We start from the raw sequence: 226,886 nt of genomic DNA, 5'->3' as shown, positions 1-226,886 counted from the left end.
GCGTTTGCGCCTTCCGGCTCACAGCAGACCGGGCAATTTCGCCTTCCATTCGCTCATTAGTATGAGCGTGGCTTGCACGGTCTCCCCGTTATTCTTCACAAGCTCCAACTCGCCAGATGGGACGTGCTCATCCCAAGTGAAATTGTTCGACAGGAACGACAGAACTTCACGCTTGTAGGCCGTGTCGAGATTGTCGAGCTGGTCGCCCTTGGTTTCCAGCACGGTGATGCGCTTGGCGCTTCCCTCGCCCTGAACGGCGAAGATGAAGTCCGGGTAGATTTTGGCCTTCCGCCACCCCTGAATGCCGTATTGGGTCCGGGCGACGTTCCGATGCCACCACGCCAGCGCCTGTTCCCCGTCGAGATAGACGGCCACTTCGCGCTCGTCGGTATTCAGCTCGGCCTCGTATACGGGCGCGAAGAGGCTTTTCTCCAGCGGCCCGCCCGTCTTGCTCAGGAGCTGGCGAGCGTTCTCAGGCTCAGTGGTCTCCATGCTGAACGGCATCCGCCAGTTCCGGCCGTCAAGGCGAAGGCGAAACTGGATGCGTCCACCAGCGACTTCGGCCTTGAATAGCGCCTCTGCCCGGGCATGGCGCGCGGCATCGAGGCCCTTGCGCAGCTCTTCGACGATCAGGCTCGCCAGCATACCCAGCTTCCCGTCGTCGAAGCCCCGCGCCCGCAGCCCGTCCAGGAGCCGACCAACTATCTCGCGGCCGACGAAGGGGTTTGGCACGATGTCGGACACCATGCGCACCGCATGGGCAGGGTCGAAGGCGAGAGTTTCGGAATTCTCCGCGACGGCCTCCCCGACGAACAACTCGTCGCCGTCATCGGCAAGCCGGATGCGCTGGAGCTGGCTTTCGGCCGCCTGCGCGTTCTCGGGAATGCGCGACACGATGTCTTTGGGGTCGAAGCCGCGCCAGTCGATGGCGGACAGCACGTCCGTCTCGTAGTCCAGGTCCCGCGCTGCGCCTTCCTCCACGATCATGACCTTGGGCAGATAGATGTCCGTCTTGGAGAAGGCCGGGCGGCGGTCGATCGTCCGGCTCACATTGACACTCCCATTGCCATCGCCCTGCGCAACCTGAAGGACCAGGTCGCCAAGCCCGTCCTGCTCCAGCCCTTCCTTGATCGCGCCCACTACATCGGCGGTGGCGGCGTGGTGGGTGATGACGTGGCATTCGTCGAGCGTGTCGATCCCGGTCTTCATGGCATGCGGCTGGCGCAGGATTCGGCCGACGAGCTGCGTCATGGCCTTCAGGTTGGTGCTCGCGGCAAGGCCGCAGAGCACATAGGCGAAGGGGCAATCCCAGCCTTCCTGAAGCGCCTGTTTGGTGATGATGGCGCGCACCCGGTTGGTGGGCGACAGAAGATCCTGGTTCTCGGGGTCGTTCAGGTCGTTCTGCTGCGCCGTCTTGATGGCGATCTCGGCTGCGTCGAAGCCCGCCGTCAGAAGCCAGTCCTTAACGTCCTCGGCATGGATATGGCCACTTTCGCGCTGATCGGCCCCGGTGCGCTCGACCTGGATCAGCATGATCGGCCGGATATAGCGGTTGGTCTCCGACCGGAGCTTGCGCGCATCGGCGTCCAATGCGTTGAGCTTGGCGAGCGCCGCGTTGAGCGTCGCCTTCCAGTCGTTTCCCTGCCTCGGGTCGAGGTTGAGGGGCATCTTGATCATGCCCTCGCGGTCCAGCTCGCGCCCCGTCACCTCGACCAGAACATTGGCGTACCGGCCTGGCTTGGGAGTCTTTCCACCCTTGGGCTGCACGTCCTGCGGCGTCGCCGTCAGCTCCAGCACGAAGCACGGGTTGAAGCCATAGAGCGTGCGGAAGGCGAGGTCAGAAATCGCGCGGTGCCCTTCGTCCAGCACGACGACGGGCCGGATGATCCGCAGCGCATTCCCGAGCGAGTCCTTCACCATGGGGAACATGCCGGTATAGGCGGAGAGGTTCGGTGTGCGGTCGAGCGCGGCCTTATGGGCCTGCTGCTCGCCTTCGGCCGGGAAAAAGCCGTGCACGTCGCCCCGGTCCTGAAACATTTTCAGGGAGTCCTGGTTCTCGCGATTCGAGGATTGGAGCATCAGGAGCATGACGCAGAGGTTCGTTTCGACGTCGCGGGCATCGAGGCGGTCGGTCTTCTCCATGATCCGCACACGCCCGGCGGCGGCGCGGTCGAGCGCTTGCCGGTAGGGGTGCTGGCGGTCCTTCAGCCGTTTGAGGGTCTGGGTATAGATCGCCTCGTTCGGCACGACCCAGAGGACAAAGCCGGTGTTGCGGTCGAGATACCGGCCCATAATCCGGGACACGCCGGTCACTGCAAGCCAGGTTTTTCCGCCGCCCGTCGGCACCTTCAGTACGGCGTTGGGGACAGGCCTGTCGCATCCGTCCATCCGTTCGGAGAACGGGATGGCGGTGCGCGAAGCCGGCAGCTTTCCATCGGCCTTGAGCGCGTCCCATGCCTCCTTGGCGAAGTCGGGGATCGGCAGCTTGAGGTGCGGCTTCAGCGCCGCAAGCTCTGCGACTTCGTCCGCCTCCTTCTTCTTCGCCTTCAGAAGGTCGAGGTAGGCGTCGAGTGTGTTCAGCACGCTGTCCTGATAGTCGAGCTGGCGGAACATGGCGCTCAGCTCCGGTCGATGCGGTAGAGGGCGAAGGGAAGCGGCACGAACTCGACGGGGATGTTCTGCTCGGCGAGCATCTTCTGGCTGACATAGCGGGCAGGGGCGAAGACCAAGTGCCGCTTGTGTGGGTCGGTGGTGGCAAACATCTTAGCCCGCGATAGGGTCAGAGCGGCCTCCGGCGTCTTCAGCCATTCCAGATCGGGCCTGTAGATCAGCCAGACATGCTGGCCCTCGGTCGCCCCGAGATAGAAGTCGGCCTCGCGAACAGCAGCAGGGTCAAGCGCTCGATTGGTTGCCATGTGGAACAGAGCCGCGCCAAGCCCGGCATAAGGCGGCAGCGCCTCACCGCTCAGCACCTTGTCCAACTCGACTGGCTCGCCAAGGGTGCAGTAGGTGAATTCCCCACCCAGCCCCTCGGCCTTCTCATCAACGGTCTTTTCACCGGTGACGATAAGTTCTCCTTCCTTCACTTCCTTTTTGATGCGGTCGTATTCATGCCCGTGAAGGTTCTCGATTGCCGCCACGCTTTCAGTTAGCTTGTCAGCCTTCTTCAACTTGGTCCAGTTTAGCGAATCCCGCAGAAGCTCTGTTTTTTGAGTGCCCTTAAAACTATAGCCATTAATCACTCGCCGGACGCGTTCGGCTGTTAACTTGTCGGCATAGTCCTCCATCTCGACAAGTATGAACCGGCGGCTACCGCCATCGCGCTTGTTGGCTTCGAGGACGGCATGGGCGGTAGTACCAGACCCGGCGAAAGAGTCGAGGATGATGGAGTCAGGTTTGGTCGCGAGTTCCAGCACCCGCAAAAGAAGGTCTTTCGGCTTTGGAGTAACAAAGACATCAGCGGTCTCTTCAAACGACATGATGTTGTTGATCTCCTTTTTGGCGTCCTGTGTGTGCCCAACCTCATTGTAAAACCACAACGTTTGCGGGACGCGTCCGTCCTTCACCTCGGAAAGGAATTGCTTGAACGCTGGTATGTTGTTCCCGTCATCCCCCCAGTAAACTCTTTTGTCTTTATCCGCCTTCCAGAAATTATTTTCGGAAACTGTCCAATATCGACCTGAAGGGGGGCCACTTAGAACCCGCCCGCCAGGGCACTTAATTGGGTAGGTTCCCTCACTGTAATAGTTTCGAGCAGAGCAATCACCCGGCTTCCAAGGACCACGTGGGTCATTGTCGATATTGGAATATCTAGCATTCATCTCGTCGGTGCGGCCAAGTAGGTTTATGCCCCAACGGTCTTTGTTCTTGACGTAAACTAAGACGTAATCGTGATCTGAGGAGAAGTGCTTGGCAGAAGGTTTCGGCGAATAGTTCTTCTGCCAGATGCAGACTTCAACCCGATTAACTTGTCCAAAAATTTCGTCCAAAAGTGCGATGGCGTTGGACACCTCATTGTTATCGAGGGTCACCCAGAGCGAGCCTTCCTCTGCCAACAGTTCGTGTAACAGACGCAGACGGGGCCACATCATCGCGCACCACTTGTCGTGGCGTAGACCGTCTTCTATCCCAATAGGATTGGATTCCAGCCATTCGCGGATCATCGGAGCATTGACGTTGTCGTTATAACTCCAGCCCTCGTTCCCCGTGTTGTAAGGCGGGTCGATGAAAATGCAGTCTACCTTGCCCGCATAGAGCGGTAAAAGCGCCTTCAAGGCGTGCAGGTTATCGCCTTGGATGATCAGGTTGCCGTCGAGCGAAACCGGCCCGACCCCCTTGTCCGCATGCGGCACGAGCGGACGGAAGGGCACGCCCAGATGGTGGTTGTAGACAAATTCCTTGCCCTTGAAATTCAGCTCGGTCATCTGCTCCACCTATTTGCGCAATCTTGAACTTCCAGCACCTAGGTCCCTTAACACGGTTTTCAGATTCGCGGACCAGCAGACGATCTACATAAATTGGCGAACTAAAACATCATGCAATCTGAACGAGAATCGTGGATAAATGCTGCGGATGCTCCTGAAATCAGTGCGCCAAAAGTGAAAAACGGCTGGATCTAAGAGACCCATAGGAATGGTGGAAATTGCCGACATCATCGAAATTGAAACCCTTGCGGATGGCACGTTAAAGGTCCGTTCCAGAGAACGCCGTGATCTTGAATTCAAACAATTCTGCGATGAAGCGGCGTTCAAAAAGTGCCTGAAAACCATCGCGGCATTTTCGAACACCGCTGGTGGGCAGATCGTGTTCGGTGTGACGGATAGAAATCGGCAGATATGTGGAATTGACAGGGCACAGGTTCCCGACGCGGCAGTACTCGATAATATAATTTCACAACATCTGACACCTGCTCCCGACCTTGAGGTCGAAGACGCCGAGCTCGCGGGACTTCACCTGGTGCTGGTCACCGTGAAAAAGAAAACCCTCCCCCCCATCTTGGCGATCAGAGATTGTCAAGTGATGGAGAATGGACGAAATAAGCCAGTTCTCGCACAAGGAGCCGTTTACTACAGGCGAGCGGGCCAATCCCTCCCGGCAACCGGAGAAGAGTTTCGCGCCATCATGGAAAGGCGGGATGACGCGATACGAAACTCAATTCTCGGCTTACTTTCCAGAGCGCAAGAGATCGGCTTCGAACGCGTGGCAATTGCCGATGCGCATGCCTTCGGGAAGGCGGGTGATAACACCACCCTTTACATCCCCGAAGACGCTGCCAAATCGCTCAACATCATAGATCGGGCTCGACTCGTCGAAGACAAGGGGGCTCCTGCATATGAAATCAAGGGATCGGTAAGACTGACAACTCATTCGGATAAAGACCCGCGTAAGCCAGCTCTTCCTTTGACCTCTGTCCGCGCACTCCGTCCCGATATTGAGCGAACATTCTGGCACCGGATACCGTGGTCCCCGACCCATCTGAAAAAAGCAGCGGATCACCTTGGCTATTGGGATAGCCCGAATGGCGATGGGCGACATACTAGCTGCGATGAATTGACCAAACGGGTCAAGTATTTTGAACAGGGCCGCATTGGAATAAAAGAATTCTTTCAACGTGAACCCGACACATTCATCGAAGTTGTTGGCTCCAAACAAACCAAGGCCGAATACGAACGTCGAAAAGCTGAGGCCGATTAATCCCTGTGGGGAAATGGGCTGACCTTGTAGATCTACGGGTCAGGAATGACACCATCCTGTTTTAAGCCGATAAACTGCCGACCGATGAGAATATCTTTACCAGACTGATGCCTTACCCTGCGCATAGCAAGAGAACCTTCCTGCGGTGGTAATCGGAAGCCGAAGATTTTAAGTACCGACGCTCAAAACTGACTGACTGCTGATTTGTGGAACAAAGATAACGTGACGGGTTGTGTGACAACTTGCGCCGACGGAATTCTCGATTCACCATTTGTCTCATAAACGACCGTTTGTGAGACAAGGAGATTTTGATGGGTGAGTTGATCGGGTACATGCGCGTTTCCAAGGCCGACGGAAGTCAGACGACGGATCTTCAGCACGATGCACTCATTGAAGCAGGTGTCCATCCTGATCGAATCTATGAAGATCATGCGTCCGGGAAACGAGATGACCGTCCCGGCCTCGAAGCTTGTCTGAAAGCACTCCGCCCTGGTGACACGCTGGTGGTGTGGAAACTCGACCGCCTCGGACGAGACCTTCGCCATCTCGTGACTACTGTTGACGATCTCGCAAAACGCGATGTCAGTTTCCGTGTTCTGACCGGACACGGGCAACTTGACACATCAACCGCGTCAGGAAAACTGATGTTCGGCATCTTTGCGTCTCTAGCAGAGTTCGAAAGAGATTTGATCCGCGAAAGAACAAAAGCCGGGCTAGCGTCCGCCCGTGCCCGCGGTCGTGTCGGCGGACGGAAACATTCTCTCACAGCCTCGAAAGTGCGGTTGGCTCAGGCAGCGATGGGTCAGCCAGAGACAAAGGTCGCGGAACTCTGCAAAGAACTCGGCGTTTCCCGGCAGACGCTTTACCGACATGTTGCGCCTGACGGATCACTCCGCCCTGACGGTGAACGTGTCGTCAAGATCCGGCAATAGCCTTCCTGGTACGGTTATACCGGGACAGTTCCAACGCTCGTGACTTCAGAAGGCGCTGCGCGCCCGGATCAGCTTTGTGAGTATAAAGTGTCATGATGTTCCCGCCGAGCGTCCCAAGGAAACGGACGGTCTTTTCCAGTTCATGAATGTAGACATATTGCCCAAGCATCAAGCGTCCAGCTTGGGCCGCTTCGGCATAGTCGTCACACGTGACGACTTCCTTTCGATAGAAGCGATAGATTGATTTCATGGATTCTCTCATTCCTTTTTCCTCGGCAGATGGAGTTCCGCCTCGGCAATACTGATCGTGGAATTGCGGGAAAACCGTCTACTGATGCGCTACTCTCGGGTCCGGTCGCGCAATCTGAAGAATGACCGTCGCAGGCGTTCCAGTGCTTCTTCCCGCCACCGCATCAAAGCCCCAGAAACAGCCCGTAGATGGGGCCCGCACTGTTTGCTGACTTTGCAGCCGAAATCCTGAAGCTGTAGCCGTACGGTCCTCCAAACCAACGTAAAAGCCGACTTTTTAGGCGTCTTGGAGGGCTTTGCGGTCTGGTCCTGAGTTATGCCGCAAGCCGCTGAAGTGTAGTTATCAGGGCGCTGGCCAAGGACGGCCTTCCCACTTTGCCAAAGGGCTGCACGGACCATTTTCCCTCTTATCCTCGCCACAATTTTTGCAAGAAAACGATCCCCCGAAAGCTGCCCTTTCCGTGGGTCCTTCGTCGCTTCACGATTGGCACGCCGACGCGCGCGTTCCTCGCGCGCACTCGCCTCTTGCGCCGGGTCGTGGCGGGAGCGCTTCCACAACGCGAAGCCACCGCCCGTCCGCACGAGGCGAGCCCTTGACTGCGCCAACTCCCACGCGGCCATCAACGGCCTGTCTGGCCAGGTGAGTAGCTCCTTCGGATCATAGATGCCCCAAAGCATGTAAGTGGAACACGCCGCCGGATTTCGAACCATGTCATCCGGCAGGTCGACCTTCGAAAACTTCGACATCAAGCGTCGTCGCGCGGCTTCACGCTGCTCTGGCGGTATCCGGCAAATGAAATGGGCATGGAGGTCAAACTGACCACTCACCGCATCATATCGAGGATGTATCGCAATCAGGATCAGCTCAAAGCCGTGCTTTTTTCTCAGTTCGCTGAAATCAATGTTTATCCGACGATTGAAATCCGTCATGGCTTCGCAAAGGCCGTCGACTGACGCTTTAGCGCCCGTAAGGCCAACGTTCCAAAATAGCCAATCAGAAGCTCCAGCCTCCCGAGCGAAGACTTCGATATCCCTAACGGTCTGGACATCTCGCTTTAGGGCTTCGGACTTGAAGAAGCGGGTTCCCTTAAGGGGACGTCCCATTTCAATCACTTCGCCTGGCGCATCCTCCAGAAGAACGAGGTAACGGTCATTCTCGGACTGATACGGATTTATGCCCAAGTTTTCCAGCCGCTTCGCCAAAAGACGAGCGACCGTGACGGGGGATGCCGTTTTCCCGTCTATCTCCACTCGCGCATTCATCGTTGACGCTCCTCGAAGCTACGGCGGTAGTTCGGGGACTGTCGGGGTATGAAAACTTTGAAAGAAAATAAGGGGGTTTCAACATGGGGGGATCGATTGGAGCGGTCCTCCGCTACCACCCAATATCCTTGCCAATACCTTGATCCGGTGTAGCCCGCCGCGACTTTTTGCAAATTTGCCGCTTGGTTTTGCAGCATTGCCCTTTGATCATATTCGCTTCGAAGCGTGTTTGAAGGCTCTTTGACACGGCTATGGTTTCGGCAGGTTCGGGCCGGCAATGGTGAGCGAGCCGCCTTTGTGGCCGCAGCCCGTGCAGACAAGTGCCCTTTTGATCCGTGTGTCTCCTATGATGCTGTAGTTCGCTCCGTACCGCTTTATCAGGTTGTCAATATCAAGCTCCCGGCCCCGGCCGCAGCTAAGTCTGCCGCAGTGCCCGAACAGCCGGTAGCCGTGAGATTTCAATTCGCCGAGGGTGGTAAGCGATATGAGCCCTGTCACGTCTTGCTCGAAGCGTCTTCCGACTGCTGGGTCTTTTGCATCAGTGCTTTTTGGAAGCCTCGAACTGCCTGCGCAAATTCGGTCATTCGATACTGAGCAAACAAAAGTCGGTCTGGCGCACTCAATCGTTCGTTCAACAGGTCAAGCTGCTGGAGGAAATTCTCGTCAAGTTCAGAGGCCAGTTTCATAGCATCGCTATGCACGTTGTCCATATAAACAGTGCCTCCGTTCTCGGCGGCCCCGGTCAAACTCCGAATGGGTGCGATGGCGTTACCGATGTATCGTCGTATAAACTCTAGATCTGACAGGGCGCGGGTTTGCTCGACACGACCGCCAAACGAGCTAATCATCTGCCGGATCATGCTTGCGAATGTGTCGAGGTCTCGGCGTGCTTCCTGTTCATTGGTCAGCCGCGCCGTTTGTTCCATGATGCTGGCCTGTAGGGCGAGCGCCTTTTGCTGCTCCTCCATCGCCGTGCGCTGTTCAGATGCTATGTCCTGGCTGATTTTCAGCTCGCGGCGCTGTGCCCTGAGCTCATCGCGTTGCATGAGGACAGTGTAGATGAGACCACCAAATGCCAGAGGCGCAAAGGCACCGGCGAGCAAGTCGCCAAACTCGTTGAGGGCGAGACACCCAGGAGCGATCTCTGGCCCAGTGATGGGTTGCCAGAACCAAGGCCAAGAGCAAGCCAGCCATTGTGTTGCAACCTGCGGCAAACTCAGGACAGCCAGCAGCAGCATGATCCCGAGGATCAGCTTGTAAACCCACCGGGGCAGCCCTTCGAGCTCGACGTCCCTCGTCTCCCCGGTCCTTTGCGGCGTCATATCAGTCATCAGCGTACCCACGAGCCAAAACGGCGACTCATTGAGCCGCCGTTTGAGGATCGCAGATTGTGGTTCGGGCTGTCACCCGTAGACGTTCCAGAACAGCCGTCTGCCGTTCGGCCGTGCCCCTTGCATGATTGCCCAGGCCTTTGCCTCGTAGTTGGGATGCGTCGGGAACGGCGCATCCGGCTTAACAGCCCGCTCGAACGGGTGGCCGGTCTCATGCAGGGTTGCGCCTTGGATATGCGGCAGCTCTCGCCCGACGCGTACCACATGCAGTTGGGCGTCCGGCCAGGCGACTTTCAGGGCTCGCGCCAATGTGCCGCTGCCGCCCGCACACCACACCTCATCGGGCTCGATCGGCAGGGATTGTGCCGCCTCGGTAATGGCCTCGGTCCGGCATCCGCCGCCGAACGGCACCATCATCGCCCCGCGTTCGGCCGCCCAGGCTTCTGCCCTGCAACGGACATTGGAGAGGTACCCAGGCCGAACCTCGATGATCCTTGCGCCGTAGCTTTCTGCTTCGATCGTGTAGCGGGTGCGCGTCTTGCGGGCCGGAACGAACAATGTGGCCTGTCGGCACATCTGGTAGGCAACGGCCGCCAATGCGACCTGCGCCGCCCCGAACGCCGGCCCGGCGTAGACAAACTCCGTTGCCGGTGACGCCTCCATGAGGGAGCGGAAGATCCGGGCCTTGGTTCCGCCCGGCAAGAGGTCGTCGCGGACCACCGCGACGCCTTGATGGGTTTCAACGATCGGGGAAGGTAAAAGGCGTGACATTGCCGACTTGCTCCGTTGCGCGTTTGGCGTCGCCCTTTACGAAAACGAGGACGTTCTGGTGGGTCTTGCCAAGCTTGCGCGACCCTTCGAACTGTCCTCGAACCCGCATCGGAAGCGATGCTGCGGTCGTCACCAGAACCCCGTCGTTATAGAACTGCAACTGCGCATCTTTACAGGCGGCGATCGTATCCGCGACGAAGCCGCGATTGATCCCCTGCTTGTCGCGGAAGTCGCCGACCACAAAGACCGCGAAGCGATCCTGGGCGAGGCGCGCGGCCGCGTTCTTCACCGCCTGGCGGAACCCGCCCAGGAACAGGTCATAGGGCATGGTCGAAAGATCGGCCGGATCGTCCGAGTAGCGCTCAAGATCCCCATAGGGCGGACAGGTCAGGATCATGTCAAAAGCGCCGCGCACGCCGGCCTTGTAGAGATGGACGGCGTCGCCCTGTTTCCATTGGGCGGCGGCGGCGACATTGAGCGCGGCTGCCTGTTCCCGGTTGGCGGTAATCTGCTCGCTGCTTATGTCGATGCCGAGATAGGACCGGCCGAGCAGTGCCGAAATGATGCCCCGCACCGATCCGCCTGCAAATGGGTCCAGGATCCGGCCGTTTGCGGGGGCGAACCAGGCAACGAGCAGTTCGGTCAGGACCGGATCAAAGATCGATTTTGATGTCCATCCGGCCTCGGACGGCTCGCGCCCCTGCATTCGGTCGAAACGGGCCATCGCGTCGGCATAGCCGGTTAGAAGGTTTTCCCGCCTGCCTTTGCCACTGTCGATGCCGAGCGCGATCCAGCGGCGTTTGCGCTCCTGCCACCAGCGCGACCGCGCATCGAGAACAGAGAACGGCGGATAGATGAAACTCTCATAAAGAGCCCCTGACGACATGTTGAGCCTCATGGTCTGCGCGCTCATGGCGCTCAGGTGCGGGCTCGGGTGGCCTCAGGTGGGTAAGTGTGCCGCAGCGGCGGCACTTGATCTCGATTGCACAACTTGGGTTGCCTGCGGCCTTGAACAGCAGCGCACGGCAATGTCCGCATCTGAATTCCTTCATTTCAACCTATCGACGACTCAGCCACACTTTCACGGCTCGCGCGAGCGGCGGGTGCGGCGGTTGTCTCACGTGGCTGCTGAGCGGGCTGAAATTTGGCGATGGAGGCCCGCTGTCCGGAACCGCAAGTTCCGGGCCGCCCGCCTTGGGGCTGGTTCTTGATGGTGTCGAACAACTCTCCTTCCAACGAAACTCAGGCTAGCGGCCCGAAGCCGGTTTCTGATTTGCCTTGCAAAGATCCCGACCGGTGGTTTGTTCTCGGAGTGGTCGCGGCCATCTTGCTTGTCATCGGCATGGTCGGGCTCGCCGTGTATATGCTGTCATCGTCGTCCCCTTGGGCTGACCGTGGCCATGCCATGCAGGTGTTTCAACCGTTCCTGGTCGGAATGGCTGGCATCGTCACACTGTGTACCGTGGTCTGGCGCGGGCTTATCAATGAAGCCCAGGCCAATGAGCAACGGCGGCAAAACGATGCGAAGGACATGGCGGATGTCGGACTGTTGCTGGAGAAGGCGACTACCTTTCTCAGCGACGAGTCACTCATGAAACGTGGGGTCGGGTTGGCTATGCTCAACACTGTAATCACAACCCCTAAGAGCCCCTATGCCCAGTATGCCCTTGAGACTGTGTGTGACGAACTGGCTGCTCGGTATCTATTCGAAACAACGGACAACAAGCCGATCATCGATCAAATACGGGCAATCATTATTGCCGCTGATAAGCGCGGCATTCGCACGACACGGAAGCGTCCCTTCAACCAAAGACCTCCATCAACTGACTTTAGTTTTGAAATCAAAATTTGGGAAGGTTTCCCGCCGGGTTCGTTCCATAAGCAGACTATTTTCGTTGACGCGACGCTTTTGAGACTGCTCCGGCGTCGGCCAAACGATTTCAACTTCCATGACTGCACATTCTATACTGCAGATGAGGCGTCGCTCTATGTGATGGCTCGGATGCAAATAAATGAGAGATTTTCTGACTGTATCTTCAAATACATAAGTGTAGAGACGCTAGGCTGGAGCTCGGAAACTGTATGGGGCAAAAAAACACATCAGTTCGACAGGTGCGACTTTTCGGGGGCGTTGATCTCTAGCGAAGACGATATTTTGCGAGCAACGCTGTATGAATGCTGTTTCGAGCGTGGTCGCCCGCCACAAATTGATGGCCTCAGTCATGAAGAGACAGTGGACCTCATTCGTTCGAAGCACGGTATTTTTGTGGAGCTCGAGCAGCCCGTCCCAATTCTAACGCATGATCAAGCATAGCCAGTTCGTCGTTCAATCAACCGTTCGCTTTCTGCCGTTCACGCCTCCACGATGTCCGTGCTGCTGAGTCCGGACAGATCGTAATCCGTGCCCATCCACATGGGCGTGATGCGTTTTCGCAGGCTTTCGAGGGGATAGTCCGGATTGATGTAGAGCACGAAGGGCTGGCCGGCCTTTCTGCGTTCGGCATCCGATGCTGCAACCAGCCCCGGCAGGTTGGCAAGAAATGCGGTGGACCGGACAGCCAGCCAGACGCCCGGCGCTTCGACCCTCGGTTCCATTTCCTTGCCATCGGCGTCATGCACCGCATCGGCCGCGATCACGTAGACGCGGCGTGCGGCAATTGCCGAACCCTCAAACACGCCAGCCTCCGCCCGGTTCTGGAGATCAGCCAATGTAACAGGCGGCTCCCCCTCGCTTGCAACGACCCCAAGAGCGGCAAGGTCGACCGCTTCGGGACTAGCGAAATGCAGGATATGGTCAATCGTGCCTGTCATCGCGCCACCACGTCATAAAGGGCCTGGGCATCTGCCGTTGAAAAGCTGTCAAAGGCTCCGATCGCGGCCAGCTTATGCGTGCCGTTGACCCGGCCCCGGCCATCTGTCGCCGAACAACCAACGGAAATGCCGTCGAGGGCGCCATTGAACATCGGGCGGGAGCCCGTGAAGATGCCCGTTGCATCCACCGTGAGCCATGTCCCGTCTGGCCTCCAGGCCACAACGAAGACCTGCTCGGAACCAAGCGCACCGGCCAGACCGCGCGTGCTGGTGCCGCTGCCGCTGTTCAGGTCGAGACGATAGTTCTGATCCTTGCGATACTGCAAAAAGAGGTTGCCAGCACCGCTTCGAGCCTGAAGCAAATGGGCGAATGTGACCGAACTTTCAGTCGCCGTGCCGCGCCAAACCATGACAAAGGTCTTTGCGTCGGCAACCGGGTTGATAACCAGGCCGGCGTCCGCCGCAGGGATCACCAGGCTGTCGCCATCAACACTGCCTGCCCCCCAGGGCATCTGGTACGGCGTGGGCGTAACCTGTCCGGCGATCGCCACCACGTCCTGGCCAGGCGTGCCGATGTTCGGGCCGATCTCGAACGTCACATTGATCGGCTCATGGGCGGTGAACGTGTACTGAACTTCGTAAAGGCCTGCCCCGTAACTGATGTTCCTGACCGCGTTGATGGTCACCATCGTTGTGGCTCCCGCAATGGCAGCTGCCCCGACCGGGCCAGTTACCAGCGACGCCCGATTTGACTCGGCCGCAGAGCGAATGCCGGAGCGCATCTGAGGTGACGAGCCGACCGCGTAGAGGGCTCGCGCCGAATACACCTGACCGACAACAAGTGGTGCATCAAGCAGCGACTGCACCCGCCCATACGTCAGTCCCTGCGAAGCCACACGGACCGCATTCGACATGCCGAGGAAGTTTCCGGCTTCGGCGGTGTTGTTCGTGTTGACGATGGTCCAGTCGCGCGGATTGAACGGGTTTGGGACAAGGTTCGTCCAAGGCTCACGGCTGTCAAAGCCGCGATCCGTCAGGGCCATTGCGCCATCACTGAACTCGCGTGACACGCCGGATGTGTCTGCGGCGCGGCGAACCGAAAGACGCGTGTGTCTGGCGTCGATCTCAGCCATTGTCAAGCGCTGGCTGTCGAGCAGAGCATGCCTTGTGACGAAATCCGCCGCGAACTGGAACCGACGCATCCAGCTCGGCGTCCGCATCGCGGTTGCCGGCAGCAGCAGGCTCGGGATCGGCCGTGCGAGGGCGACGGGGATCGGCGATCTGATCACAGCAGCGCCTCGAAGACGCGGACCGAAGAACCGGCCACATTCTCACGCACCACCGCCCGCAGTGATGGCAAGCGGGGGATCTGGGCGAACGGCGCGCTGCTTGCGCCGAATGTGCAAATCAGCCTCCACGGTGCCGCGTCATTGACGCGCCCCTCAATGTCCACTAGCGCGCGCGGGTCGGCGCAATCTGCCTGCAGGACAACGTCGCCGGAGGGGCTCCAGGGCGGTGAGACGGCAGCGGCGGCGGTTGTCGAAAATCTCTCGGTCATGATGGTCTCTCAGGTCTGCGCGGCGAGCTCGACGGTCATCAACCAGCCGCCGCTCTCGTCGAATGTGAACTCGTGGGTGATGGACGTGGCGACTGCCGCCGCGCCGCCGTAGCCGGGCAGGATCACCGGCGCACCAGCCATCGCATCGGGATCGCCGATGGCAGTGACGGAGCCGCTCACCGACCCTCGGCCGAGGTCGAGGACAGCCGCAGCGGCCGAGACCGCCGCCTCGACGGCCGAGGCGGCGGGATGCAGCAACAGCGCCTGCGCGGCTTTGCCGATGCCGGCGGCACTGGCCAATTGCGACAGCCCGGCCTCCGGGTCGAACCAGGGCTGTTGCGCCTGGCCGAATTTCGGCCGCTCCTCCTCGGTGATCTCGCAGCCGGTGACACGCTCAAGCGGGATGATGAGCGGCGGCAACGGCGTGCCGCCAGCGGTCTGGCCGCTGTTTTTCTTGGTCACCTGCCATTGCCCGTTTGCGGGTTTGAGGCTGCCGCCGATCTCGTCGGCCAGCGCCTGGGCAAAGCCGAGCGGTGATTGCCCCCAGTTGAGCCGATAGGGCAGTTTGATATTGGCCAGCGCAGGATGCACCCGCGCGGATTTGCCGGCCGACCCGGCGAGGCGTTGCATGATCTCGCCGACCGTCTGCTCGTCGAAATGCGCTGTTTCACCCGCCTTGTCGGCGTCGAGAAAATCCGCCGACCGGGCGACGACGGTCAGCGTCCAGCCATCGTCCGGTGCGTAGCTCAGCGACGACGACTGGACCGTGAACGAGCCGGCATCGCGCAGGCCTGCCTCATCCCAGCCATAGAGCAGCCGGTAGCTGGTGCCGGAGGTCGGCCGGGACGCGCCGGGACCGTCGACCGAGAACTCGATCTCGATCTCGTCGGCATCCGCGCCCTCGTTGTCCGTGTAGCGGACAGCCCGCAGCGCAGGTCCCCAGCCGGGGACGAGGTTGCCGCTCATGGCTCCGATGACGTGGACGACGGGTCGCTGCATCGCTTACTCCCAGGCCAGCACGCGCCGGCTACCTACAGCCGGGCGGTAGGTTTCGGGGATCTCGATCGACGTGCCGGCCGGCACCGTTGCGCCATCGAGCAGGGTTGCGAGGCCCGGATTGGCGGTCAGGATCGCCTCAACCGTGCCGCCACGCTCGCTGCGCAGCGTCTCGCGTGCGATCTGGTCGAGCCGCCTGCCGCCATAGGGCACGGTGTAGCGCATCAGATGAGCCCTCCGAGATCCGCGATCCGGCCGGGTTGCGCAAGATAGCTGTCGGCCGGCAACAGCAGCAGGCCGAGGCTCACGTCGATCTGGCGGCCGACGCCGTCGAACGGGTGCAGCCGCTCCTCGTCGTAATCGAGCGTCTCGATCGCCACCATGCCGCCGCTCTCGCCGAGGTAGTTGCCGCGCAGGCGCACATAGGGGACGATTGACTGCGCCCGGTGATAGCCCTTGAGCAGCGCAAGGGCATCGAGACCGCCGACAACATGGGGGAATGTCACGGCCTCGATCGTCAGTCTCTCCTGGCCAGCGCCGGTGATCTGGTAGGCGATACCGCCCTGCACGGGATGCGCCGGGTACCGGGCCTCGCTGGCATAGCTCAGCCGCTGCGGGTTGAGCCCGACCGTGTAGAGGATCGCCGAGCCGATCGCGAACAGTGCGCCGGCATTGGTGAGCGCGGGCGTCATGTCGGCACCCTCGCCAGATCATGCTGGGCACGTGCAAAGCTGCGATTGACCGCGCGGGCCTGCTCGCGCCGGGCCTTGGCGGCCGCGTGCGACGGGTTGGGCGAGGTGATGTTCTGGGTCACGCGCAGGTTTTGTGAGGACTGCAGAGAGGAATGACGCTCGCCAGCGGTGGCCGGCGCAGCATCAGACCCACCGGAGCTGCCGGGTGCAACATAGGTCGGCGCGATGGTCGGGCTCACCGTGAAGCCGAGTAGCGCTTTGATCCGGTCGGCGATGGACGCGGCCTCCTGTTCGGCCGCCGCGCCCTCGCTCGCCAGCCCCTCGACATAGCCGCGCATGCTGGCCTCGGCCTCGGGCCGCAGTTCGATGCCGAAATGCTGGCGCGCATCAAAGCCCGGATCGGCCGCATCGCCCCACATGAAACGGTCAAATGCGCTTGGCCCACCGCGTTCACCCTCCTGTCGGGTCTGGCCGTATTCCGTGTACGCATCGATCACGTCGAGCCGCTTTGAGGCCTCCGACGGCTCCCAACCGAGCAACTCCTCGAAAAACCGGTTAGCCCGGTGCGCATTGTCGGTGCGCGCGTGCATCTCCTGCTGCAACGCGCCGGAAGAGCCGGGCGGTGCCTTGAGCGTCGACGGCTCGTTCGTGCCGCTTTCCGTCGCAGCCGACAGCGCGTTCATGGCCTCGGTCAACAGCGGCAGCGTGTTGGCCGCCAGGCCCTTGGCCTTGGCAGCGACATTCGCCGAAAACCGGTCCCAGGCGGCACTGGCGTTGTCTGTGGCGATGGCAAAATCTTCCATCACGGTGCCCGGTGCCGCGTCCATGTCTTTCATGAGGTCTTTGGCGGCCTGGAGATTTTGAACAACCGCCGCCAACCCGGCTCCGGCCTGTTCATCAGGCATCAACGCCTTCAGCTTGAATGGGTCGTTGCCAACCTTCGACTGGATCTCCTCCAACACCGCCATCACGGGCGAAGTGCCGGCTTCCTGCGCTGCCGACAGCGTCTTTTGCACATCGATCCCGTACTCTGACGCATTGGCCAGGAAATCTTGTGCCGTAAACTTGCCCAACATGCCTTCGAAGTTGGTCGCGGCCTCTGCACTGGTCCCCGTGGCCTTGCGAATTTGCTGCCCAAGCGCGACGAGGACCTTGGTGCCAGGCAGGCCGCCCTCGCCCAATGCTGCCATCCTGGCGGCGATGGATGGCACGTGCATGGCCATGTCCTTGACCTCGAACTGGCCCGCTTTGCCGCCGAGAGCCATGATGTCTTGCGCGCCCATCAGGTCATCTGAGCCAATCCCGAAATTGTTGCGCAGCGCAATCGTCGCCTTCGCCGCATCTTCAGAGGTGGAGCCGGTTGCCTTGCCAAAAACGATGGTCTGTTCTGTCATCGCGGCGGCTTCTTCGGGATTAATGCCTCCGGCCAGCAACTGCCCCATGACGTTCATTGCGCCAGCAGTCCCAACACCTTTCCGTGCCCCGATTTGCGCCATGAGCCGGTCATAGCGAGCCTGATCAGTTTCGCTGTAGGCACCTGTGATCCGGACACTGTCGGAGATGAACTCGTCCCCGGCGGCGGCCGTAATCGAATGACCGGCGATGACACCGGCACCGGCAACCGCACCGCCGAGCGCATATCCGGCACCGGCCGTCAGCGGGATGAACGCATCGCCGCCCAGGCGGTCATAGGCGGCGCCTGCGATACTGCCGCCGCCACCCGCACCGCCGCCCGTCAGGCCGGGCCGGACCGGGCCAGAGCCCGTGCCATTGAGCGGGCCACCCATGCGCAGCGCGGCGAGTTTTGCCCGCTGCGCATCGGCGGCGGCCCCGATGTCCTTGATTGCCTGCTCGGCCGCGTTGGCATCGGCCCGGAGCCCGTCGAACGCGCCATCGTCGATCCGGCCGAGCGCCTGGCGCACGGCCTGGGCCTCCGTCCGGATGCCCCGGATTGCCTCCTCGGCGCGCTGCGCATCCGACCGGATGCCCGACGCCCCGTCGCCGATCCGGCCAAGCGCTTGCCGGGCCTCGTTGGCCTCCTTGGTGATGTTGCCGAGCTTGCCTTGGGCAGCCTCGGCATCGCGGCCGAGCTGCTGCAGTCCGGTGCCGAGCTCTGCTCCGACGCGGGTGCGGCCGAGCTGCTGGGCGGCCCGGCCGAGCTGCTGCAAATCCCGCTCGGCTTCCTCGGCAGGACGCGAGAGCTGGTTGACCAGGCGAAGGCGCAGCGCGACGTCGAGATCACTCATCTGTTGCGGCCCCCATAGCTGCCAACACCACGCCCCCACGTCTCGTCATAGATCGCCCGCACCTCCGGAAACCATCGCAGTGCCTCGTCCCAGGGCATGTCGAGGAGCGCCGGCAGCGGCGTCGAGAACGAGCTGGCGAGGCGGGCGATGTAGGCGCGCCAGCGCGGCAGGTCGATCACGACACGGTCTATTGGCCGGTCGCTGTCGACGTCGGCCGGAACACGGGGGGCAAAAAATCCCAGCACACCTCGACCACGCGGCCGCCGTCGCCGGCCTCCAGCCCGCGCAACACAGGGGCCGGCAGCTGCGTCATCTCGGCGTAGATGTCGTAAAGGTCTGGCGCGCTCGTCCGGCTGCGCCGGTCGAGGATGTCACCGACCTGGCCGACCGTCAGCCGGCGCACGATGACGCTGGCGATGTGTCCGAGCTCCGGGTGGTCGAACGCGAACTCCAGCGGCACCGTTGTCGCTGTCGATCGGCTGAACGCCAGTTTTTCCACCTCGCGCGCGGGCAGCGCCGCAGCCGGCGCGGCAGGTGCGCCAGTCGACGGCTTTGCACTGCCCGAACTCTGCGCCGAGTTGTCCAGCTCGGCCCAGAGTGCCGGCGGCGGCATCGGGATCTCCGACACGGCCGGAGCCTCGCCGGCCGCCTGCGGCACATTCACGATCGCAACGGGTGTTTCAGTCACGTTCGAGCCCATCTCGAATGCTCCTTAAATCAGCCGGTCAGGCGGCGATGATGCGGTTGTGCTCGGCGGTGTAGTTGACGCCGTTGATGATCAACACGTTGTTCGGGATGTCGAACTTGTGCACCGTGTTGCCGTCCAGGATGTCGTGGTAGAGCACGATCGAGGACCAGCGCAGGCGGGTCGGCGCGGTCGATTTCTGCCCCTTGACGCCGCCCTGGGCGTAGCCGTTGAGGAGGCCTTTGAGCATGACCACCCGACCGCGCATCTGCACCTTCGACGCGCTGCCGGTCTCACCGGTCGAGGCGGCCGGGAACACGTTGAGCAGGTTCTCGTAGTAGGTGACCGTGGTCCAGTCGCCAGGCTCGCGGCCAAACCGCGTCTTGAGATCCTCATGAACGCCATTGACCGCCATCTCGCAGGTGAGCGCTGCAATCTCTGCCGGCAGCTCCAGACCGAACCAGCCACCACCCATCACGAATGGCAGCATCTCGCGGGAGAGCTCAGGCAGCGTCGTCTCGTCGATGCGCAGGCGCTGGTTGACCTCGTTGCAGTACCAGTTGGCACCGCGAATGATGCGATCCATGATTGATCTCCTTAGGCGGTGACGCGGATGTTGGACGAGCCGAGCTGCGACAGAGCAGAGGCGATCGCGGCCTGCAGCACGTCGAAGGCTTCGGGCATCGGTTCGTCATAGAGCTGAAGGTCAACGAGATCCGGCGTCTCGGCCCACCGCATCTTGACGCGCAGCGCACCGGCCTCCAGCACGGCTGCCGGATTGAGCGCCTTGGACCAAAGAACCTCGTAGTCGATCAGCGCGCCGAGGGTGACGAGGTCGGAGAGGAACTGGTCGAGCGCGCGGAAAATGAGGCTGACCATGTGCGGCGTGATGTCCTCGGAAAGATACTGCCGCATCGGTCGCAGCATCGCTTTCGAGACCGCCAGGCGCGTGCGGATCTTCTTGATCGAGCGCCAGGACGAGACGGTCGGGTCGGTCGCTGTCGTGAAGGGCGCCCAGAGCTGGTTGCCCTCGATCACCGTGCCGACGCCGGCCTGGGCGAGCTGGTTGGCCTCGGACCCGGCATCGCCGTCGGTGTATCCGACGGGCACCGACGGGCCGAGCATGCCCTTCAGTGGCCGGTTCCAGAATGCTTTGTAGGGACCACCCGTCTCCTTGTCCCGGCGCACCATGGCGGCCGCGACAGTGGCGGACAGCGGCCGGGTGACATTGCCAGCGCCGAAATTATAGACGCCGGCCGGGTACATGCCGATGACGTTCAGCGCCGTCTTGAAATCCTCAGCCCAGGTGATGGCACTTGCGACCGACGTCGACGGCGTGTCGGCGATGACCATGCAGTCGATGATCCGGTCGGCGACCGTGCGCGCCGCCGCGACGATCGCATTGGCCGCGTTGCCGATCCGGTGCGCGGTATAGCCCGGCGCGAGGATGCAGCCCGGCTCCAGTTTGAGGTGGGATTTGGCCTCCAGCAGCGCCCAGACGCCGGTGCCGGCCCCGGCCGAGCCGACGATCGAGTTGATCTCGGCCTCCAGTTTCTGCTGCGCGTCGACCAGGGCCGAATGCTGCGAACGGACAAACACGATGTCGGTCGAGATCCCCTCGGCTTTGATCTGATTGACCGTGTCCTGGGCGACGCCGGCACCCAACTTTGTGAACTGGTCGGCGTCATCGGTGGAGAGCCGCACCGGCTCGTTGATCGGAAACGCCGTGTTGTCGGCGAGTGGGGCCGGCAGCACCAGCCCGATGACCGTGCTGTCGCGCGTGTCGATGCGGGCGACGGTCGACCGGAGGTCGGAAAATCGGCGAACGCCGACGAAATTGGTGGTGCCGGACATGATCCATCCCGTGTGTGATCAGTGAGCGATCTGCTGGGATGGAGAGTACGGCGGCGCAAAAAAGAAACGGGCTGACACCAGTCAGCCCGTGCAATTGCCTGTCAAATCAGGTGCGGTCACATTGCCGCCCCGCGCGACGGAAATCAAGTGACCAACATTGTTAGTATGTGAGCGTCGAAAGCTCCAACTCAAGCTGCTCTGCAAGTTCTGGTGCCTGAGTAACATTGCGATGAGCTCTCGCCATCAGTTCATGTGCAGCCGGATGATCGCTCGCGTGGATCATGTGAAACATGACTTTCCCCGTGCCACCTTCGCTGTGGTAAATCGGGTAAGGTTTTACATACTTATAACCAAGTTCGTCCCTGAAGCGCTCAGCCAGACGTATAGCGATCTTTTCGCCGCTATCTGTGACCAGCTCGTTCCAATCGCCATTTCCCCACCATTGATCTGCACGATCCGTGTTTTTGGTGAGGCCTTTCAAGGTTCTATGCAGCCAGCTCGTCCCAAGGAAATAAAAAATCTCGATCTTCTTGGAGCCCTCTGGCTTGTGTCCCGCAATCGCTTCGAGCGTCTTCCAATGGCATTGTAGGGAAAACTGATCGATCAGGCAGAACGTCGCGGTTTTGTCTTTTATGCGACCGCTTCCGAGGATCTGAACGATGCACTCATTGAAATCGCCCGACAAAACTTGATAGTGCCGTTCGGCTTGGTCCCCTTGCTGCGCCACCAGACTATTTAGCGCAGAGATCTTTGCAGGGTCGATGTCGCATAGAAAGATCTCGCGCAGACGACGTGGTTCAGTGTTGATGACTAGCTCGGCTGACCAGCTGTCTTGAAGCTCTTTCCTCTTAGGACCAGCGAACCCGTCGATGTATGCGCCGTGTCTGGTTATGATGGTAAAGAGATAAATGTACTTTGCGATGAGCTGGGCCTTGTGTTGTGTCCACACGGCACCAAGGCCACTCTGTGAAATCGAATGAGGCGGATGCTGGACAGGCAGCTCCTCAAACATTTCGATCGTTTCTCCCATTATGCCCCCATTCCCTGTCGGATGCTAAGCGGCATGGCCGCAGACAGGGAACTCTCGCACAATTTGTCCTCCAACCAAACCACCACCTTTGCCGTGCGGGTCGATCCCCTTCATGTCGGCCTTCGGCAGCTGCAGCTGGCCGGTCAGGGGATTGTTTTCATATTGCCCCCACTGCTTAAAGAACGGCGCGATGCCTCCGCGCCTGCAATCGTCAAGGACATCTGAAACCCATTGAGGTTCCATTGCACGTGCACCTGGGCCGCTTTCACCGCCAATGATCAACCAGTTGGGGAACGGCCCCTTGCCATTTAACCGAAGTGGACCGATCGCAGGCTCATAGGATACGAACCACACGGACGCAGGAACTTTGCCCATGACAGCGGCGCGCTCGTCATATCGTTTCTGATCTTCTGCGGTGAAACCGAGCCAGACGTTGGGCCAGCCCAAAGCACCCCAGCTATCAGGGAGCATTTTCTTGATGTTCTGTGGTCTCTTGGTCAACAGCTGCCAATCGAGGCTGGGAGTTAGCCGGATGAGATCGAAAAGATCTGCTCGCCAAGATGGGTCTACCTGATTGTCGAAGACATCAGCCAAGGACGCACAAAACACGCGCTGCCGCCGACCGAAGCGAGCTTCAAACGCCTTTGCATCTCGTTCCCATGCCAACGGAGCTTTCCAGTATGCGTCAGTCGTTCGCTTTCTAGGGTTGTTTCCCCATTTCACGTGACCGGATCGCTTGGACCACCCTTCCGCATAGCAGTTGTCGCAGCCCGGACTAATCTTCGTGCAACCTGTCCAGGGGTTGAAGGTGCGATCCGTCCATTCGATTTGGGTTGTGTCTGCCATTGCAGGCCCTCGCTTCGCTTTAGATCGTTAAAATCGTTTACCAGTCGTTTCGATTTTACTAACTCGCTGCGGCGATTTGGGGGCGCTCACTCAAATCCTCTCCCGTCTCCCTCGCGCGCTGTTGCCGCCCTCGTCGGTCTCGATCGCGGCGAGCCAGTGCCGGCGCAGGATGGCCGGCCAGGGCACGCGGGCGGCCCAGCCTCCGGCAACGAGGCTCTTGCCGATCCGGCCCGACACGCTCTCGTCCGGGTCGCCGCCGATCAGCACGTTGACGAGCTGCGACAGGGCGACGTGCAGATTGTAGAGGTAGTTGAGGAGGGTGGTCACAGCGGCGCTCCCGTGCCGATCTCGGCCGCGCGGGCCGGGGTGATCAGGTTTTCGGAGGCGAGGTACTCCAGCCCGTCCCGTGTCGACTGCCGCGTCACGTCGACCTCGGACAGTCGCGGATCCTCCAGGATCGCCAGCCAGTCAGAGATCACCGGATTGGTCGGCCGCGCCGCCCGGATTGCCACGCGCTCGGCCGCCGTGAACAGGAGCAAAAATTCGGGCGGCGTGAACACGGTCCGGCGCGGCACTGCGGCGGCCGGCGTCTCGGCCGGGGCCTCGGGTGCCGACCAGGTGCTGCCCTGTTTGCGCCAGCCGCGCTCGACCTCAGCCGGGACGCTGACAAACTGGCTCGCCACGTCCGGATGGTAGAGGCCGGATCGCCGGCGACGACATCGACCGCGATGCCGTCGATGATGCGTGCGAATTTCGTCATCTCACCACTCCACGATCACGAAGCCTGCGCCACCCGCGCCGCCATCGCCGCCATTGGACGACTGCGTCGAGCCGCCGCCGCCGCCGCCGTGTCCGAACTGGGCATTGCCGCCAGCCGCACCAACATAAGTTGCGCCGCCTGCGCCGCCGCCGCCCGCGCCACCGCCACGTCCAACGCCGCCCGCTGTGGGCGGGTTGCCGTCAGCGCCACGGCCGCCGCCTGCACCGCCGCCCGGCTCGGCAGTTGCGCCGGCCACGCCTGCAGCCCCGCCGCCGAACCCGCCACTGCTGGTTTCCAGGTCGGTCTCAAACCGGGGAGAGAATGGGCGTGAGGCACTCACTCCGACGCCGGAGCCCTGCGTGGCTCCGTCCGCGTTCGGCCCGGCCAGAATGGACGATGTCCCTGGGCCGCCAACGCCGCCTCCACCAGCACCATTTGTGCCCGAGCTCGCGTTGATACTGCCACCTGCGTTGCCAGCCGCGCCGCCTCCGCCACCGCCGCCGCGCGTGTTGGTGTCAAATGCGCCATTGCCGCCCTGGCCACCCACACCCAACGGCGAACCGGCAGCTCCACCGCCCGCTCCGGATCCACCAGTGCCCGCGCCGCCATTGCCGCCAGCGCCGCCCGGTACGTTGACCGCGCCGCCCGATGAGCTGCCGCCAGAGCCACCGGCACCCGTTGTCGCGCCACCAATTCCGCCCGCGCCGCCTGTGACCGACAGCATTGCACCAAAGCTGCTGGTACCGCCGGCCAAACCGTTGGCTCCTGTGGTGCCGAGGCCGCCCGTGCCTCCGGTGCCAACCGTCACAGCGATCGTCTGGCCCGGCACCACCGTAAAGACGCCCATGCCGAAGCCAGCGCCGCCACCACCACCGCCACCGCGCGTGTTGTTGCCGGTCTTGCCACCGCCACCGCCGCCGCCGCCGCCACCACGGGCGCGCACGCGCACCGCGGTGACGCCCTCCGGCACCACGAATGTGCTGCTGTTGGTGATCACCCGGTACTGGCCGATGCCGAACACGTCCTGGCCGAGACTGGCCGTGCGCGTGATGGCGAGCAGCGAGACGCTGCCCGTCAGTGATCCGTTGCCCCCACTTGCGCGGCCGAGCTTGCCGCGCGGGAACCCGTTAAGGCCGAAGTTCGCCATCAGAACTGCCCTCCAAACGCCATGACGTGGAACGTCTCCGCGACATGCGTGCAGGCCCGGAGCGAATGGCCGGCCGGCAGCACCAGGCCGTATGCCGAGCTCTCGCCGGTCGTAAAATCGATCACGGTTTCGAACGAGGCGACGGTGGCGCTGACGGTGATAGCCGGGACCGGGATCTCGGCGATGCAGCGCGCGGCCGTGCCGTCATGAATAAACAGCCGGAGCATGCCGGCCGTGGTGTTGCCGGTCGCCTTGAGCACCGCGCGGTCGATCCGGCCACCGCCTGCCGGCAGCGTCAGGACCGTGGCGAGCGTGCCGGATCCGTCGCGGTTGGTGTTGGCTGTCGAGACGACGGCCGAGCCATAGAGCGGGGTGCCGGTGAATTGCGGAGATGCGGCCATGTCGGGTCCTCACAACAGAGTTTCGAAACGGTAGATCACGTCGCCCTGCGGCGGCGGCAGCGCCGCCACGGCGGCATCGATCATGGATTTGACGCCGGCGGGGTGTGTGGCCTTTGTCGAGATTGTGCCGGCCAGGTGCTCGGGAGCGTTTGCCAGTTCCAGCGGATCGGGCAGGTTTTCGACCGCCGCGTTGATCATCGCCGCGACGCCGGCCGGGTGCGCTGTTTTGGTCGAGATTGTGCCGGCGAGGTGCTCGGGGATCGTCGCAAACGATGGGATCCGCTGATCGACGTAGTCCTGCGTCGCCCAGCTGCCGGGGTGCGCGACCAGCGTCACCTGCGCAGTCTCGGAGACGACCAGGACCAGCTCGATGGTCAGCGTCGTATCGACGCCCTGGGCCGTCGTGTTTTTCCGGGTGTCCGGATAGTCGGCGATGGCGACGAGCTGGCCGTTGCTGGCAAACAGCCCGATCTCGCGGATCGTGAAGGGACCGGCATTGGCCGGGATCACCGCCGTGACGATGATGTAATTTGCATTTTGCGGATCGGTCAGAGCCGACTGGACGCCGGTGCGATAGACCTCGCGGACGAGCTGCGTCGCGGTCTCGACCGGGGTGATCGCCGCCCCGTTGCCATCGCCGACAGCAATTGCGGCGAGCGGCACAGCGGTGCCGCCCTGGGCGGCCGCCTGGGCAAACAGGGCCTGGCCCTGCAGTGTGACAATGACGCCCATCATGCGCCTCCTGCAATGCGGGTCGACTGGCGGACACGGACCGCACCGCCGACGTGGATGTAAGGCCGCGCCTGGAGCGCGCCGGGGAGGATCGGACCGATGCGGGCGCGGCTGCGGATCGAGACCGACCCGCCGATATAGAGCGGGGCCTCGTTTCGCCGGACGAGCCGGATCAGCTCCAGCCGCGAGCGGGTGTTTTTGGTCCGCAGCGCCAGGCGCGCCAGCATCTCGCCGGCCTCGCCCGTCCAGGGCTCGACCGGTCCGAGCGTCACGGTCAGGCGAAACCGGTAGGGAGAGCCGCCGTACTCGAACCACTCCTCGAGCGCGGCGGCATAGCCGGTCGCGGCGATCGCGGTCTGCACCGCCCAGGCGGTGCCCTTATGCCGGTGGACTTCGGGGGCCGCCTTGATCACTGCGCGCTGGACGGCCACTGGCCAGGCCGGATCCCACTCGTCGACCGACCAGGCCCAGGCGAGCAGCGGCAGCCAGGCGGGCGGGCAGAGATCTGGATCATGGACACGGCGGATGATGTCGACGTCGATTGCGCGGATCCGCTCCACATCAATCGCCGCTAACGCCTTGATCGGCTCGGGCGAGTTGCCGGGGACCGTGGGCGCACTCATCAGATCACCTCGACGGTGAGCGTGACGGCGGTGACGCGGGCGAGCTCCTTTGGACCAGGCAGCACGTCACTGACAACCTGGCCGGCCGCCGTGATCACGATGTCAGCGTCCTCGACCAGGGCGACGCCGGCCGCGTCGGCGACATGCACCGCCGCAGCGATGGCCGTATCGGAGAGCATGCGGGCGATGCCGCGCCGGCTCGCCAGATAGGCAGTCAGGCGGGCCAGGGCGAGGGTCCGCAGCGTCGACGGATCCGGACCGCGCGGCATTTTGAGCGTGACGCTGATCGTGCAATCCAGCGTCGAGCAGGCCTCAATGATCACCCGGTCCGTGAGCGGGCGCAGTTTCTGGCGGCGGGTCAGGGCGCGGACACGCGGGCTGCCGACCGCATAGCGGATCAGCCCGGCGTCGAGAAACTCGGCCATGGCATCGAGCACGGCCGGCGTCGGCACGCCGTCGCCCTGGCTGGAGGCAACGACGATGAGCGCCTCGCCGTCATTGGCAAGACCCGAGTGCGGGTCATAGACCGCCACATCGAGCACGTGCGGATGCGCAGCGAGCCCGAAAAACAGATAGGCCCCGTCGGGACCAGCGGTCGAGAACGCCTCTATCGCGAGCTGCCGGCGACGGCGCAGGCTCTCGTCGCTCTCCATGATGGCAGGGGTCGGCGGTGTCGTTGCCGGGTCGGCCGGGACCAGCACCTGACGCACAACGCCGAGATCGGCCGCGCGCTGCTCCAGATCCGCGCCGCGCGCAAACGCCAGATGCGTAGCCTTGACCGCGTCATTGACGGCGGCTGTCAGCTGCACCTCAAAAAACGCGCCATGCTGCAACAGGATCGCGGCCGGATCGCTGTCGATCGTGCCGACATCGAAGGGCTGGCCTGCCGCATCCATGCGGGCAATAAAGTCGGCCAAGCGCTGTTGAAATGCTGCCTCATGGTCGAGCGGCTGCAAGGCGTCGGGAGCCGGCAGACGGGAGAGATCGATGTCGACAAACCGGCTGGTCATCGCGCGCCTCCGCCCACAATCGCGCCGAACGGCACCGCGATCGAGTAGTCGTTAAACCGGCCGTGCGGGTAATAGAGACCGCCGTGCCGTATGCCGAGGACGCCGGTCTCCGTCAGGCGGACGAGCTGCAGCGATGTGATCGCCGCCTCCGGCTCATGCCGGGCGGCCGAGGCAACCATCTCGCTGTAGATCTGCAATGCGATCGCGGGCGTCAGATCCTCGCCGAGCGCCGAGCGCAGGTCAGCGCCGTAGGTCAGCCGCATCAGCCGAGATCCGGGGCGCGTTGCCCAGATCCGGCCGAGCGACTGGATCAGATGCGGCAGGCCGGTGAGCGGCTGCAGCGTCCGCTCATTGAGGCCCTGCCGATACCTGATTGCGCCTGCCATTTGATGCCTCGTCAACGCTCGATCACGCGGGGTTTCAGGAGCCGTTAAACAGCCGGCCGGATGTGCAGGGCGATCAGCTCGGAGCGCGCCTGGTCCTCGGTCAGCTGCAGGATGTCGCCTGCGGCCACGCGCCGGCCGGCCACGCGCGGCGGCGCTGTATCGGTCACGATGTAATCAGCAACGCCGCCCGGATCGGGGCTGACAGGTGCAACGGTCGGTGTGGCGGCGGTCTTGCGGGTCATGGTTCTTGCCTTTCGTTTTCAGAGGATCGCCAGTCAGGCGGGCGGCCCGGTGAGGGCCGGTCCTGGCATGACGCCGGTGTGCTTGTGGGTGTCACCGATGTCCTTGCCGTTGTGGTTGACGTGATCGCCCTCGATGTCGACGGCACCGTCGATCTTGACCGGCCCGACCAGGCGGATCCGGTCGGAGATCTCGATCCGGACATCGCCGCGCGCGATCACCGTCGTGTCGCTGGCCTGCGACGGGGCCGGATGGTCGCGGTCAAATGTGGCGGGCACGGCAATCGAGGCGGTGCCGATGGTGCCGGAGCCGGAGACGAGCCGCATCTGCTCGCCGACGGCCGGCTCGCTGTGGATCGACAGCGCCCCGACGCCGGGCTCCTGCCAGCGCACCCAGGGCGATAGCACCGGCCGCCCCTGGGCATCCTGGCCGAGCTTGAGCCTCAAGCGGCGCTTGGCCGGATCCACCTCGTGCACCTTGCCGGTGAGGTCAGCCATGGCCAGCCGGCGCTCGATCGTCGCCAACGCCGCTGCCTGCCGGCGTAGCGCCAGGGCGTAGGGATCACGCATCGCCGGCCTCGCTGTCTGGCTCCTGGCGCGCCGGGATCCACCGGGCTAGCTCGGCGAGATCGGCCGCAGTGTCATAGAGGATCAGCCCGGAGGCCTCGTCGTAGGTACCGGTCGCATCGGGCAGGATCGGCGCTCCGAGATCGGCGATCACCTGCGTCCATGTCACCGCGTAATAGACCGTGCCCTGGGCCTGATCGCGGACCGTGAACATGGGCTTGAGCTCGGGCTGCGGCGAGGTCTCGGGCGGCAGGATGCCGGTGAGGCCCCAGGTGCTGGTCTCCATGTCGCCGAGGATCGCCAGCAGCCGGGAACCGATGGCGAGGCCGACGGCCTCTTTTTCAACGCGGCGGCCGGCGATCGCCCGGGCCTCGGCGACGACATAGGCGACCCACTCGACGGCGAGGCAAAACGCGCCATCGACCATCGCGGTCTCACGGATGCGGGTAAATCCGATGCCGACGCCGGGGGCCAGGACGACGGTCCTGGCGACGAGCTCGGAGATGTCGACCTTGCCCGGATGCGCGACCACGGAAACGCCGGTGATCAGCTCGCCGATGCGACGCACGATGGCCGTCTGCGTCTGCGCCAGGCGGTCGGTTGCAATCAGGGTTTCGAGGGGTACCGGTGTGATCACAGGAGGCCTCCGAGAAAGTCGGTCACCAGCTCCAGGATCTCCGCCTCGTTGTCTGGCGAGAGACCGACAAACGGCCGGGCCGGGATCGTCACGCGCTTTGCGGCGACCATCCGGCCGCCGAGGTTGAACATCAGCGCCCTGGCATTTTTGGGCACGATGACCGCGCCCTCCTGATGCACATGCGCAAACTCCCAGGACGCGCCCCATTCGGCCTCGGTGGCCGAGGCGCGCCAGGCGACAGAGGCCAGCAGATGCTGGCCGGTGGCGACGAGGACCGGCGTGCCGGCAGCGTTCGGGGGCCAGGGCGTCCCATCCGGGCCGGTTTTTTCGTCGGTGATGCGCCGGCGGGTCTGGCTCTCGCCGAGCGCGGCGATACCGGTCATCAGTTCTTCGGCATCAAAATCGAGGAACGGGCGCAGCCGCTGCATCGCATCGGCCATGTCGCTCGCGTCAATGACGATCGAGACACTCATATCCGGCCGAGCCGTTCGCGGGTGAAGATGCGGACGGGCGCGGTCAGGATCACCTCGTTTGCACCGATCCCGTCAGCCTCGCCGGGCGTACCGCTGTTGTTGCTGATCGCGCTTGTCAGCGCGCCCTTGCCGGCAGCGATTGCCTCCAGGCGTTTGATCGCGGCAGCATGGCGCTCCTTGATCGCCTCTGTGCAGCGCGAGAAATCCAGGGCGATCCGGAAAAACGCGATGTCGATGCAATAGAGGCGGAGCACGGCGAGCGAGGTCTCGTCCAGCTGCGCCAGCTCGGCGGCCGAGTAGCGGGCGGCGAGGATCGCCTGGATCTCGGCCGACGCATCGGTCAGGCCGCTGGTGATGCGTGCATCATCGCGCAGGCCCGTCTGTTCGTTGGCTGCGATCAGGGTCAGCTGATCCGGATAGCGGGCGTCGATGTCGGCGATGCTGGCGTAGAGTTGCATGATCCTGTCCCATCAGATCTGCCACTGTTGACCGAGGCTCAGCGTCTAGCGCTCTCATGACCTCGGCGGGGCTTCGGGGCATTCTCCGGTCAATCCGGCTTGTCCTCTCGCGGCGCTCCCCGACGAATTCCGGGTTGGTGCCTATTCGATTTCGACCAGGCGCACGGTGACGCGCAGCATCGGGTCATCGCGCAGGCGCTCAAGCGTGGCTTCGACATCAGGGCCGAGATCCGCCTCGCTCAAGGTGAGAGGTGCGGGGCCGAAGGCCATGCCGGCACGGCGGCGCGGGCCGGCTGGGGCCGAAACGTCATAGACCGGCACGGTGACGACGTCGGCCGGAGCGGCCGGTTCGGCGGCAGTCTCGGCCTGCGCCTCGGCCGGGGCGGTCTGTTCGGCCTCGGTCGCCGGAGCGCGCTCAACGGGAGCGCTGTTTTCAAGCGCCTCCACCGGAGTTTCAGCGGCCTCGACCGGAGTTTCAGCCGAGGTATCTGCCGAGGCCTTGCTGCGAATGCGGGTCATGGGGATCTCCGATGCCATTGTCGTGTCTGTGCCGGGTTGTCGGGCGAGCGGGCGGCGCTCGCCGGAAAACCCGGCAGCCTGGCATTCTGCGGCCAGGCTGCCGGCCAGTGCTGCGGTCGATGGGCTAACGCAGCAACGGAGCCTTGATGATCTCAACGAGGTTCTGGTCGATGTTGCTGGTCCCGCCGATCTGGGCTGGGATGAGCAGGTCGCGCGCTTTGAAGAAATTCCCGTTCCCGACGATCACGTGCGTCGGGGTGACGCCCAGCGGGCGGCCTTCGTCGTCCGTAAAATTCGACATGGCGGTGTAGGCTGCGCGCAGGTTTGCGGAATTGAGCTCGGCCTTGGAGCCGAATGCCATCTGCCAGAACCCGTAGCCGGCCGCGACGCGCGCATCGACGCCATACAGATACTGGTCGCGCAAGAACACATGATCGGAAGTGTTGGGGTCTTCCTTGCGCGTGAAATTGTAGTCGCGGCGCTTCTGGAAAATCCATGGCTTCAGGGGCCGGCTGAAATCAACCAGGATCCATGGCTCCCCGGCCCCGGCTTGCATGTTCGAGACGGAAACCGACGCCCCTTCAGGGCCGACCGGATGGTCCGTATCAAAGAAGGACTGGCCGTCATGGCAGAGTGCGGAGAAGCTGCCGTTGATCGCCTCGAACAGGATCCGGTCCGGGTGCGTGCCCGCGGACTGGCCCATCATCTCGAAACGCGTAGAATAGAGGCCGAGGCTGTCATCCTCGATGTCGTCCCGCTCGACGCCCACCGTCATCTCGAATTTGCGGTTGCGGATCGAATAGCCCTTGGCCGACAACTGATTAATGCGGCGGTCGCCGATCCACTCACGCATTTGCGGCATATCGCCGAGCCAGGAATAGGTTTCCTCGCGAGCCGTCGAGGTGATGACAGTCGCAAGCGAGGTGTAGAGCGGTGCCGAACCGGAAAAACCTTTCTGGAACGACGTCTTGAAGCCTTTGAAAGCGGCTTCGAGCAGATCGGGCGTAATGACGCGAGGCATGTCTGGTATCCCTGATTGCGGCGTGGGTCAGAGACCGACGCGAACGAACACGACCCCGTCCTCAATGTCGACGACGCGGCCGGCGATAGAGCGGGTGTTGGTGGCGGAGGTGCGGGCAACCGTCTGATCGTCGACGATGAAACAATCCGCGCCGATGTCGCTGGCGGTCACAGCGTCGGCCGCGTGATTGGCAAAGCCGAACACGCCGCGCTCGATCGCAACACTGGCCGCACCGTTTGCGCCAGCGTTGACAACGGTGACACGGGACAGGCCGACGGCGCGCAGGTTGACGGCGGCGCGGCCGGGGCAGGCCCAGCCTGCGTCCATCACGACGAGACCGCCCTGGTAGATCGTCGTCGCGGCCTTGACCGGGACGGTGGCATTGCGACCCTCGATCTCGACGATCTTGCGGGCCTGTGTCAGTGCGGGCATCTCAGCCTCCGGGATAGGCCGGCGCGGCAGCGCGGGCCGGGTCAGTTGGGATCAGTCGGCTGCGTCAGGCAGCGGTCAGGCCATTGGCCTTGCGGTACTCGTCCTCGGTCAGGCCCATCTGGCGCATGACCTCGCGGTCCTCCGCGCTCAGGGTGGCGAGATCACCGGTCAGACCACCGGCCGGGACCGTCTGGGCGTCGAGACGCGAGGGCGTCAGGGCCGCACCGAAAGTCTCGAACAGCGCCTCGACCTGGGCGAGCCCCTCGGGCGTGGCGCAGAGCGCCTCATAGGCGGCACGCTGGGCCGGGACGATTTTGCGAGCCTTCAGCGCGCCCTCGATCGTGGCGGCAACCTTGGCGTCATGGGCCGCCTTGTCGCGCGCCGCCAGATCGGCCGTGAGCTGTGCGCAGCGCGCCAGCGCCTCGGCATGGACAGCCGGATCAACGCGGGCCTTGAGCGTGGTGATTGCCGAGAGGCAGGACGTTTCACCGGCATCGGGACTGAGGCCGAGGGCGAGGGCAATTTCCTTGGGCATGTTGTGCTCCTGAGGTGAGGGATCAGCCGAGGCAACGGCGGGCATGGACACGGCCGGGGCCGCAACCAGGGCGGCCGAATGCAGCCAGATCGCCCGCTTGGTATCGTCGAGCTGCAGGACCGGCGAAATGTAGCGGTGGGTGCGGGCGGTGAGGATGCGCAGGCCCTCATCGAGCCAGTCGACCGCGCCATAGAGACCATCGGCGCGGGGTTCGAGCTGCGTTACCCAGCCGACAGCCGGAGCAGCCTCGCCGGCAGCTGCCCGTCTGACCGTCGCATGATCGAGATCGATCGGCAGATGGACGCCATCTGCAGCAAACCGCGCGACCAGCACCTCCGGGTCGACATCGAACACACGGCCGTCGCGCGCGGTGAACCGGCCGCGCGGCGCGATCTTGATCGATGCCGGTCCGGCCTGCCGGGCAACCGCAGCCGGGTCGGCGGCGAATGCGTCGACGACCGTCAGGCCGGATGCCATTTCGGCGGAGAGGCAGTGGAGGGAGCGCGGTGTCATCATGCGGCGACAGTGCCACGCGACACGGCAGGCGCCTGGCTGACAGCTGTCAGCAGCGCGAAATCAGGGGCAGCGATTTTTGGGAAAGGGTCGCGGGACGAACAGTGTCCCGTCCGGCGATGTCTCCATCTAACGCGGGACAGGGGCGAGGATCAAGAGCCGATCAAAATTTGAAGCGGATTTGAAGCCCTTGGACGCGTTTTAAAGGCCCCGGCCCTATGGCGGGGGCTCCGAGGGGCTTCTCGCGCGTCTGTGGCGCTCGTATAACAGGCCAGTTGACCGGAGCCTGACCATGATCCGCCGCCTCGCCACCGCTTTAATTGCCACAGCCGTTCTCGCCCTGCCGATCCCTGTGCCGGCTGCAGCCGCATCAGACTGGCCGACGGCGGAGACTTATCTGAACATCATGGGGTGCAAGAGCACCGCGGCTACATGCGAGGTCAGCAAAAGCGACTGGAGCAAAAACTATTCAGACGCGATACGCGGGGACTATCAGGCACAGCGGAATGTTGCCTATTGCCTGTCGACAGGCTGCGACGGCGCCATTTTGCCGAACCCGCAGCTCGGTTGCGCTTGGCGCTTTGTGATCTTGGAGAGCGGGCATTTGCTCGCAGGGAACATGGATCTCTCCGCCTTGCGTGCGTTCTGCTCCCAGCCGTATGTCGATGATGCTGGGGTCGCTCTGTCAAAGGCGCAAGCCGTTCGTATGTTGCAGATGCTTGGCAATCGTTGAAGGGCTGGCGTCTGTTTGTTAGTATCAAGTTGCGTGGCAGCGAAACCCGTTGTCCTAGATGACCATTGGAGGGGATCCGGCTAGTCCGGCGGCGGTCCCTCCCTGCCACGTCTCAATCTCCCAACGGCCAGTCTATTCCCATATCCTTCAGTTTCTGGCGGAGCCGCTTGTGGTCTTGTTGGTGCATCGAGTTAACGCGCAGGTATCCGTTGGACGAGGCCACGACAAACGCCCGCCAGATGGTCCTACCAAGCCTGTAGAGGACCGTGCGCGTCTTCGCGCTGCCAGCCATGTCCGGCAGGATAATGCCTGCGCGTAGCATCTCGGGCAGTAGTGCAAAATCAGTAATCGCCATGCTATGCACCCTAATCCGGTCCGTGATCACATTGGTGGGGATCGAGATCACCGGCGATACGGCCCCCAGCTCGGCCGCCAGGGCGGGATTGTGCCCGGCCGGCAACCAGACCTTTTCCGGCAGGAGCGGCGCGAGCCGCAAATAGGGATCAGCCCAGAGCTCGGTCAGCACGCGATTTGCGTCGACCGGCGCGGCCTCGGCGAGCTGCGCCTCCAGATTGGCGATCAGCGTCGATGCGCGGGCGAGGCCCGGATTTGTGTGCCAGCCCGGATCGATGCCGGCCGGGATGCTGGACCGCTCGCCCGTGCGGCGGTTGATGACGTCAACCGGAGGGCCGAGATCCGGCGCGGTGTCACGGTATTCAATCGTGATGTCGGAGCCGTCCAGTTTACTTCCGACAATGCGCGTGGTCCCGATAAGCCGCTCGGCCTCCCGCGCCGAGATCATCCGCACCTGGCATTTGCAGCCCCAGCCGTTGGGCGGCCAGTAGCTGCGCCAGAACGGGTGATCGACCGGCAGGATGGTGCCGACCAGGGCGCGGTGTTCGGGCCGGGGATCGCTGCTGGTCGTCGCCACGTAGAGAGCATAAGGGAGGAATTTTTTCGACCGCTGCGCACGCTCCCATTGCCCGGCCGAGCGGGCGGAATTGACGTTCGACCAGAATATGGTCTTGAGCCGGCGCGGGTTGGAGAAATCCACCCGCACCGGGTCATCCTGGCCGGTCGGGTCCATGACCAGGCGCGGCCCCCACCAGCCGAGTTTCGTCAGCTCCGCCTGGATCAGCGGCCGCCAGCTGTCGATGCCTTGGCCATCGGAGAGCGCCTGCGAGATCGTGCGACGAAACGCGTTGAGGAGATCAAGTTCGGTCGCCTTGGCGACGGTAAAGCGATACGCGTGCTCCTCGGCCCAGACGTCCAGCCACGAAAACGCCGGACGGTTCGTCTTGCCGTCGAAATAGCCGGTCACCTCTTGAGGGGGCGCAAAGCTGCGCTTGGCGCTCGGCATCAGTCGGCCAGGTCGCCGATGCCACGCGCGATCGCGGTGAGCGGGCCGAGGCGTTCAGCGAGTTTTGCCGCGTCCGGAAGCCGGGTTTCAAGCATCGTCAAGGCCTCTTCCAGGGATCCTGCCTCGCGGATGATCGCGGCCAGCGGCGCGAGCAGCGGATCGGCAACGGCCTGCCAGTCGTCCATGGCTCCGGCAAACAGCGCGTCGACCTCGGCCATGGCGTCCGGCTTGCCTGCCTCGGCACTCAGCAGCGCGGTGCAGGCTGCGCAGCCGCAAGACCGTTTGTGGTCGGAGACGATCGCCGCAAGCGCCGCCTGGCGCTGGTCCTGGTCCTTGGCTGGGGCCGCCTTGTCCGATGGCTTCTCGCCGGGCTTTTCCCTGGCGGGGTCGGACTTGGCGGGGTCGGCCTTGGCCGGCGCACTCTCCGCCTTGTCGGCCGAGGTGCCGGCCGGTGCCGGGGGCGCGCTGGGGGCCGGGGCCGCGAGCAGCTCGTCGTCGTCGGACGGATCGGAAAGACCCAGTTTCTCGCGGATCTCGCCCTGCGCCACGCGGAAACCCAGCGGGACGAGAATGCCCAGGCTCTCGGCCAGCGCCTTGACGTCCTCGGGATCCGGGACAGGCAGCTCGAGGAGCGGATAGACCTCCTGCGGACCGAAATTGAGATCGACAAACGGACGGATCAGATCGCGGTTGAACGTCGCCGCGAGCTGGCGGCAGTCGGCGCGCAAAATGTCGAGGCGCACCTCGTTGTGCACCTTGGCCTGCCCGAGCGACGAGCCGTCGTCGCTCGTCATTGTCTGGCCGAGGACCAGCTTGGAGATCTGCCGGTCGACATAGTCCAGGAGCCCGGAGAACACGGCAGCGCCGTTCGCGCCGTTGACCTCATGAAACTCGATCTCCATCCCGGCCGGGATGATGGCTGCCGCGTCATTGGCGATGGACGCCACCGCGCGCAAGAGCGTGCGTTTATCCTCCGGGCTGGCGGCCGCGTTGTACTTGCCGACGCGGAGTGGCATCCCGTAGACCTCGGAAAATGCCGCCCAGCCCTGGGCCGTAAACTGGTGGATCAGATAGCCCCAGGCCGCAGGTCTGGCCATGCCACGCCGCAGCGGCAAACCGAGGCGAGTGCGCGGCATATGCCGCAGGAATTTGGCCTCCGGCAGCGGTTCGCCCTCGGCCGAGCCGTCGACTTCGATCCGCAGCTTGCGCAGCGTCAAATCGTCAAACCGGAAAAATCGCGGGTCGCGGTCGACATAGGCGACGGGCCGCAGCGCGCCGCGCTCGTATTCCCACATCATCTCCGAGACCGCGAAGCCCTTTGCGATCCCGTCAGGCAAATGATCGCGCGCGTCCTCGAACCCGGCATCCTCGATCAGGCTGTTGACGGCATCGACGATCCGCGTCGGCACGCCCTCGCTCTCGATCGTGAAATCGACAGAGCGGATCGCTAGGCGGCGCGTCTGCAGCTGCGACGCATAGTGGAGGTATCGCTCCTCCATCTCCTCGGCGAGGGTTAGGTAGGCGCGGCCGAACCCCTTGGCAGCGTCCCGCAGGATCGTGCCGAGGCGCTCCGGCGTGAGGCCGGACGCGATGCGATCTTCATGTGTGCGCCGGACGCCGGCGACTGTCGGCGTGGCAATCTCCTGACCGAGCGTGCTGACCTTGATCGGGTTGCCATCGGGGCCGAGGATGCGGCTCGTTCGCGTTACCAATGCTGTCTCCCGAACTCGCTGCCAAAATCATCGTCGTCCATGTCCGGCCCACCGTTGTGGCCAATCATGTCGCGTCTAAGATCGGCGATTGACGTGTATTCGTACTGGTACCACTGCTGCCGGCTCGCCCAGTGGCCGAGCGCCAGGGCAATGGCAAAATCGCCGTGGCGTTTTTTCGTCGGTCCACCCGTGCGCACGTCCGGCACCTTGGGCACGCCATTGACCACACGCACGATGCGCAGGTCGGACAGATGCGGCTCGTCCTTGGCCAGGACGATGTCCGCGTCCTCGAAGGCCGCTTTAAGCGGCGGCATGTTGAACCGGTACCAGTCCGTCGAAAACTTGATCGGGGCGATCAGGCCGCCGTCGTTGTCATCCGTCCGGAAACCGAACTCGCGGCCCATGTCCTCGGCAACGGTCCAGCCCATGCCCGTGGCATCGAACGCCGCGCCGACGAGCCGTGGTGCTCCGCGCAGGATCATGCGCACGAGTTGTTTCTGCTCGTCGCCTGGCACGTTGCGCATCTCCAGCGTCAGCACCTCGCGGCGAACCAGCATCCGGTCGACCGAGAGCAGCGTGGCGACCGACAGGTCAGCCACGCGCGCGAAGTCGAAGCCGAACGCATGCACCATGGTGCGGTCCAGCTCCTTGATCGCCGCCTTGACCTGCGCCAGCGCCGGGGCCATCAGGACCGCGCGTTCGAGCCGGGAGAGGTGAAGATAGTTGCCGGGGAGCTCCAGCCGGATGATCGGGCAATCGCCGGTCATCCGGGCTTCGATGAGCGGAGCCGACAGCCAGGCACCGGTGCCGGCCGTCGGGATGCAGAACAGCTCCTCGTCCGCGCCGTCGCCGTAAAAGTCGATGATCTCCTGCCGCCACTCGGCCTCGCCCTCTGCTGTCCATTCCTGGCCGTTGACGAGGCAGATGCGCTCATAGAGGCCCTGGCGCAGGGCGTCGTCAAAATCGATGCGGAGATGGTGGTACGGTTTGCGGCCGGACAGGATGTCCTGGATCTGCTTGTTGAACTCGTTTTCGGTGCCGTCATGGGTCGAGCAGACGACGACCTGGCCGCCCCACATCAGGAACGCGAGCGCGGCCTTGAGCAGTTCCGGCAGGCTGTCGACGAAAGCAGCCTCGTCGATCATCACGACGCCCTGTTTGCCGCGCAGCGAGCGCGGAGCTGACGACAGGGCGATGATCTCGAAGCCGCTGGCAAAGCGGATGCGGAACGCCTGGATTGCCCGCTCGCCGTCCTTGTCGCTGTCGTCGAACAGGAACTCGTCGACAGCCAGGGCGGCGTTGGAAAAGGCCCGTGCCCACATGCCGCATGCGTCGATGAACTCGCGTGTCATCTCCTGCGAATAGGAGATGTACATGACGTCCATGCCGCCAGCCTCTTTGGCGCGCCCGGCGCGCAGGGCGGCATAGGCGGCAAAGCCAAAGGTCAGGCCGATGCGGCGACTTTTCTCGATGAACAGGACGCGGCAGACGCTGCTTTCGAGGAGCTCGATCGTCTGCGCCTGATACGGCAGCAGGGCATTGGGAAGCCCGACCTGGGCGACCAGGCCGGGCAAAACTTCTGTCGCCGTGCGCCGGGCCTCGGCCCATTGCTCCTTGGTAATGGGGGCGGTCATGTCTTCACGCCCAGGATCTGCGCCTTGATCGCCTCGGCCGTCTCTGCCGTGAGACCACGCACCTTGGCGACCTTCTCGATGGCGCTCTCGGCCTGTTTGGCGAACTCCTCCTCAACCTTGCGGCGGCGATCGGACGAGACCGTCTGCGCCTGCGCTGCCTTGTGCAGCGCGTTGGCCAGCGACATTGCCCCCTTCGGATCGAGGCCGGCCTCGCCGGAGTTTGTGAGCAGCTCGAACACCAGTGTCTTGATGGCCTCGGCAGCGATCAGCGTCAGATTGTCGGAGGCCTGTGCATCGAATTTGCCGGCGATGGCGGAGGCGATCTCGCGGGTTTCATCGAGCCGGCGCGTCATCGTCGCAAGCCGGATCGAGTATCGGTTGAACGCCGAAAACGACGGGATCGAGAACTCCAGCTCGCCGCGATGCTCCCGCGCGACAGCCTCCAACTTGCCGACAAACTCCTGGTAAATGTCGATCTGGGTCCGGTCGCGATCCTGCAGCGCCTCGGCCGCCCAGGCGACGGCCGGTGTGCATTCGTCCGGCAGCAGTTCGATCCCGGAAAGCCGGCCGCGTCCCATGTCAGGCTCCGATCGCGCGGGACGGGCGCTTGACGCCCTCGATCGCGATATGCCGCTGCAGGTGCCGGTGGCCGTGCTCGGTCAGCGTGGCGATCTGCACGGTGCCGGCAGCCGTCAGGGTGACGGCGTCCATCATCTGCAGATACTCCAGTTGCTGGTGGATCCACGGCCTGGGCTGGTGGATCGCGAAACGTGCCAGGACCGGTTCGATCAGAGACGATGCCAGGCTTTCGTTGGTCTGCTCCGCAAGCGCGCGGAGGATGATCAGCCGCGCCTCTTCCTTGACGAGGCGTGCGAAGTCGGTGGCAAGTTCGGTCATTTCTTCGCTTGCTCCATCATCAGTTCGTGCATGCGTTCGCTGATCGCCACGATGGGGCGGAGGCGCTCGTCCATTGCGGCAAACATGCCCTTCATCTCTGTGAGCTGCAGCTCCATCCGATGTTGGGCATCACGATCCGGCAAATGCTTGAGCTCGCCCTCGATCCACTGGATCCGCCGTTCGTGGCTGTCCTGCGTTGACGCCATCTTCTCGACGCGTCCGGAGAGCGCCTTTTCACCCGAACTGAAATAGCCCTTGGCATGACCGAGGAGCGCGATCACGGCGAGGACCAGGCCGAGGTACTGAGAGATCTCGGATGGGGTCATCGTGCATAGACCTCCCGCTCGACCTGCTCTTGGCAGGCAACACAACGCGTTGCCGCCGGATAGGCAGCGCGGCGGGCGGCGGGGATGGTGCAGCCGCAGTCGGCGCAGTCATCCGAGCCGCTGCAGCGCATGTTGGCGACGGCGGCCGAAATGGTCGCGTCGCGCTCCTGATCGGCACGCAGCTGCGCCAGCTCCAGCGCATATTCATTCAGCATGGGGTCCTCCAGATGCCGCGACGGCGGCCGCGCGGCGGGTCTCACATGTGCGCAGTGCCGTTCGATCGCGGCCCCACAAATCAGCGGTCTCGCGCTCGCCCAGGCGCCGGTCCGGCAGCGGCACCGGCGCGGCGCAGGGTACGATTGCCACTGTCGGCAGCTCGCGCTCGACGAGGGCGGTGCGCAGGATCGGGCTATCGGCCGTTGAGCAGCCGGACACGATCACGGCCGAGGCCACACTCAGGGCTGTCAGGCAGCTGCGCATTGGCTTTCTCCAGTTCAGCGGCTCGGGCATCGGCAGCGGCAATCTGATCGCGGGCGGTTGCCTCGGCCGCCATGGTGCGGCGGAGCGCGCCCGCAATGGCCTGGGCCGTGCGAGCCTCGGCAGCCTGGATCTCGCCGCGCCAATGGGCATCGCGCTCGGCGATGGCGGAGGCCCTCACAATCGTGATCAGGGCGTTGACCTGGCGCAGGCTCTGCCAGCCGACCAGGGCGATGGCGAGGACGAGCGTCCCCACGATGACGAAGCCGACCATGCGGCCACTCACGAGCGACATCATGCGCCGGCCTCCGGGTCTGCGCGCGGATCATAGGCACGGCTCGCCTGGGCGGCCGCGCGATAGTCCAGCGAACCAAAGGCGCGATGCAAACCGAGGATCGCGACGATCATCGCCACCATGGACGGGAGGGCGACCGCGCCGAATGCGACGGCGGTCTCGACGCCAGCAACAGCGCCAACGGTGAGCGCCAGGATCACGACCCAGGCGAGGACCATTGACGCCCAGAGCGCCTGTTTCGAGGTGCGATAAGCGGGACGGTTCATGGCGGTCACCGCTGATAGTTTTCGAGGGCAGAGAACGGCGGACGCCCGTTGAGCGCGAGGCGCATCTCGTTGCGCGTCTGCGGACCGACGACGCCGTCGGCCACGATCTGGCGCTCGCGCTGGAATGCCAGCGTCTCGGCCTCTACAGCATGACCAAACAGGTCGTCTGGATCCTGGCTGCTCAGCAGCGGGCTCGGTTGATTGCGGTTCTCGCGCCACGTGATGAGCTGATCGCGCCAGGATTGAGCAAACTGGCCGGCGTCGCCCCGCTGCAGGAGGTGATCGACAATTGGCTTAAAGAGGCGTTCTCGTCCCTCGAACAGATGATCATACTCGGCCGACGCGTCGAAGCTCGGGCAGGCCTTGGCAGCGTATTCGTTGTGACCGGAGATCTTGCGAATGTTGAAACGGTCGCGCAGCTCCATCAGCTCGGCCGCGAGGGCGCGCCGCTGTGCCGGGGTCCGCGTGTCCTTCGGTGTCCGACCATCGGCGGCGAGGCCACCCACATAAACGACGCCAATCGTGCCGTCGTTGTGGCCAGCACAATGCGCGCCGACGGCAGACAACGGACGGCCGGCCAGGCGCGCGCCGGTGATGTCGATCACCCGGTGATAGCCGATGCCGGACCAGCCCCGCGCGCGGTGCCAGGCGTCGATTTCCGCGACGCTGACCGGCCGGCCTTCCGGCGTCGCGGTGCAGTGGACGATGATTTCGTTGATGGGGCGCACGGGTCAGCTCCTGTCGGGCCGGTGGATCGGCGGACGTGGAGCAACTCTGCGGTGCGGTGGGGATTTGAGCGGGCTGACAGCTGTCAGCAGGCCATCAGGCGGGACGCTGCGGGCGGCTGATCAGAACAGCGAGCCCTGCGCGTCATCATCGCGCTGCCCCGCTTTCATGCGCCAAATCGTCCGTTCATGCAAGCCGCTTCGACGCGCGGCCTCGCGCGCGCTGGCTCCGGCCTGTAGCTCGCGCGCAGCCTGGCGGCGGGCATTGGCGAGGAGGGACGCCGGACCGCGCGGGATAATCTCATTCGAGACGCCGCGCAGCCGGCCATCGGGATCGAGAGTGGCGAGACCACGGCAGATCTGGTCCGCCGTGGCAAATCCGACCAGCTCGGTCAGCCAGTGCCCGTCGACGGCCTGCGGCGGGATTGAGACCCGGGTGCCGCCGTGGCTCGACGCAATACGATAGGCCACATCGACGCCCGCGATCTCGGCGATGTCGCCGAGGAGACCGGGCAGCGATGTCGTGCAGGACCGGTCATCGCTCATGACGGACGTCTCCGGTCTCGCACCTGCACCGTGACGGTCGCCACGACGACGACACCCGGCGCTCCCGTCTGCTCGGCCCGGCGCGTCAGGTGATAACGCACGCGGCCGAGCCGAACGGCGCTGGCACCGTACGCGGCACCGGCAGCCACATCGCCGCCGATCATTGCCCGGATCGCGGCGACATCGATCCCGTGCACCCGCTCCAGCCAGCGCAGCACAGCATGGTCGGAGACATCGACAACCGTTGGCAGCGGCCTCATGATGCACCTCGGATCAGGGTGCCGAGGTCGTTCATGACCGCGATCCAATCGTTCCGTGAAAGCAGCGTGAAATCGTCTGCGAAGCCCATTTCACGAAGCTTGTCAGAGAGCTGACCGGAGACCAGACCGCGCGCCTGGGCGCGTCCCCACTGCGCCAGCACAATATGCAGGCGCGGATCGGACGGCACCGGCGAGCTCTTGCTGTCCCTGAACATCCAGTCGTTACCGGTTTCGCGTCGGATCCACCCCTTGAGTGCCTCGATCGCCCTGGCGGCGTCACTCGGATCCGACAGAAACCGGGTGTGATCGACGCCCGTTTGGCGCTTGACGAAAGCCAGCATCGCCGCGTCGCGCTTGTCCCGGACGATGCCGAGGTTCCATGCGGCGATCCAAAGGCTCTGCAGTTTCGGCGCGTATTTGCCTGTCGCGCGGTCCTTGCGCTGTGCCGGCCGAGGCCCGAAGCCCTGGCCGCGCAGCACTTTGAGCACTTGTTGCCGCTCGGCCTCGCTCATGTCACGCGTGGACGACTTGCCCGTGATCGACGCGAGCTTGGCGCGGTACGTGTCGTCGTCCAGGCCGAGCTGGGATTTGGCGACATGGATGGCGGCGATCGAGCTCATGCGTCACCTCCGCGCTGATCGGTCAACAGAAGCTGCGGCTTTCTGGGGGGCTTGGCCCGGCTTGCCTTCTGATCCTGCAAAATACGGTCGAGACTATCGATCAGATAACCGAGCTCGCCGGGATCACCGCAGGCCAGCTCGATTTTCAGGATCGACGCCTGGCTCGACTTGATGTTTGCCGAGTACGACCGGATCTCGGTGCTCTTGCCCAAGTAGATGCTGCTCATGCGCCGACCCTCCGCAGCTCGGCCGCGTATTCGCGGCGCAGGATCTCGCAGCTCCTGCCGATCACGAGCTCGCGCTGCTCGTCAGTGAGTTTCCGGGTCGCCTTGGCCAGTTTTTTAGCCATCAGCACAGTCAGGATGCCCATCTCGTCGACCGGGCTCTCCACGGACGCCACCGCCGCCTGGACGGCGAGCATGACCCGGTCCGTCGCCAGGTCACTCGTCGATCCACCAGTATCGCGGTTTGTCACAAACGCTGTCATGTCCATCGGGTTTAATCTCCGTTTCGCACCGGGCCTCTAGCTCCAGTCGCATCAGATCCGTGGTGGCGCGGGCGAGCTGCTGTTGCAGGTCCGGCAGCCGGTGCAGTCGCCAGCGGCGGCGGTTTGCCTCGGCGAGCAGATCCCGCCGCCGCTGGCGCAGATGCTCCGCCTCGGCATCCATCTGTCGATGATCGTCGAGGCGGGTCATGTTCACAGCCCTTTGATCTGCTGGTTGAGCCGATCAATCGAACGGTTTGCGGCTCGTACCCACGCCTTCAGCAGCGGTGTGCCGGCCTGTGTGCAGCTCGCACCGACGCCGCCGCAGCGCAGGGCATACGCGCCTGCGGAAAACCGGGTCTTTGCCCCCTCCAAAAACTCCATATGGTGGATCACCGTGTTGGCATCGGAGCGGTCTAGCTCGACGTTGACCCATTCAATGAGGTCGCGGAGGTATTGGACTTTCTCTGCTCCGCGCAGGTGACGCGTTGCCTTCATGCCGGCCCCCCCTCGCTAACAGTCTCGACGTCAGGTTCGGCGTGAACTTTGACCGTGATGCCCGCATCCCTTAGAACGCCATAGCCTTCGGCAAAGTCATCCGGCGAGACTTCGGAGACGTTCGTGGCAAACCACGCGATATGTCTTGCATGTGCCTCGTAGGCATCGTCGTCAGTGCCAAAGTCTGTGATGACGGCATTGAACTCCTCCATGAGTTCGCTGGTGAACCTGGACGTATCGAGCTCGACGGTGACTTGGCGTGTCACTGCAACGACGAAGCGCTTGGTTGTCATCTCCACCTCCTCAAACGCTGGCGATGTCGAGCGAGATCGGGATCCGGTCATCCTCGCGCTGGCCGCGCTTGTAGGCCCGGACATACGTTTTTGTGCCGGTGACGCGAACGGCATCCGAGATCGCGTCCATCGCACGTGTCCAGTCGGCATCGTCGATGTTGAGGCGGCGGAGGCCGAGCACACGGTGCGTCGAGATCTTGCCCTGCTTGTCGACCTGGAATGCCTGGTCGATCAGGACGCGCAGGTTTGCGTTGGCCCCCTCGCTCCAACGATGGATGCACCCGTCAATCAGCGCTTTTGCGGCCTCCAACTCGGCACCAAACGTGATGTTTTCAGCGACCGCGACAAGGATCTGCGCCGAGCCGTCAAACCGCGACAACGTCACATTCCCTTTCTGGCCACCGCGCCGAGCACCGTATTTTTCGGCAACCAGATCGCGGAACGCCTGGACGTCTCCGAGCGCGCGCGCTTTGAACGTCGCCAGCCGTGCCGACAATTCCTCGGCCTCGGCGACGAGCTCGCGAACGAGCGCATCCTCTTCCTGGTGTTCGGGTTTGATGGCGCTGAGCGGGATCAACGCGCCTTTGGCGTCCATCCAGTAGCCCTCGGGCAGTTCAGTGGTCATTCGAATAGCCTTTCACAGTTGGGAGGGAGATCCTGGACTTGCGCGGCCCCTTGGTGGCTCGCCGGTCCGGCTGCGGATCTCCCATGAGGGATGCTGTGGGATTGCGCTCGGCCAGCTCCGCGATCTGGTCCACATGCGGGCTGACGCGGTACTGGCGGGCCGGAACGGCGGCAGCGCGCCGTTCCGGGTATCGGGTGCGGTCCACGGAGTTGACCGTCAGCAACGGCTCGATCCACTCCTCGGCCCGGATCAGGCATCGGGCGGTGCGCAGCGTCGTAGCTACATCGGCTTCCGAGCGTGCCAGCGTCGATGCGATTGCCTCGTAATTCTCGCCGAGGGCACGCATGCCGATCAGCATGGCGAGCTCCTGCATGGTCCAGTGACGCACTCTCATGCCGCACCTCCCGGCGCATCGCCGCCGCTTGCGAGCGCCGCCCGATCGCGCGCGGCGAACAGCACCACGTTCGATCCGGCGAGCTGCTCGGCTGTGATCTGTGCGAGCCTTGCAGCCTGTTCGGCTTCGAGGTGCTCGGCCGCGATGATGCAGGTCACGAGCGCTCGATCGAGGAGGTCGGCAACGCTCGCATGCATGGACAATGAGCCGTCGGGAGCACGGCCGGATGCCACGCTGTTCCGCATGATTTTCAGGTGATCGCTCAGCATGCGTCATCCTCCGTTCTGCGCTGGAACACTGGCCGGATCACGTTGTCGGTTGCGGTTGAGACGGCCGAGAGTGCTCCGGCGACCGCCTCGGCGGCGAGCTGCCGCGTCTGCTGGCCCCGCTCCAGGAGGCGATGCGCCTGGAGCTCGCATTCGAGCGCCGCTGCCAGGTCGGCGAGCGCGGCAACCTCGGCAGCAATGCGGTCCAGAATTGCAGGTTCAGCATGCGGCAGGGTAATGGCGATCGACCGCAGCTCGCGGGAGAGGACCAGGCTCATGCCATGTCCTCCACGTCGCGGTTGCTCCATGCGTCGCGGATGTGCGTCGCGGTGACCTGCTCCGCGCCCTCGCTCATCGAGAGCATGGACGCGAGTTTCATGGTCTTGTCGATCTGGCCGAGGGCACCGCCTTTCATCCCGACACCGGTCAGAAACCGCACCGCATCCGGATCGGTTACACCCCAGGCTGCGATGTAGGCCGAAAGGTCTTCCGAGTAAGGCTTGTTGCGCTTGAGGCGTTTGCCGATCCGGCGCTTGAGCTGGGCATAGCTCGGCCCGTCCGCACGACGGGTAAACCGGGCATAGATCTCCTCGTTGCCGACGAGCGCGATCCCGCACCGGTTGATGTCGACAAAATGCCGGAGCTGATTGATCGCGTCATCGACCAGGTTCTGGGCCTCGTCGACGATCAGGAGCGTATGTCCGCCCTGGGCCTCCAGCCGCTGGCCGATGGCCTCGACGTAGCGCGCCGGATTGTGCTGCGTCACACCGAGCGCGCCGACCAGGGCGACCAGCATCCCGTGCACCGTTTTGGTGTGCGGGCTGATCGTGACCATGTGCACGTGCGGCGTCACGGCCTGGTAGTAGCGGCAGGCAGCGGTTTTGCCGAGCCCGGAGGCGGCGGTGATCACAACCAGATCGGGGCAGATCTGCGCCCACTGCAGCGTGTTGATGATCTCGCTGGCCGTACGCAGCCGGAGGAAACCGGGTCCGGTCGGGATAGCGGACACGAGCTCCTGCTGATTCTCGACCGCCTCCAGCCAGCGGCGGATCTGCTCATTCTGGCGGTCAAGCCGGCCCATGTAGGAGCCGCTGTACCACTGCGAAAATGCGGAGGCGGTGAACTCAGCACGACGTCCCGCCTCGGTTTTGTTCCACCCGCGCGCCTGGGCGACCTCGCGGACGCGCTCGATAAGACCTCTCCAATTCTCGATATCGTCCGCCGTCCGTCCGGCGATCATTGCCGGCTCCTTTGTGGGGCGGTCCCAATTGCTGCCGCTTGTGCTGACTGTTTCATTCATCTATAAAGTTCCTTGAGTGACTTCTTTGGGCGGGATCAGTTCCCGCCCTTTCTTTTTTCGGAACCGTACGCAGTACTTTGCGGCCCATTCCCGTTCGGGAATTCCAGGACGTTCGCGCCGACAAGGCTCATTGCCCGCGCGAACTTGTCTTCAAATTCGTCTGCTTGCTGCGGCTCCACCTTCCGGGCCGCGTTGCCTGTAAACACGCGCCGGACAGCCGGGCGGACCGGCGTTGTCTCGGCCGGGGCTGCCGGCTTGCCCTTCGCGTAGACCTGAGCCAGCTGCTCGGCCGTGAGCGCCGCGTGGGTGTCGCGCTCAAGGCGCAAGGCTTTCTGGTATGCCGACCGTTTGCGCTCGTGCACCCGCGCGGCCTCGGCATCGTGAAACCCGGTGTCCTCGACGCATGCGGCCTCGCAGATCAGCGAATTGTCGAGGTCGTAGACCCGGAGCGGCTTGGTGAGATGGTCCGGATCGAACCGGACAATGACCTTGCGGCCGGCAAACGCCGTAAGCTCCCGCGACCAGTAACGGTTGCCGTAAATGTGGATCTCGCCGTTCCCTTTTCGGGCGCGGAGGCCCTCGGAGGCGAGCAACCACAGCGACCGTTGTGCTGCTGTTGGCTGGCGCACGATCGTCCCGGGAGCCTCCATCGACGCCTGAAACGTCTCGTCGAAGGACCGGCCGGCACAGGCCTTGCGTCCCGGCCGCGCATTGTGCTCGGCAATCATCGCGTCCACATGCGCCCGGAACACATCGAGCGGCACAGCGTGGCTGGCGTAATTTTCCGGTTTAGCATCCGGCCGATTGCCGGTGTAGGCACCGGCGCAGACCGGGTGTCGTGCGACGTCGTCGGTGAGATCGCGGAATGCGCGCTCGATCGGTTTCGACTGCCCGGAATACGGCTTGGTGAACTGGAGCTCGACACCGAGCGCGGTCAGCAGGCCCTGGGGATCCTCGTCACGCACCTTGAACCGGTAGCGGTTCGGTGCCCCACCGGTGATCCACTTGCTCGCAAATGCCCGGCCGTTGTCGAGCGTGATGCGTTCGGGGATCCCGAACCGCTCGACCATGTCGCCGATCACCAGCCGCGTCGTCTCTTTGTTTTCGCTGTCGGACAAGCGCCAGGCGACGAACTTGCCGGAGTAGAGATCTTGCAGGGCGATCAGATAGAGGCGGGTGATCGTCCCGTCCGGCATGCGGACGAACACATCGAATTTATGGCCGTCCATGTTGACCGCCTCCATCGCGTGGAGGTGGTCCCGCGTCCGCCGTTGCGCCGGGTAAAGAGCCTTTGCCCGGTCCCGGCCAGAGCGCGCGAGGATCTGCGCGGCCTCGGAAACCTCGGCATCCAATCGCCGCCGCAGCGCCCGCTCCGACGGGAGCGGCGTCCAGCCGTGCTCGGCCGCTGCCGCAGCAACGCGGCGATAGCAGGCCGAAAACGACGGCTTTTCGGGGCGCAGATAGTCGCTTTTGATGCAGTCCCAGATCTGCGGATGGCAATCCGCCCACTCGCGCTCCGAACGATATGAGGGTGCGAGCGCCGCGAGCCAGTCTTCGCGAGGATGCTGCGTTGCCAGCTCCTGCCAGTAGTAGACAGTGCGCACCGAGACCTGCTCGCGGCGGGCAATCAACGCTGCTGCGGCCTGAGTTGTTGAGCCCGCGACGACCATCGCCATGCAGTCACTGACCGCGCGGAGCCGGTCTGCCGCGATCGCCTTGTGCCTGGCTGGCAGCGCATCATAGCGTTGCCAGAGAGCATCACGCGCAGGATCGCGGGCATCGTTTGCCGGGGCGTCAAACAGCATCATCAGCCGGGTCTGCGCGAGCTGCGGCAGTAAGCTAATATGATACTCCCAGCCGCCGCCGGACTGGCTCGCACGCCGGGCCCGCTGCAGGTCGCTCTGCCAACGCTCTGCGAGGATCATGCGATGCAGCGCTGATTTGCTTCGCGGAATGTCGGGCAGTCCAGACGAGACCAATTCTGCCGCTGTGAACCACTCCTTGGTCATTTGCGCCTCCGGAGGTTCAGGGGCTTAGCCCGCAGCTCACTAAGGCGAGAGGCGCAACGGCGCTGCTCTTCCTGCCAATAGGCAATCTCGGCAAGCAGGGTTTCGTCGCCGTCCATCATGGTTAGCCCGTCATCGCTGACGAGTTCGTCCCAAAGCCAGGTTGCCCCGCTTGCCTTCACAAAGGCCTTGAACCGCAGCAACGTGATGTCATGGCCGGTCTTGCTCTCGGCCGTGTAGGCATCGAGCACGCCCTTTGTCACAGAGGTTGCGAGATAGCGGCTCATGCGGGCCGCGATTTCCGCGCGGTCGAAAGGACACTCCCGGATTGCCCGTGCCATCGCGCGCTTCAGCCGCGCACGAAACTTGTCCGCGTCAATGCTGTCGACGAAGACGCGGACAGGGAAGGCGGAACTGTCGCCAAAGAGGTCCAGCTGGTGAGGATTGCGGCTCATGCCTGTGCCTCCCTGAGCGCGGTTTGCGGGTCGGCAGCGCCCGTCGCAACAAGACCGAAGTTGGCGAGAAAGCGTGCTTGGACACTCGCATTCGACCGCGACCAGAGATCCGCGAGCCGATAAAACGCCTGTTCATCCGCCGATACGGGTGTCACTGGCCGTTCACTCAGCAGGCTGAATACGGCCTTGATGTCCTGCGTCTCACGCCATCCGATCGCTGCACGCCGCTGGAGCGCCGGTTCCATCTTGGCCAGCTTCAGAAGAACTGTTGTCTGATCCGCGACGGGGGAATGGCGCAGGGCGGAACGCAGTTCCGGATGCAAGCGGCGAGCTATCTGGTCGAGACGTTTGGCACTTCGTTCGGAAACTCCAAGCCGGTCGGCCACGTGTTCAGAGAAGCCGCCCTCGATCAAAGGGCCACCGTGGCCCTTTGATTTCTGATCGCCGCCACGCTTGATCTGGCCATGCTCTTCTTGCCAAAGCTCACGATAGCGCTGCACGAAGATCGCCCGGTCGAGCACGGAGAGGTCGTTCCGGAACAGGTTCTCTGCGATCTCGAGAAGCTGTGCCTGGCGGCTATCCGCCTTGACCACAAAGGCGTCAATTTCGGTCAAACCGGCGATCTGGCTGGCCCTTAGACGGTGCCCCCCGGCTACGAGTGTGTATTTGCCGCCCTTCTGTGCCGGCGTCGAACGAACCTGTACGGGCGACTGCAGTCCGATCTCGCGGATCGATCCAGCGATCACCGCAGCATGATCCTCGTCGATTTCCCTAAGCCGCTCTCCGACATGGATGTCGTCAATCGCGATCGTTTTGATCTCGGCCATCAGGCAGCCCTCCTGATGCGAGTTTCGAGGACTAGGCTACGGGCACGATCTGTCAGGTCCTGGTAGCATTCGAAAAAGCGCGGCTCGTCCAGACGCTCGTCGATTGTTCGCAGTGCTCGATTGATGGCTTCCCGCGAGCGCCCCTGCATCTCGACAACACGGCGCTTCGGGACGAAGAACGTTTTCACCATCAGGTGAAGCGCGATTTGCCGCGCAAGTGCCGCGTCGAACCATTCATGCGGCGGCGCGATAACGTCGCGTAGGGAAAGCCAGGGGAACAGGTCTTTCGCAGCGACAAAGCAAGCTGCCTGGATGTCATTCAGGGCTTCGTCATCCGACAGGCCGGCAGGCATAGACCTGTCGAATTCGACCGATGGTTTCGTCATTGTCTGGAACGCCTTGCTGGAGGAAAGTAAAGGCATGGCGCGGTCGGTAGGGCAGCCGGGGGAGTGAAGGCCTGACAGCCTTCCCCTGCCGCTTGACGGACGCTAAGGGCTAGAACCACCCGGCCGCTCCATACCCCTCAGGCTGCATCGCGTGCGGCTTGAGCCTTTGTGTCGTTGCCGTTAAGCAGTTGCTCATTGGCACGGGACAGGATCCGGGAACTGCGGATCGGATAGCGGTCCGGAAACAGGTCCGCGACCGGCACCTTAAGAAAGTCTGCAATGGCCTGCTCGGCTTTGCGGACTGGACGGGTCCAGACATGGCCAAAGATGGCGGGCGTTGAACCCGCAAGCTTTGCCAGGGCAGCCATGGTCATCCCCCGGCGGTGTAATTCCGCCTTGATGGCATGGCGATCCCAAGTCCTGGGCTTCGACATGGAATACCTCGCTGGAAAACGGCTTGCTGCAACAGGCCGTTTTCTTGTCTTTGTTGTGTGATTTCCCGGCGCACTAATTCGCGCCGACAGAAAAGGATTAAAACGAAAAACCGTTTTAGTAAAGCGGAATTTCGTTTTAATGAGTGATCGCGTGGCTAGACCAGAAGTCCCGCCCAAAACCGAGCTTGCGAAAAGGCTTAGGGAGATACGGCATGCCTTAGGCGACCCGGAGCGCGGGTCGTTCGCTGCGACCGTTGGTGTCAGCAAAACTACGCTTGCATCTTATGAGCGCGGCGAGAGCGAGCCGACAGCGTCAGCTCTTGCCTCGTATCAGCAGCAATATGGCGTAAACATCGCTTGGGTGCTCACTGGGGAAGGCGCGTTATTCGCTGATCCGCCAAGGCACTCGGCGGCTGCGCCGTCGCCAGCTATTGACCCTGACGTATTCCGGGCGGTCGGTCGGCTGGTCTTGAAGGTCTACAAGGATGTGGGGATCAAGCTGCCCCCTGATGCGCTGCTGGACGAACAGGCTGGCGCATACAACGCGCTCATCGCCCGTGCAGAAGATCCGCGCGACATCGCCGAACTGACAGCACTACTGCCATGGTTGGAGGCGCGCCTTCGCAAGTCCTTGGCTGCGGCCGCCGCTGAGCCCGGATCTGGCAAACACGCGGGTTGATGGTGATAAGCAGTGCAATCATCAGTATAATTGCCAAAGCGTTGGTAAACGGAACGTTTCCAGGCGCGCGCATAGCGAGATTTCAACCTGACCTCGCGCATAAAGAGTGCAATTGCATGCTGAGCAGAGTACGGCGGTCGCATCCGCTGTGCTGCTATTTCTGATGGGCTTTTCCATCGCCAGCGGGGGAAACTTAATCGATCGACTGCGGGGCTGTTTGAATATTAATTTCAATAGCTTATGGCTTTTTCCCAAGTTTGGGAAACTCAAATTTGCCCGACTTGCCGTCAAAGGCGTGCCAGCAGCACAAGCAGAAATACCGTTTAAAGGCGGAATTCTGCGGTTTTGAACACTGTTTGAAGAGCTTTCAAAGCCTCGACCTCAGCCCATGCGCTACGGTTCAAATGCTGACCGGATCCCTGATATGCTGCAAATCAGGGCGTCAAATTCTCGCGAGTAATTCCATCCGGAGCTAGCGGGACTTCTTGTTCTTTTACAATCGCTTACCGTTCTTTCCCGGTCGTTCCCACTTGTTCCCGGTTAACTGCAAAACCACCCGTCAAACAACATCCGGACGCTAGCTAACGAGCAACGTTTGGAGCCCTTAATTTTCGCCCCCGGCTGCAACAGGCATGGGCTTGAGAGCGGGGTTTGTACCGTCGCGCCATTTGCAACGTTGATTTCGAGCAAGAGCACAACCTCCGTGTACTTAGTCTGCTTCGTTTTCCGGTCGATACATTTGGAAATGTGGGGCATTTTTCAGCTCGGAGCTGAGACGCACAGATACCGACTCTGAAGCAATTGATCATGCCCCCCGTGCCGCTTCCGAGCGGCAGCGTCAGCGCTTCGATGGTCGCGAGTGTCAGAGCCGTTTTATGACGCTCAAAATATGCTGGCAACTTCCGCGTGTCAGGGTATGGTTTGCTCTGGGTTCAAAAGCGATATTGTATTCATCGCTTTATTTGAGGGATTTCTTATGTCGGCTGCAATCTTCACTCTGAGTTACTCAGGAGGCGCTTCCGACGATCATGTCATCGACTTCTATGACGTTGCACAAGCTCTAATTGGCTTTCAACGGTCCCTGGCGCTAACCACCCATCTGGTTCTCAACGACAAGGTTATCACGCAGGCACCCGCGCTGAAGGGAGCGAGAATTCTAGCCCTTCCACCTGAAGATGGAAGTTGGAAGATTACTGCTGCGGTGATCGTTGGACTATATACGGTTGGCACCGCGCCAAAGGACTCTCCTATCGGTAATTTGATTGCCTCTGCCTACGACTACGTTGTGTCAGAAACACTCGGATTCCATGTCGACTTCGACAAAACTCTGGGGCAGCAATACGACGAACTGAAAAAAATGCGCGAGACGGAATTAAAAAGACTACCTCAAGCCAGATTTGATAGCGTTATCGAAAAATGTGAGCTTGCTATTCGCGATATGCATCGACCGATTGCACACTCAGAAACAGCGATTAGCGCTTCAATATTTTCGCAAGTTGGCTCGTGGACTTCAAAAGTCCAGCAGGAATTGGATATTAATACATATGAATATTTATCATTTACTCGCGAAGAAGATAGGCCGGAAACATTCGTGGGACGCGTATCAAGCTACAATATTAACACCTACAAAGGGCGTATATACTTACGCGCCGAAGGTCGACCCGTACCATTCGAGCTTGGAAATGTAGCTCGTGATCTTAGAAGTATATCACTAATAACAAATAGCCTTGTTTCAAATGCACGCGATCGCATGAGTGGTGAGGGGGAAGTAGCACTTAAGGCCTACAAAAGGGTCAGCAAGAGCGGCAAGATGAAGGGGCTACTTGTCGTAGATGTAAACAAAGCTACGGGCGATCCTGAATATTAAGAAAACATTTCGTAGAAAATTTATAATAATAAAATCAATCGATGAAAAGCTATTTATCTTCAAACAACATCCGCGCGGTCCCCACTGGCAGGAACATGCGCAGCGGATTTGACGGCAAGGGCTGGAAGCCGTAGCCGGCGTAGAGCTTGCTCCGCCGGGTGACAAGATCAGCGTTGCCGTCGTCCAGTACATCAAGGATCACGACAGCGATGCCGATGTGATCGGCGGCAAGGCCGATGCGTCGGAGCGCGTCCACCAGCAGGTCGCCGCCAAACCCTTGACCCGAGAAGCGTTGGCCCACCCCGATCATGGCCAGAAGTGCTGCGGGGATGAAGCCATGTGCTTAAGTACGGCTTCGTCCGCCGGTTAGTCTTAGACGGGACATTGGCTCGATCAAGCGCCACTCGAAGTCAAGTAAGGTCAAATCGGCTCAGGCCGACGCTGAATCAAAGGCACTCCCTGATGGAGAGGGATCGGTTCAAAAGCCGTACGCCTGGGGGTTGGCAAGCACTGTATCGACCGTGAAATGTGGATCAGCAACTTCCACTTGCTCCAACAGCGCAATCATCTGCTGCCGATCTCGCCGCTTGGCCGCAGCATCCCACTGATCGAGAATGCCCACATGAAATAGTCGCTCATTTACTGTCATGCCCGCTAAGCTGGGCTCATCATGATCTTCCATGAATGTAGCATCGCACATCCGCGCCCGACATCCAATGCTTATGGGTTCACGACCTAGTCAACAATTGGTCGTGCATCTCGTATCGCTTGTTGACGGCAGGTCACCACCTATCCGTGCTACTTCAACAGCATCAAACCAGCTGGGCTCTGCGTAGTGCGCGTCGGTTGCTCCTCACTTCAACGTTCCGAACCTAAACATAGGCCCAATCTGCGAAGGAGGAGATTAGGCGCTCAATCAGGCTCAGCCAAACCAATGCGCCGCAATTCCTGAAGCCCCCGCAGCAGAAGGTCGCGCTTGGTCTTGGCAGCCGCAAGCGGGGCGACAAGGACCGTGTCCGCATCACCATCCGCCAGGAAGAGGTTGATCATGAACGGCCACAACTTGTTCGTCGGATCGAGCTGCCCCTCCCATCCAGGCTTAACCACTTGAAGGGCGCGCTCACGAGTGATCAGCACCTGAGATTCTGGATCGCGCCGGATTAAGCGCGCCGGCACTCCCCGAATGTCGAACTCCTTGAACCGGGCTTCGCTGATATCCAATGCCCAGTCGAAACCAGCATAAAAGTGATCGCGATAATCATCAAATGGCTTTTGCCGGGCATAATTGTTCGGTCCGTATGTTGAAGTATCAGCTTCGGCGTTGATCTTCATCTTTCCGATGTTTCCCGAGAGCTTCACCCGATCTAAATAGGGACACCAGACGATGAATAGATCGCTCGTCCTAAGATTGCTGATGGAAACATTTGAAAGAACTGTCGGACCGGTTTGGCAGTCCAAAAACGCGCAGTCAGAAAGCTCCACGTTTCGCACTGTCGACATTCGCCCGAACTCCGCGGTCAATGAAATCGCGCATCGCGTGAACGTGCATTGCTCAAACTTCATATTCTCTATGAGAAGCTGATCGCCCCTGTCATAGAGCTGATAAAAACTTTCATTCTTGAACTCTCTCATCGCGGAAGCACCAAGCTCGATGGAAGGCCGGGGTGATTTACAGAGCCAATAGCCCATCCACAGCGAGGGGCAAAATGCGAGCTACCGTCTGCATTTACTGATCGTTTTCAAGGCTGTCGCAGTTAAGCACGAGGGTCGGTTGCCATATTCCGCGACCAGTTCTGACATCGAATGCTCCCCCTTAAGGGTTTCCAGCGCCACACGCGCCTTGAACGCCGAATAGCGGTTCCTGCGTCTCGACGTGTTTTGTTCTCCTCTTGCTTGGAGACCAGCAGATTTACGGTCGTGGCGTCCGGTATAGTCGCATTTCTCGGGGGCAGCTCAAGCTTCTATGGCAACGAAAAGAGATCAAAACGGTCGATTGGCGCAGACGACAGAGCGTCCGCGCTCAGATGCGCATGCTGGCGCCTTGCCCATTTCACTTCTGCCCCCCCCTCCCCCCGCTGTTGCCGCCAAACGACAGGCCTATCGGAAATTGAGATCGTCAATTGTGGCGAGGAGAGAATGCCTTGCAATGGCAACGGCCTGCCTGTCTTCTGCAACTCACGATGGCCCGGACCGGGCGGGATGGACGCAGTAGAGGGCTGGAGCTGACCTTGGCGCATATTGGCATTGATCTTGGCACGACCAATTCCCTGATCGCACAGTTTACCGAGAACGGGCCCGAACTGATTTCGAACCGGTTGGGCGGCGTGCTGACGCCGTCTGTGGTCCATGTCGACAAGGGCCATGTCCACACCGGCGAGACCGCGAAATCGCGCCTGCTGACCCGGCCGGACCAGACGGTTGCCGCCTTCAAGCGCACCATGGGCACGGAAAAGGCCTACCGGCTGGACGGCAAGACGATGACGTCGGTGGAACTTTCGGCCGCGGTGCTGCGTGCGCTCAAGGAGGATGCCGAGACCGCGCTTGGGGAGCCGGTTGTGGATGTGGTCATCTCCGTGCCGGCCTATTTCAGCGAGGCGCAGCGCAAGTCCGTCGCCCAGGCCGCCAAGATGGCCGGGCTGAAGCCGGTCCGCCTGATCAACGAGCCGACCGCGGCAGCGCTCGCCTATGGCTTGCAGGACCTGTCGCAGGAAAGCTGCTTCCTCGTCTTCGATCTGGGCGGCGGCACGTTTGACGTCTCGATCCTTGAGGTGTTCGAAGGCGTGATGGAAGTGAAGGCCACGGCCGGCGACGCCTATCTCGGCGGCGAGGACTTCACCCGGACACTGGTGAAGCACCTGACCGGCCTTGCCTCTTATAAGCGCCTCAGCAGCGAGGACGAGGCGGCCATCCGCAAGGCCGCCGAAGACATGAAAATGGCGCTGACCCAGCGCGACAGCGCATCGATCGAGATCCGCCGGGACGGGCTGACGCTTGAGGCAACAGTGACCCGGGCCGAATTCGAGGACATGTGCGCGCCGCTGCTCACACGGCTGCGCCGGCCTGTCGAACGCGTGCTCTACGACGCCAAACTGCGGCCGGAGGACCTGCAGAAGGTGGTGCTCGTCGGCGGGGCGACGCGCATGCCGATGGTGCGGTCGCTGATCGCCCGGCACCTGCGCCACTTCCCCGACGGACACATCGACCCGGACCATGCCGTGGCGCTTGGCGCTGCCGTGCAGGCGGGCCTTGTCGGCAAGAACCAGGCGCTGAAGGACGTCGTCATGACCGACGTGACGGCGCATTCGCTGGGCGTGGAGACCAGCAAGGAGGTGGGAAACCGCCTGCTGATGGGCTACTTCCTGCCGATCATCGAACGCAACACGGTGGTGCCTGTCTCGCGCGAGGAATACCTGCAAGCCATCCGGCCCGACCAGACGGAAATGGTGCTGGGCATCTTCCAGGGGGAATCGCCGGACGTTTCGGCCAACGTGCGCCTCGGCACGCTCAAGGTGCCCCTGCCGCGCAGCCGCGACGGGTCGCTGCAGCATGTCAGCGTCCGCTTCTCCTACGATGTCTCGGGCCTGCTCGAGGTTGATGTCATCACGCTGACGGATGGCAAGCGGACCAGCACCACGATCCGCAACCTGGCTGGCGACATGAGCGAGGAGGACATCGAGAAGGCGCGCAAGTCACTGGAAAAACTGAAGATACATCCGCGCGACGAAGAAGCGAACATTGCCCTGCGCGCAAGGATCGAGCAGTGCTTTGCGATGGCCAGGCAGGACGACCGGAGCGTTTTTTCCAACATGCTGGCGGAGTTCGACATGCTGCTGGAGAAACAGAACCCGTCCGATCTCGCGGCCTTCCGTAAGGAAGCCGAGGCCTGCATGAACCAGTTCGAGGCCAGCTATGTCTTCTGAGGCACGTCTGCCCTGGTACCTGGAGACCTTGGGCCTCGACGGCGAGGCCCCCTCCCCGACCGAGATCAAGCGGGCTTATGCGCGCAAGCTCAAGGCGATCGATCAGGCGGCCGATCCGGACGGTTTCCAGCACCTGCGGGCGGCCTATGAAATGGCGCATGCCCTGTCGAAGGCCGGGACGGCAGCCGAACCGGTGCATGACCGGGCGGAAGCCAGCGAGGCAACAGCGCCCCCCTCCGGCGAGGACCCGCGGCCGCTTGATCCAGAGGCCGAGGCCGCTGCCGAGCCGGCGTCCGATGCCGAGACGACGGAGCCAGAGGAGTGGCCAGGCCTGTCGCCGGAGGAAGCTGCGGCGCGCGATGCCTGCAACGACGTGCTGGACCAGTTTGCCCGCGAAACGGCCCCCATGCGTCAGCTTGATCTGCTGCTGGTGCTGCTGGAACATGCCGACCGCCTGTCGATCCGGGACCACATGGCGCTTGAACAGGTGATCGTCCGCTACCTTGCCTCCTGCATCGTGCAGGATGGCAGCGGCTTGCCGCGGTTTGAGCCGCATATCCTGCCGGTCCTGCTGACGCGTCTCGGCCAGATGTTCCAGTGGCAATCGGACATCAAGGCGCTTGAACGCGCCACACAGGACTATCCGCAGGTGCGTGACGCCTATTTCATCGGCTTGCAACGGGAGCCGGTGGATCCGTCATCGCCGATGGCAAGCACGGTCGACATGAATGCGCAGACGAGGATCATCGGCATCTGCGTCCTGACGACGTTTTCCTGCTTCCTTCTAACACGCGCCCTTGGCGACTATCCCGAGATTGCCAATATCTTCAGAGGCATCGGCGCAATCGGCTTCGGCATGATCTTCCTTTTCATCTTTTTCGCAGGCTTACACAAACTGGCCGGATGGGCGATGGCGTCGATCGGCAAGCTGTTGCGCCAGATCGGCCTGTTCAACCGGTGACCTGACGCTCCGCCACCGGCGGGATGCTGCCATGCAGGACGAGACAACGGCAACATGCCCCAGGACATACCGTACGCACTGCTCGAGCTTGGCATCCTGACCCCAACGGCCAGCAAGGCCGAGATCAAACGCGCCTATGCCAGGAAGCTGAAGACGCTGGATGCTGTTGCGGACAGGGACGACTTCCAGCACCTGCGTGAAATATATGAGATGGCGCTCCGGCTGGTTGCGCTGCAGGAGCGCGAAGCTGCAGAGGACGCGGATGCCAGTCTCGCAAATGATCCTGCGGGCACGGCAAACACGCGGGAAACTGAAGCGGTAGCGGAACAGGAGATCGCCCAACCGCCGGCCGATCTCGAGCACGAGGCAAAGCTTCAGCAGGCGATCAATGCGCCGAATGACAAGGCACGGCAGGAGCTTCTGCACGCGCTCTTGCAGCAGATGGACACTCTCTCCTTCGCCATGGGCGAACGGCTGCAATATGTGATTGCCGGCCATCTCGCGGCCCTGATCCGCACGGATGACAGCGGCTTGCCGATCTTTAGCCCTGTCGTCACACGGGACTTTCTGGATGAATGCGATCAGGCCTTCGACTGGAGCAGTGACACGCAGTCCCTGAACCGGTCGTTTGGCGTCAATTCGCCGGCCGTGATCGCCTATCTGGCGCGCTTTCCAAGCATCGAGACGCGCCGCGCACACGCCGAAGCGGCTGCAAGGCGGGAAGCGCGGCGAAAGGACTTTCGTGTTGTCGTGATCCAGACCCTCGCCCTGATCGCTGTCGCGTCGGCAGGGCACTTCCTCGACTACGAGCACGATGAAATCGTCGTCATCGCAGTGGCTGCCGGGTTGCTGATCCTGTTTGGCATGCGGGCTTTCAGGGCCATCCGCACGTGGCTTTCGCCTCACCTCCCGAACCGGTCACGCAACCGGTAGAAGGGGATCGCGAGGGTGGCCGAATAAACTGGCAATATAGAGCACAATGGTCACAGCCATTTCAAAGGCGTACCCACATTTCCTTCGACACCGGAATCCTTTCGTCTGCCATCTCGCCTCAGAATGACTCTGGACGCCAGAGTGGCAGGTCAGCCCTCACAGATCAAACAGCATACGCGCGGTCCCCACTGGCAGGAACATGCGCAGCGGATTTGATGGCAAGGGTTGGAATCCGTAGCCGGCGTAGAGCTTGCTCCGCCGGGTGACAAGGTCGGCGTTGCCGTCGTCCAGGACATCAAGGATCACGACAGCGATGCCGATGTGATCGGCGGCAAGGACGATGCGGCGGAGTGCATCGGCCAAGAGGTCACCGCCAAACCCTTGACCCGAGAAGCGTTGGTCCACCCCGATCATGGCCAGAAACGCTGCGGGGATGAAGCCATGCGCGGGACGGGTTCGGGCAAACCGGGGCGGCAGTTCGCCATAGTCAATCGTGTGGGCATTGAGCGCATAGAAGCCAATCAGGTCGGCTTCAGGCGAGGTCATGACATAGACGCGCGTATTGTCCGCTTTCGCCAGCTTGTTGGCCGTGCGCCTGAAGAAATTGTCGACCTGCGTGACACCGCAACAAAAGCCTGTGCGGTCGTGCTTCTCCGGATCGAACAGCTCGATGAGGTATTGCCGGGAGGCGCTGTCAGTCACTTCGACAGGACGCGCGACTTATGGCGGGCTAAGGCGCGCTTGAGCTGTTCGGTGGGCTGTGCCGGATTATCCAGGGCCTCGAAAAAGGCAGCATGATCGGCGGCGGCGAGGCTGGTGCGCTCATGCGCGGCAATGGTTGCCAGTGCGGACTGATAGGCCGCATTCATCGTGAACACGCTGTCATCGACGCCACTGAGCGCAGCCGCGCGCTGGATCGTCTGTTTGATATGCGGCTTGGTGCGGAAGTTCATCCGCTCGCTTGCGCGCTCGTCAATGTCCTTGATGATGTCATCGAACGCGAGCATGGCCGCTCTCCGCAAACTCCATGCCACAATATGTACGCCGCAATGACGTACATTTCAATAAAGAAGAACGTGTCGATTTGGTTGCCCCCTCACACCCCGAACCGGTCACGCAAACGGTAGAGCAACACGGACGGGGTGAGGAACCACGGGGTGCCGGTGTAGAGGGGGCGGGTGGGGAACGGGAGGCGTTCGAAGGCGGACGGGGTGGCTTCGCGGCCGGCGGCCTTGCGGCCCATGCGCATGCCGAGGTAGCTGGCCATGCCAACGCCGGCCCCGCAATAGCCCATGGCGTGATAGAGGCCTTTGTCTTCCCCGCAATGGGCGAGTGTGTTGAACGTGTAGCCGACAAAACCCATCCAGGCGTAGCTGATGCGGTAGGGCTCAAGCTCCGGGAACAGGGCGACAAGGTCGCGGTGCAGGGTGACGGCGCTGATGCGCGGGTCGGTCTCGCTGAGGGAGACGCGGCCGCCGAAGAGAACGCGGCGGCGGTCCGGCGACAGGCGGTAGTAATAGACGAGCTTGCGCGTGTCGGAGAGGATGCGGTCGGTCGGGAACAGGCGGTCGACCAGGGCCTGCGGCAATTCCTCGGTGGCGATGATATAGGAGCCGATCGGGATGATGCGGCGCTGGTGATGCGGGGACAGCGGCCGGGAATAGCCGTTGGTGGCAAGAATGACCTTGCCGGCGCGGATGGTGCCGGCAGGCGTTGTCACGGCAAAGCCGCTGCCCTGCCGCTCGAGCCGCGTTGCCGGGCAATGGCTTTTGACAAGGGCACCGGCGGCCAGCACACGGGCGAGCAGGGCCGGATGGTAACGGCCGACATCGATGCTGCAATGGCGCGGAAAGACCATGCCGCCGTGATAGGCGGCGGTGCCCAGCTCCCGCGCCATCTCGGCTTTCGGCACCATATAGGCACCGGTTTTCCAGACCGGATGGCCCGCGGCACAGTCACGCGCGAGGCTGTCATAGAGATGCGACTTGTGCGCGCCGTGAAAGCGGCCGACCTCGGCAAAACCGCAGTCGAGCGCCTCATCCCGCACCAGCGCATGCATGTAATCGAGAGATGCCTGGCCTTCCTCAAGAATGGCACGGGCGATGTCCGGGCCATGCTTGCGGGAGAGCGCGGCAAAGGACGGCTTGACGCTGGTCGAGACCTGACCGCCGTTGCGCGTGCTGCAGCCCCAGCCGGCGGATTCCGCGTCCAGCACCAGCGTCGACAGCCCTTCCCGGCTGGTCTGCAGCGCGGCGTTGAGCCCGGTGTAGCCGGCGCCGATGATGACCACATCGGCCTCGGGCGGCAGCGGCGTCAGGCTGAGGTCGGGACCATTGCCCTTGCCGGAACCAGAATGCCACCAGTAGGGCTCTGGCTTGAAGTCGGGTGCGAACAGGGCATCGGTTGCAGCCATGGCTGGGGTCATGGGTGGCCTTCAGCTTGCGCGGTGGTCGAAGAGGACAAGGTCTGCCCCCTTCTCGCCAACCATGATGGTGGGCGCGTTGGTGTTGCCCGAGGTGACCGTCGGAAAGATCGAGGCATCGATGACGCGCAAGGCCTCGACGCCATAGACTCGCAGCCGGTTGTCGACCACGTCCACGTCGGGATCGGGGCCCATGCGACAGGCGCTGACCGGGTGGAACACGGTGGAGCAGCGGGCGCGCACATCGGCCAGCATGTCGAGATCGCTCTCGACCTTGGCCCCCGGCACGATTTCCGTCTCGATCACGGACTGCATGGCCGGTGAGGCGGCGATCTGGCGCATCAGGCGGCAGCCCTCGACCATCTCCACCTGATCCTGCACGGTGGCGAGAGAGTTGGGGTGGATTTCCGGCGCGTCCATCGGGTCGTTGGACCTGAGGCCAATAGACCCGCGGCTGGTTGGCCGTGTCGGCTGGAAGCCGAGCAGGAAACCGGAGAACGGATCCGGGTTCATCAGCGGCCGCTTGCCCTTCGGCGCCTTGGTGTAGCTGACCGGCGAGAAGTAGAGCTGCATGTTGGGCCGAGCGGCTTCCGGCGAGGACCGGACAAAGCCGCCGGCCTGGTTGACGCTGAGCGACAGCGGGCCGCGCCGTGTCAGGACGTAGCGCAGCCCCTGCCACAGCTTGCCCCACCAGGGGTGGAGCTGGTCGTTGAGGGTCGGCACCCGGGAGCGGTAGAGATAATCCAGCCCGAGATGGTCCTGCAGGTTGCGGCCAACGCCCTTGCGCTCCACCCGGACCTCAAGGCCCTTTGCACGCAGGCTGTCGCCCGCGCCGATGCCGGAGAGCAGCAACAGCTGCGGCGAGTTCACCGCGCCGGCGCTGAGGATGACCTCGCGCCGGGCGTTGACGCGCAGTTCCTCCGCCCCCCGGCGGAAGGTCACGCCGACCGCACGCCGGCCCTCAAGCTCGATCCGCGTGGCATGGGCATGGGTGAGGACGGTGACATTGGACCTCCGGCGCGCCCGCGCCAGATAGGCCCTGGCCGTCGACATGCGAAAGCCGCCCTTGGCCGTGATCTGGTAGAGGCCAACGCCCTCCTGCGAGGCACCGTTGAAGTCCGGGTTGCGGCGGAAGCCGGCCTGTTCGCAGCCCGAAAGAAACACGTCGCAGAGCGGATGCAGATCCCGCGCGGGGGTCATGACATGCAAGGGGCCCTGGTCACCACGATAGGCATCGCCTCCGGCGGCATTGGTCTCGCTGCGCTTGAAATAGGGCAGCACATCGTCCCAGCCCCAGCCGGGGTTGCCCATGGCGGCCCAGTCGTTGAAGTCGTCATGCTGGCCGCGGATATACACCATGGCATTGATCGAGCTGGAACCGCCGAGCACCTTGCCGCGCGGCCAGTAGCCGGTGCGGTCATCGAGGCCGGGATCGGGTTCGGTGCGGTACATCCAGTTGATCGCGGGATTGTAGAAGGCCTTGCCGTAGCCGATCGGCATCCAGATCCAGAAGTTGAGGTCCGAGCCGCCCGCCTCGAGCACGCAGACGGAAAAGCGGCCGCTTTCCGACAGCCGGTCGGCCAGCACGGCCCCGGCAGACCCGGCCCCCACGATGATGAAGTCAAACTCTTGCATGATGGCCTATCGCGCCGTCTTGTCGCGTTGAACGAGGATGGAAACCAGCGCCAGCAGTCCAGATCCGAGCATCAGGAAGACCGACACGGCATTGAGGACCGGCGTCGAGCCGACCTTGGCCATGCGGTCGTACATGGTGATGGTCAGCGGAGCGTCGGAGCCCACCAGGAACAGGGTCGTGTTGAAATTCTCGAACGACACCAGGAAAGCGACGATGCCGGAGGCGATCATGGCCGGCCGCAGGAACGGCAGCGTGATCGTGGTCAGCACCCGGAGCCGGCTGGCGCCGAGGTTGAGCGCAGCCTCCTCCAGCGCAGCGTCGAATTTCTTCAGCCGCGCGGTGATCACCAGGGAGGCGATGGTGGTGATGAAGGAGAACTGGCCGAGGACCACCAGGAACAGCCCGGGCCTCAGGAAGCTCAGCTCCATGCCCAGCGCGCCTTCGAGAGCATTGGCCGTGTCGCTGGCCAGCACGAGGATCGAGATGCCCAGGATGACGCCCGGAATGACCAGCGGCACGACCATGAGGATGTAGAAGAAGTTCTTCGCCGGAAAATCACCGCGCACGAACAGGAAGGCATTGGTCGTACCGAAGGCCACCGACAGGACCGCGACGCAGGAGGCGATGACGAACGAGTAGTAGAGGCCGCTGAGCAGCCGCCGGTCATAGAACATGCCGCGCTTGGGCTCGGTCGGATTGAAGAACCAGTCGAGGGTGAAGCCTTGCCAGGGCAAGGCCGGGAACAGGCTGTCGTTGAAGGCAAAGGCGGCAGCGGCCACCAGGGGCGCGGCGAGAAACAGGAAGAAGACCGCGACGTAGAGCCGATAGCCAAGGAGGAAGGGCGTTAGCCGATTGGTGCGCAGCATCCTGCCTCTCCCTCAGCTTCGAGCGACGGTGTTGGCCAGGGTCTGGCCGCTGAGCTTGAGACCCAGCCAGATGACGAGCGACGTGAACAGCAGCAACAGCATGCCGAAGGCGGCCCCCGCCTCCCAGTTGAAGCGGGTGATGAACTGATTGTAGATCTGTTCGGTGAACCAGCTGGAGTTCTTGCCGCCGAGAAGGATCGGTGTGAGATAGGACCCGGCCGTCAACATGAAGACGACGATGCAGCCCGAGACAATGCCGGGCATGGCATAGGGGATGATGATCCGCCGCAGCACCGTGAAGCCGTTGCCGCCCAGATTGTAGCCGGCCTCGATCATGGCGTTGTCCATGCCATCGAGCGTCGAGACCAGCGGCACGATCATGAACAGCATGACGGTGTAGACGAGGCCGACGACGACGGTGACGTCGTTGTAAAGAAACTCGACCGGGCCGCTGACGACGCCAGTCCACTGCAGGAACGAAGACAGCACGCCGGTTTCGCGCAGCAGCAGGATCCAGCCGAAGGCGCGGATGAGATCACTGACCCAGAGTGGCACCAGGCACAGGAGGAACAGCGCGCCGCGGGTGCGATTGCCGGCGAGCTTGGCGATGTAATAGGCAATCGGGAAGCCGATGAGCAGCGCCAGCGCCGTGACCAGCAGCGACATCGAGCCGGTGCGCAGCAGCGTGTTCCAGTAGATCGGCTCCTGCAGGAAGTCGATGTAATGGCCGAAGCCGAACTCATAGACGCGCGGAGCAACCTTCTCGCGCAGGGACAGGCGGATCATGCCGATATGCGGCAGAATGATCAGCAGGCTGATCCACAGCGCAAAGGGCGTGAACAGCAGGATCAGCACCAGCCGCTTGAAATCCTTTTGCAGCATCAGCCGGCCCCTCCGCCGGCAAAGCACATGGCGTGACGGGCCGACCAGAGCAGCGTGACGGCCTCGCCCGGACGGACATCGTTGTCGCCGGTCAGCGTGATGTCGGCCTCGATCAGTTCGCCATGGTCGCTGCGCACCAGAACGCGGCTGTTGGCGCCGTTGAACAGCAGGCTTTCGACGGACCCGTCCATCCGGTTTTCGTCCGGCGCGTTTGCTGCAGGTCCTGCGGACTTGCGGTGCGTGCGGATGAACTCGGGCCGGACGAAGATCTCGACCGCCTCCCCATCGCGAACGGCCTGGCCACCGGCTGCGGTGAAGGCCATCTGCAATCCTTGCAGGGTCTCGACGCGGCCACCCGTGCCGTCGCTCACCCGCACCTTGCCGGACCAGCGGTTGCTGTCGCCGACGAAGCCGGCGACGAAGGCCGTCTTCGGATGGTGGTACAGCTCCTGCGGCGCACCGATCTGCTCGAAGCGGCCCTGGTTCATGATCGCGACCCGGTCGGACATGACGAGGGCTTCGGACTGGTCGTGGGTGATGTAGATGAAGGTGGTGTTGAACTGGTGCTGCAGCAGCTTCAGCTCGATCTTCATGGCCTCGCGCAGCTTCAGGTCGAGCGCGCCGAGGGGTTCATCGAGCAGCAGCACATCCGGATCCAGCACCATGCAGCGGGCAATGGCGATGCGCTGCTTCTGGCCGCCGGAAAGCTGGTGGATCTCCCGCTCCGCCACGTCCGGCAGGGCGATGCGCTCCAGCACATCGTGAACCTTGCGCCGGATTTCAGCATTGGCAACGCCCTTGCAGCGCAGGCCATAGGCGATGTTTTCGAAGACATTCATCATCGGGAACAGCGCCAGATGCTGGAACACCATCTTGACGTTGCGCCGGTTCGGCGGCGTGCCCAGAACCGAATGGCCCTTGATGCGGATGTCGCCGCTGGTCGGCTCCTCGAACCCGGCAATCATGCGCATCAGGGTCGTCTTGCCGCAGCCGGACGGCCCGAGAATGGAAAAGAACGAGCCACTGGGAATTTCGAAGGAAATGTCCTTCACCGCGCGAAAGGCGCCGAAAGACTTGGCAATGTCAGTGCATTCGAGATCAGGAACCTGGGACATCGTCATATCGGAAGCCATGCGAGAAGGAACGACAGGGACAGCAAGAAATAGGCTGCCGCGATCACGCGCCGCGCGTCAGGGAGGCGGGGCGGAAAAGAGAAGCAGCTGCGCACACGGGACGCGCGCAGCTGCAGACCATGCCCGCGATCAGCCGCCGGTGGCAGCCTTGATCTTCTCGAGGGTCTTGCCTTCCATGTCTTCCACGCCCGACGGGATGTTGGCGAAGAACTTCAGGTTGGCGATGTCGGCATCGGTGAAGGACGCGTTGACGGCGGCCTTCTTGTCGGCCGGCAGCAGATCCTTGCCGCCCTTGACCGCCGCGATGGCGCCGGTGCTGGCGGACATCAGCGTCACGTTCTCAGGACGCAGGACGAAGTTGATCCACTTGTAGGCCGCGTCATCCGCCGCGCCTTTTGCCGGAATGGCGAAGGTGTCGATCCAGGCCAGGGCGCCGGTGGCCGGCGGCACGAAGACGATGTTCTTGTTCTGGTCGTAGAGCTTGAACGCGGTGGAGTCCCAGGTCTCGGAGGCGACGATTTCACCCGACAGCATCATGGCGCTGAGGTCATCGCCCGAGTTCCAGTAGGCCTTGATGTTGTCCTTGCAGGCGATGAGCTTGTCAGCGACCTTGTCGAGAATGGTCTGGTACTTGGCCAGATCCGCATAGGCCGCGAACGGATCCTCGCCCATGGCGAAGGCCGTGCCGAGCAGGATCGTGCGGCGCAGGCGCATCGACGTCTTGCCCTTGTACTGCGGGTCGCAGAGATCGCCCCAACCCTTGAGGTTCGGCGCCTTGGACTTGTCGGCCATCAGGCCGGACGTGCCCCACTGGTGCGGCACGGCGTAGACCTTGCCCTCGATCGTGGTGTTGGCCTTCACGCCATCAAGCAGCTTGGCTTCCATCACGCCGGTGTCGATCTTCGACAGGTCGAGCGGCTTGTAGATGCCGTATTCGAGCTGCGCGGCATAGATGCGGTCGTGGCTGGGCTGGGCAAGGTCAAAGCCGGAGCCGCCGGTGGCACGCAGCTTGGCAATCATTTCCTCGTTGTTCGAGTAGGTGACCTCGACATCGATGCCCGGATTTTCGGCCTCGAACTTCTGGATCAGCTCATCGGGAGCATAGGAGCCCCAGGTGAGAATCCGCAGCGTTTCGGCATTGGCACCACTCACGCCGGCCAGCATCGTGGCCGCCAGCAAACCTGCAAGCATTGTTCTGGTATGCATTGTTTCCTCCCTTCAATGCAACAGACGCACTCTCGGCTGTCTCGACCAAAAGCCTAAGGGCCGATTGGTCTGCAAAATATATCCATTGCAGATATTCTTGCAGTCCACTTCTGCGGGCACATCACCGCAGCAGGCGGTCCAGTGTATCCAGCCCCTTGCGGATGTCATCGGGAGCGGCGCAGCCAAAGCCGAAGACCAGACCGCGTTCGGCAATGGGGGCGACCGTGTAACGGCCAAGGCCGGCAATCGCGATCCCGGCCTGCCGCGCCTTCTCGACAATGTCTGCTTCCTCGAGACCGGGCGCAAGCATCCCGACGGCGTGGAAACCGCTCTGGGTCGGCTGCAGGTCAATGCGCCCGGACAGGCGCTGGGCCGCGGAAATCAGCAGATCGTGACGATCCTTGTAGATCTGCCGCATGGTGCGGATATGCGTGGCAAACATGCCCTCATCCATGAACTCGGCAACGATGGCCTGCGTCACGGTCGGGACACCGCTGAGCCAGGTCTGACTGATGCGCTCAAAGCTCTCGACCAGCCCGTCCGGCACCAGGGCATAGCCAAGCCGGAGCGAGGGGAACAGCGACTTGGAGAAGGTGCCGACGTAGATGACCCGGCCGTGGGTGTCGATGCTCTTGAGGGTCGGTGGCGGCTGGTCACCGTAATAGAACTCACCGTCGTAATCGTCCTCGACGATCATGGCATCGGCTTCACTGGCCGCCTTCAGGAGCGCCAGCCGGCGCGGCAGGCTCATGACATGGCCGAGCGGCTGCTGGTGCGACGGGGTCACGAAGGCCAGCCGGAAGTGCGGTGCCTTGGCAAGACCATCCTGGACGCAGAGCCCCTCCTGGTCGACTGCCACCGGGATGGGGATGGCGCCGATGGCAACGAAGGCATTGCGCGCACCGATGGCACCGGGGTTTTCGAACCAGATGGGTTCGCCCGGATTAACGAGCATGCCGCCGATCAGCGAGAAGGCCCGCTGCGCACCATTGGTAATGAAGATCTGCTCCGGTGCACATTTGATCCCGCGCGAGGCGTTGAGCTGGCGCGCGATGGCAGCCCGCAACGGGGCATAGCCGAAGGGCTCGCCATAGCCCATGATGTCGTCCCGGTCCTTGCGCCAGTGGCGGGCCGAGAGCTTGGCCCATTGCGCCATTGGAAAGGCATCGAGCGCCGGCAGCGCCGTGGTGAAGGCCTGGGACTTGTGCGGCAGGCGCGTGCGCCGGACGAATTCCGGAATGGCGTGACGCGTGGCGTGGGACAGGCGCGGAATGGCCTTGATCGCCGTGTCGCCGGCCGGCAGCGGCTTCGGCTCCAGACGCCCGGTCAGCGCCTCGCTGACATAGGTGCCGGACCCGACCCGCGCCTCCAGCAGCCCCTCCGACACCAACCGCTCGACGGCATCGATCACCGTGGTGCGGGAGACGCCGATCTCCTCGGCGAGGGTTCGCGTTGCCGGCAGGCGCTCGCCCGGCGCAAGCCCCCCGTTGAGCAGCAAATCACGTAGCGCCATGTAAAGTTGGATCGAGATCTTCTTCTCGGCCCCCTTGTCGATCTTGATCGACGACAGCACCGCCCCGGCATGACGCTTCATGGCTCCCCTCCAAATTGGTATGCGATTTTGCCCAAAGCGGATCTTATATCAAGACCAATTCCGGATAGGCTCTTGACCGAAGCATCAAGGCCGCCCCCAGGCCAAAGCCCGTCGAGAGTTGACCCCATGAAAATCAAGGCGATCGAAACGTTCACCAACGAATTCGTCTGCTTCGTCCGAGTGACGTCGGAGACCGGCGCCCAGGGATGGGGCCAGGTCGCACCCTATTACGCCGATATCACGGCACAGGTGGTGCATCGGCAGGTCGCCCCTTACGCGCTGGGCCAGGACGCTTTCGACATCGCCCATCTGATGCAGATCATCCCAGAGAGGGAGCACAAGTTCCCCGGCTCCTACCTGCGCCGGGCAATGGGCGGGCTCGACACGGCGCTCTATGACCTGCGCGGCAAGCTGGAGGGCAAGCCGGTCTGCGAGCTGCTTGGCGGCACGCCTGGCAAGATTAGGGCCTATGCCTCGTCAATGAAGCGGGACATCACGCCCCAGCATGAGGCCAAGCGCCTGAAAAAGCTGCAGGACCAGTTCGGCTTTGATGCCTTCAAGTTCCGCATCGGGTCGGAGTGCGGCCATGACCGCGACGAGTGGCCGGGCCGGACCGAGGAGATTGTTCCGCTCATCCGCAAGACCTTCGCCGACGATACCAGCCTGCTGGTGGACGCCAACTCCTGCTATTCGCCCGCCAAGGCCATCGAGATCGGCCGGTTTCTGGAAGACAACGGCATCTCGCATTACGAGGAGCCCTGCCCCTACTGGCATTATGACCAGACGCGGCAGGTCACCGAGGCGCTGGATATTGATGTCACCGGTGGCGAGCAGGACTGTTCGCTGGTCGACTGGCAGCGGATGATCGATGGCCGGGTGGTCGACATCATCCAGCCGGACGTGTGCTATCTTGGCGGCATGTGGCGGACCATGAAAGTGGCCGAGATGGCCCATGCCGCCGGCATCCCCTGCACGCCGCATGCAGCGAACTGGTCGCTGGTGACGCTGTTCACCATGCATTTGCTGCGCGCCATCCCCAACCCCGGGAAGTATCTCGAATTCTCCATCGAGGAAGCGGACTATTACCCGTGGCAGTACGGCCTGTTCTCCAACTCGCCCTATGACATTGTCGATGGCCATGCCACCGTGACGGACGCGCCCGGCTGGGGCATCGAGATCAATCCGGACTGGCTGGCGCGCTCCAGCTACCGGATCAGCGAACTGGGAGCGAAGTGATGTCTGGCTTGGAGGCACTGGCTGAAGAGGTCCTGCGCAGCGGAACGCTGGCCGGACTGCCGAAGGGACATTTCATCGACGGCCACTTCACCGCGCCCTCTGCCGGGCGGATGATGGAAAGCTTCGACCCGGGCCGGGGCGAGGCTTTTGCCGAATTTGCAGCGGGCACCGAGGCGGACGCCGATCAGGCGGTAGCGAGCGCGGCCAGGGCCTTTCCGAGCTGGCGCGACACAGTGCCGGCTGCGCGCGGACGCATCCTGCAGCGGGCCTCGCAGCTGATCCTGCAACACCTCGATCGTCTCGCCGTGACCGAAAGCCTCGACAGTGGCAAGCCGCTGCAGGAGGCTATCGGTGATGTGCGCGGCGCCGCGCGCACCTTCGAGTACTACGCCGGCGCCTGCGACAAGCTTCAGGGCGACAGCTTTCCGCTCGGGCCTGACTATCTCGGCTATTCGATCCACGAGCCGGTGGGCGTGACCGCGCATGTCATTCCGTGGAACTATCCGCTCTCGACGGCGGCCCGAGGCATTGCTCCGGCACTGGCCGCCGGCTGCACCGTTGTCGCCAAGCCGGCAGAGCAGACGCCGTTCACCGCGCTGCTGCTGGCGGAGATCCTGCACGAGGCCGGAGTTCCCGCTGGCGTGTGCAACGTCATCACCGGAACGGGCGGTGAAATCGGGGCCGCACTGACGCGCCACCCGGGCGTCAATCACATCACCTTCACCGGTTCGGTGCCCACGGGCCAGACGGTGATGCGGACGGCCGCCGAGCACGTGACGCGTGTGGTTCTGGAACTGGGCGGCAAGTCGCCGGTGATCGTGCTGGACGATGCCGACCGGGACCAGGCGCTGGCCAATGTCATGGGCGCGATCTTCGAGAACGCCGGGCAGATCTGTTCGGCGGGCTCACGGCTGGTCATCCAGCGCGGCATCCACGCCGGATTTGTCGAGGATCTGGTGCGACGGGCGAGGGCTCTGCGCCTAGGCCACGGCTTGCGACGGCCAGACATGGGACCGGTGAACTCGGCCGCGCATCTTGGCAAGATCGCCGGTTTCGTCGACCGCGCCCGCGCTGCCGGGCTGGAGATTGCAACTGGCGGGGAAACGGCAACGGACCCGGAAACGGCCAAGGGCTGGTTCTACACGCCGACGATCATCGACCGGGCGAGCCCGCACGACGAAGTGGTGCGCGAGGAGATCTTCGGTCCGGTGCTGACGGTACAGGTGGCCGAAGATGAGGAGCATGCCCTGGCGCTGGCCAATGACTGCCAGTACGGCCTCGTCGCCGGCGTGTTCACGCGCGACTTTGCCAAGGCGAACAGGCTCGCGCGCCGGATCGACGCCGGGCAGATCTACATCAACGAGTATTTCGCCGGCGGCATAGAGGTGCCCTTCGGCGGCACAAAACGCTCCGGATTCGGGCGCGAAAAGGGCCTTGAAGGGCTCCTGTCCTACTGCCGCACCCGCAGCATCACCGCGCGGATCGGGTGAGGCGCTCGCAAGCGGCTTCAACAGAGGGATCCAGCCTTGCGCCCGGGCCCTCACTCCCCCTTGCGGCGGGCGGCGATCTTGTAGACCTCGTTGCGTTCACGCTTGCCGACAGCCACAACGAGGACCAGAAGCTGGCTGTCACGAACCTCATAGACCAGCCGATAGCCCGCACTGCGTAACTTGATCTTGTAACGGTCGCTGGCGCCATGCAGACGAGCCGAGGGGACCTTCGGGTTCTGCAGTCTGTCCGCAAGCCGGGCCTTGAACTGATCCCGGATAGTGTTGTCGAGCTTGCGCCATTCCTTCAGGGCTTCGTCCAGAAAGGCGAGCTCATAGGTCATCCAGCGTCACCTTATGGATGGCCTGGTCCGCCCGCGCATCCGCGATAGCATTCAACTCCAGATCCTCAAGACGCTCCAGAATGGCCTCATAGGTCTTTGCCGGAATGCAATAGAACGCGGGTTCGTTGCGGTTGAGGATCGCAACGGGAAAGCCTTCACCAGCTGCAACGGTTCCCATCGGGTTCTTCTTCAGCTCCGAGATGCTGGCTGTGGTCGATGCATGAATGTGATGCGCCATTTCGAGCCTCCTTGAGTGGTCTCTAAATAGCACCCGAAACAGGTCTTTTCAATCAAGGCGACCGTTACGCGCTGAAGCGAAGAAGCCTCCGGAAATCTCACCTCACCCGGCCTTGATCATGTCCGCGGCTTTTTCGGCGATCATGACGACCGGGGAGGCGGTGTTGCCGGAGACGATCTTCGGCATGATCGAGGCGTCGACGATGCGCAAGCCGGAGAGGCCGTTGAAGCGCAGCTTCGGGTCGACGACGGCGGCCGGATCCGTGCCCATGCGGCAGGTGCCGACGGGATGGAAGATGGTGGTGGCGATGTTGCCGGCGGCGGAGAGGATCTCGTCGTCGGTGCCGACGGCCGGTCCTGGCAGCAGTTCTTCAGGGCGGTAAGGGGCAAGCGCCTTGGCCGACATGATCTGCCGGGCCTGACGGATCGAGCGCACGGCCACGTCCCGGTCATTGGCGGTGGAGAGATAGTTGAGCCGGATATCGGGCTGACGGGCCGGGTCGGCGGTTGCGATGTGGCAGGTGCCGACGCTGTCGGGCCTGAGGTTGCAGACCGAGACCGTGATGGCCGGGAAGGGATGCAGCGGATCGCCGAGCTTGTCGGTGGAGAGCGGCTGCACGTGATATTCGAGATCCGGCGTTTCCAGCGACGGATCGGAGCGGGTGAACATGCCGAACTGGCTCGGCGCCATGCTCATCGGTCCGCTGCGCGCGGCAAGATACTGCAGCCCGATCCAGGCCTTGCCGGCAAGGCTGTTGGCCAGGGTGTTGAGCGTGCGCGCGCCATGGACCTTGAACACGGTGCGGATCTGCAGATGGTCCTCCAGGTTCTTGCCGACGCCGGGGGCGGCATGGGTGACGGGGATGCCGAGCGGGCGAAGCACGTCCGGATCGCCGATGCCGGAGAGTTCCAGCACCTTGGGTGTGTTGATCGCACCGGCGGCGAGGATGACCTCGCGGCCGGCCTGCACGACATGCGCCCTGCCCTTGTGGCGGAAGCGAAGGCCGGTGACGCGGGTGCCGTCCAGCAGCAGGCGCTCGACCTCGGCGTGGGTGATGAGGGTGAGATTGCTGCGCTTCAGCGCCGGGCGCAGGAAGCCCTTGGCCGTGTTCCAGCGCACGCCCTTGTTCTGGTTGACCTCGAAGAAGCCGGTGCCCTCGTTGGAGCCGTCGTTGAAATCCTCGCGCGGATGGATGCCGAACTCGGCAGCGCCCTGCTGCACCGCCTTGAGGATGTCCCAGGTGAGCCGCTGGCGCGAGACCTTCCATTCGCCGCCGGACCCGTGCAGGTCGGTCCGGCCGGCGTGATGGTCCTCGGACTTGAGGAAATAGGGCAGCACGTCATCCCAGGCCCAGCCGGGATTTCCCAGCTGGCGCCAGTGGTCATAGTCGGCCGCCTGGCCGCGCATGTAGATCATGCCGTTGACGGAGGTGCAGCCGCCCAGAACCTTGCCGCGCGGATAGGCAAGGCTGCGGCCATTGAGGCCGGGCTCCGACGCCGTGCGCATCATCCAGTCGGTGCGCGGGTTGCCGATGCAATAGAGGTATCCGACCGGGATGTGGATCCAGTGGTAATTGTCCGAGCCGCCGGCCTCCAGCAGGAGGACACGGCTCTTGCCGTCCTCGGTGAGGCGGTTGGCGAGAACGCAGCCCGCCGTGCCTGCACCGACGATGATGTAGTCAAAGGAACCGCCAAGGGCCTCGGCCTGGGTCATGATCGTCCATCCGGTCTGTTGCCGCCAAGGGAGCAAACGGCGGCCCTGCCCGGCCCGCAGGCGTGCGGGCAGGGGCCGGTCCGGCGCAAGGCTCCGGGCGTTGGTCCCCGGGGAAAGCCCCGGGGATGTCTGTCTGGGTCAGGGTGCCGTCCAGAACGGTTTCAGGGCTGCGACCAGCGCCTGGAACCGCTGATAGCGGCGGTCGTAATGGGCCGACATGGCCGGATCCGGCGTGAAGCTGGCCTTCGGCCGGGTCATGGCGGCAACGCCGTCCTCGTAGGTGGCAAAGACCCCTGCCCCGACGCCCGCGCCGATGGCCGCCCCAAGAGCGCCGGTCTCGCGGGCCTCGGCCACGGTCAGCGGCACGCCGAGCCCGTCGGCAAACATCTGCGGCCAGACGGGACTGCGCGAGCCACCGCCCGAGAGGACGGCAGACCCGAAGCGGACGCCGGCATCGCGCAGCACCTCGATGTGACGGCGATGCTCGAACATCACGCCCTCGAACAGGGCGCGGAGCACATGCCCCTCGCCATGCCAGCCGGCGAGCCCGAAGAAGCCGGCGCGGTAGCCTGCCCCCTGACCGGAGCCGTAAAGGAACGGCAGGAACATCGGATCATCTTCCGCCGGCGTGACGGCGGCGATCAGGTCGTTGCAGTGGCCAAAGGGATCGTCATGGTGGTGGCCGCGTTCGACGAAGCTGCGCACGTACCATTCGAGATTGGCGGCCGAAGTGGCGCTGGACTCGATGTTGATGAAGCGGCTCGGGCCGAAGGCGGTGACCATGAAGACAGTGTCATCGACGACGGGCGCGGCGGAAAAGACCTGGTTGATCGACCAGGTGCCGGCGATGATCGACGCCTCGCCGGCATTGACGACGCCGGAGCCGAGCGCGCTGGAGACCACGTCAAAGTAGCCGCCCACCACAGGCGTGCCCTCGGCAAGGCCTGTAACAGCGGCAGCTTCTGCCGTCACCCGGCCGGCAACCGCGGCCGGATCGACCAGGCGCGGCAGCAGGCCCTCCGCGTCGTCCAGCCCGTAGAGCGCCAGGAGATCGCGGTCATAGACAGCCTCCGGCAGACGCAGGAGGCCGCAGCCGGACATGTCCGAGATGTCGCTGGTGCGATCCCCCGTGAGGCGGAAGTTGATGAAGTCCTTGCACAGCATCAGCGTCGCGGCGCGGGCGTAGAGCTCCGGCCTGTGCTGCTTGATCCAGGCCAGCAGGACCGGGGTCTGCGACGGCCATGGCTTCTGCAGGCAGAGCCGGTGCAGCGCATCGCCGTTGGCAGCAGACAGGCTCGCCGACAGGCCGGCCGCCCGGGTGTCGAGCGACTGGATGCCGACGACCGGCTCGCCGGCCGCGTCGACCAGATAGAGCCCGTTGCCGTGACCGGCGCAGCCAATCGCGGCGATGCGGCGGGGATCGATCCCCGCCATCTCGATGGTCTTGCGAATGGCAACCTGGGCCGTGGCCCAGAGTTCGTTCAGATCGCGCTCGGCATGGCCGGGCGCCGGGATCGACGAGGTGCCGTCGATCGCATGCATGGCGATCTGGCGTCCTTCCAGATCGAACAGCACGGCCTTGATGACCGTGTTGCCGGCATCAAGGCCGAGAAGATAGGTCGCCGCCTCAGCCACGGTTGTAGACATCCCAGGCTTCCTCGCCGTCCGCGCCCTGATGGATGATCGCCATCAGCGCCGAGACGACGGCTTTCGGGTTGGCATGCTGGTAGATGTTGCGGCCATAGACCATGCCCTGCGCGCCCTGGCGCATCAGCGCGGCCGACTTCGCCAGCACCACCTTCAGGTCTTCCTTGCCACCGCCACGCACGAGCACCGGCACGCGGGCAGCCTCAATGACACGGTGGAAGTCTTCCGGGTTCTCGGTCGGGTCCGCCTTGATGATGTCCGCTCCCATTTCACTGGCCAGACGGACGAGCGGCACGATCTTCTCCACGTCACCATCCACCTGATAGCCACCGCGCACGTCATTGGGCAGCATCACCAGCGGCTCGATCATGAGCGGCATGCCGTACTTCTGGCAATCGGCCCGGACGCGGGAAATGTTCTCGACGCACTGGCGGAACAGCTCCGGCTCGTCCGGCAGCATGAACAGGTTCACCACGACGCAGGCCGCGTCCATCTCGAGCGCGCCGATGATCGGCTCGTGCCGGTTCTGCAGCATGGACCACATGACGCGGTGGCGCTGCGCATTGTAGGGATTGCCCATGTCGATGCGCATGACGAGGGCCGGCTTGTCGCGTTCCGGACGGCGCTGCAGGAGGTCGGCCTGGCCGTAGGCACACTGGATGGCATCCGGGCCAGCCTTGATCAAGGTGTCCATGACACCAGCCATATCTTCAAGGCCGACGAGGAAGGACGGCTCGTTGCAGACGCCGTGATCAATGGCAACGTCCAGACAGCCACCGTTGCGGAACAGCCGGTTCATCCGGGCCTTGTTGCTCACACGCATTCCTTGGTCCTCCTCAGGGATCTCTGGTCAAGTGTTTCGGCGCTGACGCCGTGATAGGTGGCAAGTTCATGCCGCAGGGCCTCGCATTCACGGCCGGTGCGGGCGGCCGACCAGCCGCGCTCGCGCGCCATGATCGCGCCGATGGCCTCGATCAACGCGCCGGAAATCCCGCCCGTGATGGCAAGCGCGGTGCGGCGCAAGACGAGATCCGACAGATGCAGCACATGTTCACCCTGCAGCAGCCAGACGATCTCGGCACCGGTCACGGGAACGCCATCTGCCAGCGGCGTGTCATCGGACCGCCCGGCCGCAAAGCGCAGGAAGGTGCGGGCCCGGGTGCCATAGGTACCGGCGAGATGGGCGGCACGGGCGGCATTTAGATTGAACTCGGCCTGAAGCGATCCGGCGAGCGTGGCACCAGACTTGGGAAAGTCTGCGCCGCCACCAATCGGCAGGTTGTGCGTACCGAGCCGCCGCGCGTGGCCGAGCTCGGCCAGCACCTGATCGGCCGCCTGTTCGGCGAAGGCGCGGAAGGTCGTCCACTTGCCGCCCACCATGCAGAACTGCGGTGGCCGACCGCTTTCAGTGCCAGCCAGACGCTTGGTGAAGTGACCGCGCGAAATGCGGCCGGTGAAGTCCTGGTCGCTGACCGGCAGCGGCCGGATGCCACTGTAGGAATAGAGGATGTCGGCCTCTGACAGGGGAATTCCGGGAAAGATCAGGCCAAGCGAATTGAGGATGTAGTCCCGCTCGTCCGCCTCGCAGCGCGTCCGCTCCGGCTTGTCGACCCGCAGATCCGTCGACCCGGCCAGCACATTGCCGAGATAGGGAAACACGATGCAGACGCGGCCGTCGCTGTTCTCGAAGTAGATCATGTGGCCGCCGAGCGCATCGCGCAGTGCCGCATTGCCGAGGATCAGATGCGAGCCTTTGGTGCCGCCGACCAGCGGCTTGCGCTGGGGATCCGGAGCGGCGAGCTGGTTGATCGCTTCGTCGAGCCACGCACCGGTGGCGTTGACGATCGCCTTTGCCTTGACGCTGAGCACCTCTCCGGTTTCGTGATCGGTCACATGGAAACCCTGGGGGCTCGATGACAGTTCGGCATAGTTCAGCGCGACGGAGGCCGCCGATGACGTTGCCGTGTCGAGAACAAGCTCAAGGCCGAGGCGCTCCGGGTGCGAGATCCAGGCGTCGTAGTAGGTGGCGGAGTATTTCAAGGACGGCAGCAGGGCCGGCCACTGGGCGAAGGTCGCGCGGGCCGAGCGGAAGCTGTGCCTGGGCAACAGGCGGCGCCGCCGCGTGACCAGATCATAAAGGGTGAGGCCAATGCGGATCGGCAGCGCGCCGCGGGCCGATGGCTTGCTCTTGCCGCCGAGAAACGTCTTGGCCGCGTTGAACAGTCCGGAAAACAGTGTCGTGATCGGGATCGTTGTCGGCAGCGGATGGACCATATGCGGCGCATTGCGCAGCAGGGCATCGCGCTCCTCAAGCGACTCCTTGACGAGATCGAACTCGCCGTTCTCCAGGTAGCGCAGGCCGCCGTGGATCATCCGTGACGGTGCGGCGCTGCAGCCAGAACAGAAATCGTTGCGCTCGACCAGCAGGACCTTCAGCCCCTGGAGCGCCAGTTCCCGGTAGACACCGAGGCCGTTGATGCCGCCGCCGACGACAAGCACGTCGAAGGCACCATCCGCCCGGACCCGATCAATCAGTTCCTGCCGTTGCGCAGACATGACTTCACCCTTCGCCGGACCATCCGGTCCGGCGTTCCCTGTGATTGACGTGGTGCCGTGCTGTCAGGCGTCGAGGCCGACCAGGTGGCGTTCGACAGCCTTGCTGATGGTTGCGACCTCATGCTCACGCAGGCGGATGCGGCCGGCAGCGGCGTTCTCTCGCGCCTGGGCGGCGTTGCGCGCGCCGCAAAGCGAGAAGGTGATGCCGGGCTGGCTGAGCGTCCAGGCGATGACGACCTGGGCCTTGGTTGCCGCGTGTGCTTCGGCGATCGGACCGATTTCTTGCATCAGTTCCGCAACCTTGACGCGGTTGGCCTGCGAGAAGCGCGGGTTGTCCTTGCGCTGATCGTCGCCGGTAAAAACGCGGTCAGGTCCGACGGTGCCGCTGAGCAACCCCAGGGCAAGCGACGAGTAGCTCAGCATGGCGACGTTGCTGCGGATGCAGACAGGCAGCAGCGACGTCTCGATGTCGCGCTTGACCATGCTGTACTCTTCCTGCAGCGCATCGAGCTGTCCGGCAGCGACATAGGCCTCGGCCTCGGCAACCGATGTGTTGCTGGCGCCGATTGCCCGGATCTTGCCCTGGCTCTTCAGGTCCTCCAGAGCCGCCATCGTCTCTGCGATGGGCGTGGTCGGGTCCTGCCAATGGGTGATGTAGAGATCGATATAGTCGGTGCCAAGCCGCTTCAGGCTTTGCTCGACCTCGTAGACGATGGCGTCGCGGCCGAGGTAGCGGTGCACCGGCTTGCCGTCATAGTCGAAGAAGTGGTTGCCCTTCTGGGTGTGCCAGACGAGGCCGCATTTGGTAGCGATCACGGCCTTGTCGCGGCGGCTCTTCAGCGCCTTGCCGACGATCTCCTCGGCAAGACCCTTGCCATAGGCCGGAGCGGTGTCGATGAGGGTGACGCCCTCGTCGAGCGAGACGGTGATGGCTTCGATGGCCGCAGCCTCGTCCGTGCCACCCCACATCCAGCCGCCGATGGCCCATGTGCCGAGACCGATGGCCGAGGCCTCGATGCCGGAGCTGCCGATCTGGCGCGTCAGCATTTCACGCGACATGCTTCATCCTTCCCATTTCCGCGAGAAGAGCGGACACCGCCTCCTCGTCCATGACCAATGAATTGATGAACTTGCCGTTCAGCATCGCCTGCACGGGACGCACTTTCTGCAGGCCCGCGGCAACGCCGATCACTTTCCGGCAGGAGCTGATTTCCGACGGGGACAGGGCCACCAGGCGGGAGTTCAGCTCATAGTCCGCAATGACGCCCGTCTCGCCAACGAGATGGGCCATGAATTCAGCGGCAACCCCGAGGCCGACCAGCATCTTGCGATCCGATTCTGGCAGCGGGTTGAGATCGTAATAACTTGACCCGAGCGGCTCGATCGAACCGATGCCGGTGAGCGCGACGGTGGCACTGCGCGCAAGGTCGAAGACTTCCTTGATGGGCGCCATGTTCTTGACCATGTCGCGCTGTGTCCGGCTTTCGGCAAACAGCGGGGCATGCACCAGCATGGCCTTGCCGCCGAGGCGTTCGGCCATCCGCGTCACCAGGTGGTTGACGTCGGTGTAGTACTTGCCCTGAACCCCGCCGGTCAGGGGCACGACAGTGATGTCGAGCTCCTGCTCGGGATTGAGGTTGTCCACCACGGCACTGACGGCCTTGCCGCCCGTGATGGCAAGCACGTCGCCATCACGCAGGCTTTCGAGCAGCAGATTGGCCGCAGCCAGGCCAACCTGCTTGAGCGTGGTCTCCGCATTGCCGGACACCGTGGGGGCGACGACGGCCGTGCCCAGCCCCGTCGCGCCGACCAGCTGGCTTTCCAGATCGGTCAGACGGGCAAACGGGCTTTCGATGCTGATCTTGACCATGCCGAGACGATGGCCCTGGGTGATCAGCCTGTTCACCTTCGAGGTGGACATGTTGAGTTTCTCAGCGATCTCGAACTGCTTCAGACCTTCCAGGAAGTGCAGCACGAGCACCGTGTGGATCTGCCGGGCCAGTTCAAAGTCGAGGTTGCGCTCAGCCATGGTCGTCGCTCCGCCTTGCCGTCACTTGCGGCTCTTGCCGAGATAGTGGTCGATCGTCACCGCGGTCAGCAAAATGGTGCCGCGGATGATGTCCTGCCAGTACACAGACACGTCGAGCAGGGCCAGGGAGCTGGAGACAACCGAGAGGAGCACCGCACCCAGGATCGCACCGAAGATGGTGCCGGAGCCGCCCTTGAGGCTCGCCCCGCCGATGACGGCTGCGGCGATGACGTTCAGTTCCATGCCGAGGCCGAAGGTGGGCTGGGCAGAGCCGAAGCGGGCCATGTAGATGACACCGGCAACACCGCACAGGGCCGAGCACAAGGTGGTCGTCAGGAACACCACGCGCTTGGTGCGGATGCCCGAATAGGCAGCGGCCTTCTCGTTCGAGCCGGTGTAGAACACCTTGCGGAACATGACCGTGCGGCGGAGCAGGAAGTCGAAGGCAATCACGACCACGACAAAGATCAGGATCACGAGCGGGATCGGGCCGATGGTGCCCTGGCCGATGAACTTGAATTCCGGCGGCAGGGAATAGAGGCCAAGCGGACGGCCACCTGTGAAGAGCAGGCAGATACCGCGGGCGATCACCATCACGGCCAGCGACACGATGAAGTGATGCAGACCGACACGGGTGACGAAGAAGCCCATGAAGGCACCGCAGGCCGTTGCCAGGCCAATGGCCATGGCGGAGGCCACCCAGGGATCAACCCCTTGCAGGAACAGCCAGCCGGCAACGACCATCGCCAGCGCCGTGACGGAGCCCACCGAGAGATCGATACCGCCGGAGATGAGCAGGATCGTCATGCCGACGACGACGATGCCTTCGACCGCAAAGGCCATCACCATGGCGCGGATATTGACCCAGGTCAGGAAGTAGGGCGAGGCAAAGGACATCACGACGAACATCGCGATGATGATGACGATGAGCCCCGTCTCACGCATGCGGAGAAGCTTCATCACCGGGTTGACCGCCGGGGCGGCCGTGGCCGGAGTGGCCATTTCCATGGTCTTCTGCACCTTGCCCTCCCTCAGGCTGTGGCTACTTGTCGTTCGTGCACCGCAGCGAGGTGCATAATGTTTTCTTCTGTCATGTCAGCGCCGGTCACTTCGCCGCTGATCTGTCCTTCGCGGATGACCAGGACGCGGTCGCAGACGCCGATCAGTTCCGGCAATTCCGAGGAGATCACGAGGATACCGACGCCGGAACGGGCGAGATCGCGCAAGATACGGTGGATCTCGGCCTTCGCGCCGACGTCAACGCCGCGGGTTGGCTCGTCCAGGAAGATCAGCCGCGGGTTGACTGACAGCATCTTGGCGATCGCCACCTTCTGCTGATTGCCCCCCGACAGCGAGGACACCGGATCCGCGAGCCCGCCACATTTGAGGTTGAGGCGACGGCCGAGCGTGCCGGCCTGGGTGTCTTCCCTGCCCCTGTCAATGATGCCGAAGCGGCTTGCGACCTGTTCCACCGCGAGAGCGGAGACGTTCGATGCGATCGACATGTCGAGGAACACGCCGTCGCCCTTGCGATCTTCGGACAGGTAGACCATGCCGGCGGCAATGCTGTCCTGGTAATGGCGCAGATTGAGTTGCTGGCCGCACAGGGAGACGGTTCCGGCGGCCTCACCCTCGAGACGGCAGATGCCCCGGACGATCTCGCTGCGGCCAGAGCCGATGAGACCGGCAAAGCCGAGAATCTCGCCGCGGCGCAGTTCGAAGGACACATCGGAGAATGTGCGGGCATCCGACAGGTTGGCGACCTTGAGGACGACCTCGTCCGACTTTTCGTCCTCGCTCTGCTTGTCGGGATAGAGCGTGTCGAGCACACGCCCGACCATCGCGTTGACCACGTCACGCGGGCCGACCTCGGCCACGTTGTAGGTGCAGATCGACTGGCCGTCGCGCAGCACGGAGACCCGGTCGCAATGGTCGAAGATCTCCACCATCCGGTGCGAGATGTAGATGATGGCAATGCCACGCTCGGCAAGGCGATGCATGATCGCGAAAAGGGACTGTGCTTCCTTTTCCGTCAGCGCCGCTGTCGGTTCATCCAGGATGAGGACGCGGCAGTCGAGCGTCAGCGCCTTGGCGATCTCGACGAGCTGCTGGTTGGAAATCGACAGCTGGCTCACCAGCGTGGCCGGATCGATGTCAGTCAGTTCGCTGAGGATCTCGCGCGCCTTGCGCTGCAGGGCACGGTAATCCATCAGGAAGCGGCGGCTGGTGTTGGTGGCCGCCATGAAAATGTTCTCGGCAACGGACACGTCCGGGCACAGGGCGATTTCCTGGTGCACGAAGCCGATGCCCATCTCCTGGGCTTCCGTCGGCGAGGAAATGCGGACCGGCTTGCCGTCGAAGACGATCTCGCCGCTGTCGGGCTGAAGAATGCCGTCGATGATGTTCATCAAGGTCGACTTGCCAGCACCGTTCTCGCCGGCCAGGGCGTGGATCTCGCCGCGCCGCAGCTCGAAGTCGACACCGCGAAGGGCCTTGATGGCGCCGAAGGATTTTGCAACCCGGGAAATCCGCAGGATCACATCGTTGGTCATGGCTTCCTACCCTGACGCCGGTCTGCTGCCGGCTTTCGTCTGATTGAGCCACCGGCGGGAACTAGTGGGAGGCTCCCGCCGGTGTTCAGGTCCAGTGCCTGGACCAGACCTGATCAGGTGACCTGATCAGTACGGATCGCGGTTTGCCATGTAGGCTTCAAGATTGAAGCTGTCGGCGTTGTCCTTGGTGATGACCGCGAAGCCATTGTCGACGAACGGGATCTGGACCGGATTGTAGCCGGAGACCTTGTAGTCGTTGAACGGATCGAAGACTTCATCATGCGCTGCCAGGAACACGGCCATGAAGCCCATGAAGCCCTGCATGCCCTGGTTCGGGTTCAGCGCCATGTGGATGTTGCCGGCCTTGATGTGGTCAAGGGTGGTCGGGGTGATGTCGGCGTGCATGACCAGAACCTTGGCCTTGGCTTCCAGGATGGCCGTCACAGCGCCTTCAGCCGAACCGGCTTCCGGGATCCACATCGCGCTCAGGTTCGGGTTCGCCTGCAGGATTGCCGCCGTGGCGCGATAGGCCGCGGTGCCGTCCTGGTTGGTGGCCTGGCGACCGACGAGCTTCATGTCCGGATACTTGGCGGTCATGTAGTCGATGAAGGCGGTGACGCGCAGGTCATGGTTCGACTGGCCCGGGTTTTCCAGAACCGCGTACTCGCCCTTGCCGCCGACCTGCTTGACGATCTCGTCAGCTGCAAACTTGGCTTCAGCGACGTTGTCCGAGGTGATGTAGCCGGTGCGCTTGGACTTCGGAGAGTCGGCAGCGAAGGTCACGACGGCGGTGCCGGCGTCGATGGCGGCATTGATCGGCTCGATGAACGGATCAGCCTGCATCGGATGCAGCAGGATGCCGGCCGGCTTCGTCACGAGGTCCTGCTCGAAGGACGCAACCTGCTTGGTGATGTCGTATTCCGGCGTGCCGGAGAATGCGGTCTTGCAGCCGAAGGCCGCAGCAGCCTGCTTGAAGCCCTGGTAAACCGGCACCCAGTAAGGATGCGAGGACACCATGACGTTCATCATGTAGGTCTCACCGTCCTTGCAGCGCAGCGTGTCGGCGGCAGATGCCGGAGCCTGAGCAGCCAGGATGGTGGAAACGGCCAGCGACGCGACGGCCGCAGCAATCGAAACCCTCTTCATATGTTCCTCCCAAAGGCAAGCGGTCTCCTCACCGCCTGAAACCTGAAGCGAACCCTTCCCTCTCCGGGATATATTTCCAACCCCGCAAGAAAATTCGCAAGGCCAAACTAGGTCGACGGAAAAATCAGATCAACAATATTCTGAAAAAATATCATGCGCTGAAATTTATTGCATATCTGCATGAAGACACCCCGGAATCCACCAATTCCGGGGTGCAGGAAGGGTCGGACGCTCAACTGAAAAGCGCAGGCTGTGCACCTGCGCTTCCGTTATGCGGCTTAGAGATTCCCGTCTGTCAGACGCGCTCGAGATAGAGCTCGTAGTCGATGTCGGGGATTGTGCGGGCAACGCGCGCGTACTCCGCCGACTTGATGGCGGTGAAGGTGCGATGCAGATCATCGCCCAGAGCCTCGCGCAGGAAGGGCGAGGCCTTGGCCGCCTCGATGGCCGAACGCCAGTCGCGCGGCATGGCGGCAGAGGAACTGTGCACCGTCGAGGACACGGTGTCATAGCCGTTGCCTGTGGTTTCTGGCCCCGGGTCGATCTGGTTGCGCAAGCCATGGCGGATGCCGGCCAGCACGACGGTGGCAACGAGATAGGGATTGGCATCAACGCCGGAGGGCCGATGCTCGATGCGCCGGGCGGACGCCGCGCCCGCCGGCACGCGCAGGGCAACCGAGCGGTTGTTGACGCCCCAGCTGGTGGAAACCGGCGCATAGGACTGGCTGGAGAAGCGGCGCCAGCTGTTGGCATGGGGCGCAAACACCAGCATCGCATCGGCCATGGTGGCGCGCAGGCCGCCGATGGCATGCAGCAGCCGCTCGCTCCATGCGCCCTCGCTGGCCTCGGCGAAGACATTGCGGCCCTGCCCGTCCGCCAGCGAGACATGGAAATGCATGCCTGATCCGGCCTTGTCGCCGAAGGGCTTGGCCATGAAACAGGCAATGATGCCATGCCGCCGGGCCGCCAGGCGAACGATGCGCTTCAGCCGGATCAGGTCATCGGCCGCCTTCAGCACGTCGGTGCGGTAATGCAGGGTCAGCTCATACTGCCCCGGCGCATATTCGGAGATGACCGTCTCCGCCTTGATGCCGGCCTTGGCCGCAGCGGCATAGATCTCGGCAAACAGCGGCTCCATGCCGATCAGGGCATCGACGGAATAGACCTCCGTGGCGCTGGCTGGCCGCCCATCCAGCACGGCCGCCGCCGGCTGGACCTTGCCATCTGGCCCGCGCTCGCGCGCGAGCAGGAAGAATTCCAGCTCGAAGGCCCCGGCCGGATGCAGCCCTTCAGCCGCCAGCGCCTCGACCTGGGCCGCCAGCGCGTGACGGGGATCGGAGGTCATCGGCTTGCCGTCGAGCGTGTAGAGCGACAGCAGCACCTCGCCGCGCGGCGGATTGGTGCCGGCAAGGGCAACCAGACTGCCGGGAACGGGCCAGGCGCGCATGTCGCCGTCGCCCTGGTCCCAGACGAGACCGGTCTCGTCCACGTCCTCGCCGCAAATGTCGAGACCGAGAATGGAGACCGGCAGGTGCCGGCCGGACTTGTAGATCGGCAGCAGCTCGTGCCGGCGGATAATCTTGCCCCGGCCGACACCGTTGCAATCGGTCAATACCAGATCGAAGGCTTCGATCTCCGGATGGGCAAAGAGAAAGGACTCGACCTCGGCCAGCGTCGCGCCGGACGGGGACGCGCCATGAGAGGACGGGGCATGGTGAGAATGCGTGGTGGTGGTCATGCCATCATCTCTGCCGTGATCGCATCAAACGCGGCAACGAGCCGGTCGATCTGCGCATCGGTGGTCGCCGGGCTGACCAGCATCATGTTGTGGAACGGCGCAATCAGGCAGCCGCGATTGACCAAGGCCGAATGCAGCGCCTGTTCCAGCGCCGGCTTGTGCGCGGTGTAACTCTCGCTGCCATTGCGCAGCGGCGTTTCCTGGCAGATGAACTCCACCCGCGCGCCGACCCGCACCACATGCCAGGGCGCACCATGGCGCTGGATCGCATCGGCCAGACCGCTCGCCAGCCGCGCGGCACCAGCCTCCATGTGGGCGTAGTTCGCGGCGGTCATCACCTCGGACAGGGTCGCCCGCATGGCCGCGAACTGCAGCGGATTGGCCGAGAGCGTCGTGCCGATGCCCGAGAAGCCGGCCGGCCGCGCCGCGTCATAGGCGCGGTAGCGCGCGGCGACCGCCTCGCTCATGCCCCAGACGGCGGCCGGCAGGCCACCGGCCACCGGCTTGCCGAGGACGAAAAGATCAGGCTCCAGCCCGTGCGTGCGCGTGTAGCCGCCAAGGCCGGAAGAGACGGTGTGCGTCTCGTCGATGATGAGCAGCGCACCATGCTTGCGGGTGAGCGCCCTGAGCCCCACGTGGAAACCCGGATCGGGCAGCACCATGCAGGAATTGGTCATCACCGGCTCGGTGATGACGGCCGCCACATCCCCATGCGCCAGGGCCGCTTCCACCCCGGCGAGATCGTTGAACTCGGCAACGCGGGACGTCACGCCGAGATCCACCACCTGGCCGACCAGCCCGGGGCGGGCGACAGTCTTGCCGTCCACCTCGCGCACCATCGCGTCATCGACCGCACCATGGTAGCAGGCGGCGAAGAACAGGATCTTCGGCTTGCCCGTGACGGCGCGGGCCGCGCGCAGGGCAAAGCGGTTGGCATCCGAGGCGGTGGTGGCGATCTGCCAGACGAAGGGACCGAACATCTCGCGCAGGAGCCGGCCGACCTCCAGCGCATCCGGCGTCGGCAGCATGTAGGTGAGACCCCGCGCCGCCTGCGCCGCGATGGCCTCGGCCACCGGCGCGGGCGAATGGCCGAACATCGAGCCGGTGTCGCCAAGGCAGAAGTCGTCGAGCGTGTTGCCGTCGATGTCGGTGATCAGCGCGCCTCGCGCCTCGGAAACCAGCATCGGGAACGGCTGCGGCCAATCGCGCATCCACAGCATCGGCACGCCGCCAAGGAAGGCCTCGGCCCCCGAGGCGAGGGCTGCGATGGTCTTCGGCCGCCGGGCCGCAAACACCTCCGCCTCGCGCTGGCGGATTGCCTCGATACGCCCGGCGGGCACGCCGCCGATTACGTCTGCGGATGTCGTCATGATGCCTCTGGCACTGGCGCGGCGGCAGATGCCAGCGCGCCGTCTTTTTCCCTGCCGCAAGCGAACAGCTGTGCGGCTGCGGCATTCAACAGGCAAACATGCGGAGAGAAAAGGGGGCGCTTGCAAGGCGCAGTTTGTACGAGAGACAAACGCATCGAAACGTTGCCGAACCACAACGCCTGACATCAGATCCGACACACCCTGCCGACGCGACGGCAGCTTCGCTTGACAGGTATCCAGACGGATTCGTAAGACAAATTAACTCTAGGGGACGGGCGGCAGTCGGATGGCGAATCGACCGACATGTGTTGCACTTGCGACGGCAACAGTGCTGGCATCCGGCATGCTCGCCCTTGGCCCGGTGCAGGCGGATGTCTTGAAACGTCCGACACCCGTGGCCGGGACGGTGATCGCCCGCAAGACCGGTGAAGAGGCCCGTTTCATCGAGGTGCCGTCCTGGCGGTCTGTCGACGTTTCGCAGGATCTGTTGCCGGGCGATGTGCTTCGGACCAACGCACAGGGTCAGCTGGCTGTTCTCTTCGCCGACCGGACCCAGATGCGCATCGGCCGGAACACCGTCCTGGAAGTGAAGGCTGTCGGAGCTGCGGCCGACACCAAACTGGACCTCAAGGCAGGGACGATCTGGACGCGCGCCGAGCGCGGCGGACAAGGGCTGACCGTGGACGCCCCGGCGGCATCCGCGGCAATCCGTGGCACCGACTGGACCATGAGCGTCGATGCGAGTGGGCGGACCTCGATCATCGTCCTTGAGGGGGAGATCAACTTCTTCAACGGACAGGGATCGGTACAGGTGCGTGCCGGCGAAGCGGCCGCGGCCTCGATCGGCTCTGCTCCGACCAAGATTGTGATTGTCTCTCCCGATGACCGCGAACAGATGCTGTTCCATCTTTCGCTGCGCAACGGGTTCAACCTGTTGCGCCCGACGCCGCTCGCAGGGCCGGAGCTGCGTGCGGCCCGCGCGAGGCTGGAGAAGACGCCGCCGACGACGACCGAGGACCGGTTGCTGGCGGCCGAGATCGCGCTCTCAACGCGCGGTCGTGCGGCGGCGAGAGATGAGCTCGCGAGCATCGCCGGGCAGCGGCTGAGCCGACGCGACCAGGCGCGCAGGGATCTTGTCGAAGGGCTGATCCTTGCAGGTGAAGGCGACCACACGACAGCAGCAACGCTGCTGCAACGCGCAGCGCCACATCTCGACGCGGACCGGAGGGCTGCAGCGACCTTCGGTGCCTATTTCGCGAGGGCACTGGCCGATCGCGGCCGCGTCGAAGCTGTTCCGCGCGGGACAGGTGGACCTCAGGCCGTGCTGGCAAGGGCCTGGGCGACGGGCTTTCTGGAGGACGTCCCGGCCGCAATCGCAGTGCTGCGCGACGGCGAAGCACGGTATCCGCAGTCGCCCCTGCTGCCGGCAGCGCGCGCGCATCTGGCCTTGCTGCTGAATGACCGGGGGCAGATCGAGGAAGCGATCAACAAGGCATTGGCGCTCGATCCGGACGATGGTCTCGCGCTGGAGGCCCGCGCCAACTATCGGTTTGCCATCAAGAGCGACATTGACGGAGCCTTGGCGGACCTTACGAGGGCCACCGAACTGACCCCCGGCTCAACCACCGCATGGAATCTTCTGGGGCTGGTGGAAGGTGCGCGCGATGCAAACCAGCGGGCCGAGGCAGCCCTGCTGAAAGCCATTGCACTCGATCCCGCAGATCCGGTGTCGCGAGCCAATCTTGCCTTTCTCTATCTTGAACAGGACCGGACCGCCGAGGCCAAGGCCGAGATCGATGCTGCTCTCAACGCGGACCCGTCGTTCGACGTCGCCCTCGTCGCGCGTGGCCGATACAAACTGCAGACCGGCGATCTGGAGGGCGGCATCCAGGATCTGCTGGCCGGCACAACGGCCAACCCGGGCTATGCCCAAGGTCTGTTGCTTCTGGCTGGAAGCTATTACGAGGCGGGCCAGCGTGAGCCTGCGGCCCAGGCACTTGAAAACAGCGAGCGGCTCGACCCGAATGATCCGGTAACAGCTGTCGCCGCCGCAACCATTGCAATCGACGCCCATGACAGCGATGCCGCCATCCGGCACGCGCAGGAAGCCTTGCGGCGGTTCAAGGCGCGCGGCGGGCGTTTTGCGGCGCCCAGCGCCAGCCCCGAGGCCGGGTCACTGCTCAACAGCGCCTTTCGCCTGCAAGGATTGAACGCCTGGGGTCGCTACTACGGCGATGTGGTCTTCGATCCGTTCTCCGGCGGGGCGATCGTCGATCAGGTGCTGTCCGCCAGCCCCAATCCGTTTGCGGCCGACATCGACTACGGCTCGGATCAGGTGGATCCGAGCACCAACCGCTCCGGGTTTCCCGCCTTGTTTCAGGGGCTTATGTTCTCACCCGAGATGCTGTCCGGCCGGTCGCCCAGTGCCAACCTGTTCCGGCGGCCGTTCCTCGAAGGCGCGGTGACCGGCGGTCTGATGAGTGGCTCTGAAGGCTGGACAGGTACGGGAGAAGTGCAGGCCTATTCTGACACGCCCATTCCAGTCAGCCTTTTCACCCAGATCAAGGGCATGGAATCGGAGGAGCCGCGACGCTTCTCCGACCCGGGCGGCGCGATAACCTCAGCGACCTTCAAGCTCGACAACAGGTCCATCAACAGCCTGACCTACCTGACGGCCCGGCCTACCCCGTCTGACAGGCTGGTGGCCTATGCCAGCACGAACCACTCGCGGGAGGCTTTCGCCAATGCGATCACCCGGTTCAGTGACCCGGCTCTCTCCTTCGATCTTGCGGCTTACGACCGGACGTTGAAAGGACGCGGCGCCGTCGGCGGCCTCGGCTGGAGCCGCGATCTGGGATATCGCAACACGATGAACGTCGCCGCATTCGCTTCGGACCAGAACCTGAAGAGCTCGGAGGTTGCAGCGCTTTTCGCGACGCCGTTCCCGATCGGCGCGCGCACGCTGGATGCCAGCACGACCATGCGCTCCTACACGGCAGCACTGAACCATACCTGGGGGATCGGTGCAGTAACCTTGCGCAGTGGCCTTGAGGCGGGGCAGCTCGATCAGAGCCGCCGCGAAGACTCGCAGTTCGCGACGATCTTCTCACCGCTGACCCGTACCATCGAAACGCGTGATGTCGGCGTCCGGTTTGCGCGTGCCTATGCTGATGTCCTCTACGATGTCTCGCCGAACCTGAAGCTGGAGGCTGGCGCCTTCGCCAGTTTCATGACCGGTGACCTGCAGTTCAGTCGCTTTGAACCCCGCGCCGGACTGGCTTGGGCTCCAGTCGAGGGACAGTGGCTGCGTGCCGGCTATCTGCGCGAGACCTTCCACGCCGATGCGGGCAGTCTTGCACCCATCGGCATCGTCGGCCTTCAGGCCAACCAGACCCCGCTCGATATCGGCGGCTATTCCGATACGATTGCAGCGCGCTGGGATGCTGAATGGACGAGCTGGATGTTCACCTCGATCGACTATCAGCACCAGAAGCTGCACGACCTGTCGATCCCGGTTCCTGGATCGATCGTGCCACTCGACGCCGCCGATGGACTTGGGGATGGCGAAGTTGACCGGGTCAGTGCAACGGCAAACCTGCATCTCGGACACGGCTTTGGCCTTTTCGCCACTGGCGCCCGAAGCTTCAGCCGAAACACGACAACGGGTGCAAGCGGGCAGCTGCCCTTCATTCCCGACTGGAGTGGGCGAGCCGGCCTGACCTTTGTGCATCCCACCAATGTTCAAGCGACCGTGTCGGCAACCTATATCGGCGAGCGCACCGGAGATGCTGCCGGGACCACGCTAGATCCCTACTGGACGCTGGATGCCTCCCTGTCCTGGCAGCCTTTCGACAAGCGCATCGCCCTGGAGGCCAACGCCTACAACTTGCTGGACGAAACCTTCGAGGTCGCCCCCAGCGTCGCAGGATGGGGACGGTCCTTTGTCGGCACCGTGAAAGTCCGGTTCTGATGGCGGGCTCAGCCAAGCCGTTGCTGCGACCTCGGGACCGCAACCGCCAGACTGGCGTGATCGTCGTCGCTCTCTTGTCCGTCCTGGCGGCAGCAATGATCGCCCAGAGTTCAGCCTGGCGACTGCTTGATGCGCGCCTGTTTGACTACCTGTCAACGCTGCAGCCACCGCAACAGCCAGACACTTCCTTTGTCATCGTCGCAATCGACGAGCCGTCCTTTGCAGAAATCGGTCAACGCTGGCCCTGGCCGCGAGACCTTCATGCAGCGCTGGTCAAATCGTTGCGCAAGGCAGGCGCGCGGGTGATCGGGCTCGACATCATCATGGCAGAGCCCTCGGACCCGGACGCGGATGCGGCACTGGCAGCCACGATGGGCCCGGATGTCGTGTTGGCAGCGGACGAAACCCTGATCGAAACGCCGCAGGCAACGTCGCTTGTCCGTGTGGAACCCTTGCCGGAGTTGCTGCAAAACGGCGCGCGTATCGGCCTGTCCTCCGTTGTTCTTGATGGTGATGGCACCCTTCGTCGCATTCCGCCCTATGACGACAGCTTTGCCCGGCAGCTTCTGGCGGCTGCCGGCACGCCGCAGCCATCGCTTCAACCCGGTTTGATGCAGGTGTTCGGCCCTGCGAGGACCTACCCAACAATTTCCTACTATCAGGCCCTCGATCCGGCCCGTTTCCTGCCAGAGGGCTTTCTGGCCGGCAAAACCGTGCTGGTCGGGTTGTCGATGCAGTCGGCCCCGACCGTAGACGCCGGCGGAGCGGATGCCTATTCGACGTCGTGGACGCCTGCAACCGGCCGGCTGGTGCCGGGCGTTGAAATCCAGGCGACACTTGCGGACAACCTTGCACATGGGCTGACCATCCGCCCTGCGACACCTGCGACCGGCCTCATCCTTTGCGCTGTCGCCGGATTGCTGGCTGCGACGCTCGTCTGGCGCGCCACCAGCTGGCGCACCCTGATCGCCGGGACCGCGAGTCTTGCGTTCGGGGGGATCGCGGCCTACTTCGCCCTTCGATTTGGCCGCGTTTCCGTGTCGCCGCTGGCACCAAGCCTTGTGATCCTGAGCACGGGGCTTATCCAGTTCACGCGCGACTTCATTGCAGAACGCAGGCTTCGTCAGGAGGTTACGCGAGCGTTCTCCCGCTATTTGTCGCCAGTACTGGTGGAGCGGCTGGCGCGAGACCCGGCGCAGCTGCGACTTGGCGGCGAGCGGCGGATGATCACCGTGCTCTTCTCCGACGTCCGGGGCTTTACCTCGATTGCTGAGACCATGCAGGACGAGCCCGAACGGCTGACCCTGCTCATCAACCGCATCCTCGATCCGCTGACACAGATTATCCTGGCGCGCGGCGGCACGATCGACAAGTACATGGGCGATGCGGTGATGGCCTTCTGGAATGCGCCGCTCGATGATGCGGATCACGTGGCCAATGCGGTGACCGCCGGGCTGGAGATGGTCGCAGCGATCGCCCGGCTGAACACGGAACTTGCGGTCGAAACGGGAGCAGGATCCGATCCGCTGGAAATCCGTATCGGGGTCGGCATCGAAACCGGCATGTGCTTTGTCGGCAATTTCGGGTCGAGCCACCGCTACGATTATTCCGTGCTCGGTGACACGGTGAATCTCGCATCGCGGCTCGAAGGGCTGACAAAAAGCTATGACGTACCGTTGCTGATCGGCCCCCAGGCAGCCGCACGGCTGCCGGAGGGCCTAGATGCGCTCGACATCGATCTGGCAGAGGTCAAGGGCAAGAGCCAGCGTGTCCCGGTCGCAACGGTGGTGCGGAACGAAGATCCTGCCATCCTGGCAGCGCACAGCCGGCTCATGCGGGCCTTCTTTGCCGGGCTTCGGGATGACGTCGAACGGGAGGCCGCCAGTTTGTCCGACGCCCGCCCTGCCCTCTCCGCGTTCTATGACACCCTGCCTGGCCGCCTTACCCCTGAAGGTAGAGACCCGGACTAGCGCACCAGTGCCGAGCGGTCCCGGGCGAGGTACTGGCCTTGGGCCTGTCCAACGAGCTGACCGTCGGAGACGACAAGCTCACCGCGGACCATGACCTCGACCGGCCAGCCGGTGACCTTGATGCCGGCGAAGGGGGTGTAGTCGGCGCCGTGGTGGAGGATGTCATTGTCGATGACCACCTCGCGGGCCGGATCCCAGATGGCGATGTCGGCATCAGCCCCGATCGCGATGGTGCCCTTGCGCGGATAGAGCCCGTACAGCTTGGCGTGATTGGTGGAGGTGAGCGCCACGAAGCGGTTGATGTCGATGCGACCCTTGCCGACGCCTTCGGAGAAGAGCAGCGGCAGGCGCGTTTCGACACCCGGAATGCCGTTCGGGATCCAGCGGAAGCTGCGCTTGCCTTTCTCGTTGAGCTTGCCCTGGTCGTCCTCGAAGCGGAACGGGCAATGGTCGGACGAGAAGAGGTCGAAGACGCCGCGCTCCAGCCCGTCCCAGCAGGCATCCTGGCTGGCCTTGTCGCGCGGCGGCGGCGAGCAGACGTATTTGGCGCCGTCCATGCCGGCAAGATCGAGGTCATCGGCGGTCAGGAACAGGTACTGCGGGCAGGTCTCGCCGGCGACCTTGCTGCCGCGCTGACGCGCCCGCTCGATCTCCTCCATCGCCTCTCGGTTGGAGACATGGACGATGACGATCGGCACGTCGACGATCTCGGCCAGCGACAGGGCACGGTGGGTGGCTTCCCGTTCGGCGGCGGCCGGGCGGCTGGAGGCATGGAACTTCGGCGCGGTTTCGCCGGCGGCCTCGTGCCGGCCGATGAGATAGCGGATCGCGTCCTCGTTCTCGCAGTGGACCATGACCAGAGCGCCGCAACCGCGCGCCGCGTCCAGCGTTGCCAGGATCTCGTCATCGCGCAGGCGCAGGCCCTCGTAGGTCATGAAGACCTTGATCGAGGTGTAGCCGTCCTCGACCAGCGCCGGCATTTCCTGACCCAGCACGTCGGCGGTGGGCTCGGTGACGACGAGATGGAAGCCGACGTCGATGTGGCACTTGCCTTCGGCCTTGGCGTGATAGTCCTTCAGCGACTGGCGCAGGCCCTTGCCCTTTTCCTGCATGCAGAAGGTGAGCACGGTGGTGTTGCCGCCGAAGGCCGCGGAGCGGGTGCCACTCTCGAAGTCATCGGCCATGACGATGCCCTCGCCGGAGGGCTGGTCGAGATGGACATGACTGTCGATGCCGCCCGGCAGCACCAGCCGTCCGGTGGCGTCGATGATCTCGACCGCGCTGTCCGCGCCTTCAGCCAGGCCCTCGGCAAGAGCGACGATGCGCCCGCCGCGAATGCCGACATCGCAGCGCATGGTGTCGCTGGCGGTGACGACGGTGCCGTTGGCGATGATGGTGTCGAAGGTCTGGGCGCCAAGGCTCATGCGGGGTCTCCGGCGAGAAGGGTAAGGATCAGGACCGGCAGCGCCGCCGCCGGTCTGTTTGCTCGAACAACTCTCCGTCATCCCGGCCAAGCGCAAGCGCGAGCCGGGACCGGAGAGGCAAGGTATCTGTTGTCCGGCCTACGAACGATCTGGCGCCGTGACCCTCCGGTCCCGGGTCTCCGCTGCGCTGCGCCCGGGATTGTTTGTTGTCCGAGGTGCTAGGGTAAAGGGGAAGCTGCGACCCTTAACCCGCAGCTTCAGCGTCAGGCGACCGTCCCGGGGTCGGGTTTTCACCCGCTGTCATCATGGCTCCCTGACGCTTCCCTTTTCCCGCTTGGAGAGTTGATTGGGCCTCTGGCTGACACCCACGCCCGCAAACAATCCGAAGCACGTCAAGGATAGCACGGCCATGCCCGCCCTGCAGCAGCCTCCCGCCCATGTCTGCGGCTTCGATGTCGCCAAGGACAGCATCACCGCCTTCGACACCGCCACCGGCCGTGTCACGACCTTCCCCAACCGCTCCGCCAGCATCCGCAAGGCGCTGACAGGCCTGTCGGCCGACTGCCTGTGCGTGTTGGAGCCGACCGGCGGCCACGAGCGCCTGCTGGTGGGCGAACTGACGGCAGCAGGCCTTGCCTGCCACCGGGCCGATACCGTTAAGGTCAAGGCATTCAGCCGGTCCTTCGGCCGTCTTGCCAAGACAGACGCCATCGATGCCCAGGCTCTGGCCCGCTATGGCGAGGAGCGCTGGAAGACACTCGCCCTGTTCACGCAGGCCGATGAGACCCAGAGCACACTCGCCAGCCTCAATGCCCGCCGTCAGGAGCTTCTCGCCCTCAAGGTGGCCGAGCAGAACCGCTCAAAGATCCCCGGAGAGGGACCTGGCATCGCGATCATCCGCCGCTCCTGCCAGGTCATCCTGCGGGCGATCCTGCACGAGATCGAGGCCATCGACGCCGCCATCGAGGCGCTCGTCGACGCCTCGCCGCAGCTCGCCCGCCGGATCGAGGTCTGCTGCTCCCTGCCGGGCGTGGGCAAGCGCACCGCCATCACCCTCGCCGCAACCATGCCGGAACTGGGAACGATGGACCGGCGCCAGGCCGCAAGCCTCGCCGGGGTCGCCCCTCATCCCAAGGACAGCGGAACCCTCAAGGGATATCGCCGGATGCACGGCGGACGCTCCACCGTCAAGCCGGCCCTCTTCATGGCCGCCTTGTCCGCAAGCCGCGCAAACGGGCCATTAAAGGAGGTCTATCAAAGGCTTATCAACAACGGGAAGAAGCCAATCCTCGCAATCGCCGCCCTCATGCGAAAGATCATCGTCATCCTGAACGCAAGGATCAGGCAAAACGCACAACAACAGAGTTGATGACGACAAGGGTGCAGGCGAACAGAACCCAGACCGTCAGGCAGCGCTCGAGGCGACGGAATGACCGAGGATGCGCTCGAAGGCGGCGGTGAGGTGATCGACCTCCTCGAGCCTGTTGTAATGGACCATGGAGACACGAACCATGCCGCCCTCCCCGGTCTCGCCAAGATATTCGGCAAGACGGCGGGAGTGGAAGTCGCCGTGGCGGATGGCGACTTTCTCGTGGTCCATGGCGCGGCAGACCTCGCCGGAATCGCGACCGTCGAAGCGGAAGGCAATGGTCGGGATGCGGGTGCCGTCGGCATTGGAGCGCTTGCCGATGATGCGGCAGTCGTTGCGCGCGCCGAGCCAGGCGAGAAGCCGGTCGGTGAGCGCATTCTCCTGCGCAGTGATGGCGGCAAAGGCGGCCGTGATCAGGCTGCGCGTGTCGCCGCTTGCCCCGGCGCGGCGGCCGACCTCGCTGAGGTAATCAACGATGCCGCAGACCGAATAGGCGAGTTCATAGCAGGCGTTGCCCGGCTCCAGCTTCACCGGCACTTTGTCCTTGGCGTAGAAGTAGTGATAGAGCGTGTCGAGCCCTTCGAGCAGCTCGTAGCGGCCATACATCATGGCGTAATGCGGGCCGTAGGTCTTGTAGAGGCTGAAGACGTAGTAGTCGGCATCGAGGGCCTGCACGTCGACCAGCCGGTGCGGCGCATAGGCAACCGCGTCGACGCAGAGCAGCGCGCCGCGCGCGTGGACGAAGTCGGCGATCTCGCGCACCGGATTGATGTGGCCGAGGATGTTGGACACGTGGGTGACGCAGACCATCTTCGTGCGCGCGCTCATCAGAGGCGCGAGATCGGCAAGGTCCAGCGTGAACGTGTCCTTGTTGAGCGGCCAGAACCGCACGACGACGCCGGCAGCCTGCAGCCGGTCCCAGGGGCCGATGTTGGATTCGTGGTCGCTGACGGTAACGATGATCTCGTCGCCGGGCTGGAGCTGGCCCTGCATCGCCCTGGCAAGGTTCTGCAAGAGCTGCGTCGTGGAGGCGCCAAACACGATCTCTTCCGGCCGGCGGGCGTTGACCAGATGCATCGCTGCGGTGCGGGCTTCCAGCATGGCCGAAGCCGCGGCAAGCGAAACCTCGTAAGTGCCGCCGATCTGGACGTTCTTCTCGGTCAGGAAGGTGTTGATCCGCGCCAGCGCCGGGGCGCAGATCTGCGAACCACCGGCATTGTCGAAGAAGGTCCAGCCGCGCGACAGGCCGGGGAACTGGCTGCGGACATGATCCACGTCCAGGGCGATGGGAGAGGGCATTCCGGTTCCTCCAGATTTTTTTCTCAAGGGCAGTTTTCAGTGATTGAGCACGGCCCGCAAGAAGGCACGTGTGCGTTCCTCGCGTGGCGCGTCAAAGATCTGTGCAGGGGGCCCGGCCTCGACGATGCGGCCGCCATCCATGAACAGGACACGGTCGGCCACCTGCCGGGCAAAGCCCATTTCGTGCGTGACGACGACCATGGTGACGCCACTGGCCGCGAGCTGCTTCATGACGTCCAGCACCTCGCCGACCATCTCGGGATCGAGCGCGGAGGTGGGTTCGTCGAAAAGCAGTGCCTTCGGTTCCATGGCCAGCGCACGGGCGATGGCGACGCGCTGCTGCTGGCCGCCGGAGAGCTGGCCGGGATACTTGTCCGCCTGCTCATCGATGCCGACACGGGCCAGAAGCTCCAGGCCGCGCCGCGCGGCGGCGTCAGCAGAGAGGCCGCGGACCCGCATCGGCGCCAGCATCACGTTGCGCAGCACGCTCATGTGCGGGAACAGGTTGAACGACTGGAACACCATGCCGACTTCCGCCCGCACGGCGGCAAGGCCCCTGCCCGGCGCGACGGGAATGCCATCGACGAGGATCCGGCTGTCGCGGTCGAAGGGCTCCAGATGGTTGATGCAGCGGATGAGTGTCGACTTGCCGGAGCCGGACGGACCGATGATGCAGACCACCTCCCCTTCCTCGATGGCAAGGTCGATGCCATGCAGAACGGTGAAGCTGCCATAGGCCTTGCGCAGGTTGGCGATCTCGATGAGCGCGGACATCAGCGCCTCCCCTTGGCAAAACGCTGCTCCAGCCGCCCGACCGCGGCCACCATGGGCCACAGCAGCGCGACGTAGATGATCGCCGCCCCGATCAGCGGCGTTGGATTGGCGGACAAGGCCTGGGCCTGCGTCGCCTGTTTCAGAAGGTCCGGCATGGCCACGACGGAGGCCAGCGCGGTGTCCTTCATCACGTTGATGCAGTTGTTGGTGAGCGGGGGAATGACGATGCGGATCGCCTGCGGCAGGATCACGTCCACCATCATGTGGCGCGGCGACAGGCCGAGCGCTTGAGCTGCCTCGAACTGGCCATGCGGAATGGCCTCGATGCCGGCCCGGAAGATCTCGGCGGTGTAGGCGGCCGAGACCAGCGACAGGGCCGCAACGGCCGAGACGAAGGGCGACAGCCGGATGCCGACGAAGGGCAAGGCATAATAAACGACAATGAGCAGGACGAGCAGCGGGATCGAGCGGAAGATGTCGATGTAGATGCGGGTGGCGACGCGGACGGGGCGCGCCCCATAAAGGCGCAAGAGCGCCAGCGCCAGACCACCGACAAGACCGGCGAGGATGCTCGTCACGCCGATCTGCAGCGTCACGAGCAGGCCGAACAGCAGCTGTGGCAGGCTGGCCAGCAGCACCGGTACATTGAAGAAGGTATTGAGAAGGTTCATGGATCTCACCGGCTGAAAGGGCCGGCGCAGCCCGTGCCGCGCCGGTCGGGGAGAAAGGCCCGGCGACGGGCTTACTTCAGCGCCGGCATGTCCATGACGGTGACGGTCGATGTGGAGGCATCGGCCGGAGCGCCAAACCAGGTCTCATGCAGCTTGGCGATGTAGCCTTCCTTCTTCAGTTCGGTGATGACGGCGTTCACTTCCTTGGCGAGCGGATCGTCCTTGTTGAACATGATCGAGTATTTCTCGCCGGTGGTGATGCGCTCCACGACCTTCAGCTCCGGCTTGTCCTTGACGTAGTAGAGCAGCGCCGGGATGTCGCTGATGTAGCCGTCGATGCGGCCGGCAACGAGATCGAGCATGGCCGGCGACAGGCCCTCGAAGCGGCGCGTCTCGCCGATCTTGTACTTGGCGCCGTTCTCGCCGACCCACATGTCGCCAGTCGAGCCGGTATCGACGCCGACGACCTTGCCGGACATGCCGGACAGGCCGGTGATGCCGCTGGCAGCGGTGACGGTGAGCGACTGGTCGCTGTCATAGTAGGGCTGGGCGAAGGTGACCGACTCCAGCCGCTTGTTGGTGATGGTGATCGAGGAGACCGCCATGTTGATGCGCCCCGACTGCACGGCCGAGAACAGGCCGTTGAAGGGGATGTTGACGAATTCGACCGACTTGCCCATCCGCTTGGCGATCTCGGTGACGAGATCGACCTCGAAGCCGACGGTCTTGCCGCTGGCATCCTGGAATTCCCACGGCACGTTGCCGATGTTGGCGCCGACGGTGAGGTCGGCAGCGCTGGCAGCGCCCGTGAACAGGGCAGCCGCCGCCATCAGGCCGCCGGCGGGGGACGACCTTGCAATTTTCAGAAGCTTCATTGTGTTCCCCTTGCTTTTTCATTGGACCATGACAGATCATGGCCTAACTGGTCAGACCAGTTAGGCCAGAAAAGCACGGACGCTTTGCCTTCGCAAGACAGATCGTGCAAATAACGGAAGGCATCGCCCAAGGGCTCGCACGCCCCATGCGGCCGATGCAGGGAGGACACGTCGGAATGCTCATCAAGACCCTGCTGCCGCAGTCAGTGGCGCGCGAGATCCAGACGATGATCCAGACCGGCGTGCTGAAGCCGGGCGAGAAGATCCCCTCGCAGCGGGAGTTCTCGCAGAAGTTCGGCATCAGCCGCGCCTCCCTGCGCGAAGCCTTGCTGACACTGGAAACGCTCGGGCTGATCAAGACCGAACCGGGGCGTGGCACCTTTGTGGCAGGGCCTGGCGGCGGTGTCAGCGGTGCCATGGCCCCCTGGCGCTATTCCGACAGCTACTCGGTGTTCGAGGTATTCCAGACCCGGCTGATGCTGGAAGGCCAGATCGCGGCGCTGGCCGCAGGGCGTGTGGCCCAGACGCAGCTGGAGCAGATGGAAGAGGCGACGCGCCAGATGGAGGACTGCTGGGCGCGCCAGGATCTTCTGGCCAACGTGGAGGCGGATCTCGCCTTCCACGGCATCATCGTCTCGGCCTGCAGCAACACGATGCTGCGGGCGCTTTACCAGAATGTGCGCCAGCAGATCACCGAAACACAGCGCCAGCCGATCCCGATCACCGACCCGGAACGCATGCGCGAATCCATTGCCGAGCACAGGCGCATCATCGCGGCCCTTCGGGCTGGCGATGCAACCGCAGCTCGCCGGGAAATGGAAACCCACATCCGCAACACCGCCCGCTGCGCCGGCCTGGAGCCGTGAAGGGCCAACAACGGATCTAGGCAGAGGCCGGACCGGGACACGTCCCGTCCGGCTGGATGCAACAGTCCCTATGCCGGAAGGCAATAGCGCGACAGGACAAGCGTCCGTGCGGCCTCGACCTTGGTGGGCTCAAGCCCGGCCGACAGGGCGATCCAGTCAAACGCGTCATCAGCGCTTGCACAGATCGAGCCGGGCACGCCGAACACCGCCTCGACGCTGAGGTGCTTCATGGCGTCATAGCGCTCCGGCGGGGTCACCATGACCATCGCCGAAACGGTTTCCCGAATACGTGCATCTGCGCCATCCTTCATCCATGCCTTGGTCGCCCGTGCGGTTCCCGGCACATGGTCAAGCGAGGACGAATCCAGATAGAGGCGCAACGAGACGAAGCGCTCGCCTCGGGCGAACCACCTGTCCCAGATGGCCAGAAGCTCCAGATGCTGCTCGAGGGACTGTTCGCCCTCGAGCACGAGGATAGCCAGCGGCCAGCAACTTTCATCAGATCGCAGGTTCGACACCGTCATCCTCAGAACTTGATGCCCATGCCGACCTGGAAGGTTCGGGGCTGGTTGAGGACCGCGGTGTCGGCTGCCGATGTCTTGCCGGGATAGAGCGCGACCGGCTGCTTGGTATCGAAGATGTTCTTTACCTCGCTGAACAAGCGGACATTGCCGAAGTCATAGCCAAGCTGGGCGTCCGCGACGAAATAGGGATTGGTCTTGCCGCGCGGCCGGTTGTTGATGTCGGTGAAGTAGGCATCCGTGTACCGGGTCACGAGGCTGGCGCTCCAGCCGTCCTTCTGCCAGTTGATGCCGGCGTTGGCCGTCAGGTTCGGGGCACCAAACAGCTTGTTGCCCTCGACGCCGGACCCCGGATACTTGCTGATATCGGTATGCAGGATGCCGATGCCGCCAAACAGGTTCAATGTGTCCGTCAGCTGGAACTCGGCGCCGAGTTCCGCACCATATGTCACGACCTCATCGGCATTGCGCACCACAAAGAGCTCATCGCGCGACTCCAGCGGGGTGAGATCGAAGGGCAGCTGCATGTCCGTGTAGCTGGAATAGAACAGGTTCTGGTTCAGCTTCAGCCTACCGTCCAGCAACTCCTGGCGGCCGTAGAGTTCGTAAGTCCAGGCGTATTCTGAATCATACTCATAGGGAACAATCGGGAACGGCTTGGGGAACCCGAAGGCGATCCCGCCGCCGCCGGCGTTGTAACCGCGGGAAACCTGCAGGCCGTAACTCTGATCGTCGCTGGGATGCCAGTTCAGATCCAGTTTCGGCAGAAAGGCGTCAAAGGTCCGGTCGCTGTTGATGGAAGCAATCGCTCCTGCGCCATCACCGCCAAAGCGGCTGTGCTTCTCCATCTCGTAGCGGGCTCCAAGAGAAACACTGAAAGCCTCGCCAAGCGGCATCAGGCCCTCGCCATAAACCGCATAGGTATCGACGGAATCCTTGAAGGACTGCCGCGATATGAACTGGATGTATTCATCCTGCCGCGCCCGGTAAAAATGGTTGCCCAACAAGAGTTCAAAACCGTTGTCGGCTCTGTACCGGACACGCGGCTCGACCGTGAACTCCTTGGTGTCGATACCGGCCTTCGAGCCGCCCGGCGCCGTCTTACGCCTGAACTCGAAGTCCGTGTAGAATGCGTCCAGTTCAATCCGCCAGTTGTCGGTGAGATCAATCTCGAACTGGCTGCCCAGACTGGTCGTGACCGGGATGTGAACCGGCTGTTCGAGATAGTTGGACACACGATCGTCGAAGGGCTGGATGATGATTTCCCCGTTCGGCCCCTTGTAGCTGTTGTGCGTGGCCGTAATCCGCAAGGTCGAATTGAGGCCGAGCTCCGGCTTTACCAGCATCTTGCCGCGAAGGTTCATGGCAGCGATGTCTCCAGGGTTGTCGGCACCTGGATAGCCCTTGTAGGTCACTGCGGATTCGCGGGTCAGCCAGTCCCCGGCGAAGCGCAAGGCCACGCGATCCTGGATGACGGGAACGTTGATCATTCCCGAGAGCCGCCGTCCTTCGTAATTGCCGAGGGCTGTCTGGAAATCGCCGCCGAAGTCAAAGGTTGGATCCTTGGAGGTGATCGCCAGGGTGCCGGCAATGGCATTGCGGCCAACCAGGGTGCTTTGCGGCCCGCGCAGCAGTTCGACCCGCTCCACATCCCAGAGCGTGGAGTTGCCAAAGACGATTTCATTATAGCTTGCCGGACGACCGTCGATGCGCAGGCCAAGACGCGCCCGGCTGCCGGCAAAGAAGGCATTCGCGTTTTCAGCGGGGCCAGTGCCATCAATACCTCGGATCGTCGGCGCCTTGGCAGCCCCAGCCGGCACCATGGTGTTAGTCGACTGTTCAAGAACATCACGCGCTGTCTTCAGTCCGGCTCGCTTATCCAGTTCCTCAGCCGTGAAAACCTGCACGCTGGTACCGGTCCTCAGCCAGGACCGCTCGATCAGCTCGCCGCTGATCAGGATCGTTTCGAGCTCGGTCGGCTTGTTGTCGTCCTGTGCGCTGGCAGCACCGGCTGTCACCAGCATGACGGCAAAGACCGAAACACCATTCCGCAAGTTTGAGTACATTTCACGCTTCTCCGCCAGCAGCCAGACCAGGCTCCCTGCCTGTCTTGTGTTGGCATACGTGTGGCGGAGATAAATATGACTTGTCCACTCCACTTATGTCCGTGATAATCCAAAATAGGCTTTCCCCAAAACAACTTCGGTGATGACCTTGGTCGGATTACGACAAACAGACTGGAGCGAAGAACGCCGTCAGCTCAAACACCGCATCGCCCAACGAACCAACGAACCGTCCACATTCGTATCCGACAGGGATGGCACCGTTGTGCTGACCACAGCCGTCCTGGATGCGATGGAGGGAGAGTTCGAGCATGGCCCGCATGTGATGCTGGCCCTCGGCATGAAAGGCGGCGGCGGACGCTTCCTGAGACAGGGGGACTGGGGCAAGGCGGCAGGAATGTTCCGGCAAGGAACCTGCGCAATTGCGCTACCTGAGACAGCAGCACACGGCTTTTCACCGAAGGCACATGTTCTTGGGCTTGCGATCGCGCCGCAACGGGTTGCACCCATGGTCGAAGACCGAAACGGCCTGGCGGCGCTTCTGCCGGCGGCCGCACGGCTGCATTCAGATCCGCTCATCGAAGCAGTCATGATCGCGCTGTGGCGCGATGCGGAGGTGCATGGTTCCTCCAGCGCCTTTTTCGATCACGGGCTCGAACTGATCGTACAAAGATTGCTGGCCGGGGCGCGGCCCGCGTCCCTTGCAAAGGCGGTCAAGCCCCTCTCAAATGAGGAACTGAAGAAAGCGACTGATTTCATTAATGACCGCATCGGAAGCAACATCAAGGTAACAGAAGTCGCACTGGAGCTGGGACGCGATATGCGTGGCCTTACGCGTGCATTTCGGGAGACCACGGGTCACGCGCCGTTCGAGTACATCACCCTGCGGCGCATGGAACATGCAAAGGCGTTGTTGCGGTCCAACAGCACTATCATGGACGTCGCGCTAGCCGTGGGATACGCAAACCCTGCCAAGTTTGCCGCTGCGTTCCGACGCTTTTTCGACTGCAGCCCATCGGAATGGCGCGAACACGTGCGATAGATGGCAGCCATCGACGCTTGAAACCACAGGGTTCAATCCTCCCCTCACCTTCATCGTTTCGCAACAATCGCGATGCACGCCCGTCATTGAAGCTCCGTATGAAGACCCCGCGTCTAAACGCGGGGAAGCGGGGCCATGGCCGGGATCGTTGTCGAGAATGTTACGAAGTCCTTCGGGGACACGAAGGTCCTGCGCGGGGTCTCCTTGAGCGTTGCCGAGGGGGAATTCGTGTCGCTGGTCGGCCCATCGGGCTGCGGCAAGACCACCTTGATGCGGAGCATCGCCGGGCTGGAGACCGTCACATCCGGCGAGGTCTCGATCAGCGCGCGGCAGGTGACCCGTCTGCGCGCGGCCGACCGCGACGTGGCGATGGTGTTCCAGAATTACGCGCTCTATCCGCACCTGACCGTGCGCCAGAACATGGCCGTACCGCTGGTGATGCGCCGTCTGACGACAGCTGAGCGCCTGCCCTTTGCCGGCTACATCCTGCCCTCGGCCAAGACCAAGCGGGCAGACATCCAGACGGACGTCACCCGCGCGGCGGAGCTGCTGGCCATCGACGGGCTGATGGACCGCAAGCCGGCGCAGCTCTCCGGCGGCCAGCGTCAGCGCGTCGCCCTCGGCCGCGCCATCGTGCGCAAGCCTAGCGCCTTCCTGATGGACGAGCCGCTGTCGAACCTGGACGCGGCGCTGCGCGTGACCACAAGGACCGAGATCGTCGCGCTGCATCGCCGTGTCGGGGCCTCGACGGTCTATGTCACCCATGACCAGTCCGAAGCCATGACCATGTCGGACCGCATCGCGGTGATGATGCAGGGCGAGCTGCTGCAGGTGGCAACACCGGAAGAAATTTACGCAAATCCGGTTGATCTGCGTGTTGCGCGCTTCATTGGTTCGCCAGCGATCAACCAGATTTCAGCTGACGTGACCGCATCCGGCGTCGTCGAGGTACAGGGCCAGCCGGTCGGGCTGGTGTCGCCGGCGCGCGGGCCCGTTGTCCTCACCATCCGCCCGGAAGATCTGACGCTCGGGGCGCAGGGACTTGCCGGAACCGTCGAACACGTTGAATTCCTAGGCGAAAGCGTCCTGCTGCATGCAAGGCTTGGCGGCGGCGAGCTGGTGGTCGCCCGCGTCGCGCCGTCGGACCGGGCGCATCTCGGCCTCGGCCAGCCGGTGCGGCTGGCGCTGCGGCTGGACCGGGCGATGCTGTTTGCGACCACCAACGAGCGCCTCGCCTGCGCGCCCTCGGATGACGTCGACACCACGCCGGTTAACCGGGAGGCAGTGAATGGCTGACCTTGCGCTGACCTCCGGCCCGGCCGTACCGCGCAGGGATGTTGCCGCGCGGCAGACGCGCGGCTTCGGCACCATCCTCGTTGCATGGATGCTGATGCTGCCGGCCATCGTCACCTATGTGCTGATGATCCTCTTGCCGCTCGTTGCTGTTCTGGCGCTGGCCTTCACCGACTATGAATTCGGCGCCCCTGGCTTCCGCTTCATCGGTCTCGACAACTTCGCCGAGATGCTGGGCGACCGGACCTTCGGCGCCTCGATCCGCAACACGCTCGTCTACTCGCTGTTCGTGGTGCCGCTGTCGATCGGCATCGCGCTGCTGCTGGCCGTGCTGATCGAGGCCGGCGCGCGCGGGCGGGCCTTCTTCCGGGCCGTGTTCTTCCTGCCGGTCGTGTCGCTGACGGTGGCCATGGCCACGGCATGGCAGTATCTGCTGCATCCCTCAATCGGACCGCTGAACGCGGTGCTGCGCGATCTCGGGCTCGGCACGCCCAACTGGCTGGGTGCGTCAGAATGGGTGCTCGTGTCGCTGGGCTTCATCGGCGTCTGGGAGAACGTCGGCTTCAACCTTGTGCTGTTCCTGGCCGGGCTGACGGCGATCCCGCGCGACCTCTATGCTGCCGCCGAAATCGACGGCGTGCGCAGCGGCTGGTCGAAGTTCTGGCTGGTGACCTGGCCGATGCTGGGGCCGACGCTGCTGTTCGTGCTCATTATCACCATGACCCGGGCGATCCGCGTGTTCGACACGGTGCAGACCCTGACGCAGGGCGGACCGAACAACGCGTCCGAGGTGCTGCTGCGCACGATCTATCAGGAAGCCTTCCACTATTTCCGCTTCGGCTATTCGGCCGCCGTGACGCTGGTGTTCCTCGCCATCGTGCTGGCGCTGATGCTGGTCCAGACGCGGCTCATCGACCGGCGGGTGCATTATGGCTGAACCGAACGCAACGCGGTCCCTGACCGCAGACCTGCCGCGCCTGGCGCTGCTGGGGCTGGCCGCCTTCATCGCGCTGGCACCCTATCTCTGGATGATCTCGGTGTCGATGAAGCCGCAGAGCGAGGTCTTTGCCGCCTCGCTGGATCTCATCCCGTCCGAGCTGGCCCTGATCGAGAATTACGGCAAGGTGCTGGAGCGGGTGCCGGTCGGCACCTACATCCTCAACGGCCTGATCGTCTGCTTCGGCATCCTGGTGTTCCAGATCCTGTTTGCCGTGCCGGCCGCCTATGCGCTGGCCAAGCTGAATTTCCCCGGCCGCGACATCGTTTTCGGCTTCGTCATGCTGGGCCTTCTGGTGCCCTACCAGACGACGGCGCTACCGCTCTACATCGGCTTTGCCACCACGGGCCTTCTCGACACTTACACGGCCCTGATCGCCCCGTTCGTCTGTTCGGTATTTGCGATCTTCCTGTTCCGCCAGTTCTTCCGCGCGCTGCCTGATGACCTCATCAACGCGGCGCGGATCGACGGCATGGGCGAGTTCTCCATCGTCTGGCGCGTGATCCTGCCCAACGCCTGGCCAGCTGCCACCGCCTTCGCAATCTTCTCCGTGGTGGCGCACTGGAACGACCTGTTCTGGCCGCTGGTGGTGGTGCAGAAGGGCGACCTCTACACCCCGGCCATGGGCATCCTCGCCTTCCGCAGTGTCGAGGCCGGCGAGGACTACGGCGCGCTGATGGCCGCCGCCCTGCTCGTCACCGCCCCGCTCGTCATCGCCTTCCTGTTTGCCCAGCGACGCTTCATCGAGGGCATCACCATGACCGGTCTGAAAGGCTAGGCCGGTCCTTTTCCCAAGGACGTGAACCATGAGCATCGAGATGAACATCACGCGCCGTCACACGCTCGCCCTCCTGGGCGGTGCGTCCGCAGGCCTCTTCATGCCGGCCATTGCCCGTGCCAATGTCACGGAAATCTCCGCGCATTACTCCATGCCGGCGATCTTCCAGCCGGCACAGGACGCGGTTCTCGCCGCCTTCTCGGCCAAGCACCCGGAAGTGAAGGTCACCTACGTCAACCCGACGCCGACCTATGAAGACGGCGCCCAGCTGCTGCTGCGCAACGCCACCACCGGCAACATGCCAGACGTGTCGTTCCAGGGCCTGAACCGTCTGCGCATGTTCGCCGAGCGCGGCATTGCCGTCGACCTTGCCCCGATGCTGGCTCAGCTCGGTGATCCGGCCGAGTTCGGCTATTCCAAGCCGATCCTCGGCCTCGGCTTCCACGGCGGCATCCAGTGCGGCCTCGCCTTCGCCACCTCGAACCCGATCAGCTATTACAACGTTGACCTGTTCAAGAAGGCTGGCCTCAACCCGGACGCCTTCCCGACCACCTGGGACGGCGTGATCGAGAACGCCCAGAAGATCCGCGCCCTTGGTAATGGCGTCGATGGCATGTTCTTCCGCTGGCCGGGCGATGACTGGATGTTCTCCGCCCTGCTGTACGGCCATGGCGGCCGCATGCTGAACGAGGCCGAGACCGAAGTCGCCTTCAATGGTCCGGAAGGCCTTGCCGCCCTGACGCTGCTGGACCGCTTCGTCAAGGAAGGCGGCATGCCGAACTACGCCGGCACCGCTGACCTGCAGGCCTTTGCCGCCGGCCAGCTCGGCATGATGTTCCGCACCACCGCCCAGGTCCGCTCGATCGCCAACTCGGTTGGCACCAACTTCGAGATGCGCACCACCACCCTGCCGGTCATCGACCCGGTCAAGGGCCGCCTGCCGACCGGCGGCGCCGGTGCCATGATCACGACCAAGGATGCCGCCAAGCAGGAAGCCGCGTTCAAGTTCATCAAGTTCGCGACCTCGGCAGAGGGCACCGCTCTGATGGCAAAGAACACCGGCTACGTGCCGTGCAACCAGATCGCCATCGACGACCCGCAGTATCTGGGTGAGTTCTATGCCCAGAACCCGCTGTTCCAGGCCGCGACCAAGCAGGTCCACCTGATGCAGCCGTGGTACGCCTTCCCGGGCCAGAACTCGGTGCGCGTGACCCAGGTGATGGTCGACAACCTCGCCCGCATCGTCGAGCAGAAGGCAACGCCGGAAGTCGTCCTCGCCGACATGGCGACGGAAGTCAGCAAGCTGATCCCGCGCAAGTAATCAGGACGGGAGAGCCGCGCGGCATCCCCGCCGCGCGGCTTTCGCGCCTCATCGGCAGGCGCGCTTTCAACTGCCACCCTTGTACCCTGACCCCTTCACCTCTAACTGCAGAAAAAGACCCACAAGAGGATCCCATGACCATTCGCATCGCCCAGATTTCCGACACGCATCTGTCGCCGGAAAAACCGTTCTTCCGGGAGAATTTCGACAAGATCGCGGAAAGCCTGCGCGACAGCCGGCCTGACCTCGTCATCAACACCGGCGATCTGGCGCTGGATGGCGCCGACCACGAGGCAGATCTCGTCGAGGCCCGTTCCGCCCATGACAGCCTCGGGCTGGAATGGCATGCACTGCCCGGCAATCATGACGTGGGCGATCACCTCGATGTGGCCCGCCGCCAGCCGGTCAACGCCGAACGCCTCGAGCGCTACCGCTCGGTGTTCGGTCCCGACTGCTGGAGCCTCGATGTTCCGGGCTGGCGCCTGCTCGGTCTCAATGCCCTGACGCTGGGGCTGGATCTTGCCGGTGCGGCCGACCAGGAGATGCTGGTGCGCGATGCGGTGGCGGATCTCGGCGGCCGGTCGCTGGCGATCTTTCTGCACAAGCCGTTGATGGACGAGACCTACGAGGAAGACCTGTCGAGCAACCGCTTCACCACGAAGGGACCGCGCCAGAAGCTGCTGGCTGCGCTCGGCGGTGTAACTCCGGCAATGATCGCCTGCGGTCACGTGCACCAGTACCGCGACACGATGGTCGCCGGCACGCGGCACATCTGGGCTCCGGCCACCTCGTTCATGATTTCCGATCCCTGGCAGCCGGGCTATGGCGTCAAGGCAGTCGGCTATGTCGAACATGCCTTCGAGGCCGACGGCAGCTTCTCGCATCGCCTCGTCGGCGTGCGCGGTCTGGTGCACCACGACCTCGCCAGCTACCCGGAAGCCTATGGCGACGTCCGCGCCTGGGGTCCGGGCAACGCCTGAGGGCGTGAGACTGCAGACTGCTGTGTGCCGATGAGGCCTTCCGACCGGAGGTCCCGGGAGCGGGAGACTGCGTTGTCCGTCATCCCGGGCGCAGCGCAGCGAAGACCCGGGACCGGTGAGCCACGGCCCGGCCGCTTCTAGAACGCGGACTTTTTTGAGACCTCGACTCTCCGGTCCCGGCCCGGCGCTTCGCTGGGCCGGGATGACGCCGGGAAGGGCTGGAGCTTTAGAACAGTCGAGCGGCTTCAGTAGGGGAGAGGGCGCTGCGGCGAGCCGCCGGGCTGTGGCATTGATTCGTCAGATCTGCCCTTGCCCTTGCATTCTCCCGCGACTTGCACAACAACTCGCGCCGGTTCCGGCTGGCTGTCTCAAGGCGCGTCCGGGCACTGAGAGGATGACCGAGATGCCGACCGCAGCCCATACACCGATCCCTGATCTTGCCATCGACCTGCGCCGTGACGTGGCCGACATGGTGACCCTCAAGGACGTGCTGCGGCTGGCCGTCAGCGCCTTCGAGAGCGCCGACCTCTACTTCGGCCATGGCTCGTCGACCGCCCTGGACGAGGCGGTCTTCATCATCCTGGAAACGCTGCGCCTGCCGATCGACGACTTCAACACCTGGGCCGATGCCCGGCTCAGCGCGCATGAGAAGGCGCTGCTCGGCGAGCGGCTGGCCCTGCGCATCGAGACGCGGTTACCGGCAGCCTATATTACGGGCCGCAGCTACCTGCTTGGCGTGCCGTTCAAGTCGGACGCGCGGGCGCTGGTGCCGCGCTCCTACATCGCCGAACTGCTGCGCTCGTCGCTGTTCGACGGGTCGGACCCGGACGTGAACCTGATCCGCGATCCGGAAGACGTCACCTCCGTGCTGGACCTGTGCACCGGCGGTGGCTCGCTGGCGATCTTCGCCGCCTATGCCTTCCCCAATGCCAGGGTGGATGCGGTCGACCTGTCGCCCGAGGCCTTGAGCCTTGCGGCGGAGAATGTGGCCGAGCATGGGCTGGAGGACCGGATCGAACTGCTGCAGGGCAACCTGTTCGAACCGGTAAAGGGCCGCACCTACGACCTGATCATCACCAACCCGCCCTATGTCCATCCGGACGTGATGGACGTTCTGCCGGACGAATTCCGCCACGAGCCGGAAATGGCGCTGCACGGCGGCCATGACGGGCTGGATCTGGTGCGAGAGATCCTGAACAGCTACCGCGACCACATGAACGAGGGCGGCGGCATCCTTTGCGAAATCGGCGAGGACCACGAAATCCTCGACGCCGATTACCCCGACCTGCCGTTCCTGTGGCTGGCGACTGAAGAATCGGATTCCGAGGTGTTCTGGCTGCCGGCCAGGCCGCAGTGGGGTTGAGGCGGCTGGACGACCTCCCTCTCGTCGCTCCTGCGAAGGCAGGAGCGACGTGGGAGGGGGCGGGACAGCGCAGAGAGAATGTACGAACCCGTTCGTGGATCTCCCCCTACCCCTCCTTGCCCGGGTCATAGGCCAGGAGGCGGAGGGCGTTGAGGGTGACGAGGACGGTGGCGCCCGTGTCGGCCATGATGGCAATCCAAAGCCCGGTGAGGCCGAGGATGCTGGTCACCAGGAACACGGCCTTCAGTCCAAGTGCGATGGCGATGTTCTGATGGATGTTGCCCATGGCCTTGCGTGCAAGGCGGATGAGACCCGCGACATCGCTGACCCGGTCGCGCAGCACGGCGGCATCGGCGGTCTCCAGCGCGACATCCGTACCCGAGCCCATGGCAACACCGACCGACGCCTGCGCCAGTGCGGGCGCATCGTTGATGCCGTCTCCGACCATCATCACGCCACCGGTTGCGGCCAGATCGCGGATCGCGCGCACCTTGTCTTCCGGCATCAGCTCGGCGCGGGCATCCAGCCCAAGCGTGCCGGCAATGGCCTTGGCGGTGCGGGCGTTGTCACCAGTCAGCATGATGGCGCTGACGCCGAGCTGAGACAGCTGGCGAATGCCGCCACGGGCGTCCTCACGCGGCTCATCGCGCAGGGCAATGAGGCCCAGAAGCTGACCCTCCTTCAGGACGCAGACCACCGTCTTGCCTTCTGCTTCGAGCCGGGTCGCCTCCGCCTCTGATGCTGCGGCCAGGACCTTCAGCTCCGCCGCATGGCGCGGCGAAACCACTTGAACCAATCGGCCTTCAACGGTCGCCTCGACACCCTTGCCGGCCATGGCGCGACCACCTTCAGCGGCCGGAATGGCGAGGGACAAGGCTTGCGTGCGGGCGACGATGGCCTTGGCCAGCGGATGGGACGAACCGGCCTCGACGGCTGCGGCAGCTTGCAGCAGCGCGGCATCATCGGCACCGGCCACTGGCACAAGATCGACCACCTGCGGCCGGCCCTCCGTGAGCGTGCCGGTCTTGTCGAAGGTGACGGCCTTGACGCGGGCAATGGCTTCAATGACCGCACCGCCCTTCATCAGCAACCCGCGCCTTGCGCCAGCCGACAGGGCCGAGGCGATGGAGGCGGGCACGGAGATGACCAGCGCGCAGGGGCAGCCGATGAGCAGCAGCGACAGGGCGCGATAGATCCAGGTGTTCCAGTCTGCGCCAAAGCCAAGCGGCGGCACGATGGCAACCAGAGCGGCGAGGCCGACAATGAACGGCATGTAATAGCGGCTGAAGCGGTCGATGAAGCGTTCGGTCGGCGCGCGGGCGCTTTCCGCCTCCTCGACCAGCTTGATGATGCGGGCGATGGTGTTGTCCGCCGATGCGCGGGTGACCTCGACCTTGAGCAAGGCCTCGGTGTTGATCGAGCCGGCGAAGACCTCGTCGCCCTCACCCTTCGTGCGCGGCACGCTTTCGCCGGTCACCGGGCTTTCATCGACACCGGAGAGACCGGAGCGAATGACGCCATCGGCCGGAATGCGGTCGCCAGGACGGACCAGCACGATCTGGCCGGGCGCAAGGCTGTCTGCCGCTACTTCGCGCGCGCCTGTGGGCGTTTCCAGCTGGGCCGTTTTCGGGACGAGACGCGCCAGCGCCCGGATGCCTTCACGGGCCCGGTCGGCGGCAACGCCTTCCAGCACCTCGCCGACGGCAAAGAGGAAGACCACGAGCGCAGCCTCTTCCGCCGCGCCGATCAGCAGCGCGCCGGCTGCGGCGATGGTCATCAGCATCTCGATGGTGAAAGGCATGCCAGCGGCGAGAGCGGCAAAGGCTCTCCGGGCAACCGGAAGGACACCGATGACGCAGGCCGCAACAAAGACCCAGGAGGCCAGATCCGGCGCGAGCACATAATGCGAGGCCCAGGCGATCCCGAGCAACGCAGCAGTCACGACAACCAGTCTGCCCTTGGCCGTCTGGTACCAGCTGCGCCGCTGGCCGTCGCCAGCTACGGGCTCGTCATCGCCATGGGAGTGGGAATGGGCGGCGGGGGCAGCGTTTGCCATGCCAGAGGCAGGCGCAGCATGACCTCCGCAGGTTCCATCTGCATGCTCGTGGGCGTGGTCGTGCTTGTGCGCTTCACCAGACGATGAGCCGTGTTCATGACCGTGATCATGGCCGCAACCACAGGCGTCTGCTGCAGATGCTGGGGTTGGGGCCGACGCGGCCACGCCCCTGGGCTTGATGCCATAGCCAAGGGCCGACACGGCTTTCTCGATCTTTTCGCGCGATGTCACCGCTTCATCCAGCGTGAGACGCAGGCGCTCGCTCATCAGGGTGACTTCGACGGCATCGACACCCGGAAGCCGTTCGACGGCCCCCTTCACCTTGCTCGGCGCAAGAGCCGCAGTCCATGCCGGAAATGGTCCATTCACACACGGTGGACCGGGACGCTGAAGCATTCATCATTCACCTCACTGCCCGGGTTCCGGGCGAAACTCTCCCTGTGAGGTCCGGCGTAACATCTATAGTGACTAGAGCTTCAAGCCCCTTTTTTCAGGATGCGACAAGATTGCATGGGCCGTCCTGGAGACACATCAGCAGATACGTGGCAGTTGCTCGCCAACCAGCATGTCGACGATGCGCTGGCCGCCGAACGCCGTCCGCATCCGCACCTGCGCCGGGTGATCGGCCACCGCACGGCCGATGATCCGCGCGCCCTGCCCCTCGGCACGAGCCTGCATGGCGGCCAACGCGGCCTCTGCTTCTGCCTCCGGGACGAAGACGACCAGCGTGCCTTCATTGGCAAGGTAGAGCGGATCAAGGCCGAGGATTTCGCACACGCCCTGGACTTCGGCGCGCAAGGGAAGACGCTCTTCGTCGATGACGATACCAACTCCGGCCGCCTGCGCCATCTCGTTGAGGGCGGAGGCAACGCCGCCGCGTGTGCAGTCGCGCGCAGCGCAGGTGCCCGGTGCAGCGGCCAGAACGGCCTCCATGAGGTGCCCGAGCGCAGCGCAGTCCGACTGGACATCCGTGCTGAGCGCGAGGTCTCCCCGGGCGGCAAGGATGGCTGCACCATGATCGCCCAGAACGCCATTGACGATGGCAACATCCCCGGGGCGGATCCGTTCGGCAGCCAGGTCGCGGCCCGGCGGAATGACACCGACACCGGCCGTGGTGACGAACACCCCGTCCGCCGCCCCGCGCCCCACCACCTTGGTGTCACCCGTCACGATCCTGACGCCGGCAGCTGCCGCCTCCTCAGCCATGGCAGCCACGATGCGCCGGAGCAGGGCAACTTCGGTTCCCTCTTCAATGATGAAGGCCGCCGACAGCCAGAGCGGGCGGGCACCGCCCACAGCGAGATCGTTGACAGTGCCGCAAACCGCCAGATGGCCGATATTGCCACCGGGAAACTCCATCGGAGTGACGACGAAACTGTCCGTCGTGAAGGCCAACCGTGCGCCGGGTTCCGCGAGCGCTGCATCAAACAGCCTAGCCTGATCCTCCATACCGGGCGGTGCGAAGACGCTGGTGAAGACGTCGTCGATCAGGTCCCGCATGGCGCGGCCACCGCCACCATGCGCCAGTGTGACATGCGTATCGCGCAGTGCCATGCCGGCTACTCCTGCTCTGGTGACGGGATCAAGAGGCAAGCGCGCGGGCGCCGCCATATTGCCAATAGGCAGCGCAGGCCCCTTCCGAACTCACCATCAGCGCGCCGAGCGGCGTTTCCGGTTTGCACAAGGTGCCGTAATGCGGGCAGGCCGTCGGCTTGATGCGTCCGGTCATGACGGCACCGCAGGCGCAGCCTTCCGGCTCGACGACGCTGCGCTGCGGGGCGCCATAGCCCACCGTGAAGCGGCATTCGGCATCGTAATTCGAATAGGCCGCGCGGATGCGCAGGCCCGAGGCGTCAATCTCGCCAAGACCACGCCATTCGAAACTCGGCCGCCGCTCGTAGACATCGGCCATGGCGGCAAGGCTGACCGGATTGCCATGTTCGGGGACGACGCGGGCATACTGGTTCTCGACTTCCGCCCGGCCTTCGGCAATTTGGCGCAGCACCATCAGCACCGATTGCAGGAGATCGAGCGGCTCGAAGCCGGCGACGACGATGGGCTTGCCGAACTCCTCCGGAATGAAGTCATAGGGGTGAATGCCGATCACCATGCTGACGTGGCCCGGTCCGACAAAGCCGTCCAGCCGCATGTCGGGGTCCTGCAGCAAGGCGCGGATCGGCTCCGGCACGGTGATGTGATTGCAGAAGACGGAAAAGTTCGGCAGGCCTTCGCGCGCGGCCTGCTGGATCGCCAGGGCCGTCGACGGAGTGGTCGTCTCGAAGCCAAGACCGAAGAACACCACATGCCGGTCCGGATTGCGCCGCGCCAGTTCCAGCGCATCGAGCGGCGAATAGACCATGCGGATGTCCGCCCCGCGCGCCTTGGCCTGCAACAGGTTGCCGCGCGAACCGGGAACGCGCATGGCATCGCCGAAGGTGGTGAAGATGACGCCTGGCTGTTCGGCGATCTCGATGCATTCATCCACCCGCGTCATCGGCAGGACGCAGACCGGGCAGCCGGGGCCGTGGATGAACTCGATGCCCTCATGCACCAGCTTGTCGAGCCCATAGCGGAAGATGGCATGGGTGTGCCCGCCGCAGATTTCCATGATGTGGACGGGCTTCGCCCGGGTGGCGCCGAGTGCATCGGCCACGCGGGCGATTTCGGCCAGAAGCGCGCGGGCGGCCAGCGGATCGCGAAATTCGGATGCAAACTTCATGGCTGAACCTCCAGCGCCCGCTCGCCCTCGGCCATTGCCGCCAGCGTCTCCTGGGCTTCGCCCAGTTCCCTAAGAGCCTCCAGCGTCTTGGCCGCCTCGTCCTCGTCGATCACCGCCATGGCGAAGCCCACATGGATAAGGGCCCATTTGCCGACGAGGTCGTCGATGGAAGCGCCTATGACGCAGGCCACATTGACCTGCCGGCGCACGCCGGAGACATCAGCCATCGCCATCATGCGATCCGGATCGGTGATCGCCACGATCTGCCCTGGAATGCCGAGACACATGGTTCAGTCCTCCTCATCCTCGTCATCACCGCGACCTGACGGATCCATGATGCCGTAGCGTTCCAGCTTGGCCCGGAGCCCGACCCGGCTGAGGCCGAGTTCACCGGCTGCCCGGCTCTTGTTCCAGCGGTGCCGGGCGAGCGTCTCGCGCAAGATGCGCGTTTCCATCTGCTCGACCCGTTCCTTCAGCGATCCATCGGTGACCAGCACCGGATCCAGCGCACCGTCACGGGCGGGATTGCCAGGCAACGATTGCAGGATGTGACGCGATATCAGCTCCGCGCCCAGAATCTCGTCCTGGGCAAAGACCAGCATGCGCGTCACCTCACCGATCAGCTCGCGCAGGTTCCCCGGCCAATCATAATTCTCGAGAAAATCCAGCGCCGCCGGCGTGAAGCCGCGCAGGGGCTTGCCATGGGCCAGCGACAGTTCGGCCAGATGCTGCTGGGCGAGGATGGCAATGTCGCAGCGGCGCTGGCGCAGCGGTGGCACCGAAACCTGCCCGACGGACAGGGCATGAAAGAGATCCGGCAGGAAACGGCCGGCAGCGACCAGTGCCGCCAGATCCGCCGAGGTTCCGGTGAGCAGGCGGACGTTGGTGTCGAGCATTTCCTGCCCGCCGACCGGCGTGAAAGTGCCCTCGGTCAGGACCCGGAGCAACGCCAGCTGGATGTCGACCGGCGCGTGTTCGATTCCGGTAAGGTAAAGCGTGCCCCGGTCAGCCTTCTGCATCAGGCCGACCTTGTAGACGCCGCCCGGCAGCACTCCGCGCTTGGCGCCGAACAGGTGGATGGCGGCCAGATCCGACGGAACACCCGCCAGGTTGAACGTGTAGAACGGCTTGTCGGAGTGCAGCGAGCCAAGGTGCATGGCGCGCGCCAGCCGTGCCTTGCCGGTGCCGGTTTCGCCGTGGATCAGCACGGACAGGTCAAAGCTGGCGTAGCGGCGGGCGTGGTCAACCGTCAGGTTCATCGGCGAGGCCGGAGCGCGGCTGATGGCCTCGAAGCCGGCGCCCTCCTGCAAGGCCTTGCGGCGGCGCTCGAGCCGGGTCTTGGCGGTGTTGGCGAGATAGCGCATCTCCAGCACCAGCCGCTCGTTTTCGCGGGCGAGCTGGAACAGGCGCACGGCATTGCGTGCCGCGATCATCAGCTGATCAGGATGCCAGGGCTTGGTCAGGAACTGGTGGATTCCGGCATCATTGATTGCCGCCATCATCGCGCTGGCGTCGGTGTAGCCGGTGATGATGACACGCACGGTCTCCGGCCAGCGGTCGCGCACTTCGGTGAGGAATTCGACCCCGGACCGGCCGGGCATGCGCTGGTCGCAGAAGATCGCGTGCACCCATTCCTTTTCCAGCGCCTGAAGCGCCTCGTCTGCGCCATTGGCGGTCAGGATCTCGAACTCATCCTCCAGCGCCATCCGCATGGCGGTGAGAGAATGCGGCTCGTCGTCGACCAGGAGCAGGGTGGAACGGGTGGCATGCGCGTTCATGTCAGACCGCCTTGCCGGGAGCAACGCGGGCATGCGCCTGTTTCGACGCATGCCGCGTCCGCAGCCAGCTGATCCAGGCGTCCATGCCCTCGCCCGTACGGGCCGACACGAACAGCACCTCGATACCGGGATTGACCCGCTTCAGATTGGCTTCATAGGCGGCAAGGGACACATCGCAATGGGGCGCAAGGTCGGTCTTGTTGACGAGTGCCAGCTTGGCGGCCGTGAACATGTCCGGGTATTTCAACGGCTTGTCCTCGCCCTCGGTCACCGAGAGGATCGCGACCTTTGCCTCCTCGCCAAGGTCAAAGGCAGCCGGGCAGACGAGATTGCCGACGTTCTCGATGAACAGCAGTGAGCCGGCCTCCAGCGCCAGATCGGCCATGGCATGGCCGACCATATGGGCGTCGAGGTGACAGCCCTTGCCGGTGTTGATCTGTACGGCCCGCGCGCCGGTGGCGCGGATACGGTCGGCGTCATTGGAGGTCTGCTGGTCGCCCTCGATCACGGCCAGGGGCGTATTGCCCAGCATCGCGATGGTGCGGCAAAGCAGGGTCGTCTTGCCGGACCCCGGCGAGGACACGAGATTGACCGCCAGGATGCCCAGCGCCTCCAGAATGCGCCGGTTGCCTGCCGCATAGGCGTCATTCTTCGACAGGATCGCAGTCTCGACAGCAATCAGCCGCTCCTGGCTCATCCCCGGCACTGACACGCCCGCAGCGCCAAGCCCGTAGTGGTGCGCGTTGTCGTGAGCATGATCATGATCGTGGGAGTGATCATGCGGGTGATCGTGGTCATGGTCGTGATCATGGGTGTGGTCGTGCCCATGGTCATGACTGTGGCCAGGCGAGTGACCATGGCTGTGGTGGTGGTGATGATGATGGTGAGTGTGCCGACCGGACGCCGTTGTCCTGGCGTTTGCGCCGACAGGTGTTCCGTCAATCACTGCGGCATCGCCGCAACCGCAAACCGTACACATCAGATCACCTCCAGATCCTTGATCCGCATTTCATCACCGCCCTGCGGCATCAGCCTGCCGCCGCCGCAGGCCGGACAGGGCGCGAGCCGGTGTTCGAGTTCCACCTGCTGCCCGCAGTCATAGCAAAGCGCCGCTCCCGGCAGGTCGATCAGCTCCAGACGCGCGCCTTCGGCGGGCCCACCTTGCATCACAACGTCGAAGGCGAAGGCGAGCGCATCCTTTTCAACGCCGGCAAAGCGGCCGACTTCCAGCCGCACGACCCTGACAGCGCTGAACCCATGCACCGCGGCCTGCTCGTCGATGATGCGGCGAACGCCCTCGCAGAGCGACATTTCATGCATCGGTTTCCTCCCGAACGACGACATGTTCGCACGGATTGAGGCAGGCAATCACCAGCGGGGCAAGATGAACCTTGCTCCCGGGCAGCGCTGCAAGCGCGCGCTCAAGGGCTCCGCCGGGGACCGTCAGATCATCGGTTGGTGTCAGCCGGGACAAATGCGTCAAGAGGTCGCCGGACGTCCTGGCGCGCAGCTCGTAGGTGCCACGTGCGGCGGGAACGAGGGCAACACCCGCCTGCGGACGCTGCGGCTTGAGATGGCCCGGCTGGTCGAGTTCGGCAAGTTCCACCAGCAAGCCCATCGCTTGCCACAACGGTCCATGACCATATCGACCGGCAACCGCCCGCATCATCAGATGTCCAGCCACCCGGCATGCTGCCACATTCAAGGCGCGGCCAGGCCGAGGGGCTTCACCGGCGCGCAGCAACGGCAATCCCGGATCGGCCTCACCGGGCGCAAAGGCATCGGCGATCCGGCGCAGCAAGGGAGCTGTGCCTTGTTCACCCGCGAGCCAGTCCTGCAACTCCTCGGGCGCGGGGCAGTGCCCGCCCGCGCCAAACAGCGCATCGGCGGTGCAATGTACCGGCAAGGGCCGCGACGCCAGACCAACGAACGGGGGCAGATGAACGAACAGCTGCGCCAGATGGTCAAGGCGGATTTCGGCTGCAAGTCCGGCGACGTCGGCAGCCTCATTGTCAACCGCCAGCCGCAAAGCCGCCGACTGGGCACAGCGGCACAGGCTGAACACCCGGCCAAGCAAACGTGCCGCTTCTTCGACGGGACGCCCGAGCACCAGCGGGTCGACCGAAGCGCCGTTGGTCCGGATCAACCGGGCCTCCAGCCTGTCTTCGGTGTGCCGCAAAACGACGCTCAGGGCGCAGTTGCTCATCAGGCCGCCCCTTCTGCTTCTCTGGCGCCTGAGGTGTCGCGGGACAATCCGCCGGTGATGATCATCCGCCGCGAAGGCGCGACGACGGGTTCGGCAGGGGACGCGGCGCTGCCGTCAGTTTCTGCGTTCGCGGCTGCCTCGGCGGCGGCAAGTTCCTGTTCACGGGCAGCGCGAATGTCAGACGCCCGGTCGGTTTCCTCCCGGTTTTCCTCATCGAACAGGGCCAGCATCACCGCCCGCGCCACGTCCTGCGCCTGCAGCTGGCTGCTGAAATCGCCCATCGGCGAGAACAGCGAACAGGCCTTGTAGCCACCAACCAGTTCGCGCCGGTTATGCAGGAACTCATAGTCACCAGAGGGGAACGAGATGTTTTCCTTGGCACCTGGAACCAGCGCAGACCAGTCCTCGTCTTGCGCGGGCAGCATCACGAGGTTCATGAACCAGGGTGCGATCAACACGCCAAGCGGACGCCCGTCATGCATGCGGAACCCGACGGCCTCCACATTCAGCGCCTGATTGACCAGCGGCACGTCGCGCATCTTGGAGTGCCAGACGTCCTGGAAATCGGCGACCAGCAGACGGGTCCGCTCCTCCAGCGCCTGCTGTTCGCGCAAGGCAGCAGAGCCTGGATCCTCGCGCACCATGAACTGATGCTTGGGCGCATCGCAGCCGGGACAGCTCCAGTCCTCCGGCAAGTCCAGAAACGGGGTGCCGGGAAGGATCTGGCGCGTGTCATCGCCCTCAGCCGGATCGTAAGGCGTCCAGCAGATCTTGCATTCCATGATCGCAAGCGGACTGATCCGGTCATTGGCGCCGAGGTAAGATCCTTCGAAACGGCTCATCGGATCGCCTCCAGTACCTCGAGGATACGGCCGCCGCTGTCGGCAAGGTCTTCCGGCGCAGCGATCACCACTTCCGGCATGGTCGTCACCTCGTAGGTGTCGAGGATCAGCGAGTCCATGGAGTTGTAGAACTGCACGCGCCATACCTGCGGCAACGCGCAGGCCGTGACGCGGCAATTGCCATAGCCGCGCGACAGGACCGTCACCGCCCCCTGCCCCATGGCCGCTGCCAGCCAGTCCAGATCTGCCTCCGTATGCGGCAGGAGCGAGAGGTTGATCACATGCGGCTCCTGTCCGGGGCGGAAGGACGCGGAGTGCTCGACCAGTTCCGCAATGAGCGCAGGAGCATTGACCGTACCGGCAGGCCGGGGCGCGGACAGAAGCGGCGCCGGAGCCCCCTGATGCGCCCTTGCAACCGCCAGCTCTGGCACAGATCCGACCTCGACGCGGTCGACGCCGACGCCGGCCAGCATCCAGACACCCGCAAACACGCTTTCCTGCACCATCAGCGCCGGAATGCCACGGAGCTTCATCGAAACCTCGCCCTGGCCAAGCGTTTCGGCCATCAGGGCGCGGCTGGCCGCATCCATGCCGGAGAGGTCGAACTCGGCATGCTGGCCGGTGGCAGCACAGGTCGCACAGGCTTCGGCAATGTCGATCAGCGTCTTCAGTGCGGGCGTCACCTGCGAGGCATCATCGACCTGCGGCAGATGCGGCGAATAGGTGCGCATGCCGGACGGCAGCGCCAGATAGGCCAGTTCTTCATCCTCGACCGGCTGGGAGCCGGGACCGAAACCGACAGGCGGCAGGAAAAAGCCATTGCTCATTGGATGCGCTCCTTGACTGCAAGGTTCAACAAGCGGGGAATGCGCATCAGGTAGTCGTCCCAGTCGCGGATCTTCTGGATCGATCCGAGATAGTGGCCATCCCGGAAGAACAGAAAGCCGGGCGTCTTCAGCGCATTGAACATCTCGCGCACCTCGGCCTCGATGGAGTCATCGACGAGGGCGCAGTCGAATGCACCCTGAAAGGTCATGCGCAGCTCGGGCAGGATCACGGCCGCATCGGCGGTCTCGAGATTGCGGACAGGATTGCCGGGAACCAGCAGGCAATGAGCGCCCTCAGTCGCCGTGAAATGGTTGACGTCGGAAAGGGTTGCCAGCAGTGGCCAGTTCAGGTCGCGGACCAGCCGCTGCAACAGCGGGTGGGCGCTGGAGGGCGTTGTCCCGGCGGCAGGCGTCGCGTCCGGGGTGGTGTCTGGCGTGGTTTCTGGCATCAAGGTCATCGCGCTTATCCCTGGCTGTGGCCGGCATCGAGCGCGGCCTGAAGATGAGCTGGAAGCGTTGGTTCGCGCTGGTCGAGATCAGCGAAGGCATCACCGATGCTGCCGCCAGCCATGACCCGCCGCAGTGCGCCGACCGCCGCGCGGATCGACATGGCCTCGTCTTCCTCAATCACCGCGCGGGCGGCCCCAAGGAAACACAGCAGCCAAGCTCCGGGCTCAGCGTCCGGCACGAGGCTGAGGTCGACCAGCACGTCCTGCCCGTCGATCTCGGCGAGGCCGGCAATTCCCTTGCGCGACCGCAGCAGGGCCGGTTCACCGATGCACATCAGCCAGCTCCCGGAAAGAAGCGGTCATCGCCGACGCGGCAGGCGAGCTCCTCCGCCGGGCGGCCATCCTCATAGGCGTGGCGGCGGATGGACGGATCGGCAAGGTCAGCCGAGGAACTGCGGCCGGGCACAAGCGTCACGCCCCAATCCTGCAATTCCCGGAATGCCACCTCCAGCGCCGGGGCAATGGCAGCGGCAACAGCAGGGCGAAGGCCGCCGCCATAGTCTTCCAGCTCGACCGGCTGGCAGCCGATCAGCGTCAGGAGCGGGGGACAACGGCCAAGCAGCTGGGCCGTTGCGATCACATCCTGGAAGCCGGTCTGGTGCAGGCTCATCTTCTTGGCACCCATGAAGGCCGGCACGTCTGCATCGCGCACGACCTTGAGCGTGCCCGGGGCCAGGCCGTAATCAATGGCATCGAAGACGAGAAGCGCGTCGGCCTGCTCCAGGAACGGCAGCAGGTAGAGACCCTGTGTGCCGCCATCGAGAAGGCGGACATGCGGGGGAACCTCGAAGGTCTCGGCTAGGGTCTCGATACAACGGACCCCGAAACCCTCGTCGGCCCACAGGACATTGCCGATGCCAAGCACAAGCACGGATGCCGGCAAGGATGCTGGTCTGGTCGCTGGCATGCTCCCCTCCCTCGGAACAAGCTGGCAAGTGGGCTTACAGCCCTTGGTCAGAAGCTAGGACATTTGCCGGTTCAGGAGTGACTTTTTTAGGCAAATGCCAAAAAGATAGATTCCTCAATCAATACAATATATTATTGCCAGTTTGCAGTATCAGGACCGCACAAAATTGGCTGGGCTCCTTCCGGTTTTTGACATTTGATGGATAGTTCACTTCCATGAAAAGCGGCGCGATCCGGAGATCGCGCCGCAAGTCGGGTGGCCACAGTCCATGCGGCCACCAGCACACAACAGGGGATCAGTCCGGCCGGTCATCCTTGAAGGTCCGGTGGCCGGAGATCATGGTCGAGACAATCGACTGGCGGCTCATGATGTCCTCGCGGATCGCGACGTAGATGTGCACGATCATGAAGATCAGAATCCACCACATGCCGAGGTGATGCAGCGTGTGCAGGCGCTGGGTGTTGCCGACCAGCGCGATGACCCAGCCGAACAGGTCGTCAAAGATCGAGCCCTGCCCTGCCCCTTCCGCATAGAGCGCCAGGCCGGTCACGATCATGAAGCCGACGCCGAGCGTGATGAAGAAGAACATGGCCAGCTGCGCCAGCGGATTGTGGCCGACGTATTTCTTCGGCTCGCGTTCCAGGAACAGATACCAGCGGATCTCGAACAGGACTTCGCGCCACCAGTGGCCATCCCACACCGGCAGATAGAACAGCTGCCGGGCATGGTGGTTGCCGATGACGGCCCAGTAGGCGCGGCCGAGGAAGCCAACCGTCAGGATCATTCCGGCCGCAAAATGCGCAAAGCGGATGTAGCCGAAAATGAACTGGTTGTAGGCCTCATGCTGGCCGACCGAAGGCGGCGGGCTGCCGATGAAATACCCGGTGACGCAGAGCACCAGAATGGCCGCCGCGTTGACCCAGTGCCAGATGCGGACCGGCGCCTCATAGACATAGACAGATGTCTGCCGGTTGACGGGGAGGCCCTCGATGTCGAGGGCATGGCTGTCCTTGGTCATGACCCATCCTCACGCGAGCGCCAGCAACAGGCCCGAGGCCGCGATGGCACCCCCGAGGACGCGTTGCAGGACAAGGTTGCGGGCAACGCCGCGTGCCATGCCGATCCCGGCCAGGTGCAGCAGCGATGTAGCGAGGACAAACCCGGCGACATAGGCAACAGCCCCGCCCTCGGCCTCGCTGGCATGGGCATGGCCATGACCGAGCGCGAAGAGGCCGATGACAACCAGTGCGACGAGCGAGAAGATTGCCGGCATGTCAGGTCTGGCCATGAACACGAGAGCGCCGAACACGACAACTGAAGCCAGGATCAGGGTCTCGACTGCCGGCAGCGGCACGCCGGCAAACGACAGGCAGGCCCCGAGGAGCATGGATCCGACAAAGGCGGCCGCCCCGGCCCAGGGATGTTTCGGCAACGCCAGGCCCGACCAGAGGCCGACGGCGACCATGGCCAGGAGATGATCAAGGCCGAAGACGGGATGCATCAGGCCCGCCAGCAGGCCGGACGTGTCACCATGCCCGGTATGGGCGAGGGCCGGCGAGGACAGGAGCAGGGCTCCCAGAAGCACAACGTATTTCATGGGTTTCCTCCCTCAGCGAACCTTGACGGTGGTCAGCACATCGCCGTCCGGCGACATCACATGGGTCGAGCAGGCCAGGCACGGGTCGAAACTGTGCAGCGTGCGCAGGATCTCGACCGGCTCGTCGGGGCGTTCCATGTAGGTGTCCATCAGCGAGGCCTCGAAAGCACCGATGTTGCCTTTCGTGTCGCGCGGGCTGCCGTTCCAGGTGGTCGGCACGACGCACTGGTAGTTGTCGATGCGGCCGTCCTTGATGCGGATCCAGTGACCGAGCGCCCCGCGCGGGGCTTCGGTCATGCCGACACCCTTGGCCTCCTTCGGCCAGGTCTTGGGATCCCACTTCTCCACATTGGCTGTCGACTGGTCACCGTTCTTGATGTTGGTGACAAGCTTGTCGAAGAAGTACTTCTGCAGCCGTCCGCAGTACTCGCTTTCCAGCGCCCGGGCGGCGGTGCGGCCGAGCGTCGAGAACAGCGCCGTGACGGGCAGGTTCATGGTACGCAGGAGGCCTTCGACCTGGTTCTTGATGTCCTCATGCCCCTTGGCATAGCCCACCACGTAGCGGGCGAGCGGTCCGACCTCCATGGCATTGCCGCGCCAGCGCGGCGCCTTGATCCAGCTGTATTTGGCGGCCTCGTCCAGTTCGAGGATGTTGGTGCGCGTGCCCTTGGCGTTGGGGCCAAGTTCGTATTTCGGCTCGGTCACGCCATCCCAGGGATGCAGGCCTTTGCCGGGTTCGGCGTAGGTGTACCAGCTGTGATCGACGAACTCCTGCACCTGTTCCGGATCGCGCGGATCAACGTCGTGAACCTCGTTGAGGTTGCCGTTGATGATCGCCCCGCGCGGCAGATGCAGCTGCGCGGCATCGAAGTTGTTGGGATGCTCGGGAATGTCGCCATAGGCCAGCACCGACTTGCCTGACAGGCCGCCGCCATAGAGCCAGTTCTTGTAGAACCCGCCGATGGCGATGACGTCGGGAATGTAGACGTTCTTGTTGAACGTGTTGCACAGGTCGATGATGGAGCTGACCATGTTCAGCCGCTCCATGTTGATGGCACCGACGGCGCCGACGCCATCGATGTTGATCGGACACGGTACGCCGCCAACCAGCCAGTTCGGATGCGGGTTCTTGCCGCCGAAGATGGTGTGGACCTTGACGATTTCCTTCTGCAGGTCGAGCGCCTCAAGGTAATGCGTTGTCGCCATGAGATCGGCTTCCGGCGGCAGCAGATAGGCCGGATTGTCCCAGTAGCCGTTCTTGAACAGGCCCAGCTGGCCAGACTCGACGAACTTCTTCAGCCGGTTCTGCACGTCGCGGAAATAGCCCGGCGACGACAGCGGATGACTGGGGCTGACCGCCTGCTGCAACTCCGACGTCGCCTTCGGGTCGGCGCGCAAGGCATTTATCGGATTGACCCAGTCCAGCGCGTGCAGATGGTAGAAATGCACGATGTGATCATGGATCTGCAGGTTGAGCTGCATGATGTTGCGGATGGAATTGGCGTTGTCCGGGATCTTGATCGCCAGCGCGTCTTCCACCGCGCGCACGCTGGTGAGCGCATGGGTGCCGGTGCAGACGCCGCAGATGCGCTCGGTGAAGGCCCAGGCATCGCGCGGATCTCGGCCCTTGAGAATGACCTCCAGGCCGCGCCACATCGTGCCGGTCGAGACCGCATTCCGGATGTAGTTGTTCTCGTCCACATTCACTTCGCAGCGCATGTGCCCTTCGATGCGGGTGACCGGGTCGACGACGATGCGGCGGCCGGAATTGTCGAGGTTGAAACCATTTGGCGTTGCGGTCATGGATCAGCCCTCCACCTTGTCCTGGGTCTTCTTCTGGGCGCGCTTGAGCGCCGATACGGCGGCATGGACCGCCACGGCGCCGCCGACGACGCCGGCCGCGGCCATGCCGACCTGATCCGCGTTGGCTTCAACGCCGAACTGCTTGATGTTGGTCAGCCGGTCATAGAAGCTGCCCTGGTCCCAGAAGCCGTCTTCCGAGCAGCCGATGCAGCCATGTCCGGACTGGATGGGGAACGAGACGCCCTCGTTCCAGCGCACGGTCGAGCAGGCGTTGTAGGTGGTCGGTCCCTTGCAGCCCATCTTGTAGAGGCAGAAGCCCTTGCGGGCGCCCTCGTCGTCCCAGGTCTCGACGAACTGGCCGGCGTCGAAATGCGGCCGCCGGTAGCATTTGTCGTGGATGCGCTGGGAGTAGAACATCGCCGGCCGGCCCTGACGGTCGAGCGTCGGCATCCGGTCGAAGGTAAGCATGTAGGTGATGACACCGGTCATCACCTCGGCAATGGGCGGGCAGCCCGGAACCTTGATGATCGGCTTGTCGAGGATGACCTTGTGCACCGGCGTGGCCCGCGTCGGGTTCGGCGCGGCGGCCTGGACGCAGCCGTAGGACGCGCAAGCCCCCCAGGAGATGATCGCCTTGGCATGCTCGGCCGCATGGCGCAGCTGCTCCACGAAGGGCTTGCCGCCGATGATGCAATACATCCCGTCCTCGTTCAGCGGCGGATTGCCCTCAACGGCGAGGATGTAGTTGCCCTTGTACTTCTCGATCGTGTCCTGCAGCGCCGCTTCGGCCGCATGGCCAGCCGCTGCCATCAGCGTGTCGTCATAGTCGAGACTGATCATCGACAAGACGACATCCTTGGCCAGAGGATGGGCCGAGCGGATGAAGCTTTCCGAACAGCAGGTGCATTCAAGCCCATGGATCCAGATCACCGGCGTGCGCGGTTTGGTTTCCATCGCATGGGCGATCTTGGGCACGAACGACGGGCCAAGGCCGAGCGCGGCGGCTGTCAGGCTGCAATACTTCATGAAGCTGCGCCGGGTGATGCCCTGGCGCCGCATCACCTCGTAAAAGGTTTCGATCTGAGACAAGAGTTCCTCCCTCGGTCCATCAAAACTGGGTTTCGACTGTACCGGGAAGAACTATGCGCCTCGGACGAGGTCAGGCACGCGGAATTACAGATGCCGTCACATTCTTCTTTTCATGTTTTTTATCAATATGATGAGATGGTTTTTCGGCCTCAGGAGCAGATTGCGCTGCCAAGCAGATGTCCAGTCCGGTCCGCCCGCCGGTCAGCGGCTTTCCGCCGCGGCGCGCGCCAGGCAAATCAGGGCCTGACCCAGGGCAAGGCCGCCATCATTGGCCGGAACCTGGCGATGCACCAGAACCGGCACGCCCTTCAGGGCGGCAAGGCAGGCCTTGAGCAGATGCGCGTTCTGGAAGCAGCCGCCTGACAGGGCCACAGCCCCCGCCCGGCCGTCCCGGACGAGGACAGCAGCGGGGACGCAGAAACTCTCCGCCAGCCAGCTGTGGAACCGGCCGGCGATAACGGGCGCAGCGATACCGTCGTCCAGGTCGGCCAGCATTGCGCGGAACAGCGGCGACGGATCGATCGCGCCAGAACTGGAGACGGCGGAAGGTGTATAGCCAGAGGCCATCTCGGCAATCGCCTCGAGACGCATCGCTGCCTCGCCCTCGTAGGTCTGGCGATCAACGCAAAGACCAAGCAGGGCAGAGACCGCATCGAACAGCCGGCCAGCCGATGAGGACAAGGGCGCGTTGACCCCGGCGCGGATGGCCGCGCGCAGGGCCGCCACAGGCTTGCCGGCGAACTTGTCGTGGCAGATGGCATCCAGCTGCGCCGGATCCAGCCCGGCCGCATCGAGCCGGACAAGCAGGTTGCGCCAGGGCTCCTGTGCCGCCCTGTCACCGCCCGGCAGCGGTGCCGGCGCCAGATGGGCAATCCGCTCGGCAGACACGTAGTCGGCCAGCAGCAGTTCTCCGCCCCACAGCGTGCCATCGGGCCCCAGACCCGTGCCATCCAGCACGATGCCAGCGACGGCCCCGCCCTCGCGCGGCCAGAGATTGTCGCCAAGGCAGGCCGCGACATGGGCATGATGATGCGCGACGCATGTGACCGGAAGGCTTGCGGCACGGGCCAAGGCCTCGCCCGCCTCGGTGGAGCGGTACTGCGGGTGAAGGTCCACGGCGATCCTTGCCGGATGATGATCAAACAGGGCGGTGCAGTCGGTAATCGCCTTGTCGAATTCCTCCAGCGTCAGGGCATCGTCGAGATCGCCGAGATGCTGCGAGAGCAGAGCCTGGCCGTTCTTGACGAGGCAGACCGCCGCCTTCATCTGCCCGCCCAGCGCCAGCACCTGTGCGGCCGGATCAAAGCCCGCCGGCAATGGCAGGGTGCCTGGCACGCGGCCGCGGGCACGGCGCAGCATCATTGGCGGTTCGGCCCGCTCGACGCCATCATCCAGACGGCGCAGGATCTCGCGGTCGTGCAGCAGGAAGCCGTCGGCAAAGCCGGACAGTTTTGCCCTCGCCTCCGCATTGCCGATGACCTGCGGCTCGCCGGAGAGATTGCCCGACGTCATCACCAGCGCCCCGCCGAAGGCCGCCAGCAGGAGATGATGCAGCGGCGTGTAGGGCAGCATGACGCCAAGGCTGCACATGCCCGGCGCCACATCCTCCGGCAAGCGGCCAAGACTGCGGGCAAGGACCACCGGTGCCGCCGGATCGCGCAGACGCTCAAGGACGGCCGGTGTCAGCTCGATCAGGTCCGCCAGATCCGCCTCGCGCGCCATCAGCGCAAAAGGCTTGGCCGGACGCTTCTTGCGCTGACGCAAGAGCGCCAGCGCCGCGGGATTTGCAGCGTCACAGGCAAGGTGAAAGCCGCCGATGCCCTTCACCGCGACAATCGCGCCTTGCTTGAGCCGAGCGGCGGCAAGGGCAACCGGATCGCCTTCGATGCAGCAGGCGTCTTCCTCATACCAGAGACGCGGACCGCAGGCCGGGCAGGCAATGGGCTGGGCATGGAAGCGCCGGTCCGCCGGATCCTCGTACTCCTTGCGGCAATCGGGACACATGGGGAAGCCGGACATGGCGGTGCGCGCCCGGTCATAGGGCAGCGCGCGCAGGATCGAGTAACGCGGGCCGCAATGGGTGCAGTTGGTGAAGGCGTAGCCCTGGCGGCGGCCGGGTGTCGATATCTCGATGCGGCAGGCTTCGCAGGTGGCAGCGTCTGGCGTGACGCGGGTTTGCGAGCCTGTGCCGGCAGAGGCGGCGATGATGAAATCCGGCGGAAGCTGGTCGAACGCTGCCGACTGGCTTTCGACAGCGTCGACGCGAGCAAGCGGCGGTGCCTCTGCCGCCAGAGCGGCCTCGAAGGCATCAAGGTGAGCGCCGGCGGCATGAATCAGCACGCCTTCCGGATCATTCAGCACCCGGCCCCTGAGGCCAAGGCGGCGGGCGAGCGTCCAGACGAAGGGGCGGAACCCCACCCCCTGGACCTGGCCTCGCACGCGGATGATCCTGCCCTCAGTCATGCCGGCTCCCTGCCTCCCCAAGACCCGCCCGCGCCGTGCTCAATGCACCGTGCACACCATGCAAGGGTCAAAGGACCGCACCACATGCTGCACCGCCACCGGGGTTTCCTCGCCTGGCCGCAGGGGCGTTCCGGCGAGCGCGGCCTCCAGCGGCCCGGGAATGCCGAGACTGTCGCGCGGGCTGAAGTTCCAGGTGGTGGGCGCGATGATCTGATAGCTGGCGATGCGGCCCTGTTCGATGCGCAGCCAATGGCCCAGCGCGCCGCGCGCGGCCTCGACCAGCCCGGCACCAACGCCCTGATCCGGCAGGGAACCGGCCTCCATGAACCGTGCAGCCGGATCGAGATCGCGCACGATGTCTTCCATCAGGATCTGGGTGCGGGCAATTTCCAGCAGGCGTGCCGTCACACGGGCCAGCACGCCGCCGCCCCGGATGGCCAGATCGACCGCAAGCGGATGTCCGTCGATGACCTGCCGCGCCAGCGCACCGGTTTCCATCGGACGGCCATCAAGGCGCGGGGCCTTGCACCAGGAATAAGCGCTGTCACGCATGTCCTCGTCCGGCAAGGTCATGCCGCGCAAGGGATGGGCGGTGGCACCAAGCATCCAGGCGTGGCTGAGATCCTCGGCGATTGCCGACGTCTCGAGTGTCTGCGGCCCGTTGTCCCAGACCCCGGCCCTGAAGGCGTGACCGCCTGCCAGCGGATAGGCACCGAAGCTGAGATACCGCCCCGCGCCCCTCCCAAGATTTTCAAGATCTGTGTCGAGGGCAATGCGCAGGAACAGACCAGCATCGCCGCGTGACCAGTCCTTGAGCCCGTCCGTGCTGGCGAGTGCCGCGAAATCCTCCACCGGAGCGCCGAAGAGAACCTCTTCCAGATAGCGGCGAAAGGCGCGCAGATGCGTCGACAGCCGGACCTTGTCCCTTGCGCCGGGTGCCTTGGTCACGCCGCCCGGCTGGAGCGCCAGCGTATGCGGCCACTTGCCGGCGAGCAGCCCGAGGATGTGCAGAAGTTCCGCGCGAGCGGCGACCGCTGCCCGCTGCGCACTGCCCTGCATTGCCGTGAAGCGGTCCAGCGCCTGACCATGCCAGAAGCGGTCCGCATAGATGGGACGGGTGAAGTCCGGCATGAAGAACAGGTTGAAGTGCGTCATGTGGTCGGCGACGTTCTCGACCGCATGGATCAGCTGCATCACTGCCTCGCCTGCCGGTGGCGGGGTCAAGCCCATGGCAGCTCCAAGGGCGCGGGCGGCGGCAGCGGACTGGCTGATGGAGCAGATGCCGCAGATGCGCGGCGTGATGGTGAGCGCGTCGCGCGGGTCCTTGCCCTCCAGCATGCGCTCAAACCCACGATAGAGCGGCGCGTTGACCCGGGCCGCCGCAACGACACCGTCCGCCACATCCAGATGCACTTCAAGATCCCCCTCGACCCGGTTGAACGGGCCAAGCACCAGCCGTCCCTCAGTCATCGGCGCGGCTTGCGAATGGTTGGCGGGACGAGAACGCGGTCGGCGGTGGCGTTGCGCGCGATCCGCTCCGGCGTCGCCGCCTTCGAGAGGGAGGCCAGTGCCATGAACCAGGCCTTCGGCATGTCGGAGGGCAGGCCGACGGGAATGCCGGCGATCTTCGGCGTTTCGGTGAAGGGATGGCGCGGCTCCTCGAACTCCGGCGCGGTGCAGGCAATGCAGGGATAGCCGCCGCGTGTGCAGGATCCCTCCCCGTTCCAGGGCCGGATGTTGCAGTCCCCCACGGCCTGCGTGCCAACGCAGCCGAGATGCTCCATCATGCAGCCGATTTCGGACAGCTCCCGTGCGCTCGCCTTGTACTCGTAGAACTCGTTCTTCGGGCAGCCGTGATGCACGAGGTGGTCGGCATAGAACCGCGGGCGTCCGAGTGCATCCATGTCGGTAGACGTGAACAGCCCGGCCTTGAGCAGCAGCAGCGTCTCGGTCACCCAGTCGGGATGGGTGGGGCAGCCAGCGATGTTGATCACGGGCAGGCCCGCGCGGCCGCGAAACTCGGGCGGAAGGATGCCACCGGCGTGGGCGCCCTCATACTGAAGGCCGGTCGCGTCCGAAGGATTGCCGCCGGCCGATGTCACACCGCCATAGGCCGCGCAAGTGCCCACAGCCACGACGTGACCGGCGAGCGGCGCCAGCTGCCGGACCCAGTCCAGCATCGAGACCCCGGTGCCGGACAGCATCTGGAAGCGTCCGGTGCCCTTTGGCCCGCGCGCGATGGCCCCCTCGACGCACAGGATGTCGAGCGTGGTGCGGCCGGCGAGAATATCCGCAAGGATCCGCCGCACATCACCGCCGGTTTCCAGGCTGAGCGCCGGATGCCAGAGCACGTTGAGGCCGGCATCGGCGAAGAGGTCAAACACATGCGGGCTTTCCGCGCAGAGCAGCGACATGGTGCAGCCGCCGCAGCCGGAACTCTGAAGCCAGAGCAGGTTCATGCGCCAGATCCTTCGGCAAGTGTCAGGTCAAGCTGGAAACAGGCGCCCTCCGCCTGCGGACCGAGCCGCAGGCGGCCGCCATGTTCCTCGGCGATCTTGTGGCTGATCGACAGGCCAAGCCCGGTGCCGCGCCCGACCGGCTTGGTGGTGAAGAACGGGTCAAAGATCTGGTGCTGCGCGGCAGGCGGAACGCCTGGTCCATTGTCACGCACGCTGAGGACCGCGCGCCCGTCTTCCTGCGACAGGCCAATCTCGATCCGGGCATCGCTGCGCCCCTCAAGGGCATCGACAGCGTTCTGGACGAGGTTCATCACCACCTGCTGGATATGCCCGGACCGGCCGATGACCATCAGTCTGGGCAGGCCGGTAAAGACGACCTCGACCGGCTCGCGCGTGCCGCGCTGGACCCAACTGGCGGCAACTTGCGTCACTTCCGCCAGATCGAACGCGACCATCTCGCCCGCCCCGTCTGCCGACAGACGCCTGAGATCCTCGACGATGTCGCGGACCCGCTCGGCCCCTTCGCGGGCGCCATGGACCGCCTCGCGCAGGTTGCGGACCTCGCGGTCAAGTTTCAGCTCCTCGCGCAGGGCGACGAGTTCTTCCCGCAGGGCGCCTTCCTGGACACGGCGGAAGTAGGTCTCGAACTTGCCGGCATAGCGCTCCAGCGCATGCGCGTTGGCATAGACGAAGCTGATCGGGTTGTTCAGCTCATGCGCGACACCGGCGAGCAGACGGCCGAGCGAGGCCAGCTTTTCATTTCTCACCAGATGCGCCTGCGCCGCCTTCAGCTCATCATGGCTGCGGGCCAGCGCGGAATAGGCCTGGCGCAACTCGCCAACCGAGCGTCCGGCGAGCACCAGTCCGGCCAGCCTTGCCCGTTCATCAAGACGCGGCGACAGGCTGAGCTCGAGCGGCACGTTGCCGGCATGTCCAACGAGTTCAGCCTCGATGGTCTCAGCCGTCCGTGTCTGCATCACGCGCGCCATGGCGTCGGCAACGCCCGGCCGGCAGGGTTCGGAAAAAAGTCCGGCGACGGGAAGCCCGGCCATTGAGGCCTGACCGGCGCCGACATGGGTGAGAAGCGAAGCGGAGGTTTCCTCGATGATGCCGTTGCGATCCAGAACGATCAGGACGTCAGACACCGAGGCAAGCACAGAGGCCAGAAACCGGCGCATGGTTTCCAGTTCGGCATTCTGCCGCTCAAGGCGCTCCTGGTAATCGACGAGATCAGCATAGGTGCGGTCGACGGCCGACAGCACCTCCATCCAGACTTCATCGTTGATGGCAGACGGGCGCTGTGACAGGCCAAGGCTCAGGTGTTGTGCCATCAGGTTCCTCCCCCTTCCACTGTACCTGCGGCCGGGCGGGCCGCAAGGGCTCGACGGCAAATAGTCGGCGTGGGCCAAGTCTCAGACCTGCGGCACGTCTGGCAGGAAGGTTCCCTTCAGCGCCAGAACAGCATCGCTGACAGCTCTCGACGCGGGCCGCAAGGCCTGGTCCGAGGGATGCACGAGGAACCAGTGCCGCTGGATCGGCAGCCCCGGCGCGGCGAGCGTGACCAGCCGGCCCTGGTGCAGTTCATCCGTGACGGTGTGCAGGGAAAGGAACGCGATGCCAAGACCGGCCATGACCGACTGCTTGATGGTCTCGTTGGATCCCATTTCGACAAGCCGGAATGGCCGCCCGTCGCCGAGGCGGTCGAGGTAACGTGTCATCAGGATGCGCGTGCCCGAACCTTCCTCACGCGAGATCATCGTCTCGTCATAGAGGTCCGAGGCCGACAGGGCGGCCCGGCCGGCCAGCGGGTGATCGGGCGGGGCAATCAATCCATGCGGATGCGGACCGATGGCGGCCGCCTCGACAAGCGGCTGACGTGGCGGCCGCCCCATGATGGCAAGGTCCACTGACCGGGTCTCCAGGTCCCGGATGACCTGATCCCGGTTGCCGACGCGCAGTACCACTTCGACGTTGGGCGTGAGGGTTGCCAGGATCTTGACCAGCCGGGGTGCGAAATACTTGCCCGTGGACACGACGCCCAGGGTGACCCGGCCGGCGAGCCCCTCCGACAACGCCCTGATCTCCAGTGCCGCCCGCGCCAGCACGGCTTCCATGCGCGCATGGGCCTCCAGCAGCACCCGGCCCTCTTCGGTGAGCACAGACCCGGCACTGTCAGAACTGCGCTGCAGCAGGGCAAGGCCGAAGGCCTGCTCGAGCCCCTTCAGCTGACTGTGGATCGCCGGAGGCGTCAGGCCCAGCGCTGCGCCGGCCGCGGCCATCGAGCCATGCCTGTCCACCGCCGCCAGGGCGCGCAACTGCTTCAGCGTCACCGCATCCAGCCTGATCATTCAATTTTTCCGAACGAGAAATCAGAATTATCAAATTTTCACGAATTCCTTTCCAAGGCAAGGTCTCTGCCAAGGACAGCACTTTCTGGGAGGACAAGATGCAGCCCGAGCAGATGATCCTGCCAGCCTTACCCGTGCCGGCGCCCCTGCAGGACGTGATGGAACGCCTGTGCCGCACCGGCGCCGATCTTGCCCGCACCATCGCCCGGGGTGGCATCAGCCATAACCTCGGCGAAGCTTCGGGGGTCAACTCCGGCGGCGACCAGCAGAAGATGCTGGATGTTCTGGCGGACGAAGCGTTCATGGCCGCCCTGCGTGGCTCCGCCGTGCGCTTCTACGCTTCGGAAGAACAGGATGAGGCTGTCGAACTGACCCCTGACGGGTCCCTCGCCCTGGCCATCGATCCGCTGGACGGTTCGTCCAACATCGACGTCAATGTTTCGATCGGGACGATCTTCTCGATCTATCCCGTGGCAGAGACGGCGAACGGCAGTTTCCTGCGACCGGCCAATGATCAGGTCGCCGGGGGTTACATCATCTACGGTCCGCAGACCTGTCTTGTGGTGACCTTTGGTGACGGCGTGCTGAAGTTCACGCTGGATCCGCAGACGGGCACGTTCCACCCGACGGCAACGGGCCTCAGCATTCCGGCGCGGACGCATGAATTTGCGATCAACGCCTCGAACTATCATCACTGGCACGCCCCCATCCGCGCCTTTGTCGATGACATGGTCACCGGAGCGCTGAGCCCCAATGGTCAGGCCTTCAACATGCGCTGGATCGCCTCGCTCGTCGCCGAGGCACATCGCATCCTGACCCGGGGCGGGGTGTTTCTCTACCCGGCGGACCTGCGCAAGGGCTACGAGCAGGGGCGACTGCGCTTTGTCTACGAATGCGCGCCGATTGCCTTTCTCGTCACCCAGGCTGGCGGCGAGGCGACAGATGGCATCGATGACCTGATGCCGCAGTCGGCCGAGACGCTGCACCAGCGCACCCCCTTCGTCTTTGGCAGCGCGAGCAAGGTGGCGCGCGTCAGCGCCTATCACGACCTCGGCGAGAGCGGCGACGCGGCCCTCTTCGGCAAGCGCGGCCTTTTCCGGAGCTAACATCATGAGCCAGAAGCATCCGATCATCTCCGTGACCGGCTCGTCCGGCGCGGGCACGACAACGGTCAAGACCACCTTCGACCAGATCTTCCGCCGCGAAGGGATCAAGGCGGTTTCCATCGAAGGTGACGCATTTCATCGCTTCAACCGGGCCGACATGCGTGCCGAGCTGGAACGGCGCGTCGCGGCGGGTGACCAGACCTTCTCGCATTTCTCTTATGATGCAAACGAGCTGGAAGAGCTGGAGCGGGTGTTCCGCGAATATGGCGAGACCGGACGCGGCCGCACGCGCACCTATGTGCATGACGAGATCGAGGCCGCGCGTACCGGCGTTGCGCCGGGCAATTTCACCGCCTGGGCGCCGTTTGCCGATGGCTCGGACGTGCTGTTCTACGAGGGTCTGCATGGCGCGGTGGTCAATGACACGGTCAACATCGCGGGCCATGCCGACCTGAAGATCGGCGTCGTGCCGGTGATCAATCTGGAATGGACCCAGAAGATCCACCGCGACCGGGCGCACCGCGGCTATTCCACGGAGGCTGTGACCGACACGATCCTGCGCCGGATGCATGCCTATGTGCATTGCATCTGCCCGCAGTTCACCCAGACCGACATCAACTTCCAGCGGGTGCCGGTGGTCGACACGTCGAACCCCTTCATCGCACGCTGGATCCCGACGCCGGATGAAAGCCTGGTGGTGATCCGGTTCCGCAACCCGCGCGGCATCGATTTTCCCTATCTGACCCAGATGATCAACGGCTCCTGGATGAGCCGCGCCAACTCCATCGTCATTCCGGGCAACAAGATGGATCTGGCGATGCAACTGATCCTGACGCCGCTGATCGAGCGGCTTATCCGCGACGCCAAGCGGGCCTGAAGCACCCGGCTGCAGGCAAACACCCTTCGGGAGACATACGATGACGACCCCAGTGTTGCGGGCCCCAGTGTTGCGGCCCGACGAGACAGTCATGGCCAATGCCCTGCGTGCGCTCACCATGGATGCGGTGCAAGCGGCCAACTCCGGACATCCAGGCATGCCGATGGGCATGGCAGATGTGGCGGCGGTGTTGTTCAACCGCTTCATCACGCTTGATCCCTCCGCCCATGACTGGCCGAACCGCGACCGCTTTGTGCTGTCTGCCGGACATGGCTCGATGCTGCTCTACGCGCTCAATCATCTGCTCGGTTACCCGGACATGGGGATCGACCAGATCAAGGCATTCCGCCAGCTTGGCAGCCGGACCGCCGGGCACCCCGAATATGGCCACGCCCAGGGCATCGAGGTGACGACGGGACCGCTGGGGCAAGGCATCGCGACCGCAGTCGGCATGGCGCTCGCCGAACGGATGGCAGCATCCCGCTTTCCGGGGCTCATCAATCACTGGACCTATGTGATCGCCGGTGACGGCTGCCTGATGGAAGGCATCAGCCACGAAGCTGTCGACATGGCCGGGCACCTCAGCCTCGGCCACCTGGTGGTGCTGTGGGACGACAACCGCATCACCATCGACGGCGACACCGACCTCAGCACCTCGACCGACCAGCTCGCCCGCTTTGCCGCCAGCGGCTGGCACGTGGCGCGCTGCGACGGCCATTCTCCGGACGACATCGCCGCCGCCATCGAGGCTGCGCGGAATGATCCGCGCCCCAGCCTCATCGCCTGCCGCACGATCATCGGCTTTGGTGCGCCGAACAAACAGGGCAGCCACGATGTACACGGCGCGCCGCTGGGTGTGGCCGAGATCGCTGCCGCCCGGCAGCAGTTCGGCTGGCCGCATGCGCCTTTCGAGATCCCGCAGACGGTCTATGCCGCCTTTGCCGGCGTCGCGGCACGCGGCAGTGCCGCCCGCGCGGCCTGGCAGGCGATGCTCAAGACTTCCACGCTGAAGCCAGCCTTCGAGGCGGCCCTTGCCCGCAACCCGGCGGCGTTGGGAACCGCGATGCTGGCGCACAAGCAGCGCCTGCTCGCGGACCGGCCAGCCGTCGCAACCCGCAAGGCCAGTGAAATGGCGCTGGCTGTCGTGGTGGAGGCCCTGCCCTTCACCGTCGGCGGATCGGCGGACCTGACCGGATCGAACCTGACACGGCCAAAAGGCATGGCCAGCGTGACACGGAACGATTTCTCCGGCCGCTACATTCACTATGGCATCCGTGAGCATGGCATGGCCGCAGCCATGAACGGCATCGCGCTGCATGGCCTGGCGCGGCCCTATGGCGGCACGTTCCTCGCCTTTGCCGATTACAGCCGCCCCGCCATCCGGCTGGCTGCACTGATGGGCGTGCCGGTGATCCATGTGATGACACATGACTCGATCGGCCTTGGCGAGGATGGCCCGACCCATCAGCCGGTGGAACAGATTGCCAGTCTAAGGGCGATGCCGAACCTTCTCGTGCTGCGCCCCTGCGATGCGGTGGAGACGGCGGAAGCCTGGGAAATCGCCCTGGCCCAGACCGACCGTCCCGTGGTGATGGTCCTGTCACGCCAGAACCTGCCGCTGCTGCGCCAGGCCGTGGACGCGAACATGAGCACACGCGGAGCCTATCTGCTGCGCGATCCCGGTCAGCGCGACGTGACGCTCATCGCAACCGGCTCGGAAATCGAGATCGCCGTTGCTGCTGCAGACATGCTCGCCAGTGAACGCATTCAGGCGGCTGTCGTATCGGCCCCCTGCTTTGAACTCTTCGCCGGGCAGGATGAGGCCACCCGGCAGGAAGTCCTCGGCAGCGCTCCGCGCATCGGCATCGAGGCCGCGGTCCGCCAGGGCTGGGACGGGCTGATGCTGCGCCCGCAAGACCGCTTCATCGGCATGACGGGCTTCGGCGCCTCCGGCCCGGCCCCGGCGCTCTACCGCCATTTCAACATCACCAGCGAGGCCGTTGCAGCCGCTGCACGCGCACTCGTCCGGCCCTGAACCGCACACGCCACAAGGAGACACCCGCATGACGATTGTTCCGGTGACTGACCTCGATGTCCGTGGCCTCAGGCTGGTGGTACGGGCTGACCTCAATGTGCCGATGGCTGGCGGCAAGGTGACGGACGCCACCCGCATCACCCGCTTTGCCGAAGGCATGCGGCCCCTTCTCGCCAGAGGCGCATCGCTGGTTCTGCTGTCGCATTTCGGCCGGCCCAAGGGAGCCGATCAGGCCTATTCCCTCGCCCCGCAGACAGCAGACCTCGCCTGCGCGCTTGGCTGCCGCCTGACCTTTGCAGCCCTCGACGATGCAGCAGAGGCCGCAGCTCTGCTGGAGCCGGGTACCGCACTGCTGGTCGAGAATGTCCGGTTCGAGCCGGGCGAGGAAGACAATGACCTCACGCTGGCCCGGCGCTTTGCCGAACTCGGCGATGTCTATGTCAATGACGCCTTCTCCTGCGCGCACCGGGCCCATGCCAGCACCGCCGCCATCGCGGGGCTTCTGCCAGCCTATGCCGGGCCGCTGATGATGGAGGAGCTGACGGCGCTGTCCAAGGCCTTGTCCTCGACCAGCCGCCCCTCTGTCGCCGTCATCGGTGGCGCCAAGGTGTCCAGCAAGATCGCCGTGCTGAAGCATCTCGTCACGCGGGTCGACCACATCATCATCGGCGGCGGCATGGCCAACACCTTCCTGTTTGCCGAGGGCGCGCCGATGGGAAAATCGCTGCATGAGCCCGACCAAATCGGCACCGTGCGCGACATACGCATGCTCGCCACCAGCCATGGCTGCCAGTTGCATCTGCCGTCGGATGTCGTCGTCGCGCGCGCATTCCAGCCGGATGCGGAAAACTGGACCGTCGGTGCGCGTGGCTGCCCGTCTGACGCGATGATCCTGGACGCGGGACCCAAGTCCTTCGCCACCTTCAGCCGGGTGCTGTCAGGGGCAAGGACCATCCTCTGGAACGGACCGCTCGGCGCATTCGAAACGCCGCCTTTCGATCAGGCGACGATGGCCCTGGCGCGGATGGCTGCGGAGCTGACCGGCACCGGGCAAGCGACCACCGTAGCCGGCGGCGGGGACACGGTCGCCGCGCTGAACATTGCCGGTGTCACCGGACGCTTCACCTACGTCTCCGCCGCCGGCGGAGCCTTCCTCGAATGGCTTGAGGGCAAGCCGCTCCCGGGCGTCGCCGCATTGCAGCGCCCAGACATGGCCGCATGAAGGATCCAAGACCATGGCACTGATCACCCTGAGACAGCTTCTCGACCACGCCGCCGATCACAGTTACGGCGTGCCGGCCTTCAACATCAACAACATGGAACAGGGCATCGCCATTCTGGAGGCGGCCCGGGCGGTCGACGCTCCAGTGATCCTACAGGCCAGCCGCGGCGCCCGCTCCTATGCCGGCGACATCATGCTGGCCAGGATGATCGAGGCGCTGGCCGCGACCTATCCGGAGATCCCCCTGTGCATGCATCTTGACCACGGCAATGCCGAGGCAACCTGCATCACCGCCATCCGCCATGGCTTCACCTCGGTGATGATGGACGGATCGCTGGAGGCAGATGGCAAGACGCCAGCCTCCTATGACTACAACGTCCGCATCACGACCCAGGTGGCCGCGATGGCCCACTGGACCGGCGCGTCGGTGGAGGGCGAGCTCGGTGTCCTCGGCAGTCTGGAGCATGGCGAGGGCGAGGCTGAGGATGGTCATGGCGCGGAAGGAAAGCTCAGCCACGACCAGCTGCTGACGGACCCGGACCAGGCTGTCGACTTTGTCGCCCGCACGCGGGTCGATGCACTGGCGATAGCCTGCGGCACCTCGCATGGGGCCTATAAGTTCACGCGCAAGCCGGATGGCGAGATCCTGGCGATGCATGTGATCGAGGAAATCCACCGCCGGCTGCCGAACACCCATCTCGTTATGCACGGCTCCTCCTCGGTGCCGCAGGAGCTGCAGGACATCATCAATGCCCATGGCGGCGAGATGCCCCAAACCTTCGGCGTGCCGGTGGAAGAGATCGTGCGCGGCATCCGGCACGGGGTGCGCAAGGTCAACATCGACACCGACTGCCGGATGGCGATGACCGCAGAGTTCCGCCGCGTCGCGGCCACCAACCCGCGCGAGTTCGATCCGCGCAAGTTCCTGAAGCCAGCGATGGACGCCATGCGCGACCTGTGCCGAGCCCGTTTCGAGGCCTTCGGCACCGCCGGCAACGCCTCACGGATCAAGGTGATCCCGATGGATGACATGGCCCGCCGCTACGCCAGCGGCGCGCTCAACCCTGCCCTGACAACAAGCAAGGCCGCCTGAGGAGGACAAGATGGCTGACGACAGCAAGACCCGCATCACGGACACATCGAAGCGCTACAAGGCCGGCGTGCTGAAATACGCCCAGATGGGCTACTGGGATGGCGACTACGAGCCGAAGGACACCGACCTTCTCGCCCTGTTCCGCATCACGCCGCAGGACGGCGTTGACCCCATCGAGGCCGCCGCGGCGGTTGCCGGTGAAAGCTCCACCGCCACCTGGACCGTGGTGTGGACCGACCGCCTGACCGCCTGCGACCAGTACCGAGCCAAGGCCTACCGGGTTGATCCGGTGCCCGGAACGCCGGGGCAGTACTTCTGCTATGTCGCCTATGACCTGATCCTGTTCGAGGAAGGCTCGATTGCCAACCTGACGGCCTCGATCATCGGCAACGTGTTCTCGTTCAAGCCGCTGAAGGCCGCGCGGCTGGAGGATATGCGCCTGCCGGTCGCCTATGTGAAGACCTACAAGGGTCCCCCCACCGGCATCGTGGTCGAACGCGAGCGTCTCGACAAGTTCGGCAAGCCGCTGCTCGGGGCGACGACCAAGCCAAAGCTGGGCCTGTCCGGCAAGAACTACGGCCGCGTTGTCTACGAGGGGCTGAAGGGCGGTCTCGACTTCATGAAGGATGACGAGAACATCAACTCGCAGCCCTTCATGCACTGGCGCGACCGGTTTCTCTACGTGATGGAGGCCGTCAACAAGGCCAGCGCCGAGACCGGCGAGGTCAAGGGTCATTACCTCAACATCACCGCCGGCACGATGGAGGAAATGTACCGCCGCGCCGAACTGGCCAAGCAGCTCGGCAGTGTCATCGTCATGGTCGATCTCATCATCGGCTGGACAGCGATCCAGTCGATCTCGGAATGGTGCCGGCAGAACGACATGATCCTGCACATGCACCGGGCCGGACATGGCACCTACACGCGGCAGAAGAACCACGGCATTTCGTTCCGCGTCATTGCCAAGTGGCTGCGGCTGGCCGGTGTCGACCATCTGCACACGGGCACGGCCGTCGGCAAGCTGGAAGGCGATCCGATGACGGTGCAGGGCTACTACAATGTCTGCCGCGAAACCCGCAACGAGGTCGACCTGCAGCGCGGCCTGTTCTTCGAGCAGGACTGGGCAGACCTGAAGAAGGTCATGCCGGTGGCCTCGGGCGGCATCCATGCCGGCCAAATGCACCAGCTGCTGTCGCTGTTCGGCGATGATGTGGTGCTGCAGTTCGGTGGCGGCACGATCGGCCATCCGATGGGCATTCAGGCGGGCGCAACCGCCAACCGCGTCGCGCTGGAAGCCATGGTGCTGGCTCGAAACGAGGGCCGCGACATCGCCAACGAAGGCCCGGAAATCCTGCGCGCCGCCGCCAGGTGGTGCAAGCCGCTGGAAGCTGCCCTCGATACCTGGGGCAACATCACCTTCAACTACACCTCGACCGACACGTCGGACTTCGTGCCGACCCCGGCCGTCGCCATCTGAGGAGAGACCCGCATGCGCATCACCCAAGGCTGCTTTTCCTTCCTGCCCGATCTCACCGACGAGCAGATCACGGCACAGGTCGACTACTGCCTGTCCCGCAACTGGGCCATCGGCCTCGAATTCACCGATGATCCGCATCCCCGGAACACCTACTGGGACATGTGGGGCAACCCGATGTTCGACCTGAAGGATGCCAAGGGCGTGATGATCGAGCTGGCGGACTGCCGCAAGGCGAACCCGGACGCCTACATCCGCATCAACGCTTTCGACAGTGTGCGCGGCTTCGAGACGGTGACCATGAGCTTCATCGTCAACCGGCCGGCCATCGAGCCGAAGATCGCGATGCACCGCACCGAAGTCGACGGCCGCTCGATCCGCTACACCCATGACGTGATCCGTTGATCCCAAGGCGAAGACGGCGGGGGACGGCTGGCCGCCCCCCGCTCATGCAGACATGACCACTGCGACTGGGCCACCAGGGCCTTAACCCAAGGAGATCAGGATGGACGCCGACCCGACCGCCGCACTCCCGGCGAGCGTCGACCTGCGCGCCGAGTTTGAAAGCTCGGGCGTCCGGGAGCTGCTGGAAGAGCTGGATCGCGACATGATCGGCCTCAAGCCGGTGAAGCAGCGCATCCGCGAGACCGCCGCCCTGCTGCTGGTCGAGCGGGCCCGCCGGTCACTCGGCCTCAGCCACCAGACGCCGACGCTGCACATGTCCTTCACGGGCAACCCTGGCACCGGCAAAACCACCGTGGCGCTGAAGATGGCAGGACTGCTGAAGCGCCTCGGCTATGTGCGCAAGGGGCATCTCGTCAGTGTCACCCGTGACGATCTCGTCGGCCAGTACATCGGCCACACCGCCCCGAAGACCAAGGAAGTGCTGAAGCGCGCCATGGGCGGTGTTCTGTTCATCGACGAGGCCTACTACCTCTACCGGCCGGACAACGAGCGGGACTATGGCCAGGAAGCCATCGAGATCCTGCTGCAGGTGATGGAGAACAACCGCGACGATCTGGTCGTCATCCTGGCCGGCTATGGCGACCGGATGGACCAGTTCTTCACCTCCAATCCGGGCTTTCGCTCGCGCATCGCCCATCACATCGACTTTCCAGACTACAGCGACGACGAACTGCTGCGCATCGCCCGGCACATGCTGGCCGAGCAGAACTACACCCTGTCGCCATCGGCCGAGACGGCCTTTGCCGACTACATCGCACGGCGCCGGACGCAGCCGCATTTCGCCAACGCCCGCTCGATCCGCAATGCCTTCGACCGGGCCCGCCTGCGCCAGGCCAACCGGCTGTTTGAATCAACCTCAGGCGCGCTTGACGCGGACACGCTGAGCCGGATCGAGGAAAGCGACATCCGCGCGAGCCGGGTCTTTGCCGCAGAGCCCAGTCATCCGACAGGACCAGGGAGCAAGCCATGAGCTTTGACCGCAGCATCAAGATCGCCCCGTCGATCCTCTCCGCCGACTTTGCCAATCTCGGCGCCGAATGCCGTGCCATCGAGGCGGAAGGCTGTGACTGGGTGCATGTCGACGTGATGGACGGCCATTTCGTGCCGAACATCACCTTCGGCCCCGACACCTGCAAGGCGATCCGGCCGCATATCGGCGGAGTCATGGACGTTCATCTGATGATCGCGCCGGTCGATGCCTATCTGGCCGGCTATGCGGCTGCCGGCGCCGATGTCATCACCGCGCATCTGGAGGCCGGGCCGCACATCCACCGCACCCTGCAGGCGATCCGGGCCCTTGGCGTGAAGGCGGGCCTTGCAATCAATCCGGGCACCGGGCTGGACGCGGTCGCAAACCTGCTCGACATGATCGACCTCGTCTGCGTCATGACCGTCAACCCCGGCTTCGGCGGGCAGAAATTCATCTCCTCGCAGGTGGACAAGGTGCGCCAGCTGCGCCGGATGATCGGCGACCGGCCGATCCATATCGAGATCGACGGTGGCGTCACGGCCGAAACCGCGCCGCTGGTCGCGGGCGCGGGAGCCGACGTGCTGGTGACGGGATCTGCCGTGTTCAAGGGCGGATCGGTGAGTGCATCCCATGTCTACCGCAGCAACATCAACGCCATCCGCCTTGCTGCGGAGGCGGCGCTGGTGAGGGCGGCATGATAGGTGAGCCGCTAAAGGCCGTTATCTTTGACCTGGACGGGACGCTGATCGACAGCGCCCCGGACATCCATGCCGTGACGAACCGGTTGCTGCAGCAAGACGGACTCGCGCCGCTCAGCCTTGACGAGGTGCGCGGCTTCATCGGCCGGGGCCTGCCACATCTCGTCGACAGGATCATCGCGGCAAGACCGGATGCCGATGCCACGGGAGACGAGCGGCACACGCTGCTGCTGGACCGGTTCGCCGCCGCCTACGAAGCGGCTGTTGATCTGACCCGCACCTATCCCGGTGTCGCAGACGCGCTGCAGGCACTCAAGGATTGCGGTCTCGGCCTCGGCCTTTGCACCAACAAGCCGATGCGTCCGTGTGAGGCCATCCTGCGCCACCTCGGACTGCTGGAGCACTTCGATGTCATCATTGCGGGCGACAGTCAGCCTGAGCGCAAGCCACACCCCGCGCCGTTGCGGGCCGCGCTTGGCAGGCTTGGTGTTCGTCCAGACGAGGCCGTCCTCGTGGGGGACAGTGACATCGACGCCGAGACGGCGGCGGCCTGCGGCGTGCGCTTCGTGTTCCACGTTGAGGGCTATTGCAATGGCACGCTGCCGGAGCCGGCACCCGTGATCCGCTTTTCCAGCTTCAGCCAGCTTCCCAGGTTGTTGCGCGAACTCAGGCACAGGGACGCCGCCGAATGACGCTGAAAGCACTGATTTTCGACGTCGACGGAACGCTGGCCGAGACGGAGGAAATCCACCGCGCTGCTTTCAACGCGACCTTTGCCGAGGCAGGGCTGCCCTGGCACTGGGACATTCCCCTTTATGGCGCGTTGCTCAAGGTGACCGGCGGCAAGGAACGGATGCGGGCCTACCGTGACCAGCTCGGCGAGACCAGACCGGACGAGGCAGACATTGCCCGCCTGCACGCCCGCAAGACCGCCATCTACACACGCCTGGTGGCCGAAGGCCGCCTGCTGCCGCGCCCCGGTGTCATGCACCTGATCGAGGATGCCCGCCGTGCCGGCCTTCACCTTGCCGTCGCCACCACCACCAGCCCCGCCAATGTAGAGGCACTGGTTCAGGCCATCTGGCAGCGGTCCGCGCGAGAGGTGTTCGATGTGATCGCGGCTGGCGACGAGGTGGCGGCCAAGAAGCCCGCGCCCGATGTTTATTGCCTCGCACTCGCCCGTCTCGGCGTCAGCGCCCAGGACGCCATCGCGTTCGAGGACAGCGTGGCGGGACTGACTTCGGCGCGCGCGGCCGGCCTCCGCGTCATCGTCACGCCCAGCACTTACACGGCACATGAAGCATTTGAAGGCCAGATGCGGCTTGCAGCGGACCTTTCCGACATCGGACCCTGCCTTGGCGTGCCGATGCGGGCGGCAATCGCGACCTGATCAACTCCCCTAACGGCAGGAAAAAGCCCGTGGATAGAACGGGTTGCCGAAAGTTTGTGCGCATCGCGCCTGTTTTGCCCGCGCCAATAGCTGGCTAAATGAGACGCTACTCAGCTAGGCTCGTCAACGTCCGGTTTTGCCTGAGAAGCGCACGAGACCGAGCCAGGGACGATGTGCCTGACTTCCCACCATCGTGGCTCAAATGATTGGCTTGCAGGCCGCGGATGGAAAGTTCTACCATCTGGTCAAAAAGCATGAGAGCCAACAGTTAGGGGACAGAGATGACGCAGAAATTCAGTCTTGATGTCAGCCGCCGCAGCCTGCTTCTGGGCGCTGGCGCAACCTTGGCCGGCAGTGCGCTGCTGCCGAGACTCGCATTCGGCCAGAGCCCGATCAAGGCCGCCGGTATCTACACGGTGCCAGTGGAACAGCAGTGGGTCAGCCGCATCCACATCGCTGCAGAAGCTGCCAAGGCCGCCGGGCAGATCGACTACACCTTCACCGAAAACACCGCCAACACCGACTATCCGCGGGTCATGCGCGAATACGCCGAAAGCGGCGTGAAACTGATCGTCGGCGAGATCTTCGGCGTCGAGCAGGAAGCCCGCGAAGTGGCGGCCGAATATCCGGAAGTCGCCTTCCTGATGGGCTCGTCCTTCATGCCGGATGCAGCCGTGCCGAACCTTTCCGTGTTCGACAACTACATCCAGGACGCGTCGTACCTCTCCGGCATCATCGCTGGCGCCATGACCAAGTCCGGCAAGATCGGCATGGTCGGCGGCTTCCCGATCCCGGAAGTGAACCGCCTGATGCATGCCTTCATGGCCGGCGTGAAGGAAACCCGCAAGGACGCGACCTTCCAGGTCAGCTTCATCGGCTCCTGGTTCGATCCCCCGAAGGCCAAGGAAACCGCCTTCGCCATGATCGATGGCGGCGCGGACATGCTCTATGCCGAGCGCTTCGGCGTGTCGGACGCGGCCAAGGAACGCGGCGTGCTGGCCATCGGCAACGTCATCGACACCCAGAAGGACTACCCCGCCACCGTGGTCGCCTCGGCGCTGTGGCACTTCGAGCCGACGCTGCAGAAGGCGATCGCCAACATCAATGCCGGCAGCTTCAAGGCTGACAATTACGGCGTCTATTCCTTCATGAAGGAGGGCGGCTGCTCGCTGGCGCCGCTCGGCACGTTTGATGGCAAGGTTCCGGCAGCAGCCATGGACCTCGTCAAGACGCGCGAAGCCGCCATCAAGGCCGGGACCTTCACCGTCGAGATCAACGACAGCGAACCGAAGTCCTCGTGACCGGCACGACCAAGGAGGCGCGGGACATCGTCCTGCGCCTCGACGGCATCACCAAACGCTTTGGCCCGCTCGTCGCCAATGACGCCATCAGCCTGACCCTTGCCCGCGGCGAGATCATCGCGCTGCTCGGCGAGAACGGCGCGGGCAAGACGACGCTGATGAACATCCTCTTCGGCCATTACACGGCCGATGCGGGACAGGTGGAGGTTTTTGGCAAGCTGCTGCCCCCCGGCCAGCCGCGTGCGGCGCTGGCGGCTGGCGTCGGCATGGTGCACCAGCACTTCACCCTCGCCGACCATCTCACCGTGACCGAGAACATCCTTCTCGGCACGCAGCCGCTGTGGCAGCTGGGCCTAGGGCTCGGCGCGGCGCGGGACAAGATTGCCAGGCTTTCCGCCGACTTCGGCCTTGCCGTCCATCCAGATGCCAAGGTGTCCGCGCTGTCGGTCGGCGAGCGGCAGCGGGTGGAGATCCTCAAGGCGCTCTACCGTGATGCGCGCATCCTGATCCTCGACGAGCCGACCGCCGTGCTGACGCCGCAGGAAACGGACGCGCTGTTCGAGACCCTGAAGAAGGCCGTGGCGCGCGGGCTCTCCATCGTCTTCATCAGCCACAAGCTGCATGAGGTGATGGCGGTGGCCGACCGCTGCCTGGTGCTCCGGCACGGCAAGCTGGTCGCCGAACGCGACACGCACCAGACCTCGGGCGCCGAACTGGCGGCCCTGATGGTCGGAGGCGCAGTCCCGGAACTGAGCCCCTCGACGGCGAAGCCCGGTGCGCCGCTGCTGATGCTGAACCGGGTGACGACCCCGGATGCGGAAGCCGCGCCCGGCCTGAAGGACGTGACGCTGACCCTGCGCGCAGGCGAGATCACGGGACTGGCCGGCGTCTCCGGCAACGGCCAGGCGGCCCTGTCGGATCTCATCGGCGGGCTGATCCGGCCCCAGAGCGGCACGCTGGAGCTGGCGGGCGCGACCGTGGCCGCGTGGTCGGCGCATGACGCCATCCTCGCCGGCATCGCCCGCATTCCGGAGGACCGGCACAAGACCGGCACCATCGCCGATTTCAGCCTGACCGAGAACGCCATCCTTGAGCGCTACCGCGAGGCGCCATTCAGCCGCAAAGGCTGGATGAACTGGGGCGCGGCCGAGGGCTTTGCCCGCGACATCATCCAGACCTATGACGTGCGTTGCCCCGGCCCGGACGCGCGCATCCGGCTGCTGTCGGGCGGCAACATGCAGAAGTTGATCCTCGGCCGGGTGCTGGAGCCGGGGCCGAAGGTCATCCTCGCCAACCAGCCGGTGCGCGGCCTCGACATCGGCGCGATCACCTTCATCCATTCCCGCCTGATCGCCGCCCGCGACGCCGGTGCAGCCGTCCTGCTCATCTCGGAGGATCTCGACGAGGTGCTGAAACTCTCCGACGTGGTGCATGTCATCTACGAAGGCCGCCTGTCGCCGGGGTTCGCTCGAGGCAGCATGGGGCCGGCCGATCTCGGCCTGTGGATGGCCGGACAAGGATTTGACCATGCGGCTTGAGCCGATTGCCAACCCGAGCCTTGCCCGCCGCATCGGCCTGCCCGTGCTGGCGCTTGCGATGACCGTGATCTGCGGATCCCTGCTGGCGCTGACGGCCGGGGCCGATCCCTTTGACACGCTGCGGCTGATCGTGGTCGGCGCGGTCGGCAGCAAGTTCGCCCTGCTCGAAACTCTGAACCGGGCGACGCCGCTGATCTTCACAGGTCTTGCCGTTGCCGTCGCCTTCCGTGCCAGGCTCTGGAACATCGGCGCGGAAGCCCAGCTTTATGCCGGGGCCATTGTCACCGTGCTGATCGGCACCGGGGCCACCGGCCTGCCGCCCCTACCCTTGCTGCTGGTAACCGGCATTGCCGCCATGTTTGCTGGCGCCGCTGTCCTGATCCCGCCCGTGCTCCTGAAGACACGGCTCGGCGTCGACGAGGTGGTGACGACACTGCTGATCAACTTCATCATGCTGCTGTTCGTCTCCTATCTGCTGGAAGGGCCGATGAAGGACCCAGCCGGCATGGGCTGGCCGAAGTCCACGGCGCTGGCGAAGGAGGCAAGGCTGCCGCGCATCGTCGACGGGCTCCGGCTGCATTGGGGCTTTGCCCTGGCGATCCTGTCGGCCATTTCCGTCTGGGTGATCCAGACGCGCACGACGCTCGGCTACGAGATCCGCGCCGTCGGCCTCAACGCGAAGGCTGCGAAATTCGCCGGCATTCCGGTGAATGGCGTGCTCGTCAAGACCGCGCTCCTCTCCGGCGGGCTGGCGGCACTGGCCGGCTACAGCGAAGTGGCGGGGCTCAAGGGTCACCTCAGCCTGGATCTGTCGCCGGGCTTCGGCTACACCGGCATCATCGTCGCCATGCTGGCGCTGCTGAACCCGCTCGGCGTCATCCCCTCGGCCATCTTCGTCGCCGGCATCTTCGTCGGGGCCAACAGCATGAGCCGGGCGGCAAGCGTGCCGACCTACATCGCTGACATGCTGCTCGCCATCGCCCTCCTGTTCATGGTGCTGGCGATCCTCCTCACACGCTACCGGGTGAAACGCGGATGAGCGAGATCTTCGACATCCTCCTCACGGCCTCGTTCTGGGCCGCCACGATCCGCATCGCCTCGCCGCTGATCTTTGCGACGCTCGGCGAGCTGATCTGCGAGCGCGCCGGCGTCCTGAACCTCGGCATTGAGGGCATCATGGTCATCGGCGCCTTCACTGGCTGGGTCGCGGTCTACATGGGCGCGCCGCTGTGGTGGGGCGTGATGGCGGCGATGACGGCGGGCATGGTCTTCGGCCTGCTGCATGCGACGCTGACCGTCCCCTTCGGCCTGTCGCAGCACGTGGTGGGGCTCGGTGTGACGCTGCTGGCTACCTCGACCAGCTATTTCACCTACCGCCTGATGCTGCCGGAGGTGACCAGCCCGCCGAAGATCGAACCGTTCCAGCCGCTGCCGATCCCGGGCCTGTCCGAGATTCCGCTCCTGGGCGAGGCGCTGTTCAGCCAGACGGCGCTGACCTATGCCGCCTTCGTCCTGGCGCTGGTGGTGGCGCTGGTGCTCTACCGCACGCCGCTTGGCCTCGCGCTGCGCGCCGTCGGCGAGAACCCGGCCGCCGCCGCCGCGCAAGGCCTGTCCGTGACGGGCCTGCGCATGGGCGCGGTCATCGTTGGCTCCGGCCTTATGGCGGTGGGCGGATCGTTCCTGACCCTCTCCGCCTTCTCGTCGTTCTTCTTCGAGATGGTCAACGGGCGTGGCTGGATCTGCATCGCGCTCGTGGTCTTCGGCGCCTGGCGTCCAGGCAAGGCGGTGCTGGGCGCGATCCTGTTTGCCGCCTTCGACGCGCTGCAGGTGCGCCTGCAGCAGACCGGCATCGGCGCCATCGTGCCCTATCAGGTGTTCCTGATGCTGCCTTTCATCCTCTCCATCCTCGCCCTCGTCATCATGTCGCGCCGCGCCGAAGTGCCGGCCGCGCTGATGCAGCCCTTCAACAAGGGAGAACGCTGACATGTTCGATCTCGTCATCGCCGGCGGCACGCTGCCCGACGGCACCGTCGCCGACATCGGCATCCGCGGCGACCGCATCGCCGAAGTCGGACAGATCGATGCTGCCGCACAGGCGAGCGCCGGCCGGGTCATCGACGCCAGCGGGGATCTCGTTGCCCCGCCTTTCGTCGACCCGCATTTCCACATGGACGCGACGCTGTCCTATGGCCTGCCGCGCGTGAACGCCTCGGGCACCCTGCTGGAGGGCATTTCGCTCTGGGGGGAACTGCGCGAGATCGCCAGCGTCGAGGATATGGTGTCCCGGGCGCTGACCTATTGCGACTGGGCCGTGTCGATGGGCCTGCTCGCCGTCCGCACCCATGTCGACACTACGCCGGACCATCTGCGCGGCGTCGAGGCGATGCTGGAGGTGAAGCGCAAGGTCGCCCCCTATCTCGACCTGCAGCTGGTCGCCTTCCCGCAGGACGGGCTCTACCGCACGAAGACGGGACGGGAGAATGTCCTTCGCGCGCTCGACATGGGCGTCGAAGTCGTCGGCGGCATCCCGCATTTCGAGCGCACGATGGAGGATGGCGCGGCCTCGGTGAAGGATCTCGCCCGCATCGCCGCCGAGCGCGGGCTGATGCTGGACCTCCACTGCGACGAGACCGACGATCCGATGAGCCGTCATGTCGAGACGCTGGCCGCCGAGGTGACCCGGCACGGGCTTGGCGGACGCGCCGCCGGCAGCCACCTCACGTCCATGCATTCCATGGACAATTACTACGTTTCCAAGCTGCTGCCGCTGATCGCCGAAAGCGGCATGACGGCGATCCCCAATCCCCTGATCAACATCACCCTGCAGGGCCGGCACGACACGTTCCCGAAGCGGCGCGGCCTGACGCGGGTGAAGGAGATGCAGGCACTTGGCATCACGGTCGGCTGGGGCCAGGATTGCGTGCTGGACCCCTGGTACTCGCTCGGCACCGCCGACATGCTGGATGTCGCCTTCATGGGCCTGCATGTGGCGCAGATGACGCACCCCGAGGAAATGGCGCGCTGCTTCCGCATGGTGACGGAAGACAACGCCAAGATCATGAACCTTGAAGGCTACGGCCTGAAGCCGGGCTGCATCGCCTCGCTGGTGGTGCTGGATGCCGGCACGCCGACCGAAGCGCTACGCCTCAGGCCCGACCGGCTCGCCGTTGTCTCGAAGGGCAAGGTGGTGGCTGAGCGCACGCGCAACGACGCCCGCCTCAGCCTTGCTGGCCGCCCGGCAAGCGTACGCCGGCGGCATTGAGCGGAATGGTCTGTGTTGGACGATCCAGCCAGACCGACCCGATCAGACCTTTTCGGCGACGAACTTCAGACCGCCAGCGGTGCCGTTCGACCAGACGGCAACGCCCTCGCAGCCGCAGCCATCGTGTTCGAGCCTCAGCTTCGCGCCGACATCCGTCGGACGAATGCCGTCAACCTTGGCACCGCCCTTGGACATGTCTTCGATGACCGCATTGCGCGTACCGTCGGGACCAGTCAGGCGTGCGTGGCGGGCCATCTTTTCCCGCTCATGCTTGCGCCGTTCATTGGCACCACGGTCTTGCTGAAGGCTCTGCGACAGCTCGTCGAGCAGCTGAAGCACCTGATGGCTGGCATCGTTCAGGTCGTTCAGGGCTGCCAGCGCATCGCCCGGGCGGTTGGCCGCATGATGCTGAAGTGCCCGTTTGGCGGCTTCATGCACGCGCTTGTGCGGGTCAACCAGTCGCGCGTAGGCGGACGCCGTCTTGACTGCGGGAATGTCGACCGTGTCATACCACTTGCCGAGGCGGCAGGCGTGATGGTCCGGCACCTGATCCGATTTCCAGTCCGTCCTGCCCATAAGAGCATCCACCACCCGCTTCTTGAACAGGGTGTGATCAATCTTGGCCATTTCGCAAAGGGCGCGCGGCGAGGCCGCAGAGAACCACCCGGTCGCAGCCTCCGAGAAGCGGTCATTGCTGTCCTGCAGGCGTGCGGCCATCTTCAGCAACAGTTTCTCATTGTCGCGCGCCAGATCCGCACCAACGGTGACCAGATTGCCAATCTCCTCGGTTGCCTGTTTCTGCTGGCCGAGAACCGAGGCAATCTCGTCCATACGGTTGGACACCGTACCGACGGCATGGGAGATTTCCGTGACCGAAGCCGCAACATCCTCGATTGCCGAGATGCCGCTTTCGACGGCCAGCTCGGAGCGGGTCATCGCTTCGCCCATGCCGATGATCACGCTGCGCATTTCGGCGATCCGTCTGCCGATGCCTTCGGTCGCCGACCCCGTCTGATTGGCCAGCGCCTTCACCTCGCTGGCAACGACCGCAAAGCCCTTTCCCGCCTCTCCGGCCCGCGCTGCTTCGATCGTCGCGTTCAGCGCCAGCAGATTGGTCTGCTTCGAGATCGCGTCAATGACATTGAGTACTTCCGCGATCTGATCGAAAGCGGACGCCAATTCTGACGACCGCAGTTTGGTTTCAGTCGTGGCCTCCGTCACCGCAATGTTGGTCTTGCGCAGGTTGCTGACAGCTTTCAGCGCCTGATCCGAAGAGCGCCGCGTGTTGTTGGCATCCGCAAGCGCCTCATTGCTCGAACGGGCGATTTCTTCAACACTGGCTACGAGTTCGGCCACGGCGGAGGCGATCGTCTGGGCACCCTCGGTTGAGACATGCGTGTTGCGCGCAAGATAGGCAATCTCGATCGCGACCTCGTTCACGTCCGCGACAGTCCGGGCCATGTTGCGCAGGTTCGAAATATCGGACTCGGCCGCGAGTTCGGTGGCCTGTTCCTTCAACGAGCGAGCCGCAAGCGCACGGTGAACGGTCGCAATAGCGGCGGCATAGCGATGTGCGAAGTCGACATAATGGCTGCTGCCGCGACCCAGCACGGACTTGCGGCTGAGCCGGGCAAAGCCCTGGCTCATCTCGGCGTCCAGCGCATCCAGCAGCACGCTGGCCGGGATGCCGTTGTCGAGGGCCGATGTCACGCAGTCGTCCGTGGCGCTGTTGAACAGTTTTTCGACACACGTGGCGAGCTGCTGCTTCTGCTGCTGCGTGAGCACATTGGCCGCGCTGCCGCCGGAGCGCTCCGCCGTGTTTGTCACCGGTGAGGACGCGGCACCTTGCCTGGACGCATTGAGTACTGACACCGACATCTCCAACGCCGCAACACATAGATTGCATCGAATTTACGCTGGAGAGGTGAGCAACCTGTAAACGACTTTCGCGTTCTCGAAAGTTGACAGCTACGTCAGAGGCCATCCGTTGAGTGTACCACCCCAGTTGTCATCCACGCTTTGTGCTTCGCAGCAGGATGGTTCCTGCAGCAAAGACAAGGAAATAGGCTCCGAACGAAAGGACTGCGGCAATCAGCAGCCAGGCCAGACCCTGCGCCAACACCGGCAGAAGCGAGAGGAACGGAAGCATCGGGGCAACAAGCAGATCGATCTGCCAGAGAACCACTCCCATGGAGCCGGCCGCGAGCGGCACGAAAACCATATCAGCCAGCGCGAAGGGGCTGACGTAACCCCGCTTCCGGCACAGCACGTAGAGCGTGACCGCATAGATCCAGACACCGGCGGACGTGCCCATGGCAAGGCCGGCCGCGCCGTGGTCGGCGCTGAGCAGCGCTTTAAGCGCCACGTTGACGACGGTGGCCCCGGCCAGCGCCTTCAAGGGCGTGGTCATGTCGCCACGCCCGTTGAACGCCGCGACCAGCGTGCGGATGGCAAGGGCCGCCGGCAAGGCGACCGCATAGGCCGCAAGCACGGCGGCAGAGCCCGCCGTCGCCGCCGCGTCGAACGCGCCGCGCTGGAACAGCACACGGATCGCGTCCTCGCCCAAAAACGCCATGGCAAAGGCAATGGGCAGACCGATGATCAGGCAGATCCGCAAGCCCCGGTCCATCACCCGGCGCGCCTTGTCTTCGGCGCCGACACCGGCATCCCGTCCGATTTCTGGCAGGATCGCCGTGCCGAGCGCGATGCCGATGACCCCGAGCGGCAGCTGATACAGCCGATCGGCATAGGCCAGATGCGCCAGCGCGCCGGTCGGCAGGAAGCTGGCAAGGATCGTGTCGGCAAAGACGGCAACCTGTACCACGCCGGCCGTCAACAAAGCGGGTCCGAGCCGCTTGAAGAACAGCGCCACCTCGCCGTCGCGGCGCGGCAGCGGCAGGGAGAAGCCGAGGCCGGCGCGGGCGACAGCCGCGGTCAGCAAGATCACCTGCAGGATCCCGCCGGCCAGCGTGCCCCAGGCCGCAGCATGGGCCGCATCGGGGAACCACTGCACCGAGAAGAAGGCCGCGATCATCGAGAGGTTGAGCAGAACAGGCGCGGCGGCAGCGGCGGCAAACTTGCGCTCGGCATTGAGCACGCCGGACATCAGCGTGACGACGGACATGCACAGAAGATAGGGGAAAGTGATGCGGGTGAGGTCGATGGCAAGGTCGCGGACGCTGCCGTCGCCCTGGCCGAGCCCCGGCGCCAGCAGGAACACCAGCCAGCTGGTGGCGATGAGCGCCAGCGCCAGAAGGACAAGGTTTACCAGCATCAGCCAGGAGAGCATCTGCGAGCGGAAGGCCCGCGCGCGCCCCTCCCCGTCCCGCTCCAGCGTCGCGGCATAGGTCGGTACGAACGCGGCGTTGAAGGCGCCTTCCGCGACGATGGCGCGGAAATGGTTCGGCAGGCGGAAGGCGATCAGGAAGGCATCCGCCAGCGGCCCGGCACCAAGCACGCTGGCCATGACCAGATCGCGCAAGAAGCCGAACAGCCGGCTGACCAGCGTCCAGCCCCCGATGACACTCAGCCGCCGCAACATGACCCAGTCCCCAATCGACCCATTCGCAATGGCCGTGAGGCTTAGGCCCCTCGAACAAAAATCGCCAGCGGTTTCTTGGGCGCCCGTCGGGAGACCCGGCTCGTCAGACGATCCGTCCTGCTTTGGGTGGAAGAGCGGATGCGCAACCTTGACAGGCGGCGCAAGCGACCCGCAAGCTGCACAGCGAACGTGGTTCCGTCGGAGGACGGATGAAAGGGGAACACGGTGAGGCGTACCCATCAGGGACCGAAACCGTGGCTGCCCCCGCAACTGTGAACGGAGAGTGTGCGTCCACTCATGCCACTGGGAGGCCAAAGGCCAGATCCCGGGAAGGCGGACGCACACAGTGACCCGTGAGCCAGGAGACCTGCCGCGCTCAGTCACCCGGCCTTCGATACGGGGTGTGTCGAGGCGCGGTTTCCCGTTGAGGTGACACCCAAACCTTGCCGTCCTTTGGGCGGACGCTGAGCCGCGTCCGTTTGCCAGGCGGTGCGTCGTCCTATGCTGGCGCGGGCATGGCCCGCCGCCAAACGCGGGTGTTTGTCATGAAGAACCGGTTCACCACCGGCATTGCCTTGCCGTGCCTTCTGGCCGGCGGGCTCGTCCCTGCCCTTTCCCTCACCGCCGCCACGTCTGCCGCCGCAGAGCCGGAACAGCTTGAAGCCATCATCATCAGCGCCGGCCGCACGCCTCTCGAAGCGGAGAAGGTCGGACGCGCCACGACCGTGATCACGGGCGCGAGCCTCGAAAAATCGCAGGTTCGCTATGTCGCCGATGCGTTGCGGCAGGTGCCGGGCGTTGCCGTCTCGCGGACGGGGTCTTTCGGCGGCCTCACGCAGATCCGCCTGCGCGGATCGGAAGCCAACCATGTGCTGGTCCTGATCGACGGCGTCGAGGTGGCCTCGTCGTCGTCCGGGGAATATGACTTCGGCGGGCTTCAGGTCTCTGACATCGACCGGATCGAGGTCCTGCGCGGGCCGCAGGGCGCACTCTATGGTTCGAATGCCGCCTCCGGCGTGATTCACGTCATCACCAAAGGAGGCCTGCGCAACGGCTACCGCGTCACCGGACGCAGCGAGGTGGGGACCGACAAGACAGTCCTCACCGACCTGCTGGTTCAGGGCGGCAATGACCGCATCGACGGGGCCTTCTCGGCGACGCTGCGGCGAACCGATGGCTTCAACATCTCCGACTATGGCAAGGAGAAGGACGGCGACCGTAACGTCACATTGAACGGCAAGGTGCGGGCCGACCTGACCGAAACGCTGGTGCTTGACGCCAACCTGCGCTTCGTCAACCGCAAGTCAGACACCGACGACCAGGATTTCGCCTATCCGGACCGGCCGACGCAGGGCCAGGTGATCGACACCACAAGCCACAACAAGACACGCGAGGTCTATGGCGGCGCGGGGCTCACATGGTCCCTGTTCGAGGATCTGTTCGTGCAGCGGGCCAGGGTCGAGTACACCGATCTTCGTCGCCGCGGCTTCAACTCGAATAACCGCAACGGCAACGACGACAACCGCCTCCACCTCAGCTATCAGGGCACGCTCGCCTTCCAGACCGAGAGCTTCCTGCAGGCAGCCCACAGCCTCACCGGCGCCGTCGAGTGGGAGCGCGAGACCTACCGGAATGCCTATCCGGGCAGCCCCGATCAGGGCCGGAGGCAGCAGCGTGACCTGGCAGGCTATGTCGGTGAGTACCGGCTGGAGCTTCTGGAGCGGATCTTCCTGTCCGGTGCGCTGCGCTATGACCGCAACGAAAAATTCAAGGACACCCTCACCTACAACGCCTCTGCCGCCTACCTGCACCAGGAGACCGGAACCCGGCTGCACGCTTCAATCGGCACAGGTGTGACCAATCCGACATTCTTCGAGCAGTTCGGCTTCCAGCCCTCGCGCTTTGTCGGCAATCCGAACCTGACACCGGAAGAAAACTTCGGCTGGGACATTGGCGTGGAGCAGAAGCTTCTCGACGAGCGGCTGACCGTCGACGTGACTTACTTCCGCGAACGTCTTGAGGATGAGATCCAGACGCGCTTCCTGCCAGGCTTCGCCTCGAGCCCGTTCAACCTGCAGGGCACCAGCAAGCGCCAGGGCGTCGAAGTGTCAGCCACCGCTCAGATCCTCGACAGCCTGACCGCCCGCGCGTCCTACACCTATCTCGATGCCCGTGAGCCGAACGGCCAGAAGGAAGTCCGCCGGCCGATGCACAGCGGGGCAGCGGGACTGCAGTACACATTCCTCGACGGCCGCGCCTCTGCCTTCGTTGACGCTGTCTACAACGGACAACAGATGGACAGCGAGTGGGTGAACGTCACACCCCGCAGCCGCGTGAAACTTGACGACTATCTGCTCGTCAATCTCGGCGCCGACTACAAGCTCAATGATAACTTCACGCTCTACGGCCGGGTCGAGAATGCCTTCGACCAGACCTACGAGGAGGTCTACGGCTACAACACCCAGGGCGCGACCGCTTTCGTCGGCATCAAGGGCACCTTCTGAGGAGATCGCGCATGACCATGACTGCAGACTCAAGCCCGCAGGCCGCCGTCCTTTCGCTCCCCGTTGCCGGCCCTGCACCGACAGACGTTCGCAGGGACGCGGAAGGCAAGATCAGCCGCGAGATCTGGGACATTCCGGCAACGCAGGAGGTTCTCGAACCCCTGCTGCGCGAGATTTTCGAGGAACACTGGCAGGGCATCCGGTTTGGCCCGATCATCGAAGGGGCGGCCTATGAATGGAAGTGCCCCGGCGCTCCGGTGAAGATCAGCCTGTTCGACGCCTACCTGACGGTGATGTTCGCCAATGGCGGGCATTTTCACCTGTGCATCGGCGAAAACATGGGCTCGCCGAAGTTTCCGACGCCAGAGGAGAAGCGGCGGCACCGCAAGCCGTCGCGCGCGTCGTTCTTCCGCAGCTTCGGACGCGATGGCAAGCCGGTGAGCTGGGGCTTCGAGATGGTCAATGGCGCAGGTGAACCGATGATCTCGGTGTTCCTGCCCAATCCTTTCATCGAGGACAACGACAGCCTGTCGGAAACCCCGGACTTCTCGCGTCTCGCGACCTGGCGTGCGCTGTCGGCCCACTGGCTGGGCCGTCCGGAAGAGGCCCTCGACGCAGAAGGCAAGGGGTTCCGCCAGTCATGAACCGTCCGGGCCGCCTGACGGTTGCGGTCCTGGCGCTGCTGATGCCCTTCGCATCAGCAGCGGCCATGGCCGAAGCCCCTCCTGGCCCGATCCCGCAGGGTCAGGAGGGGCAGCGGGTTGTCTCGATGAACCTGTGTACCGACCAGCTGGCGCTGCTGATCGCGAGGCCCGGCCAGCTCGTGTCCGTGTCACGCCTGGCGGCGCGCGCGGACATGGCAGTGGTCAGCGACCTTGTCACGCCCGAAATGGCGATCAACCACGGGCTGGCGGAGGAGATCATCCGACTTGAGCCGGATCTGGTTCTGGCTGGCATCTACACGACCCGGGCAACCGTGCAGCTCCTGAAGCGGCTGGGGACCCGGGTCGAGGAATTCACGCCCGAGGCAAGTTTCGACGATCTCAAGGCCAACATCCGCCGCATGGCGGACCTGCTTGGCAACAGGGCAAGGGGCGAAGCGCTGGTCGCGGCCTTCGAGACAGAGCTGGCAAAGACGCCGTCGCGGTGGACCGCGGGTGAGGCTCCCGTTGTTGGGTCCTACGCCACCAACACCTACACCGCCGGCGCCGGAACCCTGGAAAACCAGATCGTGCGCGCAGCGGGCCTCCGCCATCTTGGGGAAGAAATGGGCATCAGCGGATCACGGCGCGTGCCGCTGGAGCGGCTGCTTCTGTCGGATCCGGACTACGTGATGATCTCGCCGCGCTTCGTGAACAACCCCTCCCGGGCGGCCGAGATCCTGCGCCATCCCGCCCTCGACCTGCGCTTCCCCGACGAACGGCGGATCGCGGCGGACGTGCGCTACTCGATCTGCGGTGCCCCCTTCACCGCCGAGGCGGTCACCCGGCTGCGGCAGGCTGTCGAGCGGACCGAAATGAAGCCCGAGGAAAGCAGCGCCAGACCATGACCAATCATTTTTCACGCCATCCGGCGCAACTGGCGTGGCTGCTGGCGCTTTTGTGTTTCGGCCTGTTCGGCCTCTCGCTGGCTCTCGGAGAAGTCTGGCTCAATCCGCTCGGGCTGCTGATGCCTGCCGGTTCGGATACGCAATCGGTCGACGCCGTCATCCTGCGCGAGATCCGCCTGCCGCGCGCCGTTCTGGCGGCGGCCATCGGCGCGGTTCTGGGGCTAGCCGGAGCGGTGCTGCAGGGTCTTTTACGCAACCCGCTGGCCGAACCGGGGCTCATCGGCGTATCGGCGACTGCCTCGCTCGGCGCTGTCATCGCCATCTACAGCGGTGCCTCGGCGCTGTTCGGCCTCGCCCTTCCCCTCAGCGCCCTCGCCGGAGCGTTGGCCGCCGTCGTGCTGCTGCAACTCCTGGCGGGCCGGTCCGGCGACCGTCTGGTGCTGATCCTCGCCGGTGTCGCTATTTCGTCACTCGCCGGTGCCCTCACATCGCTGGTGCTCAACCTGTCCGACAACCCCTTTGCCGCGATGGAGATCGTGTTCTGGCTGATGGGGTCGCTGACGGACCGCAGTCTGCTGCATGTCGGACTGGCCCTGCCTTTCATTGTAGTCGGCGTGGCGCTGCTCCTGTCCTGCCAGCGCGGGCTGGAAGCGCTGTCCCTTGGCGACGACGTGGCGGCAAGCCTTGGCATCAGTCTCGGCGGCCTTCGGCGCCGGGCGATTCTGGGGACAGCCATCGGCGTCGGTGCCGCGACAGCGGTGAGTGGTGCGATCGGCTTCGTCGGCCTGATCGTGCCGCACCTGCTGCGTCCACTTGTCGATTACCGGCCGGGACGATTGCTTTGGGCAAGCGCCCTCGGCGGGGCCGCCTTCCTGCTGGCCGCAGACTGTGTGGCGCGTGTGATCCTGCCGGACAGGGACCTGAAGCTCGGCGTCATCACGGCGACGCTCGGAGCTCCCTTTTTCCTCTGGCTGCTGGTCCGCCTCAGAAAGGATGCCGAATGAACAGCCACGCCCTCCCCGGACTCCTGGTCCAGAACCTGACTTTGAAGCGCGGGGACAAGACAGTCGTCGAGAACGTCAGCTTTACCCTGTCCCGCCCGGAACTGGTCGGTCTCATCGGACCGAATGGTGCGGGCAAGTCGAGCCTTCTCAAGGCCCTAGCCGGGCTTGGCCAACGCGGCAGCGACATCCGGTGGCAAGGGCGGCCATTGGCGCAGATGACGTCCGCCGAACGCGGGCGCACACTGGCCTTCCTGCCGCAAGAGCGCAGCGTTGTCTGGCCACTGCGCTGCCGCGACGTTGTCGCGCTCGGCCGCATGCCGCATCAGGCCGAAGGGCTTGGCTTCATTCGTCCGGCACCGTCCTTCGAGGACCTCAGAAGTGTCGAAGACGCCATGCGCCGGATGGACGTTCAGGCCTTCGCCGACCGGCCCTTCGACCGCCTGTCTGGCGGCGAACAGGCGCGTGTCCTGATTGCGCGACTGCTGGCGCAGGATCCCCGCCTGATCCTTGCCGATGAGCCTTGCAACGGCCTCGATCCGGAGCATCAGCTCGCCCTGATGCAGTGCTTCCGTGACCTGGTCGCCGAGGGCGTGACAGTCGTCGTGTCGCTGCATGACCTGACACTGGCCAGCGCCTGGTGCGACCGTCTCCTGTTGCTCGACACGGGAAAACTCGTTGCCGATGGAACCCCGGCGGCGGTGCTGACTTCGGATCGAATGGCCGCGACCTACAACATCCGCATCGGACATCTGCAGAGCGATCACCGCCAGTTGGTCGTGCCGATCGCGCGGCTCTGGCAGCCGGAGGGTGGAACCGCAAGCCCAGCCGACGACGCCACTTCATCAAAAGTCAATTGCATTTGACAATTGTGCCATTCGCCCGTCATAACCTCAGGGAACCAACTTCCAGAGGGGACGGAGACGGCTGTGAAGAACGTCAAGACGACCGAGGAGATCGCGCTCGGCATCCGCAGGCGGGTGTTCGAGCATTGCATGCGCAACAATGGCGGCTACCTGAGCCAGGCTTGCTCTGCAGCTGAACAGCTCGCCTTTCTCTACAACGAGGCGCTGAAGCTGGGCGATCCGACCCTGCCGATGATCCCGCCCCCGTTCGGCGGCGTCCCTTCGGCAGAGAACACGACCTACGTGACGGGCGCTGGCTACAACGGTCCGTTCGAGCCGCAGTATGACCGGCTGTTCATCGCCCCGGCGCATTACGCGCTGGTTGCCTATGCCACGCTGATCGAGGTCGGCCGCATGGCCCCCGAAGGCCTCGAGATGTTCAACCAGGATGGTTCTTCGGTCGAGATGATCGGCGCCGAGCACAGCCCCGGCATGGAGGTGCACAACGGAACGCTGGGCATCGGCCTGTCGACCGGTGCGGGCCTTGCCTGGGGCCGCAAGCGCCGCGGTGAAAGCGGCGAGGTCTGCGTGTTCATGTCGGACGGCGAAGTGCAGGAAGGCCAGACCTGGGAAGCCGTGCAGGCGGCCGCGCACCATGGCATCGACAATGTCTGGGCGATCATGGACGTCAACCGGCAGCAGTGCGACGGCGCGATGGACAGCGTCATGACCGTCGGCGACATCGCCACCAAGCTGCGCAACTTCGGCGCGGTCGTCGCCGAGATCGACGCCCATGACCTCACCGCCATGCGCCAGGCCAAGGCGACCCCGCATGAAGGCCAGCCGCTGATTATCCTGGCCAACTCCTCGCCCACCAAGGGCATGGAGTTCCTGATGCGCCGCTTCCCGCGCCTGCACTATGTCCGCTTCAAGTCGGACGCCGAGCGCGCGGAGATGAACATCGCGATTGCTGCCGAACTGGGCATCGAGCCGATCAAGCTGGGGGAACACTGAGATGGAAATGGTCAACCGCCCCTACGCGGCCGCCTTCGAGAGCTACGCGGTCAAGAACCCGGAAGTGCTGTGCCTTTCCGCCGACCTGACCTCGAGCTGCGAGATCGACGGCTTCCGTGACCGGCATCCCGAGCAGTTCCTGTCCATGGGCATGGCCGAGCAGAACATGCTGTCCTTCGCCGGTGGCCTTGGCCTCGCCGGCTTCCGGCCGTTCATCCATACGTTCGGCGTGTTTCTCTACCGCCGTCCCTATGACCAGCTGATGGCCTCCATCGCCTATCCGCGCCGCAAGGTGCGCCTGATGGGCTTCCTGCCGGGCATCACCACGCCGGGCGGCATGACGCACCAGGCCATCGAGGACATCTCGGTGATGCGCACCATCCCGAACATGACGGTGCTTGAAACCGGCGATGCCACGGAAGTGGAAGGCATCGTCGAGGCCGCCGACAGCATTGACGGTCCGGTCTATGCCCGCGTGCTGCGCGGCTCGGTGCCACGCCTGTTCAAGGACCCGATGAAGGTCGGCGAGCTGCGTGTCCTGTCGGAAGGCAGCGACGTGCTGGTGATCACCGCCGGCATCACCACGGAAGAGGCGATGCGCGCCGGTGGGGCCCTCGCCAAGGTCGGCGTCTCCGTCCGCCACCTGCATCTCAACACGCTGAAACCGTTCGACGCCAAGGCGATCCTCGATCACGCCGCCAGCGTGCGGTTTGGCGTCATCACGCTGGAAAACCACCTGATTGCCGGCGGCATCGGGTCGATGACGGCGGAAGCCATGGCAGAGGCGGGGATGGGCCGCCGCCTGATCCGGCTGGGTCTCAAGGACACCTACGCCCATGGCGGCTCCAAGCCCTATCTGATGCGCTACTACGGTCTCGACGCCATGGCCCTGGTCAAGGCCATCGAGGATCTGACCGGCCAGCAGACAGGCATCGACGAGGACGCCCTCGACAGCGTGCGCGTCGACGCCGTGCATTCCGCCGTGAAGGCCGAGGCGCTCTGATGCGGTTTGCCGTTACCTACCGCATCTTCGCCGCAAGCGAGGCCGAGGCGCGCCAGCGCGCCGAGGCCATCGCGCTTGAGCAGACCGTGGAAGTTCCCCGCGATGTGGTGCCGGAAGGCTATATCGCCGACGAGATCCTCGGCCAGATCGAGGAGATCGGCCGCGAAAGTGAGGTCACGTTCCGGGCCGTCATCAGCTACAGCCCGGACAGCGCCGGTTTCGAGATCGCCCAGTTCTTCAACGTGATCTTCGGCAATTCCTCCATCCAGCGCGGGCTGAAGGTGATCGACATTGCCCTCGGCGCAACGATGCAGGCCCGCCATCCCGGGCCGCGCTTCGGCATCGAGGGCATCCGCCGGCTGGCGGGACGGCCGAAGGGCGGTCTGATTGCACCCGTGCTGAAGCCGCAGGGGCTCGGGGCCGACGCGCTGGCCCGCATCGCCTATCTCTGCGCCAAGGGCGGGGCCGATATCGTCAAGGAAGACCACGGGATCATGGACCAGCCGATGGCCCCCTTCCGCGAGCGCGTCGAGAAGACCGCCGCCGCCCTTGCCAGGGCTCAGGAGGAGACAGGCCGCAAGGCGCTCTATTTCCCCTCGCTGGCCGGCGAGCCGCAGGAGCTTGACGCCAACATCCGCTTTGCCCGGGACGCTGGCGCCGATGGCATCCTGATCATGCCGGGCCTGCTCGGCTTCGGCATCGCCGCCCGGATCGCCGCCGACGAGCGGCTGGCTATGCCGATCATGACGCATCCGAGTTTCCTTGGACCGTATGTCCTCTCGCCCGACACCGGCTTCACCCACGCCATGATGTTCGGCACGCTGCAGCGCATTGCGGGCTCGGATATTTCCGTGTTCCCGAATGTCGGCGGCCGCTTCGGCTTCACCGTGGCCGAATGCCAGTCGATCGCCGATGCCTGCCGCTCCCCATCCGGCCCCGGCCAGGCGATGCTGCCGAGCCCCGGCGGCGGCATGAGCGTGGAACGGGCCGGTGAAATGGCCAGGATGTACGGAAGCGACGTGGTCTATCTCCTCGGCGGCAGCCTCCTGCGCCTTGGCGACGACATCGGCAACGGCATCACCGCCATGCGCCAGGCGCTGGACGAGGTCGAGCGGGAACACGGTTGAAGCCAAGCAGCCTGCTGCAATACTCAGAAGCCGGGGTGGGTGACCGCTCCGGCTTTCGTGTATTTGGGGAGGTCGCTGGTCCCGGCTCGCGCCGTCATTCCGGACAAGGTGAGCGAAGCGAACCGCCGATCCGGAATCCAGCGCATCTGTGCGAGCGTGAGCGAGCTCCAAAAAGCAATTGAACAATACCCGGGTGCAGGGGCGCTTTGTCGCGCTGCGCGCGGCTGATTTCTGGATCCCGGCTCGGCGCTTCGCTAACGCTCAGCTGGGCCGGGATGACGGCGGTGCGAGGGCAGCAAAAAGCCGGAGCAGTTGCCCGCTCCGGCTTCAGACTGCTGACAAACCTCGACCTCTCCGACGTCATCCCGGCCAAGCGAAGCGCAGAGCCGGGACCGGAGAGTCGAGGCCTCTATATTTCAATCAGCTAACCCAGAAGAGACCTAGGCTCTCCGGTCCCGGATCTCCGCTTCGCTGCGTTTGGGATGACGATAGAGGGTTTGTCATCAACCTCAAGCCGGAGCGGTCACCCGCTCCGGCTTTTCCTTTGGTCTACCCGCGCAAAACTCAGCGCTTCGGCAGGGGCATCCAGGCCGGAACGGCGACGTCGGCATGGGCGAAGGCGGGCAGCTTTGCGCCCAGTTCTTCCATGTTCTTGATGTCGAGCTCGTTCAGCATCTTCTGGGTGATCAGGGTCGGCGGCACGATGACGCTGCGGCCCGGATCTTCACCGGCGAGAAGCTGTGCGAGCGCACGGACGGAGACCTCCCCCACGACGGCCGGGTTGGTGGCGGCAGTGGCCTTCCAGGCAGAGCCCGCCTCGCGCATGGCGGCGATGTCCGAGGTGGACACGTCCGCCGAGTAGATCGACACCTGACCGGACATGCCGGCTTCATCGACGGCGATCTTCACGCCCTTGGCGAATTCGTCGTAAGGGGCGAAGACAACGTTGATGCCCGGGTTGGCCGACAGCACCGAACGGGCCTGATTGGCGACCGAGTTGGCAATCGGGTTGTCGAGCGTGCCGAATTCGGCGACCTGCTTGATGCCCGGGTTTGCCGCCTTGACGGCCTTCCAGGTCTCGTCGCGGCGGTCGAGCGGGGCGATGCCCGGGACATAGACGTAGCCTGCGGTCCAGGTCGTGCCGTTGTCGGCCACGGCCTGCTCCAGAGCAAGACGGGCAAGGTCACGGTCGGACTGCTCGATCTGCGGGATCTTCGGGTTCTCGACGTTCACGTCAAAGGCGACGACCTTGATGCCGGCATCGACTGCGCGCTGTGCAGCGGCCTGCATGGATTCCGTCAGGCCGTGCTGGATGATGATGCCGTCGACTCCGAGGGCAATCGCCTGATCGACCATGTCGGCCTGCAGCGCGGCATCCTGGCGGCTGTCCAAGACGCGCAGGTCAACGCCAAGCGCGGCAGCCTGCTTCTCGACGCCGGACAGATAGGCCTGGAAGAAGTCGCCGGTGGACAGATAGCGCACCAGCGCGATCTTGACCTCGGCCGGCTTGTCGAAGGGCTTCGGCATCTCGGCGGCAAAGGCGAGACCCGGGACCATCGCCACCGTGGCGGCAAGGGCCGTGAAGAGACGTCTGGTAATCATGATTCCTCCCGTTGCTGTTTTATATAGTCCACGTCAGCCGCGCGCCCGTCCCCCTCGGCCGGACAGCGCGAAAGTGAAGACAAGGGCGATGACGAGCACGCCGCCCTTGATGAAGTCCTGGGTGTAGTAGGGCGCGTTCATCATCGTCAGACCCTGCAGCAGGATGCCGACGAAAAGCGCGCCGATGGCGGTGCCGAAGGCATTCGGCTTGGAGGCACCGAGCACGGCAAAGCCGATGAGTGCGGCCGCGACAGAATCGAGCAGCAGGTTGTTGCCCGAGGCCACGTCACCACGCCCGAGACGGGCCGCCAGCAGGACGCCGCCGAAGGAGGCGAGCGTGCCGGAGATCATGTAGGCGGCGATCTTGTAGCCGTTGACATTGGCCCCGGCGAGACCGGCCGCCTTGGCGTTGGAGCCGATGGCATACATCAGCCGGCCGTGACGGGTCAGTTCCAGGAACACCCAGACGCCGATGGCGATGAGCACGAGGAACACCACAGAAAGCGGCACGAGATTGGGCAGGATGAAATCCAGCCGGTGCCGGCCGAGCATCAGGAAGCCTTCCGAGAAGATGCCGCTGGCCGTGGTGCCGTCCGGCAGGGTCATCCCGGTGGAGATGGAACGCCCCTCGGTCGGAATGCGCTGCAGGCCGACGAGCAGGAACATCATGCCGAGCGTCGCCAGGAGGTCCGGCACCTTCATCTTGACGATGAGAAGGCCGTTCACGAGGCCGACGAGCAGGCCCATGCCGAGACAGAGCGCCACGGCGGACACGGCATCCAGCTGCCAGACGACCATGGCGTAGGACGACAGCATCAATGCGGAGGTCGCGACCGCGCCGATCGACAGGTCGAAGCCGCCGACGACCAGCGTGGCGGTGACGCCCAGCGCCAGGATGCCCGTGATCGCCACCGACTGCAGGATGAAGACGGCGCTGTGCGGCGACAGGAAGCCTTCCGCCATGACGCCAAAGAAGACGATCAGCCCGGCCATCAGCACCAGGAAGCCATATTTGATGGCCAGATCGATCGCGTTCGGGGAACCACTCTGCATCTTACTGTCCTGCTGCGCTCGGAAGCGATGCATCGACCACCTGGGCCATGATCGCGGAGACGTCGATGTTTTCGTTGCGGTGCTCGCCAACGATGGAATGTTCGCTCATCACCAGCACCCGGTCGGCAATCTCCAGCGCTTCGTCCAGCTCGGCGACGAAAACGATGGTGGCGCGGGTGGCGGCGGTTTCGCGGATCTTGTGGCCGATGTCGCGCCTTGCCTGGATGTCGACGCCCTGGAACGGCTCATCGAGCAACAGGAGCCGCGAGGCCTCGGCCATCCAGCGGGCAACCATCACCTTCTGCTGGTTGCCACCCGACAGGGTGCCGATGCCGTCGGTGGGCGATTGGCAGACGACGCCCATCTCGGAAATCATCCGCCGGGTCGTGGCAAGCTCGGACGCGCCGCGCACGAACTGGGCCGTGCTGTGGCGCTTCAGGAACGGCAGCGTCAGATTGCGCAGGATGTCGAAGTCGGCAACGACCGCGTTGACCGGCCGGTCCTTGGGCGACAGGAACACGCCGGCATCGATGGCCGCGCGAGGACTTGCCGGGCGATGCGGCTTGCCATCCAGCCGGACTTCGCCGGAGACGGCTGCACCGGTGCCGAACAGCACGGAGGCAAACTCCGACTTGCCGGCGCCGACCAGACCCGTGATCGCCACAACCTCATTGGCATGGCAGGTCAGGGAGAACGGTCTCGCCCCTGGCCGCAGCACCAGATCGCGCACCTCGAGCACGGGCAGACCGGGTTGAGGAATGGTGATGTCAACCTCGGTGATCTCGTGACCGAGCATCGCCCGCACGGCACCGGAATAGTCGAGTTCCGGACCTTCAAAGACACCGGAAATGCGGCCATCGCGCATCGACACGATCCGGTCGGCGAGACGGCGAATATCGGACATGCGGTGCGAGATGTAGAGAATGGCGACACCCCGGGCGCGCAGGCTGTCGATGAGGTCGAACAGCCGCGAGGCCTCGGCGGCGGACAGAGAAGAGGTCGGCTCGTCCAGGATCAGAAGGCGCGGCTGATGCGCCATGGCGCGGGCGATGGAGACCAGTTGCCGATCCGCCAGTGACAGGCCAGCGACCGGACGGCTGACGTCAATGGTGAGACCGACGGCTGCAGCGATCTCGCGCGCCCTGGCCCGCATCTTGCGGCCATTGAGGAAAACGCCGCCACCGCTGGCCAGACCGTCCAGCAACAGGTTGGAGGCCACATCCAGATCCGGCACGACGCCATCATTGATGTTCTGGTGGACCGTGACGATACCGGCCCGTAGCGCCTCGGATGGCGTCTCGGGCTTGAAGGGCTGGCCAGCCAGGGTCACGCTGCCGCTGTCGGCCGCATGCACCCCGCACAAGATCTTCACGAGCGTCGATTTTCCGGCCCCGTTCGCTCCCATCAGAACGGTTACCTGTCCACCGGACAGGTCCAGATCGACCCCGCGCAGCACCTGGTTCCGGCCGAATGCTTTGCACAGGCCAGCCAGGCGGATTGCCTGATCACTCACAGTGTATTCTCCTCCACTGGGAACAGGCTACGTCCGGAAGCTTTCATATGTCAATATGATTTGACAATTGCATTGGAAGCCGATTTCCTGCATCGCATCAAACACTCACGCGGCCAGTCCGCAGTGCCATATCACGCAAGTCGCACAAGGGAGGAGACCTGTGACGGACAGCACCTACAAGGCCCTGGAGCCAGCGACCCTCGCCGACCGGCTGGGCAGCATTCCCGCCATCCGCGAGCGCACGGGCGATCCGGCACGGTGGTCCGTGCGGGAAGTCGGCGACGGCAACCTGAACCTCGTCTTCATCATCGACGGGCCCGACGGCAGCCTGATCGTCAAGCAGGCGCTGCCTTACGTGCGCCTCGTCGGGGAAAGCTGGCCGCTGCCGCTGAAGCGCGCCTTCTTCGAGTACAACGCCCTGATCCGTCAGGCGGAACGCGATCCCGGCAGCGTGCCGGAGATCTATCATTTCGATGAGGCGCAGGCGCTGATCGTTATGGAGTTCCTGACCCCGCACGTCATCCTGCGCAAGAGCCTGATGGAGGCGCGGACGCATCCAGATCTCGGCAAGGTGCTCGGCGAATTCTGCGCCCGCACCCTGTTCCGTGGGTCGGACCTGTCGATGCCGACCGCCCGGCGCAAGGCGGATCTGGCGCTGTTTGCCGGCAATGTCGAGCTCTGCGACATCACCGAGAACCTCGTCTTCTCCGATCCCTATTTCGCCGCCCCGCTCAACCGCCACACCCCGGCGCTGGATCCGGTGGTGGCCATGCTGCGGGCGGACACGGATCTGAAAATCACCGCCCAGCATCTCAAGATGGCCTTTGCCAACAACGCCGAGACACTGCTGCATGGTGACCTGCACACCGGCTCGGTGATGGTTTCGGACAGCGAGACCCGGGTGATCGATCCGGAGTTTGCCACCTATGGCCCGATGGGCTTCGACATCGGCATGCTGATCGCCAACTTCCTGATGGCCTATTTCGCCCAGGAAGGCCACGCCGAGACCCCCGGGGCCCGCGCGCAGTACAAGGAATGGATCCTGTCCGTCGTTGACGCGATCTGGGCCCATTTCAGCACCGAGTTCACCCGGCTGTGGCGGACGGAGCGCAGCGGCATCCTCTATCAGGCAAGCCTGTTCGAGGATCAGGGCCACGGGCTTGCCGCCGAGAAGGCACGTCTGGAGCGGCTGGCCGCCATCTGGCGCGACACGCTTGGCTTCTGCGGCATCGAGATGCACCGCCGCACGCTGGGGCTCGCCCACATCGCCGAATATGACCGCATCGAGGACGAAGCGCTGCGCGCCGCCTGCGAGGCCAGGGGCCTGATGCTCGGCCGCGTGCTGGCCGTCGGCCGGGCAGAGATCACCTCCATGGCCGAGGTGCTGGATCTGGCGCGCAAGATCAACGGAGAGGATTACCTATGAAAATCGACGGCACCCATTATCGCTCGATCTGGCGCGAGCCGTCGGGCGAGGTCCGCATCATCGACCAGCGCTGGCTGCCGCATGACCTCAGGATCGTGCCGCTGACCAACCGGGCGGAGTTCGCCGTTGCCATCCGCGACATGTGGGTGCGCGGCGCGCCGCTGATCGGCGCAACGGCGGCCTATGGCGTTGCGGTGCAGATGGCGGCGGATCCGTCCGACGCTTCGCTTGGCGAGACCTATGACATTCTCAACGAGACCCGCCCCACCGCCATCAACCTGCGCTGGGCGCTGGACGAGATGATGAAGGTTCTGAAGCCGCTGAGCCCGGCGGACCGTGCTGCGGCCGCCTTTGCCCGCGCGGCCGCGATCAGCGACGAGGATGTGGAGATGAACCGGCAGATCGGCCTCAACGGGCTCGAGATCATCCGCGACATCTCGCGCAGGAAAGGTGGCAAGCGCGTCAACGTGCTCACCCATTGCAACGCCGGCTGGCCGGCCACCGTGGACTGGGGCACCGCCACCTCGCCGATCTATCACGCAGTCGAGGACGGCATCGACATCCATGTTTTTGTTGACGAGACGCGGCCGCGCAACCAGGGCGCCCAGCTGACCAGCTGGGAACTGAACAGCCACGGCGTATCGCATGACCTCATCGTCGACAACGCCGGCGGCCATTTGATGCAGCATGGCGAGGTCGATCTCGTCATCGTCGGCACCGACCGCACCACGGCGCGCGGCGACGTCTGCAACAAGATCGGCACCTATCTGAAGGCGCTGGCGGCCAAGGCCAATGGCGTGCCCTTCTACGTCGCCCTGCCCTCTCCGACCATCGACTGGACCGTCGTCGACGGCGTGAAGGAGATCCCGATCGAGGAGCGCAGCGGCGTCGAAGTGACCCACGTGCAGGGCCGCAGCGAGGACGGACGCATCCTGTCGGTGCAGATCTCGCCGACCGGCACCCCGGCCCGCAACCCGGCCTTCGACGTGACGCCGGCCGAACTCGTCACCGGCCTCATCACCGAACGCGGCATCTGCCCGGCAACAACGGAAGGCCTCGCGGCGATGTTCCCGGACAGGGCGGGCCGGCGCTGACGCAGTTTGCGAAAAGGAAAGCCCCGGCCAGACGGCCGGGGCCTACTCGCTTGCAGAGCCCTGGTTGGTTCGCACTGCCCAAGAACAGTCGGACGAAGTTCGCTGAGCCGGGAGCGGCAACAAATCACCGCTCTGCGAACGAGTTGGCCCCGGATCTCCGCTTCGCTGCGTCCGGGGTGACGCCCGAGGGTCGTCTCTACCAATCCCGTGTTCGCACGATCGAACAACTCAGGCTACAACGACTCTGGCAAGGCTGCAGATCACCCTACTCCGCAAGCAACGCCTCGGCGACGCCGACGCTGGTGACGATATGGGTGGCGTAGCCGCCGCGGATGGCGGCGCGGGTGGCGGCGACCTTGTCGAGGCCGGGGGTGACCAGGATGCCCATGTCCAGTCCCGCGAGCCGGTTGACCGGAATGCCGATGACGCGGGCGTCGAGCGGCCCCGGAATGGGCTTGCCGTCCGCGTCGATGAAGCGGCCGCACAGGACCGCCGTTGCCCCTTGCGCGATGTACCAGTCCAGCTCGGTCAGTGTTGCGACGCCGGACCCGACGATGTGGCTGGAGGGCTCGCAGGTGCCAACGGAATAGAGAAACTTGTTGCAGGTGAGCAGGCGCGCCAGCTGGTCGCGGATGATCGGCTCGGCCCGCAGCTGCGCCGCGATGTCGCCATTGGTGAGGACGGCCGGCGCATGCAGGTTGAGGCAGAGCGCGCCGAGGCGCTGCGCCAGCCGCGTCGAGCAGGCTTCCGCCGTGAAGCCATAGGGTGTGGCCATGGAGCCGACGAGCTGCAGCACCGTGAGATCCTCGATGCGGGTATCATCACTCACTCGCGCCAGTTCATAGATGGTGCGGCCCCAGGCAACGCCGAGCCGGTCGCCCTTTTCCAGCAGCTTCGGCAGCCACTCTGCCGCCCCGCGCACGACGCGTTGAAAGGTTGTCTCCTCATCCGCCCCCTCGTCCGGGATGACATAGGCCGCGGTCAGGCCAAAGCGGCCGCAAAGATCGACTGCCAGCCGGTGCCGCGTGAAGGCGTCGGAATTGAGCGAGATGCGGATGATGCCGCGCTCGCGCGCGTCCTGCAGGTAGTTGACGACGGTGGCGCGCGAGATGCCCAGCCGGTCGGCGATCTCCTTCTGGTTCAGGCCCTCGTGGTAATACATCCAGGCCACCTCGATCACCACGTTCTCGCCGCTGATCTGTCCCGTCGTCCGCCGCTTCACACCCGCCATTCGCCCCACCATTTTATTTATGACAGCATGTTCTGACTTTTGTATAAAAGCTGCCGAAGATCAAGCTGATCCAAGCGCCGCGTGCCAAGAGGCAGATGCTTGCGCGGGGATCATGTACGGGAGGATAGGAATGATCGCAAACCGGTGGCAAGACAGCGAAGCGGTGGCCTTTCAGGATGCGGCCGGTCAGGACCCGGCTGCGCGTGAACTGGCGCTGCGCGTTTACACCTCCCGTCTCATCGGCATGGACCCGGATCTGGTCATGCATGGCGGTGGCAACACCTCGGTCAAGCTGAAGGCGCGCGACATTTTCGGCGAGGAGCTGGATGTCATCCACATCAAGGGCTCGGGCTGGGATCTGGAGACGATCAAGGCCGCAGGCCTGCCGGCCGTGCGCATGGCCCCGCTGATGCGGCTGCGCGAGCTGGCGGCCCTTTCCGACGAAGACATGGTCAACATCCAGCGCTCCAACCTGATGGATTCGACCGCACCCAATCCGTCCGTGGAAACGCTGCTGCACGCCTACATCCCGCACACCTATGTCGACCACACCCACGCCACCGCCTTCCTGACGCTCGCCAATCTGCCGGAAGTGGCGGAAGCGACCCGCGAGATCTTCGGCAGCAAGCTGGCGCTGGTGCCCTATGTCATGCCAGGCTTCGCGCTCGCCAAGCTTGCGGCCGAGACCTATGAGGCCCATCCGGGGATCGAGGGTCTTCTGCTCGTCAACCACGGCCATTTCGCCTGGGGGCCGACGGCCAAGGCGTCCTATGACAAGATCATCGAGCACACCAACCTGGTGGAAGAGTGGCTGGCCAGCCGCCGCCCGGGCAAGCTGGTGGCCGTGGCCCGGCCGCAGACCACCAGCGTCGCCGAGACGCTTGCCGCGCTGCGCGGGGCCATTGCCCGTCACCTGCCCGAAAGCGCGGCGATGTCGGTCTTCGACCTGCGCGACGGCGACGCGGTGCTGGACTTCCTGGAGCGCAAGGACCTGGCGTTACTGGCCACGCGCGGCGTTGCCACCCCGGATCACGTGATCCGCACCAAGGGCCATCCGCTGCATCTCACCCGCGCCGACGTCGCGCGGGGGCCGGACGCCGTCAGCGCGGTGGTGGACCGGTTCGTTGCCGACTACATCGCCTATTTCGAGCGCAATGCGCCGCGCTTCGGCGGGGCCAAGACCATGCTGTCGCCGGTGCCGAACCTTGCCTGGATCGAAGGGATAGGCCTTGTCGGCATGGGCGCGAACGCAACAGCGGCGCGCATTGCCGCCGACATCGGCGAGCAGACGCTGCGCGTCATGGCGGATGGCGAGGCCCGCGGCGGGTTCTATCCGATCAAGGAAACGGATCTGTTCGATCTCGAGTACTGGTCGCTGGAACAGGCCAAGCTCGGCAAGGGCGCAAAGCCCGCGCTGCAGGGACAGGTCGTGCTGGTGACGGGTGGTGCCGGCGCCATCGGTCTGGCCACCGCCAAGGTCTTTGCGGCAGCCGGGGCGACGCTGTTCCTGGTTGACCGGGATCAGGCCGCCCTCGACACAGCCCTTGCCAGCCTCGGCCGCGACCATGCCGGCCATGCCTGCGACATCACGGCAAAGGGCGCGGCAGCCAGCGCGGTGGAGGCCTGTGTCGCCCGCTTCGGCGGCCTCGACATTCTCATCTCCAACGCCGGCGCGGCCATGACGGGGGACGTGGCAACGCTGTCCGATGAAACCCTGCGGGCGAGCTTCGAGCTGAACTTCTTTGCCCATCAGGCCTTTGCGCAGGCAGCCGTAGCCGTCTTCCGCCGCCAGGGACGCGGGGGGCAGATCCTGTTCAACGTCTCCAAGCAGGCGGTCAATCCGGGCAAGGGCTTTGCCGCCTACGGCCTGCCCAAGGCAGCGACCTTCTTCCTCCTGCGCCAGCTCGCGCTGGAACTCGGCGGCGAAGGCATCCGCGTCAACGGCATCAACGCCGACCGCATCCGCTCGGGCCTGCTGACCCCGGAGATGATCGCGGCCCGCTCCTCCGCCCGCAACATCGACGAGGCGACCTACATGGGCGGCAACCTGCTGCGCAAGGAGGTCGAGGCGGTGCATGTCGGCGAGGCCTTCCTCGCGCTTGCCCGGTCGGAACGCACCACGGCGCATGTGATGACCGTCGACGGCGGCAACATCGAAGCCGCGCTGCGGTAAGGTCAGGTCGGGGCGAACGGCGCCTTTTCGGAGCCACAAGCACAGCAGTCATCCCCGCCTTGTGCGGGGATCCATGTTGTCCAAAGCTTGTCCGGGGGGAGTTCTTACTGACCTGAGCCCATTGGCTGGATCCCCGCACAAGGCGGGGATGACGTCAGTAAATAGGAATGATCTTCGCAGTCTTGCACAGCGAAGCTCATTCCTGAAGGTCGGTCAGGAGATCCCGGCCAGTTTCCAAAGATCATCGCGCGCGCCGGGGCCAGCCGCGAGAACAGGAGCCCCCTTGCGCAGGGACTCTCCCACGGCCGGGAACGGAAGAACTGATCCACCTGCCTCCTGAATGAGACAGTAGCCCGCCATGCAGTCCCAGGCGTGCATGTAAGGCTCGTAGTAGCCAACGAGCTTTCCGGCTGCGACATAGGCCAGCATCAGGGCACCAGAGCCGTTGCGGATCGGGTTGCCTCCCATGCGCAACAGACCGGTGAAGATCTCGCCAACCCGCTCCGGCGTGACATAGCTGTTGCTGCCGATGCCGGTCAGGCCGTTCTGCACGGTTCGCGCCGGATCAAGTTTCAGCGTGCGCCCGTCCAGCGTCGCGCCCATGCCCTTTGCAGCTGCGTAGACTTCACCCGTACACGGCACGGCAATGACGCCGATGACAGGCTCGCCATCGCAAATGGCGGCAATCGACACGCACCAGCTTGGCATGCCGTTGACGAAGGGGGCCGTGCCGTCAATCGGATCAACGATCCACGTAAAGCCCGAACTGCCTTCGGTCAGACCAAACTCCTCACCCAGGAACCCGTCCTTGGGTAGGTCCGCCGCGACGCGGTCGCGAATAAGCTGTTCCACGTTGCGATCAGCGATGGAAACAACGTCCTGAAGATCGCGCTTGGTCTCGATGACAAGCGTGTCGCGACGATTGAAATAGTCGAGTGCAACGGCAGCGGCTGCACCAGCGATGTCGGTGGCCAGCGCCAGGCGATCAGCGATGGGATCGCCAGTCTGATAAGGGGTCATGAGAGGAGTGTTTCCGTAGGTCAGGCAGAGATGAGAGCAATACCGCGATCACGTAACGCGACTGCGACGGCGGTTTGCGGCGGAAGCGGCAGGGTTGCTTCGTAGTCGGTGACAAAGAGCGGTCCGACCTCGGTCTCCACTTCATACTCGACATGATCGCCAAGATAGGCCGAGGACCTGATCTGGCCCGGCAATCCAGCCAGACCGGAGGCAGCAACCCGGATCGCGCCGGGACGGATGGCGAGCTGCGCCTTGCCAGGCCGCGCCTGCCCGCCGGGCACACGGTGTTCGACCGAGCCGAGGCGGATGGTGGCATCAGCCCCCTCCACCCGCAGCACCTCGCAGGGAACCACATTCGCCTCGCCCATGAAGTCGGCGATGAAGGTGGAGGCCGGGGTCTCGTAGAGGTCGCGTGGTGCGCCGGACTGAGCGATGACGCCGTCTTTCATAACGATGATCGTGTCGGAAACCGCCAGCGCCTCGTCCTGGTCGTGCGTGACGTAGACGGCGGTGAAGCCGAGCCGCTGTTGCAGCTCGCGGATCTCGGTGCGGACCTTGCGGCGCAAGCGCGCGTCAAGGTTCGACAGCGGCTCATCCAGCAGCAGGACTTGAGGTTCGAGCACCAGCGCGCGGGCAACCGCGACACGCTGCTGCTGCCCGCCCGACAGCTCCGCAGGCAAGCGGTGGCCCATGCCGGCAAGACCGACCTGAGCCAGACCGTCCTCGGCCTTTTCCCTGGCTTCCCTGCCCTTCAGGCCTGAGGACTCCAGGCCATAAGCGACATTCTCCAGCGCGCTCATATGCGGGAACAGCGCGTAGGACTGGAACACCATGGACACATCGCGGGAATGCGCCGGCAGCATGGTCACATCCTTGCCGCCAATCAGGATCCGGCCCGAGGTTGGATGCTCGAGGCCTGCAAGCATGCGCAGGGTGGTCGTCTTTCCGCAGCCCGAAGGCCCCAGAAGCGTGACCAGTGTCCCGGGCTCGATGGTGAGCGACAGATCCGGAATGGCGGTAAAAGTGCCGAAGTCCTTGCGCACGTGTTCAAAGACCACGGAACCGGGCTTGTGGGTGGTCATGCAGTTTTCTCCTGGGAAAGACGGGGGCCGGTGGCGCGGGCCTGGCCGGCAACGCGGTTCTCACGGCGCAGGCGGCGCTCGCCTACGAGAAGCTGGAAGCCGGCGATGATGGTGATCATCACGAAGATCAGCATCGAGGAATAGGCGATGGCGACACCATACTCGCCGTTCTCGACCAGCCCGACGATGTAGGACGTGGCCATGTTGTATTCGGCGCTGACGAGGAAGATCACGGCGCTGATGGACGTGATCGCCCGGACGAAGGAATAAACCAGCGCTGCCGTTATCGCCGGACGGAGAAGCGGCAGGATGACCTTGCGCAGGGTGCGCAGGCTGGTTGCCCTCAGCGTCAGCGAGGCTTCATCAAGGCTCTTGTCGAGCTGGCTCATGGCCGCGATGCCGCCGCGAACACCGACCGGCATGTTGCGGAAGACGAAGCAGGCGATGAGGATCAGCGCCGAACCGGTCATTTCCAGCGGCGGCAGGTTGAAGGCCATGATGTAGCTGATGCCGATGACCGTGCCGGGGATGGCAAAGCTCATCATCAGCGCGAACTCGAACACATTCTGTCCAGCGAACTTCTGCCGCACGATGATGTAGGCCGTGAGGAGGCCGACAGCGGCGGTCAGCGGCGCGGAGATCAGTGCAATCTCCATGGTCGTCCAGAAGGAGTTCCAGGCGACACCGGTCCAGACAAGAGCACCGTTTTCAAACCCGACAGAGAAGGCCCGCGTGTAATGTTCGAGTGTCAGGGAATTGTCGAGGCCCCAGGTGGTCACGAAGCCACCGAAGATGATCATGCAGTAGACCACCAGCGTAAAGCCGATCCACGGGATCACGACCGCATGCACGGCAATCGAGACACTGCGCGGCAGCGCGATGTGCGCGCCGCTGTCGCCTTTTCCGGTCACCGTCGCGTAGTTCTTGCCCGAGAGCCACAGCCGCTGCGCCAGAAACGCCGACAGGGTGAAGCAGAGCAGAATGATTGCGAGCACGGCCGCGCGTGAGGGATCATTTTGCGATCCCACCACGGCAAAGAATATCTCAGTCGAGAGCACGCCGTGACTGCCGCCCAACACCAGCGGATTGCCGAAATCGGCCATGCTTTCGATGAAGCCGATCAGGAAGGCATTGGCGAGACCCGGCTTCATCAGGGGCAGCGAGACGCGCCAGAAGGTCCGCCAGCGGTCAGCGCGAAGGGTCTGCGACGCCTCCTCCAGCGACGGGCTGACGCCCTCGACGACACCGATGAGGACAAGGAAGGCAATCGGCGTGAAGGACAGGACCTGCGCGATCCAGATGCCGCTGAGCCCATAGAGCCAGCGGCCCGGCTCGATGCCGAACAGGGCGGACAGCCCTTCCGTTACCACGCCCGCACGGCCGAACAAGAGCGTCAGGGCGAGGCCGATGACGAAGGGCGGTGTGATGATCGGCAGGATGGTGATCAGCCGCAGTCCCTTCTTGTAGGGAAACCGCGTGCGTGTGGCGACCAGCGCAAAGGCAAGACCAAGGAGGGTCGAGCCAAGACCCGTCATGATGGCAAGCCAGAGCGTACGGACCGCCACGCCGCAGCGCCCTTCTCCGGTCAGACAGGCAAGGCTCCAGATCGATCCATCCTGGATGTTGCGAATGAAGCCGTCGGGGCGGAAGGAGCCGTCGAAGTCCTGCACCGATCCAACGAACATGCTGCCAATGGGATAGAAGACGAAGACGGTGACGAGGAACACCAGCATCGAGATGGAGCCGGTGGTGAACCCGTCACCCTTCATTGCGCCTCGGTCAGCCATGCCGAAGGCAAAGAACAGCACGAAGACGACCGACAGCAAGACCGCGCCAGCCCCCATCGAGGGTTGACCTTCGGAAAGCATGCCGAACAGGGTTTCGCTGATGGTCCAGGTCCAGCCAGTAAAGCCGATGGCGAGGCCCTGCAGCGCCATGAAAAACAGGCCGAGCCCGCCGGCCACCGCGAGGATGACGCCGCGCCGCGCCGGATCCGCAACAAGGCGAGCCGAAGCACCAAGCAGGAACAGCGCAAGCACGACGGCGAGCCAGGGCCGTCCTTCTGCCGTTATCTGCATCAGCCCCGGCGCGAGGTCACGCGTACCGGGGAACCCCGACAGCCAGCCAAGGCCGAAGAAGCCGCCCTCCACCCGGTACCAGGGCACCAGCGTAAGCCCCAGGGCACCCAGCCCCAAAAGCAAGTCCAATCGTCGTTTGCCACCCAGCATCGCCAGCCCGTTCTTAATTGTTTTTCTGGAAGGAGACATCCGGGGCGTGGCCCCGGATGCCATCATCGCGTGTGAGCTCAGTTGGCGATTGCGCCGATCTCGCGATCCCAGCGCTCCAGCAGCGCCTTGCGCTTGGCCGGGTCGCTGTAGGTCTTGAAGTCGTAGTCGATCAGCTTGATGTCCTCGAAGCGAGGAGCTTCTTTCGGGATCTCGGCCGACTTGTTGGACGGCAACTGGAAGGACTTGGCATCCTTCATGCGGGACTGCACCTCGGGCTTCAGCGCCCAGTCGTACCAGAGCTTGGCATTATCGAGATTGCGCGCGCCCTTGATGATCGACATGGAGCCGATCTCGTAGCCAGTGCCTTCGCACGGGGCGACGGATTTGACGGGGAAGCCCTCTGCCGTCTGGGCGACAGCGTCATGCATGAAGACAATGCCCAGACCTGCCTCGCCGCGCGCGGCGGCCTTCACCGGAGCCGAGCCGGACTTGGTGTACTGGGAGACGTTGGCGTTGAGGCTCTTGAGGTACTCGAAAGCCTTGTCTTCGCCCATGATCTGCACCAGCGAGGCCAGGGCGGTATAGGCCGTGCCGGATGAATTCGGGTTGGCGATCTGGATCTCGCCCTTCAGCTCGGGCGCCAGCAAATCCGCCCAGCATACCGGCTCCTTCAGACCCTTCTTGGCGAAGAGCTCGGTGTTGTAGCCCCAGCCGAGCGCACCAGCGTAAACGCCGACAGTGCGGTGTCCCGAGCTTTCGGCCTGCTTCACAGCCCAGCTGTTCAGCTGATCAAGCATCGGCGACTTGTATTCCAGCGTCAGGTTTTCAGAAGCGGCCTGCAGATGCGGGTCACCCGTACCGCCCCACCAGATATCCGTCTTCGGATTGCGCGCTTCAGCCCGGACCTTGGCGTAGGTCTCGCCTGACGACAGGCGAACCATATTGACCTTCACGTCATGGGCCTTTTCGAAGTCGCCCAGCATCTGCTCACAAATGACCACATCGGCCGAGCAGATCAGGTTGAGTTCCCCGGCGGCCTCGGCCGCGCTGGCTGCCATCAGGGAGCCGGCGGCTGCGGCGATCAGGGTGGCAATCGATTTCGATGTCATGTCGTTTCCTCCTCCGGATGGATCCGGTTCTTCGTCTGGCGGCCCACTCAGGGCCTGTTGCCGCTGATGCGGTCTGGTTGGCGGCACCAACGGACAAGCTTCGTCCGTTCGGCGCCGCAATTGGTGCGGCCCGTTGATCGGGGTGGTTTGGGATCGGTCTGACTGACGCTGCTAGCGACAGTCTCAGTTGATCAGGCGGATCTCACTGGCAAAGCGCCGGAGCAACCGGCTGCGCTGGTCGGGCGAGCCGAAAGTTGCGGAGTCATAATCCACCATGCGAATGAGCGAGATGTCCGGCGCGGCGAGCGGGAGGGCGGCCCTTGCGTTGGCGGGGACCTGGTTCTGACCGGCTGCCGCGCCTGTTGCCTGCCCCTCGGGACTGAGAGCAAACGCAACAAAGCGCTGAGCTTCCTCCAGATGACGAGCCCCCCTCACCAGGCTGACGGCACCGATCTCGTAGCCCGTTCCCTCGCAGGGAGCGACGATGACCAGCGGGGAACCCGCCTGCTTCTGGGTCACAGCGTCATGGATGAAGGAGATGCCGATCAGCGTCTCCCCGCGCGCAGCTGCCTTGACTGGCGCCGCGCCGGACTTCGTGTATTCGGCGATGTTGCGATCGAGCCGCCCGAGATAGGCAAAGGCCTCGTCTTCACCGAAAAGCTGAATGAGTGTCGCAAGCGCGGTGAAAGCCGTGCCAGACGAACTGGGATTGGCGATCTGGATCAGGCCGCGATAGGCAGGATTGGTGAGGTCGTTCCAGCAAGTTGGTGCGGGAAGCCCCCGAGCAGCAAGAAGATCCTGATTGTAGGCAAAGCCAAGAGCACCGGCATAGACGCCAATGGACTGCCCACCTGACAGGCTGTGGAAGTTGCGCGCCCATGGAAGAAGATCTGCGGCGTTGGCCGGCGTGTAGGGCGCAAGCAAGCCTTCTGCCGCAGCCTGGAGATGCGTGTCGCCAGTCCCGCCCCACCAGACATCGACCACCGGATCCCCACGCCCAGCGCGGATCTCGTCCAGGATCTCTCCGGTGCTCTTGCGCATCATGTCGATCTTGCGGCCGGACTGCTGCTCATAGGCAGCTTGCATGGCTGCGCACCAGGCTTCATCAACGCCACAAAGGACGTTGAGCACGGCAGCAGAATGACACATGCCCGCGCCAAGCAGCCAAATGGCCAACCCGGCGCCTAAGGCGCTCATGGCTCTCACGTTTGTCCCCCCAGACCGCTGTTCCTCTCCAGCGACTGGCACCAGAATGGCAGAACTGCAGCGGCGGACAACGGAAGAATGGTTACCGATGTTGCACCAGGGGCACGAATGCATGACAGCCCTTACAAAGATTACAAATATTACATTTGCAAGAAAAACCAATGCTTTGCACCCTCTCGCAAGCATGCATATGATATCGGCGGGAGGACGGAGGAGTGCAGACACAGAAGGTTAGGATCCTGATCGTGGAGGACGATCCGGACATGGCCGAGCTGATTGCCGATCTCGTCGAAGCGGAGGGATGGACACCCGTCTGTGCCGCATCGGCAGAAGACGCAAGGCTTGTGCTTGAGCGCGAGCGGATAGAGCTTGTGCTGGTCGATCACAATCTGCCGGGCACATCGGGCCGGGCCTTTGCCCAGCGCCTGCGCGCAGAAACCGATGTCGGCATTGTCATGGTGACCGCCGCCGGCAGCGCCGCTGACCGGGTGCTGGGATTGGAAACGGCGGCAGACGACTATGTCGTCAAGCCGTTCGAACCGATCGAGCTGACTGCGCGGATCAAGGCTGTGCTGCGCCGGACAGTTCCCGCCCTCAGGGCAGAGCGAGATCCTGATCGCCATGCAGAGACGACGGGCGCGGTCGCGGGTGGGCTGATCCTCGGCGACTGGGCCATTGACCTCAGGAACCGGCGTGCCGTGTGTCGTGCGGACCCGAGCCGGACGCTGACGACAGCAGAGTTTTCGCTCCTGGAGATTCTGGCCGCAACGCCAAACCAGCCGGTCAGCCGTACGCAGATCCTGGCGCGTCTGGGCGCGGAAACGGACCGCCATATCGATCGCAACGTCGATGTTCTGGTGCTGCGCCTGCGGCGCAAGATCGAGCGCAATCCCGATCTGCCCAGCCACATCAAGACGCGGCGCGGTAAAGGCTATATTCTGAGCACGGGCCCTGGTGAGGCAGCTTCGTGATCAGCCGGCCTTTCCTGCGCTCCATCGCATTCCGGCTCCCCTTCGCAATCGCGTTCATCTGTGCACTGGTCATTAGCCTTTCTGCGATCTCCATCTTTGGCCTGTCGCGGGCTCGCGATGAAATGGCCGCCAATGGTCTTGCCGCCTATTCCAGTCTCGCCAAGGCAGCTCTGGTGTCGCGTCAGGTCTCCGATCTGGTGTCCAGCGCTCCTTTCCTGATGAACGCAACGTCGCCGTATCGTGTCTCCAGCAAGAGCCGGGCGCTGGTGGTCCAGGTCGATACGCTGCTGGAAACCCTTGGTACGGCCGCATCCGGCCGCAGCGCCGGAGAGAGTGCGATTGCTGGCCTGTTGGCCACGATCCGTCTGGATACGCTCGATCTTGCCGGCAAGGCAGACCTTGCCCAGTCGCACAAGGCGAGGGCTGCCTCGGCCCTGAGCGAAGTGGCCCTCGGCGATGGCATCGCCAATGCCGATCTGCGGCGGCGGCTGAATGCGTTGGCCCAGTCGGCATCGACCTCTGACAGCTTGTTCCAGCTTGGGGAACTGCGGCGCCGCTTTGTCGCCGAGACAACGCCCCCCGCACTGGAAGCTGGTCCCCCATCACTGCCGGGCTCGAAACTGCTCCCGTATGAGCGGGTGTTTGAGGCGCAGACGGATTACCTGCTGGAGATGTTTGCCATCCGCTCGTCCGTCGCGCGGCTCAACACGGTGGCCCGGGAACTCTCGGAAGCAGCGGAGGCTGAAACGGAACTCGTCACACGAGCCCTGAACGACGCATTCCGTTCGACGACACGGACACTGGAACGGTTGCTGGCGCTGGTGGCTATCGCAACATTGCTGGTCATGGTCCTTGCTTTTCTGTCGATCCGGTCGGTCATGCGCGTGTCGCGCGGCATTGTCACCCTGTCGCATGGCATGAACGCTCTGGCCAAGGGACAGAAGGACATCGGCCCACCGGACTACAGAGGCAATGAGAGCGAGCTGGTGCAGTTGCTCGACGCATTCCGCGCCTTTCGGGACAGCGTCGACCGCGTGACACGTCTGCGCAGGACGGCAGAAGCCGCCGCCCGCACCATTCGCTCGACTTTCCGGAGCATGAATGAAGGGATCGCGATTTTTGATGCAACAGGCACACCGGTGACGATGAACCGGCGTGTCATCGAACTGGTCGGACACAAGGGCTCTGCGCGCAAGCTGCCGCTCCGCCGCTTTGTGGCAGGGATTACGGAAATCGACGCTGCCTTGCTCCCGGATGGAGGCGATCCCGGCCTTCTTGTAGGAGCCAAGGCTCTGCGCCACCGCAGCGACGATGGTCTGGTGACCGAACTGTCCCTGTCTCGGCAAAGCGATGGCGGGGTGATCCTTCTTGCCCGCGACATTACGGATATGGACCGCCGTGAAGCGGAGACCGCGAAGGCACAGAGACTTGATGGCATCATGCGCATGACTCACCAGGTCAGTCACGAGGTGGGCAACATGATCGGCATCATCACCGGCAGCCTCGGGCTGCTCGAACGTGACGAGACCTTCAATGAGCGCCAAAAGCGGCATATCGCGCGGATCCGCAAGGCCGCCGATCGCGGGCGGTCCCTTGCCATGAGCATGCTGTCCGTCGGGAGCCAGCAGCCGATCAATCCGGGCTCGCATGACGTACCCGGCATTCTGCGCGGCATGATCGATGTTCTGGAGATCGCAGTTGGATCCCGCTGCAGCATACAGTTGATCGAAAGCGGCCCTTTGCCCCCCGCTATGATCGATCCAGCTCCTTTCGAGCAGTCGATCCTGAACCTGTGCCTCAATGCGGCAGCGGCCTGTCCCGACGGCGGGACAATCAGTCTCCGCTGCCGTCAGGATGACGCCGACCTCGTCGTATCTGTCACGGATGACGGAAAGGGCATGACCGCCGAGGAAGTCGACAAGGCATTCGAGCCCTATTTTACCACCCGTACTGGTGAAGGCGGAGCGGGCCTTGGCCTTGCCGTGGTCTATGGCTTCATGCGCCAGAGCGGTGGCGATGCCCGCATCTTTTCTGCACCGGATCGCGGCACGACAGTCGAACTGGTTTTCCCGCTCGCCATCTGATGCTCCCGCAGGTGTGATCGGCCCTGTGTCGCGCGTCACTAGGCGTTGGCATAGCTTGCGCTAGATTGTCAGGAACGCGGCGGAAGCCGGGTGGACAGAGCGACGGGAGCGGAAGAATGCGAGCGATAGCGATGGCGGTGGTGGGCGGTCTCGGGCTGGTCCTGGCAGGGTCCGGCCTTGCGATGGCAGCCGGGGACAGTGGCGGCGGCAGCGAGCCGAGCCCGACCGTGCAGAACTGCAAGAAGGGCGAGATCTGGGACAAGAAGACCGGCAAGTGCATCAAGGCACAGTCGGGTCTTGATCAGGATTCCGTCTATGAAGCTGGCCGCGATCTGGCGCTGGCCGGACGGTACGAGGAAGCGATCATCATCCTGTCGCTGGCCGATGACAAGGACGACAAACGCGTCCTGAACTATCTCGGCTACGCCAACCGCAAGCTCGGCCGGGTTCTCGTCGGTCTTGGCTACTACCGCGAAGCGCTGCGCATCGATCCGGATTACGTCCTTGTGCGCGAGTACATGGGCGAAGCGCTGGTGGAGATGGGCGACCTGGCTGGCGCAAAGGCACAGCTCGCCGAAATCGCGGCACGCTGCGGCACCACTTGCGACACCTACCAGTCGCTGTCGGAGACCGTCGCGACCGCGGGCGGCTGACACGGCAGAACGATGAAGGGAGGACACCGCCGGTGCCCTCCCTTTTGGTTTCGTGATCGGATGGGGCTGGTCAGTTCGTTGTGACCGGGACGGTTTCGGCTGCAACAGCCTTGGAGGCCTTGAAACGCCGGTAGATGAAGAAATAGAGCCGGATGTACTGGCCGATCAGGATCGCGTTGATGATCGTGCCTTCGCGGATGAACTTCACTTCGCCCAAGAACGCGAGGCCGATGCAGGCCGAGGTCAGGAGCAGGGTGCAGTCGAAGCCGGTCTTGATGTTGCCCCACTTCCAGCCGGTGCGCTTGCAGATGGTGTTGACGAACATGTCCACCGGCATCAGCACCAGATTGGCAATGATCATCAGGAACAGACCGAAGGCCAGGGCCGCATCGGCGAACACCAGCAGTGCCACCTTGGCCTGATAAAGCTCCAGCTTGATGAATTCGGTCAGCATCAGGTTCAGATCAAGGAACACCGCCAGCACGAAGGCAGGCACCAGCGAGAAGAACGCCGTGATCTTGAAGTCCTTCGGCATGACCAGATAGGTCAGCGCCAGCATGATCAGCTCAAGGATGAAATTGTAGGTGCCCTGCGTCAGCGGCGGAAACACCAGCGTCATGGTGCGCGTCAGGCTCGACTGCGGCGAGATGCCGATGCCCGCGCGGATCGCGAGGCTCACGCCGAATGTCAGGATGTAGATCCCGACGACATACATGATCCAGCGCCGGATCAGGCTGCCGGTGTCGAGGATGTCCGCCTCGCCAGGTTTCTGTGCCATTCCTTCCTCCCGTTCCATCCGGCCTCCCCCGTCGGGGGCCGGTTCCTCCGTTTGATCCTGGCGCCCGGCTGGCCTGCTTGCCGCAGTCCTCTGATGCCGTGCTGGGCGCCGCTTAGCCAGCAGGCACTGCGCGTCCCGCTGGAATTCCTCGTGAAAAGCAGTCTGTGATCCGTTTGCGGACACGTCCGGCCGGCATCGGCCCGGCCGGACGTGTCCCTGTCCGCCTCAGGCCGGCTCAAACCATGAAGCGGAAGCGGTGCAGCGAGATGAACAGGCTGAGCAGCTTGTTGACGACCGGCTCACCCTCGTTGCGATTACCGAGCGCTTCCAGCGCCGCATCGATGGAGCTGGCCGCAGCCGTCAGTTCAGCGACGGTCATGTTGGCCATGACGCCGTAGATCTCGAGCGGCATGACAGCTTTCTGCTGCAGGTTTTCGGTGACCACGCAGGCACCGGAGTAGCCATCCACCTGCTTCAGGCAATGGCACATCTCCGCGCTGTCGTTGCCAATGGCCACGAAATAGGGCTTGGGTGCCGGCCAGAACGTGGCAACGGCCCCGCTCTCGATCGAGACGCCCTTGAACAGGCCGTTGACAACATGCCGGTCCGCCTTGGGATAGCGCTGCACGACGGAAATGCGGCTGTAGCGCACACCGTCCAGCTCCGGCACGACCTTGCCGTCGCGATAGGGCACCCAGACTTCCTGGTAGAACTTGGCGTGACCACGGCCATAGACGTCGAAGAGATAGACCTTGGCCTGCGTACCATCAGCCGAGATCTCCAGCGGCACGATGTCGAGCTGGCTGGCTTCGAGCGAGGCAAGACCAGGCACGCCGTCCTTGCACATGCCCGAGTAGTCGATCTCGGCATTCTTCAGCAGCTTGCGGTCCTTCGCGACCAGCTCGCCGTCCTTGAACACGTAGAGCGGGTTGATGCGCGACAGGCTGTCGGTGAGCACGATGTCAGCGAACTTGCCGGGCGTCAGCGAGCCGATCTGGTCTTCCATGTGGAAGGAGCGGGCGGTGTTGTAGGTGGCCATCTTGATGGCATGGATCGGGTTGATGCCCATGTCGGCGCAGACCCCGATGATCCAGTCCATGTGGCCCGACTTCAGCAGCCGCTCGACCGAGATGTTGTCTGTGCAGAGCATGAAGTTGTCCGTCGGCCACTTGCGGTCGACGATGGCGCGCAGCAGCACCTTGATCACTTCTGCGGAGCCGACGCCGAACTTGATGTGGGTCGGGAAGCCGTAGCGGATCGACTTCTCGATGTCGTCCTCGTTCCAGACGTCGTGGTTGTTGGAGACGCCGATTGCCGGCAGGTAGTTCAGCACCATGTCGGACAGGGCGGTGACACCCCAGTGGCCGTTCATGAAACCGCCCTTGGCCCGCACCCAGGCCGCCTTGCGGAAGTCATCGTCGTTGCCGGAGGAATAGGTGAAGTGCTCGAACTCGCCGAGACCGATCACCGGTTCCATCTGCAGCACCGCCTGGGTGACATGGGCTGCCGTCTTCTTACCCGGAGCAAAGGCGAACAGGCGGTAGGGCAGCTTGTCATAGTCCTTGAACAGTGCCGTCGCTGCTTCAACGCCTTCCTCACCGGCCGCGCTCAAGAGGTCGAGGCATTCGGCGTAGATGGTCGTGGTGCCACAGGGCACCATCGCCTCGGCCAGCGCCGTCGGATGGGCAAGCTGCGACTCGAAGTGGATATGCGCATCGATCAGGCCGGGAATTGCGTAAAGCCCCTTGCCGTCGAAAACCTCGCGCACCTTGAGGATGCTCTCGTCCGGCGACAGCGCGATGATGCGCTTGTCATGAACCAGGATCGAACCCTGGTAGACCGTCTCGCCATGCACATCGAGGATGTTGAGGTTCTTCAGCAGAAGATCCGCCTCCGCCTTGCCATGCAGGATGTCGAAGATGTTGCGGACCTTGTCATAATGCGTGGCTTCGAGAGCGTTCACGGCGTGCCTCCTTGGTGTTGTCCTTTGAGGAGGAACCATCGGGCAGCAGGGCACGAGCGCGCAGCCGGAGACGCCCTTTGCATCGCCGCCTTGCAGCAGCCTGCTTCCGCGACAGACGCAGAAGACATGGCTCGCCCAGTGTGCTGAAGTTCCTCCCCGTGCGGCGCCTGCCCTTCCCCGGCGCGCCGTCTGGGTCATAAGACGGCATTGCACCGCTTCCGAAAAGCAGTATTTATTGCGCGTTGCGTTCGCTTTTTTAGCACGCTCAATCGAAGGCAAACCTGCGATGCTGCATTCCCGCGTGCTGCGCTACATTGATGAAGTTGCCCGCTCCGGCTCGATCAGGGCGGCGGGTGAACGCCTGAACGTTGCTGCATCAGCCATCAACAAGCACGTGCTGCAGCTGGAAGAGGCCATTGGCGAGCCGCTGTTCGAGCGCCTGCCGCGCGGCCTGCGGCTGACACCGGCCGGCGAGATCCTGCTGGCCCATGTGCGCCGGACCATGCGGGAATACAGCCAGGTCGAGGCGGAAATCCGTGATCTGAAGGCACTTCAGGGCGGCGAAGTGATTGTCGCCACGATGAACGGCCTAGCCGGCGGCATCGTGCCCAAGGCGGCCGCGCTCTTCTGCGCCCGTCATCCACGCATTCGCATCAGCATCAAGGTGATGTTCCTGCGCGATATCGTCGGTGCTGTGGAAGCCGGCGAAGCCGATCTCGGCCTTGCCTTCAACCTGCCCCGCCTGGCGCAGCTTGACTGCCTTGGCTCGGTCGATGCAAGGCTCGGGGCGGTGGTCTCCTCGGCCCATCCCCTGTCGGACATGGACAGCATTTCGCTCGCCTCATGCCTGCCCTATCCGCTCATCTTCCCGGACCGGTCCATGGTGATGCACGACCTCGTTGCCGAGACATTCGCGGCGGCTGACCTGCCGGCCGAGCCGACATTCCTGACCAACTCGATTGAGGCGATGAAGCATCTCGCCGCGACAGGGGACAGCATCGCGTTCCTCAGCAAGTTCGACGTCGCCGAGGAACTGCGCGCGGGCGTCTTGACCTATCTGCCGATCCGCGACCGACCGTTCGGACAGAACGTGCTGACCCTTGTCCAGCGCGACCGTCGCAGCCGGGGCCTGGCGGTGCAGATGTTCGCGGACGAGTTGCTGCGCAGCCTGAAACTGTCGTCAGACCCGGACGGCAGTTCAACCGGCAGCTAGGTCGATCATCCTCGGACTGACGATGACCTGGCCCGGACCAGTCACGTGATGCAGCCAGTAGACATAGGGCTCACTCGACAAGGGAGGTTCGCCGGTCCAGCCGAGCCCAGGCGCGTACTGGAACGAAGGGCTGCCGGCAATGGCAGCAAAGTGCCCGGCATGCGTGGTGATCAGCGGTCGATGGACATGGCCCGTCAACAGCCGCAGATGCCCCTTGAACCCGGTGACGAGACGGGTGAACTCCTCCCGCCCCTTGAGCAGCGTCATCGCATCCCACGACGGGCTGGCGAGATCGAACGGCGGGTGGTGCAGCATCAGGAACGTGACGCCGCTCGTCGCCTTGGCGCGCGCCGCGTCATCGGCAAGCCGTTCGGAAAGCCAGTCCAGGCGGTCCCGGCAGAGTTCCCCTGCCACAGCGCCCGGGATGATCGTGTCGAGGCCGATGACGCGGATGCCCTGATACGTCACGTCGAAGTTCAGGAACTGTCCCTCCTCGAACAGGACAAGGTCCTCGAAGGCGCCGCGCATCGCGGTGCGGCGGTCATGGTTGCCGGGAACCACAAGCACCGGCGCGGCAAACCGGGCAAGCATGCGCCGGGCCAGCGCATAGTCCTCGGCGGTGCCGCAGTCGGTCAGATCGCCGGAGATCAGCACCAGGTCGGGCTGCGGCGTCAGGCTCGCGGCATCCGCAAGCACGCGTTCGACGGCAGCGACCGTATCCGCGCGCGGATGGGCGCTTTCCTTGTCGCCAGCGAACAGGTGAAAGTCGGAGAAATGCAGGATGTACATCGCAAGTGTCTTTCTGTCAGCGACCGATCCGGGACAGCACATCGGCTTTCAGGAACCGTTCGATCACCAGCATGAAGCCGACGGAGGGGATCAGGAGGATCAGCGCGGTGATGGAGGCAATCTGGTAGTTGCCGCCCATGCTGGCGTTGAACATCAGGATCGGCAGGGTCGTGATGTCGGGTGCACCGACAAAATAGGTGCCGGTGAACTCATCGATGCTGTCGAGGAATACGAAGATCGACGCCGCCATGAGCCCGGGAAAAGCTTGCGGCAGGGTAATGTCGCGGAACGTGCGCAAGGGGCCGGCACCCAGATTACGGGCCGCTTCCTCCATGCTGCGATCGACTGCCGCGAAGGACGCCGTTGCGATCCAGACCGCATAGACGAGGCCGGGAAGCGAATGCACCAGAACCACGCCGAAAAGCGAACCGTTGAGACCAAGCCCATAGAAGATTGCGGCGATGTTGACGAAGATCGGCAGCGAGGGAAACGCCTGCGGCAACAGGAAAACCAGCATGATCAGACTGCGCGCCGGCAACGTCAGGCGGGCGAGCGCGTAACCCGCCGGGATGGACAGAACCATCGAGAGGCCAACGGTCGCGATGGCGATGGACACCGAGTTCCAGAGCGATTCCCAGGCACCGGCACGCGGGCGGAAAACCCGCGCCCAGAACTCGAAGCCCCAGCGTGTCGGCCACTGGTTGGGATAGAACCACTGTTCGGCAAAGGCCCAGATGGCCAGATTTGCCAGCGGACCGAAGACGACAAAAGCCGCAAGGCCCATGACGAGCGCAAGGCCCAGCGTCTCGGCAAGACGCGAGAAGGCGGGGTGACGGGAACGCATCAATTCGACTTCTCCCTGAGGCTCATCCGCAGGTAGGCCCAGGCGGCAACCGCCGTCAGCAGATAGGAAAACAGGCCCAGCGCATTGGCGACGGCGTAGTCGCCATAAAAGGTCACGCGGTGTGCCATCATGGCCGTCATCATGGTCGGGTTGCCGGAGATCAGCATGACCGGCACCGATAGCACCGACATGATGGTCACGAGCGACAGGACCAGGGCGACGAGCAGTTGTGGCCGCACCTGAGGCAGCACGATCTCGATCAGACAGCGCAGCCGGCCAGCCCCGAGGTTGCGGGCCGCCTCGATGGTGGAGCGGTCCAGGGAGGCCATCGCCCCTGCCAGCAGCAGCGTGACGAAGGGGATCTGCTTCCAGGCGAACGTCAACACCAGCCCGCGCCAGTCCAGAAGGCTTGTCGCCGTTGCGGCATCGACCAGGCCGACGTCCGTCAGCAGCGTATTGAGCACGCCGTTGCGCGCCAGAAAGGACCGGGCGGTCTGACCTGCGACAATGAACGGAATGAACAGCGGCCACCGATAGATCCAGCGCAGCAGCGGCACGGCCCAGCGGCTCTGCCCAAGCGTCAGATAGCCGGCAATCGCGATGGAGACGAAGGCAATCAGCGCCAGGGACCCAAGAGCCACAAGGATCGAGTAGACGATATCCGCGCCGTAGAACTCCAGCGCCTTCGCCAGATTGCCGAGAGTGGGATGTCCGTCCTCACCGACGAAGGCGGTGATCAGCGAGCGCAGCAAAGGCAGCGCATAAAGCAGCGCGATTGCGGTCAAGGCAGGGGCGATCAACAGGACCCCCGGCCACATGCGGGCAAGGCTTCGATCCGAGGTGCCTGGCGCGTTGCGCGGTGGAGAAGATGCAGTCATTACGGCGAGTGCCCCGTTCCCCGGTCGCGGCAGCAGGCTGCGCGGTCCGGTCAGTCAGAAACGCAAGGGCCCGACCCGGCACGAGGCCGGGTCGGGTGTGTCGCAGGAGCCGGACGCGCCTTACTTGGCGACGTTCTTTTCGTAAGCTTCCAGGATTGCAGCGAAGTACTTCGCCTGCGGCATCGACCAGCCGCGCTCGGCCAGCGTTTCCGGCGTGACGTCGGCAAACAGGCGCTGCCATTCGGCGTCGGTCAGCTCGCTCTTCACGTTCTGCGGGTCGATGCCCGGGAACCAGTTGAAGCGACGGACAATGCCGTCAGCCTGCACGGCCGGGCTGGTTGCGAAGGCGATGAACTCCTTGGCCAGATCCGGCTGGGAGGACTTGGCCGGAACCGTGTAGTACATCGGCTGGCCCGGCATGCCCGGGGACAGGATCATGAGCTTCAGGTTCGGGTTCAGGCGGCCATCGGCAACCCAGGTGTAGAACATGTCCATCCACACCGGACCCATGGCGATTTCGCCGCGGTTCATGGCGTCCAGCGTGCCGGCGTTGCCCGGGGTCATCATGACGCTCTGGTTGAAGTCGCGCAGGGAAGCCAGGGCCGGCGCCCACTTGTCGGCCGCACCGTCTGCCCACGGACCGTTGCGGATTTCGTCCGCCATGCCGGAGAAGGCATACATCCAGCCGAACACGAAGCCGACGCCGGCCATGCCGCCGGTGATGCCGTTGTAGCCGAACTTGCCCGGGTTCTCCTTCACCCACTTCGCCAGTTCGTCGTAGGACTGCGGCGGGTTGGCAATGACGTCGGGATTGTAGGCAATCGCGATCTGGCTGTGGAACATCGGCATGACATAGCCGGAAACATTCACGCCCAGCGCATTCTCAGCCGTCTTGCGGGTCACCAGCTTGGACGTGGCGACGCCGTCGCGGTAGTTCGCCAGCAGCTTCTCTTCGACCATCTTGCCGGCCATGCGCTGATGCACGACGGCAACGTCCACGTCCCAGACGCTCTTGTCCTTCTGGGCATGGATCTTTTCGTAGATCGCCTGGCTGCCGCCATCGCCCGGGCCGGTGCCAACCGCGCGAACGGTCACGCCCGGATGGCCTTCCTCGAACTTCGGTCCGAGATAGTCGTTGATGTAGTCCACCATGTTGGTGTCGCCGGCGGTGATCACCGTAAGCGTCTGCGCTGACACGCTGGTGGCAAGGGTTGTGGCTGCCAGCAGGCTGGCAAGGGCAATCCGGATGTTCATGACTTGTCTTCCCTGTGGTTCTGCGTGCGAAGTTATTGCCTGATCCCCTGGAGCAGGCGGCTGTCAGCCCCGAAGCTCATCAGCATCGGAGCGGGAACGGAAAGCCGGGCCCTTGTCCCGGGCGCGACTGGCACGGACGAAAGAGCGGACAGGGCGGCCCCAGAGGCACCGCTGAGCGACTCGTTTCCTGCCTGGTCGGAAAGGTCGATGGAGACGTGATAGCTGCCGCCGGCATAGGCGCAGGCCGTCACGGTGCCAGCCCGAACCAGCACGGCGTCGAGGCCTGCCGGCGCTTCGCCAGTGAACACGCGTGCATCTGCTGTCCGGAAGCCCGCCAGCGCGCCACCTGCAGCCACGGGATCACCGGGTCGAAGATCGACGACGTTGTCGACGCCGAGAAAATGAGCCACCTCAAGATCTGCCGGGGCACTGTAGAGCGCCTCGGGGCTCGCCACCTGGACGATCCGTCCCTGCCGCATGAGCACGATCCGGTCTGCCATCGCCAGGGCCTCATCCTGATCATGAGTCACCATGATGGTGGTGATGCCGACCTTCTGCTGCAGACGGCGCAGCTCGCCGCGCAGACTGCGGCGGATCGAGGCATCAAGGTTGGACAGGGGCTCATCCAGCAGCAGCAAGGGCGGGTCGATGATCAGCGCACGCCCCAGCGCGACGCGCTGGCGCTGGCCACCGGAAAGGCTGATAACCGCGCGCGGGCCATAACCTTCCAGGCCGAGCAGCGACAGGATGGCTTCCGCGCGCCGGTCACGTTCGACCTTCGAAAGCCCCCGCAGCTTCAGCGGATAGGTCAGATTGCCAGCGACAGTCATATGCGGCCACAGCGCATAGGACTGGAACACCATTGCCGTCTGCCGCGCCTCTGGCGCCAGGTTCGAGATCGAGCGCCCGCCCACGGTGATGTCACCGGCGCTCAACGGAGCAAAGCCGGCAATGGCTCGCAGCAAGGTGGTCTTGCCACAGCCGGACGGCCCCAGAAGGCAGGTAAAGCTGCCCGCGGGCACCTGCAGCGAAATCCCGTCGAGAATGAGAGATTGCCCAAGACGAATGGACACCTCCTCCAGCGACAGCGCTTCCGTTCCCATGACTTCCTCCGATTGAACGCGTGTGCAATCTATGTTTGACGCATGACAGTTTCATGTCAAAGGGTTTTGCATTTGGCTGATTATTGTGCGATGCACGACATGCACGCGAGTTCAGGAATGCCGGAGAAGACATGCGCGTCACTGCCGATGATGTTGCCGAAGCAGCCGGCGTTTCCCGCGCCATGGTCTCGCGCGCCTTCACAGAGGGCGCGCCGATCGCGGCCCGCAAGCGCGCCCATGTGCTGGCCGTTGCCGAGAAGCTAGGCTACCGGCCCAACCGCATCGCCCGTGGCCTGACCGGCAGCCAGACTGGCCTCATCGCCCTCGTGGTCGGCTCGGTCTCCCGCCCCTACGAAGCCTGGCTCCTCGAAACGCTGAGCCGCGAGATCAGGCAGGCGCGCAACTGGCCCTTGCTCCTGCAGGTTCAGCCAGGCGACGAGCTGGACAATGCGCTGGAAGACGCTCTCGCCTATCAGGTCGATGGTGCCATCGTCGCCGCAGGCTCGGTCAGCCCGGCGCTGGCAGAGCGCTGCCGCGCCTCGGGGGCTCCGCTCGTCATGGTTGGCCGCGTCATGCCGGAAGGCGACACCGATGCGGTGTGCTGCGACAACCGGCTTGGCCTCGAACTGCTGGTCGAGCACCTCACGGCGCGCGGTCACACGCGCCTGGCCTGGATCGGCGGCACGCCGGAGACCTTTTCCAACATCGAGCGCCAGGATGGTCTGCTGCAGGCGCTGGACCGGCGCGGCATGAAGCTGCTGGCGGCGCGGCAGGGCGACTACTCGGTCGACAGTGGCCTCGCCCAAGCCCTGACGCTTCTGACAGCTCCGGAGAAACCCGATGCCATCCTCTGCGGCAATGATGCCATGGCGCTGGGAGCCATAGCAGCGGCCCGCCGGCTCGGCCTCAGCGTGCCTGGTGACATCGCGATCACCGGTTTTGACGACATCCCCGCAGCCGCCTGGGAGCCCTATCAGCTGACAACGGTGCGCAATCCCGTTGTGGAAACAGCACGGGCGGCCCTGCGGCTTCTCAAGCAGCGCATCTCCGGGACCGGCCAACTGGACTCAGAAGCGCCAACCGGGATGCCGCACCAGACCCAGGTCGTTCGTCTCGCGCCCGAACTCGTGCAGCGCCAAAGCGCCTGACAAAGCGCCTGACAGATCGCGCCGCAAGCTCCCCCCACCGCAGCCCCAGCTATCTTGCCTTTATCCCTCGGCCATCGGTCCGGGCACCGCAAGCTTGTCGAACACGATCAGCCCTTCATGCCAGAGAAGCAGGCTCCAGCCGGCGGTTCGGTTGACGATCCTGCAGTCGTCCAGCGATGGAACCTCATCAAGGTCCGTCACCGGCTCCTCCGACAGTGTGAGCAGAGCGGGGATCAGAGCCGGGAGGATCTCGACCGGAAGTCCGATCACCGCAAGATCATGCCTGCAGGGAACGCCCAAACTGAATTCGGCCCAACCGGAGAGCCCGTGCTGCTCCAGCAGGCCTGCAAGCGCTGAGCGGGTCAAGTTCTCGTGCGGTGCTCCATAGACCTGCCCATTGACATACCAGTCACCCGATTGAGGAAAACGCGCTGCAAAAGACCGGATGGCGGCGACAGTCTCTGCATCGACCGCGATCGTGAAGCTGTCACAGGTCTCCGCGATCACGGGAGCCACCCGGCCCAAAAGCTTCGCAACCAGCTTGCGTTTCAGCCTTGCAGCATTGGAGCGCTTGAGAAGCTCCAGCCGTGACAATTCCGCGTTCATGGTCATCCACCCGATCGTCATCGCCCGCGATCATCGCCCTGTGGCCGTGGCCGCTCGGCGGCCGAGCGTAGACGCTAGTCAGGAGCCTGGTTCGGCTCAAGCACCATTTCGCTCGGCCAGAATGGCCCCGTTCAGTACCTAGCCGGTGACCTGGCCATCCCCCACAAGGATCTGCCTGCGGCAACGGCCGGCGATCTTGTCGTCGTGGGTGGAAATCAGGAATGTCGTGCCTTCCTCGCGGTTGATCTCGTCAATCAGCGCCATGACCTGATCGGCTGATGCCCGGTCCAGGTTGCCGGTGGGCTCATCGGCCAGAACCAGCTCGGGACTGTTCATCAGCGCGCGGGCGACCGCAACCCTTTGCTTCTGTCCGCCAGACAGGTTTGTCGAGGGAAAGTCGATCCTGTTTTCAAGTCCCATGCGGACGAGCAACGCGCGTCCACGCGCCCGGGCGGCTGGCGTCTCGCGACCTTCACGGACGGCCGTTGGAAAAATGACATTCTCGAGCGCGGTAAAATCCGGCAAGAGATTGTGAAACTGGAACACAAAGCCGATGTGCCTGTTGCGGAAGGCGGTCAGGTCCTGCTCGCTCGCTCGCATCAGGTCCTCCCCCAGCATCGTGTAGCGCCCCGAGGTCGGCTGCATCAATGTGCCCAGGATGGTCAGAAGCGTGCTCTTGCCCGATCCCGAAGGCCCAAGCAATGCGGACATTTCCCCGACACCCAGGCTCAAGTCGAGGCCTTTGAGAACCTGGGTCTCCGCCTCACCTTCACCGAAGGTCTTCCAGAGATCGCGGACCTCGACCAGCAGCGCGCTCATTGGCCGATGGCCGTGACGGGATCCACCCGCGAGGCTGCACGTGCGGGCAGGATCGACGCGAGGGTGGCGCTGATGACGGTGAGAAGGATCGCAACGCCATAGGCACCTTGCGCGATGTCTATCGGCAGATTGCCCGGCTGAAATTCCTCGCGAGAAGGAAAGGCCAGCAGCACGGCATATCCGCTGCCGGCCCCCAGCAACCCGCCGAACAGCCCGATCAAGGCACCTTGCATGACAAACACCAGGACAACGAAGCCTCGTGGCGCGCCCATCGCCCGCATGATCCCGATTTCAGGTCTGCGCCGGTAGGTCGACAACAACAAGGCAGAGGCGACGCCGATGATGATGGTCACCAGCGCGAAGGACTTCAGCATGAGGCCGGTCTGCGCCTGAGCCTTGAGGGCATCCAGCAACTGGGCCGCATCCTCCGTCCAGGACTTTGCCGGCAAGCCGGTGGCGGCCTCGATCCGTGCGGCAGTGCCATCGGCGTCATAGAGGTTCGTGAGCTTGATCTCGATCCTGGATATGCCCTGCGGCATCGCAAACAACGTGCGCGCCGTGGTCAGACTGACAAACGCCTGTCGCCGGTCCGGCCCGCCGGACCCTGTCTCGTAGATACCACTGACGACGAGCGACTGATCGATGCCGGTATCGGCCTGAAGGCGGAGCGTCTGTCCCAGCCGGAAACCCAGTTCCTCGGCAAGCTTCTTGCCGACTAGGATCTTGCCTGACCCGAGCGCGACGGTTCCCTCGACGAGATAGCGCTTCAGGTTGATGATTGCGGAAACGTTCTCCGGCTCCACGCCGATGACGCTCACCTGCATCGTCTGGGCACCTCGCCGAAGCACGCCGCCACCGGTGATCTGCTGCGAAACGGCGGTCACTCCGGGCAGTTGCCCGATCACGGGAAGGAAGGCATCGGTGTTGGTCAACCGCGCCTGACGGCTGGTGTCCTTTTCCCGTGCCAACAGGACCACACCGCTCGTCTCTTCGAGCAGCAGCGGTGGTTCGATGGCTTCGGCCTCGATGGTGACATGCGACAGGTCACCGGCCGTCCGCGACAGGATGAACTCCGCCAGTCCGCCAATCAGGGCGCTCATGAAGATGAAAATGAAGACGCCGACGGCGACCCCGAAGATCAGGAGTGACGTTTGCGCCTTGCTGGCCGTCAGGTAGCGCGCCGCGATCTTGAACGCATAAAGCATCACGGCGCTCCCGCGATCAAGACGGCCTGACCATCAACGAGACCCGCCACGTCGACAGCCAGAATGTCGCCGGCCTTGAGCCCGCGCGTCACGATGAGCCGCTCGGAAGGCCATTCGATGACCTCGACGTCTGTCTTGTGCAGCTTGCCATCGAGGATGACGAATACGGACGTGTCCTGCCCCTGCCGGATGATCGCCGACCGCGGAGCGGTGATTGCGCGTTCCTGCCGGTCAACGACGATGTTCGAGGTGACGGTCAGTCCGACCGGCGCCTGTTGCGCTTCGGAAAACGCGATCTTGACCGCAAGACCGCCGGTCGCAGCATCAACTAGGGGCGAGACAAAGCTCACCGTGCCCGGGACGATCTGCGAGCTTCCGGTCAGTTGCAGCCGCGCCGGCATGCCCGGACGGATCTGCGTTGCATAGGACTCGTCCACATCGGTTTCGACCACAAGATCGCGCAGATCCGCCAGCTCGAACAGTTGGGTCGTGAGGTCGACAACCTGTCCCGGTTCGACACCCCGTGTCAGGATCGTGCCGGCCAGGGGGGCAAGGATACTGTATCGGGTCAGCTGGAACTGTGCCTGATCAACCAGGGCCGTCAGCCGGCCAACCTCCCGGTCTGCCACTTCAGCGGCCCGGCCGGCGTCGTCCAGTGATACCCGGGATACCGTCGTCCCGAGCGACTGTGCCCGTTCAAGGGCCGCCCGGGCCTGTTCACGCGTTACCAGCCCCTGATCGAGGGCCGCGACGGCCTGCCGCAATGCAGCCCGCTGCGATGTATCATCCAACCGTGCAAGCACGGCCCCCTGCGGCACGACATCGCCCTCTTCCGCCAACGGGTCGACGAGTGTGCCCGCTACGTTTGATCGGATAACGACCGAATGGAGCGCTGCCGTTCGGCCACTGACAGCCAGCACCCGGGTGACAGGACCTTCAGCGATCGCCTCAACCTGGATCGCAACACCACCGGGTGACCAGGGTTGCGCATAGAACAGCCAGCCGGCCACACCCGCAGCAACAAGCACCGCGAGACGCAGCCTCCACCGGCCCCACACAGACTTTGACCGAGCGGCACGCTCTGGCGCCTGTGGCCCTGCAAGCACGTCCTTTTTCACCGCAACGAGCGCGTTGGCTGAGATCTGCGACGACTGCCCGCTCAACTTGCTCGAATTTGCAGTCAGATCGATCTGCGACTTGTCTACCATGCAGCGCCAGCCTTTGCGCCGGGAAGGCGCGGAACGCAGGTTCCGCGGATCGGCGTCGTTCTGCATGAACCTGATCGGATTTCGGCCGCCCGGCATTGATGTGAATCAGTGCCGCGCAACCAGCCCGGCCTCGTGTCACGACGCAGGGAACACGCGCTCGCGGGGTAAATTTCTTTCAATAAAACGCAAAAATCAAAAATAAAACAGATCAAGAATAGATCTTAAAGCTGCCTTTTTGATATCTGAAAATTATACATCTACTTCATCAATGGGCCATCATGATCGAGATACGCCTTGTCAAAGTCTGCAAGACAAACGAGAGCTTGAAGATCGTGAAAGGTCACTTGCCCATGCTGGAATGTAACAAGTCCATCCTCGCGCAACTCCCGCAGCACCCTGTTGACGTGAACCGCACTGAGACCCAGAGCATCAGCCAGCATGTATTGCGACAGGGGACAGGCGTAGCCTTCCGATGACCCCAGGCCGACGAGCTTGAGACGAGCCCCCAACTCCAGCAGGAAATGCGCGAGCCGTTCTTTTGCGTCCCTGCGGCCGATGCCGACGAGATGCTCCACCACCATGGCCTCGTCGCGCGAAGCGGCCCAGAGAACGGCCGTAGCAAGACGCGGCGCGATGTTGAAGATCCCAAGCAGCGTACTCGCGAGCACTTCCGAGGCCTCGACAGCGGTGATCGGCTCGATGTTGTGGTCTGCAGTCCTGAAGAGCAGAGACCGGAGCCCGAGAAAGTCTCCAGGGATCTGAAAGTCGACGATCTGTCGGGCACCATTGCTCAGCAATTTGTAGGAACACACCCAACCGGAAGCGAGGATATAAGCGGATTGATCCATCTGGCCCTGATGAACCATCTCATGGCCCGCCGAAAAGACACGGCGGTGTCCATGCAGCTTGTCGAGCGCCTCAAGCTCGGTGCTGGACAAGGCCACGAGTGCCCCGAGCTTTCGCGCGAAGGGGCTGTGCTGACTGGAAGGCGCAGGCGGACTTTGCATTGCAAGCACCTCGCGTTGGAAGGCGTGATCGCCACAGGGCCTGAATGCCACTGGCCGAAATTCCCGCCTAAAGGCTGATCTGCCTAAGCATAGGGTACCACAGTCCTGCAACACTGACGCATGGTTTGGATGCAGCCGGCATGTCGCCATGCTGATGCCGAACCGCAGAAGGCTGGAGTGATGCCCCACATCCATGACGTTCCCGGTACGGCGGCCCTTGCGATATGCGAATCCCTCCTGCTGGCACTCAACGATCTCAAGATCCTTCCCGAAGACGAGATCGTTGGCATCTTGCAGGATGCAGCAGCAGCCCATGCCGGTGACACAAGTGAGGGGGACAGCGCCGAACTCCACTCGGCGGTTGCAGCGCTGATCAACGGCATTCTTGCAGGCGGCAACTCCGTACGGCGCCGGTAGCCGGTCAGCCCCCGGCCCACAGACGGCCGACCGATTGATTGCACGAAGATCAAGACACAACTCCAGACCTCGGGATGCATCCGGAACTGATCCATGTAAGTGCAGAAATCCGAAAAATGCTCACACTTGTTAAATCAGCTTAACGGTTCCGACACCAAGGACACATCGCGTCGGATTGGCGACTTGTTGCAAGTGCAGCTGCCCGATCACAAAAGGATCAGATCATGAATCAGTCAAACACTCTGGCCTTTATCGCGATTTGGGTCGGAATAGTCCTTTTATTCTTTGCCTGGCAAGCCTCAAACGCACCGATTGAGCAGGTTTCTGAAGCCCTGACCGGTCGATACACAAGCAATACGATGCTGTATTTGATCGGAGGCCTCATAGGCGTTCTCGCCGGCGGAGCACTGATCCTCCGCAATTATGCCAGCCGATAGGCGGCAAATTCAGAACAATGACGCCGATTGAATTCGAAATCACAAGATCTTCTGCTCGATCAAGATATCGATCTGAAGCAGTCTATCAGCACCCTACAGGCTTTGACATGTCGCTTCTCAATCTCATTGTTACACTGGTCGTCGTCGGCGTCGGACTTTGGGCGATCAACAGCTACATCCCGATGGATCGAAAGATAAAGTCGATCCTGAATGTCGTGGTTGTTCTTGTCGTCGTTGTCTGGCTGCTCGGTGTCTTTGGGCTGCTGGGCTCGCTGGGTTCCCTACGCGTCGGCACATGAGAGCGCAAAACGCCACTGGTCCCAGCCTCGTTTCGTCCTTCTGCCCTCAGTCCACGCAGCAACATGACGGGGACCTGACTTCACTCAAGGAGAAAATCATGAACTGGGATCAGATCGAGATCAAATGGATGGCGATGGCTCGTCGGATCAGGCCGGATCGCACAACCCTCGTCATCGAATTTGAACAGGTGCCGGCTCAGACCCATGGCAAACTGGCAGCTGACAGATCACCGGCGCAGATGACCGGATCGCCCCTGCCGTCCGCATCGCGACAAGTGCAGGTTCGCCCCGAATGAGCCGGATGCTTTTCTGGACTGGCTGGCACGAGCATCTGACTGCGACGGTGTTCACCTTTTGGAAGTCTCCGGGTGTCTGGCACGACAAGACGGTCATCCGCTCCGAGCTGTTCGGAGCCGAAAGGCTTGAACACCATGCATTGTCACTGGCGGCGGCGCAGTCACAGGGCGAGCAGCGCTATCGGCGCGTTCCATTGCTGACAGACCGTGTCGCCCGGAACGCCAGATTTCTGCTTTCGGCATACCGGTCCTGCGCCAGGAACCTTCAGGCAGGAAGGCCGATCTCCCCGGCGGCCGAATGGCTCCTGGACAACTATCACCTGGTCGAACAGCAGCTGCGCCAGATCGCCGACGACCTGCCACCGGGGTACTATCGGCAATTGCCCAAACTGGCGAGCGGCCCCTTCGCCGGCTACCCAAGGGTTCTCGGGCTGGTCTGGGCCTATGTCGCGCACACGGACAGCCTGTTGTCCGGGCCGGTGCTCGCCCGCTTTGTCCGCTCCTATCAACAGGTCAGCCCGCTCACCATTGGCGAGCTGTGGGCGGTGGCAATTACCTTGCGCATCGTTCTGATCGAGAACATGCGCCGCCTCGCCGAGCAGATCACCCAAGGCAACGACCTGCGGCAGATCGCGGACACCATTGTCGATCAGGCCCTGGCGGCCCGCAGCAGCAAGACGCGATCATCCCCGGCGGACGTGCTTGCAGCAACCGCTGCGCTCGATGGCGCGCCGCTGTCTGAAATCATTGCCGCCCAGATCGCCAAACGGCTGCGCGGCTTTGACCCGGCCGAAACCCAGCTGCATGGATGGCTTGTGGAGCGACTGCGTCAACAGGGCACAACGGTCGAGGTTGTGGTGCAGAACGCCCAGCTCCGGCAGGGCGCCTCCAATGTGACGATGCGCAACATCGTGACCAGCATGCGGCTGGCCTCCGAACTGGATTGGGCGGACTTTGTCGAGGATGTCAGCCTGATCGACACATGTCTGCGCAGTCGTTCCGATTTCGCCGCTTTGGATTTTGCCACCCGCAATGCCTATCGCACCGCCATCGAAGTCCTGGCACGAGGCTCGGCCGTGTCGGAGATCGGCGTCGCCGAGGCTGCACTCGATCTTGCCGAAACCGGTGACGGCGCCGACAGGGGCGACCCGGGCAATGGGTTGATCGGCCCCGGACGGCAGATTCTGGAGCGCAAAGTCGGATTTCACCCCTCTGCCCGGATGCAGGCGGGGCGCTTTCTGGCGAGAACCGGATTGCAAGGCTACCTCGGAGCCCTTCTGGCAACATCCCTGGCCCTGCTTGGCTTTGCGCTGTGGGTGTCCGGCGCACATGGTCTGGCACTGGCCGCCCTGGCAGGTACAGGCTTCATTTGCGCCACGGAGGCGGGCACGGCCATTGTCAATCTCGCCATCACGCGAACCGTGCGACCAAAGCTTTTACCCGGCCTGGATCTGGCCAAGGGAATTCCGCCGCACCTGCGCACGCTTGTTGCGGTGCCAGTCCTGCTTCGCAGCACACAGGACCTCCTGACCCAGATCGACCAGCTGGAAGTCCACCATCTCTCCAGCGGCGGTGGGGCGCTGCACTATGCGCTTCTGTCAGACGGTCCGGACGCACCCACCTGCACGACGCCGCAGGACGCCGACTTGCTTGCCGAAGCAGCGGCGGCCATGGCGCGGCTCAACGCGGCCTATCCCTCAGCGCACGGCGACCGCTTCCTGTTCCTGCATCGGCACCGCCGCTGGAACCCGGCTGAAGGCGTCTGGATGGGGTGGGAGCGCAAGCGTGGAAAGCTGCACGAGCTCAATCGCCTGCTGCGCGGCGCGACAGACACCAGCTTCCTCGCCCACCAGCGAATGCCGCAGGACCTGCGCTATGTGATTACCCTGGATGCAGATACCCGCCTGATGCGGGACACGGTCGTTCGCCTGATCGGCAAGATGGCCCATCCACTGAACCGTGCCAACTTTGATCCTGGCAGCAGACGCGTTACGTCCGGCTATGCCATCCTGCAGCCTCGGGTTACGCCGGCATTGCCAACCGGTACAGAAGGGTCGTTGTTTCAGAGGGTCTTTTCGAGCCCGGGCGGCATCGAACCTTATGCCGCAGCCGTTTCCAACGTCTATCAGGACCTGTTTGGCGAAGGCTCGTTCACCGGCAAGGGCATCTATGACATCGACGCCTTTGAAGACAGCCTGGCCGGCCGCATCCCGGAGAACGCCCTTCTGAGCCATGATCTGTTCGAGGGGACATTCGCCCGGGCTGGTCTGGCCTCGGATATCGACCTCGTCGAGGAGTTCCCGGTCCGCTACGATGTCGCTGTGCGACGCCAGCACCGCTGGGTGCGCGGCGACTGGCAGTTGCTGCCCTGGCTGTTCCAGGCTGGACGGACCCGCACGAACGGCCTGCCCGCGGTGGGCCGCTGGAAAATGATCGACAACCTGCGCCGCGCAATCGTAGCGCCCTGTGCTGTCGCAGCCTTGGCGGCCGGCTGGCTGCAGCCGTTGCCGGTTGCGATTGCTTGGACAGCAGCAGTCCTGGTGATGCTCGCCTTGCCGCATCTGGTTGGCCTGCCGTTTGCTGTCCTTCCCGGCCGCGCCGGCGTCACGTCACGCAGCCATTTCGCCGCCATCGGTGCCGACAGCCGGACCGCCCTTGCGTTGATCACTTTCAATACAGCCTTTCTGGCCGATACCGCCTGGCAAATGCTGGATGCCTGCGGACGGACGCTTGTCCGCCTCGGCCTGACGCACAAGCACATGCTGCAATGGGTGACGGCAGCGGCCTCTGCGAGCACGGCACGTCCCGGGCTTCGCACGACCTATCGTCAGATGCTGGGTGGGCTGGTGCTGGGACTTGGCCTCTGCGGCACAGCGCTAGTGCTCAATCCGTCCGCCTGGCCGGCAGTCGTTCCCTTCGCGCTCCTCTGGCTTGCTGCCCCTGTCCTCGCCCACCGCATCAGCCAGCCCTGGATCCAGCCGTCCGATGCGCCCCCTGCCGCCACCGACGTTCTGGCGCTGCGCCTGATTGCCCGCCGGACATGGCGCTATTTCGAGACCTTCGTGACGGCGGCCGACAACTTCCTCCCGCCCGACAACTTCCAGGAAGTTCCGAAACCCGTCGCCTTTCACAGGACCTCCCCGACAAACATCGGGCTGTACCTGCTCTCGGTTACCGTTGCCCGCGACTTCGGCTGGATCAGCCAGCACACTGCCGTCGACAGGCTGGAAGAGACCCTGCGAACCGTCGAAAGCATGCCGCGTTTCAGGGGCCACCTGTTCAACTGGTACGACACTCGCGACCTCAGGGTGCTGGATCCGGCCTATGTGTCCTCGGTGGACAGCGGCAATCTGGCCGGGCACCTGCTCTGCGTCGCGCAGGCCTGTCAGGAATGGCAACACGCCCCGGTGCAGCTCCAGGAGAAACGCAAAGGGGCCGCTGACGCGCTGGCTCTCGCGCGACAAGCGTCAACACCGCAAACCAAAGAGGTTGCTGACCGGCTGGACGAACTGGCACATGCGCTGGAGCACGGGCATCCGTTCGAGACCCTGTTGCCCATCGCCGATGCAGCAGCCGACTTGGCGAGCGTCGAAAGCGAGGCCGATGGTGAACTGACGTTCTGGTGCAACGCGGTGCGAAACTGCATTGCAGGACACCTGGACAGCAGGCCTGACGACAACAACGAGCAACTCATACGGATCGAACGCCAGGCCCGCAGCTTGGCGCTGGATATGGATTTCAGGTTCCTCGAGGACACGGAGAAGAAGCTGCTGTCGATCGGCTTCTCGGTCGCAACCAACACGCTCGATCCCAGTTGCTACGACCTTCTTGCGTCGGAGGCGCGCCTCGCCAGCCTGTTTGCGATCGCCAAAGGCGATCTCGAAACCCGGCACTGGTTCCATCTCGGACGCATCGCGACGCCGATCGGAGCTGGATCTGCCCTGATTTCTTGGTCCGGCAGCATGTTTGAGTATCTCATGCCCTCGCTGGTCATGCGCGCCCCCGTTGGCTCGATCCTGGAGCAGACCAACCGGCTGATCGTTGCCCGTCAGATCGCCTATGGGGCGACCGCCGGAACGCCGTGGGGCATCTCGGAATCCTCCTACAATGCCCGCGATCTCGAGATGACCTATCAGTACTCGAACTTCGGTGTTCCGGGGTTGGGACTGAAGCGCGGTTTGAGCGCCAACCGGGTCATAGCCCCCTATGCCACGGCATTGGCGGCGATGGTCGCTCCCCGGGCCGCCATGCGAAACCTGGAGAGACTCTCCAGCCTCGGCGCACAAGGTCGCTACGGCTATTATGAGGCGGTTGATTTCACGCCATCACGGATCCCAGCTGGACAGGCCCACAGCATCGTCCGCAGCTTCATGGCCCATCACCAGGGCATGACGATCGCCGCGATTGCAAACAGCCTGCAACACGGGCGCCTGCGTGCCCGGTTCCATGCCGAACCGATCATCCGGGCGGTCGAACTCCTTTTGCAGGAACGGGTGCCACGCGATGCGACCGTTGCAAGACCGCGTGCCGAGGAAGTCGAAACCGCGGCCGTCGAGACGTCGGTCATCCCCGTGGTACGGCGCTTTGATGATCCGGCCTCATGCGAAAGAACCGGACACTTCCTGTCAAACGGACGCTATGGCGTCACGCTGACCCCGACCGGCGCCGGGTATAGCCGCTGGAAGGATATGGCCATAACCCGCTGGCGAAATGATCCCACGCAAGCGACGCTCGGCTCCTTCATCTTTGCTCGCGAGGTCGGGACTGACGCCCGCTGGTCCGCTGCCGTGCAGCCGACGCGGGCCGGACACGACCGTCACCGGGCGGTGTTCTGCGAGCATCACGCGGCCTTCCACTACACTGGCAAGCGGCTCAGCATGACCACAGAGGTGGTGGTCTCGGCAGAGGATGACGCGGAAGCCAGGCGCGTGACGCTGATCAACACCGGTCCGGACGCGCGCGAGTTCGATCTGACGTCCTACGCCGAACTGGTGCTCGCCCCGCTTGCCGCCGACATCGCCCATCCGGCGTTTTCCAAGATGTTCGTCGTGACCGATTTCCTGCCCGAGCTTGGCGTTGTCATCGCCACCCGCCGTCGCCGCGCGCCGGAGGATCCTGAAGTCTGGGCGGCGCATATCGCTGTCGTGGAAGGCGAGGAAACTGCGGCCGTGCAATACGAGACGGACCGGGCCCGCTTCATTGGCCGCGGTCGGGCCATCGCCACGGCGGCAATGGCTGCAGCGCCGCTTTCAAACACGACAGGGACAGTCCTGGACCCGATCTTCTCCCTGCGGCGGCGCATCCGCGTCCCCTCCGGCGGCAGCGCAAGGGTCACATTCTGGACTGTCGTTGCCGACACGCCTGAAGCCCTGCTGGACCAGGTGGACCGGCACCGTGACCCTTCCGCCTTCGAACGCGCGGTCACCCTGTCCTGGACGCAAGGCCAGGTGCAACTGCGTCACCACGGCGTCTCCCCCGCGGCCGCCGCCAGTTTCCAGCAACTCGGCGGCATGATTGCCTGCCGCGATCCCGGCCTGCGCTCATCTTCTGCGTTGATCAGAGCTGGCGTAGGACCTCAGTCGTCACTCTGGCCGCTCGGCATCTCGGGCGATCTGCCGATTGTGCTGTTCCTCATCGCCGACATCGAGGACGCCGCCAGCCTGCACGAGGTGCTGGCCGCGCACGAATATCTTCGCATGCACCAGCTGGACATCGACCTTGTGATCCTCAATGACCATTCCGCGTCCTACCTGCAGGACATGCAGTCGGTGATTGACGAGGCCGTCCGCTCCGCCCAGCTGCGTCCGCGCAGCGAGGCGCGCAAAGGGACGACCCAGGGGATGATCCATACTCTTCGGGCAGACCTTGTGCTGCCCGAGGCCCGCGCCCTGCTTCTGTCGGTCGCCCAGGTGGTGCTCGTTGCCAGCCGCGGCCGGATCGGCGACCAGATCGATGCCCTCGCAACACCGCCTGCCGCGCCACTGCAACGGCAGCTGAATGTTGAACGTGCCGGCTCCGGCAAGCCTGTGGCCCTGCCGGCGCTCGAGTTCTCCAACGGCATCGGCGGCTTTGCCGAAGACGGGCGGGAATATGTTGCAATCCTTCGCGGCGGCCAGACAACGCCCGCGCCCTGGATCAACGTCATTGCGAACCCTTCACTCGGCTTTCTCGTGTCAGCCGATGGCAGCGGCAGTGTCTGGGCCGAAAGCAGCCGCGAGAACCAGCTGACGCCCTGGTCGAATGATCCGGTCGGCGACCCGGCTGGCGAGGCCATCTACATCCATGATCTCGACAGCGACGCCCTGTGGACATCTACCGCGTTGCCGATCCGCAGTGAGGGCACGTATATCGCCCGGCACGGCTTCGGCTACAGCCGGTTCGAACACGGCGCACATGAGATTGATGCGTCGCTGCTGATGTTCGTCCCGCTGGATGACCCCGTGAAGATCTCGGTCCTGACGCTCAACAACACAAGCAAGCGGGCGCGCAGGCTGTCTCTCACGGCCTTTGCGGACTGGACGCTCGGACCATCCCGCAGTGCGACAGCGACGCATGTGATAACGACGAGAGATACCGACACCGGAGCCATCCTGGCGCAGAACCCCTATTCCATCGCCTTTCCTCAACGCACAGCCTTCGCTGACTTCGGCGCCGGGACCGCCAGCCTCACGGCGGACCGGACCGAGTTCATCGGCCAGGGCGGAGACCTTTCCAGGCCTGCCGGGGTTGGCCATCTCCCGCTTTCCGGCCGGACCGGCCCGGCGCTCGATCCCTGCGCAGCCCTGCAAAGGCATGTGATCATTCCGCCGGGGGGGAGTGTGGATGTCGTGTTCCTCATCGGACAGGCCGCATCCCCGGAGGCGGCGCGAGCGCTTGTCCAGCGACATCGCGCCATTGCGCCCGCTTCAACGCTGTCTGCGGTCAGCGAACATTGGGAGACCCTCCTGACCAGTGTCCAGGTAACCTCTCCTGACCGGGCCATGGATATCCTCTTGAACGGCTGGCTTCTGTACCAGACCCTGGCTTGCCGGATCTGGGCCCGCGCCGGGTTCTATCAAGCCAGTGGCGCTTACGGCTTTCGCGACCAGTTGCAGGATGGCATGGCCCTGACAGCCCTCAGGCCGCAGATCACCCGCGCCCATCTGCTGCGGGCCGCCGGCCGGCAGTTTCCCGCGGGCGATGTCCAGCACTGGTGGATGCCCCATTCCGGCCAGGGCGTGCGCACGCGAATATCGGACGACCGCATCTGGCTCGCCTATGGTGTCGCGCAGTACATCGATGTCTCCGGCGACAGCGCCATCCTGGAGGAGGATGTTCCCTTCATTGACGGCCCAAAGCTCGCTGACGGTGCCCATGACGCCTTCTTTCAGCCGGCTCCCTCCGACCAGTCGGCCAGTCTCTTCGAACATTGCGCGCGCGGACTTGATCTCGCCATCTCCCTGACTGGGGCCAACGGCATGCCGCTGATCGGCACAGGCGACTGGAATGACGGTATGAACCGGGTGGGCAGTGGCGGCAGCGGCACGAGCGTCTGGCTTGGCTGGCTGCTGATTGCCGCCATCGACGGGATGATGCCCCATGCGGTCACCCGTGACCCGCTGCGTGCACAGCGCTGGAGCGACCATGCAGCGGCGCTGCGCGTGGCCATCGAGCGCGACGGATGGGACGGAGCCTGGTATCGGCGTGGCACCTATGACGACGGGGCGCTGCTGGGTTCAGCCAGTTCGCTGGAGTGCCGCATCGACAGCATCGCCCAGTCCTGGGCGGTCCTGTCCGGGGCTGCAGACCCGGCTCGCGCGGCCACCGCGATGGCGAGCCTGAGTGAACATCTGATCCGCCCGGACGCTGGGCTGGCCCTGCTGTTCACGCCGCCCTTCGACGCCACCTCGCAGGATCCCGGCTATATCAAGGGCTATCCGCCGGGACTGCGCGAAAATGGCGGCCAGTACAGTCATGCGGCGATGTGGGCAATCCTCGCCCAATGCAGGCAGGGCAATGGCGATGCAGCCGGCGCACTCTTTGCGCTGCTGAATCCCATCAACCATGCCCTTACTCCGCAGACAGCGGCACGCTACAAGGTCGAGCCCTATGTGGTTGCGGCCGATGTCTATTCCACCGCCCCACACGAAGGCCGTGGCGGCTGGACCTGGTATACGGGTTCGGCGGGCCTGATGTATCGTGCCGGGATCGAGGGCCTTGTCGGCCTGACGCGGTCAGGCTCCAGCCTCGCCTTCGATCCCTGCTTTCCCCGGCGCTGGCCAAAGGTGAAGGCGAATATCACCCTCGAAGGACAACGCCTCCTGGTGACAATCCTCAATCCAGGCGGCAGCGGTCACGGCATCGCCTCTGCGGATCTGGACGGGGTGAACCTGCCTGTTGAGGACGGCAAGCTTGTCCTGCACGGCGTCCTTCGCGGTCCCGCCAGCAACCGCCGACTGACCATCCGCCTGCGCGTGCCGCCCGGCCCGCGACGCGCCGACGACGAGACTGACGCCAGAGCGTGATGGCAACGGCGAGCTGGTCGGGCCGCCTCCCCTATGCCAGATTCACCGGGTGCCAGACGATCTCCCTCCGGGCGGTGCAAACCTCACCGACAAAAAGAACTAGACGCCCGAAAATCGGCGTTGCTGCACGCAAGGCTGATGTAGAAGCTGAGACATGTTGTTCGACCTACCAGACCACGACACCCTCTACGCTGCCCTACTCGCCCGGGATGCGCGCTACGACGGCCAGGCCTTCGTGTGCGTGGCATCGACCGGTGTCTTCTGCCGCCTGACTTGCCCGGCGCGCAAGCCGAAGCGGGAAAACTGCAGCTTCCATCCGACGATTGGCGCGTGCATCGAAGCCGGCTTCCGGCCCTGCAAGCGCTGCCATCCGCTTCAGGCAGCCGCCCTTGCCGACCCGGCCATTGCCGCCCTGCTGGCCGCACTGGACGAGCGGCCGGACTTGCGCTGGTCGGAAGTCCATGTGGAACAGCTCGGCTTTGACCTCTCCACGGTCCGGCGCAGTTTCAAGCGCCATTTCGGCATGACGTTCCTGGAGATGGCCTGGCAACGCCGCCTGCGGGAAGGGTTCGAAACGCTTGCGGAGGGCGGCAAGGTGATCGCGGCGCAACACGAGGCGAGTTTCTCGTCGGCCAGCGCCTTTCGCGCGGCATTCGCGCGTCTGCTGGGCTGCGCGCCTGCAGACCTGCGTGCCGACCGGCTTCTGCGCGCGACCTGGATTGCGACACCGCTCGGCGACATGATCGCAGTCAGCAGCCGCACCCATCTGCACCTTCTGGAGTTTGTTGATCGCAAGGGGCTGCCTGCAGAGCTGAAACGGCTGCAGGCAGGCTCAAAGGAAGGAATAGGCATAGGCGCCCTGCCGCCCTCGGAACAGGCGGCGAGCGAACTCGCCGACTATTTTGCAGCCCGCTCCGGCCGGTTCGCGACGCCTCTGGCACTCACCGCACCCATCTTCACCCGGCAGGTCTGGGACGCCTTGCGCGAGATCCCGGTGGGCGAGACGCGCAGCTATTCCGACATCGCGCGGCAGATTGGACGCCCCTCGGCAACACGCGCCGTGGCCCGTGCCAATGGAGCCAACCAGATCGCCCTGATGATCCCTTGTCACCGTGTCATCGGCGCCGATGGCGCGTTGACCGGCTATGGCGGCGGCCTTTGGCGCAAGCAGCGCCTGATCGAGATCGAACGGCAGCTACGAAGCAATTCCAAGAGCTCCGCGTCCTGACGCCCACGGCTTAGCCAGCCTTGAGCTGGAACTCCGCAATGCTCCCTGAAAGGTCGCCGGGAAGACGAGTGGATGACTGGGCAAGCCCCGCCGCCACCTTGCCGAACACCGATCCAAGACCGATCAGCACCGGCGCGTCACCAAAGGCGGTCATCGCGTCGCTGGTCAGGTCGGCCAGCCTTCCGGACCAGATCCGCTCGTCGGGCCGGCTGACATTGGCATGGACGACGACGGGCAGATCCGGGCGGACGCCTTCGGCAAGAAGCCGCAAGCGGAGGCTGTCGGCCATGCGCCGGCCCATGTAGAAGACCGTGGTCGCCGCCTCGCTGGACAACGCGTCAAGATCCAGCGTCCCGGGCAGGCCGCCGGACCGCGAGTGGGCTGTCATCAGGCGCAGCGTCTGAGCGTGATCGCGGTGGGTGAGTGAAACCTTGAGCCGCGCCGCCATGGCCGAGGCGGCCGTGATGCCCGGCACCACATGAACCGGAATGCCCTCCGCCTCCAGCCGGGCGATCTCCTCGCCCGCCCGGCCGAAGACCATCGGGTCGCCCGACTTCAGCCGCACCACCTTGCGACCCTGGCGGGCCAGCGAGACCATCATGTCGTTGATGTCACCTTGCGCACAGCTCTCGCGTCCGCCGCGCTTGCCGACCAGGAGGCGCTTTGCTTCCCGGCGGGCGAGTTCCAGCACCTCGGAACTGACAAGATCATCGAAGAGGATCACATCTGCTGCCTGCAGCGCCCGCATCGCGGCAAGCGTCAGAAGCCCGGCATCGCCCGGCCCCGCCCCCACCAGTGTCACCTCGCCGATGGTCGTCGTCGCGGCTGTCAGACGGTCGACAAAGGCCGGTGCATCTGCCTCGACCTCCCCTGACGGTGCAGCGGTTGCGGCAAAGGCGAGATCGGAAAAGTGCTGCCAGAACTGGCGGCGCTGACGTATCTGGCCCAGCGCGGCAGCTACATGGCCCCGGATCCGCCCGGCAAAGCCCGCCCAGGCCGACAGACTGCGCGGCAGCAGCGTCTCGATGCGCTGGCGCACCGCCTGCCCCAGCACGGGCGCGGCCCCGTCGGTGGAAATGCCCACCACCAGCGGCGAGCGGTTGACGATGCCGCCGAATTGGAACTGGCAATGCTCTGGCCGGTCAATCACGTTGACCGGAACGGCGACCGCCCGCGCAGCTGCCACAAAAGCTGCGGCCTCCGCATCTTCCGCAACCTCGGCGACCGCCAGGGCCGCTCCGTCCAGATCGGCGGGCGTCCAGTCCCTTGCAGAATGACGGATGCGAGGCGCCAGTGCAGGATCTGCAAGCAGGTCGACCAGATCCGGGCATGGGTCAGGCGCCAGCAGATGCAGCTCCGCCCCGGTGGCCAGCAGCAGCTCGGCCTTCCAGGCCGCCGGCTCGCCGCCGCCGGCGAGGACCACCTTGCGCCCCGCCAGGGGCAGGAAGACGGGGAGAACGGCCAGAGGGTCCATCCGGGCCGCGCGAGGACGAGACGCAGCAGCATGCAATTCAGGCTGAACGGGCAACATGCGTGGCCTCCTCCTGCAGTTCCATCATATCGGCAATCAGCCGGGCAATTTCGGACCGGCACGAGCCGCAGTTGCTGCCCGCACTGAGGCTGGCACCGATCCCGGAGACGGTCGTGATCCCGGCGGCAACAGCCCCGCGGATCTCGTTGGCCCCCACCTGAAAACACGAGCAGACGATGGCGCCCTTGTCCGGCTGGTCAGCGCCCGGCCGCCCGGCCAGCAGTTTCCAGCGGTTGGCCGGCGTCGGCGCAGCCAGGCCCATGAGGCCGCTGGCCCAGCTGCGCGACACGGCAACCGGCTGGCGTGCCAGGAACACCGCGCCGACGAGCCGCCCGTCCAGGAAAGCCATCGCCCGGTAAAGACCATCGCCGCGCGACTGGAACGAGAGGCTCTCCGTCCCATGGCCACAGCGCTGCAACACCCCGGCGGCCAGCGCCTCGGGTTCCGCGTCCTCGAGCGCAGCGAACTCCAGCCGCTGGCCATCGTCGCGGCGGCCGGTTCCGAGGGGAGCAACGGCCCAATAGGCAAATGGCAGGTGAGCCGGCACCCCGGCGAGAACCGCAAAGCCATACCAGCTCGCCTCCAGACGGCGCAGGCCGACGATGCTGCGCTTCAGGCCCGGCTGACCGGACTGCGGATCCGTTGCCGCTGACACGAGCACGTCAATCCGCGACCTTGCGGAAAACTGGCCGGTCCAGTGCATCGGCGCAAAGACTTCGCCGGGGCGCACCCGGTCGGTCACGACCGCGCGCAGGACAGCCTCGCCCTGTGCGTTGTCCAGCACCACGAGATCCGCCGCCGCGATCCCCCGCGCCTGCGCATCATTGGGATGGATCTCGGCAAACGGCTCGGCGATATGCGCGAACAGCCGTCCGGTGCGGCCCGTCCGGGTCATGGTGTGCCACTGGTCGCGGATGCGGCCGGTGTTGAGGACAAGGCAGCCCGAGCCGACCACCGCCGGAACTGGCGGCGTCACGGCCACAAGGCGCGCCCGGCCATCGGACGTGAAGAAGCCCCCTTTTGCGAACAGGCGCCCGCCCTGCCCTGCCACACCGGTTGTCCCGGCCGGCTGCGGCCAGAGGAAAGGGGCAAGGGCATCATAGTCCTCGGCCGTAATGCCGGCATGGGCGCTGATGTCGAAATCCCGGCTGCCATGATTGCCCGTGCCGGACAGCCGCGCGTGCTCGGCAAAGATCGCTGCCGGGCCGTCATAGGCAAAGCCCGCGACATGCCCCATGCGCCGGGCGACTGCGGACAGGATCGCCCAGTCGGGCCGCGCCTCGCCCGGCAGCGGCAGGAAGGCACGCTGGCGCGAAATGCGCCGTTCGGAATTGGTCACCGTGCCATCCTTCTCGCCCCAGGCCGCCGCCGGCAGCAGCACATGGGCATGACGGGCGGTGTCGGTGGCACGGATGACATCGGACACGACAACGAAGGGGCAGCGGCTGAGCGCCTCCGCCACCCTGTTGGCGTCGGGCAGGCTGTCGACAGGGTTGGTGCCCATGATCCAGACGGCCTTAATGCGGCCGGCATGAATGGCCTCGAACAGGTCGACCGCCTTCAGGCCCGGCCTGGCCGCAAGGCGCGGCGCAGCCCAGACGGATTGCACGATGTCCCGATGCACAGGGTTGTCGAGATCCATATGGGCGGCCAGCATGTTGGCCATACCGCCAACCTCGCGCCCGCCCATCGCATTGGGCTGGCCGGTGACAGAAAACGGCCCCCTGCCTGGCCGCCCGATCCGGCCCGTGGCCAGATGGACATTCAGGATGGCGTTGACCTTGTCCGTACCGCAGACGGACTGGTTGACGCCCTGACTGTAGACGGTCACGACCTTTTCCGTGCGCGCAAACAGCTCGTAGAAGCGGCCGACATCGGCGGCGGCAAGACCGGAAGCGGCGGCAACGGTGGCGATGTCGCAGGCCGACGCCGCCGCAAGGGCCGCCTCCACCCCGCCGGTGTGCCGGGCCAGATAGGCCTCATCGAGCCGCCCGGCTTCGGCAAGATAGCGCAGCAAGCCGGCGAACAGCGCCACATCCCCGTCGGGCCGCAAACCGAGATGCAGGTCGGCGATTTCGCTGGTGGCGGTGCGGCGCGGGTCGATGGTGACGATGCGCAGGCTGGGGCGCTCCGCACGGGCCGCCTCCAGCCGCTGGAACAGCACCGGATGGCACCACGCCAGATTGGAGCCCACCAGCACGACCAGATCGGCCAGTTCCAGATCCTCGTAGCACCCCGGCACCGTGTCGGAGCCGAAGCCGCGCCGGTGGCCGGCAACCGATGACGCCATGCAGAGGCGCGAATTGGTGTCGATGTTGGCCGTGCCGATGAAGCCCTTCATCAGCTTGTTGGCGACATAGTAATCCTCGGTGAGCAACTGGCCGGAGCCGTAGAGCGCGACGCTGTCCGGCCCATGCTGCGCCACCGTCTCGGCGAGGCGCCGCGCCACAACGTCCAGCGCCATGTCCCAGCTGGCGCGGCGGCCGCCGATCTCCGGATGGAGCAGACGTCCGTCCAGCGACAGGGTTTCGGCAAGCGCCGAGCCCTTGGAGCAGAGCCGGCCGAAATTGGCCGGATGCGTCGGATCGCCGGCCACGAGCACCGAGCCATCCGCCTGGCGGGTGGCAAGGACACCGCAGCCGACGCCGCAATAGGGACAGGTGGTGCGCGTCACCGTTTCAGTCATCGGCCGCTCTCCGGGCCAGCACCGACCGGGCAAGGTAGACACGCCCCCCCTCGACCCGCGCCGGCGTGGTGGCCACGGCCCCCTCGTCGGCGCCCTGGGCGAGGCCTGTCGCAAGATCGAACACCCAGTTGTGCAGCGGACAGGTGACGAAGCGGCCGTGGACAATGCCCTGGCTGAGCGGCCCGCCCTTGTGCGGGCATCGGTCGTCGAGCGCGAAGACCTCGTCCTCGCCGGTGCGGAACAGGGCGACGCATCCCGCTGGCGTCTTCACGACGCGGGCGCCCTCCTTCGGGATGTCGGTGAGGAGGCCAATTTCGATCCAGTCCCTGGTCATCGCGTTCATTCGGCCGCCTCCAGTCCCAGCACGGCCATCGGCCGGAATTCATGCTTGTCCTTGCCCGAAACACGCTCGGACCACGGGTCGGTCTGTGCGAAGGCCTGCGACTGGACGAAGCGGTCAAAATAGGCGCGGCGGCGGTCGCGATCGTCCATGATCTGGCGGCGCACCTCGTCATGGCCGATGCGCTTGGCCCACTTGTAGATCCGCTCCAGATAGTGGCCCTGCTCGCGGTACATCTGGATCAGCGCCGTGATGGTCTCCACCGCCTCATCCTCGCTCGGGACGAGACCCAGAACATCGGTGCCCTTGATGTCCAGCCCGGCCGCGCCGGCGAAGTGGATCTCGAACCCACTGTCGACGCAGATGACGCCGACGTCCTTGCAAGTGGCCTCGGCGCAATTGCGCGGACACCCGGAAACGGCGAGCTTCACCTTGGCCGGGGTCCACGAGCCCCAGAGGAACTTTTCCAGCCGGATGCCGAGCCCGGTGGAATCCTGCGTACCGAAGCGGCACCAGTCAGAACCGACGCAGGTCTTCACCGTGCGCAGGCCCTTGGCATAGGCGTGGCCCGAGACGAAACCGGCCTTGCCCAGATCTTCCCAGACGGCGGGCAGGTCCTCCTTCTTCACGCCCAGCATGTCGATGCGCTGGCCGCCGGTGACCTTGACTGCCGGTATCGCGAACTTGTCGACCACATCGGCAATGGCTCGCAGTTCGGCCGCCGAGGTCATGCCGCCCCACATGCGCGGAACGACGGAATAGGTGCCATCTTTCTGGATATTGGCGTGGACGCGCTCGTTGATGAAACGCGACTGATAGTCGTCCTCGTACTCGCCCGGCCAGTCGGCCACGAGATAGTAGTTGAGCGCCGGCCGGCACTTGGCGCAGCCGCCGGACGAGGACCAGCCAAGCTCCTGCATGACGGCGGGGATCGACTTCAGTTGCTTGGCCTTAATCAGCCGCCGGACGTCATCATGGCTATGCGTGGTGCAACCGCACATCGGCTTCACGGCCTGCGCCTGGAACCGGTCGCCGAGGGTCAGCTGCATCACCTTCTCGACAAGGCCCGTGCAGCTGCCGCAGGAGGCCGAAGCCTTGGTATGCGCCCTGACCTCCTCCAGCGTGGTCAGCCCCTTGGCGGTGATGGCCGAGACGATGGTTCCCTTGCACACGCCGTTGCAGCCGCAGATTTCCGCATCATCCGCCAACGCTGCAACGGCCGCCGTAGGGTCCAGCGCGGCCCCTCCCTGATAGGCCTGGCCGAAGATCAGGGTGTCGCGCAGGTCCGTAACATCCGTCGCCTTCTTCTTCAGGTCCGTGAACCATGCCGCATCGCCGGTATCGCCGAACAGGACCGAGCCGATGATCCGGTTGTCCTTCAGGATCAGGCGCTTGTAGATGCCGGCGCTGGCATCGCGCAGCACGATTTCTTCCCGGTCATCGCCATCGGCAAAGTCACCGACCGAGAAGAGATCAATCCCGGTGACCTTCAGCTTCGTCGGCGTGTCCTGGTGCACGAAGGGCGCCGGCTCCGCGCCGGTCACCTCGCGGGCCAGCTCTCCCGCCAGAACCCGCGCCATCTCGTACAGCGGGGCGACCAGACCATAGACCTGGCCGCCGACCTCCGCGCATTCGCCCAGCGAATAGATCGACGGATCGCTGCTGCGCATGTGGGCATCAACGACAATGCCGCGATTGACCTCCAGTCCAGCCAGACGGCCGAGGGCCGCATTGGGACGGATGCCGGCGGCCATGACGACCAGCGTTGCCGGCACCTCCGTGCCATCCTGAAGGGCCACGGCCCGGACCTTGCCCTGTGCATCCGGCAGCAGTGCCTGCGTCTTGGCCCGGGTCATCACCTTGATGCCCCTGGCCTCGAGCGAGCGCTGCAGGAGATATCCGGCGGCCGGATCCAGCTGGCGTTCCATCAGGCTCGGCATGACATGCAGGACAGTCACATCCATGCCGCGCGCCTTCAGCCCGGCAGCAGCCTCCAGCCCGAGCAATCCGCCGCCGATCACGACTGCGGTCTCGCGCGATTGCGCAGCCAGAAGCATGGCATCGACGTCATCGAGATCGCGGTAGCTGATGACCCCTTTCAGGTCCGCCCCCGGCACGGGCAGGATGAACGGCACAGACCCTGTGGCGATGATCAGCCGATCATAAGCGGCCGTCGCCCCCTGATCGGAGGTGACGGTGCGGGCCGCACGGTCGATGGCGGTGATCCGGTGCCCCTTGTAGAGGGTAATCCCGTTGCGGATGTACCAGCCATCCCCGTGGATCACGATGTCCTCAAAGGTCTTTTCGCCCGAGAGGACCGGCGACAGCATGATCCGGTCGTAGTTGACGCGCGGTTCCGCGTTGAAAATGGTGATCTCGTAGAGATCGGGCGCAAGCTCGAAGAGATGCTCCAGCATCCGCCCCGGGGCCATGCCATTGCCGATGATGACGAGTTTCTGGCGCATGGGGATCACTCCGCCGCTTCCACGAAGCGATGCCGCTCGTAGAGGAATTTCAGGACGGCCTCGCGGCACTTGAGATAGGTGCGGTCACCGGCCAGCTCGATGCGGTTGCGCGGACGGACAATCGGCACGTCCAGAACTTCGCCGATGCGAGCCGCAGGGCCATTGGTCATCATCACGATACGGTCGGACAGGAGCACCGCCTCGTCGACATCATGGGTAATCATGATCATCGTGTTGCCGAGCCGGGCATGGATCTCCATCACCGCATCCTGCAGATGTGCCCGGGTCAGTGCATCCAGCGCGCCGAAGGGCTCGTCCAGCAGCAGCACCTTCGGTTCCATCGACAGCGCCCGCGCGATCCCGACACGCTGCTTCATGCCGCCCGAAATCTCTCCCGGCCGCTTGTCGCGGGCATGTCCCATCTGCACAAGATCGAGGTTATGCAGGATCCAGTCGTGCTGCTCGGCACGGGACTTGGTACGCCGGAACACCTTGCCTACAGCCAGCGCCACGTTTTCGTAGACAGTGAGCCACGGCAGCAGGCTGTGGTTCTGGAACACTACCGCGCGGTCAGGTCCCGGCGCATCGACGGTCTTGCCTTCCAGAAAGACGACCCCGGAGGTGGCTGGCGTCAGTCCGGCAATGATGTTCAGCAAGGTCGACTTGCCGCAGCCCGAGTGGCCGATGATGGAGATGAACTCTCCCTTTGCGACCCCGAGCGAGACTTGCGTGAGCACTTCGGTCTTGGTGCCGCCGCGCTGGAACGACTTGTCGACCAGTTCAAGAGTGAGATAGTGCTGAGCCATGTCCAGTCCTCCGGTCAGGCCGTTGCGGTCCCGCGGGTGATGAGGCGCCCGGCAAGGGCAATGAGACGGTCGAGGAAGAAGCCGACAACGCCGACGTAGATCAGCGCCACGATGATGTCGCTGATCAGCGACGAGTTCCACGCATCCCAGATGAAGAAGCCGATGCCGACGCCGCCGATCAGCATTTCGGCCGCGACGATGGCCAGCCACGACAGCCCGACCCCGATCCTGAGGCCGGTGAAGATGTAGGGCGCCGCCGCCGGCAGCATGATCCGGCCGAAGTACTCGAAGCCATTGAGGCGCAGCACCCGGGCGACGTTCTGGTAATCCTGCGGAATGTTGCGCACGCCCGCAGCGGTGTTGATGATCACCGGCCAGATCGCGGTGATGAAGATGACGAAGATCGCCGACGGCGCCCCGTCCTGGAACGCGGCCAGCGACAGGGGCAGCCAGGCCAGCGGCGGCACGGTGCGCAGGACCTGAAAGATGGGATCAAGGCCGCGCATGGCCCACTGGCTCTGACCGAGCAGCACACCAAGGGCGATGCCGGCGATGGCCGCAAGCGAATAGCCGATGGCAACGCGCTGCAGCGAGGCCAGGATCTGCCAGAACATGCCCTGATCGGTGCCCTGCCCCCGGTAGAACGGATCGGCGATGATCTGCCAGCTTTCCGTTAGAACACGGGAGGGCGGCGGCAGCGGGGCGGTCGGGCTGGAGCACAGAACCTCCCAGACGGCCAGCAGAACTGCCAGCGTGATCAGCGGCGGCAGCAGGCTCTCGCCAAGCTGGCGCAGCAGCTGTGGCAAGCGGGCAAGGCTGCCCTCGGCGGGTTTGCGCGGCATGAACGACAGGATGCGGGCCTGCGGCGTCATCGGCCGGGCGTCAACGCTGGCCGGAGCAGGCTTTGCGGGATGGATTTGTGCAACGGACATGCCGGTCTCCTTCAGAGGTCGGGAGTCCGGGCGGCGGTGCCGCCCGGCACGAGGATCGGCTCAGGCCAAATGTCAGGCCCGACATCAGGCTAGGCGGCTGATCGCAAGGCTGGCGAGATAGGCTGCCGGGTCCTCCGGATCGAAGACCTTGCCGTCGAAGAAGACTTCCTTGCCACGCGAGACACCGGCCGGAATGTCAGCAATACCCAGATCGGCCGCCGCCGCGCGCCAGATGTCCTCCCGGTTGACCGCATTGACGAGGGCCTTCAGGTCCGTGTCCGGCGCAAACTTGCCCCAGCGGATGTTTTCGGTCAGGAACCAGGCGTCGTGGCTTTTGAAGGGATAGGACGCCGCCCCCTGCCAGAACTTCATCTCAAGGCCGGAGTTCTCGACGACCTTGCCGTTGCCGTAATTGATGGTGCCCTTGAGGCGGCCCAGCACATCCTTGGCCGGAACGTTGAACCACTGCCGTTTGCCCAGGATCTCGGCCATTTCCTCCTTGTTTTCCATGCTGTCAGCCCAGATCTGGGCTTCCATCACCGACATCAGCAGGGCCTTGGCGGCATTGGGGTTGGCCTCGACCCAGTCGGCTCTCACGCCCAATGCCTTTTCCGGGTGCCCCTTCCACAGTTCGCCCGTGGTACAGGCCGTGAAACCGATGCCCTGGTTGACGAGTTGCTCGTTCCACGGCTCGCCGACACAGAAGGCATCCATGGTGCCAACCTTCATGTTGGCCACCATCTGCGGCGGCGGCACGACGATGGTCGAGACGTCCTTGTCCGGATCGATGCCACCGGCGGCCAGCCAGTACCGAAGCCAGAGGTCATGGGTCCCGCCCGGGAACGTCATCGCAACCTTGACCTCGCCACCTGCGGCCTTCTTGGCGGCAAAGGCTTCCTTCAGGAGGCCAGCGTCCAGGCCAACGCCCGAACCGGCATATTCCTTGGCAACTGAGATACCCTGGCTGTCCAGGTTGAGCCGCGCGAGGATGGCCATCGGAACCGGCACGTTGTTCTGTGTCACCTTCCCGGTGTGCATGAGATAGGGCATCGGCGTCAGGATATGCGCCCCGTCAATGCCATTGGCAGCACCACCAAGAACGATGTTGTCACGCGTCGCGCCCCAGGAGGCCTGCTTCAGCACCTCGACGTCCGGCAGCCCGTGTTTGGCGAAGATGCCCTTTTCCTTGGCGATAATGAGCGGTGCAGCATCCGTCAGGGCGATGAAGCCCAGCTTGAGACCGGTCACTTCGGGACCTGCCCCGGCAGCAAAGGCGCCGGACGGAAAGCTTGCGCGCACTGCGGCGATCAGGGCAGCTGCTGCCGATGTCTTGAGCAATCCGCGGCGGGTAAATCCGGTTCCTGAACCTGTCGTCATGATCGTGTCCCTCTGGAAGCAACTGGTCTCTGGAAAACAAAAAACGCCGCCCGGTGACTGCGCCAAACCTCCTTGCGGTGTTCGGCAGCAAACCAAGCGACGTCGGTGTCATTGGTGGGAGCGTTCCCCGCGCCCGTTTTCCCCGATCCTCGTTGACCGGAGTTACCCTAATTATTGCAACAGGCGTGCCAGACTGGTCGCACTGCAGCAAACATATGATTTCAAACGGATTTCACGAGAATTCTTAATAAAGCGCTGCGAGCGTCATGGACTGAATATTGAGCAGATACTGCATCGCAACAATTCAACTGCACAAGAACGAGGCTGCCTATTCGCTTGGCGCACCGGCAATGACGTGGCCTTGCTGGCGAATGGCTGCAGCCTCGACATGCGCCATGACGTTTGCAGGATCGAACACCAGGCCGTCCATAAAGGGTGTCACTGCAAAGAGGGACGGATCCAGCTCCTGTTCAGCGTTGGGCCCCAGTGCGGCGTCATAAAGATCGCTACGGCAGGCGGAGACAGCCATCACTTCACCGGCGGCGGAATGGCTTGCCTGGCCCCACCGGATCATCTGGCTGTAGATCCACAGCACCTGAGGCGGGCTCGGGCGGTTCGCCCCTTGCCCATGAAACCGGAAATAGCCTTCGATCCGGCGCAGCGTGCCTTTGTCATCAAGGCAGAATTCACCGGCCAGCACCCGGCGCAGGATCGCGACCGGCGCCGCAAGATGCTGCGGCAGGGCGAGGATCCGGGCTAGATCGTCGTGGTGCTCCGGGTCGGCGCACCAGCGGGCGGACCGGTCCAGCGCTTGCAGCAAACGCAGGACCGTGTCCTCGTTGGCTTCGATGTAATCCGGCCGCAGACCGATGACCTTTTCCGGCGCGAGCGGCCAGATATCCTGCTTCGCAGCCACAATACGTCCGACGCCTCGCTCGCAGGCCATCATGTTCCACGGCGCGCCGACACAGAAACCGTCAATCGCCCCGGCCTCCAGCGCATCCGTGGTTATGGGCGGCGGGACGACGATCAGCCGGACATCGCGATCCGGATCGACACCGCCGGCCGCCAGCCAATAGCGAAACTCATAATTATGCGAGGAAAACGGATAGGTGACACCGAGGGTCAAGGGAGGCGCGCCTGCCGCTTTTCGGCTGGCCACCAGCCGGGCAAACGCCTTGGCGCAGGCCAGCGCATCGGCAGTGCCGGATAGCCCGGCCTCCTGACGCATCCCGTCATAGATCCGGACCGACAAGGTGATGGCGTTGCCGCCACGGCCGAGCGCGAAAGGCGTGACCACCGGTGCCGGATTGGAGCCTAGCCCCAGCTGGGCAGCCACAGGCATCGGTGCCAGCATGTGCGCAGCGTCAAATTGCCGGAAGGCAAGCCGGTCGCGAACATTGGCCCAGGACACATCGCGCACCAGATCAAGCTGCAGTCCTTCTGTTGCCGCAAAGCCCAATTCCGATGCCGCAATCAGGATCGAGGCATCGACGAGCGGAATGAAGCCGGCGCGCACGAGCCGCGTCTCGCGTCGGCCAAGCGCTGGGGCGGGCGGAACGCTGGAGAAAGCTGTGGGGCTTGCGTTCATATCCTCAGGCTCCCTGTCGGCGGCGGCTCACAGCAGCAGGCTGGCCGCGGTGACAACGCTTTGTGCGATGTCCGCCATCTTCTTCTTCTCGTTCATGGCGGTTTGCCGCAGCAGGGCGAAGGCGTCTGCCTCCGACAGCCCGCGCGAAGACATCAGAATGCCCTTGGCCCGCTCGATGATCTTTCGCTCTTCCAGGGCATTGCGCGCATCCACCAGTTCGCGCTGCAGGCGGGCGAAGGCGTTAAACCGCGCAATCGCCATGTCGAGGATCGGCTTCACCCGCTCCTGCCTGAGCCCGTCAACCACATAGGCCGACACCCCGGCATCAACGGCGGCCTCCAGCATGCCGCTGTCGGAGCGGTCGACAAACATCGCGATTGGCCGCTGCGCTGCACGGGAGACCTGAAACAGATGTTCGAGCTGATCGCGGTTCGGATTTTCCAGATCGATGACGATCACATCGGGATCGATCTCGAGGATACGGCGCAGCAGTCCATCCATGCTCGACATCAGGATGACCCGCTCATGCCCAGCCTCCCTCAGGCCGCGCTCGATGATCGAGGCGCGGATCTGGTTTTCGTCGATTACAAGGACGGTCAAGGACTCCATGGCCCATTATGGGGCGCAGCAAAGGCGGCGCAACGATGTTGCCTGCACAAATTTCATGCGCATTTGCCTGCACATTGGTCTTCGCACTGACATTTTGTCCTGTGCTTTGTCTCCCCCTGATATTTGTTCCTGTTTTATTCTTATTTCACTGTTGGTGTATTTGGGAGGGATGTTTTTTTCTTTGGCTGATTTGGTTGCGGGGGCAGGATTTGAACCTGCGGCCTTCAGGTTATGAGCCTGACGAGCTACCGGGCTGCTCCACCCCGCGTTGAGGTGTTTGGCGGATTTTCCGCGGGTGTTATGTCTTGAGTGTTGAGAGGTTTGTCTGGACTTTGCAGGCCTGGCGGCGACCTACTCTCCCGCGTCTTGAGACGAAGTACCATTGGCGCTGGGGGGTTTCACGGCCGAGTTCGGGAAGGGATCGGGTGGGGGCCCCCCGCTGGGGCCACCAGGCCGGCGAAGTGCAGACAGATGAGGAACTGGTCTTTTTGCCTTTTGAGGCATCGATGATTTTGGCGCATTTCCCTGACTATCGAGGGACTTGACGGACCGAAGGTCCGCAAGCGCGACGCGCGCCGGCCACGTTTGGCCGCCCTCGCGGAGGGCAGCGCCCGTGAGCGCTTTAGAATGGAATGGACATTGATTAATGAGAGTGATCAAGCCGAACGAGCTATTAGTAAGGCTCAGCTTCACGCGTTGCCGCGCTTCCACATGCCTCCTATCGACGTGGTGGTCTACCACGGCTCTTCAGGGAGAACTTGTTTTGAGGTTAGTTTCCCGCTTAGATGCTTTCAGCGGTTATCTATTCCGAACATAGCTACCCTGCACTGCGGCTGGCGCCACAACAGGTCCACCAGAGGTTCGTCCATCCCGGTCCTCTCGTACTAGGGACAGATCCTCTCAATTCTCCTACACCCACGGCAGATAGGGACCGAACTGTCTCGCGACGTTCTGAACCCAACTCACGTACCGCTTTAAATGGCGAACAGCCATACCCTTGGGACCTGCTCCAGCCCCAGGATGCGATGAGTCGACATCGAGGTGCCAAACAACCCCGTCGATATGGACTCTTGGGGGTCATCAGCCTGTTATCCCCGGCGTACCTTTTATCCGTTGAGCGATGGCCCTTCCACGAGGGACCACCGGATCACTATGGCCGACTTTCGTCTCTGCTCGACTTGTCAGTCTCGCAGTCAGGCAGGCTTATGCCATTGCACTCGACGACCGATTTCCGACCGGTCTGAGCCCACCTTCGCGCGCCTCCGTTACCATTTGGGAGGCGACCGCCCCAGTCAAACTACCCGCCACACACGGTCCCGGATGCTGTTACATCGCGGTTAGATATCCATGACGACAAGGGTGGTATTTCAAGGATGACTCCACGAGAGCTGGCGCCCTCGCTTCAACGTCTACCACCTATCCTACACATGTCGACACGAATACCAGTGTGAAGCTGTAGTAAAGGTGCACGGGGTCTTTCCGTCTGACCGCAGGAACCCCGCATCTTCACGGGGAATTCAATTTCACTGAGCCTATGCTGGAGACAGCGGGGAAGTCGTTACGCCATTCGTGCAGGTCGGAACTTACCCGACAAGGAATTTCGCTACCTTAGGACCGTTATAGTTACGGCCGCCGTTTACCGGGGCTTCAATTCGGAGCTTGCACACCTCCTCTTAACCTTCCGGCACCGGGCAGGCGTCAGACCCTATACGTCGTCTTGCGACTTCGCAGAGCCCTGTGTTTTTGATAAACAGTCGCCACCCCCTAGTCTGTGCCCCTCCTGGCTGGTTGCCCAACCAGAAGGCTCCCTTCTCGCGAACTTACGGGAGCAATTTGCCGAGTTCCTTCAGCATAGTTCTCTCAAGCGCCTTGGTATGCTCTACCTGTCCACCTGTGTCGGTTTAGGGTACGGTCTATACGCGGGGGCTATTTCCCGGGACACCTTCACCGCATCCCCAATCCAGTAAGGGGATACGATACACGGCATCCGTCACCACCCGCAGGCTGCAGAATATTAACTGCATTCCCATCGACTACGCCTTTCGGCCTCGCCTTAGTGGCCGGCTAACCCTGCTCCGATTAACGTTGAGCAGGAACCCTTGGACTTTCGGCGAGCGGGTCTCTCACCCGCTTTGTCGTTACTCATGTCAGCATTCGCACTTCCGATACCTCCAGGAGCCCTCACGGGTCTCCCTTCACTGGCTTACGGAACGCTCCGCTACCGCGCACTTACGTGCACCCGCAGTTTCGGCACATGGCTTGAGCCCCGTTACATTTTCGGCGCGGAACCCCTTATTTAGACCAGTGAGCTGTTACGCTTTCTTTAAATGATGGCTGCTTCTAAGCCAACATCCTGGTTGTTTTGGGAGTTCTACATCCTTTCCCACTTAGCCATGATTTGGGGGCCTTAACTGGCGGTCAGGGTTGTTTCCCTTTTCACAATGGACGTTAGCACCCACTGTGTGTCTGCCGACTAGTACTCCTCGGTATTCGGAGTTTGGTTAGGATCAGTAAGACGGTAAGTCCCCATAGCCCATCCAGTGCTCTACCCCCGAGGGTATTCGGTCGACGCTCTACCTAAATAGATTTCGCGGAGAACCAGCTATTTCCGAGTTTGATTGGCCTTTCACCCCTAGCCACAACTCATCCCCGACTTTTTCAACAGGCGTGGGTTCGGTCCTCCAGCACGTGTTACCGTGCCTTCAACCTGGTCATGGCTAGATCACCCGGTTTCGGGTCTAATCCAACGAACTAAGTCGCCCTATTCAGACTCGGTTTCCCTGCGCCTACACCTATCGGCTTAAGCTTGCTCGTTAAATTAAGTCGCTGACCCATTATACAAAAGGTACGCTGTCACCCTTTCGGGCTCCAACTGTTTGTAGGCATCCGGTTTCAGGAACTGTTTCACTCCCCTCGTCGGGGTGCTTTTCACCTTTCCCTCACGGTACTTGTTCACTATCGGTCGACAAGGAGTACTTAGGCTTGGAGGGTGGTCCCCCCATGTTCAGACAGGATTTCACGTGTCCCGCCTTACTCGAGGACCTAGTTTCTTTCTACCCGTACGGGGCTATCACCCAATAATGCCCGACTTTCCAGACGGTTCCGGTTCTTAAAACTAGGCCACTGGCCTGGTCCGCGTTCGCTCGCCACTACTAGCGGAGTCTCTGTTGATGTCCTTTCCTCCGGGTACTGAGATGTTTCAGTTCCCCGGGTTTGCCCCCTTGCGGGTACTCCATACGGAGTGGGTTGCCCCATTCGGAAATCGCCGGATCAAAGCTCATTCGCAGCTCCCCGACGCTTATCGCAGCGTATCACGTCCTTCATCGCCTCTTGTCGCCAAGGCATCCACCAAATGCCCTTAAGACGCTTGATCACTCTCATTATCGATGTCCATTCCATGTTTGATCACCAGCCAGCCAAAGGCCAACCAGTGCAAACAGGTCATCGATTTTAAGACCAGTTTCTCGAGGCTCTTTCAACGATCCGCGCGGTCAAGTGCGGAACCATCGCTTTCGCAACGCTTGAGGAA

The 226,886-nt window shown here is 64.0% G+C and carries 215 protein-coding genes, 1 tRNA gene, 2 rRNA genes and 1 riboswitch; of the genes, 62 read left to right on the top strand and 156 right to left on the bottom strand.

Going from position 1 to position 226,886, the window contains the following annotated elements:
* Positions 1–18 precede the first annotated feature (18 nt).
* Both OVA12_RS04420 and OVA12_RS04415 read right to left on the bottom strand, forming a co-directional pair.
* Positions 19–2,613: a DEAD/DEAH box helicase gene (locus OVA12_RS04420; protein ID WP_268134895.1), complete on the bottom strand. Its 2,595-nt coding sequence runs from the start codon at positions 2,611–2,613 to the stop codon at positions 19–21.
* A 5-nt stretch (positions 2,614–2,618) separates the two neighbouring features.
* Positions 2,619–4,424 carry a site-specific DNA-methyltransferase gene (locus tag OVA12_RS04415; RefSeq protein ID WP_268134893.1) on the bottom strand — a complete coding sequence of 602 codons (1,806 nt, stop codon included), beginning with the start codon at positions 4,422–4,424 and terminating at the stop codon, positions 2,619–2,621.
* A gap of 208 nt (positions 4,425–4,632) precedes the next feature.
* On the opposite strand from OVA12_RS04415, the gene OVA12_RS04410 reads away from it, so the two are divergent.
* Both OVA12_RS04410 and OVA12_RS04405 read left to right on the top strand, forming a co-directional pair.
* The gene (locus tag OVA12_RS04410; protein ID WP_268134891.1) at positions 4,633–5,694 is read left to right on the top strand and encodes an ATP-binding protein; all 1,062 of its coding nucleotides are present in this window, start codon (positions 4,633–4,635) and stop codon (positions 5,692–5,694) included.
* A gap of 311 nt (positions 5,695–6,005) precedes the next feature.
* Positions 6,006–6,626 carry a recombinase family protein gene (locus tag OVA12_RS04405; RefSeq protein WP_268134889.1) on the top strand — a complete coding sequence of 207 codons (621 nt, stop codon included), beginning with the start codon at positions 6,006–6,008 and terminating at the stop codon, positions 6,624–6,626.
* Here the strand turns inward: OVA12_RS04405 and OVA12_RS04400 are convergent.
* The 6 genes from OVA12_RS04400 to OVA12_RS23950 form a co-directional block, all read right to left on the bottom strand.
* Positions 6,610–6,888, bottom strand: a complete 279-nt coding sequence (locus OVA12_RS04400) for a hypothetical protein (RefSeq protein WP_268134887.1) — start codon at positions 6,886–6,888, stop codon at positions 6,610–6,612. The genes OVA12_RS04405 and OVA12_RS04400 overlap by 17 nt on opposite strands.
* A gap of 77 nt (positions 6,889–6,965) precedes the next feature.
* Complete coding sequence (locus OVA12_RS04395) at positions 6,966–8,138, bottom strand: hypothetical protein (protein ID WP_268134885.1); 1,173 nt, start codon at positions 8,136–8,138, stop codon at positions 6,966–6,968.
* A 494-nt stretch (positions 8,139–8,632) separates the two neighbouring features.
* Positions 8,633–9,469: a hypothetical protein gene (locus OVA12_RS04390; RefSeq protein WP_268134883.1), complete on the bottom strand. Its 837-nt coding sequence runs from the start codon at positions 9,467–9,469 to the stop codon at positions 8,633–8,635.
* A 72-nt stretch (positions 9,470–9,541) separates the two neighbouring features.
* A complete protein-coding gene (locus OVA12_RS04385) occupies positions 9,542–10,189 on the bottom strand; it encodes a hypothetical protein (RefSeq protein ID WP_268134881.1) in 648 nt (215 codons plus the stop codon).
* Between the two features lie 19 nt (positions 10,190–10,208).
* Positions 10,209–11,126, bottom strand: a complete 918-nt coding sequence (locus OVA12_RS04380; RefSeq protein ID WP_268134879.1) for a DNA methyltransferase — start codon at positions 11,124–11,126, stop codon at positions 10,209–10,211.
* On the bottom strand, positions 11,104–11,292 hold the full coding sequence (locus OVA12_RS23950) for a Com family DNA-binding transcriptional regulator (protein WP_442793808.1): 189 nt from the start codon (positions 11,290–11,292) through the stop codon (positions 11,104–11,106). The genes OVA12_RS04380 and OVA12_RS23950 overlap by 23 nt, the downstream gene beginning before the upstream one ends.
* A 158-nt stretch (positions 11,293–11,450) precedes the next feature.
* Here OVA12_RS23950 and OVA12_RS04375 point away from each other — a divergent pair, with 158 nt between their 5' ends.
* Entirely contained in the window at positions 11,451–12,554 is a 1,104-nt protein-coding gene (locus OVA12_RS04375) for a hypothetical protein (RefSeq protein ID WP_268134877.1), read from the top strand.
* A 38-nt stretch (positions 12,555–12,592) separates the two neighbouring features.
* On the opposite strand, the gene OVA12_RS04370 is transcribed toward OVA12_RS04375, so the two are convergent.
* The 30 genes from OVA12_RS04370 to OVA12_RS04225 form a co-directional block, all read right to left on the bottom strand.
* Positions 12,593–13,051, bottom strand: a complete 459-nt coding sequence (locus tag OVA12_RS04370; RefSeq protein ID WP_268134875.1) for a hypothetical protein — start codon at positions 13,049–13,051, stop codon at positions 12,593–12,595.
* Positions 13,048–14,340, bottom strand: coding sequence for a hypothetical protein (locus OVA12_RS04365; RefSeq protein ID WP_268134873.1), 1,293 nt, complete (start codon positions 14,338–14,340; stop codon positions 13,048–13,050). The genes OVA12_RS04370 and OVA12_RS04365 overlap by 4 nt, the downstream gene beginning before the upstream one ends.
* Complete coding sequence (locus tag OVA12_RS04360; protein WP_268134871.1) at positions 14,337–14,609, bottom strand: hypothetical protein; 273 nt, start codon at positions 14,607–14,609, stop codon at positions 14,337–14,339. Before OVA12_RS04360 ends, OVA12_RS04365 begins: the two co-directional genes overlap by 4 nt.
* A 9-nt stretch (positions 14,610–14,618) precedes the next feature.
* The gene (locus OVA12_RS04355; RefSeq protein WP_268134869.1) at positions 14,619–15,608 is read right to left on the bottom strand and encodes a phage late control D family protein; all 990 of its coding nucleotides are present in this window, start codon (positions 15,606–15,608) and stop codon (positions 14,619–14,621) included.
* A 3-nt stretch (positions 15,609–15,611) separates the two neighbouring features.
* Positions 15,612–15,830: a tail protein X gene (locus tag OVA12_RS04350; protein WP_268134867.1), complete on the bottom strand. Its 219-nt coding sequence runs from the start codon at positions 15,828–15,830 to the stop codon at positions 15,612–15,614.
* Positions 15,830–16,297: a phage tail protein gene (locus tag OVA12_RS04345; RefSeq protein ID WP_268134865.1), complete on the bottom strand. Its 468-nt coding sequence runs from the start codon at positions 16,295–16,297 to the stop codon at positions 15,830–15,832. The genes OVA12_RS04350 and OVA12_RS04345 overlap by 1 nt, the downstream gene beginning before the upstream one ends.
* Positions 16,294–18,543, bottom strand: coding sequence for a phage tail tape measure protein (locus tag OVA12_RS04340; RefSeq protein WP_268134863.1), 2,250 nt, complete (start codon positions 18,541–18,543; stop codon positions 16,294–16,296). Before OVA12_RS04340 ends, OVA12_RS04345 begins: the two co-directional genes overlap by 4 nt.
* On the bottom strand, positions 18,540–18,722 hold the full coding sequence (locus OVA12_RS04335; RefSeq protein ID WP_268134861.1) for a hypothetical protein: 183 nt from the start codon (positions 18,720–18,722) through the stop codon (positions 18,540–18,542). Before OVA12_RS04335 ends, OVA12_RS04340 begins: the two co-directional genes overlap by 4 nt.
* Before the next feature lie 8 nt (positions 18,723–18,730).
* Positions 18,731–19,243 carry a hypothetical protein gene (locus tag OVA12_RS04330; protein ID WP_268134859.1) on the bottom strand — a complete coding sequence of 171 codons (513 nt, stop codon included), beginning with the start codon at positions 19,241–19,243 and terminating at the stop codon, positions 18,731–18,733.
* Between the two features lie 25 nt (positions 19,244–19,268).
* On the bottom strand, positions 19,269–19,814 hold the full coding sequence (locus tag OVA12_RS04325) for a phage major tail tube protein (RefSeq protein WP_268134857.1): 546 nt from the start codon (positions 19,812–19,814) through the stop codon (positions 19,269–19,271).
* A gap of 11 nt (positions 19,815–19,825) precedes the next feature.
* On the bottom strand, positions 19,826–21,082 hold the full coding sequence (locus OVA12_RS04320) for a phage tail sheath family protein (protein ID WP_268134855.1): 1,257 nt from the start codon (positions 21,080–21,082) through the stop codon (positions 19,826–19,828).
* Positions 21,083–21,242: 160 nt separating this feature from the next.
* Positions 21,243–22,112 carry a three-Cys-motif partner protein TcmP gene (gene tcmP / locus OVA12_RS04315; protein ID WP_268134853.1) on the bottom strand — a complete coding sequence of 290 codons (870 nt, stop codon included), beginning with the start codon at positions 22,110–22,112 and terminating at the stop codon, positions 21,243–21,245.
* 24 nt (positions 22,113–22,136) lie between these two features.
* Positions 22,137–22,958, bottom strand: coding sequence for a DUF5131 family protein (locus OVA12_RS04310; RefSeq protein WP_268134850.1), 822 nt, complete (start codon positions 22,956–22,958; stop codon positions 22,137–22,139).
* A gap of 90 nt (positions 22,959–23,048) precedes the next feature.
* The gene (locus OVA12_RS04305) at positions 23,049–23,285 is read right to left on the bottom strand and encodes a hypothetical protein (RefSeq protein ID WP_268134848.1); all 237 of its coding nucleotides are present in this window, start codon (positions 23,283–23,285) and stop codon (positions 23,049–23,051) included.
* Positions 23,282–23,641, bottom strand: coding sequence for a hypothetical protein (locus OVA12_RS04300; RefSeq protein WP_268134846.1), 360 nt, complete (start codon positions 23,639–23,641; stop codon positions 23,282–23,284). Before OVA12_RS04300 ends, OVA12_RS04305 begins: the two co-directional genes overlap by 4 nt.
* A gap of 78 nt (positions 23,642–23,719) precedes the next feature.
* Positions 23,720–24,865 carry a hypothetical protein gene (locus OVA12_RS04295; RefSeq protein ID WP_268134844.1) on the bottom strand — a complete coding sequence of 382 codons (1,146 nt, stop codon included), beginning with the start codon at positions 24,863–24,865 and terminating at the stop codon, positions 23,720–23,722.
* Positions 24,865–25,266 (bottom strand): hypothetical protein, encoded by a 402-nt coding sequence (locus OVA12_RS04290; RefSeq protein ID WP_268134842.1) that lies wholly within the window; start codon positions 25,264–25,266, stop codon positions 24,865–24,867. The genes OVA12_RS04295 and OVA12_RS04290 overlap by 1 nt, the downstream gene beginning before the upstream one ends.
* Positions 25,267–25,275: 9 nt before the next feature.
* A complete protein-coding gene (locus OVA12_RS04285; protein ID WP_268134840.1) occupies positions 25,276–25,998 on the bottom strand; it encodes a phage tail protein in 723 nt (240 codons plus the stop codon).
* Positions 25,998–26,621, bottom strand: coding sequence for a phage tail protein I (locus tag OVA12_RS04280; protein WP_268134838.1), 624 nt, complete (start codon positions 26,619–26,621; stop codon positions 25,998–26,000). The genes OVA12_RS04285 and OVA12_RS04280 overlap by 1 nt, the downstream gene beginning before the upstream one ends.
* The gene (locus OVA12_RS04275) at positions 26,621–27,631 is read right to left on the bottom strand and encodes a baseplate assembly protein (protein WP_268134836.1); all 1,011 of its coding nucleotides are present in this window, start codon (positions 27,629–27,631) and stop codon (positions 26,621–26,623) included. The genes OVA12_RS04280 and OVA12_RS04275 overlap by 1 nt, the downstream gene beginning before the upstream one ends.
* A complete protein-coding gene (locus OVA12_RS04270; RefSeq protein WP_268134814.1) occupies positions 27,628–28,017 on the bottom strand; it encodes a GPW/gp25 family protein in 390 nt (129 codons plus the stop codon). The genes OVA12_RS04275 and OVA12_RS04270 overlap by 4 nt, the downstream gene beginning before the upstream one ends.
* Before the next feature lie 44 nt (positions 28,018–28,061).
* On the bottom strand, positions 28,062–28,259 hold the full coding sequence (locus OVA12_RS04265; protein WP_268134812.1) for a hypothetical protein: 198 nt from the start codon (positions 28,257–28,259) through the stop codon (positions 28,062–28,064).
* Between the two features lie 33 nt (positions 28,260–28,292).
* Entirely contained in the window at positions 28,293–28,826 is a 534-nt protein-coding gene (locus OVA12_RS04260; protein WP_268134810.1) for a phage baseplate protein, read from the bottom strand.
* Positions 28,819–29,460: a hypothetical protein gene (locus OVA12_RS04255; protein ID WP_268134808.1), complete on the bottom strand. Its 642-nt coding sequence runs from the start codon at positions 29,458–29,460 to the stop codon at positions 28,819–28,821. Before OVA12_RS04255 ends, OVA12_RS04260 begins: the two co-directional genes overlap by 8 nt.
* Positions 29,457–29,933 (bottom strand): phage virion morphogenesis protein, encoded by a 477-nt coding sequence (locus OVA12_RS04250; protein ID WP_268134806.1) that lies wholly within the window; start codon positions 29,931–29,933, stop codon positions 29,457–29,459. The genes OVA12_RS04255 and OVA12_RS04250 overlap by 4 nt, the downstream gene beginning before the upstream one ends.
* Complete coding sequence (locus OVA12_RS04245) at positions 29,930–30,391, bottom strand: gp436 family protein (protein ID WP_268134804.1); 462 nt, start codon at positions 30,389–30,391, stop codon at positions 29,930–29,932. The genes OVA12_RS04250 and OVA12_RS04245 overlap by 4 nt, the downstream gene beginning before the upstream one ends.
* Before the next feature lie 141 nt (positions 30,392–30,532).
* Positions 30,533–30,910 (bottom strand): hypothetical protein, encoded by a 378-nt coding sequence (locus OVA12_RS04240; protein ID WP_268134802.1) that lies wholly within the window; start codon positions 30,908–30,910, stop codon positions 30,533–30,535.
* A gap of 124 nt (positions 30,911–31,034) precedes the next feature.
* Complete coding sequence (locus OVA12_RS04235) at positions 31,035–31,931, bottom strand: Mu-like prophage major head subunit gpT family protein (RefSeq protein ID WP_268134800.1); 897 nt, start codon at positions 31,929–31,931, stop codon at positions 31,035–31,037.
* A gap of 27 nt (positions 31,932–31,958) precedes the next feature.
* Positions 31,959–32,363, bottom strand: coding sequence for a hypothetical protein (locus tag OVA12_RS04230; protein WP_268134799.1), 405 nt, complete (start codon positions 32,361–32,363; stop codon positions 31,959–31,961).
* Between the two features lie 64 nt (positions 32,364–32,427).
* Positions 32,428–33,414, bottom strand: coding sequence for a phage protease (locus tag OVA12_RS04225; protein ID WP_268134797.1), 987 nt, complete (start codon positions 33,412–33,414; stop codon positions 32,428–32,430).
* A 289-nt stretch (positions 33,415–33,703) separates the two neighbouring features.
* Here OVA12_RS04225 and OVA12_RS04220 point away from each other — a divergent pair, with 289 nt between their 5' ends.
* Positions 33,704–34,144, top strand: coding sequence for a hypothetical protein (locus OVA12_RS04220; protein WP_268134795.1), 441 nt, complete (start codon positions 33,704–33,706; stop codon positions 34,142–34,144).
* 112 nt (positions 34,145–34,256) lie between these two features.
* Here OVA12_RS04220 and OVA12_RS04215 read toward each other — a convergent pair whose 3' ends face one another.
* From OVA12_RS04215 to OVA12_RS04080, 28 genes are all read right to left on the bottom strand, one after another.
* Positions 34,257–35,504: a phage head morphogenesis protein gene (locus OVA12_RS04215; RefSeq protein ID WP_268134793.1), complete on the bottom strand. Its 1,248-nt coding sequence runs from the start codon at positions 35,502–35,504 to the stop codon at positions 34,257–34,259.
* Positions 35,504–37,216, bottom strand: a complete 1,713-nt coding sequence (locus tag OVA12_RS04210; protein WP_268134791.1) for a DUF935 domain-containing protein — start codon at positions 37,214–37,216, stop codon at positions 35,504–35,506. The genes OVA12_RS04215 and OVA12_RS04210 overlap by 1 nt, the downstream gene beginning before the upstream one ends.
* On the bottom strand, positions 37,210–38,850 hold the full coding sequence (locus tag OVA12_RS04205; RefSeq protein ID WP_268134790.1) for a hypothetical protein: 1,641 nt from the start codon (positions 38,848–38,850) through the stop codon (positions 37,210–37,212). The genes OVA12_RS04210 and OVA12_RS04205 overlap by 7 nt, the downstream gene beginning before the upstream one ends.
* Entirely contained in the window at positions 38,847–39,428 is a 582-nt protein-coding gene (locus OVA12_RS04200; RefSeq protein WP_268134789.1) for a DUF3486 family protein, read from the bottom strand. Before OVA12_RS04200 ends, OVA12_RS04205 begins: the two co-directional genes overlap by 4 nt.
* Position 39,429: 1 nt before the next feature.
* Positions 39,430–39,747, bottom strand: a complete 318-nt coding sequence (locus OVA12_RS04195) for a VpaChn25_0724 family phage protein (protein ID WP_268134787.1) — start codon at positions 39,745–39,747, stop codon at positions 39,430–39,432.
* The gene (locus OVA12_RS04190; RefSeq protein ID WP_268134785.1) at positions 39,744–40,073 is read right to left on the bottom strand and encodes a DUF2730 family protein; all 330 of its coding nucleotides are present in this window, start codon (positions 40,071–40,073) and stop codon (positions 39,744–39,746) included. Before OVA12_RS04190 ends, OVA12_RS04195 begins: the two co-directional genes overlap by 4 nt.
* Positions 40,070–40,288, bottom strand: coding sequence for a TraR/DksA C4-type zinc finger protein (locus OVA12_RS04185; protein WP_161707535.1), 219 nt, complete (start codon positions 40,286–40,288; stop codon positions 40,070–40,072). Before OVA12_RS04185 ends, OVA12_RS04190 begins: the two co-directional genes overlap by 4 nt.
* A gap of 194 nt (positions 40,289–40,482) precedes the next feature.
* Positions 40,483–40,848 (bottom strand): hypothetical protein, encoded by a 366-nt coding sequence (locus OVA12_RS04180; RefSeq protein WP_268134781.1) that lies wholly within the window; start codon positions 40,846–40,848, stop codon positions 40,483–40,485.
* Positions 40,845–41,111 (bottom strand): NAD(P)+ transhydrogenase beta chain, encoded by a 267-nt coding sequence (locus tag OVA12_RS04175; RefSeq protein WP_268134779.1) that lies wholly within the window; start codon positions 41,109–41,111, stop codon positions 40,845–40,847. The genes OVA12_RS04180 and OVA12_RS04175 overlap by 4 nt, the downstream gene beginning before the upstream one ends.
* A gap of 5 nt (positions 41,112–41,116) precedes the next feature.
* Positions 41,117–41,839, bottom strand: a complete 723-nt coding sequence (locus tag OVA12_RS04170; RefSeq protein ID WP_268134777.1) for a peptidoglycan recognition protein family protein — start codon at positions 41,837–41,839, stop codon at positions 41,117–41,119.
* A gap of 120 nt (positions 41,840–41,959) precedes the next feature.
* A complete protein-coding gene (locus OVA12_RS04165) occupies positions 41,960–42,382 on the bottom strand; it encodes a hypothetical protein (protein ID WP_268134776.1) in 423 nt (140 codons plus the stop codon).
* Positions 42,379–42,642, bottom strand: a complete 264-nt coding sequence (locus OVA12_RS04160; protein WP_268134774.1) for a hypothetical protein — start codon at positions 42,640–42,642, stop codon at positions 42,379–42,381. The genes OVA12_RS04165 and OVA12_RS04160 overlap by 4 nt, the downstream gene beginning before the upstream one ends.
* Positions 42,639–43,262 (bottom strand): gp16 family protein, encoded by a 624-nt coding sequence (locus tag OVA12_RS04155; protein ID WP_268134772.1) that lies wholly within the window; start codon positions 43,260–43,262, stop codon positions 42,639–42,641. The genes OVA12_RS04160 and OVA12_RS04155 overlap by 4 nt, the downstream gene beginning before the upstream one ends.
* Positions 43,259–43,489 (bottom strand): hypothetical protein, encoded by a 231-nt coding sequence (locus tag OVA12_RS04150; protein ID WP_268134770.1) that lies wholly within the window; start codon positions 43,487–43,489, stop codon positions 43,259–43,261. The genes OVA12_RS04155 and OVA12_RS04150 overlap by 4 nt, the downstream gene beginning before the upstream one ends.
* Entirely contained in the window at positions 43,486–43,683 is a 198-nt protein-coding gene (locus OVA12_RS04145) for a hypothetical protein (protein ID WP_268134768.1), read from the bottom strand. Before OVA12_RS04145 ends, OVA12_RS04150 begins: the two co-directional genes overlap by 4 nt.
* Before the next feature lie 19 nt (positions 43,684–43,702).
* Positions 43,703–43,957, bottom strand: a complete 255-nt coding sequence (locus tag OVA12_RS04140) for a gas vesicle protein V (protein ID WP_268134766.1) — start codon at positions 43,955–43,957, stop codon at positions 43,703–43,705.
* Positions 43,958–43,959: 2 nt separating this feature from the next.
* The gene (locus tag OVA12_RS04135; protein WP_268134764.1) at positions 43,960–44,244 is read right to left on the bottom strand and encodes a hypothetical protein; all 285 of its coding nucleotides are present in this window, start codon (positions 44,242–44,244) and stop codon (positions 43,960–43,962) included.
* Positions 44,241–44,537, bottom strand: coding sequence for a hypothetical protein (locus OVA12_RS04130; protein ID WP_268134762.1), 297 nt, complete (start codon positions 44,535–44,537; stop codon positions 44,241–44,243). Before OVA12_RS04130 ends, OVA12_RS04135 begins: the two co-directional genes overlap by 4 nt.
* Before the next feature lie 10 nt (positions 44,538–44,547).
* Positions 44,548–45,162, bottom strand: coding sequence for a DUF3164 family protein (locus tag OVA12_RS04125; protein ID WP_268134760.1), 615 nt, complete (start codon positions 45,160–45,162; stop codon positions 44,548–44,550).
* Positions 45,152–45,556 (bottom strand): hypothetical protein, encoded by a 405-nt coding sequence (locus OVA12_RS04120; RefSeq protein ID WP_268134758.1) that lies wholly within the window; start codon positions 45,554–45,556, stop codon positions 45,152–45,154. The genes OVA12_RS04125 and OVA12_RS04120 overlap by 11 nt, the downstream gene beginning before the upstream one ends.
* Positions 45,553–45,825, bottom strand: a complete 273-nt coding sequence (locus OVA12_RS04115) for a hypothetical protein (RefSeq protein WP_268134756.1) — start codon at positions 45,823–45,825, stop codon at positions 45,553–45,555. Before OVA12_RS04115 ends, OVA12_RS04120 begins: the two co-directional genes overlap by 4 nt.
* Entirely contained in the window at positions 45,819–46,100 is a 282-nt protein-coding gene (locus OVA12_RS04110; RefSeq protein ID WP_268134754.1) for a hypothetical protein, read from the bottom strand. Before OVA12_RS04110 ends, OVA12_RS04115 begins: the two co-directional genes overlap by 7 nt.
* Positions 46,097–47,062, bottom strand: a complete 966-nt coding sequence (locus OVA12_RS04105; protein ID WP_268134752.1) for an AAA family ATPase — start codon at positions 47,060–47,062, stop codon at positions 46,097–46,099. The genes OVA12_RS04110 and OVA12_RS04105 overlap by 4 nt, the downstream gene beginning before the upstream one ends.
* Positions 47,063–47,157: 95 nt before the next feature.
* Positions 47,158–49,131, bottom strand: coding sequence for a transposase domain-containing protein (locus OVA12_RS04100; protein ID WP_268134750.1), 1,974 nt, complete (start codon positions 49,129–49,131; stop codon positions 47,158–47,160).
* Positions 49,128–49,583, bottom strand: a complete 456-nt coding sequence (locus OVA12_RS04095; RefSeq protein ID WP_268134748.1) for a hypothetical protein — start codon at positions 49,581–49,583, stop codon at positions 49,128–49,130. Before OVA12_RS04095 ends, OVA12_RS04100 begins: the two co-directional genes overlap by 4 nt.
* Positions 49,580–50,410 (bottom strand): ParB/RepB/Spo0J family partition protein, encoded by an 831-nt coding sequence (locus tag OVA12_RS04090; protein WP_268134746.1) that lies wholly within the window; start codon positions 50,408–50,410, stop codon positions 49,580–49,582. The genes OVA12_RS04095 and OVA12_RS04090 overlap by 4 nt, the downstream gene beginning before the upstream one ends.
* On the bottom strand, positions 50,410–50,832 hold the full coding sequence (locus OVA12_RS04085) for a hypothetical protein (RefSeq protein ID WP_268134745.1): 423 nt from the start codon (positions 50,830–50,832) through the stop codon (positions 50,410–50,412). The genes OVA12_RS04090 and OVA12_RS04085 overlap by 1 nt, the downstream gene beginning before the upstream one ends.
* A 101-nt stretch (positions 50,833–50,933) precedes the next feature.
* Positions 50,934–51,164, bottom strand: coding sequence for a helix-turn-helix domain-containing protein (locus tag OVA12_RS04080; protein WP_268134744.1), 231 nt, complete (start codon positions 51,162–51,164; stop codon positions 50,934–50,936).
* 205 nt (positions 51,165–51,369) lie between these two features.
* On the opposite strand from OVA12_RS04080, the gene OVA12_RS04075 reads away from it, so the two are divergent.
* From OVA12_RS04075 to OVA12_RS04065, 3 genes are all read left to right on the top strand, one after another.
* A complete protein-coding gene (locus OVA12_RS04075; protein ID WP_268134742.1) occupies positions 51,370–51,909 on the top strand; it encodes a helix-turn-helix domain-containing protein in 540 nt (179 codons plus the stop codon).
* 112 nt (positions 51,910–52,021) lie between these two features.
* A complete protein-coding gene (locus OVA12_RS04070) occupies positions 52,022–52,258 on the top strand; it encodes a hypothetical protein (protein WP_268134740.1) in 237 nt (78 codons plus the stop codon).
* A gap of 540 nt (positions 52,259–52,798) precedes the next feature.
* Positions 52,799–53,776, top strand: a complete 978-nt coding sequence (locus OVA12_RS04065; RefSeq protein WP_268134738.1) for a DUF7946 domain-containing protein — start codon at positions 52,799–52,801, stop codon at positions 53,774–53,776.
* A 49-nt stretch (positions 53,777–53,825) separates the two neighbouring features.
* On the opposite strand, the gene OVA12_RS04060 is transcribed toward OVA12_RS04065, so the two are convergent.
* The 3 genes from OVA12_RS04060 to OVA12_RS04050 form a co-directional block, all read right to left on the bottom strand.
* Positions 53,826–54,086 carry a hypothetical protein gene (locus tag OVA12_RS04060; RefSeq protein WP_268134736.1) on the bottom strand — a complete coding sequence of 87 codons (261 nt, stop codon included), beginning with the start codon at positions 54,084–54,086 and terminating at the stop codon, positions 53,826–53,828.
* 168 nt (positions 54,087–54,254) lie between these two features.
* Entirely contained in the window at positions 54,255–54,458 is a 204-nt protein-coding gene (locus OVA12_RS04055) for a hypothetical protein (protein ID WP_268134734.1), read from the bottom strand.
* 230 nt (positions 54,459–54,688) lie between these two features.
* A complete protein-coding gene (locus tag OVA12_RS04050) occupies positions 54,689–55,408 on the bottom strand; it encodes a hypothetical protein (RefSeq protein ID WP_268134732.1) in 720 nt (239 codons plus the stop codon).
* Positions 55,409–56,004: 596 nt separating this feature from the next.
* Between OVA12_RS04050 and OVA12_RS04045 the strand changes: the two genes are divergently transcribed.
* Genes OVA12_RS04045 through OVA12_RS04035 form a run of 3 tightly spaced genes read left to right on the top strand, consistent with a single transcriptional unit; the run spans position 56,005 to position 59,590 of the window.
* Positions 56,005–57,696, top strand: coding sequence for an Hsp70 family protein (locus OVA12_RS04045; RefSeq protein ID WP_268134730.1), 1,692 nt, complete (start codon positions 56,005–56,007; stop codon positions 57,694–57,696).
* Positions 57,686–58,657: a hypothetical protein gene (locus tag OVA12_RS04040; RefSeq protein ID WP_268134728.1), complete on the top strand. Its 972-nt coding sequence runs from the start codon at positions 57,686–57,688 to the stop codon at positions 58,655–58,657. The genes OVA12_RS04045 and OVA12_RS04040 overlap by 11 nt, the downstream gene beginning before the upstream one ends.
* A 54-nt stretch (positions 58,658–58,711) precedes the next feature.
* A complete protein-coding gene (locus tag OVA12_RS04035) occupies positions 58,712–59,590 on the top strand; it encodes a hypothetical protein (RefSeq protein WP_268134726.1) in 879 nt (292 codons plus the stop codon).
* Between the two features lie 156 nt (positions 59,591–59,746).
* Here OVA12_RS04035 and OVA12_RS04030 read toward each other — a convergent pair whose 3' ends face one another.
* The 9 genes from OVA12_RS04030 to pdxR form a co-directional block, all read right to left on the bottom strand.
* A complete protein-coding gene (locus OVA12_RS04030) occupies positions 59,747–60,292 on the bottom strand; it encodes a GNAT family N-acetyltransferase (protein WP_268134724.1) in 546 nt (181 codons plus the stop codon).
* The gene (locus OVA12_RS04025; protein ID WP_268134722.1) at positions 60,289–60,597 is read right to left on the bottom strand and encodes a type II toxin-antitoxin system TacA family antitoxin; all 309 of its coding nucleotides are present in this window, start codon (positions 60,595–60,597) and stop codon (positions 60,289–60,291) included. The genes OVA12_RS04030 and OVA12_RS04025 overlap by 4 nt, the downstream gene beginning before the upstream one ends.
* Before the next feature lie 89 nt (positions 60,598–60,686).
* Positions 60,687–62,015: an NAD(P)/FAD-dependent oxidoreductase gene (locus OVA12_RS04020; RefSeq protein WP_268134720.1), complete on the bottom strand. Its 1,329-nt coding sequence runs from the start codon at positions 62,013–62,015 to the stop codon at positions 60,687–60,689.
* Positions 62,016–62,024: 9 nt separating this feature from the next.
* On the bottom strand, positions 62,025–63,647 hold the full coding sequence (locus OVA12_RS04015; RefSeq protein WP_268134718.1) for a GMC family oxidoreductase: 1,623 nt from the start codon (positions 63,645–63,647) through the stop codon (positions 62,025–62,027).
* A 6-nt stretch (positions 63,648–63,653) separates the two neighbouring features.
* Positions 63,654–64,514, bottom strand: a complete 861-nt coding sequence (locus OVA12_RS04010) for an ABC transporter permease (RefSeq protein WP_268134716.1) — start codon at positions 64,512–64,514, stop codon at positions 63,654–63,656.
* 12 nt (positions 64,515–64,526) lie between these two features.
* Positions 64,527–65,396: an ABC transporter permease gene (locus OVA12_RS04005; RefSeq protein WP_268134714.1), complete on the bottom strand. Its 870-nt coding sequence runs from the start codon at positions 65,394–65,396 to the stop codon at positions 64,527–64,529.
* Positions 65,396–66,511, bottom strand: coding sequence for an ABC transporter ATP-binding protein (locus OVA12_RS04000; protein ID WP_268134712.1), 1,116 nt, complete (start codon positions 66,509–66,511; stop codon positions 65,396–65,398). The genes OVA12_RS04005 and OVA12_RS04000 overlap by 1 nt, the downstream gene beginning before the upstream one ends.
* 147 nt (positions 66,512–66,658) lie before the next feature.
* On the bottom strand, positions 66,659–67,735 hold the full coding sequence (locus OVA12_RS03995) for an extracellular solute-binding protein (protein ID WP_268134710.1): 1,077 nt from the start codon (positions 67,733–67,735) through the stop codon (positions 66,659–66,661).
* A gap of 121 nt (positions 67,736–67,856) precedes the next feature.
* Positions 67,857–69,329, bottom strand: a complete 1,473-nt coding sequence (gene pdxR, locus OVA12_RS03990) for a MocR-like pyridoxine biosynthesis transcription factor PdxR (protein WP_268134708.1) — start codon at positions 69,327–69,329, stop codon at positions 67,857–67,859.
* A 126-nt stretch (positions 69,330–69,455) separates the two neighbouring features.
* Here pdxR and OVA12_RS03985 point away from each other — a divergent pair, with 126 nt between their 5' ends.
* Together OVA12_RS03985 and OVA12_RS03980 are read left to right on the top strand one after the other, a co-directional pair.
* Positions 69,456–70,565: a mandelate racemase/muconate lactonizing enzyme family protein gene (locus OVA12_RS03985; RefSeq protein WP_268134706.1), complete on the top strand. Its 1,110-nt coding sequence runs from the start codon at positions 69,456–69,458 to the stop codon at positions 70,563–70,565.
* On the top strand, positions 70,565–72,055 hold the full coding sequence (locus OVA12_RS03980; protein ID WP_268134704.1) for an aldehyde dehydrogenase family protein: 1,491 nt from the start codon (positions 70,565–70,567) through the stop codon (positions 72,053–72,055). The genes OVA12_RS03985 and OVA12_RS03980 overlap by 1 nt, the downstream gene beginning before the upstream one ends.
* Positions 72,056–72,105: 50 nt before the next feature.
* Here the strand turns inward: OVA12_RS03980 and OVA12_RS03975 are convergent, their stop codons facing one another.
* The 9 genes from OVA12_RS03975 to OVA12_RS03935 form a co-directional block, all read right to left on the bottom strand.
* Positions 72,106–72,396, bottom strand: coding sequence for a type II toxin-antitoxin system RelE family toxin (locus OVA12_RS03975; RefSeq protein ID WP_268134702.1), 291 nt, complete (start codon positions 72,394–72,396; stop codon positions 72,106–72,108).
* Entirely contained in the window at positions 72,386–72,634 is a 249-nt protein-coding gene (locus tag OVA12_RS03970) for a type II toxin-antitoxin system Phd/YefM family antitoxin (protein ID WP_268134700.1), read from the bottom strand. Before OVA12_RS03970 ends, OVA12_RS03975 begins: the two co-directional genes overlap by 11 nt.
* A gap of 102 nt (positions 72,635–72,736) precedes the next feature.
* Entirely contained in the window at positions 72,737–74,347 is a 1,611-nt protein-coding gene (locus tag OVA12_RS03965; RefSeq protein ID WP_268134698.1) for a GMC family oxidoreductase, read from the bottom strand.
* Positions 74,348–74,485: 138 nt separating this feature from the next.
* Positions 74,486–75,994 (bottom strand): FGGY-family carbohydrate kinase, encoded by a 1,509-nt coding sequence (locus tag OVA12_RS03960; protein ID WP_268134696.1) that lies wholly within the window; start codon positions 75,992–75,994, stop codon positions 74,486–74,488.
* Positions 75,975–76,817 (bottom strand): class I fructose-bisphosphate aldolase, encoded by an 843-nt coding sequence (locus OVA12_RS03955; RefSeq protein ID WP_268134694.1) that lies wholly within the window; start codon positions 76,815–76,817, stop codon positions 75,975–75,977. Before OVA12_RS03955 ends, OVA12_RS03960 begins: the two co-directional genes overlap by 20 nt.
* The gene (locus OVA12_RS03950) at positions 76,808–78,550 is read right to left on the bottom strand and encodes a glycerol-3-phosphate dehydrogenase/oxidase (RefSeq protein ID WP_268134692.1); all 1,743 of its coding nucleotides are present in this window, start codon (positions 78,548–78,550) and stop codon (positions 76,808–76,810) included. The genes OVA12_RS03955 and OVA12_RS03950 overlap by 10 nt, the downstream gene beginning before the upstream one ends.
* A 63-nt stretch (positions 78,551–78,613) precedes the next feature.
* Positions 78,614–79,609, bottom strand: coding sequence for an aldo/keto reductase (locus tag OVA12_RS03945; RefSeq protein WP_268134690.1), 996 nt, complete (start codon positions 79,607–79,609; stop codon positions 78,614–78,616).
* Positions 79,599–80,579 (bottom strand): sugar-binding transcriptional regulator, encoded by a 981-nt coding sequence (locus OVA12_RS03940; RefSeq protein WP_268134688.1) that lies wholly within the window; start codon positions 80,577–80,579, stop codon positions 79,599–79,601. The genes OVA12_RS03945 and OVA12_RS03940 overlap by 11 nt, the downstream gene beginning before the upstream one ends.
* Positions 80,580–80,600: 21 nt before the next feature.
* Entirely contained in the window at positions 80,601–81,581 is a 981-nt protein-coding gene (locus tag OVA12_RS03935; RefSeq protein WP_268136999.1) for an ABC transporter permease, read from the bottom strand.
* Here OVA12_RS03935 and OVA12_RS23945 point away from each other — a divergent pair.
* Positions 81,523–81,657, top strand: coding sequence for a twin-arginine translocation signal domain-containing protein (locus OVA12_RS23945; RefSeq protein WP_442793806.1), 135 nt, complete (start codon positions 81,523–81,525; stop codon positions 81,655–81,657). The two genes, OVA12_RS03935 and OVA12_RS23945, sit on opposite strands and share 59 nt — an antisense overlap.
* Here OVA12_RS23945 and OVA12_RS03930 read toward each other — a convergent pair.
* The 4 genes from OVA12_RS03930 to OVA12_RS03915 form a co-directional block, all read right to left on the bottom strand.
* The gene (locus tag OVA12_RS03930) at positions 81,611–83,131 is read right to left on the bottom strand and encodes a sugar ABC transporter ATP-binding protein (protein ID WP_268134686.1); all 1,521 of its coding nucleotides are present in this window, start codon (positions 83,129–83,131) and stop codon (positions 81,611–81,613) included. The genes OVA12_RS23945 and OVA12_RS03930 overlap by 47 nt on opposite strands.
* A gap of 126 nt (positions 83,132–83,257) precedes the next feature.
* Entirely contained in the window at positions 83,258–84,277 is a 1,020-nt protein-coding gene (locus OVA12_RS03925; RefSeq protein ID WP_268134684.1) for a substrate-binding domain-containing protein, read from the bottom strand.
* Positions 84,278–84,572: 295 nt separating this feature from the next.
* Positions 84,573–86,015 carry a glutamine synthetase family protein gene (locus tag OVA12_RS03920; protein ID WP_268134682.1) on the bottom strand — a complete coding sequence of 481 codons (1,443 nt, stop codon included), beginning with the start codon at positions 86,013–86,015 and terminating at the stop codon, positions 84,573–84,575.
* Complete coding sequence (locus OVA12_RS03915) at positions 86,012–87,385, bottom strand: aspartate aminotransferase family protein (protein WP_268134680.1); 1,374 nt, start codon at positions 87,383–87,385, stop codon at positions 86,012–86,014. The genes OVA12_RS03920 and OVA12_RS03915 overlap by 4 nt, the downstream gene beginning before the upstream one ends.
* A gap of 286 nt (positions 87,386–87,671) precedes the next feature.
* Here OVA12_RS03915 and OVA12_RS03910 point away from each other — a divergent pair, with 286 nt between their 5' ends.
* Together OVA12_RS03910 and OVA12_RS03905 are read left to right on the top strand one after the other, a co-directional pair.
* Positions 87,672–91,355 (top strand): TonB-dependent receptor domain-containing protein, encoded by a 3,684-nt coding sequence (locus OVA12_RS03910; RefSeq protein WP_268134678.1) that lies wholly within the window; start codon positions 87,672–87,674, stop codon positions 91,353–91,355.
* Positions 91,355–93,325, top strand: a complete 1,971-nt coding sequence (locus tag OVA12_RS03905) for a CHASE2 domain-containing protein (protein ID WP_268134676.1) — start codon at positions 91,355–91,357, stop codon at positions 93,323–93,325. The genes OVA12_RS03910 and OVA12_RS03905 overlap by 1 nt, the downstream gene beginning before the upstream one ends.
* On the opposite strand, the gene hydA is transcribed toward OVA12_RS03905, so the two are convergent.
* Complete coding sequence (gene hydA, locus OVA12_RS03900) at positions 93,322–94,749, bottom strand: dihydropyrimidinase (RefSeq protein WP_268134674.1); 1,428 nt, start codon at positions 94,747–94,749, stop codon at positions 93,322–93,324. The two genes, OVA12_RS03905 and hydA, sit on opposite strands and share 4 nt — an antisense overlap.
* Before the next feature lie 409 nt (positions 94,750–95,158).
* Here hydA and OVA12_RS03895 point away from each other — a divergent pair, with 409 nt between their 5' ends.
* A complete protein-coding gene (locus OVA12_RS03895) occupies positions 95,159–96,118 on the top strand; it encodes an IS110 family transposase (protein ID WP_268134672.1) in 960 nt (319 codons plus the stop codon).
* 36 nt (positions 96,119–96,154) lie between these two features.
* Here the strand turns inward: OVA12_RS03895 and OVA12_RS03890 are convergent, their stop codons facing one another.
* The 4 genes from OVA12_RS03890 to OVA12_RS03875 all read right to left on the bottom strand — a co-directional run bounded on the left by OVA12_RS03890 (position 96,155) and on the right by OVA12_RS03875 (position 99,692).
* Positions 96,155–97,417 (bottom strand): cysteine desulfurase-like protein, encoded by a 1,263-nt coding sequence (locus OVA12_RS03890; protein ID WP_268134670.1) that lies wholly within the window; start codon positions 97,415–97,417, stop codon positions 96,155–96,157.
* Between the two features lie 36 nt (positions 97,418–97,453).
* Positions 97,454–98,191: an amino acid ABC transporter ATP-binding protein gene (locus tag OVA12_RS03885; protein WP_268134668.1), complete on the bottom strand. Its 738-nt coding sequence runs from the start codon at positions 98,189–98,191 to the stop codon at positions 97,454–97,456.
* Positions 98,191–98,862, bottom strand: a complete 672-nt coding sequence (locus OVA12_RS03880) for an amino acid ABC transporter permease (RefSeq protein ID WP_268134666.1) — start codon at positions 98,860–98,862, stop codon at positions 98,191–98,193. Before OVA12_RS03880 ends, OVA12_RS03885 begins: the two co-directional genes overlap by 1 nt.
* A gap of 71 nt (positions 98,863–98,933) precedes the next feature.
* A complete protein-coding gene (locus OVA12_RS03875; protein WP_442793846.1) occupies positions 98,934–99,692 on the bottom strand; it encodes an ABC transporter substrate-binding protein in 759 nt (252 codons plus the stop codon).
* A gap of 221 nt (positions 99,693–99,913) precedes the next feature.
* Here OVA12_RS03875 and OVA12_RS03870 point away from each other — a divergent pair, with 221 nt between their 5' ends.
* Entirely contained in the window at positions 99,914–100,603 is a 690-nt protein-coding gene (locus OVA12_RS03870; RefSeq protein ID WP_268134662.1) for a FadR/GntR family transcriptional regulator, read from the top strand.
* A 68-nt stretch (positions 100,604–100,671) separates the two neighbouring features.
* Here OVA12_RS03870 and OVA12_RS03865 read toward each other — a convergent pair whose 3' ends face one another.
* Both OVA12_RS03865 and OVA12_RS03860 read right to left on the bottom strand, forming a co-directional pair.
* Entirely contained in the window at positions 100,672–101,121 is a 450-nt protein-coding gene (locus OVA12_RS03865) for a hypothetical protein (RefSeq protein ID WP_268134660.1), read from the bottom strand.
* Positions 101,122–101,129: 8 nt separating this feature from the next.
* On the bottom strand, positions 101,130–103,190 hold the full coding sequence (locus tag OVA12_RS03860; protein ID WP_268134658.1) for a TonB-dependent receptor: 2,061 nt from the start codon (positions 103,188–103,190) through the stop codon (positions 101,130–101,132).
* Between the two features lie 142 nt (positions 103,191–103,332).
* Here OVA12_RS03860 and OVA12_RS03855 point away from each other — a divergent pair, with 142 nt between their 5' ends.
* The 7 genes from OVA12_RS03855 (at position 103,333) to prmB (ending at position 110,961) form a co-directional block, all read left to right on the top strand.
* Positions 103,333–104,229 carry a helix-turn-helix transcriptional regulator gene (locus OVA12_RS03855; protein WP_268136997.1) on the top strand — a complete coding sequence of 299 codons (897 nt, stop codon included), beginning with the start codon at positions 103,333–103,335 and terminating at the stop codon, positions 104,227–104,229.
* 135 nt (positions 104,230–104,364) lie between these two features.
* Positions 104,365–105,525, top strand: a complete 1,161-nt coding sequence (locus tag OVA12_RS03850) for an ABC transporter ATP-binding protein (RefSeq protein WP_268134656.1) — start codon at positions 104,365–104,367, stop codon at positions 105,523–105,525.
* Positions 105,518–106,459 carry a carbohydrate ABC transporter permease gene (locus OVA12_RS03845; RefSeq protein WP_268134654.1) on the top strand — a complete coding sequence of 314 codons (942 nt, stop codon included), beginning with the start codon at positions 105,518–105,520 and terminating at the stop codon, positions 106,457–106,459. Before OVA12_RS03850 ends, OVA12_RS03845 begins: the two co-directional genes overlap by 8 nt.
* Positions 106,452–107,297 (top strand): carbohydrate ABC transporter permease, encoded by an 846-nt coding sequence (locus tag OVA12_RS03840; RefSeq protein WP_268134652.1) that lies wholly within the window; start codon positions 106,452–106,454, stop codon positions 107,295–107,297. The genes OVA12_RS03845 and OVA12_RS03840 overlap by 8 nt, the downstream gene beginning before the upstream one ends.
* Positions 107,298–107,337: 40 nt before the next feature.
* Positions 107,338–108,618: an ABC transporter substrate-binding protein gene (locus OVA12_RS03835; RefSeq protein WP_442793845.1), complete on the top strand. Its 1,281-nt coding sequence runs from the start codon at positions 107,338–107,340 to the stop codon at positions 108,616–108,618.
* A 134-nt stretch (positions 108,619–108,752) separates the two neighbouring features.
* Positions 108,753–109,598, top strand: a complete 846-nt coding sequence (locus OVA12_RS03830) for a metallophosphoesterase family protein (protein ID WP_268134648.1) — start codon at positions 108,753–108,755, stop codon at positions 109,596–109,598.
* Positions 109,599–110,001: 403 nt separating this feature from the next.
* Positions 110,002–110,961: a 50S ribosomal protein L3 N(5)-glutamine methyltransferase gene (gene prmB / locus OVA12_RS03825; protein ID WP_268134646.1), complete on the top strand. Its 960-nt coding sequence runs from the start codon at positions 110,002–110,004 to the stop codon at positions 110,959–110,961.
* A gap of 106 nt (positions 110,962–111,067) precedes the next feature.
* Here the strand turns inward: prmB and OVA12_RS03820 are convergent, their stop codons facing one another.
* The 23 genes from OVA12_RS03820 to cbbR all read right to left on the bottom strand — a co-directional run bounded on the left by OVA12_RS03820 (position 111,068) and on the right by cbbR (position 134,564).
* Complete coding sequence (locus OVA12_RS03820; protein WP_326493886.1) at positions 111,068–113,338, bottom strand: heavy metal translocating P-type ATPase; 2,271 nt, start codon at positions 113,336–113,338, stop codon at positions 111,068–111,070.
* 210 nt (positions 113,339–113,548) lie between these two features.
* Positions 113,549–114,571, bottom strand: coding sequence for a hydrogenase expression/formation protein HypE (gene hypE, locus OVA12_RS03815; protein WP_268134644.1), 1,023 nt, complete (start codon positions 114,569–114,571; stop codon positions 113,549–113,551).
* Between the two features lie 28 nt (positions 114,572–114,599).
* Positions 114,600–115,736, bottom strand: coding sequence for a hydrogenase formation protein HypD (gene hypD, locus OVA12_RS03810; RefSeq protein ID WP_268134642.1), 1,137 nt, complete (start codon positions 115,734–115,736; stop codon positions 114,600–114,602).
* A complete protein-coding gene (locus OVA12_RS03805) occupies positions 115,733–116,023 on the bottom strand; it encodes a HypC/HybG/HupF family hydrogenase formation chaperone (RefSeq protein WP_268134640.1) in 291 nt (96 codons plus the stop codon). The genes hypD and OVA12_RS03805 overlap by 4 nt, the downstream gene beginning before the upstream one ends.
* 3 nt (positions 116,024–116,026) lie before the next feature.
* Positions 116,027–117,514: a sigma-54-dependent transcriptional regulator gene (locus OVA12_RS03800; protein WP_268134638.1), complete on the bottom strand. Its 1,488-nt coding sequence runs from the start codon at positions 117,512–117,514 to the stop codon at positions 116,027–116,029.
* A gap of 1 nt (position 117,515) precedes the next feature.
* Complete coding sequence (hypB, locus tag OVA12_RS03795) at positions 117,516–118,211, bottom strand: hydrogenase nickel incorporation protein HypB (RefSeq protein ID WP_442793805.1); 696 nt, start codon at positions 118,209–118,211, stop codon at positions 117,516–117,518.
* Positions 118,208–118,456 carry a hypothetical protein gene (locus OVA12_RS23940; protein WP_442793804.1) on the bottom strand — a complete coding sequence of 83 codons (249 nt, stop codon included), beginning with the start codon at positions 118,454–118,456 and terminating at the stop codon, positions 118,208–118,210. The genes hypB and OVA12_RS23940 overlap by 4 nt, the downstream gene beginning before the upstream one ends.
* A 36-nt stretch (positions 118,457–118,492) precedes the next feature.
* Complete coding sequence (gene hypA / locus OVA12_RS03790; protein WP_268134635.1) at positions 118,493–118,834, bottom strand: hydrogenase maturation nickel metallochaperone HypA; 342 nt, start codon at positions 118,832–118,834, stop codon at positions 118,493–118,495.
* Positions 118,827–119,720: a hypothetical protein gene (locus tag OVA12_RS03785; RefSeq protein WP_268134634.1), complete on the bottom strand. Its 894-nt coding sequence runs from the start codon at positions 119,718–119,720 to the stop codon at positions 118,827–118,829. Before OVA12_RS03785 ends, hypA begins: the two co-directional genes overlap by 8 nt.
* The gene (gene hybE / locus OVA12_RS03780; RefSeq protein ID WP_268134633.1) at positions 119,720–120,562 is read right to left on the bottom strand and encodes a [NiFe]-hydrogenase assembly chaperone HybE; all 843 of its coding nucleotides are present in this window, start codon (positions 120,560–120,562) and stop codon (positions 119,720–119,722) included. The genes OVA12_RS03785 and hybE overlap by 1 nt, the downstream gene beginning before the upstream one ends.
* Entirely contained in the window at positions 120,559–121,389 is an 831-nt protein-coding gene (locus tag OVA12_RS03775; RefSeq protein WP_268134631.1) for a hydrogenase expression/formation protein, read from the bottom strand. Before OVA12_RS03775 ends, hybE begins: the two co-directional genes overlap by 4 nt.
* Entirely contained in the window at positions 121,386–121,847 is a 462-nt protein-coding gene (locus tag OVA12_RS03770; protein WP_268134630.1) for a hydrogenase, read from the bottom strand. The genes OVA12_RS03775 and OVA12_RS03770 overlap by 4 nt, the downstream gene beginning before the upstream one ends.
* A 5-nt stretch (positions 121,848–121,852) precedes the next feature.
* Positions 121,853–122,173 carry a HypC/HybG/HupF family hydrogenase formation chaperone gene (locus OVA12_RS03765; protein WP_268134628.1) on the bottom strand — a complete coding sequence of 107 codons (321 nt, stop codon included), beginning with the start codon at positions 122,171–122,173 and terminating at the stop codon, positions 121,853–121,855.
* Positions 122,173–122,805: a HyaD/HybD family hydrogenase maturation endopeptidase gene (locus tag OVA12_RS03760; RefSeq protein WP_268134626.1), complete on the bottom strand. Its 633-nt coding sequence runs from the start codon at positions 122,803–122,805 to the stop codon at positions 122,173–122,175. Before OVA12_RS03760 ends, OVA12_RS03765 begins: the two co-directional genes overlap by 1 nt.
* Positions 122,806–123,100: 295 nt before the next feature.
* Positions 123,101–123,823 (bottom strand): Ni/Fe-hydrogenase, b-type cytochrome subunit, encoded by a 723-nt coding sequence (cybH, locus tag OVA12_RS03755; protein ID WP_268134624.1) that lies wholly within the window; start codon positions 123,821–123,823, stop codon positions 123,101–123,103.
* A gap of 9 nt (positions 123,824–123,832) precedes the next feature.
* Positions 123,833–124,402 (bottom strand): HupE/UreJ family protein, encoded by a 570-nt coding sequence (locus OVA12_RS03750; protein ID WP_268134622.1) that lies wholly within the window; start codon positions 124,400–124,402, stop codon positions 123,833–123,835.
* Positions 124,403–124,414: 12 nt separating this feature from the next.
* Complete coding sequence (locus OVA12_RS03745) at positions 124,415–126,205, bottom strand: nickel-dependent hydrogenase large subunit (RefSeq protein WP_268134620.1); 1,791 nt, start codon at positions 126,203–126,205, stop codon at positions 124,415–124,417.
* Positions 126,206–126,208: 3 nt separating this feature from the next.
* Positions 126,209–127,294: a hydrogenase small subunit gene (locus tag OVA12_RS03740; RefSeq protein ID WP_268134618.1), complete on the bottom strand. Its 1,086-nt coding sequence runs from the start codon at positions 127,292–127,294 to the stop codon at positions 126,209–126,211.
* 201 nt (positions 127,295–127,495) lie between these two features.
* Positions 127,496–129,757 carry a carbamoyltransferase HypF gene (hypF, locus tag OVA12_RS03735; protein WP_268134616.1) on the bottom strand — a complete coding sequence of 754 codons (2,262 nt, stop codon included), beginning with the start codon at positions 129,755–129,757 and terminating at the stop codon, positions 127,496–127,498.
* A 39-nt stretch (positions 129,758–129,796) separates the two neighbouring features.
* Positions 129,797–131,227 (bottom strand): nickel-dependent hydrogenase large subunit, encoded by a 1,431-nt coding sequence (locus OVA12_RS03730; protein ID WP_268134614.1) that lies wholly within the window; start codon positions 131,225–131,227, stop codon positions 129,797–129,799.
* A complete protein-coding gene (locus OVA12_RS03725; RefSeq protein WP_268134612.1) occupies positions 131,224–132,216 on the bottom strand; it encodes a HupU protein in 993 nt (330 codons plus the stop codon). Before OVA12_RS03725 ends, OVA12_RS03730 begins: the two co-directional genes overlap by 4 nt.
* Complete coding sequence (locus OVA12_RS03720) at positions 132,213–133,547, bottom strand: sensor histidine kinase (RefSeq protein WP_268134611.1); 1,335 nt, start codon at positions 133,545–133,547, stop codon at positions 132,213–132,215. The genes OVA12_RS03725 and OVA12_RS03720 overlap by 4 nt, the downstream gene beginning before the upstream one ends.
* 81 nt (positions 133,548–133,628) lie before the next feature.
* Positions 133,629–134,564, bottom strand: coding sequence for a LysR family regulator CbbR (gene cbbR / locus OVA12_RS03715; RefSeq protein ID WP_268134609.1), 936 nt, complete (start codon positions 134,562–134,564; stop codon positions 133,629–133,631).
* Positions 134,565–134,662: 98 nt separating this feature from the next.
* Here cbbR and OVA12_RS03710 point away from each other — a divergent pair, with 98 nt between their 5' ends.
* The 16 genes from OVA12_RS03710 to OVA12_RS03635 all read left to right on the top strand — a co-directional run bounded on the left by OVA12_RS03710 (position 134,663) and on the right by OVA12_RS03635 (position 151,995).
* Positions 134,663–135,670, top strand: a complete 1,008-nt coding sequence (locus OVA12_RS03710; RefSeq protein WP_268134607.1) for a class 1 fructose-bisphosphatase — start codon at positions 134,663–134,665, stop codon at positions 135,668–135,670.
* Between the two features lie 4 nt (positions 135,671–135,674).
* Positions 135,675–136,547: a phosphoribulokinase gene (locus tag OVA12_RS03705; protein WP_268134605.1), complete on the top strand. Its 873-nt coding sequence runs from the start codon at positions 135,675–135,677 to the stop codon at positions 136,545–136,547.
* Positions 136,548–136,587: 40 nt separating this feature from the next.
* Entirely contained in the window at positions 136,588–138,582 is a 1,995-nt protein-coding gene (tkt, locus tag OVA12_RS03700) for a transketolase (RefSeq protein ID WP_268134604.1), read from the top strand.
* A gap of 28 nt (positions 138,583–138,610) precedes the next feature.
* Positions 138,611–139,804: a phosphoglycerate kinase gene (locus OVA12_RS03695; RefSeq protein ID WP_268134602.1), complete on the top strand. Its 1,194-nt coding sequence runs from the start codon at positions 138,611–138,613 to the stop codon at positions 139,802–139,804.
* Between the two features lie 13 nt (positions 139,805–139,817).
* A complete protein-coding gene (gene fba / locus OVA12_RS03690; RefSeq protein ID WP_268134600.1) occupies positions 139,818–140,897 on the top strand; it encodes a class II fructose-bisphosphate aldolase in 1,080 nt (359 codons plus the stop codon).
* 10 nt (positions 140,898–140,907) lie between these two features.
* Positions 140,908–142,374, top strand: coding sequence for a form I ribulose bisphosphate carboxylase large subunit (locus tag OVA12_RS03685; protein ID WP_268134598.1), 1,467 nt, complete (start codon positions 140,908–140,910; stop codon positions 142,372–142,374).
* A 12-nt stretch (positions 142,375–142,386) separates the two neighbouring features.
* Positions 142,387–142,776: a ribulose bisphosphate carboxylase small subunit gene (locus OVA12_RS03680; RefSeq protein ID WP_268134596.1), complete on the top strand. Its 390-nt coding sequence runs from the start codon at positions 142,387–142,389 to the stop codon at positions 142,774–142,776.
* Positions 142,777–142,876: 100 nt separating this feature from the next.
* A complete protein-coding gene (gene cbbX, locus OVA12_RS03675; RefSeq protein ID WP_268134594.1) occupies positions 142,877–143,806 on the top strand; it encodes a CbbX protein in 930 nt (309 codons plus the stop codon).
* Positions 143,803–144,504 (top strand): ribulose-phosphate 3-epimerase, encoded by a 702-nt coding sequence (rpe, locus tag OVA12_RS03670; RefSeq protein ID WP_268134592.1) that lies wholly within the window; start codon positions 143,803–143,805, stop codon positions 144,502–144,504. Before cbbX ends, rpe begins: the two co-directional genes overlap by 4 nt.
* The gene (gene gph, locus OVA12_RS03665; protein ID WP_268134590.1) at positions 144,501–145,196 is read left to right on the top strand and encodes a phosphoglycolate phosphatase; all 696 of its coding nucleotides are present in this window, start codon (positions 144,501–144,503) and stop codon (positions 145,194–145,196) included. Before rpe ends, gph begins: the two co-directional genes overlap by 4 nt.
* The gene (locus tag OVA12_RS03660) at positions 145,193–145,894 is read left to right on the top strand and encodes an HAD-IA family hydrolase (RefSeq protein ID WP_268134588.1); all 702 of its coding nucleotides are present in this window, start codon (positions 145,193–145,195) and stop codon (positions 145,892–145,894) included. The genes gph and OVA12_RS03660 overlap by 4 nt, the downstream gene beginning before the upstream one ends.
* Positions 145,895–146,175: 281 nt before the next feature.
* On the top strand, positions 146,176–147,195 hold the full coding sequence (locus OVA12_RS03655) for a BMP family protein (RefSeq protein WP_268134586.1): 1,020 nt from the start codon (positions 146,176–146,178) through the stop codon (positions 147,193–147,195).
* The gene (locus tag OVA12_RS03650) at positions 147,192–148,733 is read left to right on the top strand and encodes an ABC transporter ATP-binding protein (protein ID WP_268134584.1); all 1,542 of its coding nucleotides are present in this window, start codon (positions 147,192–147,194) and stop codon (positions 148,731–148,733) included. Before OVA12_RS03655 ends, OVA12_RS03650 begins: the two co-directional genes overlap by 4 nt.
* The gene (locus OVA12_RS03645; RefSeq protein ID WP_268134582.1) at positions 148,723–149,772 is read left to right on the top strand and encodes an ABC transporter permease; all 1,050 of its coding nucleotides are present in this window, start codon (positions 148,723–148,725) and stop codon (positions 149,770–149,772) included. The genes OVA12_RS03650 and OVA12_RS03645 overlap by 11 nt, the downstream gene beginning before the upstream one ends.
* Entirely contained in the window at positions 149,769–150,716 is a 948-nt protein-coding gene (locus OVA12_RS03640) for an ABC transporter permease (protein WP_268134580.1), read from the top strand. The genes OVA12_RS03645 and OVA12_RS03640 overlap by 4 nt, the downstream gene beginning before the upstream one ends.
* A gap of 1 nt (position 150,717) precedes the next feature.
* Complete coding sequence (locus OVA12_RS03635; protein ID WP_268134578.1) at positions 150,718–151,995, top strand: amidohydrolase family protein; 1,278 nt, start codon at positions 150,718–150,720, stop codon at positions 151,993–151,995.
* Between the two features lie 42 nt (positions 151,996–152,037).
* Here the strand turns inward: OVA12_RS03635 and OVA12_RS03630 are convergent, their stop codons facing one another.
* The gene (locus OVA12_RS03630) at positions 152,038–153,867 is read right to left on the bottom strand and encodes a methyl-accepting chemotaxis protein (protein ID WP_268134576.1); all 1,830 of its coding nucleotides are present in this window, start codon (positions 153,865–153,867) and stop codon (positions 152,038–152,040) included.
* Positions 153,868–154,003: 136 nt separating this feature from the next.
* Complete coding sequence (murJ, locus tag OVA12_RS03625; protein ID WP_268134574.1) at positions 154,004–155,536, bottom strand: murein biosynthesis integral membrane protein MurJ; 1,533 nt, start codon at positions 155,534–155,536, stop codon at positions 154,004–154,006.
* Between the two features lie 173 nt (positions 155,537–155,709).
* Positions 155,710–155,925: riboswitch (cobalamin riboswitch) on the top strand.
* A 126-nt stretch (positions 155,926–156,051) separates the two neighbouring features.
* On the opposite strand from murJ, the gene OVA12_RS03620 reads away from it, so the two are divergent.
* From OVA12_RS03620 to OVA12_RS03585, 8 genes are all read left to right on the top strand, one after another.
* On the top strand, positions 156,052–158,040 hold the full coding sequence (locus OVA12_RS03620) for a TonB-dependent receptor plug domain-containing protein (RefSeq protein WP_268134572.1): 1,989 nt from the start codon (positions 156,052–156,054) through the stop codon (positions 158,038–158,040).
* 11 nt (positions 158,041–158,051) lie between these two features.
* Positions 158,052–158,684: a DUF7676 family protein gene (locus OVA12_RS03615; RefSeq protein ID WP_268134570.1), complete on the top strand. Its 633-nt coding sequence runs from the start codon at positions 158,052–158,054 to the stop codon at positions 158,682–158,684.
* A complete protein-coding gene (locus OVA12_RS03610; protein WP_268134568.1) occupies positions 158,681–159,589 on the top strand; it encodes an ABC transporter substrate-binding protein in 909 nt (302 codons plus the stop codon). Before OVA12_RS03615 ends, OVA12_RS03610 begins: the two co-directional genes overlap by 4 nt.
* Complete coding sequence (locus OVA12_RS03605) at positions 159,586–160,593, top strand: FecCD family ABC transporter permease (RefSeq protein WP_268134566.1); 1,008 nt, start codon at positions 159,586–159,588, stop codon at positions 160,591–160,593. The genes OVA12_RS03610 and OVA12_RS03605 overlap by 4 nt, the downstream gene beginning before the upstream one ends.
* Entirely contained in the window at positions 160,590–161,456 is an 867-nt protein-coding gene (locus tag OVA12_RS03600; RefSeq protein ID WP_268134564.1) for an ABC transporter ATP-binding protein, read from the top strand. Before OVA12_RS03605 ends, OVA12_RS03600 begins: the two co-directional genes overlap by 4 nt.
* Positions 161,457–161,519: 63 nt before the next feature.
* The gene (locus tag OVA12_RS03595; protein ID WP_106754360.1) at positions 161,520–162,449 is read left to right on the top strand and encodes a transketolase; all 930 of its coding nucleotides are present in this window, start codon (positions 161,520–161,522) and stop codon (positions 162,447–162,449) included.
* 1 nt (position 162,450) lies between these two features.
* Positions 162,451–163,452: a transketolase family protein gene (locus tag OVA12_RS03590; RefSeq protein ID WP_268134560.1), complete on the top strand. Its 1,002-nt coding sequence runs from the start codon at positions 162,451–162,453 to the stop codon at positions 163,450–163,452.
* Positions 163,452–164,579 (top strand): RuBisCO large subunit C-terminal-like domain-containing protein, encoded by a 1,128-nt coding sequence (locus OVA12_RS03585; RefSeq protein ID WP_268134558.1) that lies wholly within the window; start codon positions 163,452–163,454, stop codon positions 164,577–164,579. Before OVA12_RS03590 ends, OVA12_RS03585 begins: the two co-directional genes overlap by 1 nt.
* Positions 164,580–165,143: 564 nt before the next feature.
* On the opposite strand, the gene OVA12_RS03580 is transcribed toward OVA12_RS03585, so the two are convergent.
* Genes OVA12_RS03580 through OVA12_RS03570 form a run of 3 tightly spaced genes read right to left on the bottom strand, consistent with a single transcriptional unit; the run spans position 165,144 to position 168,747 of the window.
* Positions 165,144–166,181: a substrate-binding domain-containing protein gene (locus OVA12_RS03580; protein ID WP_268134556.1), complete on the bottom strand. Its 1,038-nt coding sequence runs from the start codon at positions 166,179–166,181 to the stop codon at positions 165,144–165,146.
* Between the two features lie 33 nt (positions 166,182–166,214).
* Positions 166,215–167,234: an ABC transporter permease gene (locus OVA12_RS03575; RefSeq protein WP_268134554.1), complete on the bottom strand. Its 1,020-nt coding sequence runs from the start codon at positions 167,232–167,234 to the stop codon at positions 166,215–166,217.
* A gap of 1 nt (position 167,235) precedes the next feature.
* Positions 167,236–168,747, bottom strand: coding sequence for a sugar ABC transporter ATP-binding protein (locus OVA12_RS03570; protein WP_268134552.1), 1,512 nt, complete (start codon positions 168,745–168,747; stop codon positions 167,236–167,238).
* A gap of 160 nt (positions 168,748–168,907) precedes the next feature.
* Here OVA12_RS03570 and mtnK point away from each other — a divergent pair, with 160 nt between their 5' ends.
* Positions 168,908–170,173, top strand: a complete 1,266-nt coding sequence (gene mtnK / locus OVA12_RS03565; RefSeq protein ID WP_268134550.1) for an S-methyl-5-thioribose kinase — start codon at positions 168,908–168,910, stop codon at positions 170,171–170,173.
* On the top strand, positions 170,170–171,267 hold the full coding sequence (gene mtnA, locus OVA12_RS03560) for an S-methyl-5-thioribose-1-phosphate isomerase (protein WP_268134548.1): 1,098 nt from the start codon (positions 170,170–170,172) through the stop codon (positions 171,265–171,267). Before mtnK ends, mtnA begins: the two co-directional genes overlap by 4 nt.
* A 265-nt stretch (positions 171,268–171,532) precedes the next feature.
* Here mtnA and OVA12_RS03555 read toward each other — a convergent pair whose 3' ends face one another.
* Positions 171,533–172,498: a sugar-binding transcriptional regulator gene (locus tag OVA12_RS03555; protein ID WP_268134546.1), complete on the bottom strand. Its 966-nt coding sequence runs from the start codon at positions 172,496–172,498 to the stop codon at positions 171,533–171,535.
* A 133-nt stretch (positions 172,499–172,631) separates the two neighbouring features.
* Here OVA12_RS03555 and OVA12_RS03550 point away from each other — a divergent pair, with 133 nt between their 5' ends.
* On the top strand, positions 172,632–174,671 hold the full coding sequence (locus tag OVA12_RS03550; RefSeq protein WP_442793844.1) for a bifunctional aldolase/short-chain dehydrogenase: 2,040 nt from the start codon (positions 172,632–172,634) through the stop codon (positions 174,669–174,671).
* Positions 174,672–174,884: 213 nt separating this feature from the next.
* Here OVA12_RS03550 and OVA12_RS03545 read toward each other — a convergent pair whose 3' ends face one another.
* The 5 genes from OVA12_RS03545 to OVA12_RS03525 all read right to left on the bottom strand — a co-directional run bounded on the left by OVA12_RS03545 (position 174,885) and on the right by OVA12_RS03525 (position 181,307).
* Complete coding sequence (locus OVA12_RS03545; protein WP_268134542.1) at positions 174,885–175,691, bottom strand: inositol monophosphatase family protein; 807 nt, start codon at positions 175,689–175,691, stop codon at positions 174,885–174,887.
* A 20-nt stretch (positions 175,692–175,711) separates the two neighbouring features.
* Positions 175,712–176,773, bottom strand: a complete 1,062-nt coding sequence (locus OVA12_RS03540) for an ABC transporter ATP-binding protein (protein ID WP_268134540.1) — start codon at positions 176,771–176,773, stop codon at positions 175,712–175,714.
* On the bottom strand, positions 176,770–179,001 hold the full coding sequence (locus OVA12_RS03535; RefSeq protein ID WP_268134538.1) for an ABC transporter permease: 2,232 nt from the start codon (positions 178,999–179,001) through the stop codon (positions 176,770–176,772). Before OVA12_RS03535 ends, OVA12_RS03540 begins: the two co-directional genes overlap by 4 nt.
* A gap of 77 nt (positions 179,002–179,078) precedes the next feature.
* Positions 179,079–180,110 (bottom strand): ABC transporter substrate-binding protein, encoded by a 1,032-nt coding sequence (locus OVA12_RS03530; RefSeq protein WP_268134536.1) that lies wholly within the window; start codon positions 180,108–180,110, stop codon positions 179,079–179,081.
* 183 nt (positions 180,111–180,293) lie between these two features.
* Complete coding sequence (locus OVA12_RS03525) at positions 180,294–181,307, bottom strand: ABC transporter substrate-binding protein (RefSeq protein WP_442793803.1); 1,014 nt, start codon at positions 181,305–181,307, stop codon at positions 180,294–180,296.
* Between the two features lie 224 nt (positions 181,308–181,531).
* Between OVA12_RS03525 and OVA12_RS03520 the strand changes: the two genes are divergently transcribed.
* The 3 genes from OVA12_RS03520 to OVA12_RS03510 all read left to right on the top strand — a co-directional run bounded on the left by OVA12_RS03520 (position 181,532) and on the right by OVA12_RS03510 (position 185,024).
* The gene (locus OVA12_RS03520) at positions 181,532–182,287 is read left to right on the top strand and encodes a response regulator transcription factor (RefSeq protein WP_268134532.1); all 756 of its coding nucleotides are present in this window, start codon (positions 181,532–181,534) and stop codon (positions 182,285–182,287) included.
* Positions 182,284–184,371: a sensor histidine kinase gene (locus tag OVA12_RS03515; RefSeq protein ID WP_268134530.1), complete on the top strand. Its 2,088-nt coding sequence runs from the start codon at positions 182,284–182,286 to the stop codon at positions 184,369–184,371. The genes OVA12_RS03520 and OVA12_RS03515 overlap by 4 nt, the downstream gene beginning before the upstream one ends.
* Positions 184,372–184,487: 116 nt before the next feature.
* The gene (locus OVA12_RS03510; RefSeq protein ID WP_442793802.1) at positions 184,488–185,024 is read left to right on the top strand and encodes a tetratricopeptide repeat protein; all 537 of its coding nucleotides are present in this window, start codon (positions 184,488–184,490) and stop codon (positions 185,022–185,024) included.
* A gap of 70 nt (positions 185,025–185,094) precedes the next feature.
* Here the strand turns inward: OVA12_RS03510 and OVA12_RS03505 are convergent, their stop codons facing one another.
* Together OVA12_RS03505 and OVA12_RS03500 are read right to left on the bottom strand one after the other, a co-directional pair.
* The gene (locus OVA12_RS03505; RefSeq protein ID WP_268134528.1) at positions 185,095–185,802 is read right to left on the bottom strand and encodes a YczE/YyaS/YitT family protein; all 708 of its coding nucleotides are present in this window, start codon (positions 185,800–185,802) and stop codon (positions 185,095–185,097) included.
* Positions 185,803–186,037: 235 nt separating this feature from the next.
* Positions 186,038–187,765 (bottom strand): amidohydrolase family protein, encoded by a 1,728-nt coding sequence (locus tag OVA12_RS03500; RefSeq protein ID WP_268134526.1) that lies wholly within the window; start codon positions 187,763–187,765, stop codon positions 186,038–186,040.
* 286 nt (positions 187,766–188,051) lie between these two features.
* Between OVA12_RS03500 and OVA12_RS03495 the strand changes: the two genes are divergently transcribed.
* On the top strand, positions 188,052–188,978 hold the full coding sequence (locus tag OVA12_RS03495; protein WP_268134524.1) for a LysR family transcriptional regulator: 927 nt from the start codon (positions 188,052–188,054) through the stop codon (positions 188,976–188,978).
* Here the strand turns inward: OVA12_RS03495 and OVA12_RS03490 are convergent.
* From OVA12_RS03490 to OVA12_RS03470, 5 genes are all read right to left on the bottom strand, one after another.
* On the bottom strand, positions 188,964–189,767 hold the full coding sequence (locus OVA12_RS03490) for a metallophosphoesterase (protein ID WP_268134522.1): 804 nt from the start codon (positions 189,765–189,767) through the stop codon (positions 188,964–188,966). The two genes, OVA12_RS03495 and OVA12_RS03490, sit on opposite strands and share 15 nt — an antisense overlap.
* Before the next feature lie 16 nt (positions 189,768–189,783).
* Positions 189,784–190,611 (bottom strand): ABC transporter permease, encoded by an 828-nt coding sequence (locus OVA12_RS03485; protein WP_268134521.1) that lies wholly within the window; start codon positions 190,609–190,611, stop codon positions 189,784–189,786.
* Positions 190,611–191,429, bottom strand: coding sequence for an ABC transporter permease (locus OVA12_RS03480; protein WP_268136995.1), 819 nt, complete (start codon positions 191,427–191,429; stop codon positions 190,611–190,613). The genes OVA12_RS03485 and OVA12_RS03480 overlap by 1 nt, the downstream gene beginning before the upstream one ends.
* 180 nt (positions 191,430–191,609) lie before the next feature.
* Positions 191,610–192,743 (bottom strand): ABC transporter substrate-binding protein, encoded by a 1,134-nt coding sequence (locus OVA12_RS03475; protein ID WP_268134520.1) that lies wholly within the window; start codon positions 192,741–192,743, stop codon positions 191,610–191,612.
* Between the two features lie 32 nt (positions 192,744–192,775).
* On the bottom strand, positions 192,776–193,846 hold the full coding sequence (locus tag OVA12_RS03470; protein WP_268134518.1) for an ABC transporter ATP-binding protein: 1,071 nt from the start codon (positions 193,844–193,846) through the stop codon (positions 192,776–192,778).
* 131 nt (positions 193,847–193,977) lie between these two features.
* On the opposite strand from OVA12_RS03470, the gene OVA12_RS03465 reads away from it, so the two are divergent.
* The gene (locus tag OVA12_RS03465) at positions 193,978–194,994 is read left to right on the top strand and encodes a LacI family DNA-binding transcriptional regulator (RefSeq protein ID WP_268134516.1); all 1,017 of its coding nucleotides are present in this window, start codon (positions 193,978–193,980) and stop codon (positions 194,992–194,994) included.
* Between the two features lie 60 nt (positions 194,995–195,054).
* Here the strand turns inward: OVA12_RS03465 and OVA12_RS03460 are convergent, their stop codons facing one another.
* The 5 genes from OVA12_RS03460 to OVA12_RS03440 form a co-directional block, all read right to left on the bottom strand.
* The gene (locus OVA12_RS03460; RefSeq protein WP_268134514.1) at positions 195,055–195,621 is read right to left on the bottom strand and encodes a hypothetical protein; all 567 of its coding nucleotides are present in this window, start codon (positions 195,619–195,621) and stop codon (positions 195,055–195,057) included.
* A gap of 117 nt (positions 195,622–195,738) precedes the next feature.
* Positions 195,739–196,419, bottom strand: coding sequence for an ABC transporter ATP-binding protein (locus OVA12_RS03455; RefSeq protein WP_268134512.1), 681 nt, complete (start codon positions 196,417–196,419; stop codon positions 195,739–195,741).
* Positions 196,416–197,624, bottom strand: coding sequence for an ABC transporter permease (locus OVA12_RS03450; RefSeq protein WP_268134511.1), 1,209 nt, complete (start codon positions 197,622–197,624; stop codon positions 196,416–196,418). The genes OVA12_RS03455 and OVA12_RS03450 overlap by 4 nt, the downstream gene beginning before the upstream one ends.
* Positions 197,624–198,652 carry an efflux RND transporter periplasmic adaptor subunit gene (locus tag OVA12_RS03445; RefSeq protein WP_268134510.1) on the bottom strand — a complete coding sequence of 343 codons (1,029 nt, stop codon included), beginning with the start codon at positions 198,650–198,652 and terminating at the stop codon, positions 197,624–197,626. The genes OVA12_RS03450 and OVA12_RS03445 overlap by 1 nt, the downstream gene beginning before the upstream one ends.
* A gap of 437 nt (positions 198,653–199,089) precedes the next feature.
* Positions 199,090–199,770: a Crp/Fnr family transcriptional regulator gene (locus tag OVA12_RS03440; protein ID WP_268134509.1), complete on the bottom strand. Its 681-nt coding sequence runs from the start codon at positions 199,768–199,770 to the stop codon at positions 199,090–199,092.
* A 249-nt stretch (positions 199,771–200,019) separates the two neighbouring features.
* On the opposite strand from OVA12_RS03440, the gene OVA12_RS03435 reads away from it, so the two are divergent.
* From OVA12_RS03435 to OVA12_RS03410, 6 genes are all read left to right on the top strand, one after another.
* The gene (locus tag OVA12_RS03435; protein ID WP_268134507.1) at positions 200,020–200,256 is read left to right on the top strand and encodes a hypothetical protein; all 237 of its coding nucleotides are present in this window, start codon (positions 200,020–200,022) and stop codon (positions 200,254–200,256) included.
* 224 nt (positions 200,257–200,480) lie between these two features.
* Positions 200,481–200,693 carry a DUF3185 family protein gene (locus OVA12_RS03430; RefSeq protein ID WP_268134505.1) on the top strand — a complete coding sequence of 71 codons (213 nt, stop codon included), beginning with the start codon at positions 200,481–200,483 and terminating at the stop codon, positions 200,691–200,693.
* 107 nt (positions 200,694–200,800) lie between these two features.
* Positions 200,801–200,992, top strand: coding sequence for a Thivi_2564 family membrane protein (locus OVA12_RS03425; protein ID WP_268134504.1), 192 nt, complete (start codon positions 200,801–200,803; stop codon positions 200,990–200,992).
* A 98-nt stretch (positions 200,993–201,090) separates the two neighbouring features.
* Positions 201,091–201,288, top strand: a complete 198-nt coding sequence (locus tag OVA12_RS03420; RefSeq protein ID WP_268134503.1) for a hypothetical protein — start codon at positions 201,091–201,093, stop codon at positions 201,286–201,288.
* On the top strand, positions 201,285–209,792 hold the full coding sequence (locus OVA12_RS03415; protein WP_268134502.1) for a GH36-type glycosyl hydrolase domain-containing protein: 8,508 nt from the start codon (positions 201,285–201,287) through the stop codon (positions 209,790–209,792). The genes OVA12_RS03420 and OVA12_RS03415 overlap by 4 nt, the downstream gene beginning before the upstream one ends.
* Before the next feature lie 154 nt (positions 209,793–209,946).
* A complete protein-coding gene (locus tag OVA12_RS03410; RefSeq protein WP_268134500.1) occupies positions 209,947–211,020 on the top strand; it encodes a bifunctional transcriptional activator/DNA repair enzyme AdaA in 1,074 nt (357 codons plus the stop codon).
* A 10-nt stretch (positions 211,021–211,030) separates the two neighbouring features.
* Here the strand turns inward: OVA12_RS03410 and cysG are convergent, their stop codons facing one another.
* From cysG to OVA12_RS03350, 12 genes are all read right to left on the bottom strand, one after another.
* Positions 211,031–212,551, bottom strand: coding sequence for a siroheme synthase CysG (gene cysG, locus OVA12_RS03405; RefSeq protein WP_268134498.1), 1,521 nt, complete (start codon positions 212,549–212,551; stop codon positions 211,031–211,033).
* Positions 212,532–215,237 carry a nitrate reductase gene (locus OVA12_RS03400; protein ID WP_268134496.1) on the bottom strand — a complete coding sequence of 902 codons (2,706 nt, stop codon included), beginning with the start codon at positions 215,235–215,237 and terminating at the stop codon, positions 212,532–212,534. The genes cysG and OVA12_RS03400 overlap by 20 nt, the downstream gene beginning before the upstream one ends.
* Positions 215,230–215,571, bottom strand: a complete 342-nt coding sequence (gene nirD / locus OVA12_RS03395) for a nitrite reductase small subunit NirD (protein ID WP_268136993.1) — start codon at positions 215,569–215,571, stop codon at positions 215,230–215,232. The genes OVA12_RS03400 and nirD overlap by 8 nt, the downstream gene beginning before the upstream one ends.
* A 5-nt stretch (positions 215,572–215,576) precedes the next feature.
* Positions 215,577–218,042: a nitrite reductase large subunit NirB gene (nirB, locus tag OVA12_RS03390; protein ID WP_268134494.1), complete on the bottom strand. Its 2,466-nt coding sequence runs from the start codon at positions 218,040–218,042 to the stop codon at positions 215,577–215,579.
* Positions 218,043–218,047: 5 nt separating this feature from the next.
* On the bottom strand, positions 218,048–218,848 hold the full coding sequence (locus tag OVA12_RS03385) for an ABC transporter ATP-binding protein (protein WP_268134492.1): 801 nt from the start codon (positions 218,846–218,848) through the stop codon (positions 218,048–218,050).
* 14 nt (positions 218,849–218,862) lie between these two features.
* Positions 218,863–219,690: a nitrate ABC transporter permease gene (gene ntrB / locus OVA12_RS03380; protein WP_442793843.1), complete on the bottom strand. Its 828-nt coding sequence runs from the start codon at positions 219,688–219,690 to the stop codon at positions 218,863–218,865.
* A 174-nt stretch (positions 219,691–219,864) separates the two neighbouring features.
* A complete protein-coding gene (locus OVA12_RS03375) occupies positions 219,865–221,157 on the bottom strand; it encodes a CmpA/NrtA family ABC transporter substrate-binding protein (RefSeq protein ID WP_268134490.1) in 1,293 nt (430 codons plus the stop codon).
* Positions 221,158–221,485: 328 nt separating this feature from the next.
* Positions 221,486–222,748 (bottom strand): CmpA/NrtA family ABC transporter substrate-binding protein, encoded by a 1,263-nt coding sequence (locus tag OVA12_RS03370; RefSeq protein WP_268134488.1) that lies wholly within the window; start codon positions 222,746–222,748, stop codon positions 221,486–221,488.
* Between the two features lie 27 nt (positions 222,749–222,775).
* On the bottom strand, positions 222,776–223,357 hold the full coding sequence (locus OVA12_RS03365) for an ANTAR domain-containing response regulator (RefSeq protein ID WP_268134486.1): 582 nt from the start codon (positions 223,355–223,357) through the stop codon (positions 222,776–222,778).
* 191 nt (positions 223,358–223,548) lie between these two features.
* Positions 223,549–223,625: transfer RNA gene (locus OVA12_RS03360), tRNA-Met, on the bottom strand.
* Between the two features lie 70 nt (positions 223,626–223,695).
* Positions 223,696–223,810, bottom strand: a 5S ribosomal RNA gene (rrf, locus tag OVA12_RS03355).
* A 199-nt stretch (positions 223,811–224,009) separates the two neighbouring features.
* Positions 224,010–226,730: ribosomal RNA gene (locus OVA12_RS03350) — 23S ribosomal RNA — on the bottom strand.
* Positions 226,731–226,886 lie beyond the last annotated feature (156 nt).

Source organism: Pannonibacter sp. SL95 (assembly GCF_026672425.1).
Classification (GTDB): Bacteria; Pseudomonadota; Alphaproteobacteria; order Rhizobiales; family Stappiaceae; genus Pannonibacter.
Note: the sequence above shows the minus strand (reverse complement) of the source record. Positions and strands in the feature narration are given on the sequence as shown.

Bases quoted from the DNA above. Each gene is read 5' to 3' on its own strand.
- OVA12_RS04420 (WP_268134895.1), bottom strand. From the start codon at position 2,613: ATGTTCCGCCAGCTCGACTATCAGGACAGCGTGCTGAACACACTCGAC.
- OVA12_RS04415 (WP_268134893.1), bottom strand. From the start codon at position 4,424: ATGACCGAGCTGAATTTCAAGGGCAAGGAATTTGTCTACAACCACCAT.
- OVA12_RS04410 (WP_268134891.1), top strand. From the start codon at position 4,633: ATGGTGGAAATTGCCGACATCATCGAAATTGAAACCCTTGCGGATGGC.
- OVA12_RS04405 (WP_268134889.1), top strand. From the start codon at position 6,006: ATGGGTGAGTTGATCGGGTACATGCGCGTTTCCAAGGCCGACGGAAGT.
- OVA12_RS04400 (WP_268134887.1), bottom strand. From the start codon at position 6,888: ATGAGAGAATCCATGAAATCAATCTATCGCTTCTATCGAAAGGAAGTC.
- OVA12_RS04395 (WP_268134885.1), bottom strand. From the start codon at position 8,138: ATGAATGCGCGAGTGGAGATAGACGGGAAAACGGCATCCCCCGTCACG.
- OVA12_RS04390 (WP_268134883.1), bottom strand. From the start codon at position 9,469: ATGACTGATATGACGCCGCAAAGGACCGGGGAGACGAGGGACGTCGAG.
- OVA12_RS04380 (WP_268134879.1), bottom strand. From the start codon at position 11,126: ATGTCGTCAGGGGCTCTTTATGAGAGTTTCATCTATCCGCCGTTCTCT.
- OVA12_RS23950 (WP_442793808.1), bottom strand. From the start codon at position 11,292: ATGAAGGAATTCAGATGCGGACATTGCCGTGCGCTGCTGTTCAAGGCC.
- OVA12_RS04375 (WP_268134877.1), top strand. From the start codon at position 11,451: ATGGTGTCGAACAACTCTCCTTCCAACGAAACTCAGGCTAGCGGCCCG.
- OVA12_RS04370 (WP_268134875.1), bottom strand. From the start codon at position 13,051: ATGACAGGCACGATTGACCATATCCTGCATTTCGCTAGTCCCGAAGCG.
- OVA12_RS04360 (WP_268134871.1), bottom strand. From the start codon at position 14,609: ATGACCGAGAGATTTTCGACAACCGCCGCCGCTGCCGTCTCACCGCCC.
- OVA12_RS04355 (WP_268134869.1), bottom strand. From the start codon at position 15,608: ATGCAGCGACCCGTCGTCCACGTCATCGGAGCCATGAGCGGCAACCTC.
- OVA12_RS04350 (WP_268134867.1), bottom strand. From the start codon at position 15,830: ATGCGCTACACCGTGCCCTATGGCGGCAGGCGGCTCGACCAGATCGCA.
- OVA12_RS04345 (WP_268134865.1), bottom strand. From the start codon at position 16,297: ATGACGCCCGCGCTCACCAATGCCGGCGCACTGTTCGCGATCGGCTCG.
- OVA12_RS04340 (WP_268134863.1), bottom strand. From the start codon at position 18,543: ATGAGTGATCTCGACGTCGCGCTGCGCCTTCGCCTGGTCAACCAGCTC.
- OVA12_RS04330 (WP_268134859.1), bottom strand. From the start codon at position 19,243: ATGGGCTCGAACGTGACTGAAACACCCGTTGCGATCGTGAATGTGCCG.
- OVA12_RS04325 (WP_268134857.1), bottom strand. From the start codon at position 19,814: ATGGATCGCATCATTCGCGGTGCCAACTGGTACTGCAACGAGGTCAAC.
- OVA12_RS04320 (WP_268134855.1), bottom strand. From the start codon at position 21,082: ATGTCCGGCACCACCAATTTCGTCGGCGTTCGCCGATTTTCCGACCTC.
- tcmP (WP_268134853.1), bottom strand. From the start codon at position 22,112: ATGGGAGAAACGATCGAAATGTTTGAGGAGCTGCCTGTCCAGCATCCG.
- OVA12_RS04310 (WP_268134850.1), bottom strand. From the start codon at position 22,958: ATGGCAGACACAACCCAAATCGAATGGACGGATCGCACCTTCAACCCC.
- OVA12_RS04295 (WP_268134844.1), bottom strand. From the start codon at position 24,865: ATGGCGAACTTCGGCCTTAACGGGTTCCCGCGCGGCAAGCTCGGCCGC.
- OVA12_RS04290 (WP_268134842.1), bottom strand. From the start codon at position 25,266: ATGGCCGCATCTCCGCAATTCACCGGCACCCCGCTCTATGGCTCGGCC.
- OVA12_RS04285 (WP_268134840.1), bottom strand. From the start codon at position 25,998: ATGGGCGTCATTGTCACACTGCAGGGCCAGGCCCTGTTTGCCCAGGCG.
- OVA12_RS04280 (WP_268134838.1), bottom strand. From the start codon at position 26,621: ATGAGTGCGCCCACGGTCCCCGGCAACTCGCCCGAGCCGATCAAGGCG.
- OVA12_RS04275 (WP_268134836.1), bottom strand. From the start codon at position 27,631: ATGACCAGCCGGTTTGTCGACATCGATCTCTCCCGTCTGCCGGCTCCC.
- OVA12_RS04270 (WP_268134814.1), bottom strand. From the start codon at position 28,017: ATGGCAGGCGCAATCAGGTATCGGCAGGGCCTCAATGAGCGGACGCTG.
- OVA12_RS04265 (WP_268134812.1), bottom strand. From the start codon at position 28,259: ATGACCCGCAAGACCGCCGCCACACCGACCGTTGCACCTGTCAGCCCC.
- OVA12_RS04260 (WP_268134810.1), bottom strand. From the start codon at position 28,826: ATGCGTGATCCCTACGCCCTGGCGCTACGCCGGCAGGCAGCGGCGTTG.
- OVA12_RS04250 (WP_268134806.1), bottom strand. From the start codon at position 29,933: ATGAGTGTCTCGATCGTCATTGACGCGAGCGACATGGCCGATGCGATG.
- OVA12_RS04245 (WP_268134804.1), bottom strand. From the start codon at position 30,391: ATGCAACTCTACGCCAGCATCGCCGACATCGACGCCCGCTATCCGGAT.
- OVA12_RS04240 (WP_268134802.1), bottom strand. From the start codon at position 30,910: ATGACCCGCATTCGCAGCAAGGCCTCGGCAGATACCTCGGCTGAAACT.
- OVA12_RS04235 (WP_268134800.1), bottom strand. From the start codon at position 31,931: ATGCCTCGCGTCATTACGCCCGATCTGCTCGAAGCCGCTTTCAAAGGC.
- OVA12_RS04230 (WP_268134799.1), bottom strand. From the start codon at position 32,363: ATGCCCGCACTGACACAGGCCCGCAAGATCGTCGAGATCGAGGGTCGC.
- OVA12_RS04225 (WP_268134797.1), bottom strand. From the start codon at position 33,414: ATGATGACACCGCGCTCCCTCCACTGCCTCTCCGCCGAAATGGCATCC.
- OVA12_RS04220 (WP_268134795.1), top strand. From the start codon at position 33,704: ATGATCCGCCGCCTCGCCACCGCTTTAATTGCCACAGCCGTTCTCGCC.
- OVA12_RS04215 (WP_268134793.1), bottom strand. From the start codon at position 35,504: ATGCCGAGCGCCAAGCGCAGCTTTGCGCCCCCTCAAGAGGTGACCGGC.
- OVA12_RS04205 (WP_268134790.1), bottom strand. From the start codon at position 38,850: ATGACCGCCCCCATTACCAAGGAGCAATGGGCCGAGGCCCGGCGCACG.
- OVA12_RS04200 (WP_268134789.1), bottom strand. From the start codon at position 39,428: ATGGGACGCGGCCGGCTTTCCGGGATCGAACTGCTGCCGGACGAATGC.
- OVA12_RS04195 (WP_268134787.1), bottom strand. From the start codon at position 39,747: ATGACCGAACTTGCCACCGACTTCGCACGCCTCGTCAAGGAAGAGGCG.
- OVA12_RS04190 (WP_268134785.1), bottom strand. From the start codon at position 40,073: ATGACCCCATCCGAGATCTCTCAGTACCTCGGCCTGGTCCTCGCCGTG.
- OVA12_RS04185 (WP_161707535.1), bottom strand. From the start codon at position 40,288: ATGCTGAATGAATATGCGCTGGAGCTGGCGCAGCTGCGTGCCGATCAG.
- OVA12_RS04180 (WP_268134781.1), bottom strand. From the start codon at position 40,848: ATGATGTCGCTCGTGAGTGGCCGCATGGTCGGCTTCGTCATCGTGGGG.
- OVA12_RS04175 (WP_268134779.1), bottom strand. From the start codon at position 41,111: ATGAACCGTCCCGCTTATCGCACCTCGAAACAGGCGCTCTGGGCGTCA.
- OVA12_RS04165 (WP_268134776.1), bottom strand. From the start codon at position 42,382: ATGAGCGATGACCGGTCCTGCACGACATCGCTGCCCGGTCTCCTCGGC.
- OVA12_RS04160 (WP_268134774.1), bottom strand. From the start codon at position 42,642: ATGAGGCCGCTGCCAACGGTTGTCGATGTCTCCGACCATGCTGTGCTG.
- OVA12_RS04155 (WP_268134772.1), bottom strand. From the start codon at position 43,262: ATGAGCTCGATCGCCGCCATCCATGTCGCCAAATCCCAGCTCGGCCTG.
- OVA12_RS04150 (WP_268134770.1), bottom strand. From the start codon at position 43,489: ATGAGCAGCATCTACTTGGGCAAGAGCACCGAGATCCGGTCGTACTCG.
- OVA12_RS04145 (WP_268134768.1), bottom strand. From the start codon at position 43,683: ATGCTCGCCGTCCAGGCGGCGGTGGCGTCCGTGGAGAGCCCGGTCGAC.
- OVA12_RS04140 (WP_268134766.1), bottom strand. From the start codon at position 43,957: ATGACCCGCCTCGACGATCATCGACAGATGGATGCCGAGGCGGAGCAT.
- OVA12_RS04135 (WP_268134764.1), bottom strand. From the start codon at position 44,244: ATGAAGGCAACGCGTCACCTGCGCGGAGCAGAGAAAGTCCAATACCTC.
- OVA12_RS04130 (WP_268134762.1), bottom strand. From the start codon at position 44,537: ATGACAACCAAGCGCTTCGTCGTTGCAGTGACACGCCAAGTCACCGTC.
- OVA12_RS04125 (WP_268134760.1), bottom strand. From the start codon at position 45,162: ATGACCACTGAACTGCCCGAGGGCTACTGGATGGACGCCAAAGGCGCG.
- OVA12_RS04120 (WP_268134758.1), bottom strand. From the start codon at position 45,556: ATGAGAGTGCGTCACTGGACCATGCAGGAGCTCGCCATGCTGATCGGC.
- OVA12_RS04115 (WP_268134756.1), bottom strand. From the start codon at position 45,825: ATGCTGAGCGATCACCTGAAAATCATGCGGAACAGCGTGGCATCCGGC.
- OVA12_RS04110 (WP_268134754.1), bottom strand. From the start codon at position 46,100: ATGAGCCTGGTCCTCTCCCGCGAGCTGCGGTCGATCGCCATTACCCTG.
- OVA12_RS04105 (WP_268134752.1), bottom strand. From the start codon at position 47,062: ATGATCGCCGGACGGACGGCGGACGATATCGAGAATTGGAGAGGTCTT.
- OVA12_RS04100 (WP_268134750.1), bottom strand. From the start codon at position 49,131: ATGACCAAGGAGTGGTTCACAGCGGCAGAATTGGTCTCGTCTGGACTG.
- OVA12_RS04095 (WP_268134748.1), bottom strand. From the start codon at position 49,583: ATGAGCCGCAATCCTCACCAGCTGGACCTCTTTGGCGACAGTTCCGCC.
- OVA12_RS04090 (WP_268134746.1), bottom strand. From the start codon at position 50,410: ATGGCCGAGATCAAAACGATCGCGATTGACGACATCCATGTCGGAGAG.
- OVA12_RS04085 (WP_268134745.1), bottom strand. From the start codon at position 50,832: ATGCCTTTACTTTCCTCCAGCAAGGCGTTCCAGACAATGACGAAACCA.
- OVA12_RS04080 (WP_268134744.1), bottom strand. From the start codon at position 51,164: ATGGCTGCCCTGGCAAAGCTTGCGGGTTCAACGCCCGCCATCTTTGGC.
- OVA12_RS04075 (WP_268134742.1), top strand. From the start codon at position 51,370: ATGAGTGATCGCGTGGCTAGACCAGAAGTCCCGCCCAAAACCGAGCTT.
- OVA12_RS04065 (WP_268134738.1), top strand. From the start codon at position 52,799: ATGCTGGCAACTTCCGCGTGTCAGGGTATGGTTTGCTCTGGGTTCAAA.
- OVA12_RS04060 (WP_268134736.1), bottom strand. From the start codon at position 54,086: ATGATCGGGGTGGGCCAACGCTTCTCGGGTCAAGGGTTTGGCGGCGAC.
- OVA12_RS04055 (WP_268134734.1), bottom strand. From the start codon at position 54,458: ATGGAAGATCATGATGAGCCCAGCTTAGCGGGCATGACAGTAAATGAG.
- OVA12_RS04050 (WP_268134732.1), bottom strand. From the start codon at position 55,408: ATGAGAGAGTTCAAGAATGAAAGTTTTTATCAGCTCTATGACAGGGGC.
- OVA12_RS04040 (WP_268134728.1), top strand. From the start codon at position 57,686: ATGTCTTCTGAGGCACGTCTGCCCTGGTACCTGGAGACCTTGGGCCTC.
- OVA12_RS04035 (WP_268134726.1), top strand. From the start codon at position 58,712: ATGCCCCAGGACATACCGTACGCACTGCTCGAGCTTGGCATCCTGACC.
- OVA12_RS04025 (WP_268134722.1), bottom strand. From the start codon at position 60,597: ATGCTCGCGTTCGATGACATCATCAAGGACATTGACGAGCGCGCAAGC.
- OVA12_RS04020 (WP_268134720.1), bottom strand. From the start codon at position 62,015: ATGACCCCAGCCATGGCTGCAACCGATGCCCTGTTCGCACCCGACTTC.
- OVA12_RS04015 (WP_268134718.1), bottom strand. From the start codon at position 63,647: ATGCAAGAGTTTGACTTCATCATCGTGGGGGCCGGGTCTGCCGGGGCC.
- OVA12_RS04010 (WP_268134716.1), bottom strand. From the start codon at position 64,514: ATGCTGCGCACCAATCGGCTAACGCCCTTCCTCCTTGGCTATCGGCTC.
- OVA12_RS04005 (WP_268134714.1), bottom strand. From the start codon at position 65,396: ATGCTGCAAAAGGATTTCAAGCGGCTGGTGCTGATCCTGCTGTTCACG.
- OVA12_RS04000 (WP_268134712.1), bottom strand. From the start codon at position 66,511: ATGTCCCAGGTTCCTGATCTCGAATGCACTGACATTGCCAAGTCTTTC.
- OVA12_RS03995 (WP_268134710.1), bottom strand. From the start codon at position 67,735: ATGCATACCAGAACAATGCTTGCAGGTTTGCTGGCGGCCACGATGCTG.
- pdxR (WP_268134708.1), bottom strand. From the start codon at position 69,329: ATGAAGCGTCATGCCGGGGCGGTGCTGTCGTCGATCAAGATCGACAAG.
- OVA12_RS03985 (WP_268134706.1), top strand. From the start codon at position 69,456: ATGAAAATCAAGGCGATCGAAACGTTCACCAACGAATTCGTCTGCTTC.
- OVA12_RS03980 (WP_268134704.1), top strand. From the start codon at position 70,565: ATGTCTGGCTTGGAGGCACTGGCTGAAGAGGTCCTGCGCAGCGGAACG.
- OVA12_RS03975 (WP_268134702.1), bottom strand. From the start codon at position 72,396: ATGACCTATGAGCTCGCCTTTCTGGACGAAGCCCTGAAGGAATGGCGC.
- OVA12_RS03970 (WP_268134700.1), bottom strand. From the start codon at position 72,634: ATGGCGCATCACATTCATGCATCGACCACAGCCAGCATCTCGGAGCTG.
- OVA12_RS03965 (WP_268134698.1), bottom strand. From the start codon at position 74,347: ATGACCCAGGCCGAGGCCCTTGGCGGTTCCTTTGACTACATCATCGTC.
- OVA12_RS03960 (WP_268134696.1), bottom strand. From the start codon at position 75,994: ATGTCTACAACCGTGGCTGAGGCGGCGACCTATCTTCTCGGCCTTGAT.
- OVA12_RS03955 (WP_268134694.1), bottom strand. From the start codon at position 76,817: ATGCGTGTGAGCAACAAGGCCCGGATGAACCGGCTGTTCCGCAACGGT.
- OVA12_RS03950 (WP_268134692.1), bottom strand. From the start codon at position 78,550: ATGTCTGCGCAACGGCAGGAACTGATTGATCGGGTCCGGGCGGATGGT.
- OVA12_RS03945 (WP_268134690.1), bottom strand. From the start codon at position 79,609: ATGTCGCGTGAAATGCTGACGCGCCAGATCGGCAGCTCCGGCATCGAG.
- OVA12_RS03940 (WP_268134688.1), bottom strand. From the start codon at position 80,579: ATGGCTGAGCGCAACCTCGACTTTGAACTGGCCCGGCAGATCCACACG.
- OVA12_RS23945 (WP_442793806.1), top strand. From the start codon at position 81,523: ATGCGGAGAAGCTTCATCACCGGGTTGACCGCCGGGGCGGCCGTGGCC.
- OVA12_RS03935 (WP_268136999.1), bottom strand. From the start codon at position 81,581: ATGGCCACTCCGGCCACGGCCGCCCCGGCGGTCAACCCGGTGATGAAG.
- OVA12_RS03930 (WP_268134686.1), bottom strand. From the start codon at position 83,131: ATGACCAACGATGTGATCCTGCGGATTTCCCGGGTTGCAAAATCCTTC.
- OVA12_RS03925 (WP_268134684.1), bottom strand. From the start codon at position 84,277: ATGAAGAGGGTTTCGATTGCTGCGGCCGTCGCGTCGCTGGCCGTTTCC.
- OVA12_RS03920 (WP_268134682.1), bottom strand. From the start codon at position 86,015: ATGACCACCACCACGCATTCTCACCATGCCCCGTCCTCTCATGGCGCG.
- OVA12_RS03915 (WP_268134680.1), bottom strand. From the start codon at position 87,385: ATGACGACATCCGCAGACGTAATCGGCGGCGTGCCCGCCGGGCGTATC.
- OVA12_RS03910 (WP_268134678.1), top strand. From the start codon at position 87,672: ATGGCGAATCGACCGACATGTGTTGCACTTGCGACGGCAACAGTGCTG.
- OVA12_RS03905 (WP_268134676.1), top strand. From the start codon at position 91,355: ATGGCGGGCTCAGCCAAGCCGTTGCTGCGACCTCGGGACCGCAACCGC.
- hydA (WP_268134674.1), bottom strand. From the start codon at position 94,749: ATGAGCCTTGGCGCCCAGACCTTCGACACCATCATCGCCAACGGCACC.
- OVA12_RS03895 (WP_268134672.1), top strand. From the start codon at position 95,159: ATGCCCGCCCTGCAGCAGCCTCCCGCCCATGTCTGCGGCTTCGATGTC.
- OVA12_RS03890 (WP_268134670.1), bottom strand. From the start codon at position 97,417: ATGCCCTCTCCCATCGCCCTGGACGTGGATCATGTCCGCAGCCAGTTC.
- OVA12_RS03885 (WP_268134668.1), bottom strand. From the start codon at position 98,191: ATGTCCGCGCTCATCGAGATCGCCAACCTGCGCAAGGCCTATGGCAGC.
- OVA12_RS03880 (WP_268134666.1), bottom strand. From the start codon at position 98,862: ATGAACCTTCTCAATACCTTCTTCAATGTACCGGTGCTGCTGGCCAGC.
- OVA12_RS03875 (WP_442793846.1), bottom strand. From the start codon at position 99,692: ATGGCGGCGGCTGCCCTGTTCACGGGCGCTGCCAGCGCTGCCGACCTC.
- OVA12_RS03870 (WP_268134662.1), top strand. From the start codon at position 99,914: ATGCTCATCAAGACCCTGCTGCCGCAGTCAGTGGCGCGCGAGATCCAG.
- OVA12_RS03860 (WP_268134658.1), bottom strand. From the start codon at position 103,190: ATGTACTCAAACTTGCGGAATGGTGTTTCGGTCTTTGCCGTCATGCTG.
- OVA12_RS03855 (WP_268136997.1), top strand. From the start codon at position 103,333: ATGACCTTGGTCGGATTACGACAAACAGACTGGAGCGAAGAACGCCGT.
- OVA12_RS03850 (WP_268134656.1), top strand. From the start codon at position 104,365: ATGGCCGGGATCGTTGTCGAGAATGTTACGAAGTCCTTCGGGGACACG.
- OVA12_RS03845 (WP_268134654.1), top strand. From the start codon at position 105,518: ATGGCTGACCTTGCGCTGACCTCCGGCCCGGCCGTACCGCGCAGGGAT.
- OVA12_RS03840 (WP_268134652.1), top strand. From the start codon at position 106,452: ATGGCTGAACCGAACGCAACGCGGTCCCTGACCGCAGACCTGCCGCGC.
- OVA12_RS03835 (WP_442793845.1), top strand. From the start codon at position 107,338: ATGAACATCACGCGCCGTCACACGCTCGCCCTCCTGGGCGGTGCGTCC.
- OVA12_RS03830 (WP_268134648.1), top strand. From the start codon at position 108,753: ATGACCATTCGCATCGCCCAGATTTCCGACACGCATCTGTCGCCGGAA.
- prmB (WP_268134646.1), top strand. From the start codon at position 110,002: ATGCCGACCGCAGCCCATACACCGATCCCTGATCTTGCCATCGACCTG.
- hypE (WP_268134644.1), bottom strand. From the start codon at position 114,571: ATGGCACTGCGCGATACGCATGTCACACTGGCGCATGGTGGCGGTGGC.
- hypD (WP_268134642.1), bottom strand. From the start codon at position 115,736: ATGAAGTTTGCATCCGAATTTCGCGATCCGCTGGCCGCCCGCGCGCTT.
- OVA12_RS03805 (WP_268134640.1), bottom strand. From the start codon at position 116,023: ATGTGTCTCGGCATTCCAGGGCAGATCGTGGCGATCACCGATCCGGAT.
- OVA12_RS03800 (WP_268134638.1), bottom strand. From the start codon at position 117,514: ATGAACGCGCATGCCACCCGTTCCACCCTGCTCCTGGTCGACGACGAG.
- hypB (WP_442793805.1), bottom strand. From the start codon at position 118,211: ATGAGCCAGGAGCGGCTGATTGCTGTCGAGACTGCGATCCTGTCGAAG.
- hypA (WP_268134635.1), bottom strand. From the start codon at position 118,834: ATGCATGAAATGTCGCTCTGCGAGGGCGTTCGCCGCATCATCGACGAG.
- OVA12_RS03785 (WP_268134634.1), bottom strand. From the start codon at position 119,720: ATGAGCAACTGCGCCCTGAGCGTCGTTTTGCGGCACACCGAAGACAGG.
- hybE (WP_268134633.1), bottom strand. From the start codon at position 120,562: ATGAGCCGTTTCGAAGGATCTTACCTCGGCGCCAATGACCGGATCAGT.
- OVA12_RS03775 (WP_268134631.1), bottom strand. From the start codon at position 121,389: ATGAGCAATGGCTTTTTCCTGCCGCCTGTCGGTTTCGGTCCCGGCTCC.
- OVA12_RS03770 (WP_268134630.1), bottom strand. From the start codon at position 121,847: ATGACCTTGATGCCAGAAACCACGCCAGACACCACCCCGGACGCGACG.
- OVA12_RS03765 (WP_268134628.1), bottom strand. From the start codon at position 122,173: ATGTGCATCGGTGAACCGGCCCTGCTGCGGTCGCGCAAGGGAATTGCC.
- OVA12_RS03760 (WP_268134626.1), bottom strand. From the start codon at position 122,805: ATGCCAGCGACCAGACCAGCATCCTTGCCGGCATCCGTGCTTGTGCTT.
- cybH (WP_268134624.1), bottom strand. From the start codon at position 123,823: ATGACCAAGGACAGCCATGCCCTCGACATCGAGGGCCTCCCCGTCAAC.
- OVA12_RS03750 (WP_268134622.1), bottom strand. From the start codon at position 124,402: ATGAAATACGTTGTGCTTCTGGGAGCCCTGCTCCTGTCCTCGCCGGCC.
- OVA12_RS03745 (WP_268134620.1), bottom strand. From the start codon at position 126,205: ATGACCGCAACGCCAAATGGTTTCAACCTCGACAATTCCGGCCGCCGC.
- hypF (WP_268134616.1), bottom strand. From the start codon at position 129,757: ATGACTGAGGGCAGGATCATCCGCGTGCGAGGCCAGGTCCAGGGGGTG.
- OVA12_RS03730 (WP_268134614.1), bottom strand. From the start codon at position 131,227: ATGACTGAGGGACGGCTGGTGCTTGGCCCGTTCAACCGGGTCGAGGGG.
- OVA12_RS03725 (WP_268134612.1), bottom strand. From the start codon at position 132,216: ATGAACCTGCTCTGGCTTCAGAGTTCCGGCTGCGGCGGCTGCACCATG.
- OVA12_RS03720 (WP_268134611.1), bottom strand. From the start codon at position 133,547: ATGGCACAACACCTGAGCCTTGGCCTGTCACAGCGCCCGTCTGCCATC.
- cbbR (WP_268134609.1), bottom strand. From the start codon at position 134,564: ATGATCAGGCTGGATGCGGTGACGCTGAAGCAGTTGCGCGCCCTGGCG.
- OVA12_RS03710 (WP_268134607.1), top strand. From the start codon at position 134,663: ATGCAGCCCGAGCAGATGATCCTGCCAGCCTTACCCGTGCCGGCGCCC.
- OVA12_RS03705 (WP_268134605.1), top strand. From the start codon at position 135,675: ATGAGCCAGAAGCATCCGATCATCTCCGTGACCGGCTCGTCCGGCGCG.
- tkt (WP_268134604.1), top strand. From the start codon at position 136,588: ATGACGACCCCAGTGTTGCGGGCCCCAGTGTTGCGGCCCGACGAGACA.
- OVA12_RS03695 (WP_268134602.1), top strand. From the start codon at position 138,611: ATGACGATTGTTCCGGTGACTGACCTCGATGTCCGTGGCCTCAGGCTG.
- fba (WP_268134600.1), top strand. From the start codon at position 139,818: ATGGCACTGATCACCCTGAGACAGCTTCTCGACCACGCCGCCGATCAC.
- OVA12_RS03685 (WP_268134598.1), top strand. From the start codon at position 140,908: ATGGCTGACGACAGCAAGACCCGCATCACGGACACATCGAAGCGCTAC.
- OVA12_RS03680 (WP_268134596.1), top strand. From the start codon at position 142,387: ATGCGCATCACCCAAGGCTGCTTTTCCTTCCTGCCCGATCTCACCGAC.
- cbbX (WP_268134594.1), top strand. From the start codon at position 142,877: ATGGACGCCGACCCGACCGCCGCACTCCCGGCGAGCGTCGACCTGCGC.
- rpe (WP_268134592.1), top strand. From the start codon at position 143,803: ATGAGCTTTGACCGCAGCATCAAGATCGCCCCGTCGATCCTCTCCGCC.
- gph (WP_268134590.1), top strand. From the start codon at position 144,501: ATGATAGGTGAGCCGCTAAAGGCCGTTATCTTTGACCTGGACGGGACG.
- OVA12_RS03660 (WP_268134588.1), top strand. From the start codon at position 145,193: ATGACGCTGAAAGCACTGATTTTCGACGTCGACGGAACGCTGGCCGAG.
- OVA12_RS03655 (WP_268134586.1), top strand. From the start codon at position 146,176: ATGACGCAGAAATTCAGTCTTGATGTCAGCCGCCGCAGCCTGCTTCTG.
- OVA12_RS03645 (WP_268134582.1), top strand. From the start codon at position 148,723: ATGCGGCTTGAGCCGATTGCCAACCCGAGCCTTGCCCGCCGCATCGGC.
- OVA12_RS03640 (WP_268134580.1), top strand. From the start codon at position 149,769: ATGAGCGAGATCTTCGACATCCTCCTCACGGCCTCGTTCTGGGCCGCC.
- OVA12_RS03635 (WP_268134578.1), top strand. From the start codon at position 150,718: ATGTTCGATCTCGTCATCGCCGGCGGCACGCTGCCCGACGGCACCGTC.
- murJ (WP_268134574.1), bottom strand. From the start codon at position 155,536: ATGTTGCGGCGGCTGAGTGTCATCGGGGGCTGGACGCTGGTCAGCCGG.
- OVA12_RS03620 (WP_268134572.1), top strand. From the start codon at position 156,052: ATGGCCCGCCGCCAAACGCGGGTGTTTGTCATGAAGAACCGGTTCACC.
- OVA12_RS03615 (WP_268134570.1), top strand. From the start codon at position 158,052: ATGACCATGACTGCAGACTCAAGCCCGCAGGCCGCCGTCCTTTCGCTC.
- OVA12_RS03610 (WP_268134568.1), top strand. From the start codon at position 158,681: ATGAACCGTCCGGGCCGCCTGACGGTTGCGGTCCTGGCGCTGCTGATG.
- OVA12_RS03605 (WP_268134566.1), top strand. From the start codon at position 159,586: ATGACCAATCATTTTTCACGCCATCCGGCGCAACTGGCGTGGCTGCTG.
- OVA12_RS03600 (WP_268134564.1), top strand. From the start codon at position 160,590: ATGAACAGCCACGCCCTCCCCGGACTCCTGGTCCAGAACCTGACTTTG.
- OVA12_RS03590 (WP_268134560.1), top strand. From the start codon at position 162,451: ATGGAAATGGTCAACCGCCCCTACGCGGCCGCCTTCGAGAGCTACGCG.
- OVA12_RS03585 (WP_268134558.1), top strand. From the start codon at position 163,452: ATGCGGTTTGCCGTTACCTACCGCATCTTCGCCGCAAGCGAGGCCGAG.
- OVA12_RS03580 (WP_268134556.1), bottom strand. From the start codon at position 166,181: ATGATTACCAGACGTCTCTTCACGGCCCTTGCCGCCACGGTGGCGATG.
- OVA12_RS03575 (WP_268134554.1), bottom strand. From the start codon at position 167,234: ATGCAGAGTGGTTCCCCGAACGCGATCGATCTGGCCATCAAATATGGC.
- mtnA (WP_268134548.1), top strand. From the start codon at position 170,170: ATGAAAATCGACGGCACCCATTATCGCTCGATCTGGCGCGAGCCGTCG.
- OVA12_RS03555 (WP_268134546.1), bottom strand. From the start codon at position 172,498: ATGGCGGGTGTGAAGCGGCGGACGACGGGACAGATCAGCGGCGAGAAC.
- OVA12_RS03545 (WP_268134542.1), bottom strand. From the start codon at position 175,691: ATGACCCCTTATCAGACTGGCGATCCCATCGCTGATCGCCTGGCGCTG.
- OVA12_RS03540 (WP_268134540.1), bottom strand. From the start codon at position 176,773: ATGACCACCCACAAGCCCGGTTCCGTGGTCTTTGAACACGTGCGCAAG.
- OVA12_RS03535 (WP_268134538.1), bottom strand. From the start codon at position 179,001: ATGCTGGGTGGCAAACGACGATTGGACTTGCTTTTGGGGCTGGGTGCC.
- OVA12_RS03530 (WP_268134536.1), bottom strand. From the start codon at position 180,110: ATGACATCGAAATCGATTGCCACCCTGATCGCCGCAGCCGCCGGCTCC.
- OVA12_RS03525 (WP_442793803.1), bottom strand. From the start codon at position 181,307: ATGAGCGCCTTAGGCGCCGGGTTGGCCATTTGGCTGCTTGGCGCGGGC.
- OVA12_RS03510 (WP_442793802.1), top strand. From the start codon at position 184,488: ATGCGAGCGATAGCGATGGCGGTGGTGGGCGGTCTCGGGCTGGTCCTG.
- OVA12_RS03505 (WP_268134528.1), bottom strand. From the start codon at position 185,802: ATGGCACAGAAACCTGGCGAGGCGGACATCCTCGACACCGGCAGCCTG.
- OVA12_RS03495 (WP_268134524.1), top strand. From the start codon at position 188,052: ATGCTGCATTCCCGCGTGCTGCGCTACATTGATGAAGTTGCCCGCTCC.
- OVA12_RS03490 (WP_268134522.1), bottom strand. From the start codon at position 189,767: ATGTACATCCTGCATTTCTCCGACTTTCACCTGTTCGCTGGCGACAAG.
- OVA12_RS03485 (WP_268134521.1), bottom strand. From the start codon at position 190,611: ATGCGTTCCCGTCACCCCGCCTTCTCGCGTCTTGCCGAGACGCTGGGC.
- OVA12_RS03480 (WP_268136995.1), bottom strand. From the start codon at position 191,429: ATGTGGCCGGGGGTCCTGTTGATCGCCCCTGCCTTGACCGCAATCGCG.
- OVA12_RS03475 (WP_268134520.1), bottom strand. From the start codon at position 192,743: ATGAACATCCGGATTGCCCTTGCCAGCCTGCTGGCAGCCACAACCCTT.
- OVA12_RS03470 (WP_268134518.1), bottom strand. From the start codon at position 193,846: ATGGGAACGGAAGCGCTGTCGCTGGAGGAGGTGTCCATTCGTCTTGGG.
- OVA12_RS03465 (WP_268134516.1), top strand. From the start codon at position 193,978: ATGCGCGTCACTGCCGATGATGTTGCCGAAGCAGCCGGCGTTTCCCGC.
- OVA12_RS03460 (WP_268134514.1), bottom strand. From the start codon at position 195,621: ATGACGATCGGGTGGATGACCATGAACGCGGAATTGTCACGGCTGGAG.
- OVA12_RS03455 (WP_268134512.1), bottom strand. From the start codon at position 196,419: ATGAGCGCGCTGCTGGTCGAGGTCCGCGATCTCTGGAAGACCTTCGGT.
- OVA12_RS03450 (WP_268134511.1), bottom strand. From the start codon at position 197,624: ATGCTTTATGCGTTCAAGATCGCGGCGCGCTACCTGACGGCCAGCAAG.
- OVA12_RS03435 (WP_268134507.1), top strand. From the start codon at position 200,020: ATGCCCCACATCCATGACGTTCCCGGTACGGCGGCCCTTGCGATATGC.
- OVA12_RS03430 (WP_268134505.1), top strand. From the start codon at position 200,481: ATGAATCAGTCAAACACTCTGGCCTTTATCGCGATTTGGGTCGGAATA.
- OVA12_RS03425 (WP_268134504.1), top strand. From the start codon at position 200,801: ATGTCGCTTCTCAATCTCATTGTTACACTGGTCGTCGTCGGCGTCGGA.
- OVA12_RS03420 (WP_268134503.1), top strand. From the start codon at position 201,091: ATGAACTGGGATCAGATCGAGATCAAATGGATGGCGATGGCTCGTCGG.
- OVA12_RS03415 (WP_268134502.1), top strand. From the start codon at position 201,285: ATGAGCCGGATGCTTTTCTGGACTGGCTGGCACGAGCATCTGACTGCG.
- OVA12_RS03410 (WP_268134500.1), top strand. From the start codon at position 209,947: ATGTTGTTCGACCTACCAGACCACGACACCCTCTACGCTGCCCTACTC.
- cysG (WP_268134498.1), bottom strand. From the start codon at position 212,551: ATGTTGCCCGTTCAGCCTGAATTGCATGCTGCTGCGTCTCGTCCTCGC.
- OVA12_RS03400 (WP_268134496.1), bottom strand. From the start codon at position 215,237: ATGACTGAAACGGTGACGCGCACCACCTGTCCCTATTGCGGCGTCGGC.
- nirD (WP_268136993.1), bottom strand. From the start codon at position 215,571: ATGACCAGGGACTGGATCGAAATTGGCCTCCTCACCGACATCCCGAAG.
- nirB (WP_268134494.1), bottom strand. From the start codon at position 218,042: ATGCGCCAGAAACTCGTCATCATCGGCAATGGCATGGCCCCGGGGCGG.
- OVA12_RS03385 (WP_268134492.1), bottom strand. From the start codon at position 218,848: ATGGCTCAGCACTATCTCACTCTTGAACTGGTCGACAAGTCGTTCCAG.
- ntrB (WP_442793843.1), bottom strand. From the start codon at position 219,690: ATGCCGCGCAAACCCGCCGAGGGCAGCCTTGCCCGCTTGCCACAGCTG.
- OVA12_RS03375 (WP_268134490.1), bottom strand. From the start codon at position 221,157: ATGACGACAGGTTCAGGAACCGGATTTACCCGCCGCGGATTGCTCAAG.
- OVA12_RS03370 (WP_268134488.1), bottom strand. From the start codon at position 222,748: ATGAACGCAAGCCCCACAGCTTTCTCCAGCGTTCCGCCCGCCCCAGCG.
- OVA12_RS03365 (WP_268134486.1), bottom strand. From the start codon at position 223,357: ATGGAGTCCTTGACCGTCCTTGTAATCGACGAAAACCAGATCCGCGCC.